Annotated in this window: 153 protein-coding genes and 2 tRNA genes (1 of these 155 only partly in view); 58 read left to right on the top strand and 97 right to left on the bottom strand. The window is 68.6% G+C overall.

The window, feature by feature from the left end; translation table 11 throughout:
- The 5 genes from ACFSVL_RS39185 to ACFSVL_RS39205 all read right to left on the bottom strand — a co-directional run.
- A protein-coding gene (locus ACFSVL_RS39185; protein ID WP_378311986.1) for an NAD(P)/FAD-dependent oxidoreductase crosses the window boundary here: on the bottom strand, positions 1 to 546 show its beginning. The gene continues 621 nt to the left of window position 1, outside the view; 546 of the gene's 1,167 nt are visible here — the first part of the coding sequence; the start codon lies at positions 544 to 546; its stop codon lies off the left edge, out of view.
- 41 nt (positions 547 to 587) lie between these two features.
- Positions 588 to 1,361, bottom strand: coding sequence for an amino acid ABC transporter ATP-binding protein (locus ACFSVL_RS39190; RefSeq protein WP_378311988.1), 774 nt, complete (start codon positions 1,359 to 1,361; stop codon positions 588 to 590).
- Positions 1,358 to 2,245: an amino acid ABC transporter permease gene (locus tag ACFSVL_RS39195; protein ID WP_378311990.1), complete on the bottom strand. Its 888-nt coding sequence runs from the start codon at positions 2,243 to 2,245 to the stop codon at positions 1,358 to 1,360. Before ACFSVL_RS39195 ends, ACFSVL_RS39190 begins: the two co-directional genes overlap by 4 nt.
- A 36-nt stretch (positions 2,246 to 2,281) precedes the next feature.
- A complete protein-coding gene (locus ACFSVL_RS39200; protein WP_378311992.1) occupies positions 2,282 to 3,187 on the bottom strand; it encodes an ABC transporter substrate-binding protein in 906 nt (301 codons plus the stop codon).
- Between the two features lie 218 nt (positions 3,188 to 3,405).
- Positions 3,406 to 4,449, bottom strand: a complete 1,044-nt coding sequence (locus ACFSVL_RS39205) for a serine hydrolase domain-containing protein (RefSeq protein WP_378311994.1) — start codon at positions 4,447 to 4,449, stop codon at positions 3,406 to 3,408.
- Between the two features lie 89 nt (positions 4,450 to 4,538).
- On the opposite strand from ACFSVL_RS39205, the gene ACFSVL_RS39210 reads away from it, so the two are divergent.
- From ACFSVL_RS39210 to ACFSVL_RS39220, 3 genes are all read left to right on the top strand, one after another.
- Positions 4,539 to 6,347 (top strand): helix-turn-helix domain-containing protein, encoded by a 1,809-nt coding sequence (locus ACFSVL_RS39210; protein ID WP_378311996.1) that lies wholly within the window; start codon positions 4,539 to 4,541, stop codon positions 6,345 to 6,347.
- Between the two features lie 89 nt (positions 6,348 to 6,436).
- Positions 6,437 to 7,843, top strand: a complete 1,407-nt coding sequence (locus tag ACFSVL_RS39215) for an FAD-binding oxidoreductase (RefSeq protein ID WP_378311998.1) — start codon at positions 6,437 to 6,439, stop codon at positions 7,841 to 7,843.
- Between the two features lie 2 nt (positions 7,844 to 7,845).
- Positions 7,846 to 9,321, top strand: coding sequence for a carboxylesterase/lipase family protein (locus ACFSVL_RS39220; RefSeq protein ID WP_378312000.1), 1,476 nt, complete (start codon positions 7,846 to 7,848; stop codon positions 9,319 to 9,321).
- 30 nt (positions 9,322 to 9,351) lie between these two features.
- Here the strand turns inward: ACFSVL_RS39220 and ACFSVL_RS39225 are convergent, their stop codons facing one another.
- Positions 9,352 to 10,956 carry an MFS transporter gene (locus ACFSVL_RS39225; RefSeq protein ID WP_378312002.1) on the bottom strand — a complete coding sequence of 535 codons (1,605 nt, stop codon included), beginning with the start codon at positions 10,954 to 10,956 and terminating at the stop codon, positions 9,352 to 9,354.
- 312 nt (positions 10,957 to 11,268) lie between these two features.
- On the opposite strand from ACFSVL_RS39225, the gene ACFSVL_RS39230 reads away from it, so the two are divergent.
- Complete coding sequence (locus ACFSVL_RS39230) at positions 11,269 to 11,547, top strand: hypothetical protein (RefSeq protein WP_378312004.1); 279 nt, start codon at positions 11,269 to 11,271, stop codon at positions 11,545 to 11,547.
- Positions 11,548 to 11,628: 81 nt separating this feature from the next.
- Here the strand turns inward: ACFSVL_RS39230 and ACFSVL_RS39235 are convergent, their stop codons facing one another.
- From ACFSVL_RS39235 to ACFSVL_RS39245, 3 genes are all read right to left on the bottom strand, one after another.
- On the bottom strand, positions 11,629 to 12,750 hold the full coding sequence (locus ACFSVL_RS39235) for a S1 family peptidase (RefSeq protein ID WP_378312006.1): 1,122 nt from the start codon (positions 12,748 to 12,750) through the stop codon (positions 11,629 to 11,631).
- A gap of 168 nt (positions 12,751 to 12,918) precedes the next feature.
- Positions 12,919 to 13,740 (bottom strand): hydrolase, encoded by an 822-nt coding sequence (locus ACFSVL_RS39240; protein ID WP_378312008.1) that lies wholly within the window; start codon positions 13,738 to 13,740, stop codon positions 12,919 to 12,921.
- Between the two features lie 42 nt (positions 13,741 to 13,782).
- Positions 13,783 to 14,172, bottom strand: coding sequence for a nuclear transport factor 2 family protein (locus tag ACFSVL_RS39245; protein WP_378312010.1), 390 nt, complete (start codon positions 14,170 to 14,172; stop codon positions 13,783 to 13,785).
- A 68-nt stretch (positions 14,173 to 14,240) separates the two neighbouring features.
- On the opposite strand from ACFSVL_RS39245, the gene ACFSVL_RS39250 reads away from it, so the two are divergent.
- The 3 genes from ACFSVL_RS39250 to ACFSVL_RS39260 all read left to right on the top strand — a co-directional run bounded on the left by ACFSVL_RS39250 (position 14,241) and on the right by ACFSVL_RS39260 (position 16,256).
- Entirely contained in the window at positions 14,241 to 14,804 is a 564-nt protein-coding gene (locus tag ACFSVL_RS39250) for a PadR family transcriptional regulator (RefSeq protein WP_378312012.1), read from the top strand.
- A 44-nt stretch (positions 14,805 to 14,848) separates the two neighbouring features.
- Positions 14,849 to 15,676, top strand: coding sequence for a DUF1932 domain-containing protein (locus ACFSVL_RS39255; RefSeq protein ID WP_378312014.1), 828 nt, complete (start codon positions 14,849 to 14,851; stop codon positions 15,674 to 15,676).
- A 178-nt stretch (positions 15,677 to 15,854) separates the two neighbouring features.
- Positions 15,855 to 16,256, top strand: coding sequence for a hypothetical protein (locus ACFSVL_RS39260; RefSeq protein WP_378312016.1), 402 nt, complete (start codon positions 15,855 to 15,857; stop codon positions 16,254 to 16,256).
- A 186-nt stretch (positions 16,257 to 16,442) separates the two neighbouring features.
- Here the strand turns inward: ACFSVL_RS39260 and ACFSVL_RS39265 are convergent, their stop codons facing one another.
- The 8 genes from ACFSVL_RS39265 to ACFSVL_RS39300 form a co-directional block, all read right to left on the bottom strand.
- A complete protein-coding gene (locus ACFSVL_RS39265; RefSeq protein WP_378312018.1) occupies positions 16,443 to 16,790 on the bottom strand; it encodes a hypothetical protein in 348 nt (115 codons plus the stop codon).
- Between the two features lie 10 nt (positions 16,791 to 16,800).
- Entirely contained in the window at positions 16,801 to 17,730 is a 930-nt protein-coding gene (locus ACFSVL_RS39270; protein ID WP_378312020.1) for a malate dehydrogenase, read from the bottom strand.
- A 109-nt stretch (positions 17,731 to 17,839) separates the two neighbouring features.
- Entirely contained in the window at positions 17,840 to 18,466 is a 627-nt protein-coding gene (locus ACFSVL_RS39275; RefSeq protein ID WP_378312022.1) for an MBL fold metallo-hydrolase, read from the bottom strand.
- A gap of 46 nt (positions 18,467 to 18,512) precedes the next feature.
- Entirely contained in the window at positions 18,513 to 19,283 is a 771-nt protein-coding gene (locus tag ACFSVL_RS39280) for an SDR family NAD(P)-dependent oxidoreductase (RefSeq protein ID WP_378312024.1), read from the bottom strand.
- A gap of 97 nt (positions 19,284 to 19,380) precedes the next feature.
- Positions 19,381 to 20,763, bottom strand: coding sequence for an MFS transporter (locus ACFSVL_RS39285; protein ID WP_378312026.1), 1,383 nt, complete (start codon positions 20,761 to 20,763; stop codon positions 19,381 to 19,383).
- Between the two features lie 144 nt (positions 20,764 to 20,907).
- Positions 20,908 to 22,554 (bottom strand): benzoylformate decarboxylase, encoded by a 1,647-nt coding sequence (mdlC, locus tag ACFSVL_RS39290; RefSeq protein WP_378312028.1) that lies wholly within the window; start codon positions 22,552 to 22,554, stop codon positions 20,908 to 20,910.
- Positions 22,555 to 22,596: 42 nt separating this feature from the next.
- A complete protein-coding gene (locus ACFSVL_RS39295; protein WP_378312030.1) occupies positions 22,597 to 24,087 on the bottom strand; it encodes an aldehyde dehydrogenase family protein in 1,491 nt (496 codons plus the stop codon).
- A gap of 115 nt (positions 24,088 to 24,202) precedes the next feature.
- Entirely contained in the window at positions 24,203 to 24,982 is a 780-nt protein-coding gene (locus ACFSVL_RS39300) for an IclR family transcriptional regulator (protein ID WP_378312032.1), read from the bottom strand.
- A 147-nt stretch (positions 24,983 to 25,129) separates the two neighbouring features.
- Between ACFSVL_RS39300 and ACFSVL_RS39305 the strand changes: the two genes are divergently transcribed.
- From ACFSVL_RS39305 to ACFSVL_RS39325, 5 genes are all read left to right on the top strand, one after another.
- A complete protein-coding gene (locus ACFSVL_RS39305) occupies positions 25,130 to 26,329 on the top strand; it encodes an FAD-dependent monooxygenase (RefSeq protein ID WP_378312034.1) in 1,200 nt (399 codons plus the stop codon).
- A 5-nt stretch (positions 26,330 to 26,334) separates the two neighbouring features.
- A complete protein-coding gene (locus ACFSVL_RS39310) occupies positions 26,335 to 27,318 on the top strand; it encodes an AraC family transcriptional regulator (protein ID WP_378312036.1) in 984 nt (327 codons plus the stop codon).
- 143 nt (positions 27,319 to 27,461) lie between these two features.
- Positions 27,462 to 28,517 carry a maleylacetate reductase gene (locus ACFSVL_RS39315; RefSeq protein ID WP_378312038.1) on the top strand — a complete coding sequence of 352 codons (1,056 nt, stop codon included), beginning with the start codon at positions 27,462 to 27,464 and terminating at the stop codon, positions 28,515 to 28,517.
- Positions 28,514 to 29,422 carry a dioxygenase family protein gene (locus ACFSVL_RS39320; RefSeq protein WP_378312040.1) on the top strand — a complete coding sequence of 303 codons (909 nt, stop codon included), beginning with the start codon at positions 28,514 to 28,516 and terminating at the stop codon, positions 29,420 to 29,422. The genes ACFSVL_RS39315 and ACFSVL_RS39320 overlap by 4 nt, the downstream gene beginning before the upstream one ends.
- Before the next feature lie 37 nt (positions 29,423 to 29,459).
- Positions 29,460 to 30,020 (top strand): cupin domain-containing protein, encoded by a 561-nt coding sequence (locus tag ACFSVL_RS39325; RefSeq protein WP_378312042.1) that lies wholly within the window; start codon positions 29,460 to 29,462, stop codon positions 30,018 to 30,020.
- Between the two features lie 34 nt (positions 30,021 to 30,054).
- On the opposite strand, the gene ACFSVL_RS39330 is transcribed toward ACFSVL_RS39325, so the two are convergent.
- Genes ACFSVL_RS39330 through ACFSVL_RS39345 form a run of 4 tightly spaced genes read right to left on the bottom strand, consistent with a single transcriptional unit; the run spans position 30,055 to position 34,329 of the window.
- On the bottom strand, positions 30,055 to 30,600 hold the full coding sequence (locus ACFSVL_RS39330) for a carboxymuconolactone decarboxylase family protein (protein WP_378312044.1): 546 nt from the start codon (positions 30,598 to 30,600) through the stop codon (positions 30,055 to 30,057).
- On the bottom strand, positions 30,597 to 31,091 hold the full coding sequence (locus ACFSVL_RS39335) for a (2Fe-2S)-binding protein (protein ID WP_378312046.1): 495 nt from the start codon (positions 31,089 to 31,091) through the stop codon (positions 30,597 to 30,599). Before ACFSVL_RS39335 ends, ACFSVL_RS39330 begins: the two co-directional genes overlap by 4 nt.
- Positions 31,092 to 31,102: 11 nt before the next feature.
- A complete protein-coding gene (locus ACFSVL_RS39340) occupies positions 31,103 to 31,978 on the bottom strand; it encodes an FAD binding domain-containing protein (protein ID WP_378312048.1) in 876 nt (291 codons plus the stop codon).
- The gene (locus ACFSVL_RS39345) at positions 31,975 to 34,329 is read right to left on the bottom strand and encodes a xanthine dehydrogenase family protein molybdopterin-binding subunit (protein WP_378312050.1); all 2,355 of its coding nucleotides are present in this window, start codon (positions 34,327 to 34,329) and stop codon (positions 31,975 to 31,977) included. Before ACFSVL_RS39345 ends, ACFSVL_RS39340 begins: the two co-directional genes overlap by 4 nt.
- 358 nt (positions 34,330 to 34,687) lie before the next feature.
- Between ACFSVL_RS39345 and ACFSVL_RS39350 the strand changes: the two genes are divergently transcribed.
- From ACFSVL_RS39350 to ACFSVL_RS39360, 3 genes are read left to right on the top strand one after another with little or no spacing between them, the layout of a single operon-like run.
- The gene (locus ACFSVL_RS39350) at positions 34,688 to 35,227 is read left to right on the top strand and encodes a hypothetical protein (RefSeq protein ID WP_378312052.1); all 540 of its coding nucleotides are present in this window, start codon (positions 34,688 to 34,690) and stop codon (positions 35,225 to 35,227) included.
- Between the two features lie 46 nt (positions 35,228 to 35,273).
- Positions 35,274 to 36,536, top strand: coding sequence for an MFS transporter (locus tag ACFSVL_RS39355; RefSeq protein WP_378312054.1), 1,263 nt, complete (start codon positions 35,274 to 35,276; stop codon positions 36,534 to 36,536).
- Positions 36,533 to 37,507: an amidohydrolase family protein gene (locus ACFSVL_RS39360; protein WP_378312055.1), complete on the top strand. Its 975-nt coding sequence runs from the start codon at positions 36,533 to 36,535 to the stop codon at positions 37,505 to 37,507. Before ACFSVL_RS39355 ends, ACFSVL_RS39360 begins: the two co-directional genes overlap by 4 nt.
- 339 nt (positions 37,508 to 37,846) lie before the next feature.
- Here the strand turns inward: ACFSVL_RS39360 and ACFSVL_RS39365 are convergent, their stop codons facing one another.
- Positions 37,847 to 38,260 (bottom strand): nuclear transport factor 2 family protein, encoded by a 414-nt coding sequence (locus ACFSVL_RS39365; RefSeq protein ID WP_378312057.1) that lies wholly within the window; start codon positions 38,258 to 38,260, stop codon positions 37,847 to 37,849.
- A gap of 172 nt (positions 38,261 to 38,432) precedes the next feature.
- On the opposite strand from ACFSVL_RS39365, the gene ACFSVL_RS39370 reads away from it, so the two are divergent.
- Positions 38,433 to 39,665 carry a PucR family transcriptional regulator gene (locus ACFSVL_RS39370; protein WP_378312059.1) on the top strand — a complete coding sequence of 411 codons (1,233 nt, stop codon included), beginning with the start codon at positions 38,433 to 38,435 and terminating at the stop codon, positions 39,663 to 39,665.
- Here the strand turns inward: ACFSVL_RS39370 and ACFSVL_RS39375 are convergent.
- From ACFSVL_RS39375 to ACFSVL_RS39405, 7 genes are all read right to left on the bottom strand, one after another.
- Entirely contained in the window at positions 39,662 to 40,525 is an 864-nt protein-coding gene (locus ACFSVL_RS39375; protein ID WP_378312061.1) for an NAD(P)-dependent oxidoreductase, read from the bottom strand. The genes ACFSVL_RS39370 and ACFSVL_RS39375 overlap by 4 nt on opposite strands.
- Entirely contained in the window at positions 40,522 to 42,060 is a 1,539-nt protein-coding gene (locus tag ACFSVL_RS39380) for a long-chain-fatty-acid--CoA ligase (RefSeq protein WP_378312063.1), read from the bottom strand. The genes ACFSVL_RS39375 and ACFSVL_RS39380 overlap by 4 nt, the downstream gene beginning before the upstream one ends.
- A gap of 83 nt (positions 42,061 to 42,143) precedes the next feature.
- The gene (locus tag ACFSVL_RS39385) at positions 42,144 to 43,184 is read right to left on the bottom strand and encodes an alpha/beta hydrolase (RefSeq protein WP_378312065.1); all 1,041 of its coding nucleotides are present in this window, start codon (positions 43,182 to 43,184) and stop codon (positions 42,144 to 42,146) included.
- On the bottom strand, positions 43,181 to 44,719 hold the full coding sequence (locus ACFSVL_RS39390) for a flavin-containing monooxygenase (RefSeq protein ID WP_378312067.1): 1,539 nt from the start codon (positions 44,717 to 44,719) through the stop codon (positions 43,181 to 43,183). The genes ACFSVL_RS39385 and ACFSVL_RS39390 overlap by 4 nt, the downstream gene beginning before the upstream one ends.
- Positions 44,720 to 44,856: 137 nt before the next feature.
- Positions 44,857 to 46,347, bottom strand: coding sequence for an aldehyde dehydrogenase family protein (locus ACFSVL_RS39395; protein ID WP_378312069.1), 1,491 nt, complete (start codon positions 46,345 to 46,347; stop codon positions 44,857 to 44,859).
- A 1-nt stretch (position 46,348) separates the two neighbouring features.
- Positions 46,349 to 46,780 carry a hypothetical protein gene (locus tag ACFSVL_RS39400; RefSeq protein WP_378312071.1) on the bottom strand — a complete coding sequence of 144 codons (432 nt, stop codon included), beginning with the start codon at positions 46,778 to 46,780 and terminating at the stop codon, positions 46,349 to 46,351.
- Entirely contained in the window at positions 46,777 to 48,414 is a 1,638-nt protein-coding gene (locus ACFSVL_RS39405) for a GMC family oxidoreductase (protein ID WP_378312073.1), read from the bottom strand. The genes ACFSVL_RS39400 and ACFSVL_RS39405 overlap by 4 nt, the downstream gene beginning before the upstream one ends.
- A 56-nt stretch (positions 48,415 to 48,470) precedes the next feature.
- Between ACFSVL_RS39405 and ACFSVL_RS39410 the strand changes: the two genes are divergently transcribed.
- Entirely contained in the window at positions 48,471 to 49,100 is a 630-nt protein-coding gene (locus ACFSVL_RS39410) for a TetR/AcrR family transcriptional regulator (protein ID WP_182895679.1), read from the top strand.
- Positions 49,101 to 49,286: 186 nt separating this feature from the next.
- On the opposite strand, the gene ACFSVL_RS39415 is transcribed toward ACFSVL_RS39410, so the two are convergent.
- From ACFSVL_RS39415 to ACFSVL_RS39430, 4 genes are read right to left on the bottom strand one after another with little or no spacing between them, the layout of a single operon-like run.
- On the bottom strand, positions 49,287 to 50,660 hold the full coding sequence (locus ACFSVL_RS39415) for an acetyl-CoA carboxylase biotin carboxylase subunit (protein ID WP_378312075.1): 1,374 nt from the start codon (positions 50,658 to 50,660) through the stop codon (positions 49,287 to 49,289).
- A 3-nt stretch (positions 50,661 to 50,663) separates the two neighbouring features.
- Positions 50,664 to 50,879 (bottom strand): biotin/lipoyl-binding carrier protein, encoded by a 216-nt coding sequence (locus ACFSVL_RS39420; RefSeq protein WP_378312077.1) that lies wholly within the window; start codon positions 50,877 to 50,879, stop codon positions 50,664 to 50,666.
- Positions 50,876 to 52,432, bottom strand: a complete 1,557-nt coding sequence (locus ACFSVL_RS39425) for an acyl-CoA carboxylase subunit beta (protein WP_378312079.1) — start codon at positions 52,430 to 52,432, stop codon at positions 50,876 to 50,878. Before ACFSVL_RS39425 ends, ACFSVL_RS39420 begins: the two co-directional genes overlap by 4 nt.
- The gene (locus tag ACFSVL_RS39430; protein WP_378312081.1) at positions 52,429 to 53,931 is read right to left on the bottom strand and encodes an AMP-binding protein; all 1,503 of its coding nucleotides are present in this window, start codon (positions 53,929 to 53,931) and stop codon (positions 52,429 to 52,431) included. Before ACFSVL_RS39430 ends, ACFSVL_RS39425 begins: the two co-directional genes overlap by 4 nt.
- Before the next feature lie 168 nt (positions 53,932 to 54,099).
- On the opposite strand from ACFSVL_RS39430, the gene ACFSVL_RS39435 reads away from it, so the two are divergent.
- Positions 54,100 to 54,492: an acyl-CoA thioesterase gene (locus ACFSVL_RS39435; protein ID WP_378312083.1), complete on the top strand. Its 393-nt coding sequence runs from the start codon at positions 54,100 to 54,102 to the stop codon at positions 54,490 to 54,492.
- A gap of 42 nt (positions 54,493 to 54,534) precedes the next feature.
- The gene (locus tag ACFSVL_RS39440) at positions 54,535 to 55,722 is read left to right on the top strand and encodes a saccharopine dehydrogenase family protein (protein ID WP_378312084.1); all 1,188 of its coding nucleotides are present in this window, start codon (positions 54,535 to 54,537) and stop codon (positions 55,720 to 55,722) included.
- A 59-nt stretch (positions 55,723 to 55,781) separates the two neighbouring features.
- Here the strand turns inward: ACFSVL_RS39440 and ACFSVL_RS39445 are convergent, their stop codons facing one another.
- The 3 genes from ACFSVL_RS39445 to ACFSVL_RS39455 all read right to left on the bottom strand — a co-directional run bounded on the left by ACFSVL_RS39445 (position 55,782) and on the right by ACFSVL_RS39455 (position 59,965).
- Positions 55,782 to 57,125 carry an MFS transporter gene (locus ACFSVL_RS39445; protein ID WP_378312086.1) on the bottom strand — a complete coding sequence of 448 codons (1,344 nt, stop codon included), beginning with the start codon at positions 57,123 to 57,125 and terminating at the stop codon, positions 55,782 to 55,784.
- A gap of 117 nt (positions 57,126 to 57,242) precedes the next feature.
- The gene (locus ACFSVL_RS39450; RefSeq protein WP_378312088.1) at positions 57,243 to 58,766 is read right to left on the bottom strand and encodes a flavin monoamine oxidase family protein; all 1,524 of its coding nucleotides are present in this window, start codon (positions 58,764 to 58,766) and stop codon (positions 57,243 to 57,245) included.
- 776 nt (positions 58,767 to 59,542) lie between these two features.
- Complete coding sequence (locus ACFSVL_RS39455) at positions 59,543 to 59,965, bottom strand: hypothetical protein (RefSeq protein ID WP_378312090.1); 423 nt, start codon at positions 59,963 to 59,965, stop codon at positions 59,543 to 59,545.
- 442 nt (positions 59,966 to 60,407) lie between these two features.
- Between ACFSVL_RS39455 and ACFSVL_RS39460 the strand changes: the two genes are divergently transcribed.
- The 3 genes from ACFSVL_RS39460 to ACFSVL_RS39470 all read left to right on the top strand — a co-directional run bounded on the left by ACFSVL_RS39460 (position 60,408) and on the right by ACFSVL_RS39470 (position 61,923).
- Positions 60,408 to 60,776 (top strand): 3-oxoacyl-[acyl-carrier-protein] synthase III C-terminal domain-containing protein, encoded by a 369-nt coding sequence (locus ACFSVL_RS39460; protein ID WP_378312092.1) that lies wholly within the window; start codon positions 60,408 to 60,410, stop codon positions 60,774 to 60,776.
- Positions 60,777 to 60,827: 51 nt separating this feature from the next.
- On the top strand, positions 60,828 to 61,628 hold the full coding sequence (locus ACFSVL_RS39465) for a helix-turn-helix domain-containing protein (RefSeq protein WP_378312094.1): 801 nt from the start codon (positions 60,828 to 60,830) through the stop codon (positions 61,626 to 61,628).
- Between the two features lie 121 nt (positions 61,629 to 61,749).
- Positions 61,750 to 61,923, top strand: a complete 174-nt coding sequence (locus ACFSVL_RS39470) for a hypothetical protein (protein ID WP_378312096.1) — start codon at positions 61,750 to 61,752, stop codon at positions 61,921 to 61,923.
- Here the strand turns inward: ACFSVL_RS39470 and ACFSVL_RS39475 are convergent.
- Entirely contained in the window at positions 61,920 to 62,903 is a 984-nt protein-coding gene (locus tag ACFSVL_RS39475; RefSeq protein WP_378312098.1) for a tyrosine-type recombinase/integrase, read from the bottom strand. The genes ACFSVL_RS39470 and ACFSVL_RS39475 overlap by 4 nt on opposite strands.
- Positions 62,904 to 63,037: 134 nt before the next feature.
- Positions 63,038 to 63,108 (bottom strand) — tRNA-Met (locus ACFSVL_RS39480).
- A gap of 856 nt (positions 63,109 to 63,964) precedes the next feature.
- Here ACFSVL_RS39480 and ACFSVL_RS39485 point away from each other — a divergent pair.
- Positions 63,965 to 64,846 carry an LLM class flavin-dependent oxidoreductase gene (locus ACFSVL_RS39485; RefSeq protein ID WP_378312099.1) on the top strand — a complete coding sequence of 294 codons (882 nt, stop codon included), beginning with the start codon at positions 63,965 to 63,967 and terminating at the stop codon, positions 64,844 to 64,846.
- A gap of 215 nt (positions 64,847 to 65,061) precedes the next feature.
- Here ACFSVL_RS39485 and ACFSVL_RS39490 read toward each other — a convergent pair whose 3' ends face one another.
- Entirely contained in the window at positions 65,062 to 65,796 is a 735-nt protein-coding gene (locus tag ACFSVL_RS39490) for an IclR family transcriptional regulator (protein WP_378312101.1), read from the bottom strand.
- Between the two features lie 65 nt (positions 65,797 to 65,861).
- On the opposite strand from ACFSVL_RS39490, the gene ACFSVL_RS39495 reads away from it, so the two are divergent.
- On the top strand, positions 65,862 to 67,277 hold the full coding sequence (locus ACFSVL_RS39495; RefSeq protein WP_378312103.1) for a CoA transferase: 1,416 nt from the start codon (positions 65,862 to 65,864) through the stop codon (positions 67,275 to 67,277).
- 282 nt (positions 67,278 to 67,559) lie between these two features.
- Here ACFSVL_RS39495 and ACFSVL_RS39500 read toward each other — a convergent pair whose 3' ends face one another.
- The 5 genes from ACFSVL_RS39500 to ACFSVL_RS39520 form a co-directional block, all read right to left on the bottom strand.
- Positions 67,560 to 67,811 (bottom strand): DUF1490 family protein, encoded by a 252-nt coding sequence (locus ACFSVL_RS39500; protein ID WP_378312104.1) that lies wholly within the window; start codon positions 67,809 to 67,811, stop codon positions 67,560 to 67,562.
- Positions 67,812 to 68,054: 243 nt separating this feature from the next.
- Positions 68,055 to 69,284 carry an alpha/beta hydrolase gene (locus ACFSVL_RS39505; protein WP_378312106.1) on the bottom strand — a complete coding sequence of 410 codons (1,230 nt, stop codon included), beginning with the start codon at positions 69,282 to 69,284 and terminating at the stop codon, positions 68,055 to 68,057.
- The gene (locus tag ACFSVL_RS39510; protein ID WP_378312107.1) at positions 69,281 to 69,526 is read right to left on the bottom strand and encodes a hypothetical protein; all 246 of its coding nucleotides are present in this window, start codon (positions 69,524 to 69,526) and stop codon (positions 69,281 to 69,283) included. The genes ACFSVL_RS39505 and ACFSVL_RS39510 overlap by 4 nt, the downstream gene beginning before the upstream one ends.
- The gene (locus tag ACFSVL_RS39515; RefSeq protein ID WP_378312109.1) at positions 69,523 to 70,143 is read right to left on the bottom strand and encodes a VOC family protein; all 621 of its coding nucleotides are present in this window, start codon (positions 70,141 to 70,143) and stop codon (positions 69,523 to 69,525) included. Before ACFSVL_RS39515 ends, ACFSVL_RS39510 begins: the two co-directional genes overlap by 4 nt.
- A gap of 13 nt (positions 70,144 to 70,156) precedes the next feature.
- Entirely contained in the window at positions 70,157 to 70,903 is a 747-nt protein-coding gene (locus tag ACFSVL_RS39520; RefSeq protein ID WP_378312111.1) for a maleate cis-trans isomerase family protein, read from the bottom strand.
- A 162-nt stretch (positions 70,904 to 71,065) separates the two neighbouring features.
- On the opposite strand from ACFSVL_RS39520, the gene ACFSVL_RS39525 reads away from it, so the two are divergent.
- From ACFSVL_RS39525 to ACFSVL_RS39550, 6 genes are all read left to right on the top strand, one after another.
- A complete protein-coding gene (locus ACFSVL_RS39525) occupies positions 71,066 to 73,174 on the top strand; it encodes a hydantoinase/oxoprolinase family protein (RefSeq protein WP_378312113.1) in 2,109 nt (702 codons plus the stop codon).
- Positions 73,175 to 73,193: 19 nt separating this feature from the next.
- Positions 73,194 to 75,515: a hydantoinase B/oxoprolinase family protein gene (locus ACFSVL_RS39530; protein ID WP_378312115.1), complete on the top strand. Its 2,322-nt coding sequence runs from the start codon at positions 73,194 to 73,196 to the stop codon at positions 75,513 to 75,515.
- Positions 75,516 to 75,526: 11 nt separating this feature from the next.
- On the top strand, positions 75,527 to 77,209 hold the full coding sequence (locus ACFSVL_RS39535) for a (2,3-dihydroxybenzoyl)adenylate synthase (RefSeq protein ID WP_378312116.1): 1,683 nt from the start codon (positions 75,527 to 75,529) through the stop codon (positions 77,207 to 77,209).
- Positions 77,206 to 78,738 carry an FAD-dependent monooxygenase gene (locus tag ACFSVL_RS39540; RefSeq protein WP_378312118.1) on the top strand — a complete coding sequence of 511 codons (1,533 nt, stop codon included), beginning with the start codon at positions 77,206 to 77,208 and terminating at the stop codon, positions 78,736 to 78,738. Before ACFSVL_RS39535 ends, ACFSVL_RS39540 begins: the two co-directional genes overlap by 4 nt.
- A 19-nt stretch (positions 78,739 to 78,757) precedes the next feature.
- Positions 78,758 to 79,492, top strand: a complete 735-nt coding sequence (locus ACFSVL_RS39545; RefSeq protein ID WP_378312120.1) for a TetR family transcriptional regulator — start codon at positions 78,758 to 78,760, stop codon at positions 79,490 to 79,492.
- Positions 79,493 to 79,823: 331 nt separating this feature from the next.
- Positions 79,824 to 80,543, top strand: a complete 720-nt coding sequence (locus ACFSVL_RS39550; protein ID WP_378312122.1) for a FadR/GntR family transcriptional regulator — start codon at positions 79,824 to 79,826, stop codon at positions 80,541 to 80,543.
- 105 nt (positions 80,544 to 80,648) lie between these two features.
- Here the strand turns inward: ACFSVL_RS39550 and ACFSVL_RS39555 are convergent, their stop codons facing one another.
- The 3 genes from ACFSVL_RS39555 to ACFSVL_RS39565 are packed head-to-tail and all read right to left on the bottom strand — an operon-like array spanning position 80,649 to position 84,125.
- On the bottom strand, positions 80,649 to 81,596 hold the full coding sequence (locus tag ACFSVL_RS39555; protein ID WP_378312123.1) for a VOC family protein: 948 nt from the start codon (positions 81,594 to 81,596) through the stop codon (positions 80,649 to 80,651).
- 44 nt (positions 81,597 to 81,640) lie between these two features.
- Positions 81,641 to 83,272 carry a bifunctional 3-(3-hydroxy-phenyl)propionate/3-hydroxycinnamic acid hydroxylase gene (locus ACFSVL_RS39560; RefSeq protein WP_378312125.1) on the bottom strand — a complete coding sequence of 544 codons (1,632 nt, stop codon included), beginning with the start codon at positions 83,270 to 83,272 and terminating at the stop codon, positions 81,641 to 81,643.
- A gap of 1 nt (position 83,273) precedes the next feature.
- Positions 83,274 to 84,125, bottom strand: coding sequence for a fumarylacetoacetate hydrolase family protein (locus tag ACFSVL_RS39565; RefSeq protein ID WP_378312127.1), 852 nt, complete (start codon positions 84,123 to 84,125; stop codon positions 83,274 to 83,276).
- 214 nt (positions 84,126 to 84,339) lie between these two features.
- On the opposite strand from ACFSVL_RS39565, the gene ACFSVL_RS39570 reads away from it, so the two are divergent.
- Complete coding sequence (locus ACFSVL_RS39570; protein WP_378312128.1) at positions 84,340 to 85,827, top strand: PAS domain-containing sensor histidine kinase; 1,488 nt, start codon at positions 84,340 to 84,342, stop codon at positions 85,825 to 85,827.
- Positions 85,824 to 86,465, top strand: a complete 642-nt coding sequence (locus ACFSVL_RS39575; protein ID WP_378312129.1) for a response regulator transcription factor — start codon at positions 85,824 to 85,826, stop codon at positions 86,463 to 86,465. The genes ACFSVL_RS39570 and ACFSVL_RS39575 overlap by 4 nt, the downstream gene beginning before the upstream one ends.
- A 55-nt stretch (positions 86,466 to 86,520) precedes the next feature.
- On the opposite strand, the gene ACFSVL_RS39580 is transcribed toward ACFSVL_RS39575, so the two are convergent.
- Entirely contained in the window at positions 86,521 to 87,606 is a 1,086-nt protein-coding gene (locus ACFSVL_RS39580) for an Lrp/AsnC family transcriptional regulator (RefSeq protein ID WP_378312130.1), read from the bottom strand.
- Between the two features lie 96 nt (positions 87,607 to 87,702).
- Between ACFSVL_RS39580 and ACFSVL_RS39585 the strand changes: the two genes are divergently transcribed.
- Positions 87,703 to 89,034, top strand: a complete 1,332-nt coding sequence (locus ACFSVL_RS39585; RefSeq protein ID WP_378312132.1) for an MFS transporter — start codon at positions 87,703 to 87,705, stop codon at positions 89,032 to 89,034.
- Positions 89,035 to 89,171: 137 nt separating this feature from the next.
- Positions 89,172 to 91,382: a hypothetical protein gene (locus tag ACFSVL_RS39590; protein ID WP_378312134.1), complete on the top strand. Its 2,211-nt coding sequence runs from the start codon at positions 89,172 to 89,174 to the stop codon at positions 91,380 to 91,382.
- Positions 91,383 to 91,894: 512 nt separating this feature from the next.
- Here ACFSVL_RS39590 and ACFSVL_RS39595 read toward each other — a convergent pair.
- The 4 genes from ACFSVL_RS39595 to ACFSVL_RS39610 all read right to left on the bottom strand — a co-directional run bounded on the left by ACFSVL_RS39595 (position 91,895) and on the right by ACFSVL_RS39610 (position 96,378).
- A complete protein-coding gene (locus tag ACFSVL_RS39595) occupies positions 91,895 to 92,752 on the bottom strand; it encodes an SMP-30/gluconolactonase/LRE family protein (RefSeq protein WP_378312136.1) in 858 nt (285 codons plus the stop codon).
- The gene (locus ACFSVL_RS39600) at positions 92,749 to 93,666 is read right to left on the bottom strand and encodes a BKACE family enzyme (RefSeq protein ID WP_378312138.1); all 918 of its coding nucleotides are present in this window, start codon (positions 93,664 to 93,666) and stop codon (positions 92,749 to 92,751) included. The genes ACFSVL_RS39595 and ACFSVL_RS39600 overlap by 4 nt, the downstream gene beginning before the upstream one ends.
- A 304-nt stretch (positions 93,667 to 93,970) precedes the next feature.
- Positions 93,971 to 95,500 (bottom strand): AMP-binding protein, encoded by a 1,530-nt coding sequence (locus tag ACFSVL_RS39605; RefSeq protein WP_378312140.1) that lies wholly within the window; start codon positions 95,498 to 95,500, stop codon positions 93,971 to 93,973.
- 41 nt (positions 95,501 to 95,541) lie between these two features.
- A complete protein-coding gene (locus ACFSVL_RS39610) occupies positions 95,542 to 96,378 on the bottom strand; it encodes a mycofactocin-coupled SDR family oxidoreductase (protein ID WP_378312142.1) in 837 nt (278 codons plus the stop codon).
- Positions 96,379 to 96,636: 258 nt separating this feature from the next.
- Between ACFSVL_RS39610 and ACFSVL_RS39615 the strand changes: the two genes are divergently transcribed.
- On the top strand, positions 96,637 to 97,689 hold the full coding sequence (locus tag ACFSVL_RS39615) for an Lrp/AsnC family transcriptional regulator (protein WP_378312144.1): 1,053 nt from the start codon (positions 96,637 to 96,639) through the stop codon (positions 97,687 to 97,689).
- Between the two features lie 21 nt (positions 97,690 to 97,710).
- Here the strand turns inward: ACFSVL_RS39615 and ACFSVL_RS39620 are convergent, their stop codons facing one another.
- From ACFSVL_RS39620 to ACFSVL_RS39670, 11 genes are all read right to left on the bottom strand, one after another.
- Positions 97,711 to 98,742: an ABC transporter ATP-binding protein gene (locus ACFSVL_RS39620; protein ID WP_378312146.1), complete on the bottom strand. Its 1,032-nt coding sequence runs from the start codon at positions 98,740 to 98,742 to the stop codon at positions 97,711 to 97,713.
- Positions 98,743 to 98,829: 87 nt separating this feature from the next.
- Positions 98,830 to 99,501, bottom strand: coding sequence for a hypothetical protein (locus tag ACFSVL_RS39625; protein ID WP_378312148.1), 672 nt, complete (start codon positions 99,499 to 99,501; stop codon positions 98,830 to 98,832).
- Complete coding sequence (locus ACFSVL_RS39630; RefSeq protein WP_378312150.1) at positions 99,498 to 100,073, bottom strand: hypothetical protein; 576 nt, start codon at positions 100,071 to 100,073, stop codon at positions 99,498 to 99,500. Before ACFSVL_RS39630 ends, ACFSVL_RS39625 begins: the two co-directional genes overlap by 4 nt.
- Positions 100,049 to 101,401, bottom strand: coding sequence for an MCE family protein (locus ACFSVL_RS39635; protein WP_378312151.1), 1,353 nt, complete (start codon positions 101,399 to 101,401; stop codon positions 100,049 to 100,051). Before ACFSVL_RS39635 ends, ACFSVL_RS39630 begins: the two co-directional genes overlap by 25 nt.
- Positions 101,402 to 101,403: 2 nt before the next feature.
- Entirely contained in the window at positions 101,404 to 102,666 is a 1,263-nt protein-coding gene (locus ACFSVL_RS39640) for an MCE family protein (protein WP_378312153.1), read from the bottom strand.
- The gene (locus ACFSVL_RS39645) at positions 102,663 to 103,904 is read right to left on the bottom strand and encodes an MCE family protein (protein WP_378312155.1); all 1,242 of its coding nucleotides are present in this window, start codon (positions 103,902 to 103,904) and stop codon (positions 102,663 to 102,665) included. Before ACFSVL_RS39645 ends, ACFSVL_RS39640 begins: the two co-directional genes overlap by 4 nt.
- Positions 103,901 to 104,902 carry an MCE family protein gene (locus ACFSVL_RS39650; RefSeq protein ID WP_378312157.1) on the bottom strand — a complete coding sequence of 334 codons (1,002 nt, stop codon included), beginning with the start codon at positions 104,900 to 104,902 and terminating at the stop codon, positions 103,901 to 103,903. The genes ACFSVL_RS39645 and ACFSVL_RS39650 overlap by 4 nt, the downstream gene beginning before the upstream one ends.
- Complete coding sequence (locus ACFSVL_RS39655; protein WP_378312159.1) at positions 104,899 to 105,936, bottom strand: MCE family protein; 1,038 nt, start codon at positions 105,934 to 105,936, stop codon at positions 104,899 to 104,901. Before ACFSVL_RS39655 ends, ACFSVL_RS39650 begins: the two co-directional genes overlap by 4 nt.
- On the bottom strand, positions 105,933 to 107,126 hold the full coding sequence (locus ACFSVL_RS39660; RefSeq protein WP_378312161.1) for an MCE family protein: 1,194 nt from the start codon (positions 107,124 to 107,126) through the stop codon (positions 105,933 to 105,935). The genes ACFSVL_RS39655 and ACFSVL_RS39660 overlap by 4 nt, the downstream gene beginning before the upstream one ends.
- A gap of 5 nt (positions 107,127 to 107,131) precedes the next feature.
- A complete protein-coding gene (locus tag ACFSVL_RS39665; RefSeq protein ID WP_378312163.1) occupies positions 107,132 to 107,959 on the bottom strand; it encodes an MlaE family ABC transporter permease in 828 nt (275 codons plus the stop codon).
- Positions 107,960 to 107,965: 6 nt separating this feature from the next.
- Positions 107,966 to 108,721, bottom strand: a complete 756-nt coding sequence (locus tag ACFSVL_RS39670) for an MlaE family ABC transporter permease (RefSeq protein ID WP_378312165.1) — start codon at positions 108,719 to 108,721, stop codon at positions 107,966 to 107,968.
- Positions 108,722 to 109,017: 296 nt separating this feature from the next.
- Here ACFSVL_RS39670 and ACFSVL_RS39675 point away from each other — a divergent pair, with 296 nt between their 5' ends.
- Positions 109,018 to 110,064 (top strand): Lrp/AsnC family transcriptional regulator, encoded by a 1,047-nt coding sequence (locus ACFSVL_RS39675; RefSeq protein WP_378312167.1) that lies wholly within the window; start codon positions 109,018 to 109,020, stop codon positions 110,062 to 110,064.
- A gap of 64 nt (positions 110,065 to 110,128) precedes the next feature.
- Here the strand turns inward: ACFSVL_RS39675 and pntB are convergent, their stop codons facing one another.
- The 7 genes from pntB to ACFSVL_RS39710 form a co-directional block, all read right to left on the bottom strand.
- Positions 110,129 to 111,550: a Re/Si-specific NAD(P)(+) transhydrogenase subunit beta gene (gene pntB, locus ACFSVL_RS39680; RefSeq protein WP_378312169.1), complete on the bottom strand. Its 1,422-nt coding sequence runs from the start codon at positions 111,548 to 111,550 to the stop codon at positions 110,129 to 110,131.
- A gap of 7 nt (positions 111,551 to 111,557) precedes the next feature.
- Complete coding sequence (locus tag ACFSVL_RS39685; RefSeq protein WP_378312171.1) at positions 111,558 to 113,093, bottom strand: Re/Si-specific NAD(P)(+) transhydrogenase subunit alpha; 1,536 nt, start codon at positions 113,091 to 113,093, stop codon at positions 111,558 to 111,560.
- 32 nt (positions 113,094 to 113,125) lie between these two features.
- Complete coding sequence (locus tag ACFSVL_RS39690; RefSeq protein WP_378312173.1) at positions 113,126 to 114,607, bottom strand: flavin-containing monooxygenase; 1,482 nt, start codon at positions 114,605 to 114,607, stop codon at positions 113,126 to 113,128.
- A 98-nt stretch (positions 114,608 to 114,705) separates the two neighbouring features.
- Positions 114,706 to 115,371, bottom strand: a complete 666-nt coding sequence (locus ACFSVL_RS39695; RefSeq protein WP_378312175.1) for a TetR/AcrR family transcriptional regulator — start codon at positions 115,369 to 115,371, stop codon at positions 114,706 to 114,708.
- A gap of 100 nt (positions 115,372 to 115,471) precedes the next feature.
- Positions 115,472 to 117,028 (bottom strand): class I adenylate-forming enzyme family protein, encoded by a 1,557-nt coding sequence (locus ACFSVL_RS39700; RefSeq protein ID WP_378312177.1) that lies wholly within the window; start codon positions 117,026 to 117,028, stop codon positions 115,472 to 115,474.
- 26 nt (positions 117,029 to 117,054) lie between these two features.
- Entirely contained in the window at positions 117,055 to 118,248 is a 1,194-nt protein-coding gene (locus tag ACFSVL_RS39705; RefSeq protein WP_378312178.1) for an acyl-CoA dehydrogenase family protein, read from the bottom strand.
- Between the two features lie 33 nt (positions 118,249 to 118,281).
- A complete protein-coding gene (locus ACFSVL_RS39710; protein ID WP_378312180.1) occupies positions 118,282 to 119,115 on the bottom strand; it encodes an enoyl-CoA hydratase/isomerase family protein in 834 nt (277 codons plus the stop codon).
- A 635-nt stretch (positions 119,116 to 119,750) separates the two neighbouring features.
- On the opposite strand from ACFSVL_RS39710, the gene ACFSVL_RS39715 reads away from it, so the two are divergent.
- On the top strand, positions 119,751 to 121,283 hold the full coding sequence (locus ACFSVL_RS39715) for a flavin-containing monooxygenase (RefSeq protein WP_378312182.1): 1,533 nt from the start codon (positions 119,751 to 119,753) through the stop codon (positions 121,281 to 121,283).
- 82 nt (positions 121,284 to 121,365) lie between these two features.
- A complete protein-coding gene (locus tag ACFSVL_RS39720) occupies positions 121,366 to 123,114 on the top strand; it encodes an acyl-CoA dehydrogenase (protein WP_378312184.1) in 1,749 nt (582 codons plus the stop codon).
- A gap of 77 nt (positions 123,115 to 123,191) precedes the next feature.
- Here the strand turns inward: ACFSVL_RS39720 and ACFSVL_RS39725 are convergent, their stop codons facing one another.
- Positions 123,192 to 124,502: an alpha/beta hydrolase fold domain-containing protein gene (locus ACFSVL_RS39725; protein WP_378312186.1), complete on the bottom strand. Its 1,311-nt coding sequence runs from the start codon at positions 124,500 to 124,502 to the stop codon at positions 123,192 to 123,194.
- A gap of 125 nt (positions 124,503 to 124,627) precedes the next feature.
- On the opposite strand from ACFSVL_RS39725, the gene ACFSVL_RS39730 reads away from it, so the two are divergent.
- Positions 124,628 to 125,056, top strand: coding sequence for a nuclear transport factor 2 family protein (locus ACFSVL_RS39730; protein WP_378312188.1), 429 nt, complete (start codon positions 124,628 to 124,630; stop codon positions 125,054 to 125,056).
- 76 nt (positions 125,057 to 125,132) lie between these two features.
- Here ACFSVL_RS39730 and ACFSVL_RS39735 read toward each other — a convergent pair whose 3' ends face one another.
- The 3 genes from ACFSVL_RS39735 to ACFSVL_RS39745 all read right to left on the bottom strand — a co-directional run bounded on the left by ACFSVL_RS39735 (position 125,133) and on the right by ACFSVL_RS39745 (position 127,805).
- Positions 125,133 to 126,104, bottom strand: a complete 972-nt coding sequence (locus ACFSVL_RS39735) for an alpha/beta hydrolase (RefSeq protein ID WP_378312190.1) — start codon at positions 126,102 to 126,104, stop codon at positions 125,133 to 125,135.
- A gap of 136 nt (positions 126,105 to 126,240) precedes the next feature.
- Entirely contained in the window at positions 126,241 to 126,672 is a 432-nt protein-coding gene (locus tag ACFSVL_RS39740) for a Zn-ribbon domain-containing OB-fold protein (RefSeq protein ID WP_378312191.1), read from the bottom strand.
- Positions 126,669 to 127,805 (bottom strand): thiolase C-terminal domain-containing protein, encoded by a 1,137-nt coding sequence (locus tag ACFSVL_RS39745; protein ID WP_378312192.1) that lies wholly within the window; start codon positions 127,803 to 127,805, stop codon positions 126,669 to 126,671. The genes ACFSVL_RS39740 and ACFSVL_RS39745 overlap by 4 nt, the downstream gene beginning before the upstream one ends.
- Before the next feature lie 168 nt (positions 127,806 to 127,973).
- Here ACFSVL_RS39745 and ACFSVL_RS39750 point away from each other — a divergent pair, with 168 nt between their 5' ends.
- Entirely contained in the window at positions 127,974 to 128,735 is a 762-nt protein-coding gene (locus ACFSVL_RS39750) for an SDR family NAD(P)-dependent oxidoreductase (protein ID WP_378312194.1), read from the top strand.
- An 8-nt stretch (positions 128,736 to 128,743) separates the two neighbouring features.
- On the opposite strand, the gene ACFSVL_RS39755 is transcribed toward ACFSVL_RS39750, so the two are convergent.
- Positions 128,744 to 129,760, bottom strand: coding sequence for an MBL fold metallo-hydrolase (locus tag ACFSVL_RS39755; protein WP_378312196.1), 1,017 nt, complete (start codon positions 129,758 to 129,760; stop codon positions 128,744 to 128,746).
- Between the two features lie 94 nt (positions 129,761 to 129,854).
- The gene (locus tag ACFSVL_RS39760) at positions 129,855 to 130,610 is read right to left on the bottom strand and encodes an SDR family NAD(P)-dependent oxidoreductase (protein ID WP_378312198.1); all 756 of its coding nucleotides are present in this window, start codon (positions 130,608 to 130,610) and stop codon (positions 129,855 to 129,857) included.
- A gap of 209 nt (positions 130,611 to 130,819) precedes the next feature.
- On the opposite strand from ACFSVL_RS39760, the gene ACFSVL_RS39765 reads away from it, so the two are divergent.
- Positions 130,820 to 131,467 carry a TetR/AcrR family transcriptional regulator gene (locus tag ACFSVL_RS39765; RefSeq protein WP_378312200.1) on the top strand — a complete coding sequence of 216 codons (648 nt, stop codon included), beginning with the start codon at positions 130,820 to 130,822 and terminating at the stop codon, positions 131,465 to 131,467.
- A 53-nt stretch (positions 131,468 to 131,520) separates the two neighbouring features.
- On the opposite strand, the gene ACFSVL_RS39770 is transcribed toward ACFSVL_RS39765, so the two are convergent.
- Positions 131,521 to 132,285, bottom strand: a complete 765-nt coding sequence (locus tag ACFSVL_RS39770) for a helix-turn-helix domain-containing protein (protein ID WP_378312202.1) — start codon at positions 132,283 to 132,285, stop codon at positions 131,521 to 131,523.
- A 74-nt stretch (positions 132,286 to 132,359) separates the two neighbouring features.
- Here ACFSVL_RS39770 and ACFSVL_RS39775 point away from each other — a divergent pair, with 74 nt between their 5' ends.
- Positions 132,360 to 133,301 carry an amidohydrolase family protein gene (locus ACFSVL_RS39775; protein WP_378312204.1) on the top strand — a complete coding sequence of 314 codons (942 nt, stop codon included), beginning with the start codon at positions 132,360 to 132,362 and terminating at the stop codon, positions 133,299 to 133,301.
- A 58-nt stretch (positions 133,302 to 133,359) separates the two neighbouring features.
- Here the strand turns inward: ACFSVL_RS39775 and ACFSVL_RS39780 are convergent, their stop codons facing one another.
- On the bottom strand, positions 133,360 to 134,055 hold the full coding sequence (locus ACFSVL_RS39780; RefSeq protein WP_378312206.1) for a GntR family transcriptional regulator: 696 nt from the start codon (positions 134,053 to 134,055) through the stop codon (positions 133,360 to 133,362).
- A gap of 182 nt (positions 134,056 to 134,237) precedes the next feature.
- On the opposite strand from ACFSVL_RS39780, the gene ACFSVL_RS39785 reads away from it, so the two are divergent.
- From ACFSVL_RS39785 to ACFSVL_RS39805, 5 genes are all read left to right on the top strand, one after another.
- Positions 134,238 to 136,019 (top strand): FAD-dependent monooxygenase, encoded by a 1,782-nt coding sequence (locus tag ACFSVL_RS39785; RefSeq protein ID WP_378312208.1) that lies wholly within the window; start codon positions 134,238 to 134,240, stop codon positions 136,017 to 136,019.
- Between the two features lie 26 nt (positions 136,020 to 136,045).
- Positions 136,046 to 136,909 carry a fumarylacetoacetate hydrolase family protein gene (locus tag ACFSVL_RS39790; protein ID WP_378312210.1) on the top strand — a complete coding sequence of 288 codons (864 nt, stop codon included), beginning with the start codon at positions 136,046 to 136,048 and terminating at the stop codon, positions 136,907 to 136,909.
- A gap of 21 nt (positions 136,910 to 136,930) precedes the next feature.
- The gene (locus tag ACFSVL_RS39795; protein WP_378312212.1) at positions 136,931 to 137,854 is read left to right on the top strand and encodes a VOC family protein; all 924 of its coding nucleotides are present in this window, start codon (positions 136,931 to 136,933) and stop codon (positions 137,852 to 137,854) included.
- Positions 137,844 to 139,802 carry an acetoacetate--CoA ligase gene (locus tag ACFSVL_RS39800; protein ID WP_378312214.1) on the top strand — a complete coding sequence of 653 codons (1,959 nt, stop codon included), beginning with the start codon at positions 137,844 to 137,846 and terminating at the stop codon, positions 139,800 to 139,802. Before ACFSVL_RS39795 ends, ACFSVL_RS39800 begins: the two co-directional genes overlap by 11 nt.
- A gap of 284 nt (positions 139,803 to 140,086) precedes the next feature.
- Positions 140,087 to 140,464, top strand: a complete 378-nt coding sequence (locus ACFSVL_RS39805; protein WP_378312216.1) for an ArsR/SmtB family transcription factor — start codon at positions 140,087 to 140,089, stop codon at positions 140,462 to 140,464.
- Between the two features lie 139 nt (positions 140,465 to 140,603).
- On the opposite strand, the gene ACFSVL_RS39810 is transcribed toward ACFSVL_RS39805, so the two are convergent.
- On the bottom strand, positions 140,604 to 141,194 hold the full coding sequence (locus ACFSVL_RS39810) for a tyrosine-type recombinase/integrase (protein WP_378312217.1): 591 nt from the start codon (positions 141,192 to 141,194) through the stop codon (positions 140,604 to 140,606).
- Positions 141,195 to 141,468: 274 nt separating this feature from the next.
- A tRNA-Ile gene (locus ACFSVL_RS39815) sits at positions 141,469 to 141,542 on the bottom strand.
- A gap of 154 nt (positions 141,543 to 141,696) precedes the next feature.
- Between ACFSVL_RS39815 and ACFSVL_RS39820 the strand changes: the two genes are divergently transcribed.
- Positions 141,697 to 141,957, top strand: coding sequence for a hypothetical protein (locus tag ACFSVL_RS39820; protein ID WP_378312219.1), 261 nt, complete (start codon positions 141,697 to 141,699; stop codon positions 141,955 to 141,957).
- Positions 141,958 to 141,981: 24 nt separating this feature from the next.
- Here ACFSVL_RS39820 and ACFSVL_RS39825 read toward each other — a convergent pair whose 3' ends face one another.
- A complete protein-coding gene (locus ACFSVL_RS39825; protein WP_378312221.1) occupies positions 141,982 to 142,572 on the bottom strand; it encodes a TetR/AcrR family transcriptional regulator in 591 nt (196 codons plus the stop codon).
- Positions 142,573 to 142,617: 45 nt separating this feature from the next.
- Here ACFSVL_RS39825 and ACFSVL_RS39830 point away from each other — a divergent pair, with 45 nt between their 5' ends.
- Positions 142,618 to 143,070 (top strand): SRPBCC family protein, encoded by a 453-nt coding sequence (locus tag ACFSVL_RS39830; protein ID WP_378312223.1) that lies wholly within the window; start codon positions 142,618 to 142,620, stop codon positions 143,068 to 143,070.
- A 39-nt stretch (positions 143,071 to 143,109) separates the two neighbouring features.
- On the opposite strand, the gene infA is transcribed toward ACFSVL_RS39830, so the two are convergent.
- The 4 genes from infA to ACFSVL_RS39850 form a co-directional block, all read right to left on the bottom strand.
- On the bottom strand, positions 143,110 to 143,331 hold the full coding sequence (infA, locus tag ACFSVL_RS39835) for a translation initiation factor IF-1 (RefSeq protein ID WP_116202922.1): 222 nt from the start codon (positions 143,329 to 143,331) through the stop codon (positions 143,110 to 143,112).
- Positions 143,321 to 144,115 (bottom strand): GNAT family N-acetyltransferase, encoded by a 795-nt coding sequence (locus ACFSVL_RS39840; protein WP_378312225.1) that lies wholly within the window; start codon positions 144,113 to 144,115, stop codon positions 143,321 to 143,323. Before ACFSVL_RS39840 ends, infA begins: the two co-directional genes overlap by 11 nt.
- 189 nt (positions 144,116 to 144,304) lie before the next feature.
- A complete protein-coding gene (locus ACFSVL_RS39845; protein WP_378312227.1) occupies positions 144,305 to 145,237 on the bottom strand; it encodes an NADP-dependent oxidoreductase in 933 nt (310 codons plus the stop codon).
- Positions 145,237 to 145,872: a DsbA family oxidoreductase gene (locus ACFSVL_RS39850; protein WP_378312229.1), complete on the bottom strand. Its 636-nt coding sequence runs from the start codon at positions 145,870 to 145,872 to the stop codon at positions 145,237 to 145,239. The genes ACFSVL_RS39845 and ACFSVL_RS39850 overlap by 1 nt, the downstream gene beginning before the upstream one ends.
- Positions 145,873 to 145,968: 96 nt before the next feature.
- Here ACFSVL_RS39850 and soxR point away from each other — a divergent pair, with 96 nt between their 5' ends.
- Positions 145,969 to 146,421, top strand: a complete 453-nt coding sequence (gene soxR, locus ACFSVL_RS39855; protein WP_378312230.1) for a redox-sensitive transcriptional activator SoxR — start codon at positions 145,969 to 145,971, stop codon at positions 146,419 to 146,421.
- A gap of 209 nt (positions 146,422 to 146,630) precedes the next feature.
- Here soxR and ACFSVL_RS39860 read toward each other — a convergent pair whose 3' ends face one another.
- Positions 146,631 to 148,883: an ATP-binding cassette domain-containing protein gene (locus ACFSVL_RS39860; RefSeq protein ID WP_378312232.1), complete on the bottom strand. Its 2,253-nt coding sequence runs from the start codon at positions 148,881 to 148,883 to the stop codon at positions 146,631 to 146,633.
- Between the two features lie 585 nt (positions 148,884 to 149,468).
- On the opposite strand from ACFSVL_RS39860, the gene ACFSVL_RS39865 reads away from it, so the two are divergent.
- Positions 149,469 to 150,569, top strand: a complete 1,101-nt coding sequence (locus ACFSVL_RS39865) for an aldo/keto reductase (protein ID WP_378312233.1) — start codon at positions 149,469 to 149,471, stop codon at positions 150,567 to 150,569.
- A gap of 787 nt (positions 150,570 to 151,356) precedes the next feature.
- On the top strand, positions 151,357 to 153,537 hold the full coding sequence (helR, locus tag ACFSVL_RS39870; RefSeq protein ID WP_378312234.1) for an RNA polymerase recycling motor ATPase HelR: 2,181 nt from the start codon (positions 151,357 to 151,359) through the stop codon (positions 153,535 to 153,537).
- A gap of 3 nt (positions 153,538 to 153,540) precedes the next feature.
- On the opposite strand, the gene ACFSVL_RS39875 is transcribed toward helR, so the two are convergent.
- Positions 153,541 to 154,506, bottom strand: coding sequence for an Lrp/AsnC family transcriptional regulator (locus tag ACFSVL_RS39875; protein WP_378312236.1), 966 nt, complete (start codon positions 154,504 to 154,506; stop codon positions 153,541 to 153,543).
- Positions 154,507 to 154,616: 110 nt separating this feature from the next.
- On the opposite strand from ACFSVL_RS39875, the gene ACFSVL_RS39880 reads away from it, so the two are divergent.
- A complete protein-coding gene (locus tag ACFSVL_RS39880; RefSeq protein WP_378312237.1) occupies positions 154,617 to 156,029 on the top strand; it encodes an amidase in 1,413 nt (470 codons plus the stop codon).
- 49 nt (positions 156,030 to 156,078) lie between these two features.
- On the opposite strand, the gene ACFSVL_RS39885 is transcribed toward ACFSVL_RS39880, so the two are convergent.
- The gene (locus ACFSVL_RS39885; protein WP_378312239.1) at positions 156,079 to 159,333 is read right to left on the bottom strand and encodes a BTAD domain-containing putative transcriptional regulator; all 3,255 of its coding nucleotides are present in this window, start codon (positions 159,331 to 159,333) and stop codon (positions 156,079 to 156,081) included.
- Positions 159,334 to 159,428: 95 nt separating this feature from the next.
- Between ACFSVL_RS39885 and ACFSVL_RS39890 the strand changes: the two genes are divergently transcribed.
- The 3 genes from ACFSVL_RS39890 (at position 159,429) to ACFSVL_RS39900 (ending at position 162,294) form a co-directional block, all read left to right on the top strand.
- Positions 159,429 to 160,295, top strand: coding sequence for an imine reductase family protein (locus ACFSVL_RS39890; protein ID WP_378312240.1), 867 nt, complete (start codon positions 159,429 to 159,431; stop codon positions 160,293 to 160,295).
- A gap of 12 nt (positions 160,296 to 160,307) precedes the next feature.
- The gene (locus ACFSVL_RS39895) at positions 160,308 to 161,168 is read left to right on the top strand and encodes an NAD(P)-dependent oxidoreductase (protein ID WP_378312242.1); all 861 of its coding nucleotides are present in this window, start codon (positions 160,308 to 160,310) and stop codon (positions 161,166 to 161,168) included.
- A gap of 154 nt (positions 161,169 to 161,322) precedes the next feature.
- Positions 161,323 to 162,294 (top strand): ArsR/SmtB family transcription factor, encoded by a 972-nt coding sequence (locus ACFSVL_RS39900; RefSeq protein ID WP_378312243.1) that lies wholly within the window; start codon positions 161,323 to 161,325, stop codon positions 162,292 to 162,294.
- Positions 162,295 to 162,299: 5 nt separating this feature from the next.
- Here ACFSVL_RS39900 and ACFSVL_RS39905 read toward each other — a convergent pair whose 3' ends face one another.
- On the bottom strand, positions 162,300 to 163,103 hold the full coding sequence (locus ACFSVL_RS39905; protein WP_378312245.1) for an SDR family NAD(P)-dependent oxidoreductase: 804 nt from the start codon (positions 163,101 to 163,103) through the stop codon (positions 162,300 to 162,302).
- A 116-nt stretch (positions 163,104 to 163,219) separates the two neighbouring features.
- Between ACFSVL_RS39905 and ACFSVL_RS39910 the strand changes: the two genes are divergently transcribed.
- A complete protein-coding gene (locus ACFSVL_RS39910) occupies positions 163,220 to 164,128 on the top strand; it encodes a LysR family transcriptional regulator (RefSeq protein ID WP_378312247.1) in 909 nt (302 codons plus the stop codon).
- A gap of 142 nt (positions 164,129 to 164,270) precedes the next feature.
- Here the strand turns inward: ACFSVL_RS39910 and ACFSVL_RS39915 are convergent, their stop codons facing one another.
- Complete coding sequence (locus tag ACFSVL_RS39915) at positions 164,271 to 165,185, bottom strand: hypothetical protein (RefSeq protein WP_378312249.1); 915 nt, start codon at positions 165,183 to 165,185, stop codon at positions 164,271 to 164,273.
- A 185-nt stretch (positions 165,186 to 165,370) separates the two neighbouring features.
- On the opposite strand from ACFSVL_RS39915, the gene ACFSVL_RS39920 reads away from it, so the two are divergent.
- Positions 165,371 to 166,114 carry a S1 family peptidase gene (locus tag ACFSVL_RS39920; protein ID WP_378312251.1) on the top strand — a complete coding sequence of 248 codons (744 nt, stop codon included), beginning with the start codon at positions 165,371 to 165,373 and terminating at the stop codon, positions 166,112 to 166,114.
- Positions 166,115 to 166,159: 45 nt separating this feature from the next.
- On the opposite strand, the gene ACFSVL_RS39925 is transcribed toward ACFSVL_RS39920, so the two are convergent.
- From ACFSVL_RS39925 to ACFSVL_RS39955, 7 genes are all read right to left on the bottom strand, one after another.
- The gene (locus tag ACFSVL_RS39925; protein WP_378312253.1) at positions 166,160 to 166,756 is read right to left on the bottom strand and encodes a gamma carbonic anhydrase family protein; all 597 of its coding nucleotides are present in this window, start codon (positions 166,754 to 166,756) and stop codon (positions 166,160 to 166,162) included.
- A gap of 157 nt (positions 166,757 to 166,913) precedes the next feature.
- A complete protein-coding gene (locus ACFSVL_RS39930) occupies positions 166,914 to 168,080 on the bottom strand; it encodes a M20 family metallopeptidase (RefSeq protein ID WP_378312254.1) in 1,167 nt (388 codons plus the stop codon).
- Positions 168,077 to 168,970 carry a polysaccharide deacetylase family protein gene (locus ACFSVL_RS39935; protein ID WP_378312256.1) on the bottom strand — a complete coding sequence of 298 codons (894 nt, stop codon included), beginning with the start codon at positions 168,968 to 168,970 and terminating at the stop codon, positions 168,077 to 168,079. The genes ACFSVL_RS39930 and ACFSVL_RS39935 overlap by 4 nt, the downstream gene beginning before the upstream one ends.
- Positions 168,967 to 170,112 (bottom strand): CapA family protein, encoded by a 1,146-nt coding sequence (locus tag ACFSVL_RS39940; RefSeq protein WP_378312258.1) that lies wholly within the window; start codon positions 170,110 to 170,112, stop codon positions 168,967 to 168,969. Before ACFSVL_RS39940 ends, ACFSVL_RS39935 begins: the two co-directional genes overlap by 4 nt.
- Positions 170,113 to 170,165: 53 nt before the next feature.
- Positions 170,166 to 171,488 carry an MFS transporter gene (locus ACFSVL_RS39945; RefSeq protein WP_378312260.1) on the bottom strand — a complete coding sequence of 441 codons (1,323 nt, stop codon included), beginning with the start codon at positions 171,486 to 171,488 and terminating at the stop codon, positions 170,166 to 170,168.
- A 94-nt stretch (positions 171,489 to 171,582) separates the two neighbouring features.
- A complete protein-coding gene (locus ACFSVL_RS39950; RefSeq protein WP_378312262.1) occupies positions 171,583 to 172,272 on the bottom strand; it encodes a GntR family transcriptional regulator in 690 nt (229 codons plus the stop codon).
- 70 nt (positions 172,273 to 172,342) lie between these two features.
- Positions 172,343 to 173,099 (bottom strand): NAD(P)-dependent oxidoreductase (locus ACFSVL_RS39955; RefSeq protein ID WP_378312264.1); only part of this gene is annotated, 757 nt, incomplete at its 5' end.

Raw genomic sequence — 173,099 nt, forward strand, 5'->3', positions numbered from 1 at the left:
CAGCACCGGCCGCCCGCCGTCAACGTCGAACGCCTTCACCTGCGCACCGCTGACGACCTGCACGCCCAGCTCTTCGGCCGTCGTGAGCAGATGGGCGAGGTAGAGCTGCGGATAACAGTGCGCCTCGCTCGGGAAATAGGCGATCAGTTCTGGGTCCGGCGAGACGAGCAGGTCCGGAACGAGCTGCCGTGCGCGTTCCGCCGTGACCTCCTCGACGGTGTATCCGTGCCCGGTCAGCCGCGCCATCCGCTGTTCCAGCTCCGCGGCGTGCGCCGGATCGGTCGCGACCTCGAGGTGCCCGCCGGTGCCGAGCCAGCCGCCGCCGGTGGATTCGGCGAGCCTGCGGTGCGCGGCCATGCCCGCGAGGTTGAGTTCGTAGTAGGCCTGGGGTTCCTTCTTGTTCGCGTTGACCCAGGCGTAGCTGGTCGAGGACGTGCCCGCGCCGGGCACGCGCTGGTCCACGACGGTGACGCGCGCGCCGCGGCGGGCGAGCGCGGTGGCGACGGACAGGCCGATCACCCCGGCCCCGATGACGACGATCTGCACGGAACGCTGCCCCTTTCCAGGCTTTCCAGGCGCGAGGGAGTTCACAGGACTTTCCCGAGGAAGGCTTTCGTCCGCGGATGCTGGGGATCGGCCAGCACCCGCGCCGGGTCGCCGCTCTCGACGACGACCCCGCCGTCGATGAACACCGCGTGGTCGGCGACCTCGCGCGCGAACCCGATCTCGTGCGTGACCACCACCATCGTCATGCCGGAGCGGGCGAGATCCTTCATCACGTCGAGGACCTCGCCGACGAGTTCCGGGTCGAGCGCGGACGTCGGCTCGTCGAAGAGCATCAGTTTCGGTTGCATGGCAAGGGCTCGTGCGATCGCGACCCGCTGTTGCTGACCGCCGGAAAGCGCACTGGGATACGACGACGCCTTGTCGGCGAGCCCCACCCGGTCGAGCAGTTCCAGGGCCCGTTTCCGGACGACTTCGCGCTTTTCGCGGCGCACGCCGATCGGCGCTTCCATGACGTTCTGCAGCGCCGTCATGTGCGCGAACAGGTTGAACCGCTGGAACACCATGCCGATCTCGGCGCGCCGCCGCTGAACGGCCGAGGGCGGCAGTTCGTGCAGCCTCCCGTTGCGTTCGCCGTAGCCGATCAACTGCCCGTCGACGTACAGGCGGCCGGCGCTCAGCGTTTCCAGATGATTGATCAGCCGCAGAAAGGTGGACTTCCCGGACCCCGACGGCCCCAGCAGCGTCATCACCTCGCCGCGCCGCACTTCGAGGTCGATTCCCTTCAGCACGGCGGCGGTCCCGAAACTCTTGCAGACGTTCACCGCCTGCACCATCGGCGCTTCGACGCTGGTCATCGGCCCTCCTGAGCGATCTCGGCCCGCCGCGACACGGCCCGCTCGCTGCGGTTGAACCGGCGTTCCAGGAAATGCTGGCCGACATTCAGCACCGACGTCATCAGCAGATACCACAGCGACGCGGTGATCAGCAGCGGAATCGTCTTGAAGTTCGTCGAATAGACGAGCTGCGCCGAATAGAGCAGTTCCGGAAAGGCCAGCACGCTCACCAGGGAAGTCGTCTTGAGCATGGTGATCACCTGGTTTCCGGTCGGCGGAATGATCACCCGCATCGCCTGCGGCAGCACGACGCGGCGCAGGGTGCGCAGCCGCGACATGCCCAGCGCCTGCGCCGCCTCGGTCTGCCCGCGGTCGACCGACAGGATCCCCGCCCGCACGACCTCCGCCATGTACGCGCCCTCGTTCAAGCCGAGCCCCAGAATCGCCGCGATGAACGGCGTGATCAGCACGTTGGTCGGCGCGGACACGAACTGCGGCCCGAACGGAATCCCCAGCCCCAGCCGGGGATACAACGCCGAGGCGTACCCCCAGAACAGCAACTGGACGAACACCGGTGTCCCGCGGAAAAACCAGATGTAGAGAGAAGCGAACCCCTTCAACGCCGGATTAGCCGACAACCGCATCACCGCGAGCACGACGCCGAGCACGATCCCGATCGCCATCGCGATCACCGTCAGCTCGACCGTTTTCCCCAGCCCGGCGAGGATTTCCCCGGACCCGAGATAGTTCCCGACGATGTCCCAGCCGAAGTTCTTGTTGGTGAGCAGAGTGTGCACGAACATCGCCGCCAGCACCGCCGCGACCGCGTAGGTGACCCAGCGCCCCGGGCGGCGCAGCGGCACTACCGGTTCTTCCTGGATCCGTGGCGCACTTATCGCTGTCATGTTCCCCGTTTCCCTTCCGGGTCCGCCGTGTCCCGCTTACGATTGCGCGCCGTTGATCTCCGACTTCTCGATCGCGATCTTCTCCAGATTCCACTTCTTCAGAATCGTCTGGTAGGTGCCGTTCTTGATCAGCACCCCGATCGCCTCGTGCACCGGCTCCACCAGCTTGCTGCCCTTCGGAAAGGCGACGCCGCCGGGATTCGGATTGCGGAAGAACGGCCCCGCCGTCTCGAAAACGTCCTTCTGCTGCGCGGCGACCGCCAGCAGCGGCGGAGCGTCCTCCATGACTCCGTCGATGCGCCCGCTCTGCAGCGCGAGCTGTGCCTGCGGCCCGTTCTGGTACACCTCGACCGTCGCGGCCGGCTTCCCGGACCCCGCGCACTTCGCCGCCTGCGACGGCAGGAAACTCGTCTGCTGCAAGGACCCGCGGATCACCCCGACGCGCGCGCCGCACACCTGATCGGCCTTGAGCTGCGCCGGATTCCCGGTTTTCACCAGCACCAAAGTGCCGTTCCAGTAGTAGGTGACGAGATCGACCGTGCGCTCGCGTTCCTTGGTGTCGCCGATCGACGACATCGCGAGATCGACCTTGTTCGAGGTCAGCGACGGAATGATCGCGTCGAACGAGGTGTTCACGAACTCCACGCGCACCCCGAGCACGCCGCCGATCGCGTTCGCCAGGTCCGGGTCGAGCCCCACCACCTTGCCTGCCTGAACCGACTCGAACGGCGGATAGGTCTCGTCCATCGCCACCCGGAGCACCCCCGCGCTCCGCACCTCCGCCGGCAGCCGAGCCGCCAGCGCCGCGTCCTTGGCGACCGCCGGAACGACCACCTCCGGCGACGGCCCGGCCGCCTCCCCGCCGCCGCCTCCACACCCCGCCAGAGCAGCGCAAACAGCGACAGCGCCAATGGCGAACAGGGCGACTCCACGTCGGTTCATACTGTCTCCTTGTCGTTCTGTCTAGCTGTCTGACAGGAGACTCTCCTATGGACGGGGTCGCGGGTCAAGAAGCAAAAAAGTCGATCTAGAAACCGGGGACGCGCGGGGCAGGGCGCTCGGCAGCCCGGGCGAAGGGCGTACCGGTGAGTCCTTTTTGGACAGCAGGACGATGCCAGGATCCGGGCAGGAAGCTGGTCTCGGGTGGCTGAAGCCTGCCGCTACCCCGCCAGAATCCGCCGATCGATCTCGCGAATGACAGCCAAACTGCCGACCTCCGCATTGGACAGCACCACCACATCGAGATTCCCAACGGGATAGTGCCGCGCGATACCGCCGACGCCTGCGTTGCCGCCGTCCTTGTAGTAATTCCGGACTGAACCGTCCGGCCGCAAGGTGAATTCCAGCCCGAAGCCGAACCACACGTCGTCGTGGTGCCGCACCTGCGGGGTCAGAAATAGCTCAGTCCCCTCGGCCGACAGCAGTTCACCAGCGCGCACCGCCCGCAGGAACCGCACCAGATCGTCCGCGGTGGCATGCGCTCCGCCGTCGGGCGAGCCGATCGACGGATAGCTGAAGATGTTCTGCTTCCAGCCAGTGATCCGGCCCGCGGAATCAGTGACCGGATCCCAGCCCTCGGCGACGTTCGGTGCCGCTTCCCGGCGGTCGAAAAAGTCCGAGGAGGTCATTCCCGCCCGCGCGAAAACGGCATGCCGAATATGGTCGCGATACCCAACACCGGTGATTTCCTCGATCGCCAGGCCGACCAGGACGTATCCGGCGTTGCAGTACCGGCATCCCTCGCCCGGCGGGAAATTCGGTGGCTTGTCAGCGAAATTCGGCACGAGGTCCCGCGTTCGGGTCACCGAATAGACCGGCTTGTCGACCCACAACGCCTCGTAGCTCTCGCCGGCTTCCTCGTCCGCGTCGTCGGCGATCCCGGAGGTGTGCGTGAGCAGCTGCCGGACGGTCACGCGCGCCGAGATCGCCGTGCCGGCCAGGTCGACGATGCCGGTGATCGGCGCGTCCAGGTCCAGCCGTCCGTCGTCCACCAGTTGCAACGCGGCGACCGCCGTGAACAGCTTGGTGATCGACACCGTATCGAACCGGAGGGCGAGACTGTTCGGCACCGCCCATCGACGGCTGGCCTGGCCGTACGCGCCCGAGAACACCACGTCGTCTCCGCGGCGGATCAGCACCACACCGGAAAACTGGTCAGCGGCGGCCCGGTCGCTCAGCCAGGAATCCAAGCCGGTGAAACGCATTGTCGAATGGTAGCGAAACCGGGGCGGCCGAGTCGCCGACACGCGACCACGAGGGAGAATGCAGCACATCAGCACCGAGGAGGCAAGACGTGGCAGAGCCGGACGGAGATTCATGGCTGCAGCTGCTGGTCGACGGAGCCGGACTGGCCGACCTCGAAGCGTTCCGCGCCCATGCCGTCCGCACCGCGCCGCCGGGTATGGCCGCACAGGTCGAGTCGGACGCTCGGCGAGCGCTGCACCTGCACGCGCTGCTGGCCGAACGCACCAGGCACGCGGCCGAACTCACCGTCCTCAACGATCTGGCCCGGCAGCTCACCGCGCTGCGCGAGCCGAACGTCCTGCTCACCGAGATCGCCGTGCAGGCCCGGCGGTTGCTGGCCGTGGACGTCGCCTACGTCATGCTGACCCGCGAGGACGACGTGCTGCGGATCGAGGTCGTCGACGGGTCGATGGGCGACGCGTTGCGTGGCATCGAGCTGCCGCGCGGCGTCGGCCTCGGCGGGCGGGTGCTGGAGACCGGCAAGGCGTGCTGGTCCGGTGACTACGTCCAGGACGCTCTGCTCGCGCATACGTCCACAGTGGACGAAGCGGCGGTCAGCGAGCAGCTGGGCGGCATTCTCGGAGTGCCGCTGCGGGTGGGCGACGAGCCGATCGGGGTGCTGCTGGCCGCCGGGCGCGGGCCGCGGAAGTTCAGTGAGCACGAGGTCGGCCTGCTGACGGCGCTGGCGGCGCACGGGGCGGTCGCGATCCACAACGCCACGTTGTTCGAGCAGTACCAGCGGGCGGCCGAGGAAATCCAGCGCAATGTCGATCTGCACGACCGGCTGACCAGAAGCCTGCTGGACGGAGCGGGGCTCGCCGAAGTCGTCGAAGCGCTGGCGCTGGTGCTCGACGCCGGGATCGTCGTGCTGGACGCGGAAGACGCGGTGCTGTGTTCGGCCGGCGACGATGCCGAGGCCAAGTGGTCCCGCCTGGTGGCCGAGGGGAGCTTCCAGCGCAGGACGTCCGAGGAAGGCGTGGCCCCGATCGTGGTGTCCGACAGCTACGCAGGTTGCGTCGTAGCCCTGCGTGCCGACCCAGTGGACGACGCCACGATGCGGCTGCTGGAGACCGGTGCCACCGTGGTCGGGCTGGTTCTCGCCTCGGACCGGGCGGTGGCCGAGGCCGAGCGACGCGCGCACGGCGAGTTCATTGCTGAACTGCTCGGCGGGCACACGGACGACCAGACGATCAACCGGCGCGCCAATGCCGCCCGGATCAATCTGGGCGCGGTCGGGTGCGTCGCCGTGCTTCGGCCGGACGCTGGCGACACCGAGGCAACGGCGGGCGGTTCACGGCTAGCGCGGCAGGAAAGCGGCTGGTCAGCACAGTACGGCGGCTCCGTAGTGGTCCTCCTGCCGACGCACGACGTGCTGCGGGTCCGCGACGACCTCCGCCAGTGGGACGCGCCAGTGACTGTCTGCGTGGCGGAAGCCGACGGCACAGCGGCAGGCGTGCGCGCGGCGTATCGGCAGGCGCACAACGGCACCGCGCTGCTGGCCGCGCTCGGCCGGGCCGGAACCTGTGCCGCGGCGCATGAGCTGGGCATTTACCAATCGCTGTTCACCCAGGTCGGCCGAGACGACCTGCGTGCCTTCATCGACTCGACGGTCGGTGCGCTGCTGCGCCACGACCAGCGCTACCGCACCGGCCTCGTGCCTACCTTGGAGACATACCTGTCGCACGCCGGACGGCACAGCGCGGCGGCCAGCGCGCTGCGCATCCACGTCAACACCCTCTACCAGCGGCTGGCCCGGATCTCCGAGGTGCTGGGCGAGGACTGGAAGGACTCCGGCCGGACGCTGGAGATCCAGCTCGCGCTGCGGCTGCACCGGCTGGCGGAGTCCTTGCCCGGATAGCGCTATGGAGATTCCCTCCATATCCACCGGCACGGTGCGGGTGGTTCGTCCATTGAACCGGGCGCGCGAACGTCGATAGCGTCCGGTTCATGCGCGACGAGGCGAGGCGGCGGGAACTGCTCGAAGAACTGGACCGGGGACTGCCCGCCGGCCGGATCATCACCGACCCGGCCGTGGTGTCGGGCTATGCCCACGACGAGGCCGAATGGGCCCCGTACGGCACGCCGTCGGCGGTCGTGCGGCCGCGCACCGCCGAGGAAGCGCGCCAGATCGTCCGGACCTGCCTCCGCTTCCGCGCCCCGATCGTCCCGCGCGGCGCGGGCACCGGGCTGTCCGGCGGGGCGAACGCGGTCGAGGACAGCGTGATCGTGTCGACCGAGGCGATGACCGCGATCAAGGAGATCGACCAGCGTGAGCGGCTCGCCGTGGTCGAGCCCGGCGTCGTCAACGATCATCTGCGAGCAGCCTGCGCCGAACACGGCCTCTGGTACCCGCCGGACCCGGCGAGTGCGCCGTGGTCGACGATCGGCGGCAACGTCGCGACCAATGCGGGCGGGCTGTGCTGCGTGAAGTACGGCGTCACCCGGGATTACGTGCTGGGCCTGCAGTTCGTGACCGGCACGGGCGAGCTGGTGCGCGTCGGCCGCCGTACTGCCAAAGGCGTCGCCGGTTACGACCTCGCCGGGATGATGGTCGGCTCCGAAGGCACCCTCGGCGTCATCACCGAGGTCACCGTGCGGCTGCGCCCGGCGCGCCAGCCCGAGCACACCGTCGCGGGCTACTTCGACTCGATCGTCGACGCCGGACGCGCGGTCGCCTCCGTCGCCGAGGCCGGGCTGGAACCCTCGGCGCTGGAACTGATCGACCGGCACTGTCTGGAAGCCGTCGACGCGTGGAAGCACATGGGCCTGTCGACCGAAGCCAACGTCGTGCTGCTGGGCCGCACCGACAGTGCGGGCCCGGCGGGAGAGCTGGAAGCCGACGCCGTTCTCGCCTGCTTCGAAAAGGCGGGGGCGACCTTCGCGGTCCGCTCGACCGACCAGCAGGAAGCCGACGCGCTCTTCGACGCGCGCCGCCTGGCCTACCCGGCGCTCGAACGGCTCGGCCCAGTGCTGACCGAAGACGTCTGCGTGCCCAAGGGCGCGGTCCCCGACATGCTCGCCCGCATCGAGGAAACCGCGCTCCGGCACGACACGCTGATCGCCAACATCGCCCACGCCGGCGACGGCAACCTGCACCCGCTGCTGATCACCCAGCCCGGCGACGACGCCGCGAAAAAGCGCGCGCAGGCGGCATTCGACGACATCATCGCGGCGGCGCTGGAACTGGGCGGAACGGTCACCGGCGAACACGGAGTCGGCCTGCTCAAGCGAAACGGCCTGGCCACCGAGGCCGGACCCGCTGTGCTCGCGCTGAACCGGGCGGTCAAGGACGCGCTGGATCCGCACGGGATCTTCAATCCCGGGAAGGTCATCGCCGACGGGGAAGGAATGTGACGATGGAGCCAACCGTCCACATCGGACAGCGATCGATCCGGGGCACCTCCGCGGACGGCGTGCGCGCCTTCCGCGGCATCCCCTACGCCGCCGCACCAACCGGAGCACACCGGTTTGAGCCACCCCGACCCGCGGAATGGACCGGCGAGTTCGACGCACGGAACTTCGGCCCGACCGCGCCCCAGGCAAGCACGACAGGCATGCCCGACCTGACCGCGATCGTCGGCACCGGCTGGACACCCGGCGACGACTACCTCAGCCTCAACATCTGGACCCCGCAAGACGCCGACTGCCTGCCGGTCATGGTTTTCGTGCACGGCGGCGCCTTCACCAGCGGCTCCGGCAGCGCACCCGGATATGACGGCACCGTGTTCGCCAAGAGCGGCGTGGTGCTCGTGACGATCAACTACCGGATCGGCGTGCCGGGCTTCCTGCACCTGCCCGGCGTACCGGACAACCGGGGACTTCGCGACCAGATCGCCGCGCTGGAATGGGTTCGCGAGCACATCGCGGCGTTCGGCGGCAATCCCGACGCCGTCACGATCTTCGGCGAGTCCGCGGGCGGGCTCAGCGTGGGTGCGCTGCTTGCCGCCGCCCCGGCCGGGCTGTTCCGTCGCGCGATCAGCCAGAGCGGCGGTGCCGCGCACGCACTAACCACCGCGCAGGCCGAGGTGGTGACCGCGGCGTTCGCCAACCAGTTCGGGACCGACGCATTCGCGCAGATCCCGGACGAGGCGCTGGCCAAAGCAGCGACCCAGCTGCGTGCGACGCCGTTGAACCTGGCCGTAGACGGCGTGCGCGATCCGTTGATGGGGCTGTCCGCGTTCGGCCCGGTGATCGACGGCGACCTGCTCACCGAGCAGCCCGTTGCCGCAGTGCGCGCGGGTGCCGCAGCCGACATCGACGTGCTCGTGGGCTCCAACAGCGACGAGATGAACCTCTACCTCGTCGCGCTGTCCGCACCGGAAACGACCGAATCGGCGCTTCAGGCGGCGGCCAGCACCCTGCACCCCGACCCCGCCGCGCTGATCGAGCACTACCGCGCGGCGGGCCGGGGAACCACCCCGGGCGAGGTGCTGGCCGCGATCGGCACCGACTACATGTTCGCCGTTCCGACCGCACGCCTCGCCGACGCACACGCCCCGCAACCCGGCGGCACTTGGCGATACGAGTTCGCCTGGCGCTCCCCCGCGTTCGAAGGCAGGCTCGGTGCCTGTCACGGCCTCGAACTGCCGTTCGTGTTCGGCAATGTCGGTCGGGTCGACTATGGAGCGCTCGGCATTCCCGACGACGACTCAGTGCGCGAACTCGCGGAACGGATGCACGCGAGCTGGGTCGCTTTCGCGCGCGACGGCGATCCTGGCTGGCCCCGGTACACGCCTGAAAACCCTGTCGTGCAACGGATCGACACGGAGTGGACCACAACGACCACCGCGGACGGACCGGAGCGGGCTCTCTGGACCGGCGTCCGCGGCTAGCCCGGGCCATTTCCGGCCACACCAGGACGCTCAGCCTCGGGCCGTACCGGCTGGTTCCTGCGCGCGATCACCCTCGCGCCGCCGGACCAGCAGGCACGAGACGGCGCCGACCGCGATCACCGCAATAGGCAGTGCCAGGGTCGGCCCCATCGCGTCGACCACTCCGTGCCCGAACACCGAGGCCGCGGCCTGCTGAACGTCGTGAACCACCTCGGCCGGTGTGCCGGGCGGCAGCGGGATCGCGGCACCCGACTGTCCGGCGTCGATGGCCGTCCCGCTCCGGGCCACGCTTTCGAACCCTGACACGAACCGGTCGCGGACGGTCTCCGGAAGCTCACCGGCTCGCGCGGCCGCCTCCTCTCGAAGCGAGGTCGCGAGCTGGTTCTGCAGCACCGCACCGACTGCCGCGCTGCCGATGACCGTGCCGATCTGCCGGATCGTGTTCAGCACGCCGGAAGCGGCGCCGGCCATCGCGGGCTCGACGCGGTACATCGCGACCGTGACCATCGGGCCGAACACACCGCCGATGCCCACCCCGACGACGAGCAGCGCGGGCTGGAACTCCCACCACGCGCGCTCGACCTCGGCCACGACCGCCAGCCACGCCATTCCGCCCGCGAACAAAGCCAGGCTGGCCATCAGGAGGTACTTGCCGCCGAGCCGATCGGCCAGTCTGCCCGCGAACGGGGACACCACCGCCGACACCACCATCGCGGGTGCCATCACCAGCCCGGCCTCGACCGCGCTGAAGCGCAGCACCGATTGCAGGTAGATCATCACCGGCAGGAACAACCCGATCATTCCCACTTGGACGGTCGCGGACACGAAACTCATCACCGCGTACCCGCGTTCGCGAAACAGCGCGAACGGCAGCAACGGATCGTTCCGCTGCCGTTTTCCTTGCTGCACAAGAAAGACCGCCAGCAGCAGGACGCCAGCGCCGAGCAGGCACCAGATCGTCGCGTTCCACTCGTACCGCTGCCCCTCGGTGAGCGCGAACGTCAGGCTCGCCAGCCCCGCCGCGGCGAACACCACCCCGAGAACGTCCACCCGGCGACGGGCGCCGTGCCGCAGATCCGGCACCAGCAGCACGGCCAGCACGAACACGAGCAGGCCGATCGGGACGTTGACGACGAAGATCCACCGCCACCCGGCCGAACTGACCAGCAGCCCGCCCAGGGTCGGCCCCGCGATCGTGGCCACCCCGGCCACCGCTCCCCACACGCCGAGCGCCGTACCGCGCCGCTCCGGCGGAAACGTGCCGATGATGATCGTCATCGTCTGGGGCGCCAGCGCGGCGGCCCCCAGCCCCTGCACCGCCCGGGCGGCAATGAGCTGAGCCGGATCCTGCGACAAGGCACAGAGCACGGACGCCGCCGTGAACACCGCGGTGCCCGCGACGAACATGGCGCGCGGCCCGAACACGTCCCCCAGCCTGCCGAACGCGATCAGCAGCGCGGCGAGGACGAGGATGTAGACGTTGATCACCCACAGGACCTCGTCGAGCGAGGCGCCCATGCTTTCGATCATGCTGGGGATCGCGACGTTGACCGCCGTCAAATCCAGCAGGGTCAGGAAAAATCCCAGGCTGAGCGTCACCAGGACCGCCCAGGGATTGCCGCGCCAACGGTTCATTCGCATTCCTTCCCGGACCTCTGCGCCGCCGTCGGCTAGGATGCTAGCATCCTACTAAGCTAACAAGCCACCCGTCGTTTGCCGGAGAGGATGCGCCGGGGCCGCCGGCCCGCACCGTCCACAAGGGACCGGTGCCGGGTCGTTCCCCCGCGGACTGGACAACCGGGCGGCCGCAGGTATGCTCTTGCCCATGCGCGCGATCATCATTCGCTGGCGCGTCGGCTAGACCAGGTCGCCGGCGCGCAGTCTTCCGTGCGCCTTCGGAACCTGGTCCGGATCTTTCCCCCACAACACTGGTGCAGGAGATCCGTCTTGTCTCGATCAACCATGAGCGTCGCCGTGCCGTCGCCCGAGTTCCCCGTCTATCGCGCCGTCACCGCCCACGTCACCGGCGGACTGGCCGGCGCGCTGCGGGTGATGACCCTGCTGCACGGCAGGCGCTACCCGGTCCGCAATCTCGACGTCGACGTCCGCGAAGGCGTCGTGGAAAGCCGGGTGAGCTGCACGCTTCTGCTGACCGCCGGGGAAACCGGCCTGCTCCTCGAGCGGCTGCGGCGCATCCCGGTGGTCGTGTCCGCCGAAAACTCCTGAGCCCGGTCTCGGGAAAGAGGTCCGTGAAGGGAACCCTGAGGGAATCAGAGTCCCCCAGGGTTCCCCTCACGGACTTCGCGATCAGCCGGTGACGAGGGACAGACCGTAGGTCTGCAGGATCTCGTTGACTGGCTGGAACCAGATTTCGCCGCCGGAACTGCAGTTGCCGAACCCGCCCGAGGTGACCCCCTGCGCTTGGTCGCCGGTGATGAACGAACCGCCGGAGTCGCCGGGTTCGGCGCAGGCGTTGGTGTGCGTCGCCTCGTAAACCGCGCCCTGGGCGTAATTGATGGTCTCGTTCAGGCCGAGAACAGTGCCGCAGTGCCAGTGCGAGGTCGAACCGGAGCGGCAGATCGAGGACCCGGCGGGCGCGACCGCCGAGCCGCGGACGATCACGTCGCTGACCGTGCCCCAGCCGAGCACGACGGGAGCGGTCCACCAGCCGTTGCCGATGGTGATGTACGAATAGTCGTTGCCGGGAAAGGAAGATCCGGCGAACGTGCCCATCGCCGAGTTGTCCCAGCCGACGACGGAGCTGCCCTTGCTTCCGCAGTGTCCGGCGCTGACAAACCCGCCGTGCACGGAGAAACCGATGGAGCAGCGGGTGTTTCCGTTGATGTAGTAGGGATCTCCGCCGACAGTGCCGGCCGAGAACGTCTGCGGCCGGGGGCCGGTCGCGAGGGTCACCGGTCCGGTTTCGCGGGCCCGGGCGAGGAATGCGTCGACGTCCGCGCCGTGCGCGCCGGGCTGGAGGGTGACGACCAGACTGCCGGTGCGCGGGTCGGCATGCCACCCGCTGACCGAGGCCGGGGCGCGTTTCGCCTTCGCGGCGGTGTCGAGGGCCGTCTTCGCCGCGTCGAGCGACGCAGCAGTGACGCGCGCCGGGACGGTATCCGCACCGGTGCGGTGCACCGCGTCAGCCACCGCCGGGTCGGTCACGCCGACGACCAGCTTGCCGCGCGCCGGATCGAACCAGGCTCCGCCGAACGCCGCACCGGCGGCCTGCTGAGCGGCGGGCATCTGCTGGGACGCGGACAGTTCTTGCCGGAGCCGGGTCTGCGCTTGTCCCGCGCTGAGACCCAGGTCCCGTTGCATAGCCGCGATCAGCCCAGGCGACGCCTGGGCGGCGGGGGCGGCAACGGCGGCGAGGCTCAGGGCCAGCGCGGCCGCACCGGTGAGGCTGAGGGCGATTCTTCGACGCATCGGAACTCCTCCAAGGCCGGGGGAAAGAAACCCACTGCCGGCTGAGTGTGCGGAGACTGGTCGAAGCCGGTCCAGCGGCGACCCGCATTTTGTCCGAAATCTGTCGCCCCGGCTGCTCCGTTCGTCCACGCCGGACTGCACTTCCGGGCAACTGCCCGCGCCCGCAGGTCAGGTCAGATGGTCGAATTCGCCGCTGACCCAACGGATGTGCGCCTCGGCGGAACGGTGCACGACAGCCCTGGCGTCCGCGTCGACGGTGTCCCCGCCGAGCGTGTACAGCCGGTCGTAGGACCAGCCGTCCAACCGGTCCACGATCCGCCGGACCACCGCGGCGGACAGCGGGATGTGCTTCGGGAAACTGCGCTGGAACGACACCCAGTTCGGTGCCAGGCCGCCGCTGATCGTGTCGCCGGACAGGAGCGTGCCGTCCGGAGTGCGCAGCACCGAACTGCCCAGCATGTGCCCGCCGACCTCGATCAGCTCGACCCCCGGCAACGGCTCAGCGTGCCCCGTCCAGAACTCGAGCACGGGATCGGTGCGGCCCAGCCACTCCCGGCCCGCGGCGTTCACCAGCACCGGAACCCGCCCGAACGCGTGACTCCAGCTGACCTGGGCGGCGAACATGTGCGGATGACTGGTCGCCACCACCGCGACCTCACCAAGCGCCCGAACCGCGGCGAGCGTGTCCGGCTCGATGGAAGTCGGCGGATCCCACAGGACGTTCCCCCGCTCGGTCCGCACGACGAACGACCACTGCCCGATCCCCACCACCGGTTCGCGCCGCAGGCTGTGCAGCCCGCGCCCATGGTCCCGCTGCCGCACCGTATGCGGTTCGGCGGCAAGCTGTTCGTGAGTCCGCCAGCTCCCGGAGTGCGGGCCAAGGTCCCCGCGCTCCTCGATGCCGATCTCGCCCCGGTCCATCACGCAATGCGGGGGCTCGGGGGAACCGGGTTGCTCGATGCCACATCGGTCGCAGATCCACAATGTCATGATCGCGATTCTCGAACCTCGACCAAGGTAGAGGTCAACCCGTCACGCGCCGGCCTCCTGTTTGATCTGCTCGAACCGGGCGGCCATCGCTTCGCTCAGCGCCGTCGCCGCGGAAAGCGGGCGCACCATGACCGCGAAGTCGTCGATCAGCCCGTTTTCGTTGGTGTGCAGGAAATCGCAGCCGTTGATCTCCTTGTCGCCGACTTTCGCGGTGAAGATCAGGGCGTGGTCGTGCCCGTCCGGGCTGGAGATCTCCCGGACGTAGCGGAGGTCGGCGAAGACCTCGCTCACCGCGCGCAGGATCGCCGAGGTGATCGGCTTGCCGGGGTACGGCCGGTACGCGACCGGGCTGGTGAACGTCACGTCGTCGGCGAGCAGGGCTTCAACGGCCGCGTGGTCGTTGTTCTCGATGGCCTTTCGGAACGGGTGCATGCCGCCTCCTAGTAACTTTGTTGATTAGGTGCGGATGACATTAATCGCAGCGATGCTACGGTGTCCAGGTGTCCTTGAAGTTCGCGATCCTCGCGGCCCTGCTGGAGGGCGAGTTTTCCGGCTACGACCTGGCCAAGTCGTTCGACGCGTCGGTCGCCAACTTCTGGCAGACGACCCCGCAGCAGCTCTACCGCGAACTCGAACGTCTCTCGGCCGAGGGCGTGATCGCGGCGCGCGTCGTCGAACAGGAACGCCGGCCCAACAAGCGGATGTTCCGCCTCACCCCCGCCGGACGGCACGCCCTGCACGAGTTCACCGCGACCCCGGTCCAGCCCACCACGATCCGGGACGACCTCCTGGTCAAGGTGCAGGGAAGCGACGCGGGAGACGCCGAAGCGGTGATCGCCGCCGTCGAGGAACGCATGGAGTGGAGCCGCGCCAAACTCGCCCGCTTCGAACGACTGCGCGAGCGCATGCTCAACGGCCGGACGGAAAACGACTACCTGCGCGACAACGACCGGGTCGGGCCCTATCTGACCCTGCTGCGCGGCATCTCGTTCGAGAAGGAAAACCTGCGGTGGGGCGAGCACGCCGCACGGATCCTCCGGCAGCGCGCTGCCAAGCCTGCCTAGCACGGAGGTGGCGGAACCGTCCTCATTGACGTATACCCGGTGCTGTGGCGGCTTCGACGGTAGGACTGTTGCATCCGGGCCGGATGGGCTCGGCGATCGCGGCCCAGCTGATCGCGGGCGGGCACCAGGCCCTGTGGTGCCCAGCCGGACGATCAGCGGGCACAGCGCGACGAGCCGCGGAAACCGGGTTGACCGCAGTAGAGACGATCCCCCAACTCCTAGAGCGGAGCGCAGTCGTGTTCTCGATCTGCCCTCCCGCCGCAGCCGAGGAGGTCGCCGGGCACCTCGGGGACTACGACGGAATCTTCGTCGAGGCGAACGCGATCAGTCCACAAAGGACTATCGAAATCGACGCCCGGCTCCGCGCGACAGTAGTGGACGGATCGATCATCGGGCCGCCTCCGAACGAGCACTCGACCGCGCGGGTCTACCTCTCCGGCCCGGACGACGCCGTGGAACTGGTACGGGGACTGCTAGCCGGAAGCAGTGCGGAACCGGTGCCGCTCGGCGAACGGATCGGTGCCGCGAGCGCGGTGAAAATGGCCTACGGCTCGTTCCAGAAGACCTCCCGCGCCTTGGCCGCGGTCAGCCACGCGATCGCCGACGACTACGGCGTCGGCGAGCAGTTGCTCAACGAGGCGACCGCCCTCGGCAGCAACGCACTGGCGGATCTGGACGGGCTGCCGTCCGCAGCCGCGCGCGCTTGGCGCTGGGCGCCGGAAATGCTGGAGGTCGCGGAAACCGCACGGGCGCTCGGCCTGCCGGACGCCCTCGCCACCGGCGCGGCCGAGGTCATGTCGCGCTGGGCGGACGACAAAGACGATTTCGACCTCGGCCTTCCGGCCACGCTGCGCAACCTGCATCGCGAATAGCGGCCACTTGAGCGCGCCGAGGTCATCCGCCATCAGGTATGTCGGCGTGGTCGGCTGCGGCGTCGGCAGGCGTGGATCGATGAACATAATCAGCTGACGACGGACATCATGTCCGGTCACAATGCCGGACGTGCGACTAACCTGGACACTGAGACACCGCGGTTGGGCCTTCTGCTCGGTGATTGCCGACCACGCCAGTGCCGAGGCGGTCGCTTCCTACGTCACCGACGGTCCCGAACAACTGCTGCTCGCAGTAGCCAGGATCACCCTGCACGAGACCAACGCGCAGGCCGAGTTCGAAGCCGAACCCGACGTCTACCGCTGGTCCTTCCACCGTCACGCGAACACCGTCGCCATCCGGCTGGTCCACGCAGCCGACTCAACGACACCGCAGCACGCGGGAAGGCTGATCTGGCACAGCGAACAGCCGACGGCCACGCTCGCCAAGGCCGTGCTCCGAGCATTCGACACCGTCGTCTATGACTTGAGCGAGGCCGGCTACCAAAGCCAGTGGGGCCGTCCCTTCCCCCGGCACGAACTCGAAGCGCTCCGAGCGGCCTGGCGCACCACAAGAGCATGAACGCCGCCCGCAGCAGATTCGCTGCCACGTGATGGCGACGGCACAACGAAAAACACCGAATCTGACTCCCCCAGCTACCCGGTCCGCGCCGCCTGACTACGCCCCCTGTCCTCGGTCAGGTTCCAGGAGCGGCAGGTCGCCCGGAACCGTCACTTGGTCATCAGACTCGGCCCGACGAACAGTGCTTCAGACCAGGCTCGCTGCTTTCAGCCAGATCGTGAGAGGGATCGCCAGGGGAAGCGGCGCGCAAATCAGGAAAGAACGATCGATACGTTGTCCCCGGGTCTCGGTTGTGGTGTCGCGGCCTGCGCGACTGTGCTCGAGTGCCGCGGTCAACTGTTCTTCGTTCTGTCCGCCGCGCGAACGATAGCGCGCGGAGAGTTTGGACAGCAGCCAGGCATGGTCGAACTCCCACTGGATGCTGCCGCTTTCCAGCCCGACCTCGATCCGGTTGCCGCGCTCCTGGACGAAATAGACCTGATTCCAGGGCATTTTCGGCGGATCAGGACCGCTGTTCTGGCATCCGACGGGCATAGTGATCTCGTTACCGGGAAGCCGTGGAGGATACCAATTGCGCACAGGCAGAATCCACGCGTGCTGCCGCGTCCGTCATTCCGCGTTTCTCGTCGGCAGTCAGTTCCCATTCGACGATGTGGTCGATTCCCGTGCGCCCCAGAACCACGGGCAGGCCGATGCTCACTTCGCTGATTCCGTACTCGCCGTCCGGCACGACGGACGCCGGGAAAACGGTCCCGGACTCGGTCGCCATGGCATCGATCATGCGTGCGGCCCCGCGTCCCGTGGTCCAGGTGGACGTACGTCCCGAGTCGAGTGCCACGTGCCGCTGGTACCAGGTGTTCACATACGTCGTCACCGCGGCACGTTGCTCGTCGTCGAGGGTCGCCGGCTCCCCGTCAACAGTGACCCGGCTGTACAACGGGACCTGGCCCTCGCCATGCTCGCCCAGCATCCAGGCGTCGACGGTCAGCGGGTGCACGCGCAGCGCTTGCGCGATACCGGTGCGCAGCCGGAGGCTGTCGTTGAGGGTATAGCCGACAAGTCGTTCGCGGGCGACCCATTCGTTTCGGTACACCCAGGTCAGCAGTGGATCGACCGGGTTGGTCAGCACGAGGACGGTCCCGGTGAATCGTGATTTTCCGAGCGGCGCCAGTATTTCGCCGACGATTCGCGCGTTGTCGGTGAGGAAGACGGAGCGTGAGGTGTTCAGCCGGAGCGGGACAGCGGCACTCAGGACGACGATGTCGGCGTCGAGCGCGTCGTCGGGTGTGCCGCCCCGAACCGTGCTGGGTGCCGTGCCCAGCGCGACCGCGTTCTCGAGGTCCATCGTGTGGCTCGTGAGCATGGCGGGCCTGGTGTCGACGAGGACGATGTCGTGCGTCGCCGTGCCGAGCAGCAGGTTGAATGCCACCGAGGAACCGATGCCTCCGGCACCCCCGATGATGACGACCTTCATGGACGGTACTCCTTGCTCGCCGCGCACGGGCGAAAGTTGACTGCAGGTTCGCGAAAGGGAGAAGTCAGGGTCCGCACCGAACCGGCATTCGCGGGTTCGGTGGCGACTGCTACAGCCGGGTGGCCGATCCGCGATCCAGGCGGCGCACGACGCCGCCGCCGACCGCGTTGCTCATCATGCCGACGTACTTGGCGGGGTCGAGGGTTTCTCCTTCGTGGATCGGGATGGCCACGCGAGGCGCGACCCGCCGCACGTAGTCGATGGACTCGGCGATCTTGAGCCACGGGCCGTCGATCGCCACCGCGAGCACTCCGACAGCCGCTGCGGGCTCGTGGAAGGAGTCCCCGGGGTGGAAGAACGCGCCGCCGTCGATCAGATAGCCGAGGTTGACGCAGCCCGGAATCGTTTCGTGCACGGTCGCGTGGCGTCCACCGACGACATCGACCACGGTGTCCCCGAACTTCAGCGTCTCGCCTGGTTCGGCCACCTGGTGCGCTGGCAGGCCGGGCACTGCCTCGCCGAGGTCCGCGGGGGCTACCAGCGCTGCCCGGGGACTGTCGGCCAGCAGGCTTCGGACCTTTTCCGCGTCCACGTGGTCGGGATGCTTGTGCGTGAGCAGCACCGCGTCGATGCCGTCGACACCGTCGATGTCGGACATGACGCCAGGGTCGATGAGAAGTGCGGCGGAACCGGTGTCCACGAGCACACAGGCGTGCCCGAGGTGAGTGAGGTGCAAGTGCCTCTCCTGCATGGTCGGGAAGGAAGCCGAGAACGAGTGCGGGTCAGGTGGTGGTGTGACCGCCGTCGACGTCGAACACCGCACCGGTGACGAAGGTCGAATCGCGCGCGAGAAGGTATTCGATGAGGCTGGCGATCTCGTCCGGATCGGCCCAGCGCTTGAACAACTGGCGGCCGGTGAGGATTTCCAGCCCGCGTTGCTTGTCCTCGAACGGGTCGAGGGCGGCTTGTCCCAGCGCGGTGTCGACCCCGCCGGGACAGATCGCGTTGCATCGGATGTTGTCGGGGGCGTACTCGGCGGCGACGCCGCGGCTCAGTCCGACCACCGCGGACTTGGACGCGCAATACACGCTCAGGTTCGGCAGCGCGACCCGGGCGCCCACCGACGAGATGTTGACGATCGAGCCGTACCGGGCGTCGGCCATGACCGGCAGGACCGCCTGCATCATGATCAGGTGGGTTTTCACGTTGACCGACATGACCCGGTCGAAGTCCTCGGGCGAGGTGTCCCGCAGTGGTTTGGGCAAGGTGATGCCGGTCGCGTTGACCAGGCCGTCGATCCGGCCGTAGGCCTCGGTCGCCTTGGCCACTAGTGCCGCCGGCACACTCGTGTCCAAGCCGTTGCCTGCCACCGTGATCGGCTCGAGGCCTGCCTTGGCGACCAGATCCGCGGTCTCGCGCAGTGCCGGCTCGTTCACGTCGGTCAAGGCGAGGCGCACGCCTTGCCCGCCCAGGCGCACCGCGGTGGCCCGGCCGATGCCACCGCCGGCTCCGGTCAGCACGACCACATCCGAATCAATTTTGATTCCGGTCATACAGCAATTCTCCTGATTCATAGTGATTGACCTGACGCATTCCCGGGTGGCAAGTCGGCCGCCCGGTTGACAACGGCAAGACAAATACCGCTGCCGGTCAGGGATTTCCGGACGGGTGCCCGACGGGGAGGTGTGCGGTCACCGTGTCGTGCGGGCCGGCCGAGCGGTTTCGTGGCACGAGGGCGGTGAGAATCGCTGCCAGCACCGCCGGAATGGCGAAGGCGTAGAAACTCCACTGGCTGGCGAGCGAGCCCGCGTTGACCTGAGTGAGAATGTAGCCGCCATAGGCCGGGCCGACGATCGCGCCGATCCTGCCGACACCGAGCGCCCACCCGAGCGCCGTCGCGCGTGCTTGTACGGGATAGAGCCCGCCGATGAACGCGTTGACCAGAGTCTGCGTGTTCGAGCCGAATCCGGCGAACGCGCCGATCAGCAGCAGCGGTGCGGTCGCGGGCTTGGTGATGAAGAGCAGGACCGCGACGGCGGCGACGCAGAACGAGCAGGCGATGACGAGTTTTTCGCCCACGCGGTCCGCGAGCGCACCGGCGATGATGACACCCGCGACCGCGCCGATGTTGAACACCAGCAGGAAGGTCAGGGCCGATCCCATCGAGTAGCCCGCGTCGCGCATGAACTGCGGCAGCCAGGTGTTGAGCCCGTAGACCAGCAGCAGCCCGATGATGGAGACGGCCCAGAGCAACAGGGTCATCGGCAGGCGATGACCGCCCACGATCGACCTGCCCGTCTCGATGAGCCCGCGCTTCGCACCGGTGCCCGGCCGGGATGCCGCCGCCGGCGCGGAAAGCGAGTCGTACCCGGTGAGGCCGAACCGCCGAGCGTAGGCCGCAGCCTGTTCGTGCCGGCCTTTCACCGTGAGAAAAGTGATCGACTCGGGAAGCATCCGGATCGCGAGCGGCAAGACGATGACCAGTGGCGCGGCTCCCACGACGAACATCATCCGAAACCCGCCGACGGGCAGCAGCACCAGCGCGAGGACCGCGGCTAGCACGCCGCCGATCGAATAGCCGGAGAACATCAGCGCATTGTTGAGCTGGCGACGCCGCGCGGGGGAATACTCCGCGGTCAGCGCGATCGCGGTGGGGACCACTCCGCCCAGCCCCAGCCCGGTGACGAAGCGCAGCAGGGTGAAGATCTCCGGGTTGGGCGCCAGCGCGGTCAGCGGCATGGCGATCGAGAACCAGGCGAGGCAGCCGATCATGACCCGGCGCCTGCCGACGATGTCGGTGAGCGTGCCGACAATGAGCGCTCCGGCCAGCGTCCCGACAAGCGCGAGACTTCCGATGCGGCCGGCATCGGCCGGAGTCAGCGCCCACGGCCGGTATACGAGCAGGTCGGGAACGACGGTTCCGTACACGATCAGGTCGTAACCGTCGAAGACCACGGTCAGGCAGCAGATCAGCAGGATCCATCGGGTGCTCCGCGTACCCTCACGACCCGTCGCGACGTTGCGAGCGGACATGGCTGTTTCCGTTCTCCTGAAGGAAGAAATGACAATTCCGCGCCGTTTCCGGCCTTGTTCCGCGGACTGCCGAAGACAACGGAGTCCGCCGTTTCGCGTCTGCCGGGGATTCGTTGAATGAATGCCCGGAGCGCAAGGGTTTCGCTACCCGTAGGCCGGGTCCGCGGCCACTTCGATGTCGAGCACCAGCGGGCTCGTCCGGCCGGCGAGCACCGGCAGGTGATCGGCGAGTGCCGCCGCCAGCTCGTCGTGGCCGCTGATGCGCTGGGCCAGACAGCCGAGCCCCTCCGCGATCCCGGCGATGCTCACCTCCGAGAACGACGGCCACGGCGGTTTGCCCTGCCCGGACTGTTCGGCGAGCCGGTCCATGATGGCGTAGCCGCCGTTGGACAGGACCACGAACAGTGCCCCGACACGGTAGTGGGCGGCGCTCCACAGGCCCTGGATGCCGTAGAGCGAGGAACCGTCTCCGAGCACGGCGACGACCGGGCGACGCGGTGCGCCCAGCTTGAGCCCGATCGCCGCGGGCAGGCCGAATCCCAGGCCGCCCGCGGCCGCGCTCAGGAAACCGTGCGGGGCGCGGGCGGGGACGCGACGGTGCAGTTCGGGCCGGCTGGAGGGCGACTCTTCGACGAGGATCGTGTCCTGCGGCAGCCCGCGGGCAAGGAGGTCGAAGACGTGACCGGGCCGCAGCGGCTCTCCGGCTCGCGGGGGCGACAGGGGCTTGGCCGGCGGACGTGCGGAGGCGGAATGCCCGGCTCGGGCGCGGACCCGGCCGAGGAGGGCCTGGCAGGTCGGCGAGACATCGGCAATGAAGGCACGGTCGGCGATGCTGTGATGGGTGTCGTCCGCGTACGGCGTCACCTGAAGGACGGTGCTCGTCGCAGGAACCAGTTCGCCTGGCTCCCAGGGGTACTGCCGGAACACCGGCGCGCCGAGCACCAGGATCACATCGTGGCCCGCCAGGGCGGCCCGCACCGCGGACCGTGCCGGGGGCAGGTGCCCGGCGAAGGCGGGGTGGTCCTGCGGAAAGCCCGCGCGCGCACCGAACGGTTCCTGCCAGACCGGCGCGCCGAGGCGCTCGGCCAGCGCGGTGACGGCGGCCCAGTTCGACTCGCCGTCCGCGGCGGACCCGACGACAACGACCGGATCCTCGGCGTTATCCAGGGCCGATGCAAGCTCGCCGATCGCAGCGCCGAGGGTGGGCCGTCCCCGCCGGATGTCGGCAGGGGCCGCCGCGCGGAGTTGCCCGGCGGGTTGAAGCCAGTCGTCCATCGGCACCACGACCAGAGCGGGGCCCTCGCCGGTGACGGCCTCATGGTGCGCACGGGCGACCGCACCAGGGACGTCCTCCGCGCGTGCCGGATGGCCCGTCCACACTGGATAGTCGCCGACGAGTCCGGACAACCGGCCGGCGAGGAAGGGATCATGGGCGAGATGGCGGCGGTCCTGCTGCCCGACCACGACCACCAGCGGCACCCGGTTGGTCCGCGCGGTGGCGAGCGCGCCCGCGGCATTGGCCAGCCCCGCCGTCGTGTGGAGATTGACGAACGCGGGACGGCCGGTCGCGGTCGCCCAGCCGGTGGCCATGCCTACGACACTGCCCTCGTGCAGCGCGAGCTTGAAGTCAAGGTCGTCCGGAAGTCCGGTGAGGAACGTGATTTCCGTCGATCCGGGGTTGGCGAAGATCGTGGTCATCCCGTGGCGCCGCAGTACTTCGAAGACTGCCTTCCGCACGGTCGTCTCCGGAGCGGCTTCGTCGACGACGAGATCGGGGTCCGCGGTGGTCATCAGAGTTGTCTCCTCGAGCGGGTGGCGAAGGGGGGCGCGGGCTCAGATCGGGTAGTGGCGCTCGCCCGACTGCTGCGTGATCCAGCGCAGCTCCGTGAACTCCTCGAGAGCGGCGCGGGAGCCGAACCGTCCCCACCCGCTGGCGCCGACGCCCCCGAAGGGCATCTGCGGTTCGTCGTGGACGGTCGCGCCGTTGATGTGGCAGATGCCCGACCGGATGCGGCGGGCCACGGCGAGGGCCTGCCCGCCGTCGCGGCTGAAAACGGCCGCCGCAAGCCCGTATTCGGTGTCGTTGGCGGTGGCGACCGCCTCGTCCGCGTCGGCGGCTTCGATGACCGACACGACCGGGCCGAAGGTTTCTTCGTGGTAGATCCGCATGGCCGGGGTGACGTGCCGGAGGACAGTCGGCTGGACGTACAGCCCGTCCGCCGAGCCTCCGGCGAGCACCTCGGCCCCCTGCCGCACGGCGTCCTCGATGAGCGCCATCACGTGGTCTCGGGCACCGACGTGCACGAGCGGGCCGATCTGGGCGGCGTCGTCGTCCGGCGGGCCGACGACGAGCTTCGCCGCCCGTTCGGCCAGCAGCGCGCTCAGTTCGTCAGCCGCGGGGCGTTCGACGATCACCCGCTCGGTGGACATGCAGATCTCGCCCTGGTTCATGAAGGCCCCGAAACTCGCAGCCGCCGCAGCAGCCTCGAGATCCGCGTCGGCGAGGACCACGACCGGCGCCTTGCCGCCCAGTTCGAGCACCACGCGCGTCAGGTACCGGCCGCCGAGTTCGCCAACGATCCGGCCGACCTTGGTCGAGCCGGTGAAGTTGACCCGGGCGGTCGCCGGATGGGCCACCAGTGTCTCGACGATCGACGGCGCGTCCTCGGACGCGTTGGCGATCAGGTTGACCGCTCCGGCCGGAGCCCCCGCGTCGTGGAGGATCTCCACGATGGCAGCGTGCGTGAGCGGCGTTTGCTCGGACGCTTTGAGCACGACCGTGTTGCCGTAAACCAGCGGCATCGCCACTGCCCGGACTCCGAGGACAAGCGGAGCGTTCCAGGGCGCGATCCCCACTACGACACCGGCGGGCTGGCGGATCCCCATCGCCGTCAGGCCCGGCACATCGGACGGGATGACCTCGCCCACCGCGGAATAGGCCTGCGCCGCGGCTTCGGCGAGGAGGTCTTGCGCGACCTGGACGTTGAATCGGCACCACGGCCGGGTCGCGCCCATTTCCCTGCCCATGATCGCCGACAGTTCGGCGGCCCGTTCGCCGAACAGTTCGGCGGCACGCAGCAACACCGTCCGTCGGCGCGCGGGCGGGAGCCCGGCCCAGCCGGGCAGCGCTTCCGCGGCCGCGTCGACCGCGCGGTTGGCGTCGGCGACGGTAGCCGCCGCGACGTCTGCGATCGGCACCGAGGTGACGGCCTCGACAGTCCGCACGTAGCGGCCGTCCTGCGCCGGCACGGACCGGCCTGCGATGAAAAGGTCGGACTTCCCGACTCGCGGCTCCTCGGCCGATCCGGTTCCGATGGGCGACATCGGCCTCTCCTCCACGCTTCGGTGTTCTGGTGGCCATCACCAGACTGCGGCGAGTATCCGGAGCCGCCGGGGAGAGGAACAACGCCTTCGTTCATTGAACGAACATCGGCCGCGCTCAGCCGTTGCGTGCCTTGATGCCCGGACGCCAGCCGAGCATCCGGGAAATGCCGAGCCCGCTGGCGATGACGGACGGGAGAACCGCCTGCCGTTGAACCGATCCGGACCGCACGACGACCGAGAGCGCGGCCACCACGCGTCCTTCGTGGTTCATGATGCGCGTCGCGATCGAGTCGGCGCCTTTGGTCAGTTCGCCGTCCACCAGCGCGCTGCCGGTGCGGCGGCAGTCGGCCAGTTCGCGCCGAAGCGCACCGGGGTCAGTGATCGTCCGCGGCGTGTAGCGCTGCAGCCCGCTCTCCAGGATCTTGTTCGTCAAGGCGGGTCCTCCGTGGCTGAGCAGCACCTTGCCGACTCCGGAGCAGTGCAGCGGCAGCCGTCCGCCGACCTGCGAGACCAGCCCGAGGGCGCGGCGCGCGGACAGCCGCTCGATGATCACCGCCTCGTTGCCCTCCAGGACGGCGAGCTGCACGTGCTGATGCAGGGCGGTGTACAGGTCTTCCATGACAGGCTGGGCCATCGTGCGCAGCGATTCGGTCAGGGGCGCGAGCGTCCCCAGCTGCCACAGACGAAGACCGACAGCGAAGCGGCCGTTGGGACGTTTCTCGAGCGCGCCGGCACTGGTCAGTTCCAGCACGAGCCGGCGCGCGGTCGGATGCGGCAGCCCGGTCTTGCGGGCGAGGTCGGCCAGGCTCAGCTCGACCTCGCCCGGCCCGAAGGAGAACAGCAGATCGAGAAGCCGGGAACTCACGCTCCGCCCGGGTTCGCTGGTCCGCGGCACGCCGATCACCTCGCTGTCTTCGCACCCCTCGAATGTTCGTTCAATGAAACATCATGGCCCGACGCCGGCCCAGCCGGGCAGCATGGGCGGGGTGAAAACAGACCGTGGCCACGCATCGATCGCGCGGATCGCCGGAGGAGACGAAGAATGACAGCACGCACGATCGCAGGGCCGAGGATCGCGATCCTCGGCGGGGGCATCGGCGGGCTCGCCGCCGCGGCTTTCCTTCAGCAGCAAGGGATCCAGGCCACCGTGTACGAGCAGGCGGCGCGGCTCGCCGAGGTGGGCGCCGGGCTCGTGATCGCTCCCAACGCCGGACGCCAGCTGCGCAAGCTCGGCGTCCTCGACCGCCTGCGCGAGGACGCGGTCCGGCTCGACACCGGCTGGCAATTCCGGCGCTGGGCGGACGGCACGGTGCTCTCCGAGGAGAATCTCGCGGCGTCCTGTGAGCGTCTCTACGGCGAGCACACCTACACCGCACACCGAGCCGCGCTCCTCGCGGCCATCCGGTCATGTGTGCCGCGGCATCTCGTCAAGCTCGGCCACAAATGCACCGGCCTCGACGCCGTCGGCGACGCCTGGCGGATCCGCTTCGCCGACGGCCGCTCGGCCGAGGCCGATGTCGTGGTCGGCGCGGACGGGGTGCACTCCACCGTTCGCAACACCATCATCGGCTCCTCGCCCGCGACGGACTCCGGCTTGTGCGCCTTCCGGGCGCTGGTTCCGGCCGGCGACGCACCCGACTTCGCCCGTCAGCCCGCGCAGACTTTGTGGATCGGGCCCGGCCATCATCTGGTGCACTACCCGATCTCCGCGGGCAAGTACGTCAACCTGGTCGCCTTCGCGCCCGCGGGCGGCGACACCGTCGAGTCCTGGACCGCGACCGCGACGGTCGAGGAGTTCCTCGCCGAGTTCGACGGCTGGGACCGCCGCCTGACCGGCCTGATCCGGGCCGCGGGCACCCCCGGGCGGTGGGCCTTGCTCGACCGCGCCCCGCTCGCCCGGTGGTCGGAAGGCAGCGCGACGCTCCTCGGCGACGCCGCGCATCCGATGTTCCCGTTCTTCGCCCAAGGTGCCGCCCAAGCGCTGGAGGACGCCGCGGTCCTGGCCCGTTGCCTGGCCGAGGACATCGACGATCCCGCGACCGCGCTGCTGCGTTACGAAGGGCTCCGCATCCCCCGCACCACCCGGCTCCAGACGGTCAGCCACGGCCGCTCCCACGTGAACCACCTTCCCGACGGGCCGCAGCAGCGGGCCCGCGACGCCGCGTTCGCCCAGGAGGACCCTCTGGTCGCCAACGGCTGGATCTACGAATACGACCCCGACGCGGTGCTCGCTGAGAGGTAAAGAGCATGGGTGTGCTGGAGCGCTTCGCGGTGTTGAGTTCCCCGGACCTCGACGAGTTCCGCCATTCGGTGTCGCAGTTGCTCACGCCGCACCGGCTGACCCCGCTCACCCCGGGCACGCCCGAGGTGCGCACGGACCTGGCGAAGGCCTCGCTCGGGCCGGTTTCGCTGGTGTACTGCCGCAATCTCGGCACCGAACTCGGCGTGCAGCTGACCGAGCAGGTGGACTACTACGACATCAATCTGGCCCTGCACGGCCGCAACCGGGTCGTCTTCGGACGGGACGAGGTGGTCGTCGGCCAGGCTCGCGCGGCAGTCATCTCCCCTCGGATGCGGGTGGACATGCGGCTGAGCGACGACTACCGCCAGCTGCACGTCCGGGTCGAGCGCCAAGCCCTCACCGAGCACCTGGAGGCCATGCTCGGCTGCTCCGCGTCCGCCGTCCTCCGCTTCCGGCCGGACATGGACCTGACCGCGCCGGCCACCGGATCGTGGTGGCGGACCGTCCGGTCACTGCTGCGAGAGCTCGATCATCCGGGAAGCCTCGCCGAGCTCTCCCCCGCCGCGGTGCCGTGGGCGAACCTGCTGATGACCGGCTTGCTGCTCGCACAGCCCCACAACTATTCCCCGCAGCTGGACCGGATCACGACCGGACTGCGCCAGCAACCCCCGGTGCGGCGGGTGATGGAAATCGTCGAAGGCGAACCCTCCGCAGGACTGAGCGTCGAGCGGCTGGCGCGCGCCGTGCGAATGACGCCGCGCTCGTTACAGCGGCACTTCCGTTCGGCATTGGGCATGTCGCCGCACGAGTACGTGCAACAGGTGCGGCTGGCGCGCGCCCACGACGAACTCCGCGCCGCCGAGCCTCGCAGTGTCACAGTGACTGAAGTGGCGCTGCGGTGGGGATTCACTCACGTGCCGCGCTTCGCGGCCCTGTACCGCAAGCGCTACGGGACTAACCCGTCGCACACTCTGCGCGGCACGGCCTGACCCGCGCGGACTTGTTGGCCGACGAGTTCGCCAAGCAAGGGCGGGAAAACGGTTCGTTCAATGATCAGCAGCCTTCTGCCGACACGGCCGTCGATGCCAGGCTCGTGCCGCAATCAGAAACCGAGTCCGTCCGGAGTGATGTAGTGCGATTCATCCATACCACGCTGCCGCAACGAGTCCGGTTCGCTTCGGGAGCCGCGGCGGCCGGAGTGCGGGCGGAGGCGGAGCTGCTCGGTGCCCGGCGGGTCATGGTGATCGCCGCCGACGCCGAGCGGGCGCTCGCCGACGAGATCACGGCCGATCTTCCCGTGGCGCTGCGGCACCACGAGGTCGCCATGCACGTCCCCGTCGAGCTGGCCGAACGAGCCCGCGCCGCGGCGGCGGAACTTCAGGCCGACGCGATCGTCTCGGTCGGCGGCGGCTCGACCACCGGACTGGCCAAAGCGATCGCCCTCACGACCGGACTGCCGATCATCGCCGTGCCCACCACGTACGCCGGCTCCGAGGCAACGGACGTCTGGGGACTGACCGAGAACGCCGTGAAGACCACCGGACGCGATCCGCGGGTGCTGCCCGCCGCGATCGTCTACGACCCTTCGCTGACGCTCACCCTGCCCGGGGACCTGAGCGTGGCGTCCGGGCTGAACGCGCTGGCGCACTGCGTGGACAGCCTTTGGGCTCCTCACTCCGATCCGATCAACGCGGCGCTGGCGGCCGAAGGGGTGCGGGCGCTCAACGCCGGGCTTCCCGAGGTGGCCGCGGATCCGTCCGGATTGGACGGTCGCGAGCATGCCCTGTACGGCGCTTATCTGGCCGCGACGGCATTCGCCTCGGCCGGTTCGGGGCTGCACCACAAAATCTGTCACGTCCTCGGCGGAATGTACGACCTCCCCCACGCGCAAACCCACGCTGTCGTGCTGCCTTACGTCCTGGCGTTCAACGCACCGAACGCACCCGACGCCGACCGCCGGCTCGCAGCGGCATTCGGCGCCGATACCGCGCTGGCTGGCCTGCAAGCCCTGCGCGCGCAGCTAAGTGCACCGGCGGCATTGCGGGACTACGGCCTCGCCGAAGCCGACCTGCCCGCCGCGGTCGAGGCAATCCTCGAAGCCGTGCCCGACAGCAATCCGACCCCCGCCACCGGCGACAACCTCGCCGCGCTGCTGCGCGCGGCATGGGAAGGAAGTGAACCCGCATGACGACCGACCGGGAAACCCCGGCGACGGTCTCGCCGGAGCAATCCGAACGCGAGGCCGAGCTGATCCGGCGAGTGCTGAGTTCCTTCGACGGCTGCGGCGACGAACGGCTCAAGCAGCTCATGCAAGCCCTCGTCCGGCACCTGCACGCCTTCCTGCGCGAAGTGCGGCTGACCGAAGCCGAGTGGGGTGCCGCGATCGAATTCCTCACCGCGGCCGGGCACCTCACCGACGACAAACGGCAGGAGTTCGTACTACTCTCCGACGTCCTCGGCGCCTCGATGCAGACCATCACCATGAACAACGAAGCATGCGGCGACGCGACCGAAGCAACAGTGTTCGGCCCGTTCTTCGTCGAGAACAGTCCGGAGATCGAACTCGGCGGGGACCTCTCCTTCGGGGCGAGCGGCGAACCGTGCTGGGTCGAGGGAACGGTCACCGACACCGAGGGCAACCCACTGGCCGACGCGCGCATCGAGGTCTGGGAGGCGGACGCGGACGGTCTCTACGACGTCCAGTACGACGACGACCGCACCGCCGCCCGGGCGCATCTCTACACCGACGACGAGGGCGGCTACCGGTTCTGGGGCGTCACCCCGACCCCGTACCCGATCCCGGACGACGGACCGGTCGGCCGGATGCTGACGGCCGTGGGCCGCTCCCCGATGCGCGCGTCCCACCTGCACTTCCTGGTCGCCCACGAGGGCCACCGGACCCTCGTCACGCACATCTTCGTCCGAGGAGACCGCTACCTCGGCTCGGACTCCGTCTTCGGGGTCAAGCAGTCGCTGGTCAAGGACTTCAGCCGGCAGGAGCCCGGCTCCGCGGCACCCGACGGCCGCGACCTCGGCCGGGCGAACTGGTCGAAGGTCCGGTTCGACATCGTCCTGGCCCCGGCGGACACGTGACCCCCGTACTTCGGAAAACGATGGCAAAGGAGCACGAGTGACTGACTACGACCCGTTCGTCAACGAGGTGGAACCCGCGCCCGGCACGCACCGGGTCCGGCGGATCGTCACCGGGCTCGGCCCGGACGGCGAATCCACCGTGGTGCTCGAGGACCGGGGGCGATGGGCACGTACCGGCCACGGCGTGCCGGGCTATGTCGTCACGGATCTCTGGCGCACGGACACGACACCCGCCGACAACAGCGGGCCGCCGCGGGACCCGATGGACACCGACGAGAAGCTCCCCATCGCCCCGACGGCGACCGGCACCGTGTTCCGCACGCTCGAACTGCCGCCAGACTCCGAATGGCGCTTCGACCGGGACGGCAACGAAATCCGGCCGCTGGCCGTGCACACCACTCGCTCGATCGACTACGCGATCGTCCTGCGCGGCGAGGTCTGGGCGGTGCTGGACGCGGCGGAAAGGCGCATGGCGGAAGGCGACGTGCTGGTGCAGCGAGGCACGTCCCACGCGTGGTCCAACCGCTCCGGCGAGCCGTGCCTGATCGCCTTCGTGCTGATCGGCGGAACCCTCCCCGAGGACGGCCCGCCATCCTGACCGCACCGGCCGAAAGAACCCGGTCCCTCGCCGCTCACGACGCGTACGGCGAGGGACCGGGCTTTTCGTCCAACGGCACCCGGCCCGAGCGGGCGAACCGGCAGATCATCATGTAAACGCCGACGACGTACAGAAGTTCGGCGATCGCGCGCGAGGAGAGTTCTCGCGCAGCGGCGGCGTAAACCGCATCGCTCACCTCGACATTGCGCACGCAGTCCTCGGTGAAGGCGAGCGCCGCCCGGTGCTTGGGACCGAAGGCGGTGAGGTCGCCGCGATCGATCGCGGCGATCTGTGCGTCGGAGATGCCGACGCTTTTGGCGGTCACGATATTCTGCCGCCAGACGTAGCGGCAGTCCGACAGTTTGCCGACGAGCAGCACCGCGAGCCGTTCGGTCCGGGCGTCCAGCTCCAGGTCCTGAAAGAGCCCGGCCAGGCAATCCACGAACGGCGGGTACAACGTCGTGGCTCCCGCCATGGCCCGGAACAGGTTGACGTCAGGCAGCTTCGCGAACGCGGCCCGCACTTCCTCCGGGGCCGAGTCCGGGTCGATCAGCGGGAGCCGTCCGGCGTTGTCGTTCATTGCGCATTCTCCTCGGCGGTAGAGCGCCGGTCGGCGTAGTTCTTGATGGCTGTCACGATCGCGGCATAACCGGTGCAGCGGCACAGGTTCCCGCTGATGGCCTGGCGAATCTCGTCCTCGTCCGGAGCGGGATTGCGTTCGAGCAGGTCCTCTGCCGAAAAAAGCATGCCCGAAAGGCAGTAGCCGCATTGGAACGCGTTGGCGTCCCAGAACGATTCCTGGAGTCCGCTCAGACCGTCCGTGCTCATCGACTCCAGCGTCTCGATCTCCGCGCCGTCTTCGGCGACGGCGAGCCGCAGGCAGGACTTGGTGATCCGGCCGCCCAGCCGGACCGTGCAGGCCCCGCAGTCGCCGGTGAGGCAGCCGATCTTCGGTCCGGTGACGCCGAAACGGATGCGGAGTGCTTCGATCAGCAGATCACGCCGGTCCACCGCCGCCGTGCGGCGCTTCCCGTTCACGGTCAGCTCAAGGACCGTCAGGTCGTCATCCATGCCGTCCCCCCTCAGTGCCCGGTCTTGCTGCGCGTGTTGCCGATGTCCGCCCGGGCCATAGCGAGCGCCCTGCGGGCCACTGGGCCCGCGACCGCGGCGCGGTACTCCCCCGGGGCGAGGACGTCGGTCCAGGGGACGGAAACCGCGGCCGCCACCTGCGCCGCGGCCGCATCCAGTTCCTCGTCGCCGAGCGGACGCCCGAGCAGACCGGAGAGATCGACCGTGAGCGGCACCGGCTCAACCCCGCCCAGGACGAGCCGCACATCAGCGCAGCAGCCCGCATCATCGAGGCGCAGAAGCACCGCCGCGGTGGCGATCGGCCAAGAACTGCCGCCCCGCTTCACCTTCACGTAGCCATGCGCGAAAGCACGCGAAGACGGCACCTCGAAACCGGTGATCACCTCGGCGGCAGCAAGCGCAGTTCGCCCGGCGTCGAGGAACAGTTCCGCGATCGGCACCCGACGTACTCCCGCCGGGCCTGCGACGAGCACGTTCGCGCGGAGAGCGACGAACGTCGCGGGAACGTCGGACTGCGGCCGGGCAGCCGCGACGGAACCGCCGATGGTGGCCTGGTTTCTCAGTGCCGCTCCGCCGGTCACCCCGGCTGCCATGGTGTGCAGGAGCGGCGCATGGCGCGCGACGTCCTCGCTGGCAAGGAGATCGCTGTAGGTGCACATCGCGCCGAGACGCAGCCGGGATCGCTCGACCGAGATTGTCGCGAGCCCGGCATGGCGGAGGTCGACAACGCGTCGCGGGCGGGACTCGGCGCGTTCCATCTCCGGCACCACCCAGGTGCCGCCGGCCAGCAGCCGGCTCTCGCCGTCCAGTGCGGCGACGAGACCGGCGACGGTCCGCGGCGCGAGGTACTCGAAACGGGTCGGGATCATCGCCGCGCCTCCCTGAGCGCGCGCAGGATCGCGACCGGGCTCAACGGCGTGCGGTCGAGCGAAGCCCCTAGCGGCGCGATCGCGTCGTTCACCGCGTTGAACGCCGCCGCCAGCGCCCCAGAGAATCCCGCCTCCCCGACGCCCTTCGCGCCCAACGGCGTCCCCGGAGCCGGCGTACAGAGGTGGCCGAGTTCGACCCGCGGCACGTCGACCGCGCGCGGGAGCAGGTAGGTCTTGAAGCCAGTCGTGAGCGGGATCCCGTTGTCGTCGAAGAGAAGCTCTTCGCTGAAGGCCGCGCCGAGTCCCATCACGACGCCGCCGGTGACCTGCCCGTCGACCATCAGCGGATTGATCACGGTGCCGCAGTCGTGCGTCGTCACGTGCCGCAGCAGCGTCACGACCCCGGTTTCGGTGTCGACTTCGACGACGGAGGCGTGCACCGCGTAGGGGTAGGTCGTGTAGGTCTGCATCCGGCCGAGCGCGTCCGGCACCTCGCGGATGTTGGCGGGCCGGTACGTGCGGGTCGACTCCAGATGCGGTTCGAAATCGAGCTGGAGCAAGTAGGAGCGGGTGTACACGGCCGTGGCGACCTCGGCCACCGAGACGCTGCGGGACGAGTCGCGGGCGAGCCGGACGACGCCGTCCTCGATCAGCACCTGCTCCTCGGGACGCGCTCCGAGCAGCACGCGGGCAGCCGTGCGGATCTTGCTCGCCACGTCGCGTGCGGCGAGCACCGCGGCGTTGCCGCCGGTCACCAGGGAACGGCTCGAAATATTGCCAAAGCCGTACGGACAGGTGCCGGTATCGCCTTGCACCACGGAGACGGCGTCCAAGCCGACACCCAGTTCGTCCGCGACGAGCTGGCAGATGCCCGTATCGCTGCCGGTGCCGGGACTGGTGACCCCGGTGAGCACCGACACCCGGCCCGACGGGCTCATCCGGACTGTCGAGGTGTCGTACGCCGCGACGAAAGCGCCCGGAATGTCGGCGCTTTCCGGCATCAGCTCGAATCCGATGCCGATACCGAGGCAACGGCCTTCCTCCCGCAACCGTGTTTGCTCGGCGAGCAGCTCTTGGCAGGAAAGGATTTCCAGCGTCTTGTCGAGGGCGGCGCCGTAATCGCCGCTGTCCAGCTCCAGACCTGAGGTGTGCCGGTACGGGAAGGCGTCCGCACGGACGAAGTTGCGCCTTCGCACGGTGATGGCGTCGATGCCGGTCGCGGACGCGATCCGCTCCATGATTCGTTCCAGCAGCAGCGTCGCGCCGTCCTTGCCGAACGGTTTCGTGCCGCTCCACGGAGCCTTGTTCGTCACCACCACCCGATAGCGCACCTGGCAGTGCGCGATGGCGTAGCCAAGTCCCGTCGAGAGTGCGCCGACGTACGCCATGCCCCAACCGTGCGTCGGCGCCGCGGCACCGTGATCGGTGAGGGCTTCGACGTCGAGGGCGAGCAGGCGGCCGTCGCCGTCGAAAGCCACCCGGTAAGACAGCACTTGTTCCCGGGCGGCGGGCAGCAGGGACGCCGCGCGTTCTTCCTGCCAGCTGACCGGCCTGCCGACAATCCGCGAGAGAACAGGCGCGATGAAGTCCTCGCGGCTCCCGTACATCTTCAACCCGAACGAACCGCCGACCTTGGGCGCGATCACGTGGATGCGTTCCTCGGGCAGTCGCATCGACGCGGCGAGCACGGTCCGAAGCACATGGGGGTTCTGCGTGGACGCGTAGAGAGTCAGTTGCTCTCCTTCGTCGTCCCAGTCGGCCAGGTACGTGCGCGGCTCCATCGGTGCCGCGGTGCCACGGTGAGTGCGCAGTTCTCCTTCGAGCACCTGCACGGCACCGCGCGCTGCCTCGGCGAAGTCACCGCTTCCGACCTGCCCCTCGATCAGGACGTTTTCGCCCCAGTCCGGATACAGGAGCGGGGCGTCCGCAGCGAGCGCGGTCTCCACGTCGGGCACGACCGGCAGCGGCTCGTAGTCCACCTCGACAGTCGAACAGGCCGCACGGGCGTCCGCCTCCGAAGCCGCGACCACCGCAACGACCGGTTCACCGGCGTAGACGACCTTCCCGACGGCCAGCGGGAACACGGCGCTGTGATGTCCCCCGAGCAGCCCGGCGTCCAGGCCGTGCGGGATCTCGTCGCACCACGGGGCCAGGTCTTCGCCGGTGACCACCGCGATCACACCAGGAGCGCTTTTCGCCGCCGCCGTCTCGACAGACCGGATCAGCGCGTGCGCCAGCGGCGCGCGCACCAATGCGGCGTAGACCGTGCCCGGCAGCACGATGTCGCCGGTGTAGGTCGCGCGCGCCGTCAGGTAGTCCGCACCGTCGTGCTTGCGAACCGGGCGCCCCACAGACTTTCCCGTGCTCTGCATTCCCACCTCCGCAGGCGTGCCTCCGCGACCCGCCATTTCGGACATCCGCCACCGATGCACGCTAGGCCCCAGCAGGGAAGCGGTCGATCCGTTGCGCGACAGTGTGATCCGGTTCGCGCCAGAGACGGCGGCGACCCGGACACAGCCGATCGATCAGTCATTCAATGAACATGACGTTGTGCACGTGCGGGCGACCGCGTGAGCATTCCCTGCCGGCACTCAGAAACTTCGCGAAAGCACAAGGAGACCAGCCGTCGTGAAACTGTTCGACGTTCGCAGCGTTCCGTCCGGAGTCGACGCAGCACTCGCTCGCGTCGAAAATCCCCGCCATCGGCATATGCTGAAAAACTACCGCCGGCACGCGTTGCTGGAGGTATCCGGTTTCTGGGAGGACATCCTCGTTCCCGCCATGATCGTCGACGATCCGCTGTACCGGATCAGCGAACGCGGGCAGACTACGGTCTGCACCGGAATGGAGGAAGTCCGTGCCTTCTACGCGAAGGTCGTCGGGGAAAGCATGAACGTTTTCGGTGCGCTGGAAGAAGAAGTCGCCGTCTCCGACTACGGCATCTTCATCGAAGCCGTCTTCGCCCAGATACTGCGCGGGGACGACCCCGCTCTCGCCGGCGAGGGCACCGATCCGAAGCGCACCTACCAGGTGTCGCACAACTTCGCCGCCGCGTGGCCCTACCGCGACGGACGGCTGTACGGGGAGTTCATCTACGAAGACTTCGGCAGCTGGCGCGTGGACGAAGTAGACGCATCCGCGCTGACAACTCCCGAGCAGGCACGCACCATCTTGGCTCCCTGCCTCGCCGAAAGCCCGCTGTCCGAGATCGAAGAAGGGTTGAAACTCTTCGAGAACGGCCTCCGCTAAGTCTTCGAAGTCCGTTCCCACGACAGCGCAGTCGAAGGAATCAGCAATGGACGCAGAATCCGCCGCCGACGTCAACCACTCGAAGAGGATCCGCCCGCAGGTTCCGAACTCGGCCGCGCTGATCGTGCTCCTCGCGAGCGCAGCCCTCGGCGCGGAAGCCGGTGCCGTGCTCGGTCCGGTCGTCGTGCTGATCCGCGACGATTTCCGCCTTTCCCCAGGACAAGCAGGCCTGGTCATCGCGATGCACGGCCTGCTGATCGCCGCCTGCGCCCCCGTCGCCGGCGCCCTGGTGGACCGGATCGGCACGAAACGACTGCTTACCGCGGCGCTCATCGCCTACGGCGTGTTCGGCGGGCTCGGCGCTCTGGCCGGAAGCTATCCGCTGCTCCTGCTGATCCGGGCGCTGTTCGGCTTGGCCGTCGGCGTCATGACCGTCGCGTACACGGTGGGCATGCTCACCCTGCGGCACAGCAGCGGCCGCGCCGCCATCATGGGTTATCAGTCGGGAATCGGCAACGTCGGCCAGGTGCTGTGGCCGCTGCTGGCCGGAATCATCGGCGGACTGGACATCGGATGGCGCGGCCCCTTTCTCCTGTACCTGATAGCGCTGCCCCTCGCCGCCGCGGCCGTCTGGCTCGTCCCGGATACCCGCCGGGACAATTCCGAGCCTGCCGGCCCCGTGCGCATGCGGGCGGTCGTCCGCGAAGCCCCGATCCTTCTCTGGCTGTATGCGCTGATCTTCATCATCGCCGTGCTCCTGTACGTTCTCGTAGCGTTCCTGCCGCAGCGCCTCAACCAGCTCGGAGTGTCCGACCCGCTGGCAGTTGCCGCATTCCTCGCAGCGGCCACCGGCCCCGCAGCCGTCGTCGGCATGATCTACGGCCGAATCCAAACCCGCCTGCGACCTCACACGATCCTCGTGCTCGCCCTTGCCCTGCCCGCACTCGGATTCGTGCTTCTGTCTCTGGCCGCCAGACCTCCGCTCTTGCTGTTCGGCGCAGCGCTGATCGGCATCGGAATCGGTCTCGTCATGCCAGCCGTCCCCACGCTGGCCAGCGAATCCGTCCCGGCAGCCGCACTCGGTCGCGCCACGTCGTGGATCTACGCGTTGTTCCCGCTGGGAAACTTCGCCGCCCCGCTGCTGCTCGGCCCCCTGGCAGGCGGACCGTCCGGCTTCCGCGCCATCTTCGGCGTTTCCGCGGCGATCAGCCTGCTGGCCGGACTCGTCTGCTTCGCGGGCCTGCGACACGTCCAGTTCGGCAACCGAAACCTGACCGCCGCTCCCAGCCAAGACTCGGAGACTTCATGACCACGCCCCCGCATGACGGGTACATCGACATCCACGCGCACTTCACCGCTCCGGCAACCGAGGACCAATCACGGCGAGCCTGGCAAGCAATGCTCAGCCGGGGAATCTACCTCCCGGAACCGTTCGAATGGTCCCTGGAGCGAACATTGGACTACCTGGACCGGTCAGGGACCGCGATGCAGTTCCTGAGCAACATCCCGGGCGACCAAGACGCGTTGCGCGTCTCCAACGACTACGGCGCGACAATCGTGGCCCGGCATCCGGCCCGGTTCGGCCTGCTGGCCGCCCTGCCGACCGACAACCCGGCCGCCGCCGTGGACGAGGCCGTCCGCGGACGAGAACTCCTCGCCGCCGACGGGTACGCCGTCACCGCCAACTACAACGGCACCCACCTCGGCGACGAGACTCTTCTCCCGCTCTGGGAACAGCTCAACGAATGGGGCTCCGTCGTCTTCGTCCACCCCGACGCCCGACGGCCCCCGACTCTGGATCACCCGGCGCCGCTGTACGAAGTCGCCTTCGAGACCGCCAGAACCGTCTTCGACATGCTGTTCCGCAGAGTCTTCACCCTGTTCCCGGACATCACCTTCGTATTCGCGCACTGCGGCGGAGCATTTCCCGCACTCGCCGGTCGAGTCTCGTTGCTGGGGAACGAGCCATGGGTGCCGCACGGGCTCCCGGCACAGGATCTGGCGCACCAAATGGAAACCATCTACGTGGACACCGCTGCAACAGGCTTCTCGAGTTCGCTCCTGCCGGCAGCAGCGACCCTGGGCGCCGACCACCTCGTGTACGGCAGCGACTGGGGCGCACCCTGCACCACAGAAGACACCGCGGAAGCAAACCGCAACAGCCTGCAACACTGTGGTGCGCTGACCGCAGCGGAAAACGCGACCGTCCGGCGCCGCGCGCTGGACCTGTTTCCCCTCGCAGCCCGCCGGCTAGGAACCATGCCAAACACGCCAGGCTGAGCGACAGGAACCCCTTTTGATCCGCAGGTTCTGGGTTCGATCCCCAGACGGCCCGCCACGATCGACATCCCCGCTGGCCAGCGGGGATGTTCTCGTCTGCGGATCTTGCGGGTCGTCGCGGAGACCACCGCCTGCGCGCGGGCGAACTGGCTGCCCGTACCCCTCCGATCCTCCCCGCCCAGAGGTGAAGCCGCAGGTCAGGAATCGCGGTCGACGATCACTCGTTGCGGGCTGCGCAGGCCAGCGAACTGCCGCGCTGCGGCGGTTCGTCAGGTATCCCGGCCGCTGGTCCGCAGCGGTGTGCGATAGAGCTGGCGGGGTTGCTGGGCCTGCCCGCGGTCAGCCGGTCACTGCGGCGTCGTTGATCTTCTGCTCCAGCGCCGCCTCGTCCATGAAGTAGACGTCGCGGACGATCTTCAGGCTTTCCGGGTCGAAGGTGGAGTAGCCGGTGCCGATCCAGGTCACTTTCGGGCCGGTGCCACCGGCTGTTCCCGTCACTTCGAAAAGAACGCCGATGGTGTCGCCCTCCAGGAAGGACGCCGCCACTCGCGGGGTCCAGTCAGGGAAGGTCGCGAACATTTCCTCGAATCCCGGAGCCAAGGCCGATTTGTCGCCGACTGTCCCGCCTGCGCCGTTGACGACGACGCACTCGTCGTCGAAGTACTCGAGCACCTTGTCGAGGTCGTGGGCAGCGACGGCGGCGCAGATCTCGTTCATCCGCTGGACGTAGCGGGCAAGCTTGGCACTGGACACGGGTTCTCCTCCTCGGGAAGCGACTGGCTGGCCACACCACCTTGCTCGCGTCAAGGGCAGCGACCTACACCAAGGAACACCGCGCTGGCCGGCGGTTCGGTGCACTCTGCACTCGTGACGGCAGCCGCCTCTGCGCCTAGGCTGTTCGTCCGGCTCGGGTTTGGAGGCAACCGTGGACGCGGAGGACGAACGGAGCGAGCGGACGCGCGAGCTTTTTCGCGCCGCCGCGGCCAAGATGCAGGTGCACCAGGCCGAGATCGCGCACGAGATGTGGGCCGCGGGCCAGCGGAGCCTGCGCGAGCGCGCCCTCGCACAAGACCCGATTTTGTCCGAAATGGACCGTGTTTACTGTGCGTCCACTTTGGCCCATTGGCTGATCGCCAACATTGACGATCCCGGCTGCCGGGTCGAGACGACGATGATCCCCGACACCCGGCACTACGCACGCGACCTCGCGCTCCGCGGGATGGACACGAACGACGTCGAGGCATGGCGGGCGTCGCAGCGAGTCAACTGGTCCGCGTGGCTGCGGTTCTGCTTCGACACGACCGACGACAAGGACGAGCTTCGCGAGCTGGTCGAGATATCCGGCGATTCCCTGGTGACGTACGTGGACGACTCGATGGCCGCGGTCGCGGCGTACATCGACGAGGCGCGGGCGGAGCTTGCCGAGGGGCCGGAAAGCGAGCGATTGGCGACTGTGCAATTACTGCTCCGCGGCGCCCCGATCACCCGGCCCCGGGCGGAAGCCCAGCTCGGCTACGCGCTCACCGGGCATCATGTGGCGGCGATCCTCTGGGGCGACTCCCCCGATCAGCTCGCCTTCCTCGAGGACGCGGCCGAGCGGGTCATGCGCGCCGCGGGTGCCGCGCGCCGCCTGACGCTCGTTGCGGGGACGACGACGCTGTGGATGTGGATTCCGGGGAGTTCCGCGCCTTCCCGAACAGACCTCGACCGGATCGTGGCGGATGTCCCCCACGTGCGGATCGCCCTGGGACGGCCGGCGCCGGACGTGCACGGCTTCCGGCGCAGCCACCTCGACGCCGACGCGGCGCAGGCGCTGCTGACGCGCCTTCGGTCCGGATGCCGTGCCGTCCATTTCGAGGACGTGCAGCTCGTGTCCTTGCTGACCAACGATCTCGCCGAGGCGCGTCAGTTCGTCGCGGACACCCTCGGCGAGCTGGCGACCGCCGACCGGGTGCTGCGCGACACGGTCAGGGTCTTCATCGCCGAGCAGTTCAACATCTCGAAGGCGGCCGACCGGTTGTTCGCGCACCGCAACACGATCGACCGCCGTCTGGTCCGGGTGGACGAACTGCTCCCGCGCCCGCTCGCGCGGAACCCGGCCGCTGTCGACACCGCACTGGCTCTGGTGGAGCTGCAGAGCGGCGAGCAGCGGGCTTAGAGCAACGCCTGCGCGGAGAACCCGAGGTGCCCCATCCCGGCGCGCTCCGCGGCGTCGAGCTTCTTCGACACCGCGGTCGTCACCGACAAGTCGACGCCCGCGCTCTCCAGCTCTCCCAGTGCCCTCCGGGCGCCCTCGGCGAAGACATGGATCGTCGCCTGGTCCGTGTCGTGCTGCCCGGACTCGATCGCGGCGGCCGCCTCCTCGGCGGCATGGCGCAGCACCTCGATGCCGTGCAGCGTGGCGTACCGGACTTCCTCGAGCGTCCGGCCCCGCCGCAGCAGGCACGCCGCCGATTCGACGAACCCGCTCATCGCGGTCACGAAGAAAGCGCCGCAGCCCAGGTACAGTTCCTTCGCGCCGGCGATCTCGTCCGACACGTGCCGCGAACGGCCGCCGAGCAGCATCAGGACAGGCTCGTGCCGCGCCCACACCGGGGAGGGGCCGGAGAATGCCACCATCGCACCCGGTTCGCCGATCTGGTCGGGATAGCACAAGGTCGACCCGTCCAGGAATGAAGCCCCTTGCTCTCCTACCCAGCTCGCCAGCGTTTCGACGTCGTCGTTGGTTCCGTCGCTGAGATTGACCACTGTGCGCCCGGCGAGGCTGGAAGCCGATGCGAGCACGGCCCGGGACGCGTCGACATCCGACATGCAGACGACAGCCAGTCCGGTGCTCCCCACCGCGTCTTCGACGGACGCGGCCGGCCGGACGCCGTCGGCGGCGAGCGCCTCGGCCCGGCGCGACGTGCGGTTCCACGCCGTCACCGCGAGGCCGCCGGACGCGAACCTCCGCGCCAGTGCCGATCCCATCAATCCGCAGCCGAGCACGGCCACATCGTGCCGGGGCGGGCGAGTCATCGCAGCCGCCGTTTGAGGATCTTGCCCGTGGCGGTCGTCGGCAGGGAGCCGACGATCTCGACGAGCCGCGGGTATTTGTAGCCGGCCATCTGTTCTTTGCTCCATTCCACTAGCTCGCGCGGCGTCACCTCGGCGCCGTCGCGCGGGATCACGAACGCCTTGACCTCTTCGCCGTGGCTGTCGTGCGGGACGCCCACGACAGCCACGAGGGACACCGCCGGATGGGTCAGCAGCACTTCCTCGATCTCCCGCGGGTACACGTTGTACCCGCCCCGGATGATCATGTCTTTGGCGCGGTCGACGATGTAGTACCAGCCGTCGTCGTCGCGGCGGGCCAGATCGCCGGTGCGGAACCAGCCGTCGCGGATGGCGTCGGCGGTCGCTTCGGGCCTGCCGTGATAGCCCTTCATCACGTTGTGCCCGCGGACCGCGATCTCGCCGACCTCGCCCGGACCGGTCACCTCGGTCCAGTCGGGCTTGATCAGTTTCAGCTGAACGCCCCAGACCGGCTTGCCGATGGAGCCGGGGCGGGGCGGGGCGCCGGGATCGCCGATCGTCGCGAGCGGCGAGGTCTCGGACAGCCCGTAGGCCTCGATGACCCGCACGCCGAGCCGGGCGTCGATCTCCTTGATCAGCTCGACCGGCAGGGGTGCGCCGCCGGACATTCCGATGCGCAGGTTCTTGACGATGCGGGCGGCGTCGACGTCAGGGCCCAGCTCCCGCAGCAGCCCCCACCACATCGTGGGGACGCCGGCGAAGAAGGTGATGTCCTCTTCGGACATCAGGCGGACGACGCGGCAGGCGTCGAAACGGGGCACCAGGTGGAGCGTCGCCGCGGTCGAGAAGCCGGCGTGCAATTGGGCGGTGGCGCCGAAGGTGTGGAAAAGCGGCAAGCACACCACATGGCTGTCGCCGGCCGGCCGGTTCCGGAGGATCCGGTTCAGGGTGAGCACGTTGAGCATCGTGTTTCCGTGCGACAGCTCGGCGCCTTTCGGCTGGCCCGTCGTGCCGGAGGTGTAGAGGATCACCGCGGTGTCGGTCGCTTCGGTGCCGGCGGATTCGAACGTTTCCGGTTGTCCGGCGAGAGCCTCGTGCAACGTTTCCGCGGCCGTGCTCGTCTCCGGGGCGGCGGCGATCAGGAAGAAATGCTCGACGGCGGCGACGTCGTCGAATGCTTGACGCCCCTCTTGGCCGACGGGGAGTTCCGCACTGCCCTCGAAGCAGAAGTACGCGACGGCACCGGCGTCCGCGAGGTGGTAGGCGATCTCGCGCCGCTTGAGCAGGACGTTCAGCGGCACGACGATCGCGCCAGCCTTGAGGATTCCGTAGTAGACGATCGCGAACTCCGGCCGGTTCGGGCAGCTGAGAGCGACTTTGTCTCCTGACGCGATGCCGCGCTCGGCCAAGAGGTTCGCCACTTGGCTCGCCGCGGCGTCGACCTCGCGGTAGGTCATGCGCTTCTCGTCCAGCACCAGCGCGGTTCTGTCGGGATGGTTACGAGCGGAGTCCTCCAGGAGGACGGAAAGGTTCAGCATGGCGGCTCCAGTCGGCGGCGTGGTGTCCGGGCCGGGCGGCGGGTGCGGTCCCGGCGCCCGGCCCGGGGTTCATCGGGGTGCGTTCAGGCCATGGCCGACGTGATGGCGGACGCGACGCGCCTGACCGCGTCCCGGCTGGTCGCGCTGAGCGCGGTGTAGGAGAGGTAGCCGTGCACCAGGCCCGGTTCCCTGACCAGCTGCGTCGGGACGCCGCTCTCGGTCAGTTTGGCGGCGAACGCGAGGCCGTCGTCGCGCAGCGGATCGAAACCGGCGACAGTCACCAGAGCGGGCGGCAGTCCGGTCAAGTCTTCGGCGAACAGCGGCGACACACGAGGGTCGGCGCGTTCGACCGACGGCGGCAGGTAGTGATCGGTGAACCACGCGATCTGCTTGGCGGTCAGCGCGGGCGAGTCGGCGAACTCGCGGTTCGAGGGCCGGGAGCCGGCCAGGTCGGTAACGGGATACATCAGCACCTGCAGTGCCGGCTTCACCCGGGAATCGCGCAGCTTCTGAGCAAGAACCGCCGCGAGGTTCCCTCCCGCGCTGTCGCCCGCGACGACGATGCGGCCGTCCGGAACGCCCCACTCGGCGGCGTGCGCGACGGCGAACTCCCAGGCTGCCATCGCGTCGTTGTGCGGTGCGGGATAAGGGTTTTCCGGCGCGAGGCGGTATTCGACGGACAGGACGTCCATACCCGTGTAATGGGCGATCAAGCGCACCGGGCCGTCGTAAACCGCCCGGCTGCCCAGCACGAACCCGCCGCCGTGGAAGAACACGATGAGCCCCGCGGAGGAGGCGCGTGCGCGGTACCGGGTCGCGGCGAGGCCGCCGCGCAGCTGAAATTCCTCCACGACGTTCATCGGGTGCGGGCGCTCGCCGTAGATCGCCGCGTCCTTCAGTTCGGCGGCGCGCGCCTCGACGGGGGTGAGGTCGCTGAAATCGGGGGCTTTCGCGACGACGGCCATGAGCATCGCGATCTCGGGGGCCATCTGCTCGCCGTCCGCGTTCACGGGCACCTTGACCAGTCGCTTCACCAGCGACGGGGGGAGTTTGCCCATACCGATCCCGAGCTGTCGCTGTACCCAGTCCCCGGCCGAGATCCGGGTGGTGGTCGCGGTGTTCATCGCACCTGCTCCTTGCTCGAGGAGGCGGCACGGGCCGCCTGCTGGTCGCTGGCGGAGCTGAACTTCAGGTTCTCGTCGTAGAGCGGGCCGTTGAGCAGTCGTTTGTCGGCCTGGTACGACGTGAGCATCCGCCACGGCAGCCTGGTGCCCTGCTTGGGCATGCTGTCCGCGTTGCGGGTCACGTAGCCCGCGTTCAGGTCGAGCAGCGGTTCGGTGGCCATTCCGGGCTCGGCCACCGGCATGGCTTTGGTGTAGCCGTGCGCGTCCAGGTGCCGGATCAGCCGGATGACGTACTGCGCGGTCAGGCCGACCTTGAGCGTCCACGACGAGTATTTCGTGTACCCGAAGGCGAAAGACCAGTTCGGCAGGCCGGACAACAGCATGCCGCGATAGGTCACGCAGGAACCGACGTCCAGTTTCCGCCCGTCGACCGTCTGCGGGATCCCGCCGAACATGCGCATGTTGAGCCCGGTGGCGGTGACGATCACGTCCGCGGGGATCTCCTCTCCCGAGGCAAGCAGGACGCCGGATTTGGTGAAGCGTTCGATCGTGTCCGTCGCGACGGACGCCTTGCCCGCGGAGATCGCCTTGAAGAAGTCTCCGTCGGGAGTCATGCACAGGCGCTGTTCCCAGGGTTTGTACGGCGGGTTGAAGTGCGTGTCGACGGCGTAGCCCTTCGGCAATGCCTTCTTGGTCAGGTTGCGCATCAGTTTCCGCCCGGAGTTCGGGAACTTGAGCAGGTACCCGACGAAGAAGAAGTCCCGCCACACGTTCTTGAACCGGGTGGCCGCGTATCCGCGCCGCAGCCCAAGAATTCGGTACAGCGCCTGGGAGATCTTGTCGATGCGCGGCAGCGTCATGATGTAAGTGGGGGTCCGCTGCAGCATCGTGACGTGTTCGGCCGCGCGGGGGCCGGTCGTCATCGCGGGAACCATGGTGACGGCGGTCGCGCCGCTGCCGATCACGACGACTTTCTTGTCCGCGTAGTCGTAGTCCTCGGGCCAGAACTGCGGGTGCAGGATGTCGCCCTCGAAGTCTTCGCGACCTTCGAAGCCGGGCGTGAAACCCTCGTCGTACCGGTAGTAGCCGGTGGCACCGTAGACCCATTTGGTCTTCAGCGGCACAGTTTTCGGCTTCTGGCCGGGGACCGCGACCCGGACCCGCAACGTCCAGGCGCCCTCGGCGCTGGACCAGTCGGCCGACACGACCTGGTGGTGGTAGCGGATCAGGTCGTCGACACCGTGCTCGGCGGCGGTTTCTTCGAGGTACTCGCGGATCAGGTGCCCGTCCGCGATCGCGTGCTCGTGGCTCCACGGTTTGAACTGGTAGCCGTAGGTGTGGAGTTCGGAGTCGGAACGGACGCCGGGATACCGGAAGAGGTCCCACGTGCCGCCGATCCGGCCGCGCCCTTCGAGCACGACGATTTTCTTGCCGGGAAAGGCGTCCCTGAGGTAGCACGCCGATCCCACGCCGGAGACCCCTGCTCCGATGATGACGATGTCGGCGGCCTCGGGGCGGGCGTCGTTGCCGGCCATGGTGACTCCTCGTCTCGATCTGCTCAGGCCGGTCGTCCGGCCAGGAAGTCATGCTGCGCCAAGGGATACGGCCGATGCCACGCACATCAGTGGCGTCGTGGGGACGGGCCTGGTGCAGAGTGCACCGGGCCCGGCGGTCAGGAGCCGCCCGGCGTTCCGATCGGGAGCATCACGTGCTTGGTGCGCGTGTAGTCGTCGAGGGCGTAGGCGGAGTTGTCGCGGCCGTAGCCCGATTTCCCGAATCCGTTCCACGGCATTTCGCTGGCGAAGCTGAGGTGCGAGTTGACCCAGACCGAGCCGAACGCCAGTTCCTCGGTGAACCGGAGCGCGCGGGCCTGGTCGCGGGTCCACACCGATGCCGCGAGACCGTATTCGACGTCGTTCGCCTTGCTCAGCGCCTCCGCTTCGGCGGCGAACGTCTCCACCGAGATCACCGGGCCGAACACCTCCTCGCGCGCCATCTCCGTCCCGGGAGCGACGTCGGCGAGGATCGTCGCCGGGTAGAAGAAGCCGGGGCCTCCGGGCATTTCGCCGCCGAGGACGACCCTGGCGCCGTCCTGACGCGCCCGGTCCACCATCGCCGCGACGCGGGAGCGATGGGCCCCGCTGATCAACGGCCCGAGTTCGAACTCCTCGCCTGCCGCGGCGTTCCCGCTGCGCAGCTGCCGGGCGGCCGCGGTGAGCGCTTCCAGGAGCCGGTCCCGAACGTCCTCGTGGCAGATCACCCTCGTCGCCGCGCCGCAGTCCTGGCCGGCGTTGCCGTAGCCGACGGCGATCAGCGTCTGCACGAGGAGGTCGAGGTCGGCGTCCGGGAACACCACCACGGGCGCTTTGCCGCCGAGTTCGAGATGGACCCGCTTGACCGTGGTCGCGGCGCCCGCCGCGACCTGCCGGCCCGAACCGACGCCGCCGGTCAGCGCCATCATGTCGATGCCGTCGTGGTGGCTCATCGCACGGCCGACAGTCGCGCCGGCGCCGGTCACGACATTGAGCACGCCGTCCGGCAGGACCCCGGTGGCGAGGCCGGCCAGGACGAGGGTGCTGAGCGGGGTGAGCACGGACGGCTTGAGCACCATCGTGTTCCCCGCCGCCAGCGCCGGCGCTATCTTCCAGGCCGCCATGAGCAACGGGAAGTTCCACGGCGTGATCGCGCCGATCACGCCGACGGGTTCGCGCCGGATATAGGACAGTTGGCCCGCGACGTACTGGCCGGGCGCCGGGGCCTGAGCGGTTCGCGCGGCTCCGGCCATGAAGCGAAAGCAGTCGGAGATCAGGGGAATCTCGTAGGTCGCGTACGCATAGGACTTGCCGACGTTGAGCGCTTCGAGCGCGGCAAGCAGTTCGGCGTGTTCGTCGACGACGTCCGCGAAGCGGAACAGCGCCTCGGCGCGGGCTCCGGGCGTCGTCCGCGCCCACGCAGGCAGTGCGGTGCGCGCTGCCGACACCGCGGCGTCGACGTCGGCCGCGGTGCCGTTCGCCGCGACCCCCAGCCGCGTGCCGGTGCCGGGATTGGTCACCTCGATCGTCTCGGCGCTCGCGCTCGGGACGAAGCCGCCGCCGATGTACAGGGCCGGAGCCAGATCGTCGATGCGCCGCTGCGCGTCGGCCAGGATCTTCTCGGGGGTCATCTCAGGATCCTTCGGTCGGGGTGGGGAGGTAGGTCGGGCCGAGCGCGAGCACGGGGGCGAGCAGGTCGTCGTCGAGCAACTGGTCGGGCGTGGCCTCGGCCGAGGGCCTGCGGACCTGGCCGGGATAGCCGACCGCGCGGCGTGCCTCGGGCGCCATGTAGTAGGTGCTGGCCAGGAAGTAGAAGGCCGCTTCGGCGAGTTCGGCCGGCCAGTCCGCGACTGTCTCGGCCGAGAGTTCGCCGGCCGCGGCGGCCAGCTCGGCGGCTTGGATGAAGGCTGCTGCGAGGTCGGGATTGGCCTGGAGCGCGCGGTGTACGAGAGCGGCGTAGCCGGGCAGGGCGGTCAGCCGGGGCGACCGTCCGGTGCCGGGAAACCACAGGTCGGCGAGGCGCGCAGCGCCGGCGCGGGCTCGGTCGTCGGGGAAATCGATCACAGCGGAATCCTTTGGCCGGCGGCGGTTTCGACGAGGTGCTCGGCAGCGCGCAGCGCGAAGGCGGTGATCGTCGGCGTCGGATTGACCGAGGACGACGTGACGAAAACGCTGCCGTCGAAGACGTAAAGGTTGGGGACGTCGTGCGACCGCCCGTATCCGTCGACCACCGAGGTCGCCGGATCGGTGCCGCACCGGGCGGTGCCGAGCAGGTGCCAGCCGGTCTCGCCCCCGAAGTCCACGCGTTTGGCGGAGACGGCCCCGGCCGCTTCGTGGACCTCGGTGATCCGGTCCAGATGCCAGTCGAGCGCGCGTTTGCTCTCGTCTGACATCGTGTAGCGGATCTTCGGCGCCGGAATGCCGTCGCTGTCGACGAGGTCCGCGTCGAGGACGACCCGGTTGTCGAAGGCGGGCAGATCCTCGATGGACGCCGAAATCTCGAACGCCCGGCCGTAGAGCCGCTCGACGAGTTCATGCCCGGCCGTGCCGCTGCGCTCGGCGAGCGGCAGCTCCGCGAACCGCTGGAGCAGCCCCACCGGGCCCTGGAGCACGACAGCCGTCCACTTGGCCCCGCGGCGGAAGCCCCGGCTGGCATCGGTCTCCGCGAAGTGCATCGACCAGATCGGATGGCTCTCCGGCCCGAGCCAGGGCTCGACGTCCTTCTCGTACTCGCCCAGCACGGTCGCCACCGGGTGCATCATCAGGTTGCGCCCCACGTAGCCGGAGGAATTCGCGAGCCCGTCGGGGAACAACGGCGACGTGGACAGCTGCAGCAGCCGAGGGGTGCCGATCCCGTTGGCGCACAAGATCACCACCGGCGCGGCCGTGTGCTGTTCGATTCCCGCGCGGTCGATCCACGTGGCACCGGTCGCGAGGCCCTGACCGGAGACGGTGATCTCGCGGACCCGCGCCCCGGTCACCAGGTTGACTCCTGCCGCCAGCGCGCCGGGCCACATCGCGACGTCGAAGGACGCCTTCGCCCCCTCGGGACAGCCGCTGCCGCAGGTCCCCCAGCGGGCGCACGGCCCGCGGGAACCGACGCCCTTCGACAGGATCGCCGACGTGCCCGGCCACCAGCCGATGCCCAGCTTGTTCATGCCCTCGGCCGCGATCCGGCCGATGCGGCCGATGGGCAGCGGCGGCTGGGGAGGCACGTAACCGGGCGGATAGGCGATGTTGCCGCCCAGCCCGGAGACGCCGATCATCTCGTCGACAGCGTCGTAATACGGCTCCAGTTCCTCATACGTGAGCGGCCAGTCGTCGGCGACGCCGTCGAGGGTGCGCACCCGGAAGTCGGACGGGATCATCCGCGGCCACTCCGCCCAGAACAGGACGCTGCTGCCGCCGACCCCGTTGAACATGAGCGGATGCACGTCCGAATCGGAGTCGTTGACCGGATAGTCGCTCGGCCGGCCGCGGTGGTTGGGGTTCGGATTCCACGGACCGGCGACCAGCAGATCGCGTTCGGGCTTGTCGCTGGGATAGTCGGCGGCGGCAGGCCAGCCGCCCTGTTCCAGGACAGTCACGCGGAACCCGCTCTCGGCCAGCAGCCGCGCGGCGGTGGCTCCGGACGGCCCCGCGCCGATGATCAGCGCGTCGACGTCGCCGTCTCGCGAAGACGGGCCAGGCACGGTCATGGGCGCGCTCCCTCTTGCTCGGTATTTAAGTCAGACGGTTGTGTTTAAATACGGGCATGCCGAAGATCGTCGACCACCGCCAGCGGCGTGCCGAGATCGCCGACGCCGTGCTGGCGATCGTCGCCGAGGACGGCGTCGGCGCCGTCACCCTGCGCGATGTCGCGGACCGCAGCGGCTGGTCAACCGGCGTGCTGAACCACTACGTCGGCGGCCGGGACGACCTGCTGCGGCTGGCCTTCCGGCACACGTTCTGGCTCTCCGGACAGCGGCTGGCGGCCATTGCCGAGGAGACCGGTCTGGAGCCGGCCGAGCGACTGGTCCGCATCCTCACCGCGCACCTGCCGCTCGACGGGCCGTCGGTGGCTTTCGCCCGGATCACGCTGTTCTTCTACGCCGAAGCGGCCAGCTCCCCGGACAAGCTCGGCGAAGACATGCTCAACTACCTCACCTCGTGGCGTTCGACGGTCGAGGACCACGTGCGCGCGGCGCTGGATTCGCGCGGCCTGCCGACGTCCCGGGCCCGGGAGATCGGCGACCACCTCGTGGCGGTCATCGACGGCTACGCCAGTTACGAGGTGCTCGGCTCGAACCTGTGGAACGGCGGCGATCGCACCGTCGCTCCCCCGGTCCGGGACTGGGTCGAGTCGGCGCTCGCGATGAGCGCCGCGGGCTCGGCGCGGCGCTGAACCCGGACCGGCCGGCCGCCGCGGTCCGGCGGCGGCGAAGGCTCCGTTGCCTGTCATGGGTGCACTCCCGAACTCCGTCCGCCGGACCGCTCGCCCGGCGCGGTGCCCATGGTTCGACATGGCCGTCGGCGCGCGCCACACACATCTGGGGTGTCCGCGACCGCACGGGGGTGCACATTGCACCCGTCATTCGCGCCGGTCCGCCCAGTCGTCGGTGGACTTCAGCCACGCCCGGTCCGCGACCAGATCGCGGCACGTGCCCGCCCGCTCCCACTCCTCGCTCGCCAGCAACGCGCGATGGAACGGGAGCAGCGTCGGAATGCCCTCGACGACGGTCTCGTCGAGGGCCTTGCGCATCGCCGCCGCGGCGGCGGCGCGGTCCTCGCCCCAGGTGATCACCTTGGCGATCAGCGGGTCGTAGTAGGGCGGCACGGCGTCCCCCTCGGCCACGCCGGTGTCGACCCGCACTTGGTCTCCCGACGGTGCGGCGAACCGCTCGATCCGGCCGGGGCCCGGCCGGAACCCTTTGGCGGCCGATTCGGCGTTGATCCGGCATTCGATCGCGTGGCCGGTGATCCGCACGCCGGGCTGGGCGAAGCCGAGCGGTTCGCCCGCGGCGACGCGGATCTGCTCCTCGACCAGGTCGAGGCCGGTGACGAGTTCGGTGACCGGGTGCTCGACCTGGACGCGGGTGTTCATTTCGAGGAAGTAGAAGTCGTCGCCGGCGAGCAGTCCTTCGACGGTGCCGAGCGAGAAGTAGTCCGCCGCTCGCGCCGCCCGCACCGCGATCTCGCCCAGCCGGGTGCGCTGAGCGTCGGTCAGCAGCGGGCAGGGTGCTTCCTCGACGAGTTTCTGGTGCCGCCGCTGGACCGAACAGTCCCGTTCGAACAGGTGGACCATGTTGCCGTGCGTGTCGCCGATGATCTGCACCTCGACATGGCGCGGGTCTTCGAGATAGCGCTCCAGGTAGACCGTGGCGTCGCCGAAGAAGCGCTCGCCCTCCCCTGCCGCGCCCTCGACCGCGGCGGCGAGTTCGCCGGGGCCGTTGGCCACCCGGAACCCCTTCCCGCCACCGCCGCTCGCGGCCTTGGCGGCGACGGGGTAGCCGATCGCCGCCGCCGTCGCGAACGCTTTCGGTCCGGGGTGAACCGGTTCGGTGCACCCGGGAACGACCGGGACGCCGGCCTCCGAAACGGTTTCCCTGGCCCGGATTTTCGACGACATCATCTCCATCGACTCCGGGCTCGGGCCGATGAAGACCAGCCCGGCCGCCGCGCAGGCACGAGCGAACTCCGGGTTCTCCGACAGCAAGCCGTAGCCGGGATGGATCGCCTCGGCGCCGGTGGACAGCGCGGCCTCGACGATGCGGTCGATCCGCAGATAGCTCTCGGCCACCGGGGCGGGTCCGATCAGCACGCTTTCGTCGGCCGTCCGGACGTGCAGGCTGCCCGCGTCGACGTCGGAATGGACGGCGACGCTGGCGATTCCCATTCGCCGCAACGTTTTCATGACGCGTACCGCGATCTCTCCCCGGTTCGCGACGAGGACTTTGCCGAACACGAATCAGTCCTCCAGCGTCACGAGCACGTCGCCGTCGGAGACGACGGCTCCTTCGGCGACGTGGATCTTGGCCACCACGCCGTCGTCCTCGGCCTCGACCGGGATCTCCATCTTCATCGACTCGAGAACGAGCAGCACGTCCCCCTCGCGGACCTGATCACCGGTCGTCACAACGATTTTCCACACTGAAGCCGCACAGTCGGCGACGATTTCGTTCATGGTTTCTTCCTTGTCTGCACGGCGAGCGCGCCTTGGCTGGCATCGAGGAACGACGCCACGACCTCACGGGTCTCGCGCGGGTCGATCATGTGCTCCACGCCGAACGCTTCGACGGTCCGCCACGGATCGACGAGCGAGCGCATGCGGTCCTCGATCTGTGCCCGCATCGCGGCGGGGTCGTCCGACGCCTCGATTTCGCGCCGGTACGCGGCTTCCACTCCGCCTTCGATCGGAAGGTCGCCCCATTCACCGCTCGGCCACGCCAGGCGCAGCCCGAGCCGGTCCGGGTTCGAGGTCGCGGAAACGGCGAGGCCGTACGCCTTGCGCACTTGCACGGTGACGATGGGGACGGTCGCTTCGACCACCGACTGGATCGCGCGCACTCCCCAGCGCATGACGTTCGCCCGCTCCGCCTGCGGACCGACCATGAAGCCGGGGACGTCGACGAAGTAGAGGACCGGGAGGTGGAAGGTGGTGCAGAGATTCATCAGCCGCACCTGTTTCTCCGCCGCGGCGGCGTCCATCGCGCCGCCGAGGTGCTGCGGATTGCTCGCCAGTACTCCGATCGGCATTCCGTCGATCCGGGCGAGACCGGTGACGAGGCTCTTGCCCCATCGGGGGCCGATCTCGAAGAACGAGTCCCGGTCGACGACGGCCTTGATCACCTTGGCCGCGCGATAAGCCTGCCGCCGGTTCTCCGGGATGATCTCGAGCAGTTCCGATGCGCGGCGGTCGACCGGATCGTCGCAGGACGTGCGTTCCGGGAGCTGCCAGACATTCTGCGGCAGATAGCTCAGCACCGCCCGCAGCTGGGCGATCGCGTCGTCCTCGTCCCGCGCCAGGTTGTCGACCGCGCCGCTCGCGGTCGCGACGGGACCGCCGCCCAGCTCGTGCTTGTCGATGTCGATGCCCAGCGCGCGCCGCACGAGCGGCGGGCCGCCGGCGAAGAGCACGGAATCCTTGGTCATCACCGAAAAGTGGCTGGCCACCGCCCGCGCCGCGCTGCCGCCGACCGCGGCGCCGCTCACCATCGTGAGGACCGGGACCTCGCCGAGAAGCTCGAAGGAACGCGTCCAGCTCACGGAACTGGTGAGATAGGTGTGCCCTTTGTCCTCCTGGGCCGCGACGTCCCCGCCGATGCCCTCCACGAACATCAGGAGCGGGATCTTGTACTCGTGGGCGAGATCCTCGACGAAGCCGCCCATCCCGCCCTTCATCCGGTCGAGGTAACTCTGCGGGGCGCCCGCGCGCACGGTGAAGTCCTCCCCGCCGAGCGCGACCGGCCGACCGTCCACTTTGGCCAGTCCGCACACGTAGCTCGACGGCAGCGTGCCGAGCCGGTTGCCGAGTGCGTCGCGCTCCTCGAAGACCGCGAATTCGCCGATCTCGCTGAAGCTCTCGGAGATCGCGGCGATGCGTTCGCGGATCGTGTACCGGCCCTGGTCCTTCTGCCGGGCGACCCGCCGTTCGCCGCCGAGCTTGCGGGCCTGCGCGCGGCGGACCTCGAATGCGTCCAGGGCGTCCGCCCAGCTGAATCCGCCGGGTGTGCTCATCGCGGCACCTCCATGACGTCGGGCGACGTGATGTCGCGGGAGAGCAGATGTTTCTGGACCACGCCGGTCCCGGCGCTGCGCACGAACTCGGAGCCGTCGGTGACCGTCAGGTATCTCGGCATCGCGAACCGGGGAAGCACCTTGCGGCAGTGCGCCACGAACTCGCCGGGCACCAGGCCGTCGCCGTCCGGGACCACGAAGACTTTGATCTCATCCTCGCCGCCGTGCTCGTCGCGCACCGCGATGGCGACGCACTCCCGGACTCCGTCAGCCGTGTTCAGGCTGTGCTCCAGCTCCCAGACCGAGATGTTCTCGCCGCGACGGCGGAAGCTGTCCGTCCTCCGGCCGTCGAAGCAGAGGAAGCCGTCGCCGTCGAGATGGCCGGAATCACCGGTGTGGAACCACAGATTGCGCCAGACCTCGACCGTCGCCTCGGGTCGGCGCCAGTAGCCGAGGGCCGTGAGGTGCGGACGGCGCGGGCGGTAGACGATCTCGCCTGTTTCGCCCGCGGGCAGCGGGCGGTCGTTCTCGTCCACCACCCGCACCTCGATCGCGTCGTGCGGATGTCCCGCCGCGCCGCGGCGGCGCTGCTCGACACTGTCCATCGCGATGCCGTCGCATTCGGTCTGGCCGAACAGGGTCAGGACGGGGATGCCGAGCCGGTCCTCGAACGTCTCGTAGGCGATCCGCGGAATCGGAGCCCCGATCATCCGGGTCAGCCGATGCGAGCCCGGCTCCGGCAGCTCGCCCTGGGCCAGGATCGACAGCATCGCTCCCACCCCGGACGCCCAGGTCGCCCCGAACCGGCGGACGTCCGCGAAATACTCGCTGGCGGAGAACCGTTCGCGGAAAGCCATCGAGCTGCCCGACTGCAGGCACGCGACGAGCTTGACGTGCGCGTCGACGTGAAAGAACGGCAGCGGGAAGTACCCGATGTCGTCGGCGCTCAGGCCGAGCCGGTCGATCCAGACCTCGGCGAGATTCGAGAAATACGCACGCGGCAGCATCACGCCCTTGGCCGGTCCCGTCGTTCCCGACGTGTAAAGGATGGTCGCGAGGTCGCCGGGGCCGAAACTTCGTTGCGCCGCATCGAGTTCGTCCCGCTCAGCCGGGCCGACCGGATCCGCGGTCAGCTCGCTCATCGGCAGGACGTCGCCGGACGCCGCCTCGCGCACCGGCCCCAGGCATTCGTCCTGGCAGGCGATCAGGCATGGATCCGAGTCGGCCAGGACGTGCGCCAGCATCGGGCCGCGGAGTTCGACGTTGACCGACACCTCGACCGCGCCGAGCCACCAGATGCCGAACATCCACCCGACCCGGTCGATCGAATTTCCGCTCACCAGCGCGACGCGGTCCCCTGCGGACACCCCGCGGCCGCGCAGCGCCGCCGCCACGCGACGCGCCCGCTCCGCCAGCTCCCCGGTGGAGAGAACCTGGCCGCGCGTGCGGAGCAGCGGACGGCCCGCGTCCCGGGCGACCGCACACAGCAGGTCGTCCACGGGGCTCACGCGACCGGCCGCCCGCGGGCCGGACCTGGACCTGCTGACGTCGTTCACGAAGAGATCCCTTCGGTCCTCGGGGTTTATTATTTCAGACGTTTGATATAGAACAGTTCTCGTCCATCCGCTGTCAACCCCCGTGGAGGTCGCGATGACCGGGAGCCCGCCATGACCTGGACGACGACAGTGCACCCGTGGTCGTCCGACTTCGACTACCTCGGACACCTGACCGCGGCTGTCTACCCGAAGGCGTTCGAGCAGGCGCGGGTGGACTACCTGCGCGACCGGTGGCGGACCCCCGCACCGGCCTATGTGGTTGCCGCGCAACGGATGCAGTACCTCAAGGAGGTCCTCGAAGCGGACGGCCCGCTCAAGGTCGCGCTCCGGCCGGTACGGGTGGGCCGTTCGAGCTTCGATCTCGCGGAACTGCTGTGCGATGCCGAAGGCGCCGTGTGCAACCGCTCCGATGCGACGCTCGTGGCCTGGGACCTCGAGACGCGCCGTCCGCGGCCGCTCACCGCGGGCGAACGCGACGCCCTCAGCGCGGACATCACCGCATGAGCACCGGATTCCCGCTGTCCAAACAGGAGGTTGAACATCACTATGACTGCTGAACGCCGCACTGGAAAACGTGTCCTCGTCACGGGCGGCGCGGGCGAGATGGGCGCGCACGCCTGTCGTGTCCTGGCCGGCGCCGAGGAGATCGCCGAAGTACTTGTCGCCGACCGGAACGAGGCGGCTGCCACCGCACTCGCGGACGTGCTCGGCCCGCGGGCGAAGCCGCTCGCGCTGGACATCTCCGACGCGGCCGCGCTCGCCGGCGCGCTGTCCGGCATCGACATCGTGCTCAACACGACGGGGCCGTTCTACCGGTTCGGCCCGCTCGTCCTGCGCGCCGCGATCGCCGCCGGAACGCACTACCTCGACATCTGCGACGACTTCGAGCCGACCCTCGAGATGCTCGGTCTCGATGCCGCCGCGCGGGAAGCCGGCGTCACCGCGGTGATCGGGATCGGCGCGAGTCCCGGCATCAGCAACCTGCTCGGCGTGCTGGCGATGAACGAGTGCGACGCGGTGGAAACCGTCTACACCTCTTGGCGTGCATCGGGTTTCCAGCGCGCCGAGGTCGACGACAGTGTGCGGTCGTCCGCGGCGGTCGAACACTGGTTGCACAACTGCACCGCGACGATCAAGGCGTGGCGCGACGGCGGTCTCGCCGACACCCAGCCGCTCGAGGAGCGCACGCTCAGCTATCCGGGACGGGGCGAAGCGACGGTCTGGGTGTGCGGCCATCCCGAACCACTGACACTCCCCCGCTCCCGAAGCGGCGTAAGGGAATCCCTGAATCTCATGACGTCCAGGCCGCGGTTGATGGAGGCGGTGATCCGCACGGCGAACCGGGTCCGCTCCGGCGAACTCGACGTGGCGGCAGCGAGCCGAGCCCTGGTTCTCGAGCCGGGCACGATGGGCTCCGCCGCGGGTCCCGCGCCGTCGCTGCCGGTGCTCTTCGCCGTCGCGGAGGGAACGAAGGACGGCAAGCGAATCCGCGTCGGCGCCCGCCCCCTCGTCGTCCCCGACGACAGCATGGGCACGATGACCGGCATCCCGCTGGCCGTGGCGACGCTCATGACAGCGCGAGGCCAGTGCGGCCGACCGGGCGTCCACGGGCCGGAGGTCCTCGACGCGCGCACGTTCTTCGCAGACCTGGCTCAGCACGCGCGCCAGGTACCCGGAAACGAACGCCCTGCCGACGTCGTCGAGGTCGTCGTCGAGGAAATCGCCGCCAGGTAAGCAAGGAGGTGCACCTCGGCCGGGCCGAGGTGCACCTCCTTCGAACACTGTCACGGCGTTCAGGCCGCCGCGGGGCGCATCTCGATCCCGCGCGGATGGCGCAGCCGCGACATGCCCGTGGCAAGAAGAACCGCCAGCGACATCCCGACGGCTGCCACATAGCCGGTGGTGTAGAGGGATTCCTTCGGCAAACCGGTCGCGGCGTCGGTGCCGGAACCGAGCACGGCGGAGATCACCGCCGAACCGAATGCGAACCCGATGGCCATCGCGGTGCCTCCCATGCCCGAGGCCATTCCCGCCTTGTCCTCCGGGACGGCGTACTGCGGGACCGCGAACCCGCCGCTGTATCCGGCCCGGCTGCCGAGCCCGATGATCGCGGAGCCGACGAGGTAGTGCCACGGCTGTCCGTGCGCCACAGCGAGCCACAGGAAACCCGCCGCCGACACGAGACCGCCGAACACGAGAACCACTCCGGGCCGTCCCTTCGCGACGAACTTCTCGGCAGCGGCCCCGCTGGCGAACATCGACAACGCGAACGGCAACATCAACAGGCTCGATTTCAACGCGTCGTATCCGAGCCCGTATCCCGCCGCGGCCGGGGTTTGCGTGTAGTAGGTCACCAGCAGCAGCAACGCGCCGTCCGTCGCGCCGAAAAGCCCGACCGCCAGGCACGAGGCGGAAACGTAAGGCTTCTTCAGCAGGCTGACGTCGAAGACCGACGTCGAGGACCGGCGTTCCGCCACTGCCCAGACCACACCGGCGACGACGCCCGCCGCCAGCAGAATGTAGGGCAGGCTCCCGGTCCAGACCGTGCCCTGCGAGAGGGCGAGGAGAACCAGGCCGAGCCACCCGATCATCCACGCGGTTCCGAGCACCCCCATGCGGCCGCGGGACGTCGCCCGTTCCGCCGGGAGGACAGCCACGAGCGCAACAGTCGTCAGCGCCAGCACCGCCGCCATCGCGTAGAAGAACGTGTCGACGGAGAAGTACTTGACCAGCACTCCGCCGCCGGTCAAACCCAGGACCACGCCGATTCCGCTCGCGATGATGGACACGCGCACCGCGACGCCGATCGCGCTCCCCGGCAGCAGCCGCCGCAGGAAAACGAGCGGGAGCAGCATCGAACCGCTGCCCAAGCCCATCAGCGCTGCCCCGGCGACCAACGCCGGGTAGGCATGGCCGACCGCGGCGACCAGCGCGCCGACAGTCATCACGACACCCGAAGCCAGCGCCGTCGTGCGGTCCCCGCGCAAATCCGACAGGCGCGGGATCAGCACGAAACCCGCGCCGGAGGCCAGCGTCATCGCGGTGAAAACCCAGGCCCCGGACGCGACGCTGAGGTGATACTGCGCCTGCATGTCCGGCAGCAAGGGCGGCAGCATGAACGCGATCGCATTCGTCACGGTCCCGAGGAATCCCGCCACGGCAATGAGCAACCAGCGGGCCGGCTCCCTTCCGGTGCCGATTCTCGCCGGCGTTCCGACCGCATCGTTGAGGTCTGTCATCCGTTTCTCCCGTAGTCAGTTGTCGGACCGAGCCGCACGCACTTCCTGCGCTCGGCGGTGCGAGCGGGCCGCGTTCTCGCGTGGTTGGCGAGGCTGCGCACCGCCTGGCTGCTTCCCGGAGGCCTGCCGATCGGCTCCCTCCGCGTCGATCAGGGCAGCGATGTCAGCCGCCGCCCTTTCCCCGGCGACGACCGCGCCCTCCATCGAGCCGGGCCACGCCGGAGACGCCTCCGAACCGGCGAAGTGCAACCGCCCGGCCGGTGCGGCGTAGCCCGGCCCGCAGGCGGTGAGCAGCCCGGGCGACCAGATCGGGATGCAGCCGGACGTCCAGCGCTCCTCGGTCCAGTTCATCTCGTGGTACTCGTCGGGGCGCAGCGCCTGGTCGCCGAAAGCACGGGCCAGGCCGGCGAGGACTGCCTCGCGACGCTGCTCGGGGTCGCCGGGCATGGGATCGGGCAGATCCGCGCTGATCCCGCCATCGGCGCGCGCGAAGCCGACGAGTGCGCCCTGCCGTTCCTCCGGAGGAGTGTCGTCCCAGGTCAGCATCAACGGTCCGGCGTCGCTCATGCTCGCGCCGCTCAGTCCCTGACGACGCCAGAACGGTTCCGGATAGGTCACATGGACCTTGTAGGCGTGCGCCATCGACATCCGCTCGCCGATGGTCCGCTGGGGAAGCGGCAGCTGCGGATCGATCTGGATACCGGCCCGGTCCGGAGGGCTCATCGCGAGGACTACACGGCGTGCGCGATGGGTGCCGGCCGGCGTGTCGACCTCGACCCCGTCGTCGTACTGGCGGATCGCCAGGATCGGGGAACCCAAGGCGACCCGGTCGCCGAGGTCCGCGGCCATCCGGTGGCTCAGCTCGGCCGACCCGCCGGCGAACGAACGCTCCGCGCCGCCGGACAGCGACGCGAGAAGCGTCTCCACCCCGCCGATCAGGTTCAAGTGACGGACGACGAACAGCAAGGACAGGTCGCCCGGACGCGATCCCAGCGTCAACGCGCCGATGATCGCCCAGAGCGTGCGCGCTGTCGCCGTCTTGGTGCTGCGCCGGACCCAGGACTCGAAGGTGAGCGCGTCCAGCTTCGCTGCCTCTGGCGTCGCCAGCGCGTCGGCGCGGGGAGCGCGTTTGCACAGCCGGCCCAGCCGGACCAGGGACTGCGCGAAATCCGCCGATCCGAGCGGGTCGGCGATCCACGGCATCGATCCGTCGAACTTGAGCACGCGACCGCGGCGCTCGAACACCGCTTTGCCGCGCTCGTTGTGCGGCCAAGTCGGCACGCCGAGTTCTTCTCCCAGCGCGATGAGCCTCGTGTACTCAGGCCCGACCAGCTGTCCGCCTTCCTCGGCGAACCGCCCGTTCCCGAGCTGGTGGACCTTGGTGCGCCCGCCGACCCGGTCACGAGCTTCGAGCACTCGAAGGGACGTGACGCCCGCCTGGCTGAGACGACGCGCCGCAACGAGCCCGGACAGACCGGCCCCGACCACGATGACGTCGACCGTAGCGTTCTCGCGTTCCATGAATTCCTCGCTCTGCACCCAGACCTTCTGTCGCCGTTCACTGTCGTGACCGGGGTCACCCCGGCACTACGGCAACACCCACCGGCTGCGGCTCGGCGGTGGTGCACTGTTCACCAGGACCGTCGGGCAACCAGACAACGCCAGGCAGAACGGGCGACCATCCGCGTAATCGATTCGGCACGCTCTGACAGTCACTGCGGCCGGGATCAGAAGCAGGCAGGGCGGCCGAAGCAGCGGCGTCGCATGAGCACCGGCCACACGGTCAGCCCTACGAACAAGCGGCGGCTCGGGCAGACGGGTCCCACACCGCGCCGACACAGCCGACCAGGGCCGAACCCTGGCACAAGGGCACCAGCGACATTCCGCAATATCTCCGACTGCCCTGCTACATAGAGCCCCCGACGCGGCGATGCGCCAAGAATGTGCTCCGGAGCCGACACAGAACGTCGTCAATGGTCATTCGCGCATCCCCAAAAACCGCGCGCGACCTGCACAACTGACCCAGTGAGAAACAATTCGGAATTTGCCGAAACTCAACTTTTAATCCGCGGCTTCTGGGTTCGAGCCCCAGACGGCCGCCTCCGTTTGTTCTGCTGTGCCGATTTGCCGCCGGGTCCGAAAGCCTGCGGTGCAGGTCCGACCGAGGGATGGCCCAGTGCAACGGGATTCTTGCGCTAGCCCGAGTTGCCGCGCACACGACTGCGAGACCTGTCGACTCCGATCCGGTGGGTGCCCGCAGCAGCAGCCTAAGCGGCGGGCCCGTCGCGACGAGTACCTCCTCGCGTGGTGGACAGCTAACGCCGGGCGTCCTCGCGCGGCCACCAGCGCACAGTGCCGTCGATGAGGTCGGCGGTTCCGTTCGGGTGACGCTTGAAATGCATGACAGGGCTCTGTCCGGCGAGCGCTCCGAACACGTGAGGATTCACCAAAAGTTGGTCATCGAAACGGTACAGCGAGTTGTACAGAGTTGCGCCGTGCGTACGAACTTCGACACCGTCAAGGTCGGCGATCTCGGCCAGATACCGGCGCATCAGCTGTATGCGCCCCTCCAGGCCGCCAGGCGTGCCTTCGTCGATCGCGCGTTGCCGGACAGCGTCCGATTCCTCGTCTCCGACGAGCATCCTGAAACGAACGCCAGCCCGGACCTCCTTCTGGATCATCGGTACCAGGTCGTACTGTTCCACCAGAAATACCCCGGAGAACACCAGCACGTCCATCTGCTTCTCGACACCCGCCAGCAGTTCCTGCCAGCCGGCTCCGGTGATGGCCGAGCGGGACGGGCAGAGATGGACGAACTCGGTTTCGGAGGGGACCTGCTGGGCACCGCCGGTGAGGGACGGCTAGATCTCGGCTTCTCCGACCCCAGCACGGTGAGAATCCGGTGCCTGGCCGTCCGATGCGGCACCGCCTCGTCCCGGATCCACCGGGGCTGGCACGGTTGGAAACGTCCCAGGGGACGTTTCAGCCCGCGAAGCCGTCCTCAAGAGTCCCGCAAGTGCGGTGTCGACGTCCTCCACAGTGGAGTTTTCTGTGACCAGCACAGCAAAACCGCCGCAGGTCGCATGGAGGAGGTAGCGGTGTTCCTGCTGATCTGCTCATGGAGGCTCCGTCGGCACAGACTCGATCAACGCCCGCAACGCGCACGGGATCAGCACGGTCATGAAACACGCCCTCGCCGACGCCGACCTCGCCGCAGACGAACTTTCCTGGATTCTCCTGCCCCACTACGGAAAACAGCTGCTCGACGCCCACTGCCTGCGCCCACTCGGCGTCACTGCCGAACGCACGCTGCAGCACGCAGGCGATCAGTGGGGACACCTCGGCCCCAACAACCAGATCGTCGGCCTCACCCACCTGCTCGCCCGCAATGCCGTCCAACCCGGCGACCGCCTGGCGCTCATCGGCATTGGCATCGGCATGACCTGGACCGCCGCGATCCTCCGAATCGACCGCGTCCCCGCCTCACTCCGAGCACAAGCTCCGCCGCTCGGTCTTCCCTGGCGCGGCAGAACCTTCCGACCCATCTGACCCTCGCGCGGCCTCGACCCACGTCCGAACGCGACAGCTAGCAGGCACGCCATGAGCATCGAAGCAATCAACTGGGCGCTCAAACACGCCCAGATACCCACGGACCGGCGCGACTCGTCCAGCCTCGCCGTGGTCCTCATCGGACTGGCCAACCATGCTGACCCCGAAGGCAGGAACGCCTTCCCGTCACTGGCCACCCTGGCCGAATACACCCGCCTGTCCGAACGCTCGGTCAGATACGCCCTTCGCCACCTCGAACGACTCGAACTCATCAGATCGGCCGACCCGCGCATCGTCGCCGCGCACGTCCAACGCGCCGACCGCCGATCTAACGGCTACGACCTGTCCATGACCGCCCAACCCGCCAATACGGGCGGCTCCGTCGTTGACGACAGGGGGCAAGCAGTGCCGATGGGCAACCAGCGCGGGGGGCAAAACACGATCGTGCGGGCGGCAAAGAGCGCCGCGGCGAGGGGCGGTCAATGCCCCCGAACCATCCATGAACCTTCCTTGAACCATCCGCGCCGGAGGCACGCCGGCCGTGACGAAGCCAGCTACGTCCCGCCGCCTTGTGGCAGCTGCGACGCGCGTCCTGGAGACCCAGTCTCCACCCGGTCCACCACGGACGAAGACGGCAACGTCCGGCGGTGCCCGTACTGCCACCCCGCAGAGATCTACCGCGTCCCAGACGAAGCCTGCCCCACCTCGACGTTCGTTCCTGCGCTCTTCAGCCGCCCGGCTCGCCACCCCAGCGGAACTCCAGGCCGCTTGAACGCAGCCCTGGTCGATATCGACAAATCCCCTCCCCTAGCAACGCATGCCTCGGCTGGAGGACCGGATGACAAGCAATAAAGCAGGGGGCCAGGACCTCACGCCCATCCAACGATCGATGCGCGCCAGCGTGGCCGCCCACGTCTCCTGGTCACGCACCATCGATCGAGCGGCCCGGACCGCACCAGCGCGGAGAGCAGCCTTGGACCGTTTCGAGAAGCAAGTTGACCCCGAAGGCATCGTGGACGACGAGACACGCCAGAAACGAGCCCTCGCGGCCAAGCGCGCGTATTTCCAGCAGCTGGCCTACCGCAGTTCTCGCGCTCGCGGGCGCACTCACCGAGCCCAGCAAGACGGCGGGGACGCCGAACGCTAGAGCAGCGTCCCAACGAGGTTCAGCTTCCGGTGCGCCTCCTGCGCCCGTTCATCCGCCGCGGAGGCCCCGTAGCGATCGAGCATCTGGCGGCTGCGCCAACCAGCGATCCGCATGATCGCCTCGTCGCTCATGCCCGCCAGCTTGCACCGGTGTGCCCACGTGTGCCGGAAGAGGTGCGGGAACACCGGACCGATGCCTGCTTGCTCCGCTCGGCGGTCCAGCATCGACCGGATACCCCACTCGTTCAGCACGCCGGAGCGGCCGAGCCAGGCCGCGACGGTGCGTCTGCCGTACTGGTGACGTGCGCAAGCACGGAAGTAGCGTCGGAGCGCTTCCGCGGTCGCCGGGTTGAAGGGCACGTCACGTGCGCGACGCCCCTTCCCCAGAACGCGGACGACATCGACGTCGAAATCGAAGCTGCCGCGTTCCTGTTCGGCTGGATTTGCCACCGTCAACAGCGACAGTTCACCGACCCGGACTCCGCAGTCGACCAGCACCAGAATGATCGCCCGGTCCCGGAGTTCGACAAATCCTTTCCCTTTCGTAGTGGCAAGCAGCGCTTTCAACTCTTTTTCGCGCAAGACCGTCGGCGGATTTTCCGGGACGTGCGGCACCTCCATTTTGCAAAACGGGGACAGCTCGACAATCTCTTCCACGTCATCAAGCCAGCGCCAGAACTGCTGCAAGTGCCGGTACTGCTTGGCGATGTAACTGTGCGACAGCGACTCCCCGGTGCGGAAATTCGGCCGTTGGCGGAGATATTCGAAATACCGCTCCAGCTCCCGGCGTCCAATGTCAGGAGCCACCATCGAGATGTCTTCGTCGTCGAGGTAGTTGACCAGCATGGCCATGCTGTCGAGGTAGGCGTCGATCGTGGAGTCGGCGCGGTTCTTGGCCCTCAGATGCGTTCTCCAGTCCGAGACGAGCTCCCGGATGTCATCGGGCTCCAGCACCTCCAGCGGTGCCTCAACGGCGGTCATGAAAACAGGCTTACTCGAACAATCCCTGGGGTTACCAGCGCTGTGCTCGTTTCCAGCGCTTCCGCGACACCGCTCCTCAAGATCATTTTTGAGGGCGTTTTCGCAGGTCAGACCCTATATAAAGGGAGGCAGAGTGGGCCGGGTCGGGCTCGAACCGACGGCCAAGGGATTATGAGTCCTCCTGGGCCGAGCAGTGTGCTGACCTGCGAAAACACAGGTCAGCGGCGAGCATTGGGACCAAAATCCCTTGGGTTTGGGAAGATCCCCCAAATCGGGGATCACAGCCCATCGTCCACCGTACCCTCAGCGCACCCAAACTGCCGACCGCGGAGCGCGCTTCAGCACGGCGGTTGACAGCCCTCCACGGGGGTGTCAGCCGCCGTGCTCACGTCCGACCGGAGCGTCGCACTCGCCACACGGCCCGCCATCGCCGGACAGTCGCGAGTTAGCTCGGCTTGCGCTGAATGCACCTCGGAGGACAGCCGGTTTTGACTCGCAGAAACGACGGCAGCCCCATCTCGCAACTTGGTCCGCGAGCTATGTCCAATGGATCAGCTTTCGCTGCTTGCTGTTGACGCGCGGGCCAAGGAGTTATCGTGCCGCGGCTACCGCGCAGAACGCGTGACCGCGACCTTGGCGGTCACGCCAACCAGGGCGGTGATGGCTCACGGCATGGAGGCTTCACGCACCCCGAGATCGCGAAGCTGGATCCGCAGCACTTTCCCCGGCGCGCCGACTGCGCCGGGGGCCTCGCGGCTTTCTTGGTTGGTGATTCCCGGTGCGCCGCTGCCCGGACGAGCCGGTGGGGGGGTAATCGTCCAAAAAGGTCCTCGCCGTGGCCGCGCGAGGAAGGGGCTTGCACAAACGCCGCTGTGTCGCTTCCGTCTGAAGACTGACGTCGCGCACATGGCCACAAGCGTGTCCGCTCACAAGTCCTTACGGGCCTTGGGAAACGACATCTAGCCTTGGATCGAGGCACCGAACGAGAAGCCGAACCAGTTCACTGTGGCTGACCTGCGCGAAAGGTGGAACGCGTTCTTCTTCTTGAGTAGGGTTCGATCATGGACATTGGGATCGCGTTGCCGACGATGTGCCGTGGCTACGACCGCGCCGCCACCGTGGACTGGTGCCGGCTGGCCGAGCAGGGTCCGTTCTCCAGTATTTCCTGCGGCGAACGGATGACTTTCCACAACCCGGATATGTGGATCACGATGGCCGCCGCCGCCGCACTCACCGAACGACTGCGGATCTTCATCAACCTGTCCGTGCTGCCGGCGCACCCGACAGCGCTGGTGGCCAAGCAGGTCGCCACGATGGACGTGCTGTCCGGCGGCCGGGTCACCCTCGGTGTCGGAGTCGGCGGCCGGGAGCACGACTACCGTTCGCTCGAATCGTCGTTCGACCGCAGGCACGTGCGGCTTGACGAGGGTGTGGCCGACTTGCGGTCGTTGTGGGCGGGCGAGCCGCCGTTCCCCGAGGCCGACGCGGTCGGCCCCGCGTGCGTGCAGCCTGGCGGACCGCCGATTCTCGCGGGCGCGCTCGGTCCCAAGGCGATGGCCCGTGCGGCGAAGTGGGCCGACGGGGTGGCCAGCTTCAGCGTGGCCGGCGATCCTGCCGAGATCGCCGCCGCGGCGCAGGCCGCCCGACAGGCCTGGAGTGCGGCCGACCGTGAGCCGCCGCGTCTGGTCGGCGGCTGTTTCTACTTGCTGGGCGAGCCCGAACCAGGGCCGCGGCTGCGCGAGTTCACCGCCGAGTACCTGGCCGTCTTCGGGTCCGCCACCCGGCCGTTCGCCGAGGCGATGCCGACGTTCACCACCGATGCGGTGAACCGGGCGCTCGACGGCGCCGAGGACGCCGGGCTGGACGAGTTCATCCTGGTCCCCGCCGGCACCAGTCTCACTGTGCTGGAATCGACAATCGAATTGGTCAACGCTCGCGGGTAACGCCCGTGAGGTGTACGCCAAGTCGCGGTGCCACCCGCACAATGGTGTGCTGAGCGCAGGCGGCCATCAAACCCGGGGCGTTACAGGTGTCGCGTGCCGCCGCATGTCCGGTTGGCGGGCCGAGGACAGTGGGTGGTCCGCTGAGGGAGCATGTTGCGGATCAGCCGTGCGGAGCGATCATGGAGACGGCTGCCGCATGTCCGGAAATGCCGATGTCAAAGCGTTTCGCCGTTCGGCGTTGCGCCGAGTCGTTGTGCGACCCGTCGCGCTGCCCGCTCGAGTGCCGGGCTGCGATTGCCCGGTCCATAGCGGCGGGCCGTGAGTACTGCGGCCGCGACCACTGTGCCGTGTTCGGCGACGGGGAGGGCGATGGCACGGATATCGGGATCGGCGAGCCCGTCGCTGCGTGCGAGGCGTTCGCGCCGGATGGCGGGCAGCTCCGTAGTGAACGCGGCCGCGCCAGGCGTGTCCGCCGCCAGCCGCAGCAGGCGTTCCCGGTCGGCGTCGTCGGCGTAGGCGAGCAGCAACCGGCCCGCTGCGGTGCGCAGCAGGGGACGCGGGATGTGGTCGTCGGCGACGCGTTGGAGCTGCCGGGGCGCGCGCGGCCCGGCGTGGTCGAGATAGAGCAGCTGGGTTCCGACGAGTGCGGCCAGCCCGATCGGGACGCGAGCGTCGCTGCTGAGCGCCTGCAGCGCGTCGTGATCGAGTCCGCCGGGCGGGCCGGGTTGGGCGGCGAGCACGCCGAGGACGTGCGGCCGCGGCCCCAGCCGGTAGCGCCGGTCGGTTTTGCGCAGGTAGCCGCATCGGCACAGGTCGTCGACGAGGTCCTGGGTGGTGCTGACCGGCGCGCCGACGGCGGCGGCGACCTCGGTCAGCGTCAGCGGCGACCGGGCGCGCGCGACCGTGTCGAGAATCCGGTCGGCCCGCATGATGGCACGCTGCTCCCGCATGTCCACATTTTACGGATATTCGGAAGTCCCGGCGGTCCGGTGCACTTCCGGAACAAGCTGGAGACATGGACGCAATCGATTCGCAGGCAACACAAAGCACCAGGGCAGCCCACGCCGGCTCGGAGAGCATCGCGGCCTCGCTGGCCGAGACATTCGGGCAGGATGTCGGCCCGGTCCGGATTGTCGGCAGCGATCCCCTGACGCCTTCGGTACACCGGCTGGGCGATGCCTCGGCCGCCGCGATCGCCGCCTTCGGCCAGCAGATCGCCGCACTCGCGGGGAAGGCACCGGTCACCGTACACGCCGACGCCGCCATCGACCAATTGCGCGCCAGCTTTCTGACCACGATCAACGGCCAGGCCGCGCACCGGCTCGCCGACGATCCGGCATCGTTGGCCAACAACGACTTCTACGCCACCCGGGACGGCCGCTGGATCTTCCTGATCACCACGTACCCGCATCAGCGGGACGCGGTCTGCCGGGTGCTGAACTGTCCCCCGTCCGCCCAGCGCATCGCCGAGGCCGCCGCGCACTGGGACGCGTTCGCGCTCGAGGACGCGGTCTGCGCAGCCGGCGGGGTGGCGGCTGTCGTGCGCAGCGCCGACGAATGGCGCAGCCTGCCCGCCGGCCGGCACAGCGCGGCGCACCCGGTGGTGCGGATCGACCGGATCGGCGAAGCCGAGCCGCGCTCGCTGCCCCGGGGCCGGCAATGGCCCCCGCTGCACGGGCTGCGCGTGGTCGACCTCACCCATGTGATCGCGGGGCCGGTGGCGGCGAAGCTGCTGGCCGCGTTCGGGGCGGACGTGCTGCACGTCAGCCGGCCCGATCTGCCCGACCCGGTCGCCATGATCGCGTTGACCGGCGGCGGCAAGCGCAACGCCTACTGCGATGCACGGGACCCGGGCCAGGCCGCGCGGCTGCGGGAAGTTGCCGCCGAGGCGGACGTCTTCGTCAACGCGTACCGCGGGATGGCCGCCCGCGGCTTCGCGGCGCACGACCTCGCGGCGGCAAATCCCGGGATCGTCACGCTGGAGTACCACTGCTGGGGCGCGGACGGCCCCTGGGCGGCACGCGGCGGATTCGACCAGCTCGCCTGCTCCGCAACGGGTTTCGCACTCGAGGAAGCTGTCGAGGGCAGGCCCTCGCTGCCACCGACATACCTGCTCAACGACTATCTCGCCGCCTACCTCGGAGCTGCCGGGACCGTTGCCGCGCTGCGCCGGCGCGCCGTCGAAGGCGGCAGCTGGCGCGTGCGGGTGGACCTAGCCCGGGTCTGCACCTGGGTTCAGGACCTCGGCAGTTTCACACCGGAGCAGGTTCGTTCCCTGCCGCGACCGGGTGCCGCTTCGATCGCCGAGCACACCGTGCGCGGCCCGCTCGGCACCCTCGTCGAACCAGTGATCCCGATCAGCTTCACCGGCCTGCCGACACCCACCCCCGGCGCGCCCGCACTGCTGGGAACCTCGGAATTGCAGTGGTAGCCACACGATCGCATCCCTCGGCAGCCGCGTGCTGCTGACCCTGGCCCGCGACTCCGCGGAAGCCACCGCCCGACTCGTCCTCGACGCAGCCTGCACCACGGACACTCTCGCCCGCGGGTGTCGCGACGGCGACGCCGGGAGGCGACCCGTCGCCCGGCGCCCGCCGGCAGACGAACCCGCCGCACGAACGCCGCCGCCTAAGCGTGCACCTGCCGCACCCCGGCCATCCGGTCCACCGCGTCCTCGACCGCCAGCGCCGCACGCCCGCGCAACGCCACGCTCTCAAAACGCGCACGCCCCGCAGCGTCGGCGACCAGCGTCGCGCACCCGCTCAATGCTCGTCCCCGTGCCCGTTGCCATCTCCGGAGCGGGAGCCTCCTCGCCGATCCGGGCCCAAGCCTCGCTCACCACGTCCCCCGCGACCAGCCGGGCCTTCTCCGCACCGGCCTCCGCCGCACGGGCGCCTCGCTGTCCCCACGCCGTCACCGTGACCGTGGCCTGCCGGACCGCGTTCGGCTTGGCGACCTTCTTCACTCCGTCATACGCCGCCGCACCGGCCAGACCCGTCGCTACGACCTATGCCGCCTTGACGATCACGTGCCGCTGGGCAATCGCGCTGCTTCCTCCGCAGCTGCCATCGCGACCTCGCCGCAATGATCAGTCTGTCGCGTCAGCAGTGGCGTACTTCCTTCTGTTGCATGAAGAAATGTTTCAGGCAGGCGTCGCGCATCCGGCGCCCAGGTCTTGTCTTTCATGCGGGGACCAGTCGCGCCTTCGTCATCCGCGGAAGCGCTCCGCGAGCCATTCGCCGATCTCCGCCGCCGCGAGGCTGGCGCCGGTGGGTTCGCCGGAGCGGAGCGGGCCGCCGAAGTGGGTTCCGGCTACGCGTCGATGGTCGACGTCGTCAGTGCCCAGCGCGGCGACCATCGCTTTCGCATCGGCCGGGAAACAGGCCGCGTCGCCGGTGAGTTCCACGAACAGCGACGGGGTCCGCACGCCGGGAGCGCAGCGCAGGAAGTCGGCGTTCGTCGTGTTCGCCGACCAGGTCGACAGCCACGCTTCCGGGGTGACCAGCCGGGCGAAGCCGACCAGGCCGTAGTCGGTGAGGTCGGGGCGACGGCCGAACAGCGAGCCGTACGGGCGCTCGTTCGGGTCGAGGGACAGGTCGACGAACCGCAGGTCGGCATCGGTGCGATAAATCGTGAGGATCCGGGGGGCCACGGAAGCCCGGCGGTCCGCGGGGTCTTGGGTGGTCTTGAACCGGGCGCGTGCTTCGTCGGCGAGTGCGACGCGGGCGCGGGCTTCGGCGTCGATCCGGGCGATCCGGTCCGCTTGCGCGGCGCGGTAGCGCTCGACGAAGTCCGCGGAGTAGGCGGAAGACGTTGGGGGGACGGCGAAACCGTTGGCCGTCGCGAACGGGTCGAGGTCATCTAGCACGGACAGCGGGTCTGCTTCGTCGGCGACGGACGGGTCGATCAGTCGCTGCAGCAGCGCGCCTTGTCCCGGGTGTGGGGCGAGGAACACGGCGCCGTCCGGCACGGGCAGGTCGGCGGACGCCAGGTCGACCGGGCGGCCGGACGGGGCGGTGGCGATCCGGTGCTCCGGGGCGAGCCCGGCCTGCTGGTGGTAGAAGGCGAACAGGGTGCCGCCGCCGGAGTGGCCGAGGGTGATCCTGGACGCGAATCCCTTTTCCCACAGGAAAACCTGTCCGGCCGCGACGTCGAGGAGCGCCTGTTCGTGGATCAGGTTCAGGTCGTTGTTCGGCGATCGGGTGCCTTGCGTCCACACCGCGAAGCCCCGCGCCAGCAGCTCCGGGACGAGCACGTGGTGGGTCGTGTCCATGCGGGGGTGCATGATCGACACGACCGTGCGAGCGCCGGGCAACGTCCGCAGCACGCCGGAGATCTTCGCGCCGTCGGCGGTGGCGAGTTCGTGCGCGGAAGTGATTGTGCCGGACGGGATTTCGGCCGCGTCGAGGTACCGTCCGGCGCCAAGACGCGCGGTCATCGTTCTTCCAGCCGCAGTGCGTCCTTGTCCCACTGGGTGATTTTCGCGTCCAGCAGGCCCGCGAGGCTGCTGTACCAAACAGCGTGCCGACAGCCGGTGGCGCGGCGATCGATGACGATCGGGCCTGGTGCGCTGACTTTGAAATAGGACCCGACCCGGTCGACTGTGACGGTGTCGGCCTCGGCAGCAACAGCCACGATCGGCTGGTTTTCTGGGACGTCCAGCAAGAACACGGCGGTCATCGCGCGGGCACCTCCGGAGCCGAAGCCCGCTCGACGATCAGCTCAGCTTTCCGGACCAGGAGCGCGTCCATCGACGGCGCGGGGCCGGACACGACGTCGACCAGCGCGTCGATGGTGATGTTCGCGTCGAGGTCCTCCTGCGGCGTCACCGGGCGCAGGGCGCGGGTGATCTCGACCATGTAGCCGTTGGGGTCGTGGGTGTAGATCGACTCGATGGTCTCGTGCTGGATCTGCATTTCGACCGGCCACTCGCTCCCGTCGAGGCGGCGGCGGTACTCCAGGAGGTGCTCCTCGCTGTCCACGTGGATCGCGAGGTGGCGCGAGCGGATGAAGAACAGCGGTACGTCCTCGGAGAACTTCGCGTACACGTCGCCCTGTGGGCCGCCGTCGAACTGCTCAAGCCCGAAGTAGTAGAAGAACGCGAGCCGGTCGTCGTTGCCGATGTCGAAGAAGAAGTGGATGAAGTCCGGGTGCTGTTCCGGACCCCAGCCGGCGGCGCAGATCGAGTGCACCACGGGGAAACCGAGGGTGTCGCGGTAGAAGCGGACTGTCCCCGCCGGGTCGAAGGTGGGGAAGGCGACGTGGTCGACGCCTTTAACCAGATGTGCTTCGGACATGCCGGTTCTCCTTTCAGACGGTGGCGTGGGCGCGCAGGAGGCTGCCCGCGCCGTCGATCGAGACGTCGAGGCCGAGGCTGCGCAAGATGCTGTACGCGCCCGCGGTCGCTGCGGACAGGACGGGAATCCCGAACTCCTGCTCGGCGGGCTCGATCAGGCTGAGCGAGGGCATCTGCACGCAGCAGCTGAGCACCAGAGCGTCCACATCGGACAGATCGAGCGACCGCGCGGCCGCCATGACCCGGTCGCCGGGGATGCAGCCGACCTCGTTGTTGTCGGACACTTCGAGCGCGCGCCAGTCGGCGATCTCGAAACCCTCGGCTTCGAGGTACTCGACCACCTGCTGCGCGAGCGGCTTCAGATACGGCGTCACCAGGGCGACCCGCCGGGCGCCGAGCGCGCGCAGGCCCTCCGCGAGCGCACCCGCGCTGGACCGGACGAGCGCCTCGGATCCGCCGGTGGCGAGTTGCTCGGCGACGGCGGATTCGACTCGCCGGTGCTCCCCCGGACCGCCGACCATGACGGCCACCAGGCAGGCGTACAGGATCACCTCCGGCGAGGCGTCCGCGATCTCCATGACGCATCGCTCGCGCTGGGCGTTCATCGCCGCCAGCCCGGCCGGCGAGACGGTGTGCATGCGCATCCGCGTCGAGTGGAACGAGAAGTCCGCGGAGGAGTGCCTCGCGAGCAGCGCCGGCATCTCGGTCTCGACGGTCACGTTGCTGCTCGGTACGACGAGCCCGATCCGGTGGGTGCTCATGAGGATCCCTTCAATTCCTTGCGTCTGCGACGAGTATTCGACGCGATCGTCGATCAGTCAAGCCGTTCCGCTTGACTTCTTCTGCGTCAGCGTCGAATAATCGTCGTAGTAGTCAAACCAGTGATCTGAGTCACCCGGATCAGTCAGCTCAAGGGAGAGCGGATGGCATACGTAATCGGAGTGGACGTCGGCGGCACGTTCACGGACGCCGTCCTCGACGACGGCGAAGGCCTGCTGATCGCGGGCAAGACCCCCTCGACCCCGCCGGACTATTCCGACGGCGTGATGGACGTGCTCGGCGTGCTCGCGGAGCAGCTCGGCGTGCCGGTGGCGGAGATGCTGGCGAACACCCACCACATCGCGCACGGCACCACCTCGTCGCTCAACGCGCTGGTGATGAACCGCGTCCCGGACATCGGCTTCCTGACGACCAAGGGCCACCGCGACTCGATCTACATCATGAACGTCGAGGGCCGCTATCTCGGGCGCGCTCCGGAGGAACTCCAGAACCCCATCGCGCAGAGCAAATCGCACGGGCTGGTCCGCAAGCGCCACGCGCTGGAGGTCACCGAGCGCGTCGACCGCGACGGCCGGGTCGTCGTCCCGCTGAACGAGGACGAGGTCCGCGACGCGGTGCGCGCCCTCGTCGCCGACGGCATTTCGGCGATCGCGGTGTCCCTGCTGTGGTCGTTCCGCAATCCCGCGCACGAACAGCGGATCCGGGAGATCGCGCACGAGATCGACCCCGGCCTGTTCGTGGCGATCTCCAGCGAGGTGTCCCCGCGCATCCGCGAGTTCGCGCGCAACGCGACCACCATCATGAGCACCCAGGTCGGGCCCGGCCTCCGGGACTACCTCGGCGAGCTGGAAAGCAAGCTGCGCAAGGAAAACCTGTCCGGACCGCTGCTGGTGATGCAGAGCAACGGAGGGGCCGTCGCGGCCGCCGAGGCTCCGGGCAACGCGATCTCCACGGTCGGCTCTGTGCTCACCGGCGGCGTGGTCGGCGCGGTGTCGCTCGGCGAGCAACTGGGCCACCGCAACATCATCGCCACCGACGCGGGCGGCACCACCTTCCTGGCCGGGCTCGTCGTCGACGGCGAACCGGTGCGGTCGTCGACCACGATCATCAACCACCATCCGATCAACGTGCCCACGCTGGAAGTGCACGCGATCGGCTCCGGCGGCGGCGCGATCGCATGGATCGACGCGGGCGGCAATCTGCAGATCGGCCCGCACAGCGCGCAGGCGGTCCCCGGCCCGGCCTGCTACGGCAACGGCGGCACCGAACCCACGAACACCGACGCGAACCTGGTCCTGGGGATCATCCCAGAGCGCGGTCTGCTGGGCGGGCGACGGGCGCTCGATGTCGGGCTCGCACGCGACGCGATCCGCACCCGCATCGCGGAGCCGCTCGGGCTGAGCGTCGAAGAAGCCGCCGCGGCGATCTACGAGGTGCAGAACGCGCAGACCGGCGACCTGCTGCGGAAAACGGTTGTCGAGGCCGGGCACGATCCGCGCAACTTCATCGTTTACGCCTTCGGCGGTTCCGGGCCCGCGCACTGCGGTCTGTACGCGCAGGAGATCGGCGCGACCGATGTCGTGGTACCGCTGGGCCAAGTCGCCTCCGCGTTCTCCGCGTACGGGCTCGCCTCGTCGGACATCGTGCTGGCCAAGGAACTTTCCGATCCGGCGGCGCTTCCGCTGGACCCGGCCCGCGTGCAGCGCAACTTCGAGGAACTCGAAGCCGAGGTCCGTGCGATGCTCGAACGGCAGGGCATGCAGTTCTCGTCCGTGGAAATCGAGCGAGAGATCGACATGCGCTACACGATGCAGCTGGCCGAGGTGGCGACCTCGATCCCCAACGGCGCACTGGCCGCCGAGGACGTGGCCAAGGCGGCGGATCTGTTCGAGACCCGCTACGCCGCGCTTTTCGGCAAGGACAGCGGGTTCCGCGAGGCGGGCATCCAGGCAATCACCTATCGCGTGCGCGGCACCGGCGTCCTGCCGTTTTCGCCGACGCTGCCGGAACTGGAAAAGGCCGATTCCGCGGACGCGGCCGCGGCTCTCACCGGAACCCGGAAGGTGTGTCTCGGCGCCAGCCGCGGCTACGCCGACACCGCCATCTACGACTACACCAAGCTCCGGGCAGGCCACGTGCTGCGCGGTCCCGCGGTGATCGAGGTGCCCACCACCACCGTCGTGGTCCCGCACGACACCACCGGAACCATCGACCGGCTCGGCAACCTGCACATCGCGCTCGACCAGGCCTGAGCGACCAAGGAGAACTGGCATGACCGCACCGATCCCCGGCTCGGAAATCTTCTCCAGCCGCCCGCTCGACCCGGACGCGCTCAGCCGCGCCGTCGGCGGCACCGTCCCCCTGCACACCGTCACCCAGGAGCAGATCGACGCCGTCGACCCGCTCACCTACGAGGTCATCCGGCACCGGCTGTGGTCGGTCACCGACGAGATGGGCGAAGCGCTCAAGCGCATGTCCGGCTCCCCGATCGTCACCGACGCCAACGACTTCGACTTCGCCGTCAGCGACGAGGTGGGCCAAGAGGTCCAGGTCGGCCTCTACAACACGATGCTGGTCGGCGCGGTCGACCTCGCGATCTACTGGACCCTGGAGAACCGGTCGGAGAACCCGGGCATCGCCGACGGCGACATGTTCCTCTGCAACGACCCGTGGGTCGGCGGCGGGCTGCACCAGAGCGACGTCATCGTGTACCAGCCGATTTTCCACGAGGGCAAGCTGTTCGCGTGGACCAGCGCCATCTGCCACGAACCGGATCTCGGCGGCTCCGGCCTCGGCTCGTTCGACCCGGGGGCCAAGGACGTCTTCTCCGAATCGGTGCCCACACCGCCGATCAAGGTGGTCCGCGACCGCGTCCTGCAGCGCGACGTCGCCGACGCGTGGACCCGCCGCTCGCGCGTGCCGATGCTCGTCGGCCTCGACCTGCGCGCCAAGATCGGTGCCAACACCGTCGGCCGCGACCGGCTCCTCGCGGTGATCGCGCAGTACGGCGCGGACACCGTCAAGGCCGTGATGAAGCGGATGATGAACGACTCCGAATCGCGGCTGCGCGCCAAGCTGAGCGGCCTGCCCGACGGGACCTGGAAGGCCACCGGCTACCAGGACCAGGCCTCGACCGGCGACCGCGGGCTGCACAAGATCACCGTCGCGATGACCAAGTCCGCAGACCGGCTGATCTTCGACTTCACCGGCACCGACCCGCAGACCGGCGTCATCAACTGCACCTACGCCGGCATGCGCGGCGGCGTGATGCTCGCGCTGCTGCCCATCCTGGCCGGGGACATCCCGTGGGCCGCGGGCGGGCTGATGCGCTGTTTCGACCTGATCTCCGAAGAAGGCACGATCAACAACGCCACCTTCCCCGCCGCGGTCAGCCGGGGCCCGATCGGACCGGCCTGGCTCACCGGGAACCTGATCGCCGAATGCCTCGCGCAGATGCTCGACCGCGACGTCGACCTCGGCAAGAACGTCCAGGCTTCGTGCTGCGGCACCTGGGACACCGCGATCGTCGCCGGGCTGGACCAGCGCGGCGAGCAGCCGGTGCCGTTCCTGAACATCATGATGGAGCCCATGGCGGGCGGCTACGGCGCGCGCCCGGTGGCCGACGGCATGGACACCGGCGGACTGTTCTGCATCCCGATGGGCCGGATCCCGGACACCGAAATGACCGAATTCCTCTACCCGCTGCTGACGCTCTGGCGCCGCGAAGAGCCCGACTCGGGCGGTCCGGGCCGCATGCGCGGCGGGGTGAGCGCTTCGCTCGCGGTCACCCCGTACGGCAGCAGCCTGCCGATGGGACTGGTGTTCGCTTCAGCGGGGAAGGCGGTAGCGCAGAACGGCGGCCTCGCCGGCGGTCTCCCCGGCAACACCGGTCTCGAAATCCTGGCGCGCGATTCCGGGGTGCAGGAACTGCTTTCGTCCGGCCAACTGCCCGGCAGCCTCGACGAACTGAACGGCACCAAGGAAATCGGCGCCTGCTACGCGGAGAGCTACCTGGCTCCCGGCGAGGTGCTGTACATGCACTGGCAAGGCGGCGGAGGTTACGGCGACCCGCTGCGGCGCGAGGCCGACGCGGTGGCCTGGGACGTGGTCAATGGCAAGGTGACCGCCGAGGGCGCCCGCACCAACTACGGCGTCGTGATCGCGAACGGCGAACTCGACCAGGCGGCGACCGCCGACTTGCGGGCGAGCATGCTGGACGAGCGGCGCGACCGTTCCGAGACACCGCTTTCCCAAGAGGCGACGGTGGATCTGCGCAACGCCCGCCGGATCGACGACAACCTGGCCGAGGTCGCCATCGGCGAGGCCCGCGTGATCGCTTGTGCGCACTGCGGCCGGCTGCTGGGCGACACCAAATCCGGCAAGCTCTCGCTGGCCCGCTACGAGGGGCCGTCGAGCACGGCAGGACCGCAGGTCGTCTCCGCTCCGTCGGAGTACGTGGACGCCGAGGTCGTGTTCCGCCAGCAGTGCTGCCCGGGCTGCTGGTCCGCGGTCTACTCCGGCGTCGTCCCGGCCGACCACCCCGACCACGTCGGCGAACTGACCGCGCTGCTGCCCGCCGCGCCGATCGACTGAGGAGCCGTTCAGTGACCGCATCCGACTGGGACGGGCGAGTTGTCCCATACCCCGCCGATCGCGCCCGCCGCTACCGGGCCAGCGGCGAATGGAGCGACGCGCCGATCAGCGCGCGGCTGCACGAATCCGCGCTGCGGCACGGCGATCGCCCCGCGCTGATCACCGCCGAAGGCACGCTCAGCTACCGTGAGCTCGACGAGCGCACCGACCGGATCGCCGCCGCACTCGGCGGACTCGGCCTGCGTCGGCTCGATCCAGTGCTGTTCCAGGCGACCAACCGGACGGCGACCGTGCTGGCCTGGTACGGCTGCCTCAAGGCGGGCCTGGTGCCGGTGGCGACGCTGGCGCAGCACCGGATGCACGAGATCGGCCACATCAGCCGCAAGGTCGGCGCGGTGGCGCATCTGGTCGAAGCCGGGCTCGGGTTCGATCTGGTGGAGTTCGCCCGCCACGCCGCCGACGGGCACCCGACGCTGCGCACCGTCCTCACCGTCGGCGCGGCGGCTTCCGGCACACACCGCATCGAGGACCTCGGTGCCGACATCGATCCGGCTGAGGCGCGGGCGTTTGTCGAAAGCGTCGAGGCCGTAACCGATCCTCAGGACGTCGCGGTGTTCCAATTGTCCGGCGGGACAACGGGAGTGCCGAAGGTGATCCCCCGGATCCACGCCGAGTACTGGAACAACGCCCTCCTCTACGCCCAGGCATTGGGCTGGGACGCCGGCACCCGGCTCGCGCACCTCATCCCGATCATCCACAACGCCGGAATCTCGTGCGCTCTGCACGGCGCCCATTCGGTCGGCGCGGCCCTCGTCCTGGCCACCCCCGACCACGTCGCCGCGTTCGCGCTGATGGCCGAGCACGGCGTGACCGACGTGCTGATCGGGCACGGTCACTACCAAGCCGTCCGGTCCGCCGAATTCGACCCGGTCCTCCGCACGCTCCGGGGCACAATGCTGTCGGGCGCGAAGGTGCCGGCGGAACTGTTCCGGCGGGTCGACGACGGCGGGACGCGCTGGGCCGGGCAGATGTTCGGGATGTCGGAAGGCATGTTCCTGGTCGGCCGGTCGGGCGATCCGGAGTCTGTGCGGAGGACGACCGTCGGCACGCCGATCGCGCCGTCGGACGAGGTCCGGATCCTCGAACCGGGCACCGAAACCGAAGTCCCGGACGGCACCGTCGGCGAGCTGTGCTGCCGCGGCCCGTACACCATCCCGGGGTACTTCGACGCGCCCGAGCACAACGCGACCGCGTTCACCTCGGACGGCTTCTACCGCACCGGAGACCTCGCCGCGGTCCACGTCGTCGACGGCAAGCGGCATGTCTCGATCGAGGGCCGGATCAAAGACCTCATCAACCGCGGCGGCGAGAAGGTCAACGCCGAGGAGGTCGAGGTGCTGCTGATGAAGCACCCGGAGGTCGCGGTCGCCTCGGTGGTCGCCATGCCCGACGCGCGGCTGGGCGAGAAGGCCTGTGCGTTCCTGGTGTCCGCGACCGGCACGACCCTGACGATGCCCGAGGTGCAGCAGCACCTGGACGCGCTCGGCGTGGCCAAGTTCAAGTGGCCCGAACGCCTGGTCTGGGTGCCGGAGCTGCCGAAGACCAACGTCGGGAAGATCGACAAGAAACGTCTCCGGGCCGACGCAGCGGCGCCGCTCGCGGCCGAAACGACCCCGCAAGGAGCCGGAGCATGAAGCTCGACACCATCGCCGTCCTCGGCGGCGGGCCGGGCGGGCTGTACGCCGCCCGCCTGCTCAAACGCAGTCATCCTGGTGCCGAGGTGACCGTCTACGAACAGGGCGTGCCGGACAAGACCTTCGGCTTCGGCGTCGGCCTGGCGTCGCGGACCCAGCGGAACCTGCGGCTCGCCGACGAGGAATCGCTCGACAGCATCGTCGCGGCGGCACACGGGCACGAGATGTCGATGCGCGTCGGCGACTCCGAAGTACGTCTCGCGCACGGCGAACTGCTCGCGATCGGCCGCGCGACCTTGTTGGCCGTACTGCAAAAGCACGCCGAAGCCGCCGGAGTCGAACTGCGCTTCGGCGAACGCCGCGCGGTGGCAGAACTCGATGCCGACCTCGTCGTCGCCGCCGACGGGATCTCGAGCGCGACCCGGACCGAACTGGCCGGGGAGTTCGGTCCGGAAACGGCCGAAGGCGAGGGCCTGTATCTGTGGTGCGGCACCGATTTCGCGTTGCCGAGGGCAATCTTCACCCCGGTCGTCACCAAGCACGGCACGTTCGTCGCGCACGCCTACCCGTATGCCGCCGACCGCAGCACTTTCCTGATCGAGACCGACGAAAAGACATGGCGGCGAGCGGGGTTCGACGTTTCCACCCACGAGACTCCCAACGGAGAGAACGACCAGCCGTCGCTCGATTACCTCCAGGAAGCGTTCGCCGAGACCCTGCAAGGAAACCGGTTGATCGGCAACCGCACCAAATGGCTCCGGTTCCGCACGATCCGGTGCCGCCACTGGCACACGCGCAATGTGGTGCTGCTCGGCGACGCCGCGCACACCGCGCACTACTCGATCGGCTCCGGGACGAAGCTCGCCATGGAGGACGCGATCGCGCTCGACCGCGCGGTGCTCGCCGCCGGGACCCTCGACGATGCCCTCGCCGCGTACGAGGCGGAGCGGCGGCCCGCCGTGGAACACCTCCAGGACATCGCCGAGCGCTCGATGGCGTGGTGGGACTCGTTCCCGGACCGCTTGTCGATGCCGGTGGAGCAGCTGATGGTCGCCTACATGACGCGGGCCGGGAAGGTCACCGTCGACCGGTTCGCCGAGTCTGCTCCGCAGGTCGCCGTCCCCGGCCTCGCGGCGTTCGGCGGGGTCGAGGCCGGCGAGGTCCCTTCTCCGGCCGCGGTCACGGAGTGGATCCTCGACCGGCCGCTGGCCTCGGGCGGGCACCAGTTCCCCTGCCGCACCGCCCCCGAGGCACTGCGGGCCGCGGCCGGAACGCTCCCCGTCGAGATCTCGGTCCGGCCGTGGAGTCCCGAAGCGGCCGAGCTGATCACGGGCCTGCCGCCCGCCGCCGCGTACTGGCTGACCGGTCCCGGCGACCGCGAAGCGACGCTCGACCGGCTCGATGTCGGCGAGCGGATCCGCCGTGCGACCGGCGCGCTCCTGGTCGCGGACGTGCCCGCCGAGTTCCGCGCCGTCGCCGCGGGCGCGCTCGCCAGCGAGCGTGTCGATCTCGTGGCCTTCACCGGGTGATGGACTAGCCTTGGCCGCTATGACTTCCCCTGCCGCCGATCCGCCGCCCAAACGGCGGGGCCGCCCCAGCGTGCGGCGCGAACTCGTCGAACGGGAGATCAAGGAGAACGCCGCGCGGCTGTTCGCCGAACGCGGAGTCGCCGGGACCACGCTGCAGGACATCGCCGACGCGACCGGCCTGACCCGCCAGGCGGTCTACCACTACGTGGCGAGCAAGGACGACCTGTTCGCCCAGCTGGTCAGCGAAATCGCCGACCAGCCCGCCCAGCTGCTGCACGAGATCAACGCGCTGGAAGGCCTGGACCCGGTCGCCAAGCTGCGCCGCATGGCGCGGTCGCTGGCGCTGAACCAGATGGCGGACCCGGACCGGTTCCGGCTGATGATCCGCTCGGAATCGGATCTGCCCGAGCACCTCGCCACGTCCTACCGGGCCAGCCGGCGGCGCGTCCTGAAGGAACTCGTCGAGGTGATCGACGGCGGCATCGCCGACGGAAGCTTCCGCAACGTCAACGCGCGCACCGCGGCGCTGGGCGTGATCGGCATGCTCAACTGGATCGCCTGGTGGCACCAGGAAGGCGGGGACGACCAGGAAACCGCCGACCAGCTCGCGGAGATGGCCGTGCGCACCGTCCGGAGCGACGACCGCACGCCGGAATCCCCGACGGTGGAAGGGATTCTCGCCAACGTCCGGGTCGAACTGGACCTGGTCGAGCGCTTGGCGGGCGGCACCGGGGACGACCGACCGCCGCACTAGCCCCGGGGCCGCGGTGGTGCGGGTCCTGCCCGTCCGAGGCCGGAAACCGGGACCTCGGCGGGCGGGGCTCACCCGGCGGACCCGAGCAGATCGTCGGATAACACGCGGAGCTGGGCCAAGCAGGTCCTCGCCCTCACCGCAGAGATCGTCAAACGGGGTTCTGCCGATCAATCTTCTCAAGCTCGCCGCCGGCGCGCCGGAACGACCACAGCGGACCACAAGACCTCAGACAGGCTCGTCGCCCCGAGCGACGCGTCAGCCTCCTCGAACTCGCAAGCGCTCGGCGAGCCAGGCAGGATCGTCCCACGGCACGCAGGCTTAAACTATGTCCGTGACTGCGAACGAGCGTGCGCCTGTTTCAGGCGACACGCTGCCCGGCGATGGGTCCTCTCGTGCCGAACGTGTCGCGAAAGCGATCGCTGACCAGGCCAGCAGCATGGAGCCCGGTTCGCGGCTCGGCACCAAGGAAGCAGTCCGGGCCAAGTGCAAGGTGTCGGTCGGCACGTTCAACGAGGGACTGCGGTTAGCGCACTCCCGCGGTGTCGTGGACGTTCGGCCGGGCCCGGGCGGCGGGCTGTTCGTGGCACAACCGTCGCCGATGGTCCGCTTGGGAAACGCTGTCTTGGCGCTGGACAGCGCTGGGCAGGATGTTGCGTACGCGCTGAGGATGCGGAACGCGCTGGAGTCCTTGGTGATCGACGATGCCGTCCGCTTCGCCTCGGGCCGTGACCGGCGACGGCTGGGATCGCTGCTCAAGCCCATGAGAAACGCCGTGGACGAGGACGATCCTCTCGCCTACTTGCAGGCGAACTGGGCGCTCCACGCCGCGATCGCCGAGATTTCGCCGTCGCCCATCCTGCGATCGGTCTATCTGGCTCTTCTTGACGTCATCCAGAACCACACGGTGGCCGTCATTTCGGAGGGGCCGGGCACGATCGGCCAGATGACCGATCGGCTCAAACTCCACGAGGAACTCGTCGACGCGATCGTGAACCGAGACGCGGACCGGGCTGCCGAACTGGCCGGCCGGCACTCCATCGAGTCCGCGTAACCGCCGCTGGCAACCACACAACAGCTCGGAGTTCCCGTCTCGTTCGGAAGCCGTCTGTTCGGCGAGCACGACGTCCCGAACCTCGGCCGCATAGCTGCTCTTTCCTCAGCCGTGCCCGGAGATCATCAGGTCCGCCAGGTCCTCCGGTTCGAGGAGGGAGGGCGGTGGCGGCGGACCCCAGGTGAAGAGACCGCGCGCTCCTTCAAGCACTTCCGGCGTCCACAACGCGTCCTCCGGGATGCAGTCCATGTCGCTGTGGTACTCGGCGAAGTTGCCTGCTGGGTCCTTGAGGTACCAGAAGAAGTTGCTTCCCGCGTAATGCCGGCCCAGACCCCACGCGTGCCGAGCCGGGTCGCCTTCCAGCATGTCCATCGCTCCCCGGCCGACCTGGTCGACGTCCTCGACCTGCCAGCTGGTGTGGTGCAGGAAGGGCACGGGGGCGCGCTGGACGAGCAGGTTGTGGTGATCGGTCGAGCACCGAAGGAACACTCCCCGGTCCTTGACGATGTCGCTGACTTTGAAGCCCATGCCCTCGACGAAGAACCGCTTGGTGGTCTCGAAGTCGGTGGTCCCGACAACGAAATGGCCCAGCCGCCGCGGACGCACCCGATCGGTCCGCACGACCCCGTCGGCGCGGGCGTTGACGCGGTCGAAGCGCCCGGGTCCGTTATAGCTGGGAGCGGGTTCCGGTTCCTGAACCAACCGCGGTCGCACGATCACCCGCACCGTCAGCGCAGTGGCTGGCTCGACAGCGATGCACTCCCTCGTGAACGCCTCGCCGACCGCGGCGGCGTCGAAGCCGTGCTGTCGCAGGTTCGAAGCGATGCGGTCGCAGTCCTCTGGCGTATCCGCGGCCAAGGCGGCCTCCATCAACCGCCGGAAAGGGCTGTGCACCAAGCGAAGCTGCTCGCCCGCGTCGACGGTGCCGAAGACGATCGCCCCGTCGGGGTCGGGTTCCGGACGGCGGATGAGTCCGAAATCGTCGTAGAACTGTGCGGTCGCCCCGACATCGGGGACGCCGAGGGTGAGGTTCGAGACGCGATGCAGAGCCATCGCTTTCCCCGCCTTTCTGGGTTTGGGTTCGGCAAGTCAGCGGGTCAGGCGCGAGCCGTGGACTCGGCTGCCACCTGTCCGAGCAGATCGTCGACCAGGAGCGGGAGACCGTCCCGGTCGGAACCGCCGAAGACGTAGAGATCGGGACGTACGAGGACGAACTCGATCTGTTTCTCCTTCAGGTAGTCGGCATAGCTGTCGTCCGCGTCGATGAGCGCACCGGCCCCGAGGCTGTCCCGCGGCGCGTCAGACGGATCGAGCCGGATCCAGGAAACGCCAAGGCGCTCCAGGACGGAAATCTGTTCATCACGCAGGAAATCCCGCGGATCGGGCCCGACCGAAATGACGGAGAACGTGAAGGGCTCAACGAACTCGTCGAGCAGCGCGGTTTCGGTGCCGCGGGTGACCCGTGCCTGGATCCCGTTCTCGCCGGCCGGTCCCGCCAGGGCACCCGATTCGTCTCGATGAAGGACGCCGGCGATCAGCTGAGGGAACTCCGGCAGCGGCGGCGTGTAGCCGTTCCGGAACATCTCGTCCCGGCGTCGAGCCTGTTCTTCGTCGACGATGCAGGGAATCTTCCCGCTCTCCAGGGAAATGACTGTCCAGTCGCGCACGTGCGGTTCGCGCTCGATCTGGTACGAGTCCAGGAGGGAGTCGTCCGCCAGCCCCTTCAAGACCAGGTCGAATTTCCAAGCGAGGTTGCGAGCGTCGCGCATCCCCGAGCACATGCCTTGGCCCAGGAACGGCGGCATGGTGTGCGCCGCGTCTCCCGCCAGGAAGACGCGCCCGGAGCGCCACTCGCGAGCCAGCCTGGCCTCGAACGTGTAGATCAGGTGCCGGACCGGGACGACGTCCTCGTCGGTGATCCCGAACGGTTCGAGCAGCTCCCACACCTTCTCGGGACGAAGGAACTCTTCGGCATCCTCCTCCGGGCGCAGATGCCATTCCCACCGTCGATGGCTGTTGCCCAGTGGGAGCACCGTGGTGGGGCGACGCGGGTCGCAGACCTGGCCGCAATCGAAGGGCAGCGAGAACGGTCGCGTCATGCGCGCGTCGACGACCAGCCACCGCTCGTTGAACCCGAGATCGTCACGCCCGATGCCCAGGTGCTGACGGAGGCGGCTGTTCGCCCCGTCCGCGGCCACGAGGTACCGGCCGCGAAGGGTCCGGCGCTCACCAGTTCCCTGCGGAACCGGCGAATCCGGCACGATTGCCGTCGCCTCGATGGTGAGTTCGACGTGATCCGCGTGCTGGACAAGGTCGATCGCCTGCCAGCCGCGGAAAGTCTCGATGCTCGCGGCTTCGTCGACGCGCTCGATGAGCGACTGTTCGAGGACGGCCGAGTTGAGCATGTAGTCCGACGCCCAGCCCGAGATGCTGTGCTGCTCCCACGGGAACGACAGGAGGGTCTCGCCGACGCCGTTGATCCAGATGTACTTCTCGCCGACGAAACCGTCCTCGAGGACCGGCTCTTCAGCGTCGACCTGCTGCAGGAACCGCATGATCTCGTGGTCGATGTGACCTGCCCGGGGCAAGCCGTACGGCAGCGGCTGCTTGTCGAGAACAATCCCGGTGCGGCCCATCCGCCCCCACGTCGCGGCCATGGTCAGCCCCACGGAGCCGGCGCCGACGATGATGAGGTCGACGATCTCGCTCGAAGTCTCCTGATTGCCCATGTCAGGCTCCGCTCACGAAGTTCTGGACTAATTCGCCAACGCCCTCGACGCTGCTGCGAAGCTCTTCTCCCGGTTTGAGGAAGCGCGGCGGGGTCCGGCCGACTCCCACCCCCGCGGGTGTGCCGGTGAAGATCAGGTCCCCCGGGTAGAGCGTGAGCCTGGCGGACAGGTACTCGATCAGTTCGGGAACCGGGAAGATCAGCTGCGCGGTGCTGCCCTCCTGAACGGCTTCGCCGTCGATCCAGCATCGGAGTCCGATGTCGTCGCGGTCGTCGAACTCGTCGGGTGTGACGACCGCCGGGCCGATCGGCGAGAACCCGGCGAGCGACTTCGCCAGGCTCCACTGCGGGGCGGGCCCAGCGGTCTGGGACGTCCGCTCGGACAGATCCTGCCCCGCGGTGATGCCGGCGACGTACGACCACGCGTCCTCGACGCTCACCTTGCGGGCTGTCTTGCCCATGACGACGACAAGCTCAACTTCCCAGTCCACCGTCGCGGCAGGCAGGGCAACGGTCGTGACCGGCCCGGTCAACGAAGACGGGTACTTGGTGAACACGACCGGGGCCGGCGGACGCGGCAAGCCCGCCTCCTTCGCGTGGTCGCGATAGTTCAACCCGATCGCGAAAACCTGGCGAGGGGCGGGAACCGGCGCATCGGCCTCGGCGGGATCGAACGGCACGGCATCGGCGCGGGAGAAGTCGTACCGCTGCGCCCATTCGAGAAACTCGTCCCACCGCGCGTAGATCGCTTGGGGATCGGAGCCGAACCGGCCGTCGCTCGCCTTCTCCACGTCCACGCACTCGTGGTCTCGGGAGAGGACGGCGAGACGACCGCCCGCGGACACAACTCGCATGTTTGGGATGCCTTTCCGTCAGCAGGTCACGGACGCTGTGTTGCGCGTCACGCCTGACCACCCGATTGTTCGGCGGAGTCCGCGGCAGCGCATCGGTCAGACAACCCGGAGCCTGCCGTCAATTCGACGACATCGGATTGCCACGATCGGAAAGCGCGCTACGTCATTTGTCGCACTCAATGCGTTGCACGTGGAGATGAGGCATGCTTGCGCTATGTCGCTAGCGTCGGTCGGCCATGGCGCGCTGATGCAACTCGTGGACAACGCACAGGACGGCGTCGCCCTCTTCGAAGCGCCGGGATCACGTCCCACGTATGTGAACTCGGCGGGGCAACGCGTGCTGGGTCTCGTCGCCGCGGACGCGGCCACGACCGATCGAGCACTCGCCGAATTGCTGGAACGGGTCCGTGGCGTGTCGAAGGACGGCCCAGTCACCGTCCTCCACCAAGGACGGCAGCTGGAATGCACACTCTCGCAGGTCGTCGACGGCCCAAAGACCCTCGAGGTGATGCGGTTCAGCGATGTCACGACCGCCCGGCTTCAGGAGGAACGGCTCAAGACCTTCAGCCGGACGTCCGCCAGCATCGCCTTCGCGGAGTCACTGGCGGTCAACCTGGACCGGCTCGCGCACGACGTGCGGCGCACCACCGGGATGGACTCCTGCACCTTCGTCCTGATCGGCGACGACGGCGAGATGCAGCAGTGCGGCACCTCCGGGTCCTATCCGCACACCCGCGACTACGTAACGCGTCTCGCCGCGTGTCAGGCGCTCGGCGCGCCGCTGCTCTCGAAGCCCGCCCTCGCGACCCGACAACCCATCGTTGTGGACGGCTGGCGCGAACAGACATTGCGCGACCCTCGATTCGGGCCGCTGCACCCGATCAGCCGGGACGCGACGTGGCACACCATCGCCGTCTTTCCCTTGATCGTCCGCAACGCCACCGTCGGCGTTCTCGATGCGTTTTTCCCCAAGGGCCGCCGTCCCTCCGATGCCGACATCACCTTTCTGTCCGCGATAGCCGACCAAGCCGCAATTGCGGTCGACAATTCCCGCATGGTGGTTCAGTTGGAGGAGAGAGCAGCGCTCGACGAACGGCACCGGCTGGCCCGTGACCTTCACGATTCGGTCAACCAGGCGCTGTTCTCGATGAGCCTGCAAGCACGCACCCTCGAACTCGTCGCGAGCGAGCCGTCGCCTGATCCCGACGCCTTCCGTCGAGGCGCAACCGAGATCCACGCCCTCGCGAAAGGAGCCCTCGCGGAGATGCGTGCACTTATCTTTCAGCTACGTCCTGAGGCGCTGCACGCGGAGGGACTGGTGTCAGCAGTCCGCCGTCAGGCCGCCGCATTGGCCGCGCGCGATGACATCCGGGTCGACGTCGAAGATCCTGATGGCCTGGCTGGGCTTCCTCCCGAGGTCGAGGTGGAACTGTTCCGGGTCGTCGTGGAATCGCTGACGAACGTCGTCAAGCACGCCAACGCCAAGTCGGCTCGGATCAGTTTCACCCGATCCGGACGCGACCTCAGCGTCACGATCCGCGACGACGGCAAGGGGTTCGACCCCGCGGATCCCCACGCGGGACACCTCGGCCTGATCTCCATGCGCGAGCGGCTGGACCGGGTCGGCGGCCGATTGCGGGTGGAGTCAGCGCCCGGCGGACCGACGAAGGTGCACGCCACGGTTGCCGGGGCGCTCTCGTGATACGAGTCTTCGTCGTCGACGACCACGCCGTGGTCCGGCGCGGCCTTCGCGCCTTCCTGGACGCGCAGCCGGACATGGACTGCGTCGGGGAAGCGCCGGACCCTAAGCAGGCACTTGCCCAGCTGGCCGAAGCCGACGTTCTCGGGCCGATGCCCGATGTCGTCTTGATGGACCTGGTCATGCCCGCGATGGACGGGATCTCCGGAATCCAGGCGATCAAGGAGCGCCATCCCGCGGTCGAGGTCGTAGCCGTCACCAGTTTCAGCGAATCGGAGCGAGTCGCGGCGGCACTGGCCGCCGGTGCGTCCGGCTACCTGCTGAAGGACGCGGAGCCCGACGAGGTCGCGGCGGCGGTGCGCGCGGCCGCTGCCGGTGCCATGCACCTCGATCCAGCCGTGGCCCCAGCGTTGCGAGCGCTGACCGGCACTCAGGTGCTCCCCCAGCTCAGCCCGCGGGAACGCGAGGTCTTGCGGCTCGTGGCACAAGGAATGACCAATCAGGCCATCGCTGCCGAGCTGTCAATCAGCGAACGGACCGCGCGGACCCACGTCAGCAACATCCTGCTCAAGATCGGCGTGTCGACGCGGACGCAGGCGGCCCTGTGGGCGATCCGGGAAGGCGTCGCGCCGCCGCCCTGACGCGGATCGTGGAACGAGACCGGCCCCAGATACTGCTGGGTGCTTCGCGCTCGCCCTATTCGAACGTGAGCATCGCGGCTTCGGCGACATCTGTTGCCTCGACAAGGTGCGAGGGAGTACGGGGTACGACCGGCACGACACCGACAGCCCGGCCCCGGGAGTCGAGGATCCGGCCCATCCGCTTGACGTGTCGAAGGGTCAGGGCCCGGTCCATGACGTCGAGATCCGGCAGTCGCTCGCCGACGAGTGCTTCGAGGCGTTGGAGATCGGCGGGAGAACGGAGCCAGAGCGCCAGCAACAGATTGGCGGGTCCACCGGTGACCGAGGCGCACAGCCGGATCTCCGGCATCCCGCTGAAGCCCGACATCACCTGCCCGAGCCGGGCCGGCGGCACCCGGCACCACAGCGCTGCGGACACGGGCCATCCGCTCAGGGGCTGCGCCACCTCGCAGCGCAGGCTGACGGTGCTGGTGGCGATCAGGCGCTGCACCCGGCGCCGGATGGTGCTGATCCCCAGTCCGGTGCGCGATGCGATCTCGCTGTATCCCATGCGCCCGTCGCGACCGAGTTCGCGAAGCAGCGCGGTGTCGTGGTGATCGACACGGACGGGCCGAGCCTGCACCGCGGGACGCTGATCGCTGAGCTTCCGGATGGCTTCCGCCGAGAGTGCGTGCAGGCGCCATCCGGCGCCCTCGGCAGCCACGAAAGTGGCGACCTGAACCCGCGTGCCTTCCACGCCGTCGATCGCTTCCAACTCGTTCGACACGAGCGCCGCCAGCGCTGACAGGTCCGTCACCATGCCGCTGACCAGGAGATCGCGGCTGCCTGTCGTCCGCTCGATCGTCGCGGCCCACGGCTGGTCGGCGAGATCGGCGGCGACGGTGTCGGCCGTGCCGATGCGGCATGACATCTCGATGAAGGCGATCAGCGGCGCCTCCGACGCTGCCGAGCGCGGCGACGCCGACACCCAAGCGCGTCCGGATGCGGAGAGCCCCTGCCACGTTCGGCTCGCCGTGGACGGATCGACCGCCAGTGCCGCCCCGGCCGACGTCCAGGAAACGCGCGGATTGATCTGGAGGGCGTGGATCAATTTCAGCTCTGCTTCGGACAGGTTGGCAAAATCCGGCGGAGGATCTGACATCTCGGCAATTTACCTCTATGTCGGCTGGTTCAGGTGGGAAGTCTTCATTCTCTCCGCAGCACCGAACGATGGCGAATCCGCAGAAGGAGACATCCGGTGACCCATGACATCGAGGAGACGAAGCCGCGCGATCGTGGACGTTCCCGGAAGGAACTGACCGCCTCTACGGTGGGAGCGATCGTCGAGTCCTTCGACTGGAATATGTACGCGGTGCTCGCGCCGTTCTTCGCGGCCACCGTGTTCGGGGCGGGCACCGGTGAACTGCTCGCTGCCTATGCGGGCTTCGCCGTGGGGTTTCTGGCGCGGCCGCTCGGCAGCCTGCTCATCGGCCGGTTCAGCGACAAACACGGCCGCCGGATCGGGCTCATCGTGAGCATGTCGGCGATCGCGCTTGCGAGCCTGGGCATCGCGTTGCTGCCGCCCGCGGCCAGTGTCGGCGTCCTGTCGGCCGGATTGGCCATCGCGTTGCGGTTGATCCAGGGGTTGGCGTACGGCGGCGAGGCCCCGACGGTGGCGGCGTACGTCACCGAGGCCGCGCCGCCCGGGATGCGCTGGCGGTTCAGCGCCGTTTCCTACGGCGGGATGATGGTCGGCTCCCTTCTCGCCTTCGGCACCGTCACGGTGATGTACGCGGTCCTGGGCAAGGAGGGCATCGCGGCGGGCGGCTGGCGGTGGGGGTTCGCGATCGCGGCCGCGGTGGGGCTGCTGGCCGTCGGGGTGCGGCGCAGCGCTCCCGAGACGGAGTCCTTCGAGAAGCTCAAGCAAGAGCACGGCACCGTGCGTCCGCCGATCAGCTCGGTGTTCCGCGATCATCGCTGGGCGTGTGCCGCGCTCCTGGCCATCGCGATCTCCGGCACGGTCCCCTTCTACTTCGAAATGGTGTACCTGCCGGTCTACGCGGAGAACACGGGCATGACCGACAAGGCGTCCGCGTCCAGTTACCTGACGCTGGTGCTGGCGTTGGTGCTGATCGCCACGCTGCTCGCCGGCTGGCTCGCCGACCGCGTCGGACCGCTGGTGGTACTGCGCGCCGGGTACCTCCTGCAGGCGGTCCTGACGCTCCCGCTCCTGCTCGGGATGCAAGCGCATTCGGTGCCCTTCTGGGCGGGTGCGCTCGTGCTCGGTCTCATGACCGCCCCGCCCACGATGGCGATCAACCTCGTGAGCGGCCTGTTGTTCCCCGCTTCCGTGCGAGCCGTCGGCGCGGGGATCGTCACAGCGATCGCCACGATGCTCTTCGGCGGCACGTTCCCGCTGCTCGCGGAATGGCTGCACGGCAACGGCGGGTACGCGATCCTGCCGTCCTACGTGAGCGCGGTGGCGGTCGTCGGGCTGCTGGGCACCTTCGCGGCGATGCGCTCGCCCACGTTCGCCGAGGCCATGGCCGCGCAGCGGTCGCTCCGGCGCCGCGACATCACGCTCGCCTGAGCGATTCGCATCCGTTCACTCCGGCGCCGCCGATCCCCGGCTCGACCGACCCGGGGGTGGGGCGCCGCCGGGTGAGCACGGACTTCACGACAACAGACCGATCGCCGGCATGCAGGCGAACGAGGAGGCAATCAACGATGCAGGCTCCGCACAGCTCCGCCACCGTCGACGAGGTGCCGTCGGCTCCGCTCGACCGCCAGACCGAGCTCCGCCGTTATCACGGGACGATCGACGGCCTGCGCGGCGTCGCGGCGATCGCGCACGAGGCACCCACCCTGGAGGCCATCCGTGTCATGAAGGAATGCGCGTTGATGGCGGTCCACGTCGCCAGCCGGATGGTCGGTACCGTGCCGGAGGACGATCCGCGGAGCGACACCGGGCTCCGGATCATCGACGGCCTCCTGCTCGAGCTGCATCAGGCGAAGTGGGACCTCGGCCGTGCGGACGGCACCTTCATCGACTCCGCCGGGAGCGATCCGGAGCCCGATCGAGCCGGCCTGCTGGCCCGCTTCCGCGCCCTGCTCGCGTCGGCGATCGCCGTTGCCGACGCGGTGATCGACGGAACGGAGCTTCCCGGGGCGCCCGAGTACGTGCTGGGGCGCTCGGGCGAGACCCCGGTGACCGAACACGGCGCGCCCGTGGTGCCGACGGTGTGCCCGGTGGTGGTGATCGCCGGAACGAACCGAGAGATGGGTGCGCAGTACGCGACCCAGGTCATCGACATCTACGGCACGTGGATCTTCGATCATCTCGCCGATCATGTGGTCACCGAGGAGGAACGGCTCGTGCTCGCGCAGTGGGCGGCACAGCTGGACAGGCACGCTCCGGAGATCATCGAGTTCGCACGTGGCTGGTCGGAAGGGGCCAACGAACGCGGAGTGCCGCTCACCGTCGAACAGACCGTGGCGATCTGGACCGGGTACCTGCCACCCGCGGACCACCACGTCCTGATGGCCGAGGAACTCACCGAGGACCGCGCGTACGGCACCAACGTCTACAGCGGCGCGGTGGTCACGACAGCAGGCGAGACGGTGGACATGTGCAGCGGGTTCTGCGCATGGGGAACCGCGACCCCGGACGGACGGCTGTACGCGGCGTCGACCACCGATCACGACTGCACCCACCAGGCCACCATCGTGGCGTTCCCGGACGAGGGCAACAGCTTCGTGTACACCCCGTTCTCCGCCAACGGGTTCATCCCGGGCCTCGGGCGCTTCTACATGGCCGGACACCCCGGCTTCAACAGCAAGGGCGTCACCTACGTGCACCACGGGGGGCACAGCACGGAGGGAGGCAGCAACGGCGGAGGCCCGCAAGAGGAATGGGGCTACGGCGTCCGGCGAGGTGCCGCCACCTTCCACGCGCTGCAGTTCGCGAACACCGCGGCACAAGCGCGCGACATGATGCTGTCGATGCCGGTGGGAGACGCCGGCCGCATCCTCGGCACCGCGGGGGGACTGTGGGCCGACAGCGCTTACGGCGTGGCGATCGAGCAACGCACGGGATGCCCCGACCGCCCACGCCCGGTGCTCCGGGAGAGCACGCGGTCCAGGTCCGGCGCGCTGATGGACGTGCTGTACGCCAACAACAACCCGCTCAGCGCCGACCGTGGACCGTGGCGGGCACCCGACGAGGCCGAGTTCCGGTTCGACGACGAAAGCGGCTGGTACCTCGCCTTTCCGGGCACCCCCGGCACGGCGGATCCCGGCCTCGCCGCGGCGCGCCGCGGAACCCGCAACAGCGCTGCCCGCAACAGGTTCTTCGCCCGGCAGGCCAACGCCGGACTCGGCGAGATCGATGACGAGTACCTCACCGCCATGTACCGCACCTCCGGAACCATCCCCGACGGCAGCTACGAGGAGGCGGCGGCGAGCTGGAACGCCGGCGGCGAGTGGGAGTCGTCGGCGGCACACCGCGGCAATGCCTTCACCGCGGTCGTGAAACCCGATGCAGGCGAATACCGGGGCTGCATCGGGCCCGCGGATCGTTACCTCGAGGTGCGCGAACCCAGTCACGGCTACTACTACTTCGACGAGACCGGTGAGTTCTGGTCGCTCCGCCTCGGTGATGCTCCCCAGGCGGTCCTCGGCACCGCGCTGGACACCGCGGTGGCCGCCGTCGCCGACGCCCAGGCTGCCGTCCGCTCCGCGGGCCGCCGGCTGCCGAGGGCGAAGAGGTGGTTGACGGACGCGGCCGAGGCGCTCGGCGCGGCGCGGGAGCGGGGCACACCGGAACCCGCGGACCGCGCAGCGGAGCTCGCCGAGATCTCGCGCCGGGTCCGCCTCGCCTGCCGCGCTCAGGTCCGAGCGGCCCAGGTCTGCTCGCTGGTCGGTCGATCGGGCGGCTGAGCCGAACGTGGGCAGCCCGCGCGGGACGGCGACCAGCTCCACCGTCGCCGTCCCGCGCACGAACCCACGCACACAGCTGCACGGCGAGCCCGAGTTTCGTCGGCGGGCCCGCGCGGACTCGTTGGCCCAGGCCACGTCCTCCGGGTCAGCGTGAAGTACCGGCCAGCTCGTCACGGCCGAATTCCCCCGGCCAGGACGCCAGCTTGCGGATCTCCGCCGTGGAGAAGAACTGCGTCGCGAAAACTACCGGGACCCCAGTTCCCGGTTTCGGGGTCGCGGAAGAGTTTCCCGGCCGGGACTGTCCGGGCGAGGTGCCGCAGGTCCCGGATCGCTGCGCGGTCTCTTCGGCGCTGCGGCCCCGTTTCCGTCGAGCGCTTCCTGCTGCTCCGCAGCTGCGCGGAGCTGTCGGTCGCGGCGGCCTGGTCGCCATCGGAGCCGTGATGCGCTCGGGAAACGAGAGAAGCTAGACACGCGCTGCCTGTATCAATTCACCATGTCTGGCGGTCTCCTGACTAGGGCCACCCGGCACCAGGCACGTCGACACGAAGGCTGTGGATACGACCTGAGCTCACACCCCGCGCAAGGTCTTCCATAGTCGTGACCGCAGAGCACAAGTACAGGTTCCGCCGATCCGGACCGCCCAGGGTGCAGGCGATCGCGAACTGCCCCGCGACGGAGATCTTTCGAGTGACGCGCCCGTCGCTCGCGACTCGCCAGAACTCTCCTGGCCGGAGAACCGCGACCCAGACGCCGTCCTCGGCGTCCGCGCACAAGCCGTCGACCAGGTCGGGAAGCTCGATGACCGTCTCGCGATCGAGCAGATCGCCCTCGGGAGAAACAGCGAACCGCGTGACCCGAGGTCCGCGGGTTTCGGCCACCCACAGGCGACGCCCGTCTCCGGAAAGCGCCATCCCGTTGGGGAAATCCAGCCCCGTCGCGACGACTCGCGACGCGACCGGGCCGGAGCCGGAGACGTCCACCCGCAGGATCGAGCCTGGGGCCGGTTCGTCGCCAGCCATGAGATTGAACCCCGTGTCGCCGACGTAAGCGCGCCCGTGCCCGTCGACCACCATGTCGTTGAGCAGGCCGGTCACCATCTCGGACAGGTCCATGCACAATTCGAGACTGTCTCCGTCGAATGTCCACAAGCACTTGTCTTTGGCGGTCGCGACAAGCAGCCGCCCGTCAGGCAGGAAACCGAGCCCGGCCGGGCGGCTGGGCACCTCGCACAGTCTCTCCACGACGCCGTCGCGAGACACCTTTTTGAGCGCGTAGTCGTGGACATCGGAGAACCAGAGTTCGCCGTCTTTCCAGCGAGGCGATTCCGGGTAGACCGCGCTGGAGGAAACGGGCGTCAGCACATCAGTCATTTGGCCTTCAAACCCAGCATTTGCCTCGCCTCGTCCGGGGTGGCGACTTCGAGGCCCAGCTCGTCGAGAATGCGGACGGCTTTGCTGACCTGTTCGGCATTGTCCCGGGCGAGCCTGCCTTTGGCGATGTAGAGGTTGTCCTCGAGCCCGACCCGCACATGCCCGCCTGCCAAGGCCGCGTGGGTGATGAAGTTCATCTGGTGGCGGCCGGCGGCGAAAGCGGAGAACTGATAGTCCGATCCGAACAGACGATCCGCGATGCGGACCATGTGATCGAGGTTCTCGTGGTGCGCGCCGATGCCGCCGAGGATGCCGAACACGCCTTGAATGAGAATCGGGCCCTCGACGAGACCGCGGTCGCGAAAATGAGCGAGCGTGTACAGATGGCCGATGTCGTAGCACTCGAATTCGAACCGGATGCCCAGGCCCCGGCCCAGCTCCCGGAGCGCGGTCTCGATCTGCTCAAACGTGTTCGTGAAGGGAACCCGGGCCGAATTCAGCAGGTACGACTGTTCCCAGTCGTACTTCCAGTCGATTCCGGGCTTGGCCGCCCCCGCGTACACGAAGTTCATCGACCCCATGTTGAGCGACGCGACTTCGGGGGCGAGAAGACGAGCGGCCGCGAGTCGCTCGTCGATGGTCATCTGCGTGCTGCCGCCGGTCGTGATGTTGATGATGGCATCGCACTGCTCGCTCAACGGCCGCACGAACTTCTCGAACACCTCAGGCGATGCGGTCGGCCGCCCGGAATCCTCCCTGGCGTGCAGGTGGAGAATGCTGGCTCCGGCGGCTACTGCGGCCAGCCCCTGCTCGATCAGGTCAGCACTCGTCACCGGCAGCGCACTCGACATGCTCGGCGTGTGGATCGAGCCCGTCAAAGCACACGAGACGATCCGTTTGTCGGCTTCCTGCATTCCTGCTCCTCAATGGCGATCCGAAGTCGCCGGTTCCGGAGCACTCGCACGTCGCCAGCCGCGGCCTCCTCCGGAGATCAGGTCACCTCTTCACGCAAGACCGCCGCTGTCCGTTCGCGCATGCTCCGGGTGAACGAACCTCCAGGAGAATAAATCATAATGATTATGATTGTATAGGGTCAGCTCCGCCGCTCCTCGCCGTGACCTCGCAGGCGGCCGGATCCGGCCGGACGACGTCGCGTGCTCATGCGCGGAACGCGTCGTCGCCGGGCGACGCCCACCAGGGGCGGTTGCCGGTTCGAGGTCAATTGACCTGCCGGTCGCGACCTGCCCAGTACTGCTCCCGCAGCTTGAACTTCTGCAGCTTGCCGGTCGCCGTCCGGGCCAGCGCGTCGCGAAACTCCACCGACGTGGGCGCCTTGTAGCCGGCCACCTTGCTCTTGCAGTAAGCGACCAGTTCGGCTTCGGTGAGCGTCGACCGCGGAACCCGGACCACCAGGGCCTTGATCGTCTCGCCCCACTTCTCGTCGGGCACGCCGATCACGGCGACCTCGGCGACGTCCGGGTGGCTGAAGATGACGTCCTCGACTTCGATCGAGGAGACGTTCTCCCCGCCGGTGATGATCACGTCCTTCTTGCGGTCGCTGATCGTCAGGTAGCCCTCGTCGTCGATCGTGCCGCCGTCTCCCGTGTGGAGCCATTCGCCCGCCAGTGTCTTGGCCGACTCCTCCGGCTGTTCCCAGTAGCCGTCGAGGACGACGTTCGACCGGGCGAGCACCTCTCCGGACGAATCGATGCGCACCGCGGTCCCGAGAGCGGGAGCACCGGCCCGGACGAGCTTGGCGGCGCGGTCCTCCGCGGGAAGGTCGTCCCACTCCTGCCGGAGCCGGTTGACCGTCAGCAGCGGCGAGGCTTCGGTCATGCCGTAGATCTGCATGAACTCCCAGCCGAGTTCCTCGCCGACCCGGACGACCGTTTTGGTCGGCGGCGGAGCACCGGCCACGATGATCCGCACCCGGTCGCGGCCCGGGATCGGACCGTCCCAGGTTCGCGCCGCTTCCAGGACCGCGTTCACCACCGCCGGTGCGGCACACATGACGGTGACGCCGTGCTTCTCGACGCGCCGGAGGATCTCGGCGCCGTCGACCTTGCGCAGAATCACGTGCGGCACACCGAGTCCCGTCATCGCGAACGGCATCCCCCAGCCGTTGACGTGGAACTGCGGGAGCGTGTGCAGGTAGACGTCGCGGTCGGTGACACCGGCGTGCAGCGCGAAGGTGACCGCGTTCGTCCAAAGGTTGCGATGCGTGAGCTGGACGCCTTTGGGACGCGCGGTGGTGCCGGAGGTGTAGTTGATCGTGGCGGTGGCGTTCTCGTCGTGCCGCCACGGGCGCGGTTCGACGCCGGGCAGGCAGAGGTCCTCGTCCTGGCCCAGGACGAACTTGAATTCGCACTTCACTTCGGACAGCGCGCCTTCGAGTTCCGGATCCACGTAAAGCACCCGGGCGCCACTGTGCTCGACGATGTAGGCGATCTCCTCGGCCGAGAGCCGGAAGTTCACCGGGACCAGCACGCGGCCGTACCCGGAGACTCCGAAGAAGGCAGTCAGCAGTCGCGCTGAGTTGTGCGAGACGAACGCGACCCGGTCGCCGGCCTCGATCCCGAGTGCATCGTGCTTGGCTGCCATCGACTTGGCTCGTGCGCCGAGTTCGCCGTAGCTGAGGTCGCCGAGGGACGGTGCCGGTTGGTTCGGCTCGTCGTAGACGCCGATCCGCTCCGGGTAGGCCGCCACAGCACGGTCGAGAAAGTCGGACACGCTGAACGGAACAATCACAACACTCGCCTCGGGCTCTCGGAGGTGGGAGGGAACTGGCTTTACTTTGCAGTGAGCCCGGCATCGACCGGGAGCGTACAGCCGGTGAGGTAGCGGCCGGATTGCCCGCAGAGGTACACCATGGCCTCGCTGACGTCGGAGGCCTCGACGAGCTGCACGGGCAGAAGGTTCTCGAACGCCGTCAGCATTTGCGGACGATCGCCGAAATACTGCGCGGCGTAGTCATTGACCACCATCGGCGTCGAGACTCCTGTCGGGTGCACTGTGTTCACCCTGATGTTCTTGGCCGCCAAGGACTTGGCGTAATAGCGCATCAATCCGACGACGCCGTGTTTCGCGGCGTGATAGCCGGCGAAGCCGCTGGTCATCTCGTCGTATCCGGGGCACAAGGCGTTGAGCCCGGCGGTAGAACTGGTGATCACGATCGCCCCGCCGGAACCGTGTTCGACGAGGGCCGGAAGCGCGGCTTCGATCGTGTAGTACACGCCGTTGAGCAGCACGTCGACCGCATCGGTATACGGCTTCGTGTCATCGGCGTTTTCCCCGTCGGCCAGCGGAAGAACCCCCGCGTTCGCCAATACGAAGTCGATTCGCCCAAGTTCGGCGACGCCCCTCGCGACCGCCGCCTTGAGTCCCCGGAAGTCCCGCACGTCGCATTGTTCGGCCACAATTCGACGTCCGGTTTTCTCAACCAGTTCGACCGTCTCGTCAAGATCCTCGGCCGTCGCCAGCGGGTACGGCACGCTGGGAATCTGTTCGCACAAGTCGAGCGCGATGATGTCCGCGCCTTCTTCGGCGAACCGAATGGCGTGAGCGCGTCCCTGCCCGCGCGCGGCCCCGGTGACGAACGCGACTTTGCCTTCGAGACCCCGTGCCATGACCACTCCTTTGGACTTCGCGTAGAGCGAATTCCGCGCGATGCACCCAGCAGGTAGTTACTGATCGTTCAGTAACAAGGTGATGCCGAAATTAGCACGCGCACCTTGCCGCGTCAACGACTCGACGGGCGGAAAGATCCGCGGCACAGGGCGGACTAAGGTACGCATTTATGACCTACCTGAGACCAACCGGGGCATAACCGGCAGGAATCACGGCGATGTACTGACCCCGACTACACGATCCAGAGGAGAGCGCCGATGAGGTCTCGCCCGCGTGACAACGGAGCCGTCGAGCTGACCCCGCCTTCGGTCGAGGGCGCGTCGGCGGGTCGCGACATGATTCAGATCGCCTCCGAAGCCAGCGTCGTCTCGCTCGACGACGCGGACACCGCGCTCATCCAGTTGCTGCTCCAGGACGGCCGGATGAGCAACCGCGAGCTGGCGGCCGCGACCGGCATCGGGGAAGCAAACGTCGGCGTGCGGCTGAAGCGACTGGTCGCCAGCCGGGTGCTGATCTTCACCGCCCTGTTCGACTGGGAGGTCGCCGGCTTCGACTGGTTCGTCGTCGCGAAAATCCATGTCGAGGGCCGGACCCCGAAAGACGTCGCCGAGGACGTCGCTCTGCTGCCGGAGTGCGAGGTGTCCGCCACCGTCTTCGGCGACGCGGACGTCCTCGCCTACTTCCTGGTCACCGACCGGGCCGAGTTGAACGAGCTGATCGAGCGGCGTCTCGCCGACATCCCCGGCGTCACCAACGTCAGGTTCGACCTGGCCACCCGGTCCTCGGTGACCGCGCTCGGCCGGAACTTCTATTTGGCCAAGAACGTCCCGCCGATCCGGCTGCCCAGGCCCGCAGTGGCTGTCGACGAACTCGATGCGAGCATCATGCAGGCGCTCGTCCACGACGGTCGGCAGTCCAACCGCAAGATCGCCCGGGAGCTGGCTGTCTCCGAAGGCACTGTGCGGTCGCGCATCAACCGGCTGACCGACGCCGGGCTGCTGCGCATCGTCGCCATGATCGAGCCGCTGGCGCTCGGCATGATGGGCGTGCTCGCCCATGTCGGTTTCACGGTGGACCGCGGCGAAATCGCCACGGTCTCCGCGGTCCTCGAGGAATTGCCGCAGATGCTCTTCACCGCGCTCACTATCGGCAGCGCGGATCTCACCATGGGCATCACCGGCAAGGACCAGAATGACATGGTGAACAGCGTGCTCAACCGAGTCCGCTCGCTGAAGGGCGTGCGCTCGATGGAGACTCTGCAAATCATCGACATCGTGCGGTTCTCCGTGTACGTCAAGCGTCTTTCATGACCGGCCACGCGAGCCGACGGTTCAGGCGTTGTCCAGCAACGGTATCCGGTCGTCAATCCCGTAGCGCCGCCGTTCCTCGCCGGTCAGCGAATCGATGATTCCGCGCTGCGCGGGCAACGGGAGCGTGTGCAGGATGCGCATCACGCGGTCCTGACGGCGTCGTGCGCCTTGCCGCTCGCACAGGCCGGGAGTGGGCCGCAACTGGGGCACCACCCCGCGGAGATCTTCGGCGGACCCGTCGGAATGGCCGGAATCGGCGTGGGCGAGTTCGCGTGCCATCTGTGCCTGGTCCTTTTCCTCGGACATGCCGATCGGACCGAGACGCCGCCCGTTGAGGAACTGCTCGACGACCGGTTCGTCGGAGGTCAGCAGCACCTCCCTCGGCCCGAACGTCACCAGTTCCTTCCGGAACAGCATGCCGAGGTTGTCCGGCACTGTCCGCGCCACGTTGATGTTGTGCGTGACGATGAGAATCGTCGCGTCGATCTGGGCGTTCAGGTCGATCAGCAACTGGGACAGGTAAGCGGTCCGCACCGGGTCCAGGCCAGAATCCGGTTCGTCGCACAGAATGATCTCGGGGTCCAGCACCAGCGCCCTGGCCAAGCCGGCGCGTTTGCGCATGCCGCCGGAGATCTCTCCGGGCAGTTTCCGTTCCGCGCCGCTCAGCCCGGTGAGTTCCAGCTTCTCCAGGACGATCCGGCGGACCTCGCTTTCCGGCTTTTTCGTGTGCTCTCGCAACGGGAAGGCGATGTTGTCGTACAGGTTCATCGAGCCGAACAAGGCGCCGTCCTGGAACAGCACCCCGAACAGCTTCCGCGTCTCGTACAGCTCACGCTCGCCGCAGCGGGTGATGTCCGTGCCATTGACGACGCAACTGCCGCGGTCCGGTTTAAGCAGGCCGATCAACGTCTTCAGGAATACCGACTTCCCGGTGCCCGACGGGCCCAGCATCACCGACACCTCGCCAGGCGGCAGCGTCAGCGAGACATCCCGCCAGATCGCGTGTTTGCCGAACGACTTCGTCAGCCCCTCGACCACTACCTCCGCGCCCATGTGCTCTCCTTCGCTCGCGCCGAAGCGTGGATGACGGTTTTCCCGGTTTCAGGCACAGGAACCTCCTCAGTGCGGTGAACAGCGGAATCAGACCGGATCGAGGTGCGAGATCAGCCAGACATCGCCGGGCCGCTGCATCGTCACACGAAGCCGCGACCCTTCGAGCGCGGGCTGGGCGAGCTTAGTGCTGGTCGTCGTCTGGTTGACGTACATCAGCAGCACCACTTTGCCGCTCTCGGCGCTGACCACGGAAGACGCGGTGACCTGTGCCTTGGTCGAGATTTGCTGCTGCTTGGCGGCGGGCAGCACCGACTGCTCGATCAGCGAGCCCAGCGCAGCCTGAAATTCGCCGGTGGTCTTGCTTTTCGCTTCGCTGGCGTACCCGTCGAGCGAGCCGGGGTTGTAGGACAACACAGCGGGAACGGCCTGCTGGGCGGCCTTGGTCGCGTCGGCCCGGGCCTGGTCGGTAGCGGCAGTGTCGTTGGCACGGTTGAAGAGCACGATGTCCGCCGCGCCGAGGCCGACGATGAGCGCAGCCACCACGAGTGCGGCGAGCGGCAGCCGCTCGTACCACTTCCGCGGCCGGTCCCCGGCGTCCGGCTCGGCGACGTCGTCCTCCTCCTCTGGACTCTCGGCGTCCTTCTCCGAAACCGGGCCGTCGCTCGGCTCGTCCGCTTCGTCGAGGTCGACGTCGCGCGGATGCGGGCTGGGTTTGCGGTCCATGGTGCGCACGGCGGACCGGGTCTTGTTCTCTGTCACGGCACGAACTCCAATTTCGAGACCAGCCAGCGGCCGCTTTCGTCCTGCAAGGTCAGGCGCATCCGGTAGACCCGCTGTTCACCGGCCGGCGCGTCCTTGTTTTTCACCGTGGCCGTCGCGGCCGCGAGGACCACCGCCCGGTCTCCGGTCAGTTCCACGATCCCGGCCTCGGCGACCTTGCCCGCGGACACCACCTGGGAACTGGCGAGCATCTGCTGGTAGGCATTGGCCTGCTGGGAGAACTGGTCTTTGAATTCGCCGGTCGCCCCGTCGACGATCCGCTGGATTCCTTGCTGCGCGGCGTTTTTGTCGATACTGGTGATGTTCACCGCGCTCTGGCGGGCGGCGTCCAGGACCGCGGTGCGGCGCTGAGCGTCGGCGTCGGCAGCGTGGATGCGCAGGTACCAGACCGTTCCGAACGCGATGAGCGCGACGATGAGCACTCCCACTACCGCTCCGGCCGCGAGTTTGCGGAGGTTGCGGCGAAACCAGCCCGGCTTCGGCGGTGTCACGTCGTCCGCGTCCGTCGCCGCGGCGTCCTCGGCTGTCACTTCAGCAGCAGCTGTTGCCACGATCCCGGCTCCTTTCCTTGGTTCGTACCGGCTCCGCTGAGCAGATACAGCTTTCCGTCGGGCGAGAGCACCCGTCCGGACGACAGGTCGTACCCCAATGCCTTGGCCAGCAAGGAATCCCCGCCGAGCACGGGGCTCGGCTCAGTGCCGGGCTCGCCGCCGAGACACTCCTCGACACTCGCCGCTCGCCGGCCGGGCGCGTTGAGACACGGCGTGTTCCGGGCCCCGCGCACATTCCGCGGGTCGCTGTGCGGAACCTTGCAATACAGATTCGAGGGGATCTGGGACCGGACGTCCACCGCGGTGAAGTCGCGTTCCTGTTCACGGGGCAGGAATCCGTCGTAGCAGTTGGGCGGGTCGCCGACGTTCGGGCGCAGGGCCAGGTGGGCAGTTCCGGGATCCGCGCCGCCCACCGGCGAAACCGCGGTCTGCAGCGCCGCAGTCACTGCGGGATAGAGCACCAGGACCTGTTCCAGGCCGGGGAGGTACACCTTGAGCGTCTGCCCGGTCGAAGCGAGGTCGTGCAGCAGCATGGGGATCTCGGGAGAGATTTCGCCGACGAGCCCGTTGACGGCATCCGCGGCCGGTGCCCCGTGTTCGAGCACGCGACGCAGGTCCGCGTCGCTGAGCCGGAGCTGGTCGGTGAACGAACCCAGGTTGGTGGTGAAGGTGCGCACCGCGTCAGCGTTGTCCTGCTGGGTCTGCATGAACGGGCCGACGGCGTTCAGCAATTCCTTGGTAGGCCCCACGTTCGCGGTGGCGTCGTGCAGCAGCAGCTGCGCCGAGTCGAGAAGCTGCCGCAGATCCGCGGCACTTCCGTTGAACGCCGTCGTGACCTCCCGCATGACCGTTCGGATCTTGTCCCGGGGCAGCGAGTTCGCCAGTGAACTCAAGCTGTCCAGCATGGTCCCCGCCGACGGCAGGTTCTTCGTGCGGTCGGTTCCCAGCACCGAGCCGGCTTGAAGCCACGGCTCGCCGTCGCGGCGGGGCAGCAGGTCCACGTAGTTCTCGCCCGCCGCGGAGGTGCTGTGCGCCTCCGCCGTGAGGTCCGCGGGGATCCGCACGTTGTCGTCGATCGCCAGATCGACCCGGGCCACTTCGCCCTTTCCCAGGTCCAGCCCCGAGATGCGGCCGACCTGTACGCCGCGGAGCGTCACCAAGCCGCCCGGGTACAGTCCGCTGGCGTCGGTGAACTCGGCGGTGAGGTGGTACTGGCCGAACCCGAGGAGCTGCGGCAGGTTGAGGTAGTTGACGGCCACGGTCGAGATGCCGAACAAGGTCAGCACCGCGAACACGGCCAGCTGCAATTTGACCCGGCGAAGGAACATCGTCAGCCACCTCCGAGCAGGAATCCGAGCAGACCACCGTTGGCTGCCGGAGGCGACGTTGGCGTCGAGGCGGGAGGCGAAGACGGTGCCGCCGGTGCGGATGTGGGAGCAGGAGCTGGCTTCTGCGGAGTCACCAGTCCCCCGGACTGCCCGCCGACCGCGACAGACTTCCCGACGCCGTTCACGGCCGCGGTGACGGGGCCGGTAACCGGGTCGGTCGCCTGCAGCGCGGTAGCCAGCTGCTGCAGCGCGGATTCGACGGGGAGACCGGGGAACAGGCCCGTGGCCAGTGCCGGCAGGCTGGCGTCGACGGTGATCGACGCGTTGAGGTTGTCCCCCTTGACGGCGTTGGGCACCGCCTTGATCGGGAACAGGAACGTTCCCAGCAGGTCCAGCGATTTCGGCAGCGAGTCTCCCGCTTCGACGAGTTTCGCCAGAGTCGGTTGGAGGTCGCGCAGGTCGGTCAGCAACGCGTCCTTCGAGGAGTTGACGACGCGGGTGCCGACCACACCGAGGTTGTCCAGCGCCCCCATGGCTTCGGTGAGGTTGCCGCGCTGCTGGTTGAGCACGGACAGGCCCGGACCGATCTTGTCGATCGCCGTGCCGATCTGCTCGCGCTGTGCCGAGAGGGCCGCGCCCAGCTTGTCCACGGCCGAGATCGCACGGGTGATCTGCTGCCGCTGCTCCGACAATCTGCCGACAAAGGTGTTCAGGTTCGCGAGCAGATCACGGGTCGCCTGCTCGTTGCCGCCGAGCGCGTTGTTGACTTCCCGAGCGATGGTCTGCACCTGCTGAAGACCGCCGCCGTTGAGCAAGGTCGACAAGCTCGCGAGCAGCTCTTCGGTCTCGGGGTACCGGTCGCTGTGCGCCAGGGTGATCACGTCGCCGCCGCGCAGCCTGCCCACCGGCAGTTCGCCCGTCGGCGGCGCGAGTTCCACGTACTCGGCCCCCAAGAGGCTCTTCTGCCCGATCCGCGCCACCGTGTTGGCGGGCAACTGCACATCGCGCCGCAGGCTCACCGTGACCTGGGCGTGCCAGCCCTCCAGGCCGATCGCGGTCACCGTGCCGACGGTGACGTCATTGACCTTGACCTCCGAGTTGGCGACGAGGTTCGCGGCGCTGGCGAACTCGATCCGGACCGGATAACCGGAATCCCCGGTGCCGACGCCGCCGGGAAGGACCACCGAGTTCACGCCGCCGACCTGGCACCCCGTCACGGCGAGACAAGTGCCGACAGCGAGTACCGACAGGGAGCGTCGCGTCATGAGCCACCTCCGGTGAGCAGGCCGAGCAGGCCCCCGGATCCCGGCCGGCTGCCCTGGACGGGCGGTGCGGGAACCAGCGAGCCGCCGGGTTGCTGGGGTTTCGGGTCGGGTTCGCCCGGGTTCTTCTGGTTGGCCGTCCCCGGCTGCGTCGTGGGGTTCGCCGAGACGGGCAGGTTGTCCAGGTTGAGCTGGTCGAGGATCGGCCGCAGCGCGGATTGGCAGTCTTGCAGCGTTCCGCCCAGCGAGTAGATCGCCTGGCACACCGTGTTGGACAGGCCCTTCGCGTACGGCAGCACGAGGCGGCCGGTGAACGCACCCGTGTGCGGGTCGTAGCTGTTGTAGAAGTTGGCCAGCGTCGTCGGCCCGAGATGAAGCAGGTTCGCCAGCTTCATCTCGTTGTCCGCCAGCAGGTGCGCAAGGTCGGCGGTGCCGTTGACGGTCGTGCTGAGGCGGCTCTTGTTGTCGTTCACGAACCGGGTGATCGAGCCCATCGCCCGATCGGCTTCCCTCAGCAATGTCGCGAACTGCGTCCGGTTGTCTTTCAGCAGCGAGGAAATCGAGGCGAGCTGGTTGCTGAAGGTGGTCACCTGCGCGTCGCTGGAGTTGAGCGCCTGCAGGAACGTATTCAGATCGCGGACGGTGCTGAAGAGGTTGCCGCTGTCTTGGGACAGTCCGTGCACCGCTTGGGACATCGCGGCCATCGTGTCGTGGAGCTGCTGCCCGTTGCCGCCGAAGGCGTCCGCGGCACTGGTGATCGACTTGCCGAGCGCGCCCTGTTTGTTGGCTCCCTGCGGTCCGAGTGCCTGGCTCAGCCTGGTCAGCTCGCCGCTGATCTGGTCCCATTCGACCGGGATCGCGGTGCGCTCGCGCGGGATGACCGCGCCGTCGGCCAGTACCGCCCCGTCAGCGTGGGCCGGTGCGAGTTGCAGGTAGCGACCGGTCACCAGGCTCGGAGCGACGATCGCGGCCTTGGCGTCCGCCGGCAGTTTCCGATCCGCCTCGTAGTGGAGGTCGACCTTCACCTGGTTTCCCTGCGGGGTGATCGCGTCGACTTTGCCGACGGTGACGCCGCGCACCCGCACGTCGTCGCCGACATAGAGCCCGGTGGTCTTGTCGAAGTAGGCGGTCGCGTGCTTCTCGGCCGCACCGAATCCACCGGCGAGATAGACCGCGCCTCCGGCGAAGACGAGCACCACTGCGACCAGTGCCAGACGATAGGGACGGAACAGCGCCTTCATTTTCCGCCTCCGGTCAGCAGCCCGGGAAGGGTCGGCACGACGTTCGTCGCCACCAGGTTCGGAACGTAGATGTTGATTCCGGGCGTCGACGCGACCACCGAACCGAGCTCGCGGATCAGCGACACGCCCTGCGTCAGCGCCTCGTCGATACTTTTCTTGTTGTCGCGCAACAGCTTCATCGCTCCGTTGAGCTGGTCGAACGCGGGGCCGATCTGCTTTTCGTTGTCCGCGACCAATCCGGACACCTGCTGGGCGAGGCTCGTGGCCCGGGTCAGCAGCTGGGTGATCGCGTCGCTGCGGGAATTGAGTTCGCTCAGCAACGTGCTTCCGTCGGCCAGTAAAGTCTGGATCTGCCCGCGGCGCTCGGCCAGCAGCCCGCTCACATTCGCGCTGTGCCGCAGCAATTCTGACAGCTCGCCGTCGCGCGCGTTGATCGTGTCGGAGAGGCGCTGAACGCCCTGCAGCGCGGGCTTGACCTCCGACGACGCGGCGGACAGCGTGTCCGACACTGTGTTCAGTCCCTTGCCGAGCTGATCGGTGTCTATTTCGGACACGTTCTGGGTGAGATCGCTCAACGCCTCGGTGATGTCGTACGGGGAGAGGGTCCGCGCCAGCGGGATCTCCGCGCCTTCCGCCAGCGCCGAGGCACCGGAGGGCGTCAGTTCGAGCGATTTCTTGCCCAGCGCGGTCTGCGCCTTGATGGCGGCGCGGCTCTGGTCGCCGAGCCGGACGGAATCGTCGGATACGACGAACGAGATCTCGACCTGGTCGTCATCGAGTTCCACGGCGGTCACCTTGCCGACGACCATGCCCGATACGACGACCGAGTCGTCCGGAGAAATGCCGCCGGCTTCGGCGAATGCCGCGCGGTAACTGCGGGCTCCGATCAGCGACGAGACGGTGTCGCCGGAGAGGGCCAGCAGGAGCACGGCGATCAGCGCCGCCGTCCCGGAGATGCCGAGACGCGCGTGCGGGGTGCGGGGCGGGGCCATGGTCATCGCCCTCCCTGGTCGCCGCACCGCGGCAGCTGGCTCTCGATCCACGGCGTGTACACCGGCGCTCCGTTCGGCCCGGTCGTCTTGACCTGGATGTCGCAGAGGAAGAAGTTGAAGAAGTCCCCGTACAAGCCGATTCCGGAGATCGCCTTGTACGCCCCGGGCAGCCCCTTGACCGCCGCGGTGACGAGGTCGCTGTTCGCGTTGAGGGTTCCGGCGACCGTGCCCAGCCTGCCGACGGTCGCGGCGAGATCGGGCCGGAGCTGGGCGAGCAGTCCGCTGGCGGAGCCTGCCAGGTCGTTGACATGGTCGATCGACCGGGCGATCGGTTCGCGGTCGGCGGACAACCCGCTCACCAGTTGCTGCAGCTGGACCACCAGGTCCGACACCTGGGAGCCGCGCTGGTCGATCGTGCCGAGGACGGTGTTGAGGTTGGTGATCAAGCTTCCGATGACCTGGTCGTGGTCGGCCAGGGACGAGGTCAGGGTCGTCACCGAGGACAGCAACGCGGTCACCGAACCGGACTCGCCCTGGAAGACCTTGATCAGCTCGGCGGAGAGCTGGTTGATCTGTTCCGGAGCCAGCGCCTGGAACAACGGCTTGAACCCGCCGACCAGGATGTCGAGGTCGAGTGCCGGAGTCGTGTGCGAAACCGGGATGGTCGCTCCTGGAGCCAGGTTCGCGTCGCCCGCCCCGGTGCCTTGGGCCAGTTCGAGATACCGGTCGCCGAGCAGGTTCTTGTACCGGACCGCGGCCCGGACGTTGCCCGGCAGCGGCCGGTCGGCGGGTGCCTGAAACCCGACCACGACGCTGTTGTCCGGACGCAGCGCCAGCGACTGGACCTTGCCAACCGTCACCCCCGCGATGCGGACGTCGCTGCCGGTTTTCAGATACGAGGCGTTGGCGAACACCGCCCGGTAGCTCACCGCGCGCCCGGATGTGCGCGAATCGGCCAGGACATTGCCGAGGAACACAGCGGTGAGGGCGGTCAGTGTGAGGAAGACCGCCAGCTTGATCGCGGAACCGGCTACCTTCATCGTCCGCCTCCCGCTGTGGGCTGTTGCTCGCCGAAAAGCAGGACCGACAGCGGCACCTGGCTGACGGTCAGGCCGTCTTGATGCGTGGGGTACGGATTGGCTCCGGTGTCGTAGTTGACGTACGGCACCTTGCGGTCCACCCGGGGCAGGCCGTGGCAATCGGGGCCGTTGTCCGCGCCCACGACAGGCAGGTTGCCCGGGTAGGAGTACGCGGGCAGAGAGTCGGACTGCACCGTCACGGTGACGTGCGCGTCGCGGTGCGTCCCGCCCATTTCCGGACCGCCCACCACCGCCGAAAGCAGTTCGTCATTGCGGACCAGGCCGCCCAGCAGGCAAGGAATTTCAGGGGAATACCGGCCCAGCAGCTGAATCGTCGGCCGCAGGTAGTTCAGCGTCGTCGGGATGGCCCGTTCGTTGGCCGACAGGAACGAAGCGGTGTTGTTGCCCAGTTTGGTGAAAGACAAGAGGAACGCGTTCAGCTGCGCATGCTCCCGCACCATGGTGTCGCTGAGGTTGCCGACGTTGCTCAAGGTACGGACCAAATCCGGCGTCACCTTCGTGTAGTCGTCCGCGACCGCGCTGGTCGCGGGCAGATCCCCGGCGAGCGACGACAAGCTGGGGTTGATCTGGCGGAGGTAGTCGTTGGTCTCCCGGAGCACGCTGCCGATCTGCTTGCCCCGGCCTTGCAAAGTGTCCGCGACCGAGTTGAGCATCGAGTTCAGCTGTGCCGGTTCGAGAGCGTCCAGGGTTCGGAGCACGGCGTCGAACGTCGTGTTGATCTCCGCGGTGTAGTTGCGGTTGGGAATGACCGCGTTCGGCTGGAGGGTGCCCGACCGGCTTCCCTCGGGCACCAGCGAGACGTACTTCGCGCCGAACATCGTCGGCGGGACCAGGTCGGCCTCCACCCCGGAGGGGATCTTGCCGGCCATGTCGGGGTACAGCCGCAGCGCCACCGTCACCCCGGATCCGCTCAGCGCGATGTCGCCGACCGTGCCGACCTGAACACCGTTGAGCTTCACCTTGGCTCCGGAGTCCATGAGCAGCCCCGTGCGGTCCGCTCGGACGGTGGCCGGGACGTAGGAGGTGAACTCCTGGTTATACTGGGCCAGGCACAGCGCCACGACCAAGGCGAACGACAGCAGGCCGGCCAGACCGATCAGCGGGTCTTTGACCCGGTTGCTTCTCCGCATCTGCCTCACCCCGTCACGTGCAAGGTCGAGGGCCCGCCGTAGATCGCGAGGTCCATGAGCAGATCGACGATCATGATCCCGATCAGGGAGTTGCGCACCGCGCCGCCGACGCCTCGGCCGACTCCGGCCGGACCGCCGGACGCGGTGAATCCGTAGTAGCAGTGCACTGACATCACCATGATCGACATGACCAGCGCCTTGGCGAACGAGATGAAGATGTCCGACGGGACCAGAAAGACGCTGAAATAGTGTTCGTAGCTGCCCGTTGACTGTCCGAAAAGGACGGTCACCACGACTTTGGTCGCGGCGTAGGAACCCAGCAGCGCCAGCGAGTAGAGCGGGATCACCGCGACAAGACCGGCGATGATGCGCGTGGTGACGAGAAACGGGACCGACGGGACCGCCATCACCTCAAGCGCGTCGATCTCCTCGTTGACGCGCATCGCGCCCAGCTGGGCGGTGAAGCCCGCGCCGACCGTCGCCGTCAGCGCGATACCGGCGAGCACCGGCGCTCCCTCGCGCGTGTTCGCGTACGAAGACACGAAGCCCGACAACGCTTCCAGTCCGACGTTCGCCAGCGACGTGAAGCCCTGCAGCCCGACTTCGACGCCCACGGCGGCGGTCATGAACACGACCACCACGACCGTGCCGCCGATCAGGGCGAGACCACCCGTGCCGAGGCTCACCTCGGCGATCAGCCGGAAGATCTCTTTCTTGTAGCGGCGCAGCGCACGCAGGATCCAGCCGTAGGCCTGGCCGTAGAAGGACAGCTGCTTGCCCAGCGAGCGAAGCGTCTCGACGGGCTTGGCCGCCGTCGTGCGTAACGAAGTCATGGCGCCCTAGTTCCGGTGCTGCAGGAAGACCGCGGTGATGACCGAATTGGCCAGGAACAGCAACATGAAGCTGAAGACGACGGTCTGGTTGACCGCGTCTCCCACTCCCTTCGGGCCGCCCTTGGCGTTCAGGCCGAGATAGCAGGCGACGAGACCGGCGAGCATGCCGAACACCGTCGCCTTGAACTCGCTGACCAGGAAGTCGCTGAGCCCCGTCACCAACGTCAGGTTCGACACGAACAGACCCGCGCTGGCGTGCTGTGCGAACACCGAGAACAGGAAGCTTCCGGTCAGGCCGACCAACGTGACCAATCCGTTGAGCGCCAAGGCGACCAGGGTCGAAGCCAGCACCCGCGGGACGACCAGCCGCTGCACCGGCCGAAGTCCCAGCGCCTGCACCGCTTCGATCTCCTCGCGGATCTTGCGGGCGCCGAGGTCCGCGCAGACCGCGGTCGCCCCGGCGCCCGCGACCACCAGAACACTCACCATAGGGCCGATCTCGCGCACTACGGCGAGTCCGGCTCCCGCTCCGGCGAGATCCGTCGCGCCCATTTCCGTCAGCAGCTGGTTCAGCTGGAAGACGATGATGACGCAGAACGGGATCGCCACCATCAGCGTGGGCACCACCGACACCGAAGCGATGAACCACGCCTGGTTCAGCAATTCGCGCCACTGGAACGGCCTGCGGAACATCGAACGCGCGGTTTCGGCCGTCATCGAGTAGAACCCGCCGACCTGCCCGGCTATCACACTTCCGTACATGTCGTTGGACACCTCGCGCCGGCAAGGGACTGCCGCGGCAGTCCGGATTCACGATCTGGCAGGCCCTGCGCGGGAGACGTCGTGGTGCGCGTCATTGCGCCGGCCCGGATGGAGAACCGCGGAAGTCATGATCGAATGATCCGCAGTCATTGAGCAAGTTTTCTACGCATATTGATGAAGGCCTGTAGACTACATCGGCCATTCGGCGTATGCAAGACGGATCACACCCCCGCATCCAGCGGCGACCGGAACCGAAACCGGTTCACCCGCCCGGAATCCGAGAGCTGACTACCACCATGAGCCCACGGCCAGGCGACAGCGCGGTCGTCGAACTGAGGCCGTCCGCGATCGAAGGCGGCTTCGCGGCGCGGGACCTCCTCGGCCCCGGCGCCCGAGTGCCCGAACTCGACGAACTGGACACCGCACTCGTCCTTCTCCTGCTGAAAGACGGACGGCTGAGCAACCGGGAATTGGCGACCGCGACGGCCGTCGGCGAAACGACTGTCGGCGTGCGCCTGCGGCGGCTGGTCGCCAGCCGGGTGCTGACCTTCACCGCACTGTTCGACTGGGAAGCCGCCGGCTTCGACTGGCTCGTCATCGCGAAGATCAACGTCGGGGCCAGGACGCCGAAGGACGTCGCCTACGACGTCGCACGGCTGCGCCAGTGCGAAGCGGCCGCCGTCGCGTTCGGCGAGGCCGACGTGCTCGCCTACTTCCTGGCCACGGACCGGGAAGAAATCAACGACCTGCTCGAGCACCAGCTCGCGGCGGTCCCCGGGATCACCTCGGCCAGGATCGATGTCGCGACCCGGTCCGCTGTGACGGATCTGGGCAGGCGCTTCTACCTCGCCCAGCAGGCGACGCCCATCCGGCTGCCCGCACCAGTGGTCGCCCTGGACAGCCTCGACGCAGACATCATGCAGGCGCTTGTGGACGACGGGAGGCAGTCGAGCCGGCGCATCGCGCGCCAGCTGTCGGTCTCGGAAGGCACCGTCCGCGCCCGCGTCAACCGCCTGACCTCGTCCGGCTTGATGCGCATCGCGGCCTTGGTGGAACCATCGGCCTTCGGTGCGATCGGAGCCATCGCGAACATCGGCCTGCGAGTCGACCGCGGTGCCGTCGGCACGGTCTACGCCGCACTCGACAGCTTGCCGCAGAGCCTGTTCAAAGCCGTCACCGTCGGCAGTGCGGACCTCACCGTGACGATCGCCGGAAGCGACCAGAACGAGCTGCTCAACGCGGTCCTTCAGCACGTCCGCGCCCTGCCCGGCGTGCACTCGGCGGAACCCCTCCAGCTGGTGGACGTCGTCCGCTTCCCCGTGCATTTGAAACGGCTGACGTGAACAACCAAGATGCGCAGTATATTGACAGTTTTGCTACGCGAACCGCATCAACGGTACGGTACCGTCAGATCGCGCGGAGAATGTCCTCGACCCGGTCTTTCGCATCGCCGAACAGCATGGCGCTGTTGTCGCGGAAGAACAGCGGATTCCGCACACCGGCGTAACCCGATGCCATGGACCGCTTGAACACAACTACATTCTCGGCCTCCCATACGGTCAGGACGGGCATTCCCGCGATCGGGCTCGACGGATCCTCGGCGGCGGCCGGGTTGACCGTGTCGTTGGCTCCGATCACGAGCACGACCGAGGCGTCCGGAAAGTCGTCGTTGATCTCGTCCATCTCGAACACGATGTCGTAGGGCACCTTGGCCTCGGCCAGCAGCACGTTCATGTGGCCGGGAAGACGGCCTGCCACCGGGTGGATGCCGAACCGGACGTCGACGCCCTTCTCCCGAAGCTTGCGCGTCAGCTCAGCGACGCCGTACTGCGCTTGGGCGACCGCCATGCCGTAGCCCGGGGTGATGATGACCGAGTCGGCGGCGGCCAGCAGTTCGGCGACACCTTCCGCAGAGGTCTCGCGATGCTCGCCGTGCTCGGCATCCTCAGCCGGGCCCGCCGCGATGCCGAACCCGCCGGCGATCACGGCAAGGAACGAGCGGTTCATCGCCTTGCACATGATGTAGCTCAGGTACGCGCCGGACGAGCCGACCAGCGCACCGGTGATGATGAGCAAGTCGTTCTCCAGCAGGAAACCCGACGCTGCCGCGGCCCAGCCGGAGTAGCTGTTCAGCATCGACACCACCACCGGCATGTCACCGCCGCCGATGGAAGCGACGAGGTGCCAGCCCAGCACCAGCGCGAGCGCGGTGACCGCGATCAGCAGCCACGGCTGCGGCTCGGCGACAAACCAGACAGTCAGCGCTCCGAAGGCGACCAGCGCGCCGACGTTGAGGGCGTTCTTGCCAGACAGGATCAACGGCCTCGACTTGATCCGCGCGGACAGCTTGAGGAACGCCACGATCGAGCCGGTGAACGTCACCGCGCCGATGAAGATGCCGATGAACACCTCGGCCGAGTGGATGCCCTGCAGCCCCCGGGTCTGCAGGCTCAGCGTCTCGGCTCCGTGCGGATCGTTTTCCACCCGCAGATAACCGTTCCAGCCGACCAGCACGGCGGCCAGGCCGACGAAGCTGTGCAGCAGGGCGATCAGCTCGGGCATGCCGGTCATCTCGACGACCCGCGCCCGCCACAGACCGGCCGCGGCGCCGACGACCATGGCCCCGATCAGCAGGCCGAGACCCACAACGTCGAGGTCGGCGTCGACGGCTTTGGCGACGGTGGCGATCAGCGCCACCGTCATGCCGAGGATGCCGAAAGTGTTGCCCAGCTTGGCACTTTCGTGCCGCGACAAACCGGCCAGCGCCAGAATGAACAGCAAAGCGGCGACGACGTACGCGGCCGTCGTCGCGGAGACGATGTCGATCATGGCCTGGTCAGCTCCTGGAGAACATGGCGAGCATGCGGCGAGTCACCGCGAAACCGCCGAAAACGTTGATGCCGGCCAGCAGAATGGCCACGGCCGAAAGCACGGTGACGACCGTGCCGGTCGAGGAATCGTCCTGCCCGATCTGCAGAAGCGCGCCGACCACGATAATGCCCGAGATCGCGTTGGTCACCGACATCAACGGCGTGTGCAGCGCGTGGTGCACCTTCCCGATGACGTAGTAGCCGATGACGATCGCGAGCGAGAAGACGGTCAGGTGCCCCTGCAGCGCCGCCGGAGAAACCGCGATCAGCGCGAACAGGACAGCCGCCGCGGCGACCACGGTGCCGAGCCGCGCACCCGCCGAAGCCGCCGGCTTTTCCTCGGCCTGTGGCTTCGGCGGGGCCGCGACGGGCGGCGCCCCTGCCGAGACTTGGACCGGCGGAGGCGGCCAGGTGCACTCGCCGTCGCGGACCACAGTCATCGACCGCTGGACCACGTCGTCGAAGTCCAGGACCAGCTCGCCGTCCTTCTCCGGGGTCAGCAGCTTCATCAGGTTGACCAGATTGGTGCCGTAGAGCTGGGATGCTTGCGCGGGCAGCCGTCCGGCCAAGTCGGTGTAGCCGATGATGGTCACACCGTTGCCGGTCACAGCTTTCTCGCCCGCCACCGACCCCTCGACGTTGCCGCCGTTGGCCGCGGCCATGTCCACGATCACGCTGCCGGGCTTCATCGACGCGACCATCTCCGCCGACAACAAGCGCGGAGCCGGACGCCCCGGAATCAACGCGGTGGTGATGACAATGTCGACCTCGGACGCCTGCTGCGCGTACAGTTGAGCCGCGCGCTCCTGATAGTCCTCCCCCATTTCCTTGGCATAGCCCGTCTCCGACACCTCGGCCTCCGGCGATGCGACCGGCAGGTATTCCCCGCCCAGCGACCGAACCTGGTCGGCCACCTCCGGACGCGGGTCAGTCGCGCGCACCACCGCGCCGAGCGAACCCGCCGCACCGATCGCCGCCAACCCGGCGACACCCGCACCGGCGACAAGCACCTTGGCGGGAGGCACTTTGCCCGCGGCGGTGACCTGCCCGGTGAAAAACCGGCCGAACTCGTGAGCAGCTTCGACAACCGCGCGATAGCCCGCGATGTTCGCCATCGAAGACAGCACGTCCAGCGATTGGGCACGCGAGATCCGCGGCACTGCGTCCATCGCCAGCGCAGTGATCGGCCGTCGGGACAATTCCTCGACCAGTTCCGCGTCGAGTGCCGGACGGAGCACGCCGATCACGGTCGCGCCCGCACGCATCTCGTCGAGTTGGCCGTGGGTCGGCGCGTTCACCGCGAACACGATGTCGGCGTCACGCGCGGTCCCGATAGTCGCGCCCGCGTCGACGTAGGCCTCGTCGGCGAAACTCGATGCCGCACCCGCCCCGGGCTCGACCACGACGTCATAGCCCAGCTTGCGCAACTGGGTCACCGTCGCCGGGGTCGCCGACACCCGGGTCTCCCCGTCGTGCCGCTCCTTCAGTACTTGGATAATCACGTCTCGCCCTTAAAATCAGCAGACAGCTGCGCTCAGCTCAGCACGTAGTCGGCGGGGTCGAACTTCTTGAGCCCTTCCACGAACTGCTTGGTATAGCCCGGGAAAACCACCGAGGTCCCGCCGTCCGGGTCGAGGTACCAGCTGTTGCAGCCGCCGCTGGTCCACACCGTCCCCTGCAGCCGGCGCCGCACCTCCTCGGTGTAGCCGTCTTGCGATTCCTGCCGCACCTCGAGGCTGCGCTTGCCCGTGCGCTCCATGGCGTCCAGGGCCTGCATGATGTAGTCCATCTGTGCTTCGGCCCAGACCAGGATCGAGGTGTGGCCGTTGAAGGTGTACGGGCCCAGCAGGGTGAAGTAGTTGGGGTAGCCGTTCACCGCCGTGCCCAGGAACGCCCGCCGGGTTTCCTTCCACTCGTCCTGGAGCGTGGTGCCGCCGCGTCCGATGAGCGGGTCGACGATCGGCATGACCTTGTAGCCGCTCGCCAGGATGATCGTGTCCAGCTTGCGCACGGTGGTGCCGCCGTCGGCGTTGCGGGTGCGGATGCCGTCCTCGGTGACCTCGACGATCGGGTCGGTCACCAGGTCGACGTTCGGCTTGTCGATCGCGGGCCAGAAGGCATCGCTGATGACGATGCGCTTGCAGCCGATGTCGTAGTCGGGGGTCAGCTTCGCGCGCTTCACCGGGTCGCTCACGGTCTTGCGCAGCCGCCATTTCGCCACGCCCTCCAGCCACCGGCCGCGGCCCTTCTTGAGCCATGTCCACGCGATCGCCTCCTGCGTCCAGTACTGCCGGAAGCGCACCGCGCGCTGGACGGCGGGGAAGGCTCGGTACAACGCTCGTTCCCAGGCGTAGGTGTGGCGGTTCATCCGCGGGATGATCCAGCTCGGCGTGCGCTGGTACACGTCGAGGCTGTCGACGACCGGCTGGATCTGCGGCACCAATTGGCACGACGACGACCCGTTGCCGATCACTCCGACGCGCTCGCCGCGCAAGTCGTGGCCGTGGTCCCACTGTCCGGAGTGGAACATGGTGCCCTTGAACGATTCCAGGCCGGGAATGTCCGGGAGAACCGGCCGGGACAGCGGACCGGTCGCGCTGATCAGGAACTGCGCCGCGTACTCCCCTTGAGAGGTGGCGATGCGCCATTCCGCGTCCGCTTCGTCCCACACCGCGCCTTCGACCTCGTGGTTGAGCCGCACGTACCGCATCAGGCCGAACTTCTCGACGATGGAGTGGGTATAGGCGAGAAGTTCGTCGTGCGGCGCGTACGTCTGGCTCCAGTTCGGATTCGGTGCGAACGAATACGAGTAGAGATGCGACTTCACGTCGACCGCGCAGCCGGGATAGGTGTTGTCGCGCCAAGTTCCGCCGACCGCGTCCGCCCGCTCCAGGATGACGAAGTCGCGCACGCCCGCCTTCGTGAGCTGAACCGCCATCCCGAGGCCGGCGAATCCCGCGCCGACGATGACGATCTTGACGGTGTTGCGCGCAGGCGCCGAACCGTTGCTGACCATGTGAACCTCCGGAAACGCACGCCGGGCCGTGAGACCGCACACGTATTACTGATTAATTAGTAACAAGAGGGTATGGGGCTGTCAAGAGCGGCGGCGGCTCAGTCGAGGACGCCGACCGCCCGCAGCGCGAGCACGCTGTAGAGTCGTCCCAGCTCGTCCGGGCTCCCTGAGGGCCGCGGCCCGTACCAGCGGGCCACGTCGATGCCGAGCGACAGCAGGGCCGCACCGATCCCGCGCACGTCTCCGTCCGCGAACGCGCCCGCGACGATCCCGCGGCGGAGAAGAACACGGACCTTTCGTTCCGCGTCGCGCCGCAACACGAGCAACGCATCGCGATGCTCCGCGTTCAGCGCGTCGTTCTGGTAGAACACCACGCGGGCGACAGTGTGGTGCTCGGCTTGCCAACGCACGAAGGCATACATGAGCACCTGCAATGCCTCGACCGGATCGTCCATGGCGGAGGCGGCGTCGACGATCTCGACGCTGACCGTGTACCCCCGATGACTGATCTCGAAGAGCAGTTCCTCTTTGGACCGGAAGTGCACATACAGGGCGGCGGTGCTGAGCCCCGTCCCCGCGATGATGTCCCGCAGGCTGGTCCCGTGAAATCCTCGAGTCGCGAACGTCTCGACTCCGGCGCGGACGAGCTTGCGCGCCGTCTTCGACGACACGTCCGCCCATAATTCGCGCCGCGGCACAAGTTCAGCGCCCAGCGCCGCGACCCGGTCGAGCCCGGTGCCGGTGACAACGTGGCCTCGCGCCATGGGAGTCCCTTCCTTCAGCCGCCTGCCGGAAAAAGACGACGGCCTCCCCGGACTCGACTCCGATGACCGTTGCACACACGGGTCTTCGCCCTGTCGTTCGTCAACCGACGCGACGTTCGCGGCCGGCCCAGTACGGCTCCCGGAGCGCGCGGCGGTAAAGCTTGCCCACTGCGGTCTTCGGGATCTCGGCCACGATGTCCAGCGACAGCGGCTTCTTGTAGCTCGCCAAGCCCGCGTCCTTGCAGAATTGCTGCAGCTCCTCAAGCGCGAGTTCCGCGCCGTCGTGCAGCGACACGCACGCCTTCACGCACTCGCCCCAGTTCTCGTGCGGCACCCCGACGACGGCGACCTCGTTCACCGCTGGGTGTCCCGAGATCACGTCCTCCACTTCCCGCGGATACACGTTGAGCCCGCCGCTGACGATCATGTCGTGTTTGCGGTCGACGACGGTGATGAAGTCGTCCTCGGAGCGGGTGGCGAAATCGCCGGTGCGGAACCAACCATCCACATAGGACTTCGCAGTCGCCTCCGGGTTGTTCCAGTAACCCACCGACACCGCATCGCCGCGTACGCAGATCTCGCCCATGTCGCCGAGGGGCACCTCGACGAGATCGTCGTCGGCGACCTTGATGTCGAAGTACAGTGCCGGACGCCCCGCGGAAGCGAGCAGCGCCGGGTTCTCGGCGAGCGCCCGGACGTGCTCGTCCGGGTACATGATCGTGTTGTACATCGCGCCGCCTTCGGTGCTTCCGTAACCCTGCAGGAAGATCGGCCCGAAGATGTCGATGGCCTTGCGCAGCACGACCGCCGAGATCGGCGAACCCGAGTACAGGACGGTGCGCAGGCTGCTCAGGTCGCGGTCCCGGATATTCGGCACGTTGACCAGTGTGTTGATGATCGCCGGGGGCACCAGGGCATGCGTCACCTTGTCGTTCTCCACCGCGTCCAGGAAAGCCTCGACATCGAAGCCGCTGTGCAGCAGCGAACGGGCGCCGCGGAACAACCCGGGAATCACCAGCAGTCCCGACTGGTGCGACAGCGGACCGACGTGCAGGATCACCGAATCCGAGTCCATGTCGGCGGCGATCGTGGCCAGAATGTTCCGGTACATCGCCATCACGTTGCGCTGCAGGTAAAGCACGCCCTTGTAGACGCCGGTCGTGCCGGAGGTGTGGAAGACGACCGCCGGCGCCTCCGGGCTCAGCTCGATCGGCCCGATCGGCTCCGACGCGGCCACCAGTTCTTCGTAGCGCTCTCCCGGGCCGAGGGTGATCAGCTCAGCGGAAGGCGCGCTGCCGTCTTTCATCAGTCCGGCGATGACCGGCGCGAATTCGGGTCCGGCGACAATCGCCCTCGGCGCGAGATCGGTGAGCACCGCCGCCCACTCTCGTTCGCCGTCCCGGGCGTTCAGCCGGGAGCGCACCGCTCCGGTCATCGACGCGGCCAGCTCCACCTCGGACCATTCGCGTCGATTGGCCATGACCGCGACGACGCCGTCGCCGGGCCGCACGCCCAGGCCGCGCAGGCCGGAGGCGATGCGGCGGCTGCGGTCCCACAGCTCGTGGTACGTCGCGGTGCCAGCGTCGTCGATGATCGCCGGCGCGTCCCGGAATCGCTGGACCGCGGCACCGACGATGTCGTGAATCAACTCAGCCATTGAGTGTCTCCTTGTCGGTGCGGCGGTCAGGACAGTCCGGCGACGCGGTTCCAGCCGGGCTCGCGGAAGAGCTGCTCGGCGATGATCTTCTGCTGGATCTGGCTGGTCCCGCCGCCGATCGCGAGCAACCGCGCGTCCCGGTAGAGCCGCTCCACCTCGTAGTCGCGCACGTAGCCGTACCCGCCCAGGATCTGCACCGCCAGGTCGGTGGCGTGGCTGGCGTTGCGGGCGCCCAGCAGCTTGCCCGCCGAACCCGAGACGATCGCCGGCCGCCCCGAGTCCACGAGCGCCGAGATGTGCCGGTACAGCAGCCGGCTCACCAGCAGGTCGGCAGCGATGTCGGCGAGCATCTGCTGCACGGCCCCGATCCGGTTGAGCTTGCCGCCGAACGCGTCCCGGTCGGCGGTGTAGGCGGTGGTGATGTCCAGCGCGCGGCTGGTGACCCCGGCCGCGAACGCCGACGCGGCAATCCGCTCGTAGTCGAGCACCTCCATGCCGATCCGCCAGCCCTGCCCGACCTCGCCGAGCACGGCGTCGTCGGACACCGTCACGTCGTCGAAGACCACCTCGCACGTGGGCGATGAGCGCAGTCCCATCTTGTCGAGGGTGCGCGAGACCCCGATCCCGGGAGTGTCCATCGGAATCAGGAACGTGGTCATGGTGTCGCGGATCCCCGCGCCTCCGGTGCGGGCCAGCAGCAGGATCCCGTCGGCGATGATCGCGTTGGTGATGAACATCTTCCGGCCGTTGATGCGCCATCCGCTCTCGGTGCGCTCCGCCTTCGTGGCGATGTTCGCGACGTCCGAACCCGCGTGCGGCTCGGAAACCCCCCACGAGGCGATCATCTCGCCCTCCGCGAGGCCCGGCAGCCAGCGCGCCTTCTGCTCGTCGGTGCCGTACAGCGTGACCGCCCGCGCGAACAGGTACATCGGCATGGTCGACATCGCGAGCCCGGCGTTGCCGTAGGTGAACTCTTCGATGCCTTCGTGCAGCGCGACCGAATCCGGTTCGCCGGCCCCGCCGTACTCCTCGGGGATGATGGTGGCGTACAGACCGAGCCGGCCCGCGCCCCGCAGCAATTCCGCGATCAGCTCGAAGTTCTGCGGATGCCCGTCGAGTTCCTCGTTGCGCGGGATCACCTTCTCCTCGGCGTAGCGCCGCATCGATCGGGCGAACAGAGACGGCTCCGCCGTCGGGGCGGCGATGGTGGTCTGGCTCATGCTCGAAATTCCTCCTTGAACTCGGGCGGCTGATCAGCGGCCGGTGAAAACGGGCCTGCGCTTCGCCGCGAACGCCGCCAGCCCCTCGGGGGCGTCTTCGCTGGTCAGGCAATAGCGGGCGGTGACCTCGCGCTCCAGCCGAAGGCCCTGGGGCACGCCGGTTCCGTCCCACCACGCGGTGTTGAGAACCTGCTTGGCATTCGCGACCGCCAGCGGCGACTTCTTCGCCACGTCGGCCGCGAAAGCGATCCCGGCCGCGCGCAGTTCGTCGTCGGGGACGACCTTGCTGACCAGTCCCCAATCGCATGCCTCGGCGGCAGTGAGCAGCCGACCGGAGAAGATCAGTTCGCGCGCCCGCGCCGGCCCCACCGCGCGCGGCAGCAGGGTGAGCACGCCGCCCCCGCCCATCTGCCCGTAAGGCAGGTGCGCGTCGCCGATCCGCGCGGACTCGGCCGCGATCGCCAGGTCGCACGAGAGCAGCAGTTCGATACCCCCGGCGATGGCGATGCCGTTCACCAGGGCCACGAACGGCTTCGGCTGCTCAGCGATCATCGTGCACGCGCCGTGCATGATGTCCAGGAACTTCGGGAACTCCACCGGGTCGCGCTGGAGCGTCCGGTACTTCTCCATGTCGCCGCCGGCGGAGAAAGCCTTGCCCGCGCCGGTCACCGCGACCACGCGGACGGCCGGATCCTCGGCGAGATCCCGGAAAAGCCGGTGGACCACGACACCGGTGTCCATGTCGAACGGATTCATCTCGTCCGGCCGGTTGAACGTGATCAGCCCGAGAACCGAGCCGCGTTCGTCGACCGGGATCCGTTCCACGATCACCTTGCCGTCGTGGCGGTGCTCCACATCTGCGGTCATCTGCTGGCCTTTCAGACACATGCGGGTCCGGTCGACCGGAACGCCTTACTAATTAATCAGTAATCGCGCACTCTATGCAGCGGTCCGCTCGCCGTCAACACCTATGACTGAAGCGCCGGCATGCGGAGCAGCTCTTCCGCGCGCACCGTTGACGAACTCCGCCTATCAGTCAGTCGCAATCAGGGGAGCCGCCATGAAGACCGATCTGCCCATAGCCTCACCGAACTGCTCGACGTCGGGCACCCGACGGATGGGGTCGTTCCAGATCGTGGCCCTCGCCGCGGCGGCATCGGCGGACTGGACACCGTGGGCATGCCGGGCATGAGTCCTGCGTTTCCAACGCGGGTGCCCCCTGCGCCCGGAAGGATCAGGCCCTCACGCGCAGTCAGTCCGAGGACGACCCCGGATGACCGCGGAGGACCTGGGATCCTGTGCCGCCCGCCTCGCCCCGGAGGGCGTTCACCGGAACCTTTGACAGTCTCGGAGAGCCGGTGCTAGCTTCGCCACCAGTAGCCTACTAATCAATCAGTAATCTGATGGGCACCCGGTCAGACCACGCGGGCCGGCGGAATCAGCCGCCCACGCCCGATCTCGCGAGGCCGAGCCGGACTCAACTAGACGAAGGATGGGCAGCCATGACGACCCTGCGCAGCGAAATAGTGGTGGTCGGCGCCGGCATCTCCGGGATCGCCAGCGTGATCAAGCTCAAGGAGGCGGGCTTCGCCGACGTGGTGGTGCTCGAGCGCGGCGACGACGTGGGCGGGTGCTGGTCGACCCAGAAGTACCCCGGCCTTACCATCGACGTCCCCTCGATGTACTACTCGTACTCGTGGGCCCAGAAGCCGGACTGGTCGAGCGCCTGGACTCCCGGTCCGGAAATGCACGAGTACTGCCGGAACGTGGTCGAGCAGTTCGGCGTTCGCGACAAGTTCCGGTTCGGCGTGCAGGTGACCGGCTCCACCTACGACGAGAAGCGCAACGAGTGGGTGACCGAGACCGCGGACGGCACCCGGTACGTGTCGCGGTATCTGCTGAACGCGAGCGGGGTCCTGAGCGAGCTGAAATGGCCTGAGATCGAGGGCATGAAAGACTTTCAGGGCACGCTGCTGCACACCTCGGCCTGGGACGAGAACCTCGACTTCACCGGCAAGCGCGTGGCCATCATCGGCACCGGAGCCACCGGAATCCAGCTCGCGCCGGAGATCGCTCCGCAAGCCGGGCAGCTGGACGTGTACCAGCGCACGCCGATCTGGCTGCTGCCCAAACCCGCGTTCAAGCTGAAGCCGCGCACCCAAAAGGCGTTCGCGACCGTCCCCGGGCTGCTGCGCGCCGCCCGATTCGGGATCGCGTTCCTCATGGACATCGTCTTCTTCCAGTCGTTCGTGAACTACCCGACCATGGGCCCGCTCACCCGCCTCGCCGAAAAAGTCGGCCGCCGGCACATCAACCGCCAGGTCGACGACCCCGAGGTAGCCAGGAAACTCACCCCGGACTACGACTGGGGCTGCAAACGCCCGAGTTTCTCGCAGAACTTCTACCCGATGTTCAACCGGTCGAACGTCGAACTCGTCACCGACTCGATCGAGCGCTTCACGCCGACCGGAATCGTCACCGCCGACGGCGTCGAGCACGAGACCGACATCGTCATCTGCGCCACCGGTTACCAGCCGTTCTCGGGACGGTCACTGCCCACCTATCCCGTCCGCGGCCGCGGCGGGCAGGACCTGCGCGACTACTGGGAAAACAACCGTTACCAAGCCTTCCAAGGCGTCACCGTCCACGGCTACCCCAACTTCTTCCTCATCTTCGGCCCCTACAACAACATCAGCGGGTCCTACATCGCAGGCGTCGAACTGTCCGTGCGCAACATGGTCACGGCGCTCAAAGGCGCGCGCAAAAAACGCGCGAACTACATCGAAGTGGACGCCGCCGCCCAGCGTCGCGAGTTCGAAGAGATCATCGCCAAGCAGCCGAAGTCGATCTTCCAGGCCGGCAATTGCACCGGCTCGAACACTTACTACATCGACGCGCACGGCGACACTCCCCTCATGCGGCCGAGCAACCATCTGAAGGAGTGGATCGCGGCCAGGCGCGGTGACCTCAGCCCGTACCACATCCGTTCCGTCGCCGATGCCACGTCGAAGAAGCGCACCCTGTCCCGCCGCTAGCAGCGAATCACGCATGCGGCGGGGCATCGTTTCGATGCCCCGCCGTATTCCGCTGCCCACCGCCACCGACCGAGGATCAGACATGCCCGCCCCCCTTTCTCGTTCCGATATCGACTTCCTTCTCTACGAATGGCTCGAGGCCGAACGTCTCACCAGCCGCGAACGCTTCGCCGACCACTCCCGCGAGACGTTCGACAGCATCATGGACGTCGCCGCGGAGATGGCGACAGAAGTGTTCGCTCCGCACAACAAGAAGGCCGACCAGAACCCTCCGCACGTCGCCGCCGACGGCAAAGTGGCGATGATCGACGAGGTCAAGCTCGCCGTCGACGAATTCGCGAAGGCGGGGCTGCTGGCGTCGAGTTTCGACGAATCGCTCGGCGGAGTCCAGCTGCCGATGGTGGTCACCCGCGCGGCGATGGCCTGGTTCCAGGCCGCCAACCCGGGCAGCTCGTCGTACTCGTTCCTCACCATGGGCAACGCCAACCTCCTCCTCGCCCACGGAACCGAAGAACAGATCGACACCTGGGTCCGGCCGATGCTGGACGGACGCTTCACCGGCACGATGTGTCTGTCCGAACCCGACGTCGGCTCCTCGCTCGCCGACATCACCACCCGGGCGGTCCCCGCCGGCGACGGCACGTACCGGATCTCAGGGAACAAGATGTGGATCTCCGGCGGCGACCACGAACTGACCGAGAACATCGTCCATCTCGTTCTGGCCAAGGCACCCGGCGGCGGTCCGGGAGTCAAAGGCATCTCGCTGTACGTCGTGCCCAAGAAACAGGCGGACGGACAGGCCAACGGGGTCTCGCTCGTGAGCCTCAATCACAAGATGGGCAATCGGGGCACGACCAACGCGCTTCTCGAATTCGACGGCGCGACCGGCTGGCTGGTGGGCGAGGAACACCGCGGCCTGGAGTACATGTTCCACATGATGAACGAGGCCCGGATCGGCGTCGGGTTCCTCGCGACGTCGCTCGGATACGCCGGATACCTCGCGTCGCTGGAGTATGCGAAGACCCGCACACAGGGTCGCGACCTCACCGCCAAGGACCCCGCGTCGGCGCCGGTCGCGATCATCGAGCACCCCGACGTCAAGCGGATGCTGCTGGCGCAGAAGTCCTACGTCGAGGGCGCGCTGGCCCTCGGCCTGTACTGCAGCAAGCTGGTCGACGATGCCGCGACGGCACCGGCGGACGAGGCGCAGCGTGCCAGTCTCCTCCTCGACGTGCTGACTCCGATCGCCAAGGCCTGGCCGTCGCAGTGGTGCCTCGAAGCCAACAACCTCGCGATCCAGGTCCACGGCGGTTACGGCTACACCACCGAATTCGACGTCGAACAGTACTACCGGGACAATCGGCTGAACGCGATTCACGAGGGCACCAACGGAATCCAGGGCTTGGACCTGCTCGGCCGCAAGGTCGTGATGAAGGGCGGCCAAGGGCTCGCCGTGCTGGCGCAGACCGTCGGCGACACTGTCGCCCGCGCGCGGGAAGCGGGTGGCGAGAGCGCGGAGTACGGCACAGTGCTCGCAGCGGCGCTGCAGCGCCTCACCGATACCACCGCTGCCCTGTGGAAAGACCGCGATCCCGCTGTGGCGCTTGCCAATTCGTCGGTCTATCTGGAGGCGGCCGGGCACGTCGTGGTGGCCTGGATCTGGCTGGAGCAGCTGTTGGCGGCCGGCGAGTCCACAGGAGACCTCTACGACGGCAAACGCGCCGCGGCCCGCTACTTCTACCGCTTCGAGCTGCCGAAAACGGGTCCGCAGTTCGATCTGCTCGCAAGCCTCGACCGGACGACGCTCGACACGGACCCGGCATGGCTCTGAGCAAGCCGCAGAACTGACGCGGCCCCGGTCCGGGCAAGTGCCCGGACCGGGGCCGCGTCAGCTGCTGGCAAGCCAGGTCACCGGCCGGCTCGAGCACCGCTCGGCGCGTCTTCGTCTGTCGCGGCGGCCGAAGTCGCCGCAGTCCGACGGTTGGCCCGATGCCACTCGAGCCAGCGCTCGACCGCCCGGACGGCTTGCTGGGCCCGGACCGAGTTGAAGGCGTCGAAACCGTGCTGCGCGAGAGGCAGTTCGAGGTAGGTCACGACCCCGTCGCTGACCTCGCGGAGCTTCGCCGCGAAGGCGCGCCCCTGGCTGACCGGAACCACCGTGTCGGCCTCGCCGTGCAGGACGAAAAAGTCCGGGGAATCGGGCTTCACGTGCAGGAGGGGCGAGGCCAGCTCGAATACCTCGCGCCGGAATTCCGGATCGAGCTTGAACACCCGCGGCCCGAGGAATTCGTCGCGGTGATCGACCGAGGCACGGTCGCCTCCGACACCCGCCAGGTCGTGTACGCCGTAGAAGGGCACGCACGCGGCCACACTGGTGTCGACGTCCTCGAATCCGGGCTGGTACTCCTTCACCCGCGGGGTGAGCGCGGCCAGCGCGGCGAGGTGTCCGCCCGCGGACCCGCCAGTGACGGCGGCATAGTCCGGATCTCCGCCGTACTCGGCGATGTGCTCCTTGGTCCAGGCGATCGCGGTCTTGACGTCGACGATCTGCGCCGGGAAAAGATGCTTCGGCGCAAGCCGGTAATTGACCGCGACGCACACCCAGCCCCGCTGCGCCATCCGGTTCATCAGGAGCTGTCCTTCGAAGCGCTTGTCGCCGATCGTCCAGGCCCCGCCGTGGACCTGAATCAGCACTGGTGCGCCAGTCAGGTCGACGCCCGCCGGACGGAAGATGTCGAGACGCGTCCCGCGCTCTCCGTCGCGGTAGCTGATGTCCCGGAGCACCTCCACGCCAGGCTGTGTGCGCGGGAACGGACGCACCAGCTCGCGCAGCTTCGGCTTCAAACTGACGTTCGCCGCACCGCCCGGAATCTTGCTGAGGTAATCGGAACCGAGGGACTCGCTCAACGCCCGTTCCGCGAGCGGACCGGCCGCGCTCGCGCGCCGCATCAGGTAGCCGAGGCCCGCCGCGGTGAACGCGGCGACCGCGAGCGACCCCTTGGACGCTTTGCCGCGAGCCACCGCCAGAGCCGTGTCCGCAGCCGTCTGGACGAGCAAGTGCGGGGCGAGTTCGTTCACCGGCCAGCCGAGACCGAAGCTGAAGATGTTCCTCGTCGGCCAGCCGTACACGGAGCCCAGCGGGCCTGGGTAGCCGCCGAGCGGCTTGAGGGCGTTGGCAGTGGCGAGCGCGGTGACGACCCGGCGGCGGAGGAATCCCATACAGATAGCTTATCAACCAATTAGTAAGTGTCGAGAGCTTCGCATGCTTCAGAGCCTGTTTGACACTCCTGATCGCCCGATGTTAGCTTCAGCGAACCTACTGATCGATCAGTAATCGAGGAGCCATGGGAGACAACAAGACCACGTGCCGCGAGTTCCTGCTGGCGATGGGCAACGGCGACATCGACGGTGTGAAGGCCCGGGCCACCGAGGACATCGTGTTCACCACCAAGGGCTCGAGCATGTTCTCCGCCGCCCGGACGCTGCCTGAACTGCTCGAGCTGATCGGCACGCTCGACCAGCTGACCGCCAGCGAGTTCACCGCCGAGTTCCCGTCGATGACCGCGGAGGACGACCGGGTCTCAGTGGAGATGGCGGGCCACGCCGACCTCGTCGGGGGCGGCCGCTACGACAACATCTACCACTTCCTGTTCCGGTTCCGCGGCGACAAGATCGCCTCGGTCGAGGAGTACCTGGACACCAAATACACCGAGGCCGCGATCCTCCCGGCGCTGTCCGCGCTCAGCGAGCAAGCGGGAGCCCCTGCGGAATAGGTTCTGCCACAACGAGAAAGGCGGTGACACCGGATCCGGTGTCACCGCCTTTCTCGTGCTCGTCCCGGCGCGCGAACTACCGCACGCGTTTCGAGACGAACTCGCCGATGCGGTCGATCGCGTCGCGCGCCTGCGGCAGGAACGACGCGAAGATCTGAAACACGTGCGGCACGTCGTCGACCACGTCCACGGTGACGTCGACACCCGCGTTCCGCGCACAATCCGCGACCCTCGTGGCATCGTCGAGAAGGCACTCGCGCGAGCCGACTTGGATCAGGAGCGGCGGAAGGCCGGCCAGGTCTGCGTCGAGCAGCGCGATCCGTTCCTGGTGCGGGTCGGCCTTGCCGATGTACAGCGCCCCCATCATCTTCACCACCAACGGGCTCACGACAGGATCGGTTCCGGCAAAACGGTCCATGCTTCCGCCAGTGGCCGCGAAGTCGATCAGCGGCGACATCAGCACCCCCGAGGCGGGAAGCGGGTCACCGGCCTTCCGGAGAGTCAGGAGAGCCGAAAGGACCAAGCCGCCTCCGGCCGAGTCTCCGGAGAAGGTGGTCCGCGCCGGATCCAGCCCCTCCGCGACCAGCTGCCGGTAGACCCGGACCGTGTCTTCGATCGCCGCCGGGAAAGGATTTTCCGGAGCCCGCCGGAAATCCACCAGAACCACCGTGGCCCGAGCGGCACGGCTGATGCGGGTCGCGACCTCCCGGTACGCGTGCGCCGACCCCAGAACGTATCCGCCGCCATGGAAGTGGATGACGTTCCGGCCCGGCAGCACACCGGGCGTCGAGACCCTCGTGACCGGGACGCCCGCAACCTCGCCGACCTCGACGACAGCGTCTTCGGGGACCGCGAAACTCGAGGTGATGCCGTCGAATGCCCGGCGAAGAACTCCCATGCGGGCGCTCAGATAGCGGCGGACGGGCGGAGTGGCGACCACCCAGTGCAAGCGCCGGGGCCGCAGGGCCGGGAGAAGAAGAGCCTCAAGCGCAGGCATCCAGCTGCGGTAGAAGCCTTCGGCCTTGTCGATCTCGGGACTGCCGGCCATGATCGCACCGCCTTTCGGAAAGCTCAGTCGGCGCTGGCGCGGACGCGGGATCTCCGAGACTTCGCCGAACGCTTATCACTAGTCAACGAGGGGACAAACTGACGTCGTGAATGCCGCTGAGGGCGTCCGCGCCGCGCTACGCGACGCTGGAACTCTCTTGGCGGGGAACGAAAATCGGCACGCGGTAGCCGCTGTCGCCGAGGTCGACGATCCGCGCCTCGACTTCCTGGCCGATCTTCACCTCTTCCGGGGCGGCGTCCAGGTACGCGCTGAGGCGTACGCCCGGCTGCTCCGCGATGTCGACCAGAGCGATCACGTAGGGAGCTTCGCGGCCGGGGATCAGCGCCTGGCGCACCACGATGTAGCTGTAGACGGTGCCTTTGCCGCTGACTTCCTCGAAGCGGACAGGGCCGCCCGTGTAGCGGCTCCGCTCAAGCGGCGGGTGGATCCACTTGCCGGTCTCAACGCACCGGCAGAGCTTCAGCTTGCCGTCTTTCAGAGCGTCCCAGTAGGGCTGGGTGTCCGGGTTGGGGACCGGCACGGGCGGAAGGGTCGCGAAGTCGGTCACGGGTGCTCCCTGCTGTAGACGACGGCACCGCCGTGCGGGCCTCCGCCCGCGGTGACGAGCGCGAGCCCGGCGTCGTCGACCTGGCGCTCGCCCGCAGCTTGCCGCAGCTGCAGCGCAGCCTCGTAGTGGTGGTTGAAACCGTGGATGTACCCCTCGGAAAGGAGGCCGCCGTGGGGGTTGACCACAACGTCGCCGCCGTAGGTAGCACGGCCCTCGCGGTAGAAGTCGCCGACCCCACCGCGCTCGGCGAATCCGAAGCCCTCCATCTGGGCCAGGACGGTGTAGGTGAAGCAGTCGTACATCAGCGCGACGTCGATGTCCGCGGGCGAAAGACCCGTCTTCTTCCACAGCTCAGGGCCGGTGGTGGCGGCGTACATCTTGGTCATGTCGTCCCACTGGCTCCAGCCGCAGCCGCTCTGCGAGTGCACCGAGTCGACGAGCCAGACTGGAGGCTGCTTGGTGTTGCGCGCGATTTCCTCGCTCACCACGAGAACTGCGACCGCACCGTCCACTTCGGACGTGCAGTCGAGCACCCGGAAGGGCTCGTTGATCCACCGCGAGCCGAGATAGTCGTCCATGGTGAGCAGATCACGGCGCACCGCGTGCTCGTTGCGGGCGGCGTGCGCGCGCTGCTGGATCGAGATGGCGCCCAGATCCTCCGCCGTGGTCCCGAATTCGTGCTTGTGCCGGCGGGCCCACATGGCGAACCAGTTCGGCGGCACGAGATAGCCGGACTGGGTGTCGAACTGCTCGTTGTCGGGCACCTTCAGCGGGCCGTCGACGGTCCCGAAACGGTGGCCGGAGCGGCCGTTGAGCGAGCGGTAGACCAGAACGGCGGTGGCTAGGCCCGCTTCGATCACCGCCGCGGCGGTGGAGATCTGATCGACGGCGAGATTGCCGCCGCCGAGCATGGCGTTGACCCAGGTGAGGTTGTCGATTCCCAGGGCATAACCCACGTTGATCGGCAATTCGGAGTCGTACACCATGAAAGTCGACAGGCCGTCGATGTCGGCGGTCGTCAGTCCCGCATCGTCGACCGCCTCCCGGCAGGCCGACACCGCCATCGCCCGGGTGGTCCGTCCCGACCGGTTCGAAAACGCGGTGCGGCCGATTCCCACGATCGCACAGGTCATGACGCGTTGTCCTTCCCACGCAAAATTACTGACCAATTAGTAACTCTTGCCAACGTACATGTCAAGGCTTGCCTCTCGTGACCTCTTCTTGACACAGCCAGGAATCCATGGTGTCTACTTATCAATCAGTAACCTCCGTCTCCATGATCAAGAATGCGAGTTGACCCGATGTCGGCAATGGACCTGTTCTCGGTACGCGACAAGGTCGTCGTGATCACCGGCGCGTCGTCCGGTCTCGGTGCCGCCTTCGCACGCGGCTTCGCCGAAGCCGGTGCCGACGTGGTGCTCGGCGCACGGAGGGCGGACCGCTTGGCGAAGACCGCTGCGACGGTCGAAGCCGCCGGTCGCGCGGCACTTCCCGTCGCCACCGACGTCACGGACCCCGCACAGTGCACCGCGCTGGCAGAAGCGGCGATGCAGCGCTTCGGCCGCGTGGACGTGCTCATCAACAACGCCGGCGCCGCCGCCGCAGTTCCGGCGACGCGCGAGACGCCCGAACACTTCCGCGGCCTCGTCGACCTGAACCTCAACGGTTCGTTTTGGATGGCGCAGGCGTGCGCCCGTGTCATGCGGCCCGGCAGCGCGATCGTCAACATCGCGTCGATCCTCGGCGTCACCACCGCCGGACTGCCGCAGGCCGCCTACTCGGCGAGCAAAGCCGGGGTCATCGGGCTCACCCGCGACCTCGCGCTGCAATGGACCGGACGCAAGGGAATCCGGGTCAACGCGATCGCCCCCGGCTTCTTCCAGACGGAGATGACCGACGAGTACCCGGAGGAGTACCTGCGGAGCCAGGCTCCACGGCTGATCGCCGGGCGGATGGGCGATCCCGACGAACTCACCGCCACGGCGATCTGGCTGTCCTCCGCCGCGGGCGGGTTCGTCACGGGTCAGACCGTCGTGGTGGACGGCGGCATTTCCATCACCTGACAGCCCCCTCACGCCGGCGCGTAGTGCCGTGTGCCGTCCAGATCGGACGCGGCGAGTTCGCCTTGGTGCGCCAGAAGCTCCAGGTGCGCGACCACCTCGAGCACGGCGGCCATGCCGTGGAAGAGCCCCAGTTCGTCGACGGTTCGATCGTGCCGGGTCCAGGACATCCGTTGCGCGACCTCGTATCCGGTAGTACTCCCCTGCGCGACAAAGCTCGCGACAAGGGCGAGTCGGGACTCGTGGTGCGCCAGCAGTTCCCGCGCTCGAGCCGTCACGTCACCGTCCGGCTGTCCGTGCGCCGGCAGCATGCGCAAACCCGGTCGGTCCAGATACAGCTGAAGCGACCCGAGGTAACTGCGCAACGGCAAGGCTTCGGGGACCCGTTCGAAACCGATCGAGGGCGTGATCCGCGGCAGGATGTGGTCGCCGCTGGACAGGAGCCCGTCCTTGGCTGCCTCGAACACCACGTGACCGCGGGTGTGCCCAGGCGTCTCCGTCACGGTCAACGTCGTTTCGCCGCAGTCGATCACATCGCCACCGTCGAGCCAGGCGTCCGGGGGCGCCATGACGATGCCCTTCGCGTAGGGCTCGTGTTCGACAACCTCGATCTCGCGCGCCAGACGATGCGCGCCAGCCTGAGACAGCATCTTCGCCTGCGCAGGGAAGGTTCCCGCAGCAGCACCGAACGAGGTGACCGTGTGAGATTCCTCGGCACCGAGCGCGATCGGGATTCCGTACCGCTCCCGCCAGTCCACCGCGCGGCTGTAGTGATCCCAGTGCGAGTGCGTGGACAGGATGCGGGAGACGTCGGCAGGACGAAAGCCGAGTTCGGCGAGCGCGGCGAGCAACACCGCCTCGCTGGGCTCGTCCGCCCAGCCGGGATCGATCAGGACGATGCCGTCGCCACCGAGAACCGCGTACGCGTTGACTACTCGCAGATCGTCCATCGGCAGCGGCAACTGGATTCGCACGACAGCATCGGTCAGGTGCTCGACGTGTTCAGCCGCGGCAATGCGCTCTCCCACTCATACCTCCCAGGATGCATTGGGGCGCAATGAAGACGGGACCGGGAGCGACAAACGCGTCCCGGCCCCGCCTTGGTCTCTTGAATGCCGGCCGCTATCCGGAGATGCCGCCGTCGATCTTCACCGACTGCCCGGTGAGGTACGAAGAGGCGTCGCTGGCAAGGAAGGTCACCACGTTCGCGACCTCCTCCCCCGTACCCGACCGTCCCAAGGGAGTCAACGTCGCCTGGAACGCCAGGGCCGCATGCACATCCGGCAGCGCTTCCTGGAGGTTGGTGTACATCGGGGTCTCGATGACGCCGGGCAGCACCGCGTTCACCCGCACTCCCTGGCGCGAATGATCGGCCGCCGCGCAGCGGGTCATGCCGAGAATGCCCGACTTGGTGGTGGAGTACGCCATCATGCCTGGGAAAGGCATCACGCCAGCGAGCGACGAGACGTTGACAACGGCACCGCTGCCCTTCTTGAGCATTACGGGCAAGGTGTAATGCAAGCCGAGGAACGTGCCGCGGAGGTTGATCGCGACGGTCTTGTCGAAATTCTCGATCGAACAGTCCGCGGCCGCGGCGTAGCCGCCGTCGATTCCGGCATTGTTGACCAGGATGTCGACGGTGCCGTAGTGCTCCACCGCAGCGGCGACCATCGCCTCCACGCTCTCCGGCGAGGAAATGTCGACGCTGTGCGCCCGCGCGTCGCCGCCGATCGATTCCGCGACCGCCTTCTCGTCCCCGCTCACATCTGCGACCAGCACCTTCGCGCCGTTGGAGGCGAGACTGCGAGCGATCGCCTCACCGATGCCACGCCCGGCGCCAGTCACGATCGCGGCCTTGCCCTTGAGGTCCTCGTACATGCTCAACCCCTCACAACGAGAGTTACTGATTGATTAGTATGTAGATGCGCTGAAGTTAACACCGAGGCAGGGGGCTGTCAACAAAACGCCGCGGGCTCACCGAGTCGCGCACACAGACCTGATGAGCGTTGGGTAGAGTCGGGATTACTGATCGCACAGTCAGTTCTGTGCGCCGCTAGGGGAGGTTCACCGTGGTGAGAGTCGAGACCATGACCAGTGCCGCGGTCAACCGCGCCGCCGAACTGGGCGCTCCGCTCGTGGCAGGCCGCGACCCGTGGGCGGGCGTCCCGTCCGCCACCGCACGGACGATCATGGAAGCCGGAGTGAAAGCGTTCGGGGCACGCGGCTTCCACGGCACCAATCTCAAGGGCATCATCGCCGGAACCGGCCTGAGCACAGCAGCGCTCTACGTGCACTTCAGCTCCAAAGAGGACCTGCTCTTCCAGATCAGCAAGCGCGGCTACGTCGAGACCGTCGAGATCGTCGAAGCCGCCACCGCGATCAAGGATCCTGTCGAGTCCCTGCGGGTGCTCGCGTACGCATTCACCCGCTGGCAGGCCGAACAGCACGCCGCCGCGCGCGTCGTGTTCTACGAGAGCGAAGCACTGACCGCGGAACACGCGGAGGAACTGGCCGAACTTCGCTACGGAGGCGAGCTGAAGATCCGGGCGATGATCGAGCAGGGAGTGGACGACGGGGTCTTCCTGCCTGGCGAGGTCCGCGGAATCAGTGCCGCGTTGTTGTCACTGAGCATCGACGTGGCTCGCTGGTATGGACCGCGGGCACCGTATACGCCTGACGAACTGGGGCGGTTGTACAGCGTGCTGGCTTGCCGGATGCTCGGCGTCCGGGACTGACGTCGGCTTCAGTCCACTCGGGATTTCCGTGGCCAGACTCCGGTTTTGGCGTCTCAGGCGGCGGGGATCAAAGCGACGAGCCGCTGGTGGGGGTCGTCGACCGCTTGCAGGACAACCTGTTCCCAGGTTTCTTCGCCGCCGTCGGGCATCCGGAGCCGGACGCGGATCCGGGTGTGCGGGCGGACGACGTCGTTGCGTTCCCAGAGGGCTTTGAAGTCGGGGCTGGTGCGGAGCAGCTCGTCGATCCAGTCCCCGGCGGGCGGGCCTGCCGGGGTGCTCGCGCGGACGACGCCGATCACGGTGCGCCGCATGGCTTCCAGGTCCGTGAACCGGCTTTGCAGGACGGGGTCGGTGAACACCATCTGCACGAAGCGGCGTTGCGCTGGCGGGGTCGCGCCGAAGTCGGTGAGCAGCCGGGCGGCGGCGAGGTTCCAGGCGAGGATCAAGGTGGCCGGTCCGACGAGGAGAGCGGGTACGTCGCCCATCCGCTCGACCAGGCGGCACAGCGGATCGCTCGGCTGAGGGTTTTCCGGCGGGGCCACGGGGTCGGTGAGGAGGTCCAGCGCGTAGCGGGTCTGGTCGTCGTCGAGTTCCAGGGCGGTGGCGACGCGGCGGACCACGTCGGCGCTGGGCAGGACCCGGCCTTGCTCGATCCTGGTGTAGTACTCGTCGCTGACGAACGCACGAGCCGCTACCTCCGCGCGGCGCAGACCGGGCACCTGCCGCCGCCCTGGGTCCGCGTCGGCGGGCGGCGGGGCTTCGTCGCGGCGGGCGTGCAGGAACGCCCCGAGTTGGGCGAGCCGCGGGTCGCGGGCCATCAGCGCGACCCGATCAGGTGGGGGATCGAATCCTCCCCCTCCCGCCGCCGGCTCCCGGGAGAGACGGTGGAGTCATGAGCGAACACGAACGCATCGACGTCCACACCCACCTGGTCCCTCCCTTCTGGGGCGAGGCCCTCGCACAGCACGGCGGCGACCCCTCGGGCTGGACCGTTCCACAGTGGACGCCGGACGACCACCTGAAATTCATGGACGCCAACGGCATCGCCACGAGCGTACTGTCGCTGACCGCCCCGAGCGTCGTCGGCTGGGAAGGCGCGGCGCGTCGCGAGATGGCGCGGCGGGTCAACGACTACACCGGCGAACTCGTCCGCGAGCGCCCGGACCGGTTCGGGAACTTCGCGACTCTCCCGCTGCCTGACGTCGAAGGCGCGGTCGCCGAAGTCGACTACGCGTTCGACCAGTTGCGCGTCGACGGCGTGGTGCTGCTGTCGAACTACGAAGGCGTCTACCTCGGCGATGACCGGTACGCGCCGTTGTGGGAGGCGCTGGACCGGCGCCGCGCCGTGGTGTTCATCCACCCGGGGCATCCGCTTCTCCCGGTGCTGCCCGAGGTTCCGGGGCCGATGGTGGACTATCCGTTCGACACCACCCGCAACGCCGTGCACATGGTGGTCCACGGGATCACCGAACGGTACCCGAACGTGCGAATCATCCTCTCGCACGCGGGCGGCTTCGTGCCCTACGCGGCCCTGCGGTTCTGCCAGGTCCAGACCGCGCTGAACCCTGCGGGGCCCACCGAAGACGAACTCCTGGCCCGGTTCCGCAGCTTCTACTGGGACACCGCGCTGTCGTCGGGCGAATACGTCTTCGGCGCGCTCACCCGGTTCGCCGACCCCGCAAAGATCCTCTACGGCAGCGACTTCCCTTACGCCCCGCTGCCCGTAGCCACCCACTTCACCGAAATCCTCGACACCCAGAGCGGCCTGACCGCCGAGCAATCCCGCGCGATCGACTCCGAGAACGCCCGCGCGCTCTTCGCCCGGCTGGGCTGACCGGTTGCCGCCCTGCGGTCCTCCCGCCCCGAGCAAGGGCGGGAGGACCGCGGCGCGTTCAGGCCAGCGCTCGTTCATCGGTGCCGTCGAGTCCTTCGGCATACCGGACGAGAGCGGCAGTCGTGCGTTCGATGTGGTCGCGAAGCGCCTGGGTCGCACCGGCTTCGTCGCGTGCGACGGTGAGTTCGGCGATCAGCTTGTGCTCGGCGGCGACGTCGCGGCCGGTGTCGCCGGCGAGTTCCTGGGACCAGTGCTGGTAAAGCTCCGCGCAATCGCGCAGACCGGTCGCGATGCCTTCGAGCCGCGCGATCCCGCAGCCGGCGAGCAGCGTGTGGTGGAACGCGCGGTGGGCGAGGGTGAACGCCGGGTCGACATGGCCCTCCGCGGTCAGCATCGGGGTGCGCGCCAGCGTGTGGTGCGTGGCCAGGACCGAGCCTTCCCATGCCAGATCGCCGTGCTTGATCGACTCCGCGAGCGCGAGCGTCTCGATCAGGACGCGGGTGCGGGTCAGGTCCTGGAGGTCGCTGACCGTCAGCTGCGCGACGGCGAAGCCGCGCTGCGGCGACGCTTCGACCAGGCCTTCCCCGGCGAGGCGGGTCACGGCCTCGCGGACGACGGACAGGCTCACCTCGTACCGCGCGGCGAAGTCGTTGAGCTTGAGCTTGCTCCCGGGCGGCAGCTCGCCGCCCAGAAGGCTGCCGCGGATGCGGTCGTAGACCTCGTGGACGCGCGTGGGCTTAGCGGGGGTGGCCATGCCGCCAGTCTAAGGGCAACCAGCAGAAAAAAGGTACTTGAACTGAATATCGATTTTTAGTTGACAGATCGAAATTCGGCGCGCACGCTGTGAGCCACGCCATGCATCGACGATGACTGCAGCGCCGGGGCCTTCGGGAGCTTCTCGACCGCGCATCGTCGGTCCCGACGAAGGAGATCCTCATGTCCGACATCCAGGTCCCCGTCCTGATCGTGGGCGGAGGCGGCGCCGGTCTCACCGCGTCGATGACCCTGTCCACCCTCGGCGTCGACTCGTTGCTGGTGAGCGCGCTGCCGACCACGTCGACGCTGCCGAAGGCGCACGTGCTCAACCAGCGGGCGATGGAGATCTTCACCGAGGTCGGCGTGGCCCCGGAGATCTACCGGCGCAGCACCCCGGCGGAGAACATGCGCGCGACCGGCTGGTACGCCGGGCTGGCGGGCCCGCACGAGGGCTACGGCCGCAAGCTGGGTGAACTCGAGGTCTGGGGCGGCGGCTACACCGACCCCGACTACGTGGCGGCCAGCCCGTGCCGCACCTGCAACCTGCCGCAGATCCGGCTCGAGCCGGTGCTGAAGGCGCACGCCGAGAAGCTGAACCCGGGCGGCGTCCGGTTCAACCACGAACTCGTCGGCCTGGCGCAGGACGACGACGGCGTCACCGCGACCGTCCGCGACAAGGACGCCGGCACCACGTACCAAGTGCGCTCGCAGTACCTGATCGCGGCCGACGGCGGCCGGACGGTCGGCAAGCTGACCGGGGTGGAGATGAACGGGGCGAGGGACATCATGAAGATGCTCTCGATCCACATGACCGCGGACCTGTCCCCGTGGGCCACCGACGACGACGTGCTGATCCGCTGGCTGGTCAACCCCGACTTCGGCGGCTCGTGGAGCGGCGTGCTCGTCCCGATGGGGCCGGACCGCTGGGGTCCGGCGTCGGAGGAATGGGTCTTCCACATGCAGTACGCCACCGACGACCCCGACGCGATGCAGGACGAGAAGGTCATCGCGCGGATGCGCGCCACGCTCGGGCTGCCCGAGGACTTCGTGCCCACGGTGCACCGGATCAGCCAATGGGTCATGGAAGGCGTCATCGCGGACAAGTTCCGCGTCGGCCGGGTGTTCTTCGCCGGCGACGCCGCGCACCGGCACCCGCCGACCGGCGGTCTCGGCCTGACCTCGGCGATCCACGACGTCTACAACCTCAGCTGGAAGCTGGCCGCGGTGCTGGCCGGGCGCGCGGGCGACGGCCTGCTGGACACCTACGAGTCCGAGCGCAAGCCGGTGGACCAGAACAACATCGACAACGCGATCGCCAACGCGATGAACCACTTCACGCTCGACCAGGCCCTCAACCTGTCGACGGAGAAAACCGCGGAGGAGAACTGGGCCGAACTCGCTCCGCTGTGGCACGACCTTCCGGGTTCGGCGGAGAAGCGGCACGCGCTCAACCGCGCGATCGGCTCGCAGACCATGGAATTCCGGCACCACAACGTCGAATTCGGCTACCGCTACGACTCCGCCGCGATCGTGCCCGACGGGAGCCCGGAGTACGTGCCGCTCGACCCGGTCCGCCTCTACGAGCCCAGCACCAAGCCGGGACATCCGATGCCGCACGCGTTCGTCGAGAGCCAGGGCGAGCGTCTCCCGCTCGGGACCCTCGTGCACGGCGGCAAATTCCTGCTGCTGGCCGCCGAGGAAGGCCAGGCCTGGGTCGAAGCCGCCAACAAGCTGTCCGCGGAGAACGACCTGCCGCTCGTGGCGGGCACCGTCGGCGTCCTCGGCTCCGACTTCGTGGACGTGCGCTGCTCCTGGCTGAAGAACCGCGGCGTCTCCCCGACCGGCGCGGTCCTGGTGCGCCCGGACCGTTACGTCGCGTTCCGCTCGGCAGACGGCGTCGACGACCCGCACGCCGTGCTGCGGGCCGCCCTGGCCCAGGTGCTGGCCGCCGACCTTCGCTGATTCCTGACTACAGGAGGAGAATCCCCATGCGCATCGCCAATCTCTCCGGCCGGCTCGTCCTGGTCACCGACAACGGCGCCGTCGACGTCGAAAAGGCCAGCAACGGCAAGTTCGGCCCCGATCCGTCCACTGTGTACCGTGACTGGGCGGCCTTCGCGGCCTGGGCCGAATCGGCCTCCCTGCCCGCAGGAGAGCCCTTCGACCAGGCCTCGCTCGGCACACCGGTCCCGGAGCCGGCCCAGGTGTTCGCGATCGGCCTGAACTACCGCGGCCACGCCATCGAGGCCGGGCTCGATTTCCCCGTCGAGCCACCGGTTTTCACCAAATTCCGCAGTTCCCTCGCCGGGCCGGTCGGCGACCTCGCGCTGCCGGGCGACACCGTCGACTGGGAAGCCGAACTGGTCGTCGTCATCGGCCGCGAGGCCCGGAATGTCGCCGCGGAAGACGCGTGGCAGTACGTCGCCGGCCTGACCCTCGGACAGGACTATTCCGAGCGCACCCGGCAGCTCGTTCCGCCCGCGCCCCAGTTCAGCCTCGGCAAATCCTTCCCCGGTTTCGCGCCGGTCGGCCCGGTCGTGGTCAGCCTCGACGAACTGGACGACCCCGCGGACCTGGAAATCGGCTGCTCCGTCAACGGCGAGCAGGTGCAGAAGGCCCGCACTGGCGACCTCATCTTCTCGGTCCCGGTCCTGATCGAACGGCTCTCGGCGGTCCTGCCGCTGCTGCCGGGCGACCTGATCTTCACCGGCACGCCCAGCGGCGTGGGCGGCGGCCAGAACCCGCAGCGGTTCCTGTCCCCCGGCGACGAGGTCGTCACGTGGGCGGAGGGAATCGGCGAACTCCGCCAGCGATGCGTTCCCGGCACCCCGCACACCACCGCGTCCGCCTGAAGCCAAGGAAGGAAACCCGCCATGGCTCTGCATCGTCTTACTTCCATCACCGTCGGCGTACCCGACGTCGAGCACACCGCCGCCTACTACACCGATTTCGGCCTCACGCCGCTCGGCGGGAACGCCTTCGCCACCGCCGACGGCGGAGAACAGTTCAAGCTCGCGCACGCACCGCAGCGCCGCCTGCTCGAACTGGGCGTCGGCGCGGAAAACCCGGACGACCTCGACCGGATCGAACGCCAGATCCGCGCCCTCGACCTGCCCGTCGAGCGAACCGCCGACAAGCTGGTGACCGAGGAACCGATCGCCGGGTTCCGCGCCGTCATCTCGGTGGCGCCACGGATCGAGCAACAGCCCGTCGACCCGACGCCGTACAACGGCCCCGGCCGGATCGACCGCGTCAACAACCGCGCGCCGGGCATCCTGCGCGAGGGCCGGGTGACCCCGCGCAAACTCGGCCACGTCGTCATCGGATCCACCGATCAGACCGCTACGCAACGGTTCTTCACCGAGGGCATCGGGTTCAAGATCAGCGACGCCGTCCCCTCGATGGCCGCGTTCATGCGCTGCTCGACCGACCACCACAACGTGCTCGTCCAGCAAGCCCCGGTGAACTTCCTGCACCACACCTCCTGGCAGGTCGAGGACATCGACGAGATCGGCCGCGGCGCGATGGCGATGCTGGAGGAACACCCCGAACGGCACGTCTGGGGCCTGGGCCGCCACCACATCGGATCGAACTTCTTCTGGTACCTCAAGGATCCGGCGGGCAACTTCTCCGAGTACTACTCCGACATCGACTGCATCGTCGACGACGCGCTCTGGACCCCCGGCACCTGGGAAGGCGCGCGGAGCCTGTTCAACTGGGGCCCGCCCCCGCCGCCGTCGTTCCTCATGCCCGAAGACCTCGCGGCGATGATGACCGGGGCGCACAATGCCGGCTGACCCCGTCGGCTCTCCGGCGTGGACTCCCACGCCGGAAGCCGCTGCCCGCACACAAATCGCCGCATTCGGCCGATGGCTGGCCGCCCGTGGCCACGACTTCGCCGACTACCACGCGCTCTGGCGCTGGTCGACCACCGAACTCGAAGAGTTCTGGGAGGCCATCGCCGACTTCTACGACGTCCCGTTCCGCACGCGGGCGACCCGAGTGCTGGCCGACGACGAGATGCCGGGCGCGGCCTGGTTTCCCGGTGCCACGCTCAACTACGCCGACCAAGCGCTGCGCCACACCGGCGACCAGCCCGCGATCGTCGCCGTCTCCGAAGGCGGGCACCGGAACGAGGTGACCCGCGACGAACTCCGCGCCCAGGTCGCCGCCCTCGCGCACTGGCTCCGGCAGCAAGGAATCGGCCCAGGCGACCGCGTCGTCGGCTACCTCCCGAACATCACCGCCACCGTCGTCGCATTCCTCGCCACCGCCGCCGTCGGCGCCACCTGGTCGGCCTGCTCCCCCGAATACTCCCCCGACGGCGCCGCCGACCGCCTCGGCCAGCTCGAACCCGCCGTCCTCTTCATCGCCGACGGCTACCGCTACGCAGGCAAAGAACACGACCGCGCCGCCCAGAACGACGAACTCCGCCGCCTCCTCCCCACGGTCCGGGCCACCGTGTGGGTCCCGCACCTCGGCCGCACCCAGCCATCCGGAACAGCACACTTCGACGCTTTAACTCGGGACGCGCACGACCTAGAAACGGCCGCCGTACCGTTCGACCACCCGCTGTGGGTGCTGTACTCCAGCGGCACCACCGGCCGCCCCAAAGGCATCGTCCACGGCCACGGCGGCGTCACCCTCGAACACCTCAAATACCTCGGGCTCCACACCGACCTGGACGCCGGGTCGCGGTTCAGCTGGTACACCAGCACCAGCTGGATGATGTGGAACATCCAAGTCTCCGCCTTGCTGCTCGGCGCGACCGTCGTGCTCTACGACGGCAGCCCCAGCTGGCCGGGCCCCGACGCCCTGTGGCAGCTCGCCGCCGACGAACAGCTGACCTTCCTCGGCACCAGCGCCGCCTACCTGATCGCCGCCCACAAACAAGGCACCGACCTCACCGCGCTCCGGCTGTCCGGCCTGGGCAGCACCGGCTCGCCGCTGCCCGCCAGCACCAGCCAATGGATCCACAAGGTCCTGCCCGACACCTGGCTCGCCGCGGCCAGCGGCGGCACCGACATCGTCTCCGGCTTCGCCGGCGGCGTCCCCACCCTCCCCTCCTACCCGGGCGAAATGCAGGCCCGGATCCTCGGCGTCGCCCTCGAATCCTGGGACGAACAAGGAAACCCCCGCACCGACGAGGTCGGCGAACTGGTCGTGACCCGGCCAATGCCGTCGATGCCCCTGTACTTCTGGAACGACCCCGACGGCGCGCGCTACCACGACGCCTACTTCTCCACCTACCCCGGCGTCTGGCGCCACGGCGACTGGACCACCATCACCAGCCGCGGCGGCGTCCTGGTCCACGGCCGCTCGGACGCCACCATGAACCGGTACGGCGTCCGCATGGGCAGCGCCGAGATCTACGAAGTCGTCGACCGCTTCGAGGAAATCACCGACTCGCTGGTCGTCGGCATCGAGGAACCCGACGGCGGTTATTGGATGCCGTTGTTCGTTGTGCTGGCGAATGGACGCGAACTGCCGCCCGCGCTCGTCGCCCGCATCCGCGACCGCATCCGGGCCGAGGTCTCGCCGCGGCATGTGCCGGACGAGGTCGTGGCAGTGACTGCATTGCCGCACACGATGACGGGGAAGAGGGTCGAGGTTCCGGTCAAACGGATCCTTCAGGGTGCTGCGCCGGACAGTGTGGCGAATCCTGCTGCGCTCGACGATGCTGACGCGCTCGCGCAGTTCGCCGCTATCGCGAACGACCGGAAAGCCGCCCGGGACACGGCTTGAGGGTCCGGACAACGCTGGCCGAACGTCTCGTTCGCGACCATTTCGAGGTGGTCTCCGCTCCAGTCGGGCACAAGTCGCGGATATCATTTTCGTTAAGCAGCAACACGTACCGCAACCTCCGGAACGGCATCGTCCACGGCTATCAGAACGACCGGCAGCCTTCGGGAATCATCGAGAAGCTGCAGCGCAACCTGTCACCGCCGCCCTGAGCGGGATGCGATCTAGCCGGACCGAGACAGCCAGGTCCACAGTGAACCCGTCGACGAACAAAACCGGCCTGTGCAGTGGGCTTGCCCGAGGGGCATTGCCTGCTCTCTGGTCGTCGCCCACGCACCCGAGGAACAGATCAGGCCTCAGTCCTGTTCAAAGCCCTCGCCGACCCGCTGGGCATCCGGCTTGTGCCGCTCATCCGCCACCCGCCCGGCCGCGAAGCCTGCTTCCGCGACCTCGCCGAGGAATTCGCCATGCCGCGGGCCAGGCTCAGCCACCACCTCCGGATCCGCGTTTCCGCCGGCCTGCTCACGCGGGAAAGCCGCGGTACCTGGAGCTGGTACCACCTTGTCCCCGAACCTCTGGAAACACTGCGGGCACCGCTGGACGACGGCGGACCTCTGGTCGGCCCGATCGCTCCGGCCGACAACTCGGACGCCGCGTGCTGCTGACCGGACTGCACCTGCCGCGCCCCGTCTTCGGCGGATTGGCATCCAGCGGCGCAGCGCACCGGCACAACGAGTGACGGGACTCTCATCGACGCCTTGCTTGCTTCGCACCGCCGTTTCGGCCGCCTTTGCCGATGCTTGTTCAGCTCGGCGGTCCAGCATCGACCTTCAGCACGCCGGAGCGGCCGAGCCAGGCCGCCACGGTGCGTCTGCCGTACTGGTGACGTGCGCGAAGACGGAAGTAGCGTCGGAGCGCTTCCGCGGTCGCCGGGTTGAAGGGCACGTCGCGCGCGCGACGCCCCTTCCCCGGAACGCGGACGACATCGACGTCGAAATCGAAGCTGCCGCGTTCCTGTTCGGCTGGATTTGCCACTGTCAACAGCGACAGTTCGCCGACCCGGACTCCGCAGTCGACCAGCACCAGAATGATCGCCCGGTCCCGGAGTTCGACAAATCCTTTCCCTTTCGTAGTGGCAAGCAGCGCTTTCAACTCTTTTTCGCGCAGGACCGTCGGAGGATTGTCCGGAACGTGCGGCACCTCCATTTTGTAAAACGGGGACAGCTCGACAATCTCTTCCACGTCGTCGAGCCAGCGCCAGAACTGCTGAAGGTGCCGGTACTGCTTGGCGATGTAACTGTGCGACAGCGACTCCCCGGTGCGGAAATTCGGCCGTTGGCGGAGATATTCGAAATACCGCTCCAGCTCCCGGCGTCCGATGTCAGGAGCCACCATCGAGATGTCTTCGCCGTCGAGGTAGGCGTCGATCGTGGAGTCGGCGCGGTTCTTGGCCCTCAGATGCGTTCTCCAGTCCGAGACGAGCTCCCGGATGCATCGGGCTCCAGCACCTCCAGCGGTGCCTCAACAGCGGTCATGAAAACAGGCTTACTCGAACAATCCCTGGGGTTACCAGCGCCGTGCTCGTTTCCAGCGCTTCCGCGAAACCGCTCCTCAAGATCATTTTTGAGGGCGTTTTCGCAGGTCAGACCCTATATAATGGGAGGCAGAGTGGGCCGGGTCGGGCTCGAACCGACGGCCAAGGGATTATGAGTCCCCTGCTCTAACCAACTGAGCTACCGGCCCCTGGGTTCGCTTCCGCAGGTCGATCCCCCCAGTTCGATTCAACTTAGCACAGGGCCGGACGGCCCCGGGGCCGTAGGCCGATCGGGTCCAGACGCGTCGCCGGGGCCGCCGGTCGCCTAGATTGCTGGGGGTCGGGTCCCGAGAGGAGACCGCCATGCGCATCCCCGGACGGGTTCCGCTCGCGCTTCTCGACGCCTTCGCCGCCGGTCTCGGGCTGGGCTATCTCGCTCGCGACTACCGCGACACCCTCGTCTCGCACGGGCCGGTCCTGTCGATCGCCGTGGTCGTCGGCGTTGCGTTAATCGTGCTGGCACATCGCGGATACCGCGCGCTTCGCAGTGCGAACACCCGCATGGACGCGATAATCGCCGACGAGCTGTCCCGGCGTAAGCCGTCGCCCCGGCCTCGGCGATGAGGAATCCTTGCGTCCCGGGGAAAGTCACCCGCCCAGCTCGACGATGGCGGCGTGCACACCCGGCGCGAGCGCCGCCGCTAGGCCGCCCGATGGGACCGCTTCACGCAACAGGTGCAGCCAGGCGAAAACGGATCCCAGAAGCATCGCGTGCACGACGACCACCTCGGGGTGCCGGGCAAGCTCGCCGCGGGCGACCGCGCGGTCGAGAACCTCCGTCAGGTAGGCCCGTTCCCGCACCAGGAACAGTTCGCCGAGCCTGGCGGTGGGTGCGTCCTCGCCCTGGAGGTCGGCGAGCAGGCCGGGCAAGGCGTTTCGCACTTGCGGTCCGTCCAAAGCGGACTGAATGTCGGCGAGAACCCCCGCTACGTCACCGCGCAAGGTGCCGGTGTCGGGCGGCGCGGCGAGGGCGTCATCGTGCACGACGGCCGCGAAGACGAGTTCCGCCTTCGACTTCCAGCGCCGGTACAGCGCCGCCTTGCCGACCCCGGCGCGCGCGGCGATGGCGTCGACCGTGCACCGCTGGTAGCCGACCTCCTCCAGCAGCTCGTTGACCGCGGTCCGCACCGCGGCGTCGATCCCCTGCTCCCGCGGCCGTCCGCGCCGGTTGTGCGTCATAGCGCACAGTTTACGAGACTGGCAGTTCCGTATATCTTCGGGGGCATGACTTGGGACAAAACCTCCGTCCGCACCCTTCCGGTCGAGCCCGCCGCGCTCTGGGACGTCCTCGCCGACGTCGGGAACTGGCCGCGCTGGGACCCGGACGTCGCGCGCGTCGAACTGCACGGGCCGATCGCCGCGGGTTCGACCGGATTCATCCACCCCAGCGGCGGATTCCGCGGCCGCGTGCACGGCAAAATCGCGCAGGACTTCACCTTCACGGCCTGGCGGCCCGGGCACGAGGTCGGGCTGTGCCAGCCCGTTCCGCTCGGGCAGATGAACCTCGGCTTGCGCGTCGCGGCCGTTCCCGGCGGCGCCGAGCTGACCCAGCACATCGTCATCGACGGCCCGCTGCGCATGATGATGGTGCGGATCATCGGCGGCGACATCGTGGCGAACTTCGACCGGAAATGCGCCGCGCTGACCCGCCTCGCGACCGCCGCGAAAGCGAGCTGAGGCCCTTGCGGCCCGGCCGGGACCGCAAGGGCGCCCGCGCTAGTTCCGGTACCGGAACAGGATCCGGCCCCGGTCGAGGTCGTACGGGCTCAGCTCGACCAGCACCCGGTCGTACGGCACGATCTTGATGAAGTTCTTCCTGATCTTGCCGCTGATGTGCGCGAGCACGTGGTGCCCGTTCGCCAGCTCGACCGTGAACCGGGCGTCGCGCAGACACTCGACCACGGTTCCTTCGACTTCGATCCCGCCCTTACCGGCCATGGCGCACCAGCTCCACCGTGCTGTTCGCGCGCCGGGCACCGACGCTCTCGAACAACGCCGCCGCCGCTTCGCTGGCCTCGTTCACCTCGGCCGACGCCGTTGTGATCCCCGCTCGATGCAGATCGCGGAGAGTGTGAATCATTAACACGCGCGCGATGCCCCGGCGTTGCCGATTTGCCCGGACGGCGATCAGCCCGATCCGGGGCAGGCGCCGCACCTGAACCACCCGGACGAAACCGGCATACTCGCCGTCCGCGACAGCCACGGCGTACTTCGACGGATCCACCACGGTGTCGCCGGCCGGGCGGGGCAGCACCTCGGCCGGCATCTCCGACCAGCCGACGGTCGCCTCGACCTCGGCCCGGACGACGCGGTCCAGCTCCCGCAACGGCCCGTCTTCGGCCGCTCCGGCGGGCACGATCGTGACGCCCGGCGGCAGGAGAACCGGCCCGGTGACCCGCGGATCGGTGGGCACGACGTACTCCCACTCGCGCCGCCGGATCGTCAGACCGGCCTCCTGCCAACCGTCCAGCAGTTCGCGGTCGGTCTCGTCGACCACGGTGTGCACGGTTTCCGGCAGCGCGGCCAGCATCTCGCGGGCGAGCTGGTCGAAGACGGAGCGATGCCAGGCGTCGATGCTGAGGAAAACCCGTCCGTCGGGCCGGATGCTGGTCTCGCCGCGACCGGCGAGCCGGCCGTCGTCGTCCAGCGCCTGCCACAGTCCCGGTTCGACCCGGGAGATTCGCACCGCGGGTTCGCCCGCGGTGAAACGCAGAGTGTCCAAGATGGTCACCTTTCGGAGTGCCTTGATCAAGGCGCTCCTGGCAACCCCTACGTCAGTCGCCCGACCGTGACGACACGGGGAGCACCCACATCGAAACAGCGTTCATGGGGCTCACCTCCTCGCGTCGAGTCACGGTCGGGGCGAACCATAACCACGCGGAACGGCCCCCGTCCACCGAATTAATCCGCCTCAGCCGATCCGGAGCACCACCTTGCCGCGCCCGTGCCCGGTCGACACCTCGCGATGGGCGCTCGCGGCGGCTTCGAGCGGGTACTCGGCCCGCACCTCGACCCGCAGTTCTCCCCGCGCGCACAGGTCGAGCAGCTCGCGAAGCCGCCGCGCGGACCGGTCGCTGGTGATCCACTGACCGCCGGTTTCGGTGGCCAGCGCCGGTTCCACGATGGACCCGATCCGCCCGCGATCAGCCACGATCTCCGCCGCGGTGCGCAAATTCCCGTGCCCGGCAGTGTCGAAAGCGAGGTCGATCCCGTCCGGCGCGGCTTCGCGGATCCGGTCGAGTTCGCCGTCGCCGTACACCACCGGCGTGGCACCGAGGGCGCGAAGGTACTCCTGGTTCCGCGCGCTGCCAGTCCCGATCACCCGCAGGCCGCGGTGGTGTGACAATTGAACAGCCATCGATCCGACGCCACCGGCCGCGCCGTGAATCAGGATCGTCTCGCCGGAACGCGCGCCGAGCCGTTCCAACGCGGTGTGCGCCGTCTGCCCGGACGCGGACAACGCCCCCGCCGTCAGCCAATCGACGCCCTCAGGCTTGAGGACCACCTGACTGGCCGGCGCACTGACGTACTCGGCATAACAGCCCAGCACCCGGAACCCGGCAACCTGTTGTCCTGCCTCGAATCCAGTCGCCCCAGCACCGACCTGGACGATCGTTCCGGCGAACTCGTTGCCCAGAACCTGCGGGAACTCGATGGTCGCGCCCGGCGGCGTCCACCCGTCCCGGATCGCGACGTCGGTCGGCTGAACGCCAGCCGCCTCGACGCGCACCAGCACCTCCCCCGGACCCGCGAGCGGAGTCGGCAGTTCGTGGACGGCCAGCCGTTCCGCAGGCCCGAACTCGTCGATCGCGGCGGCGCGCATCACCTCCGGAATCCCCGTCATCAGGCCGCCGCCTCCGCTGCCGACCGGACGAATTCCCGCAGCTCCGCAACACTTCGTGCCCCGGCGACAAGGTGGTCACCCCACCCGACAGCAGGCACGGAACGCACCCCGCGCGACTGTCCTTCTTCGTGGTCCGCAAGCACTTCCGCCGCATATGCGGTGTCTTCAGCGAGCGCGAAAACCTCGTCGCGCTCTAACCCGGTTTCCATTTCTGCCAGCACTTCCCAATCCTCCAGATCAAGGTTGTCCCGCAAATGCGCGGCGAACATCGCTTCCCACGCCACGGTTTCGTCCAGTCCGCGCGCCGCGACGAGCTTGAGCACGCGATGAGCAGGCCGGGAATCGAGCGCCCAGGCGGTATCCATCCGAATGCGCAACCCGTCCGCGCGCCCCGCCTCCTCGATCCGGTCCCGGCGCCGTCCCCATTCCGCCGCGCTCATCCCCCATTCGCCCACCGCGACCTCAGAGATCCGCCGACGCCGCGGGCCGGGCCCGGCCGGGGACAGAAGAAAACTCCGGTGCTCGACGCGCGCCGGAACACCGGATTCCGCGATCGCTCGCGCGAGGCGGCGGTGCCCCATCCAGCACCACGGGCACAGCACATCGGCCCACATCCGCAGGGTCGCAGTCGTCACAAAATCCCCTTCACGCGCTGTCGTCGCCGCTGGCTGAGCGGTGCTTACAGTGGACTTCATCAAGCGGACTTGATGTCAAGCACGGAAAGAGCTGCGATGCCCCAGATCACAAGCGAGGTCGTCTGGCTGAAGCCGGGACAGATCGCCGAACGCGCCGGCGTGAGCGTCCCGACGCTGCACTATTACGAAAGCCGCGGCCTCATCACGAGCAGGCGCACGAGCGGCAACCGGCGCGAATACCGCCGCGACACGCTGCGGATGATCGCCTTCATCCGTACCGCGCAACGAGTCGGGGTGTCGCTGGAGGAAATCAAGGACGCGCTGGCCGAACTGCCCGACCAGCGCATCCCGACCAAACGCGACTGGGCCCGCATCTCCCGCCGCTGGCACGACCGGCTCACCGCCCGGATCGAGGAACTGACCGCGCTGCGAGACCGCTTCACCGACTGCATCGGCTGCGGCTGCCTGTCGCTGAAATCCTGCCCGTACTCGAATCCGGACGACGTCCTCGGCCAGACCGGCGCTGGGGCGCGGAGGTTCCCGCATTAGCGGGGAGGAACCTTTCGGCGATGCTGTTGCCCGCCAAGCCTGCTGGCCGTCGCGTGTGAGCCACTAACATTGGTGCCAGACTCCGAGTGTGATCCGTTAACACGACCAAGCGCATCGACACGCCGGGGCCACGCGCGTCGCGGAATGTGATTCATTAACGCCGCCTCGGGTTCCCGCCCCTCGCCGAGCCTCCCGCGGCGACCACCCCGCTAACCTCCCAGCGCGGCCCGGAAATACCGCCCCGTCGCCCCGTCGTGCTCGGCGAGTCCCTTCGGCGTGCCGGTGTACAGCACCTGGCCGCCGTTCTCGCCCGCGCCGGGGCCGAGGTCGAGGACCCAGTCCGCCGCGGCGACCACGTGCAGCGAATGCTCGACCACGACGAGCGTCCGGCCCTCGTCGACGAGCCGGTCCAGCAGCGCGACCATCCGCGTGGTGTCGCTGGGATGCAGGCCCGCCGTGGGTTCGTCCACGAGCAGGTCGTCGCTGGTCGAGTCGAGCTGGCGGGCGAGTTTCAGCCGCTGCCGCTCGCCGCCGGAGAGCGTGTCGAGCGTGCGGCCGCTCGCCAGGTGCCCGAGCCCCAGTTCGCCCAGCAGCTCGGCCAGCCGCACCACGTCCGGATGCGGCACGTACCGCGCCAGCGCTGACATCGGCGTGCTCAGCACCTCGAGCACCGTCCGCCCGTCCAGCCGCGTTTCAAGTGCCTCAGCACGGAATCCGGTCGCGTTGCACTCCTCGCACGGGGTGTCGACGTCCTCGAGAAACGCCAAATCGGTCCGCCGCACCCCGGTGCCGCGGCAAGCCGGGCAGCCGCCCCGCGAACGCGGGTTGAACAGGCGCGGCGACTCCCCGCTCACCTCGGCGAACGCGCGCTGCACCGGGTCGGCGAGCCCGAGCCAGGTGCCGACCGTCGACCGCGCCGTCGCGACGATCTGGCTTTGATCGACCACGGTGAACCGCGGGTGCCGCTCGGCGAGTTCACCGGCGAGGGTCGATTTCCCGGAGCCGGCCACCCCGGTGATCACCGTGAGCACGCCCGTCGGCACGTCGACGTCGATGCCGCGGAGAGTGTGCCGGTCCAGCCCGCGCAGCGGCAGCCAGCCCGTGGGTTCCCGCAGCGTGTCCTTGAGCCGGACACCCGTGCGCAACGCCCGCGCGGTCGTCGTGTCCGCCTTTCGCAGCTCCGCCGGCGGACCGTGAAACACGACACGCCCGCCGGCTTCCCCTGCTCCCGGGCCCAGGTCGATCACGTGGTCTGCGGCCACCATCACGGCTTCGTGGTGATCCACGACCAGCACTGTGTTGCCGTGATCACGCAGCCGCCGCAGAACGTCGACCAGGGACGCGACGTCGGCCGGATGCAGCCCGTCCGTCGGTTCGTCCAAGACGTACGTGAGGTCGGTGAGACTCGATCCCAGATGCCGCACCAGCTTCAGCCGCTGCGATTCACCGCCGGACAACGTCGGTGTGGCTCGATAACAGTGCAAATGCCCGAGCCCGAGAGTGATCATCGACTCCAGCCGCAGCCGCAGCGCCGCCACCAGCGGACGTGCCCACTCATGGTCCAGCCCAGCGCAGAATTCCAGCAGCCCGGCGGCGTCGCGGTATCCGAGGTCCACAATGGACACCCCGTTGATCCGGCTTTCCCGCGCGGCCGGGGCGAGCCTGCTGCCGCCGCAGTCCGGGCATGGCCGCTGCCGGGTGACTTCGGCGAGCGCCGCCCGCACCGCCGGACCCGGCTTGGCCTCGCGTTCGACGAGCAGCCTGCGGATCCGCGGCACCATCGACTGGTACTTGGCGCTGGCCGGGAAGCGGGGCAACGGGTTCGGCGGCTTTTGCGTCGGCCCGTGCAGAAGGAACTGCACCAGGTCTTCAGGCCACTCCCGCAGCGGCAGGTCGTTGTCGAAGAATCCCGAGTAGACATAACGCTTCCAGATCCAGCTGTCCACCGCGAAACTGGGGAAGACCATCGCCCCGTCGTTGAGCGAACGGCTGCGGTCGATCATCCGCTCGCCGTCGATGTCGGTGACCGTGCCGAGCCCCGCGCACGCCGGGCACATGCCGGACGGATCGTTGAACGAGTAGGCGGGCGAGTATCCCGCGGACGGTTCGCCCAAGCGGGAGAACAACATCCGCAGCATTGTCCACACCTCGGTCGCGGTGCCGACCGTCGACCGCGAATTCGTCCCGAGCGGCCGCTGATCCACCACGACGACCGTGGTGAGCCCGCTGAGCGAACTGGCCTCGGGCTGCGGATCGTGCGGCAGCTTGGTCCGCACGAACGCGGGCATCGTCGAGTACAACTGCCGCCGCGACTCGGCCGCGAGCGTCGCGAACGCCAGCGACGACTTGCCCGAGCCCGAAACCCCGGTGACCGCGACCAGTTGATGCTTCGGAATGTCCACGTCCACATCGGCGAGGTTGTGCGTGCGCACACCGCGGAGGCTGATCATGTTCGACGGCATGTCCGCCAGCCTACGTCCCGGTCCGGGTGGTGCGGGGACGGGTTGAGGAGGCTGCCGCCGGGTGTTCGAGTTCGGGTGGTGCTAGTTTTGGAAACCCTTGGCGGACAAGGGAAACTTTGAACCGGTGGCCGCTCCGATCCGGGACGCCATCGTTCACCGCGCATCTCGGCCGAGTCCCGGCCTGGACTATTCCGTGCGGAACATTCGGTTCCTCGCCTGTGCCCGCCTAGGTTCCTTGACGTGCCTGCCGAGGTTCCCTAGCTGTGCCTGCCGATGTTCCTTGGCTGGCACTGTTATTCCTTCTCACTCCGCCGTCAGCCCGGTGTCATTCAGTATCAAGCCTCCGCGCGGGGTGAGCGCTCCGATGTGACGCGCTCACGATCCGGTTCCGCGCCAGTCCCCTCCGGCCCGGCCGAGCACAGAACAGCCGCACTCCCCTTGTGACTCATGTTCTCGCCGCTCGGCTGACCCTTGTGAACGGATCACACTCACTTTGGACTTGCTGGTCCATTTTTGCGCGGGCACCCTGGCCAGGCTAGGCGGGAAGCACCCGCGCGTGTTCTCGGAAACGGAGCGATGACCCCGATGTCTCTTGACCAGTACTACCTGCTCGGCCGGTCCGGATTGCGGGTCAGCAGGCTCGCGCTCGGCACGATGAATTTCGGCACCGGCGGGTTCCACGCCGCGTACGGGAAGTCCGAGGAGGAGGCGCGGCCGATCTTCCGCAAGTACGTCGAGGAGGGCGGCAACTTCATCGACACGGCGGATTTCTACACCGCGGGCGAGAGCGAGCGGCTGCTCGGCACGTTCATCGCCGAGGCGGGCAACCGGGACCGGCTCGTGCTGACGTCGAAGTTCACCAACAGCGTCGACCCGGGCGATCCGAACGCGGGCGGCAACGGCCGCAAGCACATGATCCGGTCGGTGGAGGCGTCGCTGCGCCGGCTCGGCACCGATTATCTCGACCTGTTCCTGCTGCACACGTGGGATCGGATCACACCGGTCGAGGAAGTGCTGCGAACCTTTGACGACCTGGTCCGGGCGGGGAAGATCCGGCACGCCGGGTTGTCCGACGTGCCGGCCTGGTACGCGAGCCGCGCACAGACCCTCGCCGAAGCGCATTCGCTGCCGCCGATGATCAGCCTTCAGCTGCCGTATTCGCTGATCGAGCGGACGATTGAGACTGAGCACGTCCCGGCGGGTCAGGAACTGGGCCTGGGAATCACCGCGTGGAGCCCGCTGGGCAGCGGATTCCTGAGCGGCAAATACCGCAGCTCGTCCGCGGGCCTGACCGGCGAAGGACGGCTGTCCGGCGAGGGCGGGGCCTGGACCGCGCAGCAGTGGGAACTGCTGAAGACCCTGGAGACGGTCGCCGACGAGCTGAACGTGACGATGGCGCAGGTCGCGATCAACTGGGTCGCGACGCAACCGGGCATCGCGTCGGCGATCGTCGGGGCGAGCAGCGCGGAACAACTGGGCGCGACAATGCGCGCCCTCGACTTCACTCTGCCCGCCGACCTGCGCGACGCCCTGGACCGGGCGAGCGAGGTGCCGCCGGCCGGGCCGTACCGGATGTTCACGGCGGATTACCAGTCGTGGCTGGTCAACGCCGGGGCGAAGGTGGGCGACAAGCCGGAGGGCTATCGACCGGTCGTGCGCAACTGGGTGCCGGCGAAGCAGCCGTGAACCGCGCGGGAATCCGCGCTGTGTGAAGAATGATTTCCCCCGCCCTTTTCAAGATATAGCGCACCCCGGGGCTTGCCGCAAGCCCCGGGGGATGCCGCAGAATCGCTGCTCGACCGTGAAATTCGAGCTGTCCGGGGGCGACCGTGCGATTGATGTGGGCAAGATCAGGGTGCCGGGTGTGCGGGGGCGTCGAGGTGCCAGCGAGTCGCCCGGTGCGGCTGGCGAGAGCGCGGCCGCGCGGGTCTTGAGGGCACGTGCATTCCGGCGCGGTCGAGCACTCCGCCGGGCTCGCCGACGTGCCGGATCCGCTGGGTGCGACGGAGTGGCGGCTGGGTCGCGGTGCCGATGGTGGGCGGTGGCTCGGGTGAGCGGGCTGGCACGCTGTGCGGCTGTCTCGGTGTCCGATCCGCCAACGCTGGACACCACTCCAGGACCTAGCCGCCGCAGCCGGACCGCGCTGGTCCTTGCCCCAGGCTCGACCTGCCACAACCCCTGGTTCGGATGGAGACTCGGCTCGGCCCTAAGGCCCGGCCCGCCGCACCGCGACCCAGCACGCCAAGGGCTGAACCCGACCCGGCCCGCCCCTGATCTGACCGACGCCTGGGCATCCGCCCGACCTCGGCTCGGCCAGCCGCCACAAGCCAGCCACGGCGAGAAAAGCCAGAGAAAAAGCCCCAGTCCCACCAGCCACTTGACAGAAGGTGGACAATAAAAAATCGACGCGTCTTCAATCCCTACCAGAAGTTCGCGCCGAATCTGAGTTCAGAATAACAGCAGCGAGGGGCACGTGTCAACTCAGGGGTACGAAGAAGAACTGCGGTCCGAACAGGACTACGTCGCCGGGTTGTATCGGCGGCTCGACGAGGAGCGGCGGCGGGCCAGCGAGCGGTACACCGCTGCCCTCAAACGAAATGACGAGGCTCCGGGCGAGCGGGACGTCGAGGTGCGTGCGCTTACTCGGGAAACGCGGCGGTTGTCCGTCGCCGACTCCGGGTTGTGTTTCGGGCGGCTTGATTCGGCGGAGGGCGACCATTCCCACATCGGCCGGATCGGGCTTTTCGACCAGGACGACGAGTACAAACCCGTCCTTCTCGACTGGCGGGCGCCGGCGTCCAGTGCGTTTTACACCGCGACCGCCGCTACGCCCGAGGGCATGCGGCGGAGGAGGCAGTTTCACACGCGCGGGCGGCAGGTGACCTCGTTCACCGACGAGGTTTTCGGGCGCGCCAGTGGCGAGGAGAACAACGATGCCGACGCCGCCCTGCTCGCCGCGGTCAATGCGCCGCGTGGCGAGGGGATGCGGGACATCGTCGCGACGATTCAGGCTGAGCAGGATCGCATCATCCGGCTCGACCATCCTGGCGTCCTGGTCATTGAGGGAGGACCGGGAACCGGGAAGACCGTCGTGGCGTTGCACCGTGTCGCGTATCTGCTCTACACCCAGCGGGAGCGGATGGAGCGGCACGGCGTGCTCGTTCTCGGGCCGAATCCGGCGTTTCTGAATCACATTGGCCGGGTGTTGCCGTCGCTCGGCGAGTCGGACGTGGTGTTCACCACGCCTGGCGGACTGCTGCCTGGGCTGCGGACGAACGCCGAGGATGAGCCGGAAGTCGCGCAGTTCAAGGGGTCGCTGCGGATGCTCGATGTCCTCAACGCGGCGGTCGCGGATCGGCAGGAGCTGCCGGACGAGCCGATTCTGATCGAGCTTCGCGACAGCACTCTCCGGATCGACGCGGCGACCGCCGAGTGGGCCCGGGACGAGGCGCGGCAGAGCGGGCGGCCGCACAACGAGGCGCGGGCGACGTTTGTCGAGATCGTCACGTACGTGCTCACCGAACGCGCCATCGCCCGGATCGGGCGCGGTTGGCTTACTCGCGAGGACAAGGAGGAGTGGGAGGATCTTCGTTCGACACTCGTGAAGGAACTCCTGTCCGACACTAGCTTCGTCAAGGCGATCGATCGGCTGTGGCCGGTTCTCACCCCGGAAAGCCTGCTGTCCACGCTGTATTCCTCCCCGGCACGGCTCGACGCGGCCGGCGCGAGCCGGGCGCTGCTGCGCGAGCGGGGCGACGCCTGGACGGTGTCGGACGTCCCGCTCCTGGACGAGCTGATCGACCTGCTGGGCAAGGCACCCGACCGGACGAAGCAGCAGGAGAACAAGGCCGAACGCGAGGCCGAGGCCGAGTACGCGGCCGGCGTTCTGGACATCATGCGGCTCGACCGCGAGGAGATGGACGAGGACATCGGCCTCTCCGCGGAGCATCTGCTCTACGACACCGACCTGGCCGAACGGTTCGTCGAGTCCGACACCCGCGACCTCGCCGAACGCGCTGCCGCGGACCGGGACTGGACCTACCGGCACGTCGTGGTCGACGAGGCCCAGGAACTGTCCGAAATGGACTGGCGGGCGCTGATGCGGCGCTGTCCGAGCCGGTCGTTCACCGTGGTCGGCGACCTGGCGCAGCGGCGGTCGGCGGCGGGGGCGACGGACTGGGGCTCGATGCTGGAGCCGTATGTCCCCGGCCGCTGGGCCTATCGTTCGCTGACCGTCAACTACCGGACTCCGGCCGAGATCATGGCGGTCGCGGGCGCGTTGCTGGCGGAGTTCGCGCCGGGGGTCGAGCCGCCGGAATCGGTGCGCGCGTGCGGGGTCCGGCCGTGGTCGAAAAAGGTCACCGACGACGAATTGGCCGGTGCGGTCGAGGAATTCGTCCGCGACGAGGCGGGCCGGGAAGGGACCAGCGTCGTGATCGGGCCGCCGGACGTGCCGGGGGCGGTGCCGGCGTCGGACACGAAGGGGCTGGAGTACGACGCGGTGCTGCTCGTCGATCCGGACCGGATTCTCGAGGACGGTCCGCGCGGCGCGGCTGAGCTATATGTCGCGCTCACCCGGGCGACGCAGCGGCTCGGCGTGCTGCACCGCGGCGCGTTGCCGGCGGTGCTGAACGGGCTGGAGGAGCGGAGGTAGCCGTCAGGGGCGCAGCTCGGGGGCGAGGACGCCGCTGCGCTTCAACGCTTTCAGCACCACCCCGGTGTGCACGGAGTCCGCCTGCCGGGACCATCCCGAGCTGCCGACGAACTCGTGCAACGCGGCGATGTCGGGCAAGGTCACGTCAGCCAGCAGCTGATACTCGCCCGTCATCGCCGCCGCGTACCGCACGTAGGGCGAGCTGAGCAGGGCCCGCCCTAGGTCGTCGACGTGGTGCGGGCGGCACCGGATCCACAGCAGCGCTTCCACCGGCAGCCCGAGCACGGACGGCTCCACCACCGCCCGGATGAACACCTTTTCCTCCCGCCGCAACGCTTCCAGCCGGCGACGGACGGTCGATTCCGAGATCCCGGCGGTGCGGGCGAGTTCCTCGTGGGTCTGCCTGCCGTCCTCGCGCAGGGCGCGCAGGATGGCGCGTTCGTCGCCGCTGAAAACCACTCCGTCGGGTTGCCGGGGCTGTGGGGTCGGCTGCGGCAGCGAGGAGATCGCCGTGGTCTCGGCCGGGCTGAGCAGGCCGGGCTGCCATTCGTGGATGGTGCGGTAGTAGCGGGTGACGGTATCAGCCGTCAGATCGTGCAGGCCGGGGATTGCCGCCATCTCATCGAACATGAAGGTCGGCAGCCGGTTGCGGTCGCAGAAGACTTCGGCGACCAGTTCGCCCTGCCCGGTGATCAGGTAGCAGAAGCTCGTCTCCGGCCGTCCGGCGAGCGCGGTGCCCGCGGGGCGGCCGAGCCCGGCCCGGCAGCGGCCGCGCACCAGCAGCGGCACCCCGTGCGGCGAAACGGCGACAACCGTCACGACGCCGGTGCGCAGCAGGTGCGTCCCGCGGCGGGCCACCGTGCGCTCCGGCGCGTCGAGCACCTCGGCGATCCGCCGCCAGGACGCGCGGCCGTCGACTTGCAGCGCGCCGGCGATCCGGCGGTCGAGAGGGTCCAACCGTGCGGTCATCAGCCAATATTGTGGCTGATTCCGTCATTTGTCGAGCAGATCTTGTCCGGCCTCAGCGCCGCGCGGGAGGCTGGCGTCTCGAACGGACACCGCGGTCGGGAAGGACACCAGTGCGCAACGAGGAGATCTGCTACCTGCCCGCCCGCGAGCTGGCCCGCCGGCTGCGCACCCGCGAGCTGTCCGCCCGCGAGGTGACGCAGGCCCATCTCGACCGGATCGAGCAGGTCAACCCGCAGATCAACGCGATCGTCACGCTCACCGCCGAACGCGCGCTGACCGAGGCCAAAGCGGCCGACGAACGGCTCGCGCACGGCGAGGAGGTCGGCCCGCTGCACGGGATTCCGGTGGCGCACAAGGACACGCACGACGTCGCCGGCGTTCGCACCACCTACGGCTCCCCCATTTTCGCCGACCACGTGCCGGACAGCGACACGCTCGTCGTCGAACGAATCCGCGCGGCCGGGGCGATCACGCTCGGCAAGACGAACGTGCCGGAGTTCGGCGCCGGGTCGCACACGATCAACCCCGTCTTCGGGCCCACGCGCAACCCGTACCGGCGGGATCTGTCCGCGGGCGGCAGCAGCGGCGGTGCTGCGGCAGCGCTCGCCGCTGGCCTGCATCCGCTCGCCGAGGGCAGCGACATGGGCGGTTCGCTGCGGAATCCGGCGTCGTTCTGCAACGTCGTCGGCCTGCGTCCGTCGCCGGGCCGCGTGCCGACCTGGCCGGCGACGCTGCCGTGGGAGGCGCTGGGCGTGCAGGGGCCGATGGGCCGGACGGTCGCCGACGTCGCGCTGCTGCTGTCCGTCATCGCCGGGTACGACGAGCGCAACCCGATCGCGCTCGACCAGCCCGCCGCGCCCTTCGCCGGGTCCCTCGACGCCGACCTCACCGGCCTGCGCGTGGCGTGGTCGCCGGATCTGGGCGGGCTGCCGGTCGACCCGGCGGTCAGCGCCGTGCTGGAACCGGCGGTGCGGACGTTCGCCGATCTCGGCTGTCACGTCGAACCGGCCTGTCCGGACCTCTCCGGCGCGGACGAGGTGTTCCGGACCTTGCGCGGCTGGCTTTTCCACGACGGGCTCGGCGGCCTGCTCGAAGAGCACCCCGGCAAGATGAAGCAGACGCTCGCCGAGAATATCGCCTTCGGCGCAACGCTTTCCGGTGCGGACATCGCGGGTGCCCAGACGCGGCAGCTGCAGCTCATCAGCGGGATGCGGGAGTTTTTCACGCGGTACGACCTGCTGCTCGCGCCGGTGAGTCAGGTGCCGCCGTTCCCGGTGGAATGGGAGTATCCGGAAACCGTTGCCGGGCAGCCGATGCACGACTATCTGGAGTGGATGCGCTCGGCGTGGTCGATCTCGGCGACCGGTTGTCCGGCGCTGTCGGTGCCGGCGGGGTTCACCGAGGACGGGCGTCCGGTGGGGCTGCAGATCATCGCGCCGTTGCGGGGTGAGATGGGGTTGTTGCGGGCTGGGCACGCGTTTGAGCGGGCTACGGGGTATGGGGATCGGCGGCCGGTCTTTTGAGGCTCGTGAGTGGCTAGGCCGCCACTCGTCGTGAGTGTTTATCCCGGTTCTAACCGGGATAAACACTCACGAGCCCCTCCTCGCCGCCTGTGCGGAACTCGGCCGCGAACTCCGCCGCGCCGATGGCTTCGCTTGCGTGGGCGGTGATCCGGTCCACGTCGTCCCGCTCGGCTGCGGGCAACGGCGCGCCGACCCCAGCCCGGGAAGCCGCGGCCGCGCCCAGCAGCCGTGCGGCTTCACGAGGTGCCCCGGCCAGTGCGTGCGCGCCTGCCAAGCCTTCCAGTGCCAACGCGATCGCCCGTGGATCCTCCGTCCGTTGGGCGATCTCGAAGCCTTCTCGATGCCGTCGCAGCGCGGTCGACGGGTCACCGCGCAGTTCGGCGATGAAGCCGAGTTCGGCGAGGATCAGCGTGTTGCCGGGTTCGAAATCGACCTGCCGGTTCCACGCTAGCAACGTCTGGAGCTGCTCCTCGGCGAGATCGAGGTCGCCTTCGCGGCGGGCGCCGAGGGCGAGGCCGGTCAGTGCGTACATCTCCCCTGGCGTGAAGCCGTGCTCCGCGGCGACCTCGTGTGCCCGGCGGTGCAGGTCTCGCGCCTCGGCGTAATCCTTGCGCAGCAACGCGACCCGGCCCTGCCACGACAGCTGGTACGACACCTCCGGCCACAGGCCCAGTTCCTCGGCGATCCGCAGGCCTTCGGTGTACCCGGCTTCGGATCGGGCGTAGTCCCCGGACAGCGTGCCGAGCGTGCCCTGCGCGAAAATCGCCTGCAGCTGGCCCCATTTGTCGCCGATTTCGGCGAACAGGTCCGCGCAGCGATCCGCGTAACGCCGTGCTCCGGCGATGTCGCCTCTCGCCAGCGCCTGGCTCGCGCGGTCACCGCTGGCGGCGGCGATGCCCCACCGGTCGCCGGTGGCTTCGAAGGCGGCGAGGGCGTCCAGGGTGAGCGGTTCGGCGCCGGGCAGATCGGCCACTGTGGACAGTGCGTAGCCGAGGAACCACTTGGCCCGCGCGCTCATCGGCTGGTCGGCGACGGGACGCCAGTCCGGCCGGTCGCTGACCAGGACGGCGAGCGCGGTGAGCGTCGCTTGCGCTTCCGCGCGCAGTTCGGCGTCGCCGCCGGGTGCGCTGAGCGGGGCGCGCAGGGAGCGCATCGCCTCCGCCGTCCGGCCGCGCAGGAACCGGTACCAGGCCAGGCGGTTCGCCAGCCGCAACGCGTCGTCGGCGTTTCCCCAGCCAGCGAGGTTTTCCGCGGCGGAGCGGAGATTCGGCAGGTCCGCGTCGAGCCGCTGCAGCCAGCGCCGCTGGTCCCGGCCGCGCAGACCGGCGTCCGCCACGCCCGCGAGCCGGACGTAGTACTCCGCGTGCCTGCGCCGCGTTTTCTCGGTCTCGCCGGCTTCGCGCAGCCGCTCCAGGCCGTATACCGCTACGGATTCGAGCAGCCGGTACCGCGGCACGCCGGTGTTCACGGGCACGCCGGTATCCGCAGCCACACCGGCATTCGCGGGCACGCCGACATCCGCAGGCACACCGGTGTTCACGGCCACACCGGTATTCGCAGCCACACCGGCATCCACGGGCACGCCGACATCCGCAGGCACGCCGGTGTTCACAGGCACTACCAGAGAGCGGTCGACGAGCTTCGCCAGCAGCCCCAGGACCTCGCCCTCGTCGATGCCGTCGCCCGCGCACACCGCCTCGGCCGCGTCCAGCGCGCAGTCCTCGGTGTGCACCGACAATCGTTGCAGCACAAGACGTTCGGGTTCACTTAATAATTCCCAGCTCCAGTCGAGCATAGCACGCAAAGTCTGCTGCCGGGCGGGAACGCCCCGGCGGGTGGCGTCCAGCAGGCGGAACCGATCGTCCAGGCGGCGCAGCAGTTCCGGCACGCCGAGCGCGCGCACGCGGGTCGCGGCGAGTTCGAGTGCCAGCGGCAATCCGTCCAGTTTCCGGCAGATCTCCGCGACCGCGGCGGCATCGGCACTGTCCACAGTGTACCCAGTGTCCGCCACCCGTGCGGTGAACAGCCGCGCGGCGCTGTCGTGGTCCAGCGGCGGCACCGGGAACTGCGTTTCCCCGGCGAGCCCGAGGGGTTCCCGGCTGGTGGCGAGGATCCGCAGTCCGGGCGCGGCGGCCAGCAGCCTTCCGGCAACCGCCGCGACCGGTTCGATCAGCTGCTCGCAGTTGTCCAGGACGATCATAATTTCCTTGCCCCGCAAGGATTCCGCCAGCCGCGCGGCCGGATCCGCCGGCGCGGGCGCAGCCGCGTCGCGGATGCCCAGCGTCGCGGCGATCGCCTCCACGACCCACTCGTCCGGCGGGCACTGGCTCAGTGCGCACTCGTGCCGGTCCATGCCGGTCAGCTCGACCAGCCACGCCCCCGCGGCGAAGTCCCCGCCGAACCGGTGCGCGGTCTCCAGCGCGAGCCGGGTCTTGCCGACGCCGCCGGGTCCGGTGAGCGTCACCAGCCGGGATTCGCCGACGAGCGTGCCGATCGCGCGCACCGCGGCAGTGCGGCCGACCAGTTCGGTGAGCGGCACCGGAAGCTGCGGAGCGACGTCGGTGAGCGCCGGGTCCTGCGCCAGGATCGACCGATGGAGCGCGGTCAGCTCGGGACCGGGATCGAGGCCTAGCTCGTCGGCGAGGCGGCGGCGCAACTCCTCGTACGAGGCCAGCGCTTCACTCTGCCGTCCGGCCGCGTACAGCGCGCGCAGCTGAAGGCCGCGCAACCGTTCCCGCAACGGATGCAGCTGGACAAGCTCGGCGAGTTCCGCGGTGAGCGCCGCGTGTTCGCCGAGCGCAAGCCGGGCGTCGGCGAGATTCTCTTGTGCGACAAGGCGATCCTCTTCGAGCCGTTGGATCATCGGCTGCGCGAAGGGTTCGTCGGCGAACTCAGCGAGCGCCGGGCCGCGCCACAACGCCAGTGCTTCGGTGAGCAGCGGGACCGCAGCACGCGGGTCCTCGCCTGCCGACGCGGTCAACGCACGGAACCGGCCGACGTCCACCGCCTCCGGCTCGATCCGCAGGACGTAGCCGGGCGCCTGATGGACGAGCGCGCCGCCAGACCCCGGTTCGGCGCGTTCGAGCGCACGGCGCAGCTGCGAGACCTTCGTCTGCAGGGTGTTGGCCGGGTTGCCGGGCAGCCGCTCGCCCCACAGGCAGTCCGCCAGCCGGTCGGCCGGCACCGGGCGGCCCTCGTGCACGAGCAGGACCGCGAGCAGGGTCCGGACCTTGGCCTCGGGCACCCGGACCGGCCGGCCGTCGTCGCTGTACACGGCCAAGGGCCCCAGGATGCCGAATCGCACGAATCCACCGTAACCGCACTCGTGCGCGGACCCGCAGCGAACCGTGCGAGCGCCCCGGCACCGTGGTCGGCAGATCGAAGAACGGGAGGGACGACATGTCCGGGAATGCGACCTCGGCGACTGTGCTGGGGCTCGGCGACATGGGCAGCGCGCTGGCGGGTGCGCTGCTGGGAGCGGGACGGCCGGTGACGGTCTGGAACCGCTCGGCGGACAAGGCGAAGCCGCTGGTGGCCAAGGGTGCGGTGGCGGCGGAGTCGGCCGCCGGGGCGGTCGCGGCGAGCGAGCTGGTGATCGTCTGCCTGCTGGACGACGCGTCCGTGCGCGAGGTGCTCGGCACCGTCTCGCTGGCGGGCCGGGCGGTGGTGAACCTGACCAACGGCACCCCTCGCCAGGCCCGCGAGCTGGCCGGATGGGTGGCGGAGCAGGGCGGGACGTTCCTCGACGGCGGCATCATGGCGATTCCGCCGATGATCGGGCAGCCGGGCGCGTTCGTGTTCTACAGCGGGCCCAAGGACCTGTTCGAGACGCACCGCGCGGCGTTCGACACGTTCGGCGGCAGCAACTACGTCGGCGAGGACCCGGGACTGGCGGCACTGCACGACCTCGCGCTGCTGTCCGGGATGTACGGCCAGTTCATCGGCATCCTGCAGGCATACGCGCTGATCCGCAGCGAAGGGCTCTCGGCCGTCGAGTTCGCGCCGTTGCTGAGCGGATGGCTGGGCGCGATGGGCGGCTTCGCCGAAGAAGCCGCCGGGCAGATCGACAGCGGCGACTACTCCAAGGACGTGGTGTCGAACCTGGGGATGCAGGCGGCCGCGTTCGAGAACCTGCCCCTCGCGGCGGCTGACCAGGGCGTCAGCGCCGAACTGCTCGCACCGCTGCATCAGCTGCTCCTGCGCGGGGCCGCCGAAGGGCACGGCGCGGAAAACCTCGCGAGCGTCATCGAACTGCTGAAGAAGTAAGGAGAAAACCCCATGAGCGTGACATTGATCGGCCTCGGTCCGATGGGCCAGGCGATGGTGCGGTCCTACCTGGCCGCCGGCCACGAGGTGACGGTGTGGAACCGCACCGCGAGCCGGGCGGACGCGGTGGTGGCCGAGGGCGCGAAGCGCGCGGCGACGGTCGCCGAGGCGCTGGCCGCGAACGAGCTGGTGATCCTGAGCCTCACCGATTATCAGGCGATGTACGACATTCTCGCGCCGACCGAGGACGCGCTGCGCGGCAAGATCGTGGTGAACCTCAGCTCGGACACGCCGGAGCGGACCCGGGTGGCCGCGGAATGGCTGGCCGCGCGGGGTGCGGAGATGATCGCCGGCGGGATCATGGTGCCCGCGACGGTCGTCGGCACCGAGGGCTCGTTCGTGTTCTACAGCGGCGCGCAGCCGACGTTCGATCGGATCGAACCGGCCCTGCGCGTCATCGGGCGGCCGGACTACCGGGGCGCGGACCCGGGCCTGGCGCAGCTGTACTACCAGGGGCTGCTGGACCTGTTCCTCACGACGCTGTCGGCGTTCCTGCACTCCGCCGCCCTCGTCGGCACCGCAGGCGTGTCCGCCGCGACGCTGGTGCCGTACGCGACGGAGCTGCTGACGCTGGTGCAGACGTCGCTGGACGAGACGGCGAAGAACATCGACAGCGGCACCCACCCCGGTGACCAGGCGAACGCCCAGATGATGGGTGCGACGGCCGACCACATCCTCGCCGCGAGCCGGGATGCGGGCATCGACGTCTCCCTGCCCGCCGCGGTGAAGGAGCACTACGACCGCGCCGTCGCGGCCGGGCACGGGCGGGACAGCTGGACCCGGCTGATCGACGTGATCCGCAGCAAGGCGTGAGCATCCGCGGAACCGGTTAGGCCCGGCCGAAGCCCCGGACCCGTCCGCCGACGGATCCGGGCCGGTCGCCGGACGACGGCTTCCCAGACCGCGTCCCGGGCCGCATCCTGGACGCAGAGCCGCGCTGGGGAGCCGCGGACCGGGGGTGGTTGCGATGCTGCGCATGGTTTTCACGGCCGAGGACCTGTGCCGGGTGCGCGTCGCCGGCGGCGCGCACCCGACGTGGGAGCTGATCCTCAGCATCAACAGTCTCCAGGATCCCCACCTGCCCCTGGAGTACCACGGCTGGCGGGCGGCGGTCCTGACCGGGGCCCGGCGGTCGCCTGCCCGCTGGCACTGCCTGAAAGCCGCCGCCGAAATCGTCCCGCTGGGCAATTTCCCGGACTTCCTGACGCCGGCGCTGGACGAGACCGACGTCGACGCCCACTTCGAAACCATCCTGTCCCAGCCGAAGGCCGCCGTGCGCGAGGACCTCGTCCGCACCTTCGCCCGGCACCGCCGCGTGCCGCGCTGGGCCCGTACGGTGTACGCCGACGGCGACACGCGTGGGGTCGTGCACACGCTCCGCCAGTACAGCGACCTGGTCCTCGGGCCGGCGCGGCCGATCCTGCACCGCCGGGTCGAAACGGAGCGCGACCGGTACGCCGAACGCCTGCTGAGCGGCGGCGTCGAGGCGCTACTGGGAAACCTGCACCCGTCGATCCGCTGGCACAACCTGGTGCTGGAGGCGGACTACCCGCGCGACCGCACGATCGCCCTGGACGGCCGCGGGCTGCTCCTGGTGCCGGCGCATTTCTGCTGGGACGCGCCGGTGACGTTCATCGACGCGGCGCACCTGCCGATCCTGGTCTGCCCGGCGGCCAGCCTGGTCCCGGGGGAACCGCTCGGTACGCGTGAGGAGCAGCTGACCGGCCTGGTCGGACGCACCCGGGCGCGGCTGCTGTGCGAGCTGGCGGCGGACGCGTCCACGACCGTGCTCGCGAGCCGGCTCGGGGTATCACCGGCGGCGGTCAGCCAGCACACGAAAACGCTGCGGACCGCCGGGCTGATCACGACGACCCGGGCAGGCGTGGCGGTGCATCATTCGCTTACCCCGCTCGGGAGGGCGTTTCTCGGCAAGCGGTAGGGCGCTTAGCCGAAGGCCGCCAGAGAGACCGGTTGCCACTCGCGCCAGGTGCTCAGCCGCCGCTCGTAGAGGTCGGCGACGTCGGGGAAGGACTTGCCGAGGAAGATCCGCAGCGGGGGCTCGTCCGCGTCGACGACCCGGAGGATCGCGTCTCGGGTGGCCTGCGGATCGCCGACCTCGAAGTCCGGCGCGGCGGCCTCGTGAGCCTCGGCGTAGTCCGGATGCCGTTCGCTGTGCCGGGCCCCGCGAGCCAGCCAGTCGGTGGCATACGGGCCCGGCTCGACGTTGGTGATGCGGATTCCGAAGGCCGACACTTCCTGTGCCAAGGATTCCGAAAGTCCCTCCAGCGCCCATTTCGAGGCGTGGTACGCGCTGATCCCGGGGAACGCGCGCACCCCGCCCTCGCTGGTCACCTGCAGAATCCGTCCCGAGCGCTGGGCCCGCATGAACGGCAGCGCGGCCTGCGTGACCCATACCGCGCCGAAGAAATTGGTCTCCAGCTGTGCCCGGAGTTCGTCCTCGCCGAGTTCCTCGACCATGCCGAAATGGCCGTAACCGGCGTTGTTGACCACGACGTCCAGCGAGCCGAAATACGCGTGGGCGCGCTGGACGGCCTCCCGCACCGCGACGCGATCGGTGACGTCGAGCTGAAGCGGCAGGACCGCGTCGCCGTACCGATCAGTCAACGAGGACAGGTGGCTGACGTCCCGGGCGGTCGCCGCGACGTAATCGCCGCGCTCGAGGGCGGCGTCCGCCCACTCGCGGCCGAACCCTCTCGAACTGCCGGTGATGAACCATGTTTTCGCCATGACCGATGCTCCTTGCGAACGAATGTGCTGTCCATCGTGCTGGCGGCGAAGGCAGTCCCACCAGCGAAGGTTTCGCACAGCAGCCATGCGCTCCGGGAATGTGCCAGGATGACGCCGTGGCCGACTTCACGCTCACCGGCCTGCGCGTCGTCCAGGCGGTCGCCGACCTCGGCTCGTTTACCGCCGCGGCCGACGCGCTCGGCTACACGCAGTCCGCGGTGTCCCGTCAGGTGGCGGCGATCGAGGCCGCCGCGGGCGTGCCGCTGTTCGTCCGGGGCGCTCGCGGCGTCGCGCCTTCTCCCGCTGGTGCGCTCCTCGCCCGGCGAGCCGCGCGGGCGCTCACCGAGATCGACGCGGTCGGCACGGATCTCGCCCGGCTGCACGACCATCTCGCCGGACGGGTCGTCATCGCCGCGTTTCCCGCCGCGGCCGCCGTGCTCATCCCCCGGACGCTGGCCCGGCTGCGCGAGGAGCACCCGGGGCTGCTCGTCGAGTTCGGCGAGGCTTCCTCGCCCACCCAGCTTCGGCAGCTCCGCGCGCACCGCGTCGACATCGCGGTGCTCGGCGTGGGGCCGGGCCTGCCCGATTACGATTTCGAGGGGCTTTTCCGCGACCTGCTCCTGGACGGCCGGCTCCTGCTGGCGGTGCCCGCGAACCACCGGTTCGCCGATCGCGGGAGCGTCCCGGTGGCCGAGCTGAGCGACGAAAACTGGATCGTCGGCAAGGGGCTGCGCGACGATCCCCAGTTCGGCGCCTGGCCGACCCTCGAACGCCCGCGGATCGCCTACGCGACGCGGGAATGGCCCTCGCGCCTGGGTTTCGTCGCCGCCGGGCTCGGCATCGCCGTCCTGCCCGAGCTGGCCGCCGCGTCGGTTCCGTCCGGTGTTCGCACGGTCCACGTCGACGACCCGGCCTGGCTCGGACGGGCCACTGTCGCGGTCACCGCCCGCGACCGCTCTCCCGAGGTGACCGCCGCCGTCGAAGCGCTCCGACGGGAAGCCGCCCAGCTTCGCGTGGCTCTTTGACGGGCTTCACCGGCCAGCTGCCGGAGCAGTTCAATAATGGCGAAGACCATTTTTAGCGGGTCGCCTTCCGCCGAATCCGCGTCTGTTTCGAGCCGCTCGGCTAACATTTCTCGTACTCGGTTCTCGTCCCGGCTAAATCCGGTCACCACCGCCACCGCACCCCGTGGATTCCCGGTCCCTGCCCGGTCCGGATCACGTGCACCGGCACGCCGGGCCGCACCCGCACCTCCGCGGTCTCCAGCTCCGGGCCGGCGGGCGAATCCTGCCGGTACGACACGCATTCCGCGGGCAGCGCCGCCGGGTCGAAGTGCACTTCCAGCAGGTGTTCGGCCACCGGCAGGCGGAACCGCCGGTCGTAGCGCGAATCCGCTTCCTCGTCCCGGAACGCGAACCGGTACTCGACGATCGCCGTCTCGCCCGGGGCCAGCGGATAGTCCAGCACCAGCTCCGTCACCGAGAACGCCTGTTCCAGCGTCAGCTGCACATTCCCCGGCCGGCAGTACCGCGCGGACACGAGCGCCGGCGCCTGCCCGGGCGTGAAGCCCCGCATCGCGACAATCCGCCCGAACACCGGTTCGTCCAGCGCGCGCACCACTTCCCGCACGTGGAGACTGCGCATCCGGCCCGCGGCGTCGACGCGCAGCACCTCGTGCACGCTGACCGACTCCGGCGACGCGTCGTCGAACGAGTTCAGCACCGCCGGCAGCAGGCTGCGGTTCTCCCACAGCCGGTCCCAGCGCGTCGGGCGCGGGGCCGGGGTGCCGGTGCGCGGGCGGTCCAGCAGCGCGCGCAGGGCGTCCGGCGGCACGTCCAGCATCCGTTCCAGCAGGGTCAGCGCCCGCAGCGATTCCGGCCGCTCCGGACGGCTGCGGCCGGTGCGCCACGAGCTGAGCGTGGTGGTGCTGACCGGAACGCCGGACGTCGCGAGCCGTTCGCGCAGCCGCGCCAGGCCGAGGCCGCTGCGCTCGATCGCCAGCGTCAGCGCGTGCTCGAACGGCCCCTCGGCCAGTGCCTGGGCGAGCCGTTCCCGCACCGGGGCCGGGGCGAACAACCGCATTCCGCTCCTCCTGGAAAAAACGGACCGGTCGAAACGGATTCTCGGCATTCGTTCACCGATTGGCAACCCGACGAAAGTCGGGTCGCCGCCGCTTGCCCGCCACCGGAGTTTCGGCGGATTCCGCCGTGCGGCCGCGCTGCTTACGTTCGAAAGCGTCCCCATCGAAACAGTTCCCAAGGAGCGACATGCGCGCACTCACCCGGGCCCTCGCCGTGCTGACCGGTTCCTGCGCGGCATTGGGCGCGTTCGCCGTGACCCCCGCGTCCGCGAGCCCCGCCGCGCCCGACGCGCAGCCGTCGATCATCGGCGGCAGCACCGCGCAGAACCCCGGCTACATCACGCGCTTCAACGGCCACGCCAACGGCTACACCTTCTTCTGCACCAGCACGCTGATCGGCAGCCGCTGGGTCCTCACCGCGAAGCACTGCATGTACGACAACAACGGGCAGCGCCTCACGGACATCGACCTGTACATCGGCTCCAACAGCGCCAGCGGCGGCGTGCACGCCAAGGCCGCCTCGACCTACGTCTACTCCGGCGGCGACCTGGCGCTGATCAAGCTGAACGCCGACGGCGGCAGCACGTTCGCGCGCCTGTCCAACAGCTCCAGCGACGCGCAGGAGGGCGACAGCGCCACCGTGTACGGCTGGGGCGCGACGCAGAGCACCGACGAGGGGCACCACCAGTCGAGCGTGCTGAAGCAGGCCGTCGTGGAGATCTCGAACACCCAGGACAGCGACAACTCCGGCGGGCCCGCGATCACCGCGAGCACCCCGAACGGCGCGGTGGCCGGCGGCGACTCGGGCGGTCCGATGGTCGACAACGGCGTCCAGGTCGGGGTGTGCTCCACGAGCGACCGCTCCAGCGTCACGACGTACGGGAGTGTCGCGGCGGGACGCGACTGGATTCAGCAGACCTCCGGCATCTGACCGCGGCGGCCCGTGCCGGGAGGTTGCGCCCGCCGGCACGGGCCGCTAGTTCTCCAGAAGACGATCGTCCTGATGAGACCCGTAGAACTGGGTCTGCCGGGCCATGATTTCGCGCATCGAGGTGCCCCTCGGCACGCCGTACACCGTGCCGGGGAAGTCCATGGTGCGCTGGATTTCCCACAGCTCGTCGTGCTGGTCCGGGGAGAAGAGGGCGGCCGGGTCCCCCACCGCGATCCAGCCGATCGGCAGCACCGTGCCGGGTTCGAGGCGGGAATTGACGTGCAGCACGCTGTTGATCCGCAGCTCCGCGCCTGCTCCGGCTACCGAACCCGGGAACAGGGAGGCACCGGTCGCCACGAAGACCTCGTCCTCGATGACCGCTCCGTTGACGTGCGTGTGCGGCCCGAGCAGGACCGCGTCGCCGATCGTGACGGGATGGCCGGACCGGCCGCGGACCAGCGCGTGCTCCATGACGACGACGTCCGAGCCGGTGCGGATCTCCCCGTCTTCCGCGGTGAGCACCGCGCCGTGCAGGACCCGGGCGCGCTCGCCGAGGACTACGGCCCCGCATAGCACTGCGGACGGGGCGACGTATGCGGATTCGGGTACTACTGGGCGTTGGCCTCGGTGTTCGATCAGCATCGTTCCACGCTAACCCGCCGCGCAGCCGGTTTTGGCGCTGGCCGAAGGCTGCGTTATGGGTACGACTGCGGGAGCTGAGTGTGTCGTCTGTGAGGGGGTCCCCGAGGGAGTCTGATTCCCTCAGGGTGCCCCTCACGGACTTGAAGAAACGGGCATTTCACTGGCACGGGTGTCCTTTACGGCCGATCAACCGCCCCCGCACCTCCGAAGACCGCGCCGCCTCGGCGATCGTCCGCGCCATCGCCAGTCCGGCGTCACGAACGAACCGGTCTCCCTCGGGACCTCCCGCCGCCACCGCGAAAGCCGCCGTGTGGTTGCCCTCCTCCGCCGGGAGGCCGAAGGACAGCATCGGGTGGATCGCCGGGACGCGCAGCGACACGTTGCCCATGTCGGTCGAGCCGAACATCTTGTCCGGATAGTCCGGGAAGGTCCGCCCGACCGCCTTCGCGTGCTTCTCGAACAGCGGGGCCAGGTCCGGGTCGTGCCGGAATTCCCGGTACACCGACGGCAGCGTGGTGTACTCGACGCTGGTGCCGGTAGCGATCGCGCCCGCGTCGAAGCAGCGGCGCACACGCTCCCACACCTCGTCGACTTCGGCGATCGTGTCAGCGCGGATCATGCAGTCGACGATCGCGTGATCGGGGATGACGTTGACGGCCGCTCCTGCCTCCTGGACGACGTGGTGCACCCGGATCCCGTCCCGCAATTGCTGCCGCAGCAAGCCAATCGCGGTCTGGGCGACCACCGTCGCGTCCGCCGCGTTCAGTGCGTTCCACGGGCGCGAGGCGTGTCCGCCGACCCCGGTGTAGGCCACCTGCCAGGAGCGCGAAGCACGCAGCGTCGGGATTACGACGTCCTTGAGCGCCGGGTGCACCATCATCGCCGCATGGGTGCCGTCGAAGACTCCGCGGTTGACCAGGATTTCCTTGCCAGTCCCCTTTTCCTCGGCGGGAGTGCCGAAAACCCGTACGGTCAAGCCGAGTTCGCCGGCGAACGGGGCCAGCGCGAGGGCCGCACCGATCGCGGACGCCGCGATGACGTTGTGCCCGCACCCGTGCCCGATGCCGGGGAGTGCGTCCATTTCCGCGCACAGGCCGAAAACGAAGTCCCCTGTGCCGGCCGATGCGACGAACGCGGTCGGCAGGTCCGCCACGCCCTTCTCCACGGTGAACCCGCCTTGTTCCAACGCTTCGATCAGCGCCGCCGAGGTTTCGTACTCCTCGAAGGCCAGTTCGGGATTCGCGTTGATCCGGTGCGAAAGCTCCAGCATCGCGGCCAGGTTCCGCTCGAAAGCGCGCTCGATGCGGTCGTCGACATCGGTCATCGGGCCAGGTCCTTCCCCTGCGACACGTGTTCGGCGACCTGGGCGTGGGTGGCGAACCAGACGCCTTCGCGCGAGGCCATGTGCTCAAGCAGTTCGGTGAGGATCGCGATGCGGGACCGGTGCCCGATCACGTGCGGGTGGAGGGTGAGCTGGAAGACGCCGCCTTCCGCGTAGGCGAGGTCGAATTCGTCGCGCCAGATCGACAGCACCCCGCGCGGCGGCGTGTACGGCCGCTGCGCCCCGAACCGCTCCATCATGAAGTACGGCATGTCGTCGCGGATCCATTCGACCGGCAGCTCGACGATGCCGGTCGGCTCGCCGTCGGCGACGATCTCGTAGCAGTCGTCGTCGGCCATCAGCGAGGAGTCGTAGGTCAGGCCCAGCTCCCGGATGATCCGCAGCGACTGCCCGGAGAAGTCCCAAGACGGGGTGCGGATGCCGACCGGGCGCGTGCCGGTGAGGCGTTCCAGGGTGTCCGCGGACCGGAACGCGAGGTCGCGTTCGGCTTCGGGCGGCAGCTGGGTGTTGCGTTCGTGGATCCAGCCGTGCAAAGCGACCTCGTGCCCAGCGTCCACATAGGACTTCGCTTCGCCGTCGTGCAGCAACGCGGACACGGCGGGCATGAAGAACGTCGACGGCGCCTGGAACCGGTCAAGCAGCTTCAGGACCCGGGGCACGCCGACCCGCGCGCCGTACTCGCCCTGCGACAGCTTACCCGGCAGCACTTCGCCGTCGCGCAAAGGAATCGTCTCGTGGTCGGAGTCGAACGACAGCGTCACCGCCACCTTCGCGCCGCCCGGCCAGGACTCCGGCCGCAACAGACGTCCGGCGCGCACACGGTCGACGTGCCCGCGCCAGGTCTGTTCGTCCCATTGCCACGGTTCGGTCATGCTTCCTCCTCATTCACGGTGTTCTTCGCTGCCCGCCGTACGCTGCCGTCCTGTCCGACCACAATGGACGGATCCAGTTGACGGCACATTTCCGAGAACCGGGCCAGAATCGACGCCGCCGCCTCGGGGCGCGGCAGGATCGGCTGGCTGTCGTGGTCGAGTTCCACCGGGTCCAGGCGGAGCGCGGGCCCGTCCTCGCCGCCCAGCCGCACCCGGAACACCGCGCTCTCGAACCAGGGCCCATCGACCAGCGCCGCTTGATACGGCGGCGCTGGGTGCGCGTTCTCCTGCGCGGTCATCGATTCCGCGTTCCAGCCGTCGCACCAGTCGAAAAGGAAGTTGCCGGTGGAGTACAGAATCAGCCCGTTTCCGTAGAACTCGGCCGGATGCAGGCAGTGCGGATGGTGTCCGATGACGAGGTCCGCACCGGCGTCGACCAACTGCCGAGCCAGCGGTCGCTGATACTCCGCCAGCGGCCCCTGCGTCGCAGGCAGATAGCAGAACGGCACGCCCCAGTGCAGGGCGACCGCGACGAAGTCATTGTGCCGCTTGGCTTCGGCAATCTGCGCGGCAGCCGCGCGCACGTCCGGTTCGTGCGCGTTCGAATGCACGAACGGCGGCGTCCCCGGGGTCTCGTCGAGGAACGTGCTGTCGAACTCGAAGCTCTGGCGCACCCGGATCGGCCCGATCCCCGGCCGCTCGGCCGTGGCGTTGAAGCCCAGCGGAAGCGCGGAGCAGAAACTGAAGAAGGCCAGCGTCTGCCCGGCAGCGGAGACGACGCGGGGCCGGATCGCCGCCTCGATCGTCTCACCGCCCCCAGCGTGTCCGACGCCCGCAGCGTCCAGCGCACGCATCGTGTCGCGCAGGCCTTCGGCACCGAAGTCCAGCGCGTGGTTCGTCGCCAGGGAAACCAGATCGAAGCCGAACGCCGCCAGTTCCGCCGCGCCGGACTCCGGGGCCCGCATCGTCACCAGCTTCTCGGCCCGCACCCCGCCGCCGGTGAGCGGCACCTCCAGATTGCCGATCGCCAGGTCGCCGCCCTGGAGCAGCCCGAACGCCGGATCGCCCGGCCCGCCCCGCGCCCCGGCCGGACGCCGCGGCCGCCCGGCGGGGACGACGTCGCCCACCACTACGAGTTCCATGCTCCTCCGTTCCGCAATGCGATACAGCGTGTCACATTATAGTCCAGATGGGCTCAGGTGAGCCGATCCATTTTCGCGCCGTCGGGCATGGTGAGGACGGTGACCGCCCCGACCGCCGCCGCGGCGACCACGTAGCTCCAGATCGCATCCCGGTGCCCGATCTCAGTCAGCCAGGTCGTGAAATACGGTGCGGTGCCACCGAAAACGGCGACGGCCACCGCGTAGGGCAGGCCGGTCCCGGTCGTGCGCACCCGGGTCGGGAACAGTTCGGCGTACATGGCCGCCACGTTCGCCGAGTTGCCGACGAGCAGCACCACCCCGACGAGTTCGACGAGCAGCAGCGTCCAGAAACCGCCGCCGTCGAGCAAGCGGTACGCGGGCCACGCGAACACCGCGAAGCCGACCAGGAAGACCAGGAACGTGGGCCGCCTGCCGAACCGGTCCGACAGCAGTCCGCCGAGCGGGAGCAGCAGGATGAACACGACGACCGACAGCGAGTTCGCGATCAGCGCCTGGTTCAGGTCGAGGCCGGCGGTCACGCTCGCGTAGCCGGGCATGGCGGTGATCCACAGGTAGTAGATGATCGTCCCGGGAACCGTGATCCCGACGACGCGAAGCAGGCTCAGCTTGTGGTGCGCGAACAGCGTCCGCACCGGCCGATGCTCCCCACCGGACGCGACGGCATCGTCGAACTGCTGCGTCTCCTTCGCGCGGACCCGCAGCCACAGCACCGCCAGCCCCAGCGCGGCGGCGACCGCGAAGGCGATCCGCCAGCCGAACACGTGCAGCTGCCGGTCGTCCAGGAGCGACGTCACGGCGAGCGCGAGCAGCGAGGCGAGCAGAATCCCACCGGCCGTCGAGACCTGCTGAAAGGACCCCGCGAACGCTCTCCTTCCGGCCGGAGCGCTTTCGACGATGTACGACACCGAACTCGGCCACTCCCCGCCCGCGGAAAACGCCTGCACGAGCCTGGCTGCCAGCAGCACCAGCGGAGACCACACCCCGGCCTGCTCGTAGGTCGGACACACCGCGATGGCGAGACCGCCCGCCGACATCAGGCTGACCGTCAACGTCAGCGCCTTCTTCCGGCCGCGCCGGTCGGCGTAGGCGCCGAGCACGACCCCGCCGAGCGGGCGGACGAAAAAGCCCACGGCGAAAATCGCCAGCGTGGACAGGAACGCGGCGGCCGGATCGCCCGAGGGAAAGAACTGATCCGCGAAAACCGGGGCGAGTGAGGCGTAAATCCCCCAGTCCACGTATTCGATCGCGTTCCCGAGCGCGCCGGCCACAATCGCCTTCCGCTGCTCGCCGGTCGTCTTGACGCGGGACGCGGCGGCTCCTTGGCTTCCGACCACGACGATGTGTTCCTCTGCCATGACTCTCCTTGAGACTCCAGAGAGTATTACCGTAATACGGTAATACTGGACAGCACAGCACGCCGAAAGGGCGCACTAAAAAGATCGGCCCGGCTCAGCCCGCGGAATGCTCAAGGCTGCGCGCCTCAAGCTCTCGAAGCGCGGTGGCCGCGGCATTGCGGACGTGCACCTCGCACGCCTCGCGAGCGGCCGCGGCGTCACGGCGCACCGCCGCGGCCTCGTAAATAGCGGTCAGTTCCTTGGCGCTCTCCGGCCCACGACCGGCCGCCCGCATGGACAGCCCGCGCAACATCTGCACCCGGGCGTGGATGCCGCGCAGCGTCGAGTCGATGATCGGGTTCGCCGCACCCGAGATGAGGGCGTCGTAGAACTCGTCCTTCATCTCCAGCCGCTCGGCCAGCCCGGCCTTGCGGTGCGAGCGCGCGTACCGCCGGACTACCTTGCCCATCTGCTCGCGCCGTTCGGCGGTGGCCCGCTCGGCGAACAAGGCCCCGGCCAGGCCTTCCAGCGCTTCGCGCACCTCGTAGAGCGCCTCGGCGTCGCGCGACGTCAGCTCGGTGACCACCGGCCCGCGGTTGGGCACCGTGGTCACCAGGCCCTCGGACTCCAGCTGCCGCAGCACCTCGCGCACGACCGTGCGGGAGACCTCGTACCGTTCGCAGAGGCGCGCCTCGACCAGCCGCTCCCCCGCCTCGAACTCGGCGGCCAGGATGTCCTGCCGGAGCGCTTCGAGCACCTGGGTCCGCAGCGGCGCGGCGACCCGCTGAACTCGCTGCCCTGCCACGTGCCCGCCTCCCTGTCGCTGGTCTGTGACGGTATCACGGTAGTACCGGCGGCGAGCCGGACCGACGCGGTCAGCGGACGAGGTCGACGCCGGTCGCCTTCGCCAGGTAGCGGGCGATCTCGGACTGGTCCGGATTCCCGCCGCCAAGGCCGTCGAGCGCGGCCCGGCAGAACCGGACGCACGCCTGCGACACCTCCGGCGCCAGCCCGAGCGATTCCGAGAGGTCCAGCGCGGTGGTGATGTCCTTGACGGTCAACGGAAGCGAGAACCCGACCTGGAACCGCCCGTCCAGCACCTCCGGCCCGATCTTGACCTCGGTCGACTGGTTGCGCCCGGTGGAGGAGTTGACGACGTCGAGCATGACGCGCGGGTCGAGGCCGAATTTGGCGCCGATGGTGAGCACCTCCAGCGCCCCGACCAGCCCGATGGCCGACAGCAGGTTGTTGAGCGCCTTCAACGCGTGCGCGGACCCGACGGCGCCGACATGCGTCACCGACGTGCCCATCGCCCGCAACAGCGGAAGGGCTCGCTCGTAGTCCTCGGCCGTCCCGCCGGCCATGATCGTCAACTCGGCCGCGGCGGCCTTGCGCGGGCCACCGGAAACCGGCGCGTCCACCAGCGCCACCCCGCGTTCCCGGAGCCTTCCGGCCAGCTCCTGGGTCGCGTGGGGCACCGACGATCCCATGTCCACGACCAGCGCGCCCGGCCGCAGGCTGCCCGCGAAGCTCCGCGGATCGGCCGGATCGCCCAGCACCTGCTCGACGATCGCGCTGGTGGGCAGCATGAGGATCACGACGTCCGCGCCGGCCCCGTCGAGGAGGCGCGGC

The organism is Amycolatopsis silviterrae, assembly GCF_042684085.1.
Taxonomy (GTDB): domain Bacteria; phylum Actinomycetota; class Actinomycetes; order Mycobacteriales; family Pseudonocardiaceae; genus Amycolatopsis; species Amycolatopsis silviterrae.

Coding starts and splice junctions, on each gene's coding strand:
- ACFSVL_RS39810 (WP_378312217.1), bottom strand. CDS start 141,194: ATGGTGGCTCCTGACATCGGACGCCGGGAGCTGGAGCGGTATTTCGAA.
- ACFSVL_RS39385 (WP_378312065.1), bottom strand. CDS start 43,184: ATGAACACCGCGACCACCACCCGGATCTCGGCCGGGGACTGGGTACAG.
- ACFSVL_RS39195 (WP_378311990.1), bottom strand. CDS start 2,245: ATGACAGCGATAAGTGCGCCACGGATCCAGGAAGAACCGGTAGTGCCG.
- ACFSVL_RS39410 (WP_182895679.1), top strand. CDS start 48,471: ATGCCGAAGATCGTCGACCACCGCCAGCGGCGTGCCGAGATCGCCGAC.
- ACFSVL_RS39525 (WP_378312113.1), top strand. CDS start 71,066: ATGGCATACGTAATCGGAGTGGACGTCGGCGGCACGTTCACGGACGCC.
- ACFSVL_RS39340 (WP_378312048.1), bottom strand. CDS start 31,978: ATGATCCCGACCCGTTTCGAGTACCTCGCGCCGCGGACCGTCGCCGGT.
- ACFSVL_RS39520 (WP_378312111.1), bottom strand. CDS start 70,903: ATGAGCACCCACCGGATCGGGCTCGTCGTACCGAGCAGCAACGTGACC.
- ACFSVL_RS39490 (WP_378312101.1), bottom strand. CDS start 65,796: ATGCGGGAGCAGCGTGCCATCATGCGGGCCGACCGGATTCTCGACACG.
- ACFSVL_RS39220 (WP_378312000.1), top strand. CDS start 7,846: ATGGAGCCAACCGTCCACATCGGACAGCGATCGATCCGGGGCACCTCC.
- ACFSVL_RS39645 (WP_378312155.1), bottom strand. CDS start 103,904: ATGAAGGCGCTGTTCCGTCCCTATCGTCTGGCACTGGTCGCAGTGGTG.
- ACFSVL_RS39765 (WP_378312200.1), top strand. CDS start 130,820: ATGACCAGTGCCGCGGTCAACCGCGCCGCCGAACTGGGCGCTCCGCTC.
- ACFSVL_RS39350 (WP_378312052.1), top strand. CDS start 34,688: ATGCTGAAAAACTACCGCCGGCACGCGTTGCTGGAGGTATCCGGTTTC.
- ACFSVL_RS39705 (WP_378312178.1), bottom strand. CDS start 118,248: ATGAGCCAGACCACCATCGCCGCCCCGACGGCGGAGCCGTCTCTGTTC.
- ACFSVL_RS39565 (WP_378312127.1), bottom strand. CDS start 84,125: ATGCGAGTTGTGTCCGCGGGCGGTCGTCTCGCCGTCCTCTCCCGAGAC.
- ACFSVL_RS39730 (WP_378312188.1), top strand. CDS start 124,628: ATGGGAGACAACAAGACCACGTGCCGCGAGTTCCTGCTGGCGATGGGC.
- ACFSVL_RS39205 (WP_378311994.1), bottom strand. CDS start 4,449: ATGCGTTTCACCGGCTTGGATTCCTGGCTGAGCGACCGGGCCGCCGCT.
- ACFSVL_RS39375 (WP_378312061.1), bottom strand. CDS start 40,525: ATGACTCGCCCGCCCCGGCACGATGTGGCCGTGCTCGGCTGCGGATTG.
- ACFSVL_RS39320 (WP_378312040.1), top strand. CDS start 28,514: ATGACGACCGACCGGGAAACCCCGGCGACGGTCTCGCCGGAGCAATCC.
- ACFSVL_RS39485 (WP_378312099.1), top strand. CDS start 63,965: ATGGACATTGGGATCGCGTTGCCGACGATGTGCCGTGGCTACGACCGC.
- ACFSVL_RS39935 (WP_378312256.1), bottom strand. CDS start 168,970: ATGACCGAACCGTGGCAATGGGACGAACAGACCTGGCGCGGGCACGTC.
- ACFSVL_RS39750 (WP_378312194.1), top strand. CDS start 127,974: ATGTCGGCAATGGACCTGTTCTCGGTACGCGACAAGGTCGTCGTGATC.
- ACFSVL_RS39795 (WP_378312212.1), top strand. CDS start 136,931: ATGGCTCTGCATCGTCTTACTTCCATCACCGTCGGCGTACCCGACGTC.
- ACFSVL_RS39390 (WP_378312067.1), bottom strand. CDS start 44,719: ATGGCCGGCAACGACGCCCGCCCCGAGGCCGCCGACATCGTCATCATC.
- ACFSVL_RS39945 (WP_378312260.1), bottom strand. CDS start 171,488: ATGGCAGAGGAACACATCGTCGTGGTCGGAAGCCAAGGAGCCGCCGCG.
- ACFSVL_RS39455 (WP_378312090.1), bottom strand. CDS start 59,965: ATGGACGTGCTGGTGTTCTCCGGGGTATTTCTGGTGGAACAGTACGAC.
- ACFSVL_RS39800 (WP_378312214.1), top strand. CDS start 137,844: ATGCCGGCTGACCCCGTCGGCTCTCCGGCGTGGACTCCCACGCCGGAA.
- ACFSVL_RS39700 (WP_378312177.1), bottom strand. CDS start 117,028: ATGGCTGAGTTGATTCACGACATCGTCGGTGCCGCGGTCCAGCGATTC.
- ACFSVL_RS39660 (WP_378312161.1), bottom strand. CDS start 107,126: ATGCGGAGAAGCAACCGGGTCAAAGACCCGCTGATCGGTCTGGCCGGC.
- ACFSVL_RS39670 (WP_378312165.1), bottom strand. CDS start 108,721: ATGTACGGAAGTGTGATAGCCGGGCAGGTCGGCGGGTTCTACTCGATG.
- ACFSVL_RS39615 (WP_378312144.1), top strand. CDS start 96,637: ATGAGGTCTCGCCCGCGTGACAACGGAGCCGTCGAGCTGACCCCGCCT.
- ACFSVL_RS39505 (WP_378312106.1), bottom strand. CDS start 69,284: ATGACCGCGCGTCTTGGCGCCGGACGGTACCTCGACGCGGCCGAAATC.
- ACFSVL_RS39225 (WP_378312002.1), bottom strand. CDS start 10,956: ATGAACCGTTGGCGCGGCAATCCCTGGGCGGTCCTGGTGACGCTCAGC.
- ACFSVL_RS39665 (WP_378312163.1), bottom strand. CDS start 107,959: ATGACTTCGTTACGCACGACGGCGGCCAAGCCCGTCGAGACGCTTCGC.
- ACFSVL_RS39595 (WP_378312136.1), bottom strand. CDS start 92,752: ATGACTGATGTGCTGACGCCCGTTTCCTCCAGCGCGGTCTACCCGGAA.
- ACFSVL_RS39190 (WP_378311988.1), bottom strand. CDS start 1,361: ATGACCAGCGTCGAAGCGCCGATGGTGCAGGCGGTGAACGTCTGCAAG.
- ACFSVL_RS39355 (WP_378312054.1), top strand. CDS start 35,274: ATGGACGCAGAATCCGCCGCCGACGTCAACCACTCGAAGAGGATCCGC.
- ACFSVL_RS39920 (WP_378312251.1), top strand. CDS start 165,371: ATGCGCGCACTCACCCGGGCCCTCGCCGTGCTGACCGGTTCCTGCGCG.
- ACFSVL_RS39620 (WP_378312146.1), bottom strand. CDS start 98,742: ATGGGCGCGGAGGTAGTGGTCGAGGGGCTGACGAAGTCGTTCGGCAAA.
- ACFSVL_RS39465 (WP_378312094.1), top strand. CDS start 60,828: ATGAGCATCGAAGCAATCAACTGGGCGCTCAAACACGCCCAGATACCC.
- ACFSVL_RS39865 (WP_378312233.1), top strand. CDS start 149,469: ATGTCTCTTGACCAGTACTACCTGCTCGGCCGGTCCGGATTGCGGGTC.
- ACFSVL_RS39895 (WP_378312242.1), top strand. CDS start 160,308: ATGAGCGTGACATTGATCGGCCTCGGTCCGATGGGCCAGGCGATGGTG.
- mdlC (WP_378312028.1), bottom strand. CDS start 22,554: ATGACCACCGCGGACCCCGATCTCGTCGTCGACGAAGCCGCTCCGGAG.
- ACFSVL_RS39560 (WP_378312125.1), bottom strand. CDS start 83,272: ATGGGCAATCAGGAGACTTCGAGCGAGATCGTCGACCTCATCATCGTC.
- ACFSVL_RS39310 (WP_378312036.1), top strand. CDS start 26,335: ATGGGTGTGCTGGAGCGCTTCGCGGTGTTGAGTTCCCCGGACCTCGAC.
- ACFSVL_RS39635 (WP_378312151.1), bottom strand. CDS start 101,401: ATGTTCCTTCGCCGGGTCAAATTGCAGCTGGCCGTGTTCGCGGTGCTG.
- ACFSVL_RS39580 (WP_378312130.1), bottom strand. CDS start 87,606: ATGTCAGATCCTCCGCCGGATTTTGCCAACCTGTCCGAAGCAGAGCTG.
- ACFSVL_RS39845 (WP_378312227.1), bottom strand. CDS start 145,237: ATGACGGGGATTCCGGAGGTGATGCGCGCCGCCGCGATCGACGAGTTC.
- ACFSVL_RS39745 (WP_378312192.1), bottom strand. CDS start 127,805: ATGACCTGTGCGATCGTGGGAATCGGCCGCACCGCGTTTTCGAACCGG.
- ACFSVL_RS39530 (WP_378312115.1), top strand. CDS start 73,194: ATGACCGCACCGATCCCCGGCTCGGAAATCTTCTCCAGCCGCCCGCTC.
- ACFSVL_RS39200 (WP_378311992.1), bottom strand. CDS start 3,187: ATGAACCGACGTGGAGTCGCCCTGTTCGCCATTGGCGCTGTCGCTGTT.
- ACFSVL_RS39830 (WP_378312223.1), top strand. CDS start 142,618: ATGACTTGGGACAAAACCTCCGTCCGCACCCTTCCGGTCGAGCCCGCC.
- ACFSVL_RS39820 (WP_378312219.1), top strand. CDS start 141,697: ATGCGCATCCCCGGACGGGTTCCGCTCGCGCTTCTCGACGCCTTCGCC.
- ACFSVL_RS39285 (WP_378312026.1), bottom strand. CDS start 20,763: ATGTCCGCTCGCAACGTCGCGACGGGTCGTGAGGGTACGCGGAGCACC.
- ACFSVL_RS39675 (WP_378312167.1), top strand. CDS start 109,018: ATGAGCCCACGGCCAGGCGACAGCGCGGTCGTCGAACTGAGGCCGTCC.
- ACFSVL_RS39570 (WP_378312128.1), top strand. CDS start 84,340: ATGTCGCTAGCGTCGGTCGGCCATGGCGCGCTGATGCAACTCGTGGAC.
- ACFSVL_RS39335 (WP_378312046.1), bottom strand. CDS start 31,091: ATGGATGACGACCTGACGGTCCTTGAGCTGACCGTGAACGGGAAGCGC.
- ACFSVL_RS39905 (WP_378312245.1), bottom strand. CDS start 163,103: ATGGCGAAAACATGGTTCATCACCGGCAGTTCGAGAGGGTTCGGCCGC.
- ACFSVL_RS39440 (WP_378312084.1), top strand. CDS start 54,535: ATGACTGCTGAACGCCGCACTGGAAAACGTGTCCTCGTCACGGGCGGC.
- ACFSVL_RS39940 (WP_378312258.1), bottom strand. CDS start 170,112: ATGGAACTCGTAGTGGTGGGCGACGTCGTCCCCGCCGGGCGGCCGCGG.
- ACFSVL_RS39305 (WP_378312034.1), top strand. CDS start 25,130: ATGACAGCACGCACGATCGCAGGGCCGAGGATCGCGATCCTCGGCGGG.
- ACFSVL_RS39235 (WP_378312006.1), bottom strand. CDS start 12,750: ATGCGTCGAAGAATCGCCCTCAGCCTCACCGGTGCGGCCGCGCTGGCC.
- ACFSVL_RS39515 (WP_378312109.1), bottom strand. CDS start 70,143: ATGTCCGAAGCACATCTGGTTAAAGGCGTCGACCACGTCGCCTTCCCC.
- ACFSVL_RS39280 (WP_378312024.1), bottom strand. CDS start 19,283: ATGACCGGAATCAAAATTGATTCGGATGTGGTCGTGCTGACCGGAGCC.
- ACFSVL_RS39930 (WP_378312254.1), bottom strand. CDS start 168,080: ATGACCGATGTCGACGACCGCATCGAGCGCGCTTTCGAGCGGAACCTG.
- ACFSVL_RS39915 (WP_378312249.1), bottom strand. CDS start 165,185: ATGCGGTTGTTCGCCCCGGCCCCGGTGCGGGAACGGCTCGCCCAGGCA.
- ACFSVL_RS39555 (WP_378312123.1), bottom strand. CDS start 81,596: ATGGCTCTGCATCGCGTCTCGAACCTCACCCTCGGCGTCCCCGATGTC.
- ACFSVL_RS39695 (WP_378312175.1), bottom strand. CDS start 115,371: ATGGCGCGAGGCCACGTTGTCACCGGCACCGGGCTCGACCGGGTCGCG.
- pntB (WP_378312169.1), bottom strand. CDS start 111,550: ATGATCGACATCGTCTCCGCGACGACGGCCGCGTACGTCGTCGCCGCT.
- ACFSVL_RS39545 (WP_378312120.1), top strand. CDS start 78,758: ATGACTTCCCCTGCCGCCGATCCGCCGCCCAAACGGCGGGGCCGCCCC.
- ACFSVL_RS39425 (WP_378312079.1), bottom strand. CDS start 52,432: ATGAGCACACCCGGCGGATTCAGCTGGGCGGACGCCCTGGACGCATTC.
- ACFSVL_RS39600 (WP_378312138.1), bottom strand. CDS start 93,666: ATGCAGGAAGCCGACAAACGGATCGTCTCGTGTGCTTTGACGGGCTCG.
- ACFSVL_RS39715 (WP_378312182.1), top strand. CDS start 119,751: ATGACGACCCTGCGCAGCGAAATAGTGGTGGTCGGCGCCGGCATCTCC.
- ACFSVL_RS39540 (WP_378312118.1), top strand. CDS start 77,206: ATGAAGCTCGACACCATCGCCGTCCTCGGCGGCGGGCCGGGCGGGCTG.
- ACFSVL_RS39240 (WP_378312008.1), bottom strand. CDS start 13,740: ATGACATTGTGGATCTGCGACCGATGTGGCATCGAGCAACCCGGTTCC.
- soxR (WP_378312230.1), top strand. CDS start 145,969: ATGCCCCAGATCACAAGCGAGGTCGTCTGGCTGAAGCCGGGACAGATC.
- ACFSVL_RS39510 (WP_378312107.1), bottom strand. CDS start 69,526: ATGACCGCCGTGTTCTTGCTGGACGTCCCAGAAAACCAGCCGATCGTG.
- ACFSVL_RS39760 (WP_378312198.1), bottom strand. CDS start 130,610: ATGTACGAGGACCTCAAGGGCAAGGCCGCGATCGTGACTGGCGCCGGG.
- ACFSVL_RS39690 (WP_378312173.1), bottom strand. CDS start 114,607: ATGGTCAGCAACGGTTCGGCGCCTGCGCGCAACACCGTCAAGATCGTC.
- ACFSVL_RS39890 (WP_378312240.1), top strand. CDS start 159,429: ATGTCCGGGAATGCGACCTCGGCGACTGTGCTGGGGCTCGGCGACATG.
- infA (WP_116202922.1), bottom strand. CDS start 143,331: ATGGCCGGTAAGGGCGGGATCGAAGTCGAAGGAACCGTGGTCGAGTGT.
- ACFSVL_RS39420 (WP_378312077.1), bottom strand. CDS start 50,879: ATGAACGAAATCGTCGCCGACTGTGCGGCTTCAGTGTGGAAAATCGTT.
- ACFSVL_RS39770 (WP_378312202.1), bottom strand. CDS start 132,285: ATGGCCCGCGACCCGCGGCTCGCCCAACTCGGGGCGTTCCTGCACGCC.
- ACFSVL_RS39710 (WP_378312180.1), bottom strand. CDS start 119,115: ATGACCGCAGATGTGGAGCACCGCCACGACGGCAAGGTGATCGTGGAA.
- ACFSVL_RS39265 (WP_378312018.1), bottom strand. CDS start 16,790: ATGCCCGTCGGATGCCAGAACAGCGGTCCTGATCCGCCGAAAATGCCC.
- ACFSVL_RS39245 (WP_378312010.1), bottom strand. CDS start 14,172: ATGCACCCGTTCCGAAAGGCCATCGAGAACAACGACCACGCGGCCGTT.
- ACFSVL_RS39875 (WP_378312236.1), bottom strand. CDS start 154,506: ATGACCGCACGGTTGGACCCTCTCGACCGCCGGATCGCCGGCGCGCTG.
- ACFSVL_RS39295 (WP_378312030.1), bottom strand. CDS start 24,087: ATGTCGCCCATCGGAACCGGATCGGCCGAGGAGCCGCGAGTCGGGAAG.
- ACFSVL_RS39475 (WP_378312098.1), bottom strand. CDS start 62,903: ATGACCGCCGTTGAGGCACCGCTGGAGGTGCTGGAGCCCGATGACATC.
- ACFSVL_RS39640 (WP_378312153.1), bottom strand. CDS start 102,666: ATGACGCGACGCTCCCTGTCGGTACTCGCTGTCGGCACTTGTCTCGCC.
- ACFSVL_RS39785 (WP_378312208.1), top strand. CDS start 134,238: ATGTCCGACATCCAGGTCCCCGTCCTGATCGTGGGCGGAGGCGGCGCC.
- ACFSVL_RS39405 (WP_378312073.1), bottom strand. CDS start 48,414: ATGACCGTGCCTGGCCCGTCTTCGCGAGACGGCGACGTCGACGCGCTG.
- ACFSVL_RS39215 (WP_378311998.1), top strand. CDS start 6,437: ATGCGCGACGAGGCGAGGCGGCGGGAACTGCTCGAAGAACTGGACCGG.
- ACFSVL_RS39725 (WP_378312186.1), bottom strand. CDS start 124,502: ATGGGATTCCTCCGCCGCCGGGTCGTCACCGCGCTCGCCACTGCCAAC.
- ACFSVL_RS39495 (WP_378312103.1), top strand. CDS start 65,862: ATGGACGCAATCGATTCGCAGGCAACACAAAGCACCAGGGCAGCCCAC.
- ACFSVL_RS39380 (WP_378312063.1), bottom strand. CDS start 42,060: ATGCTGAACCTTTCCGTCCTCCTGGAGGACTCCGCTCGTAACCATCCC.
- ACFSVL_RS39735 (WP_378312190.1), bottom strand. CDS start 126,104: ATGGCCGGCAGTCCCGAGATCGACAAGGCCGAAGGCTTCTACCGCAGC.
- ACFSVL_RS39650 (WP_378312157.1), bottom strand. CDS start 104,902: ATGACCATGGCCCCGCCCCGCACCCCGCACGCGCGTCTCGGCATCTCC.
- ACFSVL_RS39790 (WP_378312210.1), top strand. CDS start 136,046: ATGCGCATCGCCAATCTCTCCGGCCGGCTCGTCCTGGTCACCGACAAC.
- ACFSVL_RS39610 (WP_378312142.1), bottom strand. CDS start 96,378: ATGGCACGGGGTCTCGAAGGCAAAGTCGCGTTCGTCACCGGGGCCGCG.
- ACFSVL_RS39775 (WP_378312204.1), top strand. CDS start 132,360: ATGAGCGAACACGAACGCATCGACGTCCACACCCACCTGGTCCCTCCC.
- ACFSVL_RS39460 (WP_378312092.1), top strand. CDS start 60,408: ATGAAACACGCCCTCGCCGACGCCGACCTCGCCGCAGACGAACTTTCC.
- ACFSVL_RS39270 (WP_378312020.1), bottom strand. CDS start 17,730: ATGAAGGTCGTCATCATCGGGGGTGCCGGAGGCATCGGTTCCTCGGTG.
- ACFSVL_RS39655 (WP_378312159.1), bottom strand. CDS start 105,936: ATGAAGGTAGCCGGTTCCGCGATCAAGCTGGCGGTCTTCCTCACACTG.
- ACFSVL_RS39720 (WP_378312184.1), top strand. CDS start 121,366: ATGCCCGCCCCCCTTTCTCGTTCCGATATCGACTTCCTTCTCTACGAA.
- ACFSVL_RS39590 (WP_378312134.1), top strand. CDS start 89,172: ATGCAGGCTCCGCACAGCTCCGCCACCGTCGACGAGGTGCCGTCGGCT.
- ACFSVL_RS39860 (WP_378312232.1), bottom strand. CDS start 148,883: ATGCCGTCGAACATGATCAGCCTCCGCGGTGTGCGCACGCACAACCTC.
- ACFSVL_RS39900 (WP_378312243.1), top strand. CDS start 161,323: ATGCTGCGCATGGTTTTCACGGCCGAGGACCTGTGCCGGGTGCGCGTC.
- ACFSVL_RS39780 (WP_378312206.1), bottom strand. CDS start 134,055: ATGGCCACCCCCGCTAAGCCCACGCGCGTCCACGAGGTCTACGACCGC.
- ACFSVL_RS39825 (WP_378312221.1), bottom strand. CDS start 142,572: ATGACGCACAACCGGCGCGGACGGCCGCGGGAGCAGGGGATCGACGCC.
- ACFSVL_RS39925 (WP_378312253.1), bottom strand. CDS start 166,756: ATGCTGATCGAACACCGAGGCCAACGCCCAGTAGTACCCGAATCCGCA.
- ACFSVL_RS39395 (WP_378312069.1), bottom strand. CDS start 46,347: ATGACCCCCGAGAAGATCCTGGCCGACGCGCAGCGGCGCATCGACGAT.
- ACFSVL_RS39435 (WP_378312083.1), top strand. CDS start 54,100: ATGACCTGGACGACGACAGTGCACCCGTGGTCGTCCGACTTCGACTAC.
- ACFSVL_RS39360 (WP_378312055.1), top strand. CDS start 36,533: ATGACCACGCCCCCGCATGACGGGTACATCGACATCCACGCGCACTTC.
- ACFSVL_RS39330 (WP_378312044.1), bottom strand. CDS start 30,600: ATGAACGACAACGCCGGACGGCTCCCGCTGATCGACCCGGACTCGGCC.